The 230686-nt window shown below is 73.4% G+C and carries 180 protein-coding genes, 5 pseudogenes and 3 CRISPR repeat arrays (2 of these 188 cut by a window edge); of the genes and pseudogenes, 80 read left to right on the top strand and 105 right to left on the bottom strand.

Going from position 1 to position 230686, the window contains the following annotated elements; all coding sequences use genetic code 11:
* Positions 1 to 451 carry the 5' portion of an FMN-dependent NADH-azoreductase gene (locus RVR_RS18710; protein WP_202234941.1) on the bottom strand. It extends 308 nt beyond the left edge of the window, so only the first 451 of its 759 coding nucleotides appear in the window; its start codon is at positions 449 to 451; its stop codon lies beyond the left edge, outside the window.
* Between the two features lie 572 nt (positions 452 to 1023).
* Here RVR_RS18710 and RVR_RS18715 point away from each other — a divergent pair.
* The 3 genes from RVR_RS18715 to RVR_RS18725 all read left to right on the top strand — a co-directional run bounded on the left by RVR_RS18715 (position 1024) and on the right by RVR_RS18725 (position 4023).
* Positions 1024 to 1986, top strand: a complete 963-nt coding sequence (locus RVR_RS18715) for a sigma-70 family RNA polymerase sigma factor (RefSeq protein ID WP_272933091.1) — start codon at positions 1024 to 1026, stop codon at positions 1984 to 1986.
* Positions 1987 to 1996: 10 nt separating this feature from the next.
* Positions 1997 to 2980: an aldo/keto reductase gene (locus RVR_RS18720; protein WP_202234942.1), complete on the top strand. Its 984-nt coding sequence runs from the start codon at positions 1997 to 1999 to the stop codon at positions 2978 to 2980.
* 239 nt (positions 2981 to 3219) lie between these two features.
* Entirely contained in the window at positions 3220 to 4023 is an 804-nt protein-coding gene (locus tag RVR_RS18725; protein ID WP_202234943.1) for a hypothetical protein, read from the top strand.
* Between the two features lie 43 nt (positions 4024 to 4066).
* Here RVR_RS18725 and RVR_RS18730 read toward each other — a convergent pair whose 3' ends face one another.
* Positions 4067 to 4516 carry a type II toxin-antitoxin system PemK/MazF family toxin gene (locus tag RVR_RS18730; RefSeq protein WP_202234944.1) on the bottom strand — a complete coding sequence of 150 codons (450 nt, stop codon included), beginning with the start codon at positions 4514 to 4516 and terminating at the stop codon, positions 4067 to 4069.
* Positions 4517 to 4584: 68 nt separating this feature from the next.
* Complete coding sequence (locus RVR_RS38910; protein WP_202234945.1) at positions 4585 to 6081, bottom strand: VWA domain-containing protein; 1497 nt, start codon at positions 6079 to 6081, stop codon at positions 4585 to 4587.
* A gap of 163 nt (positions 6082 to 6244) precedes the next feature.
* On the opposite strand from RVR_RS38910, the gene RVR_RS18740 reads away from it, so the two are divergent.
* Positions 6245 to 6898, top strand: a complete 654-nt coding sequence (locus RVR_RS18740; protein ID WP_202234946.1) for a DUF4232 domain-containing protein — start codon at positions 6245 to 6247, stop codon at positions 6896 to 6898.
* Positions 6899 to 7028: 130 nt separating this feature from the next.
* Here the strand turns inward: RVR_RS18740 and glpK are convergent, their stop codons facing one another.
* From glpK to RVR_RS18760, 4 genes are all read right to left on the bottom strand, one after another.
* Positions 7029 to 8546: a glycerol kinase GlpK gene (gene glpK / locus RVR_RS18745; protein WP_202234947.1), complete on the bottom strand. Its 1518-nt coding sequence runs from the start codon at positions 8544 to 8546 to the stop codon at positions 7029 to 7031.
* 109 nt (positions 8547 to 8655) lie between these two features.
* Positions 8656 to 9501: an MIP/aquaporin family protein gene (locus RVR_RS18750; protein ID WP_202234948.1), complete on the bottom strand. Its 846-nt coding sequence runs from the start codon at positions 9499 to 9501 to the stop codon at positions 8656 to 8658.
* 187 nt (positions 9502 to 9688) lie between these two features.
* Positions 9689 to 10210 (bottom strand): universal stress protein, encoded by a 522-nt coding sequence (locus RVR_RS18755; RefSeq protein ID WP_202238767.1) that lies wholly within the window; start codon positions 10208 to 10210, stop codon positions 9689 to 9691.
* Between the two features lie 236 nt (positions 10211 to 10446).
* Positions 10447 to 11703 (bottom strand): SLC13 family permease, encoded by a 1257-nt coding sequence (locus RVR_RS18760; RefSeq protein ID WP_202234949.1) that lies wholly within the window; start codon positions 11701 to 11703, stop codon positions 10447 to 10449.
* Positions 11704 to 12360: 657 nt separating this feature from the next.
* Between RVR_RS18760 and RVR_RS18765 the strand changes: the two genes are divergently transcribed.
* From RVR_RS18765 to RVR_RS18775, 3 genes are all read left to right on the top strand, one after another.
* Positions 12361 to 14526, top strand: coding sequence for a helix-turn-helix domain-containing protein (locus RVR_RS18765; protein WP_202234950.1), 2166 nt, complete (start codon positions 12361 to 12363; stop codon positions 14524 to 14526).
* A gap of 142 nt (positions 14527 to 14668) precedes the next feature.
* Positions 14669 to 14974: a zinc-ribbon domain-containing protein gene (locus RVR_RS18770; protein ID WP_202234951.1), complete on the top strand. Its 306-nt coding sequence runs from the start codon at positions 14669 to 14671 to the stop codon at positions 14972 to 14974.
* A gap of 260 nt (positions 14975 to 15234) precedes the next feature.
* Complete coding sequence (locus RVR_RS18775; protein WP_202234952.1) at positions 15235 to 17529, top strand: transglycosylase domain-containing protein; 2295 nt, start codon at positions 15235 to 15237, stop codon at positions 17527 to 17529.
* Between the two features lie 88 nt (positions 17530 to 17617).
* Here RVR_RS18775 and RVR_RS18780 read toward each other — a convergent pair whose 3' ends face one another.
* A complete protein-coding gene (locus RVR_RS18780) occupies positions 17618 to 18886 on the bottom strand; it encodes a polysaccharide deacetylase family protein (protein ID WP_237404838.1) in 1269 nt (422 codons plus the stop codon).
* A 150-nt stretch (positions 18887 to 19036) separates the two neighbouring features.
* Positions 19037 to 21001 (bottom strand): S53 family peptidase, encoded by a 1965-nt coding sequence (locus RVR_RS18785; RefSeq protein ID WP_202234953.1) that lies wholly within the window; start codon positions 20999 to 21001, stop codon positions 19037 to 19039.
* 449 nt (positions 21002 to 21450) lie between these two features.
* Between RVR_RS18785 and RVR_RS18790 the strand changes: the two genes are divergently transcribed.
* The 5 genes from RVR_RS18790 to RVR_RS18810 all read left to right on the top strand — a co-directional run bounded on the left by RVR_RS18790 (position 21451) and on the right by RVR_RS18810 (position 27119).
* Positions 21451 to 22710 (top strand): NAD(P)/FAD-dependent oxidoreductase, encoded by a 1260-nt coding sequence (locus tag RVR_RS18790; RefSeq protein ID WP_237404839.1) that lies wholly within the window; start codon positions 21451 to 21453, stop codon positions 22708 to 22710.
* A gap of 86 nt (positions 22711 to 22796) precedes the next feature.
* Positions 22797 to 23510, top strand: coding sequence for a DUF1365 domain-containing protein (locus tag RVR_RS18795; RefSeq protein ID WP_202238770.1), 714 nt, complete (start codon positions 22797 to 22799; stop codon positions 23508 to 23510).
* The gene (locus RVR_RS18800) at positions 23507 to 24907 is read left to right on the top strand and encodes an SAM-dependent methyltransferase (RefSeq protein ID WP_202234954.1); all 1401 of its coding nucleotides are present in this window, start codon (positions 23507 to 23509) and stop codon (positions 24905 to 24907) included. Before RVR_RS18795 ends, RVR_RS18800 begins: the two co-directional genes overlap by 4 nt.
* Positions 24904 to 26313, top strand: a complete 1410-nt coding sequence (locus RVR_RS18805) for an SAM-dependent methyltransferase (protein WP_202234955.1) — start codon at positions 24904 to 24906, stop codon at positions 26311 to 26313. Before RVR_RS18800 ends, RVR_RS18805 begins: the two co-directional genes overlap by 4 nt.
* Positions 26310 to 27119 (top strand): DUF1295 domain-containing protein, encoded by an 810-nt coding sequence (locus RVR_RS18810; protein WP_202234956.1) that lies wholly within the window; start codon positions 26310 to 26312, stop codon positions 27117 to 27119. The genes RVR_RS18805 and RVR_RS18810 overlap by 4 nt, the downstream gene beginning before the upstream one ends.
* 163 nt (positions 27120 to 27282) lie before the next feature.
* On the opposite strand, the gene RVR_RS18815 is transcribed toward RVR_RS18810, so the two are convergent.
* The 5 genes from RVR_RS18815 to RVR_RS18835 all read right to left on the bottom strand — a co-directional run bounded on the left by RVR_RS18815 (position 27283) and on the right by RVR_RS18835 (position 32876).
* A complete protein-coding gene (locus RVR_RS18815) occupies positions 27283 to 28158 on the bottom strand; it encodes a lysozyme (protein WP_202234957.1) in 876 nt (291 codons plus the stop codon).
* 353 nt (positions 28159 to 28511) lie between these two features.
* Positions 28512 to 29066 (bottom strand): TerD family protein, encoded by a 555-nt coding sequence (locus RVR_RS18820; RefSeq protein WP_272933092.1) that lies wholly within the window; start codon positions 29064 to 29066, stop codon positions 28512 to 28514.
* A 150-nt stretch (positions 29067 to 29216) separates the two neighbouring features.
* Positions 29217 to 30032, bottom strand: coding sequence for an amidohydrolase family protein (locus RVR_RS18825; RefSeq protein WP_237405346.1), 816 nt, complete (start codon positions 30030 to 30032; stop codon positions 29217 to 29219).
* 304 nt (positions 30033 to 30336) lie between these two features.
* Positions 30337 to 31776: a purine-cytosine permease family protein gene (locus RVR_RS18830; protein WP_202234960.1), complete on the bottom strand. Its 1440-nt coding sequence runs from the start codon at positions 31774 to 31776 to the stop codon at positions 30337 to 30339.
* Positions 31777 to 31907: 131 nt separating this feature from the next.
* Positions 31908 to 32876 (bottom strand): SDR family NAD(P)-dependent oxidoreductase, encoded by a 969-nt coding sequence (locus RVR_RS18835; protein ID WP_202234961.1) that lies wholly within the window; start codon positions 32874 to 32876, stop codon positions 31908 to 31910.
* A gap of 111 nt (positions 32877 to 32987) precedes the next feature.
* On the opposite strand from RVR_RS18835, the gene RVR_RS18840 reads away from it, so the two are divergent.
* From RVR_RS18840 to RVR_RS18850, 3 genes are all read left to right on the top strand, one after another.
* Entirely contained in the window at positions 32988 to 33554 is a 567-nt protein-coding gene (locus RVR_RS18840) for a TetR family transcriptional regulator (protein ID WP_202234962.1), read from the top strand.
* A 153-nt stretch (positions 33555 to 33707) separates the two neighbouring features.
* A complete protein-coding gene (locus tag RVR_RS18845) occupies positions 33708 to 34565 on the top strand; it encodes an SCO6745 family protein (RefSeq protein WP_202234963.1) in 858 nt (285 codons plus the stop codon).
* Positions 34566 to 34882: 317 nt separating this feature from the next.
* The gene (locus RVR_RS18850) at positions 34883 to 35785 is read left to right on the top strand and encodes a VWA domain-containing protein (protein WP_202234964.1); all 903 of its coding nucleotides are present in this window, start codon (positions 34883 to 34885) and stop codon (positions 35783 to 35785) included.
* Positions 35786 to 35851: 66 nt separating this feature from the next.
* Here the strand turns inward: RVR_RS18850 and RVR_RS18855 are convergent, their stop codons facing one another.
* The 4 genes from RVR_RS18855 to RVR_RS18870 form a co-directional block, all read right to left on the bottom strand.
* On the bottom strand, positions 35852 to 36730 hold the full coding sequence (locus RVR_RS18855) for a carbohydrate ABC transporter permease (RefSeq protein WP_202234965.1): 879 nt from the start codon (positions 36728 to 36730) through the stop codon (positions 35852 to 35854).
* Complete coding sequence (locus tag RVR_RS18860) at positions 36727 to 38025, bottom strand: carbohydrate ABC transporter permease (protein ID WP_272933093.1); 1299 nt, start codon at positions 38023 to 38025, stop codon at positions 36727 to 36729. The genes RVR_RS18855 and RVR_RS18860 overlap by 4 nt, the downstream gene beginning before the upstream one ends.
* 167 nt (positions 38026 to 38192) lie before the next feature.
* Entirely contained in the window at positions 38193 to 39434 is a 1242-nt protein-coding gene (locus RVR_RS18865) for a sugar ABC transporter substrate-binding protein (protein WP_237404840.1), read from the bottom strand.
* Between the two features lie 124 nt (positions 39435 to 39558).
* Entirely contained in the window at positions 39559 to 40662 is a 1104-nt protein-coding gene (locus RVR_RS18870) for a LacI family DNA-binding transcriptional regulator (protein ID WP_346731460.1), read from the bottom strand.
* A 186-nt stretch (positions 40663 to 40848) separates the two neighbouring features.
* Between RVR_RS18870 and RVR_RS18875 the strand changes: the two genes are divergently transcribed.
* Positions 40849 to 43239 carry a glycogen debranching N-terminal domain-containing protein gene (locus RVR_RS18875; protein ID WP_202234966.1) on the top strand — a complete coding sequence of 797 codons (2391 nt, stop codon included), beginning with the start codon at positions 40849 to 40851 and terminating at the stop codon, positions 43237 to 43239.
* Between the two features lie 60 nt (positions 43240 to 43299).
* A complete protein-coding gene (locus tag RVR_RS18880) occupies positions 43300 to 44277 on the top strand; it encodes an acetylxylan esterase (RefSeq protein WP_202234967.1) in 978 nt (325 codons plus the stop codon).
* Between the two features lie 101 nt (positions 44278 to 44378).
* On the opposite strand, the gene RVR_RS18885 is transcribed toward RVR_RS18880, so the two are convergent.
* Positions 44379 to 45005 carry a DUF998 domain-containing protein gene (locus tag RVR_RS18885; RefSeq protein ID WP_202234968.1) on the bottom strand — a complete coding sequence of 209 codons (627 nt, stop codon included), beginning with the start codon at positions 45003 to 45005 and terminating at the stop codon, positions 44379 to 44381.
* A gap of 280 nt (positions 45006 to 45285) precedes the next feature.
* Here RVR_RS18885 and RVR_RS18890 point away from each other — a divergent pair, with 280 nt between their 5' ends.
* Positions 45286 to 46437: a peptidoglycan recognition protein family protein gene (locus tag RVR_RS18890; protein WP_202234969.1), complete on the top strand. Its 1152-nt coding sequence runs from the start codon at positions 45286 to 45288 to the stop codon at positions 46435 to 46437.
* 38 nt (positions 46438 to 46475) lie between these two features.
* Here RVR_RS18890 and RVR_RS18895 read toward each other — a convergent pair whose 3' ends face one another.
* The gene (locus RVR_RS18895; RefSeq protein WP_237404841.1) at positions 46476 to 47651 is read right to left on the bottom strand and encodes a TDT family transporter; all 1176 of its coding nucleotides are present in this window, start codon (positions 47649 to 47651) and stop codon (positions 46476 to 46478) included.
* 70 nt (positions 47652 to 47721) lie between these two features.
* Here RVR_RS18895 and RVR_RS18900 point away from each other — a divergent pair, with 70 nt between their 5' ends.
* Positions 47722 to 48657, top strand: a complete 936-nt coding sequence (locus RVR_RS18900; RefSeq protein ID WP_202234971.1) for a LysR family transcriptional regulator — start codon at positions 47722 to 47724, stop codon at positions 48655 to 48657.
* 44 nt (positions 48658 to 48701) lie between these two features.
* Here the strand turns inward: RVR_RS18900 and RVR_RS18905 are convergent, their stop codons facing one another.
* The 5 genes from RVR_RS18905 to RVR_RS18925 form a co-directional block, all read right to left on the bottom strand.
* Entirely contained in the window at positions 48702 to 49442 is a 741-nt protein-coding gene (locus RVR_RS18905) for an AfsR/SARP family transcriptional regulator (protein ID WP_237404842.1), read from the bottom strand.
* Positions 49443 to 49949: 507 nt separating this feature from the next.
* Positions 49950 to 50834, bottom strand: coding sequence for a carbohydrate ABC transporter permease (locus RVR_RS18910; RefSeq protein WP_202234973.1), 885 nt, complete (start codon positions 50832 to 50834; stop codon positions 49950 to 49952).
* Positions 50831 to 51829, bottom strand: coding sequence for a carbohydrate ABC transporter permease (locus RVR_RS18915; RefSeq protein ID WP_202234974.1), 999 nt, complete (start codon positions 51827 to 51829; stop codon positions 50831 to 50833). Before RVR_RS18915 ends, RVR_RS18910 begins: the two co-directional genes overlap by 4 nt.
* A 12-nt stretch (positions 51830 to 51841) precedes the next feature.
* On the bottom strand, positions 51842 to 53182 hold the full coding sequence (locus RVR_RS18920) for an extracellular solute-binding protein (protein ID WP_237404843.1): 1341 nt from the start codon (positions 53180 to 53182) through the stop codon (positions 51842 to 51844).
* Positions 53183 to 53370: 188 nt separating this feature from the next.
* Positions 53371 to 54483 carry a LacI family DNA-binding transcriptional regulator gene (locus RVR_RS18925; protein ID WP_237404844.1) on the bottom strand — a complete coding sequence of 371 codons (1113 nt, stop codon included), beginning with the start codon at positions 54481 to 54483 and terminating at the stop codon, positions 53371 to 53373.
* Positions 54484 to 54626: 143 nt separating this feature from the next.
* Between RVR_RS18925 and RVR_RS18930 the strand changes: the two genes are divergently transcribed.
* Positions 54627 to 56516 carry a glycoside hydrolase family 2 protein gene (locus tag RVR_RS18930; protein WP_202234975.1) on the top strand — a complete coding sequence of 630 codons (1890 nt, stop codon included), beginning with the start codon at positions 54627 to 54629 and terminating at the stop codon, positions 56514 to 56516.
* Between the two features lie 178 nt (positions 56517 to 56694).
* Here RVR_RS18930 and RVR_RS18935 read toward each other — a convergent pair whose 3' ends face one another.
* Positions 56695 to 57237, bottom strand: coding sequence for a hypothetical protein (locus RVR_RS18935; RefSeq protein ID WP_202234976.1), 543 nt, complete (start codon positions 57235 to 57237; stop codon positions 56695 to 56697).
* Positions 57238 to 57524: 287 nt separating this feature from the next.
* On the opposite strand from RVR_RS18935, the gene RVR_RS18940 reads away from it, so the two are divergent.
* The 3 genes and pseudogenes from RVR_RS18940 to RVR_RS37715 form a co-directional block, all read left to right on the top strand.
* Positions 57525 to 59054: an MFS transporter gene (locus RVR_RS18940; RefSeq protein WP_202234977.1), complete on the top strand. Its 1530-nt coding sequence runs from the start codon at positions 57525 to 57527 to the stop codon at positions 59052 to 59054.
* Positions 59055 to 59094: 40 nt separating this feature from the next.
* On the top strand, positions 59095 to 59580 hold the full coding sequence (locus RVR_RS18945; RefSeq protein ID WP_202234978.1) for a MarR family winged helix-turn-helix transcriptional regulator: 486 nt from the start codon (positions 59095 to 59097) through the stop codon (positions 59578 to 59580).
* Positions 59581 to 59666: 86 nt separating this feature from the next.
* Positions 59667 to 59786 (top strand): annotated as a pseudogene (locus RVR_RS37715) (SAM-dependent methyltransferase); the annotation flags it as partial.
* 7 nt (positions 59787 to 59793) lie between these two features.
* Here RVR_RS37715 and RVR_RS18950 read toward each other — a convergent pair.
* Entirely contained in the window at positions 59794 to 61200 is a 1407-nt protein-coding gene (locus RVR_RS18950; protein WP_202234979.1) for a hypothetical protein, read from the bottom strand.
* Between the two features lie 323 nt (positions 61201 to 61523).
* Positions 61524 to 61715, bottom strand: a pseudogene (locus RVR_RS37720) (carbohydrate ABC transporter permease); the annotation flags it as partial.
* A 109-nt stretch (positions 61716 to 61824) separates the two neighbouring features.
* Between RVR_RS37720 and RVR_RS18955 the strand changes: the two are divergent.
* A complete protein-coding gene (locus tag RVR_RS18955) occupies positions 61825 to 63024 on the top strand; it encodes an MFS transporter (protein ID WP_202234980.1) in 1200 nt (399 codons plus the stop codon).
* 191 nt (positions 63025 to 63215) lie between these two features.
* Here RVR_RS18955 and RVR_RS38630 read toward each other — a convergent pair whose 3' ends face one another.
* The 8 genes from RVR_RS38630 to RVR_RS18995 all read right to left on the bottom strand — a co-directional run bounded on the left by RVR_RS38630 (position 63216) and on the right by RVR_RS18995 (position 72472).
* The gene (locus RVR_RS38630) at positions 63216 to 64943 is read right to left on the bottom strand and encodes a zinc ribbon domain-containing protein (protein ID WP_202234981.1); all 1728 of its coding nucleotides are present in this window, start codon (positions 64941 to 64943) and stop codon (positions 63216 to 63218) included.
* Positions 64930 to 65448: a phage tail protein gene (locus RVR_RS18965; RefSeq protein WP_202238776.1), complete on the bottom strand. Its 519-nt coding sequence runs from the start codon at positions 65446 to 65448 to the stop codon at positions 64930 to 64932. The genes RVR_RS38630 and RVR_RS18965 overlap by 14 nt, the downstream gene beginning before the upstream one ends.
* Positions 65449 to 65531: 83 nt before the next feature.
* Positions 65532 to 67490: a putative baseplate assembly protein gene (locus RVR_RS18970; RefSeq protein ID WP_202234982.1), complete on the bottom strand. Its 1959-nt coding sequence runs from the start codon at positions 67488 to 67490 to the stop codon at positions 65532 to 65534.
* Positions 67490 to 67993 carry a GPW/gp25 family protein gene (locus RVR_RS18975; protein ID WP_202234983.1) on the bottom strand — a complete coding sequence of 168 codons (504 nt, stop codon included), beginning with the start codon at positions 67991 to 67993 and terminating at the stop codon, positions 67490 to 67492. Before RVR_RS18975 ends, RVR_RS18970 begins: the two co-directional genes overlap by 1 nt.
* Positions 67993 to 69888, bottom strand: coding sequence for a VgrG-related protein (locus tag RVR_RS18980; protein ID WP_202234984.1), 1896 nt, complete (start codon positions 69886 to 69888; stop codon positions 67993 to 67995). Before RVR_RS18980 ends, RVR_RS18975 begins: the two co-directional genes overlap by 1 nt.
* Positions 69885 to 70610: a CIS tube protein gene (locus RVR_RS18985; RefSeq protein ID WP_202234985.1), complete on the bottom strand. Its 726-nt coding sequence runs from the start codon at positions 70608 to 70610 to the stop codon at positions 69885 to 69887. Before RVR_RS18985 ends, RVR_RS18980 begins: the two co-directional genes overlap by 4 nt.
* Positions 70611 to 71048: a phage tail protein gene (locus RVR_RS18990; RefSeq protein WP_202234986.1), complete on the bottom strand. Its 438-nt coding sequence runs from the start codon at positions 71046 to 71048 to the stop codon at positions 70611 to 70613. It lies immediately after the preceding gene.
* Between the two features lie 98 nt (positions 71049 to 71146).
* Positions 71147 to 72472 (bottom strand): hypothetical protein, encoded by a 1326-nt coding sequence (locus RVR_RS18995; protein ID WP_202234987.1) that lies wholly within the window; start codon positions 72470 to 72472, stop codon positions 71147 to 71149.
* Between the two features lie 646 nt (positions 72473 to 73118).
* Between RVR_RS18995 and RVR_RS19000 the strand changes: the two genes are divergently transcribed.
* Positions 73119 to 73721, top strand: coding sequence for a hypothetical protein (locus tag RVR_RS19000; RefSeq protein ID WP_202234988.1), 603 nt, complete (start codon positions 73119 to 73121; stop codon positions 73719 to 73721).
* Between the two features lie 1181 nt (positions 73722 to 74902).
* Here the strand turns inward: RVR_RS19000 and RVR_RS19005 are convergent.
* The 4 genes from RVR_RS19005 to RVR_RS19020 form a co-directional block, all read right to left on the bottom strand.
* Positions 74903 to 75061 carry a DUF6760 family protein gene (locus RVR_RS19005; RefSeq protein ID WP_202234989.1) on the bottom strand — a complete coding sequence of 53 codons (159 nt, stop codon included), beginning with the start codon at positions 75059 to 75061 and terminating at the stop codon, positions 74903 to 74905.
* The gene (locus tag RVR_RS19010; RefSeq protein WP_202234990.1) at positions 75058 to 75567 is read right to left on the bottom strand and encodes a hypothetical protein; all 510 of its coding nucleotides are present in this window, start codon (positions 75565 to 75567) and stop codon (positions 75058 to 75060) included. Before RVR_RS19010 ends, RVR_RS19005 begins: the two co-directional genes overlap by 4 nt.
* Positions 75567 to 76010: a phage tail protein gene (locus RVR_RS19015; RefSeq protein WP_202234991.1), complete on the bottom strand. Its 444-nt coding sequence runs from the start codon at positions 76008 to 76010 to the stop codon at positions 75567 to 75569. The genes RVR_RS19010 and RVR_RS19015 overlap by 1 nt, the downstream gene beginning before the upstream one ends.
* A gap of 85 nt (positions 76011 to 76095) precedes the next feature.
* A complete protein-coding gene (locus RVR_RS19020; RefSeq protein ID WP_202234992.1) occupies positions 76096 to 77706 on the bottom strand; it encodes a phage tail sheath family protein in 1611 nt (536 codons plus the stop codon).
* Between the two features lie 379 nt (positions 77707 to 78085).
* Here RVR_RS19020 and RVR_RS19025 point away from each other — a divergent pair, with 379 nt between their 5' ends.
* The 3 genes from RVR_RS19025 (at position 78086) to RVR_RS19035 (ending at position 81782) form a co-directional block, all read left to right on the top strand.
* Complete coding sequence (locus tag RVR_RS19025) at positions 78086 to 79681, top strand: eCIS core domain-containing protein (RefSeq protein WP_202234993.1); 1596 nt, start codon at positions 78086 to 78088, stop codon at positions 79679 to 79681.
* Positions 79682 to 79772: 91 nt separating this feature from the next.
* Positions 79773 to 80279: a hypothetical protein gene (locus RVR_RS19030; protein WP_202234994.1), complete on the top strand. Its 507-nt coding sequence runs from the start codon at positions 79773 to 79775 to the stop codon at positions 80277 to 80279.
* A gap of 117 nt (positions 80280 to 80396) precedes the next feature.
* Complete coding sequence (locus tag RVR_RS19035; protein ID WP_202234995.1) at positions 80397 to 81782, top strand: COG1470 family protein; 1386 nt, start codon at positions 80397 to 80399, stop codon at positions 81780 to 81782.
* Between the two features lie 121 nt (positions 81783 to 81903).
* Here the strand turns inward: RVR_RS19035 and RVR_RS19040 are convergent, their stop codons facing one another.
* The 4 genes from RVR_RS19040 to RVR_RS19055 form a co-directional block, all read right to left on the bottom strand.
* A complete protein-coding gene (locus tag RVR_RS19040; protein WP_202234996.1) occupies positions 81904 to 84258 on the bottom strand; it encodes an ATP-binding protein in 2355 nt (784 codons plus the stop codon).
* Positions 84255 to 84938 (bottom strand): Pvc16 family protein, encoded by a 684-nt coding sequence (locus RVR_RS19045; protein ID WP_202234997.1) that lies wholly within the window; start codon positions 84936 to 84938, stop codon positions 84255 to 84257. The genes RVR_RS19040 and RVR_RS19045 overlap by 4 nt, the downstream gene beginning before the upstream one ends.
* Positions 84939 to 85063: 125 nt before the next feature.
* Positions 85064 to 85723, bottom strand: coding sequence for a helix-turn-helix transcriptional regulator (locus tag RVR_RS19050; RefSeq protein ID WP_237404845.1), 660 nt, complete (start codon positions 85721 to 85723; stop codon positions 85064 to 85066).
* 576 nt (positions 85724 to 86299) lie between these two features.
* Complete coding sequence (locus tag RVR_RS19055) at positions 86300 to 87373, bottom strand: alkene reductase (RefSeq protein ID WP_202234998.1); 1074 nt, start codon at positions 87371 to 87373, stop codon at positions 86300 to 86302.
* 184 nt (positions 87374 to 87557) lie between these two features.
* Between RVR_RS19055 and RVR_RS19060 the strand changes: the two genes are divergently transcribed.
* On the top strand, positions 87558 to 87950 hold the full coding sequence (locus tag RVR_RS19060) for a MerR family transcriptional regulator (protein WP_202234999.1): 393 nt from the start codon (positions 87558 to 87560) through the stop codon (positions 87948 to 87950).
* A 306-nt stretch (positions 87951 to 88256) separates the two neighbouring features.
* Here the strand turns inward: RVR_RS19060 and RVR_RS19065 are convergent, their stop codons facing one another.
* Positions 88257 to 88718 carry a nuclear transport factor 2 family protein gene (locus RVR_RS19065; RefSeq protein ID WP_202235000.1) on the bottom strand — a complete coding sequence of 154 codons (462 nt, stop codon included), beginning with the start codon at positions 88716 to 88718 and terminating at the stop codon, positions 88257 to 88259.
* Positions 88719 to 88847: 129 nt separating this feature from the next.
* On the bottom strand, positions 88848 to 89219 hold the full coding sequence (locus tag RVR_RS19070) for a DoxX family protein (RefSeq protein WP_202235001.1): 372 nt from the start codon (positions 89217 to 89219) through the stop codon (positions 88848 to 88850).
* A gap of 477 nt (positions 89220 to 89696) precedes the next feature.
* Here RVR_RS19070 and sigJ point away from each other — a divergent pair, with 477 nt between their 5' ends.
* The 3 genes from sigJ to RVR_RS19085 all read left to right on the top strand — a co-directional run bounded on the left by sigJ (position 89697) and on the right by RVR_RS19085 (position 93047).
* Complete coding sequence (gene sigJ / locus RVR_RS19075; RefSeq protein WP_202235002.1) at positions 89697 to 90572, top strand: RNA polymerase sigma factor SigJ; 876 nt, start codon at positions 89697 to 89699, stop codon at positions 90570 to 90572.
* Positions 90573 to 90770: 198 nt separating this feature from the next.
* Positions 90771 to 92162 carry an MFS transporter gene (locus RVR_RS19080; protein WP_202235003.1) on the top strand — a complete coding sequence of 464 codons (1392 nt, stop codon included), beginning with the start codon at positions 90771 to 90773 and terminating at the stop codon, positions 92160 to 92162.
* A 144-nt stretch (positions 92163 to 92306) separates the two neighbouring features.
* Positions 92307 to 93047 (top strand): N-acetylmuramoyl-L-alanine amidase, encoded by a 741-nt coding sequence (locus RVR_RS19085; RefSeq protein WP_202235004.1) that lies wholly within the window; start codon positions 92307 to 92309, stop codon positions 93045 to 93047.
* Between the two features lie 105 nt (positions 93048 to 93152).
* On the opposite strand, the gene RVR_RS19090 is transcribed toward RVR_RS19085, so the two are convergent.
* From RVR_RS19090 to RVR_RS19135, 11 genes are all read right to left on the bottom strand, one after another.
* Positions 93153 to 93392 carry a hypothetical protein gene (locus tag RVR_RS19090; RefSeq protein ID WP_202235005.1) on the bottom strand — a complete coding sequence of 80 codons (240 nt, stop codon included), beginning with the start codon at positions 93390 to 93392 and terminating at the stop codon, positions 93153 to 93155.
* A 239-nt stretch (positions 93393 to 93631) separates the two neighbouring features.
* Entirely contained in the window at positions 93632 to 95611 is a 1980-nt protein-coding gene (locus RVR_RS19095; protein WP_202238778.1) for a dipeptide ABC transporter ATP-binding protein, read from the bottom strand.
* 98 nt (positions 95612 to 95709) lie between these two features.
* Entirely contained in the window at positions 95710 to 96699 is a 990-nt protein-coding gene (locus RVR_RS19100; RefSeq protein ID WP_202235006.1) for an ABC transporter permease, read from the bottom strand.
* Positions 96696 to 97721, bottom strand: coding sequence for an ABC transporter permease (locus tag RVR_RS19105; RefSeq protein ID WP_430393151.1), 1026 nt, complete (start codon positions 97719 to 97721; stop codon positions 96696 to 96698). The genes RVR_RS19100 and RVR_RS19105 overlap by 4 nt, the downstream gene beginning before the upstream one ends.
* 5 nt (positions 97722 to 97726) lie before the next feature.
* The gene (locus tag RVR_RS19110) at positions 97727 to 99448 is read right to left on the bottom strand and encodes an ABC transporter substrate-binding protein (RefSeq protein WP_202235007.1); all 1722 of its coding nucleotides are present in this window, start codon (positions 99446 to 99448) and stop codon (positions 97727 to 97729) included.
* Between the two features lie 214 nt (positions 99449 to 99662).
* The gene (locus RVR_RS38915) at positions 99663 to 99761 is read right to left on the bottom strand and encodes an Ms4533A family Cys-rich leader peptide (protein WP_346731461.1); all 99 of its coding nucleotides are present in this window, start codon (positions 99759 to 99761) and stop codon (positions 99663 to 99665) included.
* A 163-nt stretch (positions 99762 to 99924) separates the two neighbouring features.
* Positions 99925 to 100290: a hypothetical protein gene (locus RVR_RS19115; RefSeq protein ID WP_202235008.1), complete on the bottom strand. Its 366-nt coding sequence runs from the start codon at positions 100288 to 100290 to the stop codon at positions 99925 to 99927.
* Between the two features lie 187 nt (positions 100291 to 100477).
* A complete protein-coding gene (locus tag RVR_RS38635) occupies positions 100478 to 101359 on the bottom strand; it encodes a cysteine/serine endopeptidase inhibitor (RefSeq protein ID WP_272933094.1) in 882 nt (293 codons plus the stop codon).
* Between the two features lie 266 nt (positions 101360 to 101625).
* Entirely contained in the window at positions 101626 to 102531 is a 906-nt protein-coding gene (locus tag RVR_RS19125; protein ID WP_202235009.1) for a sigma-70 family RNA polymerase sigma factor, read from the bottom strand.
* Positions 102532 to 102625: 94 nt separating this feature from the next.
* Positions 102626 to 105016 carry an ATP-binding protein gene (locus RVR_RS19130; RefSeq protein ID WP_202235010.1) on the bottom strand — a complete coding sequence of 797 codons (2391 nt, stop codon included), beginning with the start codon at positions 105014 to 105016 and terminating at the stop codon, positions 102626 to 102628.
* Positions 105017 to 105114: 98 nt separating this feature from the next.
* Positions 105115 to 106458 (bottom strand): NtaA/DmoA family FMN-dependent monooxygenase, encoded by a 1344-nt coding sequence (locus RVR_RS19135; protein WP_202235011.1) that lies wholly within the window; start codon positions 106456 to 106458, stop codon positions 105115 to 105117.
* 794 nt (positions 106459 to 107252) lie between these two features.
* Between RVR_RS19135 and RVR_RS19140 the strand changes: the two genes are divergently transcribed.
* From RVR_RS19140 to RVR_RS19155, 4 genes are all read left to right on the top strand, one after another.
* A complete protein-coding gene (locus tag RVR_RS19140) occupies positions 107253 to 108422 on the top strand; it encodes an epoxide hydrolase family protein (RefSeq protein WP_202235012.1) in 1170 nt (389 codons plus the stop codon).
* Positions 108423 to 108525: 103 nt separating this feature from the next.
* On the top strand, positions 108526 to 110061 hold the full coding sequence (locus tag RVR_RS19145) for a hypothetical protein (RefSeq protein ID WP_202235013.1): 1536 nt from the start codon (positions 108526 to 108528) through the stop codon (positions 110059 to 110061).
* Between the two features lie 436 nt (positions 110062 to 110497).
* On the top strand, positions 110498 to 111697 hold the full coding sequence (locus tag RVR_RS19150; protein ID WP_202238780.1) for an AAA family ATPase: 1200 nt from the start codon (positions 110498 to 110500) through the stop codon (positions 111695 to 111697).
* Positions 111694 to 113100, top strand: a complete 1407-nt coding sequence (locus RVR_RS19155; protein WP_237404846.1) for a vWA domain-containing protein — start codon at positions 111694 to 111696, stop codon at positions 113098 to 113100. The genes RVR_RS19150 and RVR_RS19155 overlap by 4 nt, the downstream gene beginning before the upstream one ends.
* 212 nt (positions 113101 to 113312) lie before the next feature.
* Here the strand turns inward: RVR_RS19155 and RVR_RS19160 are convergent, their stop codons facing one another.
* Positions 113313 to 113933 carry a TOPRIM nucleotidyl transferase/hydrolase domain-containing protein gene (locus tag RVR_RS19160; RefSeq protein ID WP_202235014.1) on the bottom strand — a complete coding sequence of 207 codons (621 nt, stop codon included), beginning with the start codon at positions 113931 to 113933 and terminating at the stop codon, positions 113313 to 113315.
* A 254-nt stretch (positions 113934 to 114187) separates the two neighbouring features.
* Here RVR_RS19160 and RVR_RS19165 point away from each other — a divergent pair, with 254 nt between their 5' ends.
* Positions 114188 to 115135, top strand: coding sequence for a hypothetical protein (locus tag RVR_RS19165; RefSeq protein ID WP_202235015.1), 948 nt, complete (start codon positions 114188 to 114190; stop codon positions 115133 to 115135).
* A 187-nt stretch (positions 115136 to 115322) separates the two neighbouring features.
* On the opposite strand, the gene tgmC is transcribed toward RVR_RS19165, so the two are convergent.
* Genes tgmC through tgmA form a run of 3 tightly spaced genes read right to left on the bottom strand, consistent with a single transcriptional unit; the run spans position 115323 to position 117758 of the window.
* Positions 115323 to 116516 (bottom strand): ATP-grasp peptide maturase system methyltransferase, encoded by a 1194-nt coding sequence (gene tgmC / locus RVR_RS19170; RefSeq protein ID WP_237404847.1) that lies wholly within the window; start codon positions 116514 to 116516, stop codon positions 115323 to 115325.
* Complete coding sequence (gene tgmB, locus RVR_RS19175; RefSeq protein WP_202235017.1) at positions 116513 to 117499, bottom strand: ATP-grasp ribosomal peptide maturase; 987 nt, start codon at positions 117497 to 117499, stop codon at positions 116513 to 116515. Before tgmB ends, tgmC begins: the two co-directional genes overlap by 4 nt.
* Positions 117500 to 117503: 4 nt before the next feature.
* Positions 117504 to 117758 (bottom strand): putative ATP-grasp-modified RiPP, encoded by a 255-nt coding sequence (gene tgmA / locus RVR_RS19180; RefSeq protein WP_237404848.1) that lies wholly within the window; start codon positions 117756 to 117758, stop codon positions 117504 to 117506.
* Positions 117759 to 118028: 270 nt separating this feature from the next.
* Here tgmA and RVR_RS19185 point away from each other — a divergent pair, with 270 nt between their 5' ends.
* Positions 118029 to 118802, top strand: a complete 774-nt coding sequence (locus tag RVR_RS19185) for an aminotransferase class IV family protein (protein ID WP_202235018.1) — start codon at positions 118029 to 118031, stop codon at positions 118800 to 118802.
* Positions 118803 to 118924: 122 nt separating this feature from the next.
* Positions 118925 to 119797 carry a formylglycine-generating enzyme family protein gene (locus RVR_RS19190; RefSeq protein ID WP_202235019.1) on the top strand — a complete coding sequence of 291 codons (873 nt, stop codon included), beginning with the start codon at positions 118925 to 118927 and terminating at the stop codon, positions 119795 to 119797.
* 81 nt (positions 119798 to 119878) lie between these two features.
* Here RVR_RS19190 and RVR_RS19195 read toward each other — a convergent pair whose 3' ends face one another.
* Complete coding sequence (locus RVR_RS19195) at positions 119879 to 120559, bottom strand: DUF4232 domain-containing protein (protein WP_202235020.1); 681 nt, start codon at positions 120557 to 120559, stop codon at positions 119879 to 119881.
* 152 nt (positions 120560 to 120711) lie between these two features.
* Entirely contained in the window at positions 120712 to 121314 is a 603-nt protein-coding gene (locus RVR_RS19200) for a TetR/AcrR family transcriptional regulator (RefSeq protein ID WP_237404849.1), read from the bottom strand.
* A 252-nt stretch (positions 121315 to 121566) separates the two neighbouring features.
* Here RVR_RS19200 and RVR_RS19205 point away from each other — a divergent pair, with 252 nt between their 5' ends.
* A complete protein-coding gene (locus RVR_RS19205) occupies positions 121567 to 122187 on the top strand; it encodes an NAD(P)-dependent oxidoreductase (RefSeq protein WP_202235021.1) in 621 nt (206 codons plus the stop codon).
* Positions 122188 to 122467: 280 nt separating this feature from the next.
* Positions 122468 to 123538, top strand: a complete 1071-nt coding sequence (locus tag RVR_RS19210; RefSeq protein ID WP_202235022.1) for a glycoside hydrolase family 43 protein — start codon at positions 122468 to 122470, stop codon at positions 123536 to 123538.
* A gap of 163 nt (positions 123539 to 123701) precedes the next feature.
* Here RVR_RS19210 and RVR_RS19215 read toward each other — a convergent pair whose 3' ends face one another.
* Positions 123702 to 125375: an esterase-like activity of phytase family protein gene (locus RVR_RS19215; protein ID WP_237404850.1), complete on the bottom strand. Its 1674-nt coding sequence runs from the start codon at positions 125373 to 125375 to the stop codon at positions 123702 to 123704.
* Positions 125376 to 125552: 177 nt separating this feature from the next.
* On the opposite strand from RVR_RS19215, the gene RVR_RS19220 reads away from it, so the two are divergent.
* On the top strand, positions 125553 to 126968 hold the full coding sequence (locus tag RVR_RS19220; RefSeq protein ID WP_202235023.1) for a sensor histidine kinase: 1416 nt from the start codon (positions 125553 to 125555) through the stop codon (positions 126966 to 126968).
* Complete coding sequence (locus tag RVR_RS19225; RefSeq protein WP_272933095.1) at positions 126965 to 127627, top strand: response regulator; 663 nt, start codon at positions 126965 to 126967, stop codon at positions 127625 to 127627. Before RVR_RS19220 ends, RVR_RS19225 begins: the two co-directional genes overlap by 4 nt.
* A 171-nt stretch (positions 127628 to 127798) precedes the next feature.
* On the opposite strand, the gene RVR_RS19230 is transcribed toward RVR_RS19225, so the two are convergent.
* On the bottom strand, positions 127799 to 128701 hold the full coding sequence (locus RVR_RS19230) for an NADP-dependent oxidoreductase (protein ID WP_202238786.1): 903 nt from the start codon (positions 128699 to 128701) through the stop codon (positions 127799 to 127801).
* 115 nt (positions 128702 to 128816) lie between these two features.
* Between RVR_RS19230 and RVR_RS19235 the strand changes: the two genes are divergently transcribed.
* Positions 128817 to 129431, top strand: a complete 615-nt coding sequence (locus RVR_RS19235) for a TetR/AcrR family transcriptional regulator (protein ID WP_202235024.1) — start codon at positions 128817 to 128819, stop codon at positions 129429 to 129431.
* Positions 129432 to 129470: 39 nt separating this feature from the next.
* On the opposite strand, the gene RVR_RS19240 is transcribed toward RVR_RS19235, so the two are convergent.
* From RVR_RS19240 to RVR_RS19255, 4 genes are all read right to left on the bottom strand, one after another.
* Positions 129471 to 129611 (bottom strand): hypothetical protein, encoded by a 141-nt coding sequence (locus RVR_RS19240; RefSeq protein ID WP_202235025.1) that lies wholly within the window; start codon positions 129609 to 129611, stop codon positions 129471 to 129473.
* 185 nt (positions 129612 to 129796) lie between these two features.
* A complete protein-coding gene (locus RVR_RS19245) occupies positions 129797 to 130261 on the bottom strand; it encodes an NUDIX hydrolase (protein WP_202235026.1) in 465 nt (154 codons plus the stop codon).
* A 111-nt stretch (positions 130262 to 130372) separates the two neighbouring features.
* On the bottom strand, positions 130373 to 132730 hold the full coding sequence (locus tag RVR_RS19250) for an FUSC family protein (protein ID WP_202235027.1): 2358 nt from the start codon (positions 132728 to 132730) through the stop codon (positions 130373 to 130375).
* Complete coding sequence (locus tag RVR_RS19255) at positions 132727 to 133194, bottom strand: MarR family winged helix-turn-helix transcriptional regulator (protein ID WP_202235028.1); 468 nt, start codon at positions 133192 to 133194, stop codon at positions 132727 to 132729. Before RVR_RS19255 ends, RVR_RS19250 begins: the two co-directional genes overlap by 4 nt.
* A gap of 214 nt (positions 133195 to 133408) precedes the next feature.
* Here RVR_RS19255 and RVR_RS19260 point away from each other — a divergent pair, with 214 nt between their 5' ends.
* Positions 133409 to 135298, top strand: a complete 1890-nt coding sequence (locus RVR_RS19260; protein ID WP_237404851.1) for an N-acetylmuramoyl-L-alanine amidase — start codon at positions 133409 to 133411, stop codon at positions 135296 to 135298.
* A 214-nt stretch (positions 135299 to 135512) separates the two neighbouring features.
* Positions 135513 to 137171 carry a beta-1,3-glucanase family protein gene (locus RVR_RS19265; RefSeq protein WP_202235029.1) on the top strand — a complete coding sequence of 553 codons (1659 nt, stop codon included), beginning with the start codon at positions 135513 to 135515 and terminating at the stop codon, positions 137169 to 137171.
* A gap of 124 nt (positions 137172 to 137295) precedes the next feature.
* Here RVR_RS19265 and RVR_RS19270 read toward each other — a convergent pair whose 3' ends face one another.
* Positions 137296 to 138750 carry an amidase gene (locus RVR_RS19270; protein ID WP_202235030.1) on the bottom strand — a complete coding sequence of 485 codons (1455 nt, stop codon included), beginning with the start codon at positions 138748 to 138750 and terminating at the stop codon, positions 137296 to 137298.
* 337 nt (positions 138751 to 139087) lie between these two features.
* Between RVR_RS19270 and RVR_RS19275 the strand changes: the two genes are divergently transcribed.
* Complete coding sequence (locus tag RVR_RS19275; protein WP_202235031.1) at positions 139088 to 139828, top strand: GntR family transcriptional regulator; 741 nt, start codon at positions 139088 to 139090, stop codon at positions 139826 to 139828.
* A gap of 42 nt (positions 139829 to 139870) precedes the next feature.
* Here the strand turns inward: RVR_RS19275 and RVR_RS19280 are convergent, their stop codons facing one another.
* Positions 139871 to 140773, bottom strand: a complete 903-nt coding sequence (locus tag RVR_RS19280; protein WP_202235032.1) for a TIGR03619 family F420-dependent LLM class oxidoreductase — start codon at positions 140771 to 140773, stop codon at positions 139871 to 139873.
* A gap of 302 nt (positions 140774 to 141075) precedes the next feature.
* Here RVR_RS19280 and pepN point away from each other — a divergent pair, with 302 nt between their 5' ends.
* Positions 141076 to 143568, top strand: coding sequence for an aminopeptidase N (gene pepN, locus RVR_RS19285; RefSeq protein WP_202235033.1), 2493 nt, complete (start codon positions 141076 to 141078; stop codon positions 143566 to 143568).
* 93 nt (positions 143569 to 143661) lie between these two features.
* On the opposite strand, the gene RVR_RS19290 is transcribed toward pepN, so the two are convergent.
* Positions 143662 to 144624 carry a zinc-binding dehydrogenase gene (locus RVR_RS19290; RefSeq protein ID WP_202235034.1) on the bottom strand — a complete coding sequence of 321 codons (963 nt, stop codon included), beginning with the start codon at positions 144622 to 144624 and terminating at the stop codon, positions 143662 to 143664.
* Positions 144625 to 144794: 170 nt separating this feature from the next.
* Between RVR_RS19290 and RVR_RS19295 the strand changes: the two genes are divergently transcribed.
* On the top strand, positions 144795 to 145424 hold the full coding sequence (locus RVR_RS19295) for a TetR/AcrR family transcriptional regulator (protein WP_202235035.1): 630 nt from the start codon (positions 144795 to 144797) through the stop codon (positions 145422 to 145424).
* A 151-nt stretch (positions 145425 to 145575) separates the two neighbouring features.
* Here the strand turns inward: RVR_RS19295 and RVR_RS19300 are convergent, their stop codons facing one another.
* Positions 145576 to 147081, bottom strand: a complete 1506-nt coding sequence (locus RVR_RS19300; RefSeq protein ID WP_202235036.1) for an MFS transporter — start codon at positions 147079 to 147081, stop codon at positions 145576 to 145578.
* 155 nt (positions 147082 to 147236) lie between these two features.
* On the opposite strand from RVR_RS19300, the gene RVR_RS19305 reads away from it, so the two are divergent.
* Positions 147237 to 147884: a TetR/AcrR family transcriptional regulator gene (locus RVR_RS19305; RefSeq protein ID WP_202238788.1), complete on the top strand. Its 648-nt coding sequence runs from the start codon at positions 147237 to 147239 to the stop codon at positions 147882 to 147884.
* A gap of 123 nt (positions 147885 to 148007) precedes the next feature.
* Here the strand turns inward: RVR_RS19305 and RVR_RS19310 are convergent, their stop codons facing one another.
* Positions 148008 to 150293: a laminin G domain-containing protein gene (locus RVR_RS19310; protein WP_202235037.1), complete on the bottom strand. Its 2286-nt coding sequence runs from the start codon at positions 150291 to 150293 to the stop codon at positions 148008 to 148010.
* Positions 150294 to 151576: 1283 nt separating this feature from the next.
* Between RVR_RS19310 and RVR_RS19315 the strand changes: the two genes are divergently transcribed.
* Complete coding sequence (locus RVR_RS19315) at positions 151577 to 152779, top strand: S53 family peptidase (RefSeq protein ID WP_202235038.1); 1203 nt, start codon at positions 151577 to 151579, stop codon at positions 152777 to 152779.
* 137 nt (positions 152780 to 152916) lie between these two features.
* On the opposite strand, the gene RVR_RS19320 is transcribed toward RVR_RS19315, so the two are convergent.
* The 3 genes from RVR_RS19320 to RVR_RS19330 form a co-directional block, all read right to left on the bottom strand.
* Positions 152917 to 154002 (bottom strand): hypothetical protein, encoded by a 1086-nt coding sequence (locus RVR_RS19320; RefSeq protein ID WP_202235039.1) that lies wholly within the window; start codon positions 154000 to 154002, stop codon positions 152917 to 152919.
* Between the two features lie 198 nt (positions 154003 to 154200).
* The gene (locus RVR_RS19325) at positions 154201 to 154797 is read right to left on the bottom strand and encodes an RNA polymerase sigma factor (RefSeq protein WP_430393152.1); all 597 of its coding nucleotides are present in this window, start codon (positions 154795 to 154797) and stop codon (positions 154201 to 154203) included.
* Between the two features lie 265 nt (positions 154798 to 155062).
* Positions 155063 to 155491 carry a hypothetical protein gene (locus RVR_RS19330; protein ID WP_202235040.1) on the bottom strand — a complete coding sequence of 143 codons (429 nt, stop codon included), beginning with the start codon at positions 155489 to 155491 and terminating at the stop codon, positions 155063 to 155065.
* A gap of 275 nt (positions 155492 to 155766) precedes the next feature.
* On the opposite strand from RVR_RS19330, the gene RVR_RS19335 reads away from it, so the two are divergent.
* A complete protein-coding gene (locus RVR_RS19335) occupies positions 155767 to 156465 on the top strand; it encodes a hypothetical protein (RefSeq protein WP_202235041.1) in 699 nt (232 codons plus the stop codon).
* Positions 156466 to 156472: 7 nt separating this feature from the next.
* Complete coding sequence (locus tag RVR_RS19340) at positions 156473 to 159874, top strand: P-loop NTPase (RefSeq protein ID WP_202235042.1); 3402 nt, start codon at positions 156473 to 156475, stop codon at positions 159872 to 159874.
* Between the two features lie 58 nt (positions 159875 to 159932).
* Here RVR_RS19340 and RVR_RS19345 read toward each other — a convergent pair whose 3' ends face one another.
* Positions 159933 to 161240, bottom strand: a complete 1308-nt coding sequence (locus RVR_RS19345; RefSeq protein WP_202235043.1) for a carbohydrate-binding protein — start codon at positions 161238 to 161240, stop codon at positions 159933 to 159935.
* Between the two features lie 361 nt (positions 161241 to 161601).
* Here RVR_RS19345 and RVR_RS19350 point away from each other — a divergent pair, with 361 nt between their 5' ends.
* Entirely contained in the window at positions 161602 to 162543 is a 942-nt protein-coding gene (locus RVR_RS19350; protein WP_202235044.1) for an ADP-ribosylglycohydrolase family protein, read from the top strand.
* Positions 162544 to 162581: 38 nt separating this feature from the next.
* Here the strand turns inward: RVR_RS19350 and RVR_RS19355 are convergent, their stop codons facing one another.
* Positions 162582 to 163838 (bottom strand): 5-methylcytosine restriction system specificity protein McrC, encoded by a 1257-nt coding sequence (locus RVR_RS19355; RefSeq protein ID WP_202235045.1) that lies wholly within the window; start codon positions 163836 to 163838, stop codon positions 162582 to 162584.
* 31 nt (positions 163839 to 163869) lie between these two features.
* Positions 163870 to 166128 (bottom strand): AAA family ATPase, encoded by a 2259-nt coding sequence (locus tag RVR_RS19360; RefSeq protein WP_237404852.1) that lies wholly within the window; start codon positions 166126 to 166128, stop codon positions 163870 to 163872.
* 357 nt (positions 166129 to 166485) lie between these two features.
* Here RVR_RS19360 and RVR_RS19365 point away from each other — a divergent pair, with 357 nt between their 5' ends.
* From RVR_RS19365 to RVR_RS19375, 3 genes are all read left to right on the top strand, one after another.
* The gene (locus tag RVR_RS19365) at positions 166486 to 168066 is read left to right on the top strand and encodes an FMN-binding glutamate synthase family protein (RefSeq protein ID WP_202235047.1); all 1581 of its coding nucleotides are present in this window, start codon (positions 166486 to 166488) and stop codon (positions 168064 to 168066) included.
* 81 nt (positions 168067 to 168147) lie between these two features.
* The gene (locus RVR_RS19370) at positions 168148 to 169911 is read left to right on the top strand and encodes a thiamine pyrophosphate-dependent enzyme (protein ID WP_202235048.1); all 1764 of its coding nucleotides are present in this window, start codon (positions 168148 to 168150) and stop codon (positions 169909 to 169911) included.
* A 179-nt stretch (positions 169912 to 170090) separates the two neighbouring features.
* The gene (locus RVR_RS19375; protein WP_202235049.1) at positions 170091 to 170639 is read left to right on the top strand and encodes a hypothetical protein; all 549 of its coding nucleotides are present in this window, start codon (positions 170091 to 170093) and stop codon (positions 170637 to 170639) included.
* Positions 170640 to 170749: 110 nt separating this feature from the next.
* Here the strand turns inward: RVR_RS19375 and RVR_RS19380 are convergent.
* A pseudogene (locus tag RVR_RS19380) lies at positions 170750 to 171174 on the bottom strand (PIN domain-containing protein).
* Positions 171164 to 171322, bottom strand: coding sequence for a hypothetical protein (locus tag RVR_RS19385; protein ID WP_202235050.1), 159 nt, complete (start codon positions 171320 to 171322; stop codon positions 171164 to 171166). The pseudogene RVR_RS19380 and the gene RVR_RS19385 overlap by 11 nt, the downstream one beginning before the upstream one ends.
* A 120-nt stretch (positions 171323 to 171442) precedes the next feature.
* Between RVR_RS19385 and RVR_RS19390 the strand changes: the two genes are divergently transcribed.
* The 4 genes from RVR_RS19390 to RVR_RS19405 all read left to right on the top strand — a co-directional run bounded on the left by RVR_RS19390 (position 171443) and on the right by RVR_RS19405 (position 177003).
* Positions 171443 to 172588 carry a Fic family protein gene (locus tag RVR_RS19390; protein ID WP_202235051.1) on the top strand — a complete coding sequence of 382 codons (1146 nt, stop codon included), beginning with the start codon at positions 171443 to 171445 and terminating at the stop codon, positions 172586 to 172588.
* Positions 172589 to 172680: 92 nt separating this feature from the next.
* Positions 172681 to 173403 (top strand): hypothetical protein, encoded by a 723-nt coding sequence (locus tag RVR_RS19395; RefSeq protein ID WP_202235052.1) that lies wholly within the window; start codon positions 172681 to 172683, stop codon positions 173401 to 173403.
* A gap of 283 nt (positions 173404 to 173686) precedes the next feature.
* Positions 173687 to 175135, top strand: a complete 1449-nt coding sequence (locus RVR_RS19400) for a hypothetical protein (protein ID WP_202235053.1) — start codon at positions 173687 to 173689, stop codon at positions 175133 to 175135.
* Positions 175136 to 175410: 275 nt separating this feature from the next.
* Positions 175411 to 177003, top strand: a complete 1593-nt coding sequence (locus tag RVR_RS19405) for a penicillin-binding transpeptidase domain-containing protein (protein WP_237404854.1) — start codon at positions 175411 to 175413, stop codon at positions 177001 to 177003.
* 137 nt (positions 177004 to 177140) lie between these two features.
* Here the strand turns inward: RVR_RS19405 and RVR_RS19410 are convergent, their stop codons facing one another.
* From RVR_RS19410 to RVR_RS19445, 8 genes are all read right to left on the bottom strand, one after another.
* Positions 177141 to 178076: an aldo/keto reductase gene (locus RVR_RS19410; protein ID WP_202235055.1), complete on the bottom strand. Its 936-nt coding sequence runs from the start codon at positions 178074 to 178076 to the stop codon at positions 177141 to 177143.
* A gap of 361 nt (positions 178077 to 178437) precedes the next feature.
* Complete coding sequence (locus RVR_RS19415) at positions 178438 to 178842, bottom strand: type II toxin-antitoxin system VapC family toxin (protein ID WP_202235056.1); 405 nt, start codon at positions 178840 to 178842, stop codon at positions 178438 to 178440.
* A complete protein-coding gene (locus RVR_RS19420; RefSeq protein WP_202235057.1) occupies positions 178835 to 179113 on the bottom strand; it encodes a type II toxin-antitoxin system Phd/YefM family antitoxin in 279 nt (92 codons plus the stop codon). Before RVR_RS19420 ends, RVR_RS19415 begins: the two co-directional genes overlap by 8 nt.
* A 1173-nt stretch (positions 179114 to 180286) precedes the next feature.
* The gene (locus RVR_RS19425; RefSeq protein WP_202235058.1) at positions 180287 to 181708 is read right to left on the bottom strand and encodes a hypothetical protein; all 1422 of its coding nucleotides are present in this window, start codon (positions 181706 to 181708) and stop codon (positions 180287 to 180289) included.
* Positions 181708 to 184614 carry a pPIWI_RE module domain-containing protein gene (locus RVR_RS19430; protein WP_202235059.1) on the bottom strand — a complete coding sequence of 969 codons (2907 nt, stop codon included), beginning with the start codon at positions 184612 to 184614 and terminating at the stop codon, positions 181708 to 181710. The genes RVR_RS19425 and RVR_RS19430 overlap by 1 nt, the downstream gene beginning before the upstream one ends.
* An 8-nt stretch (positions 184615 to 184622) precedes the next feature.
* A complete protein-coding gene (locus RVR_RS19435) occupies positions 184623 to 188192 on the bottom strand; it encodes a pPIWI_RE_Z domain-containing protein (protein WP_202235060.1) in 3570 nt (1189 codons plus the stop codon).
* A complete protein-coding gene (locus RVR_RS19440; RefSeq protein ID WP_202235061.1) occupies positions 188192 to 189376 on the bottom strand; it encodes a pPIWI_RE_Y domain-containing protein in 1185 nt (394 codons plus the stop codon). The genes RVR_RS19435 and RVR_RS19440 overlap by 1 nt, the downstream gene beginning before the upstream one ends.
* Positions 189377 to 191107 (bottom strand): PD-(D/E)XK nuclease family protein, encoded by a 1731-nt coding sequence (locus RVR_RS19445; RefSeq protein WP_202235062.1) that lies wholly within the window; start codon positions 191105 to 191107, stop codon positions 189377 to 189379. It lies immediately after the preceding gene.
* A gap of 143 nt (positions 191108 to 191250) precedes the next feature.
* Here RVR_RS19445 and RVR_RS19450 point away from each other — a divergent pair, with 143 nt between their 5' ends.
* Positions 191251 to 193236: an N-6 DNA methylase gene (locus RVR_RS19450; RefSeq protein WP_202235063.1), complete on the top strand. Its 1986-nt coding sequence runs from the start codon at positions 191251 to 191253 to the stop codon at positions 193234 to 193236.
* Positions 193184 to 194539 (top strand): serine/threonine-protein kinase, encoded by a 1356-nt coding sequence (locus RVR_RS19455; protein ID WP_202235064.1) that lies wholly within the window; start codon positions 193184 to 193186, stop codon positions 194537 to 194539. The genes RVR_RS19450 and RVR_RS19455 overlap by 53 nt, the downstream gene beginning before the upstream one ends.
* A gap of 13 nt (positions 194540 to 194552) precedes the next feature.
* Here the strand turns inward: RVR_RS19455 and RVR_RS19460 are convergent, their stop codons facing one another.
* From RVR_RS19460 to RVR_RS19505, 10 genes and pseudogenes are all read right to left on the bottom strand, one after another.
* Complete coding sequence (locus RVR_RS19460) at positions 194553 to 196535, bottom strand: hypothetical protein (protein WP_202235065.1); 1983 nt, start codon at positions 196533 to 196535, stop codon at positions 194553 to 194555.
* The gene (locus RVR_RS19465) at positions 196528 to 196929 is read right to left on the bottom strand and encodes a hypothetical protein (RefSeq protein WP_202235066.1); all 402 of its coding nucleotides are present in this window, start codon (positions 196927 to 196929) and stop codon (positions 196528 to 196530) included. The genes RVR_RS19460 and RVR_RS19465 overlap by 8 nt, the downstream gene beginning before the upstream one ends.
* A gap of 572 nt (positions 196930 to 197501) precedes the next feature.
* On the bottom strand, positions 197502 to 197798 hold the full coding sequence (locus RVR_RS38640; protein WP_202235067.1) for a hypothetical protein: 297 nt from the start codon (positions 197796 to 197798) through the stop codon (positions 197502 to 197504).
* A 134-nt stretch (positions 197799 to 197932) separates the two neighbouring features.
* Complete coding sequence (locus tag RVR_RS38645) at positions 197933 to 198700, bottom strand: transposase (protein WP_202234308.1); 768 nt, start codon at positions 198698 to 198700, stop codon at positions 197933 to 197935.
* Positions 198701 to 199006: 306 nt separating this feature from the next.
* Positions 199007 to 199342 (bottom strand): annotated as a pseudogene (locus RVR_RS38650) (DUF2637 domain-containing protein); the annotation flags it as partial.
* A 101-nt stretch (positions 199343 to 199443) separates the two neighbouring features.
* Positions 199444 to 200115, bottom strand: coding sequence for an ATP-binding protein (locus RVR_RS19485; RefSeq protein ID WP_202235068.1), 672 nt, complete (start codon positions 200113 to 200115; stop codon positions 199444 to 199446).
* Positions 200112 to 200495: a hypothetical protein gene (locus RVR_RS19490; RefSeq protein ID WP_430393153.1), complete on the bottom strand. Its 384-nt coding sequence runs from the start codon at positions 200493 to 200495 to the stop codon at positions 200112 to 200114. The genes RVR_RS19485 and RVR_RS19490 overlap by 4 nt, the downstream gene beginning before the upstream one ends.
* Before the next feature lie 89 nt (positions 200496 to 200584).
* Complete coding sequence (locus RVR_RS19495; RefSeq protein ID WP_202233659.1) at positions 200585 to 201466, bottom strand: IS3 family transposase; 882 nt, start codon at positions 201464 to 201466, stop codon at positions 200585 to 200587.
* Positions 201463 to 201762, bottom strand: a complete 300-nt coding sequence (locus RVR_RS19500; protein WP_202233660.1) for a transposase — start codon at positions 201760 to 201762, stop codon at positions 201463 to 201465. The genes RVR_RS19495 and RVR_RS19500 overlap by 4 nt, the downstream gene beginning before the upstream one ends.
* A gap of 67 nt (positions 201763 to 201829) precedes the next feature.
* Positions 201830 to 202309 (bottom strand): annotated as a pseudogene (locus RVR_RS19505) (hypothetical protein); the annotation flags it as partial.
* A gap of 736 nt (positions 202310 to 203045) precedes the next feature.
* On the opposite strand from RVR_RS19505, the gene RVR_RS19510 reads away from it, so the two are divergent.
* Together RVR_RS19510 and RVR_RS19515 are read left to right on the top strand one after the other, a co-directional pair.
* Positions 203046 to 203261: an excisionase family DNA-binding protein gene (locus RVR_RS19510; RefSeq protein ID WP_237404855.1), complete on the top strand. Its 216-nt coding sequence runs from the start codon at positions 203046 to 203048 to the stop codon at positions 203259 to 203261.
* The gene (locus RVR_RS19515) at positions 203261 to 204415 is read left to right on the top strand and encodes a tyrosine-type recombinase/integrase (RefSeq protein WP_202235070.1); all 1155 of its coding nucleotides are present in this window, start codon (positions 203261 to 203263) and stop codon (positions 204413 to 204415) included. Before RVR_RS19510 ends, RVR_RS19515 begins: the two co-directional genes overlap by 1 nt.
* Positions 204416 to 204514: 99 nt before the next feature.
* Here the strand turns inward: RVR_RS19515 and RVR_RS19520 are convergent, their stop codons facing one another.
* A complete protein-coding gene (locus RVR_RS19520; protein ID WP_237404856.1) occupies positions 204515 to 205237 on the bottom strand; it encodes a hypothetical protein in 723 nt (240 codons plus the stop codon).
* 950 nt (positions 205238 to 206187) lie between these two features.
* A CRISPR array of direct repeats spans positions 206188 to 207987; the repeat unit is 29 nt; unit sequence CTGCTCCCCGCGCCCGCGGGGATGGACCC.
* Between the two features lie 91 nt (positions 207988 to 208078).
* Positions 208079 to 208352: a CRISPR direct-repeat array (repeat unit 29 nt; unit sequence CTGCTCCCCGCGCCCGCGGGGATGGACCC).
* Positions 208353 to 208677: 325 nt separating this feature from the next.
* Positions 208678 to 209112 (bottom strand): hypothetical protein, encoded by a 435-nt coding sequence (locus tag RVR_RS19525; RefSeq protein WP_202235071.1) that lies wholly within the window; start codon positions 209110 to 209112, stop codon positions 208678 to 208680.
* A gap of 801 nt (positions 209113 to 209913) precedes the next feature.
* On the opposite strand from RVR_RS19525, the gene casA reads away from it, so the two are divergent.
* From casA to RVR_RS19565, 8 genes are all read left to right on the top strand, one after another.
* Entirely contained in the window at positions 209914 to 214545 is a 4632-nt protein-coding gene (casA, locus tag RVR_RS19530) for a type I-E CRISPR-associated protein Cse1/CasA (RefSeq protein WP_202238790.1), read from the top strand.
* On the top strand, positions 214542 to 215249 hold the full coding sequence (gene casB / locus RVR_RS19535) for a type I-E CRISPR-associated protein Cse2/CasB (protein WP_202235072.1): 708 nt from the start codon (positions 214542 to 214544) through the stop codon (positions 215247 to 215249). The genes casA and casB overlap by 4 nt, the downstream gene beginning before the upstream one ends.
* The gene (cas7e, locus tag RVR_RS19540; protein ID WP_202235073.1) at positions 215246 to 216514 is read left to right on the top strand and encodes a type I-E CRISPR-associated protein Cas7/Cse4/CasC; all 1269 of its coding nucleotides are present in this window, start codon (positions 215246 to 215248) and stop codon (positions 216512 to 216514) included. Before casB ends, cas7e begins: the two co-directional genes overlap by 4 nt.
* Positions 216511 to 217251 (top strand): type I-E CRISPR-associated protein Cas5/CasD, encoded by a 741-nt coding sequence (gene cas5e / locus RVR_RS19545; protein ID WP_202235074.1) that lies wholly within the window; start codon positions 216511 to 216513, stop codon positions 217249 to 217251. Before cas7e ends, cas5e begins: the two co-directional genes overlap by 4 nt.
* 2 nt (positions 217252 to 217253) lie before the next feature.
* Positions 217254 to 217967, top strand: a complete 714-nt coding sequence (gene cas6e, locus RVR_RS19550; RefSeq protein ID WP_202235075.1) for a type I-E CRISPR-associated protein Cas6/Cse3/CasE — start codon at positions 217254 to 217256, stop codon at positions 217965 to 217967.
* The gene (gene cas1e / locus RVR_RS19555; protein WP_202235076.1) at positions 217964 to 218980 is read left to right on the top strand and encodes a type I-E CRISPR-associated endonuclease Cas1e; all 1017 of its coding nucleotides are present in this window, start codon (positions 217964 to 217966) and stop codon (positions 218978 to 218980) included. Before cas6e ends, cas1e begins: the two co-directional genes overlap by 4 nt.
* Positions 218977 to 219345, top strand: coding sequence for a type I-E CRISPR-associated endoribonuclease Cas2e (cas2e, locus tag RVR_RS19560; RefSeq protein ID WP_202235077.1), 369 nt, complete (start codon positions 218977 to 218979; stop codon positions 219343 to 219345). Before cas1e ends, cas2e begins: the two co-directional genes overlap by 4 nt.
* Before the next feature lie 425 nt (positions 219346 to 219770).
* A CRISPR array of direct repeats spans positions 219771 to 222057; the repeat unit is 29 nt; unit sequence CCGCTCCCCGCGCCCGCGGGGATGGACCC.
* Positions 222058 to 223141: 1084 nt separating this feature from the next.
* Positions 223142 to 223321, top strand: a complete 180-nt coding sequence (locus RVR_RS19565) for a hypothetical protein (RefSeq protein ID WP_202235078.1) — start codon at positions 223142 to 223144, stop codon at positions 223319 to 223321.
* Between the two features lie 37 nt (positions 223322 to 223358).
* Here the strand turns inward: RVR_RS19565 and RVR_RS19570 are convergent, their stop codons facing one another.
* The 3 genes from RVR_RS19570 to RVR_RS19585 form a co-directional block, all read right to left on the bottom strand.
* Positions 223359 to 224120, bottom strand: a complete 762-nt coding sequence (locus RVR_RS19570; protein ID WP_202235079.1) for a creatininase family protein — start codon at positions 224118 to 224120, stop codon at positions 223359 to 223361.
* A gap of 15 nt (positions 224121 to 224135) precedes the next feature.
* Positions 224136 to 224612 (bottom strand): hypothetical protein, encoded by a 477-nt coding sequence (locus tag RVR_RS19575; RefSeq protein ID WP_202235080.1) that lies wholly within the window; start codon positions 224610 to 224612, stop codon positions 224136 to 224138.
* Positions 224613 to 224956: 344 nt separating this feature from the next.
* Positions 224957 to 226168, bottom strand: coding sequence for a helix-turn-helix domain-containing protein (locus RVR_RS19585; RefSeq protein ID WP_346731462.1), 1212 nt, complete (start codon positions 226166 to 226168; stop codon positions 224957 to 224959).
* Positions 226169 to 226346: 178 nt separating this feature from the next.
* Between RVR_RS19585 and RVR_RS39170 the strand changes: the two genes are divergently transcribed.
* The 7 genes from RVR_RS39170 to RVR_RS19620 form a co-directional block, all read left to right on the top strand.
* Positions 226347 to 227036 (top strand): ATP-binding protein, encoded by a 690-nt coding sequence (locus RVR_RS39170; protein ID WP_430393239.1) that lies wholly within the window; start codon positions 226347 to 226349, stop codon positions 227034 to 227036.
* Positions 227037 to 227192: 156 nt separating this feature from the next.
* On the top strand, positions 227193 to 227696 hold the full coding sequence (locus RVR_RS19595) for a hypothetical protein (protein ID WP_202235083.1): 504 nt from the start codon (positions 227193 to 227195) through the stop codon (positions 227694 to 227696).
* Positions 227693 to 228214, top strand: coding sequence for a DUF6907 domain-containing protein (locus RVR_RS19600; RefSeq protein WP_202235084.1), 522 nt, complete (start codon positions 227693 to 227695; stop codon positions 228212 to 228214). The genes RVR_RS19595 and RVR_RS19600 overlap by 4 nt, the downstream gene beginning before the upstream one ends.
* Positions 228211 to 229092 carry a helix-turn-helix domain-containing protein gene (locus RVR_RS19605; RefSeq protein WP_202235085.1) on the top strand — a complete coding sequence of 294 codons (882 nt, stop codon included), beginning with the start codon at positions 228211 to 228213 and terminating at the stop codon, positions 229090 to 229092. The genes RVR_RS19600 and RVR_RS19605 overlap by 4 nt, the downstream gene beginning before the upstream one ends.
* A 35-nt stretch (positions 229093 to 229127) precedes the next feature.
* Positions 229128 to 229697 (top strand): DUF6907 domain-containing protein, encoded by a 570-nt coding sequence (locus tag RVR_RS19610; protein ID WP_202235086.1) that lies wholly within the window; start codon positions 229128 to 229130, stop codon positions 229695 to 229697.
* 60 nt (positions 229698 to 229757) lie between these two features.
* Positions 229758 to 230066, top strand: a complete 309-nt coding sequence (locus RVR_RS19615; protein ID WP_202235087.1) for a transposase — start codon at positions 229758 to 229760, stop codon at positions 230064 to 230066.
* Positions 230063 to 230686, top strand: partial view of an IS3 family transposase gene (locus RVR_RS19620; RefSeq protein ID WP_202235088.1) — the 5' portion only. 246 nt of this gene lie beyond the right edge of the window; the window shows 624 of its 870 coding nt (coding positions 1–624); the start codon lies at positions 230063 to 230065; the stop codon falls past the right edge of the window. Before RVR_RS19615 ends, RVR_RS19620 begins: the two co-directional genes overlap by 4 nt.

Genomic DNA, 230686 nt, shown 5'->3' on the forward strand with positions numbered 1-230686 from the left:
CGACCCGGGTGGCGGCGAGCGGGGACGCGGTGCCGTCCGGGCGGACGAACGTCCCCGGGAAGCTCACCCGGTCGATCCACGCCTTGAGCAGCGCGGACACCGCGTAGTTGTACATCGGCGCGCCGATCAGCACGGTGTCGGCCGCCAGCAGTTCGTCGACCAGCGGCCGGGTCAGCGCCCAGGCGCGCGCCTCGGCCGGGCCCCCGAGCAGAGCGGGCACGCCCGCGGGTGGTGGGAACCCGTGCTGTTCGGCCCGGCGGCCGAGGGCGCAGTAGGCGGTGTCCAGCGGCGGGACCGGGTCGGCCGCGAGGTCGCGGTACCGGTAGGAGCACCGGCGCCCGGCGTCGCGGTGCCGGGCCTGCCAGGTCCGTGCGAACAGCGCGGTCAGCCGCCGGCTGACCGCGTCGCCGGAACCGTCCGCACTTGAGTCGAGGTGGAGCAAGGACGCCATCGCATCTCCCGGTCACTTCCGTCGTGTCACGCTCGTCAGGGGTGGTGACGGAGCGGAGCACGGAAAGGGGACCGGCGGTGACCGGGCACGACGGCAGAGGTCCACGACGAGCGGCGCCCGCCGCGCAGCACGACACACCCCCGCCGCGCGGCGCACCCGCGGAGCCGCCCCGGCCCGCGGCGGGCAGCGGTCCCGTGCGGCCCGGCGCCCCGGCAGCGGGTAGTGGGCTCGCGGGAGCGGCCCCGGGGTTCGGCGCACTTGCGGGGACGGCGGGGACGGCGGGGTCCGCCGGGCTCGGGGGCCGGGCGGCGGGCGACGGCCCTGCGCGGGCGGGCGCGGGCCTCGCGGCGGGTGGCGGGGGCGCCGAGGGCGGTGGGTCAGGGGCGGCCCCGGGGTTCGATGCACCTGCGGCGGGTGGCGAGTCCGTACCGGCGGCGGGTGATGGCCCTGCGCGGGCGGGCGCGGGCCTCGCGGCGGGTGGCGGGGGCGCCGCCGGACCGGAGGACGGGGGAGCCGCGGGGACGGCGGGGGCCGCGGCGGGTGGCGGGCCCGTACAGGCCGCGGACATCGCGGTGCTCGCGGAGCGGTTCGAGGCGCACCGCGCCCTCCTGCACGCGGTCGCCTTCCGGATGCTCGGCTCCGCGGGCGAGGCCGAGGACGCCGTGCAGGAGACGTGGCTGCGCCTGGGCCGTACCGACGTGCGCGAGGTGGCGAACCTGCCCGGCTGGCTGCGCACGGTGCTGTCCAGGATCTGCCTCGACATGCTGCGCTCCCGGGCCGCGCGGCGCGAGGACCTGACCGGCCGGCACGTCTTCGACGAGGTCGAGGCTCCCGCCCAGGCGCCCGGCGCCCGCCCCGAGGACGAGGCCCTGCGCGCGGACGCGGTCGGCCGCGCGCTGCTGGTGGTGCTGGACACCCTGGACCCGGACGAGCGGGTCACGTTCGTGCTGCACGACATGTTCGCGGTGCCCTTCGACCGGATCGCGCCCCTGGTGGACCGCACCCCGGCCACCACGAAGAAGCTGGCCAGCCGCGCGCGCCGCAAGGTGCGCGGCACCCCGGCCGTCCCGGCGGACGAACTCGCCCGCCGGCGCCGGGTGGTCGCCGCGTTCCTGTCGGCCATGCGGGCCGGCGACCTCGACGCGATCCTCGCGGTGCTCGCCCCCGACGTGGTGCGCCGCGCCGACCCGGCGGCGCTGGCGCCCGGCATGGCGGCCGAGGTCCGCGGAGCCCGCCGTGTCGCCGAGGGCACCGCCCTCCTCGCCCGCCGCGCGCGGTACGCCGAGCCGGCCCTCGTCGACGGCCGGGTGGGCATCGTGGTGGCCCCGCGCGGCCGGCTGGCGCTGGCGCTGACCGTGTCCTTCGGCGAGGACGGCCTGATCAGCGGGTACGACGTCATCGCCGACCCGGACCGGCTGCGCCGGCTCGACCTCGCCGTGCTGGACCCGGTGGCCCCGCACGGCACGGCCGGCGGGCCGGCCGCGGGGGCCCTGCCGGGGCCGGGCGGCACCGGCCGGGGCCGCCCGGACTCGTAGGGTCGGGGGCATGGAACAGCGTGTATTGGGCCGGACCGGCCGCGAAGTGTCCGTCGTGGGGCTGGGAACGTGGCAGTTGGGCGCCGACTGGGGGGAAGTGCGCGAGGAGGACGCGGTCGCGGTGCTGGACGCCGCGGTGGAGTCCGGGGTGACCTTCTTCGACACCGCGGACGTCTACGGCGACGGCCGCAGCGAGCGGCTGATCGGCCGCTACCTCAAGGCGCACCCCGAGCTCGACGTGTTCGTCGCCACGAAGATGGGGCGCCGCGCGGACCAGCTCCCGGAGAACTACGACCTCGCCAACTTCCGCGCGTGGAACGACCGTTCGCGCGCGAACCTCGGGGTCGACACACTCGACCTGGTGCAGTTGCACTGCCCGCCGACCGCCGTCTACTCCACCGACGCCGTCTTCGACGCGCTGGACACGCTCGTCGCCGAGCAGCGCGTCGCGCACTACGCGGTCAGCGTGGAGACGTGCGCGGAGGCACTGGCCGCGATCGCCCGGCCGGGTGTGGCGAGCGTGCAGATCATCCTCAACGCGTTCCGGCTCAAGCCGCTGGAGGAGGTGTTGCCGGCGGCGGCCGAGGCGGGGGTCGGCGTCATCGCCCGGGTGCCGCTGGCGTCGGGCCTGCTCAGCGGCAGGTACACCCGCGAGACGGTCTTCGCGGCGAACGACCACCGGACGTACAACCGGCACGGCGAGGCGTTCGACCAGGGCGAGACCTTCTCCGGGGTGGACTACGAGACCGGGCTCGCGGCGGCCGCGGAGTTCGCGGAGCTGGCGCCGGAGGGGGCGACCCCCGCCCAGACCGCGCTGCGCTGGGTCGTCCAGCAGCCCGGGGTGACCTCGGTGATCCCCGGCGCCCGGTCGGTCGAGCAGGCGCGGGCGAACGCGGCCGCCGCCGCGGTCCCGGCCCTCCCGCGGGAAGTGCTGGACGGGGTACGGGAGTTGTACGGGCGGAGGCTGAAGGAGCAGGTCCACGGGCGCTGGTGACCTCACCCGTTCGGGTGGCAGGTGCCGCCGGCTCCGGGGCCACCCGCCCCTCGGGGCTCCCGCGGCGCCTCCCGGTCCCGGGCGCGCCGCGGGCCCCGGGGAGGGGCGCCGCCGGGGCCGGGCGGCCCGCGCCGGTGGGGCCGCCGCCCGGGACGGCGGGCCGGGGCCGCGGGTCCGGTGCCATGTTGTTATGTGGTTCGGCGATTGCCGACACAGCTTCATCGGCCATACTGCTTGCCGTGGAGCAGCAGCGCATAGGTCCGATCACCCCGTCCGTGCCCGCAGCCGGGCTTGACCCGGCGTACGTGCCCGGGCTGACCCCGCCGCGCTCCGACGCGGACGGGGCGGCCGAGGGCGCCGTTCCGGAGCAGGTCGCCGCTCCGGAGGAGGCACCGGCGCCGCCGGAGCCGGAAGCGGTCGAGCCGGCCGCCGAGGAGGCGGTCGAGGACGCCGGCCCGGAGGCCGGGACCGACCCGGAGGCGGCGGACGACACGGACGGCGCGGAGGCGGCGGACGGCGGGGACGAGGACGCGGAGGCCGTCGACGGTCCCTCGTTCGAGGTACAGGACCGCCGCGCCGCGATCGTCGCGGACCGGGTGGGCGTGCGTTTCCGCCTCGACGAGGAGGAAGCGGAGTTCACCTGGGACGAGATCGCCGCGGTCGAGATCGACACCCCGCGGTTCGGCAAGCGCTTCACCGTGACCGTCTACACCCCGGAGCGGCGCTGGTACGAGGCCCAGGTCGAGGCCTCGTCGCGCGGCCGGCTCAAGGAGTGGTCGGCCCAGCTCGACGAGGTCCTGGACACCTACTTCGAGGCCGAGGACGCCGACGGGCCGGCGGAGCCGGACGAGGCCGAGGACGCCGTGTCCGAGGAGGTCGGCGAGGGCGCCGCGGAGACATCCGAGGAGGCCGCCCCGGAGGCGGCCGAGGACGCCGGTGCGAAGGCCGACGCCGGCGCGAAGGCCGACGCCGATGCGAAGGCCGACGCCGACGCGGAGGAGCCCGTGGACGCGGACGACGCGGCACCCGCCAAGAAGTCCTGACACCCGGCGGTCCCGGTGCCCACGGCACCGGGACCCGTCCCGCTCAGGCCCAGCCGTACAACTCGCGGAGCCGGTTGACCACCAGGTTGAACCGTCCCCGGTCCAGCGCGCACGCCTCCCGTCGCATCCCCCGGTCGTGCACCCTCAGCACCCGGTCGAGCACGACCCACGAGTCGCGCCCCTCGCGGTCCCACGGCCCGGCCCCGATCGCGAGCCAGTCACCGCCGTCATGCCGCTTGCTCGTCAGTTGCACGGCGAGCAGCGTCCCGGCCTCCTCGCGCGCCACCACCAGCACCGGCCGGTCCTTGCCCCGGCCGTCCCGCTCCTCGTAGGGGACCCACGTCCACACGATCTCCCCGGGGTCCGGGTCCCCGTCGTGCTCCGGCGCGTACTGCGTGCGGACCGCGCCCACGTCCCCGGGGTCGGCCTCCGTCGTCGCGTACGGCCCCTCGGCCCCCGGGAACTCCGCCTGGCTCTCACTGAACGTCGTCACCCGCCCGACCGTATCCCGCCCGCGGGCGGGCGCGTAACCCGCGGGTCCCGCAGGTCACCGGGCGCGGGTCAGCGGATGATCCGGGCGGCCCGCGCGGCGACCAGCCACTGCGGGAACTCCGCCATGAGCAGGTCGTACAGCTCCGCGTCGTCCCGCTTGCGGGGCTCCCGCCCGGCCGCGAAGAACCCCGCGTTGTCGATGGTGCGGCCCCTCAGCGTGTCGAGGCCCTGGAGGAACCTCAGGCCGCGCGGGCTGCCGAAGCCGACGAACTGCCAGAAGATCGGCAGCGTGCTGCTCTGCTGGAGCAGCCGCTTGGTGTCGCCGCGGTCGAACGGCTCGCCGTCGGTCTGGAAGACCACGAACGCCGGGTCGGTGGCGCCGCACTGCTGGTAGTGGTCGATCACCGCGCGCATCGCGGGGGCGTAGCAGGTGCCGCCCCACGGCACCTTCTTCTGGAGCGCGTCGATCCGGCCGGCGTGGTCGTCGAGCGAGATCCCGGAGACCAGGTTCACCTGGCTGCCGAAGACGACCACCGGCACCACGCCGTCGTCGTCGAGGTTCGCCGACAACCCGAGGACCTGCTCGGCGAGATGCTGCACGGTGCCGCTGCGGTAGTACGACTTCATGCTCGCGGAGTGGTCGAGCACGAGGTAGACCGCGGCGCGCTGCCCGGTGATCCCCTTCTTCCGGAGGGAGATCCCCGCCTTCTTGTAGAGGTCGACGAGCGCGGGCGCGGCCTGCTGGACCTTCTCCAGGCTGATCGCCGGTGCCGCGGAAGGCGCCCCGGAAGGCGCCCCGGCGGGCGGAGCGGCGGGCGCCGGAGCCCCCTGCGGCAAGGCGGCAGGGGGCACGGGGGATGCGGTGGGCGGCGGCGGCACCGGCGGCGCCCAGGCGGGCGGCGGCGGCCCGAACCCCCCGGTGGGGGACGGCGTCGGGGAGGCGGGCGGCGCGAGGACGGTGTCGGGCACCGTCGGCGGCGCGGGCGCGACCGGGGCGGCGGGGGGTACGGCGGGTGCGGCAACGGGCGAGGCCGGCCGCGTCGCGGCGGGGGCGGCCGCGGCGGGCTCGTCGTCCACCGACACCCCGAAGTCCCGGGCCAGTCCGGCCAGTCCGTCGGCGTACCCCTGCCCGACCGCCCGCACCTTCCACGCGCCGGCGCGGCGGTAGAACTCGGCGAGCACCACGACCGTCTCGCCGAGCCGGCACGGCGGCGGCTCGAAGGAGACCACCTGCGCGCCGGAGGTGACGGACAGGCCCAGCCCGCTGCCGCCGTCGAAGACGGTGCCGGGTTCGTCGGCGTCGACACTGACGACGACCGCGACCGTCTGCACGGCGGCCGGCACGCGGGCCAGTTCGACCCCGACGGCCCGCCCCTGCACGCTGACGCCGTCCTGCGCCGGGTGGTTGTAGAAGACGAGGTCGCCGTCGCCGCGCACCGTACGGTCCTCCGTCAGCAGCACCGCAGACACGTCGACGGGCGTGCCGGTCGCGGTCACCTCCGCGCGCGCCGCGTCGCCGTCCAGGGCCGTGTTGCCGCCCGGTGTGAGTGAGATCGCGCCCGCCATGGCCTGCCTCCCCGTACCTCGTGGACCAAGTGTCTCATTCTCGCCGTATCCGGCACCGGACGAACCGGTGCGGCACCGACTGTGTGATGATCGCGCGATGCGGACGACCAAGACGGCGATGACGGCGACAGCGAGAAGTCCGCGCCGCGCGAGGACGGCGGTCGTGACCGCGGCCGCCGCCACGACCGCGCTGGTCGCGCTGCTGGCGGCCGGCTGCGCGACGCGGACCGGCGCCGGCGCGGACGCGCCCCCGGACCCGGGCGACTTCCGGGTGCACGCCGACACCCTCCCCCCGGACGGCTCCGGCGAGACCGGAGCGACCCCGGGCACCCGGCCGACGGGCGGTGCCACCGGTGCCACCGGCGGTACCGCCGTCACCGCCTCGGCGACGCCCACCGGCCCCTGCCCCGCCTCGGGGCTGCGGGCGGCCGCCGGCCCGACCGACGGGGCCATGGGCCTGCGCCAGGTCCAGCTCACCCTGACCGACTGCGGCTCCAGGTCCCTCACGGTCGACGGCTATCCGGCGCTGCGGCTGCTCGACGACGACGGCCGTACGGTGCAGGTCGCCGTGCACCACGGCGACGACATCGTGGACAGCGTCACCGACCCCGGGCCGGCCGCCACCACGCTGCGTCCCGGCGGGCACGTCGTGGCCGTCCTGGCCTGGCGGAACACCTACACCATCTCGAACGAGCCCCCGGCGCTCGCCACCGTGCTGGAGTTCACCGTCGAGGGCGCCGCGCAGCGCGCCCCCCTGACCGTCGACCTCGGCAACACCGGGAAGATCGACGTCACCGCGTGGTACGCCGGCAAGTGACGCGCGGCGCCGCGCCCCTGGACACGACGCGACGGCGGCCCTGACGCGTCGTCAGGGCCGCCGTCGCCTCCGCCTCGCCCGAAGCCGCGCGAAGCCGCCCGCCGCCGGGTGACCGCCGGGCGGGGCCGGGCTACTCGACGTCCACCCAGTCCAGGGTGCGGTCGACCGCCTTCTTCCAACCCTTGTAGCCGGCCGCGCGCTGCTCGTCGGACCACTCCGGCTGCCAGCGCTTCGACTCGTGCCAGTGCTCGCGCAGTTCGTCGGTGTCGCGCCAGAAGCCGACCGCGAGGCCGGCCGCGTACGCGGCGCCGAGCGCGGTGGTCTCGGCGACCACCGGGCGGCTGACCGGCACGCCGAGGATGTCCGCCTGGGTCTGCATGCACAGGTCGTTGGCGGTGACGCCGCCGTCGACCTTGAGCACGTCCAGGTGCACCCCGGAGTCCTGCTCCATCGCCTCGACCACGTCGCGGCTCTGGTAGCACATCGACTCCAGCGTGGCCCGGGCCAGGTGGCCGTCGGTGTGGAAGCGGGCCAGCCCGACGATCGCGCCGCGGGCGTCGGAGCGCCAGTACGGCGCGAACAGTCCGGAGAACGCCGGCACGAAGTAGATGCCGTCGCTGCTGTCCACGGTCCTGGCCAGCCGCTCGCTCTCCGGCGCGCCCTTGATGATGTGGAGCTGGTCGCGCAGCCACTGCACGGCCGAGCCGGTCACCGCGATCGAGCCCTCCAGCGCGTAGACCGCCGGGGCGTCGCCGAACTTGTAGGCGACCGTGGTGAGCAGGCCGTGCTCGCTGCGCACCGCCTCGGTACCGGTGTTGAGCAGCAGGAAGTTGCCGGTGCCGTAGGTGTTCTTGGCCTCGCCCGGGGCGAAGCACACCTGGCCGACGGTGGCCGCCTGCTGGTCGCCGAGCACGCCGCAGATCGGCACCTCGGTCGAGGTCGGCCGGGACGCGCGGGTCTTGCCGTACGCCTCGGGGTGCGAGGACGGGTTGATCTTCGGCAGCATCGAGCGCGGGATGCCGAAGATGCCCAGCAGCTCGTCGTCCCAGTCCAGCGTCTCCAGGTCCATCAGCATGGTGCGGCTGGCGTTGGTGACGTCGGTGGCGTGGATGCCGCCCTTGGGGCCGCCGGTGAGGTTCCACAGCACCCACGAGTCGGTGGTGCCGAAGACCGCGTTGCCCTGCTCGGCGGCCTCGCGCAGCCCGTCGATGTTCTCCAGCATCCACTTGACCTTGCCGCCGGCGAAGTACGTCGCGGGCGGCAGCCCGGCCCGCTGCCGGATCAGGTCGCCGTGGCCGTCGCGCTCCAGCGCCTTGGCGATCGAGTCGGTGCGGGTGTCCTGCCAGACGATCGCGTTGCCGTACGGCCGCCCGGTGCGCGGGTCCCACACCACCGTGGTCTCGCGCTGGTTGGTGATGCCGATGGCGGCCAGGTCGGCCGCGGTGATGCCGGCGTTGCGCACCGCGGTCTGGATGACCACGTTGGTGCGCTCCCAGATCTCGGTCGGGTCGTGCTCCACCCAGCCGGGGCGCGGCAGGTACTGGGTGTGCTCCAGTTGGTGCCGGGCCACCTCGTTGCCGTCGTGGTCGAAGATCATGAACCGGGTGCTGGTGGTCCCCTGGTCCACCGCGCCGACGAAGTCCGCCATGGCTAGCTGCCTCTCCTGGGTCTTCCGCTCCTGGGTCAACGAACGTGCGGGGCAGCCGAGTCGCCTCGGCTGCCCGGGATCACTTCCGCGGGGTGTGCCGCCGCGGGGCTCAGTCCTGCGGGATCGGGGTGCGGCCCTCGGGCTCCGGCGCCGCGCCCGGCAGGAAGCGGCCGACGAAGAGCTTGTAGGCGACGCCGCCGACCAGGCCGCCGATCAGCGGGCCGGCGATCGGCACCCAGAAGTAGAGGTTGCCCCACTGGTCCCGCCAGGCCGATCCGTAGCCGGTGATGTAGCTGGCCAGCCGGGGGCCGAGGTCACGGGCCGGGTTGATGGCGTAGCCGGCGTCCGTACCGAACGCCATGCCGATCGCCACGACCACCAGGCCGATGATGAACGGGCCCATGTTCGCGCCGGGCGGGTTGTTGAGCAGGTCGGTGATGGCCAGGATCAGGATCAGCAGGATCGCGGTGCCGATCACCTGGTCGCGGAACGCGCCCCATTCGTGCACGCCGGCCGCGGGGTTGCCGTTGCCGGGCAGGGTCGAGAAGACCGTCTGCGTCTTGATGGTGTGTCCGGGGTCGGCCCTGGCCAGCACCTCGGTGTAGTTCCAGCGCACCAGCAGCGCGGCGCAGAACGCGCCGAGCGTCTGGGCGACCATGTAGGGCGCGACCTTCTGCCAGGGGAAGCCCTTGAAGGCCGCGAGGGTCAGGGTGACCGCAGGGTTGAGGTGGGCGCCGCTGAGCCGGGCCGCCAGGTAGACGCCGAGCGTCACGCCCAGGCCCCAGGCCCAGGAGATGCTGTCGTGGTCGCCGAGGCCGCCCGGGGGGTCGGTCAGGGCACCGCCGGCGACGACCTGGGCCACTACGCCGACGCCGAAGAGGATGAGGATCAGGGTGCCGGCGAACTCCGCGGAGAGCTCGCCGAGCAGCCCGGAGCCGCGTGGACGTGGCGCCATGTCAGCCTGCTTCCCGCCGGTCGAACCGTGACCGGCTCTCGCTCGTGGTCGCACTCGTGCTTCTGCTTCCTACTCAAGGAAGCACGGGGCAAACAGGGGGGCGCGTGCGGTTGGGCCGTTCGAGGGCGGTTCCGCTCCGGCGCGGGGACCTGGCGCGGGGACCCGCCGCGGATCCGGACGGCGGACCCTACGGGTGGGGCGGGTGCGGCGGGGGCGGCGGGAGGGTGTCCGCGCCGGGCGGGGGTTCGGGCCAGACGAGCAGGACCGGGCAGGGGGCGTGGTCGACGATGAACCGGCTGTGCGGACCGAGGCTGTGCGGGCCGAGACGGCTGCGGTCGCCGTCGCGGGCGAGCACGAGGAGGGCCGCGTCCTGCGCCTCGGCGACGACCTCGCGCTCGACCCGCCCGCTGCGCTGGAGGGTGGCGCAAGGGCGGTCCAGGCGGGCGGCGGCCTCGGCGAGGAGCGCCTCACCGGCGGCGGTGGCCTGCTCCGACAGGGCGATGCCGGGGTCGCGGGCGGGCCGGCCGCGACCGAGCAGGCCGGCGAACGCGCCGTGCGCGGCACCGGCCACCTCGGGCTCCGGCACGTGCACCAGGACGACGTCGGCGCCGTCGGGAGCGTGGGCGCGCACCGCGTCCACGCAGGAGGGCCAGGTGCCCTCGACGATCCAGGCGACGACGGTCGAGCCGCCGCCGGCGCGGTGGGCCAGGCCCGGTTCCGGCGGCGTGTACGGCTCGTGGGGTTCGGGCGGTGCGGGTGCCCCGGGCGGTCGGGGCGGTGCGTGCGGCCCGGGCGGCCCGGGCGGTACGTGCGCTCCGGGTGCCCCGGGCGGCTCGGGTGGCTGGTGCGGTGCGTGCGGCCCTGGGGCTTCGTGCGCGCCGCCGGGACCGTCCGGTCCCCCAGGGCCCGGGGGATGCGGGGGCGGCGGGGGCGTGGGCATGGGATTCACCCTCCGATCACGGTCAGCGAGAGCCACAGTGCCACCACGGCGACCACGAGCGACGCAGGCACGGCGATCGCGCCGAGGCGGGTGAACTCGCCGAGGTCCACCTCGGCTTCGTGCGCCCGCACGATACGCCGCCACAGCAGGGTGGCGAGAGACCCCGCGTAGGTCAGGTTGGGACCGATGTTGACGCCGAGGAGGACGGCGAGCACGGCGCCCGCGCCGTTCGGCGCGGCCAGCGGGAGCAGGACCAGCACCGCGGGGAGGTTGTTGATCAGGTTCGCCAGCACCGCTGCCAGCGCCGCGAGTCCCAGCAGCGCGGGCAGGCCGGTGCCGCCGGGCACCGCGTGGCCGAGCGCCGAACCGAGCCCGTGGTCGACCAGCGCGCGCACCACGATGCCGAGGGCGAGCACGAACGCGAGGAAGGGGACGGCGGCCGACCGCACCAGCGCGCGGGGAGTGGTCCGCCGCCGGAGCAGGGCGCGCACGGCGAGCACCGCCGCGCCGGCGAAGGCCGCCCACGCCGGGTTGACGCCGACCAGCGACGCGGCCACGAAGCCGGCGAGCGTGCAGCCGACCGTGACGAGCGCGAACCGAGGCAGCCGCGGCCGTTCGGCGGTCTCCGGCGCCTTCGCCCCGGCGGCCAGGTCGGTGCCGAAGAACCGCCGCAGCACCACGTACTCCACCCCGATCGCGGCCAGCCACGGCAGCGCCATCAGCGCGGCGAACCGGGTGAAGCTCAGTCCGCTGGCGGCCAGGGCGAGCAGGTTGGTGAGGTTGGAGACCGGGAGCAGCAGGGACGCGGTGTTGGACAGGTGCGTGCAGGCGTAGACGTGCGGCTTCGGGCGGGCGCCCAGCCGCGCGGCGGTCGCGAAGACCACCGGGGTGAGCAGCACGATGGTCGCGTCCAGGCTGAGCACCGCGGTGATCACCGACGCGAGCGCGAAGACCTGCCCGAGCAGGCGGTACGGGCTGCCCCCGGCCGCGCTCGCCATCCAGCCGCCGCACGCGGTGAACAGCCCTTCCTCGTCGCAGAGCTGGGCCAGCACCAGGACCGCGGCGAGGAAGCCGATCACCGGGCCGAGCTGCTGCGCCTCGGCCCGCGCGTCGTGCAGGGGGATCGCCCCGGTGGCGATCACCACGGCGGCGGCCGGCACCGCGACGGCCGCTTCCGGCAGGCCCCAGGGGCGCACCACCGCGCAGCCCAGCACGAGGACGAGCAGGACGGCGCTGAGCGCTTCGGCGGCGGGGCCGCTCATCGGGCGGTGCTCATACGGAGGCGTTCATGGGTGCGGGGCGGCCTTTCTGTCGCCGGGGTGCCGGCGGTCGTCGTGGTCGTACGGGCCCGGGCGGTCCGTACCGGCGGCACGGAGCCGTACCGGCGGCACGGAGCCGTACCGGCGGTGCGCGCCGGTGCGCCCGCCGCACGAGCCGTGCGGATCGTACGGGTCGGGCCGGCGCGCGCCGCCGGGGCCCGGCGGTTCGACTGCCAGTGTGAGGGCTGCCGGCCGCGCGGGCCGGGCACGGCGCCGGCGGGCGCGGCCGCGGACGGCGGGGCCGGTGCGCGGCGAGTGGTGCACGGGTGCCGTGCGCCGGCGGGAAATGGTGCACCGGTGCCGTGGTGCGGCCGCTGTACGGCGCCGTACCGTCGTCAGTGGCCGGCGGTCCGCGCACGGGGGGAGCCGCACGGGGGAGGGGACCGCCGGCCGTTCGCACCGCCTCAGACGCCCGGGGCGGTGCGTGTGCTGCCCGCGGTCTTCTGGGGCGCGGTGCGGGGAGCCTAGTGTGGAGGCCGACGACCCGCCGCGCGGGGCCGTTGTCGTCGGCGGGCTGGGACGGATGGCCGGGGGGCCGGTATCCGGTGCGCCCGGGCGCGGTCGTGCGCGGTTCGCCCACCGCCGACCCCGGGAACCCGCGTGCTCACTCTCCACGACCTCGTCGCCGTTCCCGACCTCGCCCTCACCCTCGTCTCCGGCGACGGCGGCGCCGAGGTCGTGCACGCGCTGGTCCCGGCCGACCCGGACGCGGAGTGGGGCGGCGCACCGCTGGCGCGGGCGCTGGTGGTCGCCGATCCCGGCCGGATCGGCCGACCGCAGCGGCTGGCGCGGATGCTGGCGGAGGGCGGCGCGGCCGGGCTGGTGCTCGCCGGCACGGCCCCTGCGGCCCCGGGCGCGGCCCCGGCCGAGGGTGCGGGTCTGCCGGCCGGTTCGGGTGGGGAGTTGCCCGTGGACCGGCTGCCCGCGGATCCGGGTGCGGGCCTGCCCGCGGTGTCGGGTGCGGAGGTGCGCGCGGGTCATGCCGCCCACCCGCCCGCGGCCGCGGGTGCCGGCCTGCCCGCCGCGCCGGGGGCGGGGCGCCCAAACAGCGGCACGGGCACGGGTCGCTTGTCCGCCGGGCTGGGGGCGGAGGCGGGGACCGGGCTGCCCGCCGGGCCGCGCTGGGACCCGGGGGCCGACCCGCGGGCGCGGCAGCTCGCCGCGGCCGCCGCTGCCGCCGGCGTGCCGCTGCTCGTCGGCGCGCACCCGGTCGCCGCCTGGCGCGAACTGGCCCCGCGCGTCTCGGTGCTGAGCGCCGAGGAGGCACGGCGCGCGCACGCCCGGCTGGCCGGCCTGCTGGACCGGCTGCCGGTGCCGGGCGCCGACGAGCGGGGGACGGTGCGAAGGCTCGCCGGCCACCTCGCCGAGGCGCTCGACGCGCGGGTGCTGGTGCGCGCCGACGCGGAGGTGCTCGCCGCCGTGCCCGAGGGCGCCGCCGGCGGGCTGGCCCCGCTGCTGGACACGCCGCCCGGCACCCACCGGCCCCTGGCGGGAGGCGGGTTCGCGCAGACCGTCATGCTCTCCCCGGCCGGGGACGCCACGCTCCTGCTCGTCACCGCCGCGCCCGCGCCGGACCCGGTGCTGGTCGGGTACACCGCCAAGGCGCTGCGGCTGGCCGTGGCGGGACTGCGCGAGCGGCGGGCCGGCGGCGCGGTCGGCGACGCGCTGCGCGGGGTGCGGCTGTCGGCGTTCCAGCTCTTCATGACCGGGAACTCCGTGGCCGCGCAGCGCGTGGTGGCGGGCATCGACGGCCCCCTGATGGACAGCGACACCGCGCGGGTGTTCATCCTCGACTGCGGCCGCGCGGCCCGCGACACGGTGCTCGCCGAGGCCGAACGCGCCCTCGCCGCACAGGCGCTGGCCATCCGCTGCCCCGCCTACCGGCGGCACCTCATCTTCCTCGCGCCGCACCGCACCGGGGCCCGCGCCGAGGAGGGCCTGCACCGGCTGATGAACACCTTCGCCGACGCCCGGGTGCTGCTCGGCGGCAGCCTCTCCCACCCGCTGGACGCGGTACCCGACGCGTACGGGGAGGCGCTCGACTGCCTGACCCGGGCCGGCCGCGCCCCCGGCCGGATCGCCATGGCCACCCGCAGCACCGGCGTCATCGACGTGCTCGACCCGCCGGCCGCGCTCGCCTGGGCCACCCGCCTGCTGCGGCCGGTGCTGGCGATGCCGCGTGGGGGCCGGCAGATCCTCGAAACCACCGCGATGGCCGTCGAGTTCGAGATGTCCGCGACCGCCCGGGTGATGGGGGTGCACCGCAACACGGTCACCCGGCGGGTCCGGCAGGTCTTCGACGCGGTGGGGCTCGACCAGGACGCCATCCTCGACCGGGTGGTGTTCTCGCTGGCCGCACAGGTCGTGGCGCGCCACGGCACCGGGGACCCCATCGGGCGCGACCCCGGTGCCGTGCCCGACCTGCACGCCCTGCTCGGCGAACCCCCGCTGCGGGCCTGGGCGGAGAAGGCGCTGCGCCCGCTCGCCGCCGACCGCCGCGACCTGCTGCGCACCGTACGGGAGTGGGTGCGGCACGGCTGCCGGTACGAGCCGGCCGCCGCGTCGCTGGGGGTCGCCGCCAAGACGGTGCGCTCGCGCATCCGGGCGGCCGAACCGCTCCTGGAACAGGACCTGATCGACGAGCTGCCCCGGATGCCGGGGGAGAGCGAGCACCGGCTGGCCAGCATCCGGCCGCTGGCGGTCGCGCTCTACGCCACCACCGGGCCCGGCGCCCCCCGTCCGCCGCTGCCCGGCGGGAGGGCCTGAGCCCGGCGCCCCGAGGCGGGTCCGGACCCCGCCGGGTCGGCGTACCCCCTGCCCGGGTGCACCGCCGACAGGCGGGTGGGGCACACTGTGCTCCTTGACAGGGACCGTCGCAGGGGCGGTACCCCGGGGGAAGGCGATCACCATGATCATTTGGGGCACCAGGAGCTACATATACCAGTTGGCGATGATCACGCTGCTGTGCGGGCGGTGCGGCAACCCGTCCGCCCACGCGCTGCGCCGGCGGGTCGTGAAGTTCACGCTGTTCTTCATCCCGCTGTTCCCGATCAGCTCCAAGTACTCCACCCAGTGCACCTTCTGCGGCGCGCAGACGTCGGTGCCGAAGGAGCAGGCCGAGCAGCTCCAGGCGCAGATCGCCGCCTCCCCCCAGCCGGCCCCGCCCGCCGGCAGCCCGGCCCCGCAGCAGGGCGCGAACCCGTACCAGAACTGAACCGCGCGTTCTGAGGCCGGGCGTCCCGTCCGCCTCGCCCCCGACGCCCCGGGCCGCCGCCCTCCAGCGGTGCCCGGGGCATCGGCGTGCCCGGCTCCAGGCGGCCGCCGGCCGGATGTCCGGCGATGTGTCGTCATCGTGTGCAATTTGTTACAGAGTTGTGGAGATCACGTCGTATTCGGCGCCGGACGCCGACATACGCTCAGGGCGGTGCGGGGCGTGGGGACGCCTCTGCCAGGGACGTTCGAGGCAGGGGGGCCATGGTCGCGCGGCGGGACGGCGGGCATCGGCGGCGGAGGCCGCGCGGGTCGGGCTGGCAGGAGCAGGGGCGGAGGGCACTGCGCGCCGCGCGGACGGCCGCCGCCACGCGCCTGCCGAAGCGCGGGGGCGCGCCCGGGGACGGCCCCGCGGTCGACCGCGCTCCCGAGGACGGCCCCACGGTCGACCGTGGCGGCGAGCCCTCCCCCGTCACCGCGTCCGTCACCGGCGACGACCCTGGCGACGGCTCCGACGGCTCCGACGGCTCCGACGGCCCTGTGCCCGCCTCCGGCGCCGCGCCCTGGTGGGCGCCGGCGCGCCGGCTGCGCCCGCGCTACCCGCGGCCGGACCGCGCCGGCTGGCGCCGCTGGCTGCCCTCGCTCCGCCAGGGCCTGCTGCTGTGCACCTGGAGCCTGCTCGCGCTGCTCGCGCTCATCGGCTGGGCCTACGAGACCACCTCGATACCCTCCGACCTGAACGCCTACGCGACGCAGCAGGACAACGTCTACTACTGGGCCGACGGCACCGAGATGGCCCGCGTCGGCCCGGTCGACCGGCAGGCGATGCCGCTGGACCGCATCCCGGTGTCGGTGCGGTCCGCGGTGCTCGCCGCCGAGAACGCGTCGTTCTACTCCGACGCCGGCGTCTCGCCGAAGGGCATCGCCCGGGCCGTGATGAACATGGCCACCGGCGGGCAGCGGCAGGGCGGCTCCACGATCACCCAGCAGTACGTCAAGAACGTCTACCTCGACCAGGACCAGACGATCTCCCGCAAGGTCTCCGAGATCTTCATCGCGGTCAAGCTCGACCGCAAGATGAGCAAGGACCGCATCCTCGACGGCTACCTCAACACGAGCTGGTTCGGCCGCGGCGCCTACGGGGTGCAGCGCGCCGCGAAGGCGTACTACGGCAAGGACGTGTCCCAACTCGACACCAGCCAGTCCGCGTTCCTCGCCGCGCTGCTCAAGGGCGCCGGCCAGTTCGACCCCTCGGTGAGCGCCGCCAACCACCAGCGGGCGGTGGCGCGCTGGAACTGGGTGCTGGACCGGATGGTGGAGACCGGCAAGCTGTCGGCCGCCCGGCGCGCCACCCTCACCACCTTCCCGGAGCCGATCGCGCCGCCGAAGCCGGTCGGGCTGAGCGGGCAGACCGGCTACCTGGTGGACACCGCGCGTGCCTACGTCTCCGCGCACAGCGGCATCTCCGACCAGCAGTTCGACCGGGGCGGCTACCAGATCTACACCACCTTCGAGAAGCCGAAGGTGGACGCGCTGGCGTCGGCGGTCAAGCAGCAGACCGCGAAGCTGCACCCGTCCACCCGCGCCGCCGACCGCGACGTGCGGGTGGGCGCCGCCTCGGTCGCCACCGACGGGCGCATCCTGGCGCTCTACGGCGGCCCCGACTACATCAAGCAGGGCTTCGACGACGCCGACATCTCGATCGTCCCGGCGGGCACCGCCTACGCGCCCTACGTCTACGCCGCGGCCCTGCGCGACGGCGTGGTCAGTGCCAGGGACGCGCCGCGGGTCTTTGTCGGCCCGCAGTCGCCCTACGACGGCGACGACGACGTGCCGATCCAGACACCCGAGGGCCCGTACTGGAGCCGGGACGGGAAGGTCGTCAAGACCGCCAACGCCGGCGACCGCTCCTACGGCACGATCCCGCTCGCCCAGGCCGTCGCGGACGGGGTGAACGGGCCGATCATGCAGGTGGGGATGGACGTCGGGCTCAACCGGGTGCGGCAGGCGTCGATCGACGCCGGGCTGCTGCCGGACAGCGGGTTCGCCGAGCAGGTGCCGAGCTTCTCGCTGGGCACCTCCACGCCCAGCCCGATCCGGATGGCCGCCGGGTACACCACCTTCGCGGCCGGCGGCACCCGCACCGACCCGTACTCGGTGCTGCGCGTCACCCGGGACGGATCGGCGGTGGCGCTCCAGAAGCCCGCCGTCACGCACCCGTTCACCCCGAAGGTGGCCGGGGAGGTGGACGACGCGCTGCGCGAGGCCGTCAGCAACGGTGCCGCGCACGCCGTGGCGAAGGCCGGACCGGGGCTGGCCGGGCTGCCGGGCACCGCGCCGGACAACACCTCGGCGTCGTTCGTCGGATACGACGCGGACATGGCCACCGCGGTCACGCTCTTCCGGATCGACCCGAAGACCCAGCAGTTGGAGCCGCTGACCGGGATCGGCGGGCGGTCCGCGAAGAAGCCGGGCAGCGACTACCCGACGGCCGTGTGGACCCACTACGCCGAGGCGGTCCGGCCGCCGGGCGGCACCGCGGCGGCCTCCGCCCGCTGAGCCGCGCGGCCGACACCGACGCCGACACCGACACCGACACCGACGCCGACCGGCCGCGGGCAGGGCCGCGGCCGGCCGGGCGCGGGGGCTACTTCTTCAGGAAGGTCGACCAGTCCGGCGACTCGCCCGGGTCCAGGTTGCGCAGCTTCGCCAGCACCGCCGGGTCCTGCATGTCCAGCCAGTCGCACAACTGCTTGAAGGACACGCACTCCACGCCCTTGCGGGGGCAGACGTCCTTCACCACGTCGGAGACGGCCTGCATGTAGATGCCGCCGTTCCAGTCCTCGAAGTGGTTGCCGATGAACAGCGGCGCCCGGCTGCCGTTGTAGACCCGCTGGAAGCCCTCCAGGTACCCGTCCCGCGCCTGCTTCTCCCACTCGGGGTACTTCGCCGGGTCGCCCTCGGTGACGTCGCCGCCGGACTGGTTGTAGAGGAAGTTGAAGTCCATGGTCAGGCCCTGGAAGTCCTTGCCCGGGTAGGGCACCAGCTCCAGCGGGAAGTTCCAGATGCCGTCCTCCTTCTGCGGCCAGAGCTGGAAGTCGCCGGGCGAGCTGGCGTCGTACCGCCAGCCGAGCTGCTTCTCGGCCGGCAGCAGGTTCTTCTGGCCCTCCAGGCACGGCGCGCGGCCGCCGACCAGCTCCTGGGCGTAGTCGAAGGGCAGCGGAGGGATGTCGGTGAAGCCGGTGTTGGTCTTCCAGTTCTGCACGAAGGAGTAGGCCTGGCTGGTCTCGCTCAGCCACTCCTTGGTGCTCCAGTCCGCGCCCGCGCCCTTGTCGGGCAGGCAGAAGTGCCCGTTGAAGTGGGTGCCGATCTCGTCGCCGTCCTCCCAGGCCAGCCGGAGCTGCTCCAGGGTCCACCGGATGTGCTGGTCGGTGGGGTAGTCGATCGCGGAGGCGCCCGGCGAGTGCTGCGGCGGGTGGTAGAGGGTGCTCTTGTCCTTGGGCAGCAGGTAGATGCCGCTGAGGAAGAAGGTCATGTTGGCGTGGTACTTCTCCGCCAGGGTGCGGAAGCGGGAGAAGTCGTGGTCGTCGCCCTCCAGCGCGCCGTCCCAGGAGAAGACCACGAACTGCGGCGGCTCCTCGCCCGGCTTGAGCTTGTGGAAGGTCGGCTGGTTCGGCTGCGGACCGGTGTACGACGTGGAGCCGTCGCCGATCACCTTCGTCTTGCCGTCCCACGTCGGGGTGGTCGAGGCGGTCGGCGCGTGCCGCACCGGAGCCTGCGGCGCGGTGCCGCCGGCGGCCTTGGCGTGTGCCGAGCCGCCGCCCCCGGTGCCGACCGCGACCAGGGTCACGGCCACCGCCGCCGCCACCGCCGCGGTGGCCAACCCGACCGCTGTTCTCCGCCTGAGCTTCACCATCGCTGCGCGTTCCCCCCACACGGTGTGCCTCGAACGGACACACCGCCCCCCATTATTCAGACGATCCGATCAAACACGCGGGCGGGCCCCGGTGGAGGAGAAATCCTCCACCGGGGCCCGCCCTTACCGGACCGTCCTGACGGCGAACCGTCAGAAGTGGTACGACGTGAGGTACTTCGCGTTCGGCGAGCCGACACCGGTGGCGTCGTCGTAGCCGCGCACCGCGTTCAGCGAGGTGTCCTGGCCGAAGCCGATCAGCCGGACCAGCAGGTTGCCGTTGACCACGCCCGCGTCGTAGACGCTGCTCAGCGGGGTGCTGCTGTGCTGGGCCTGCTTGTCGACCACGTCGGTGGTCACGTGCGAGCGGGCGTAGATCGCCGGGTTGGCGAAGCCGATCGCGTGGTGGCCGGCCTGGATCGCGTCGGCCTGCACCGCCGCGAACTCCGGCGAGGAGACGCTGGTGCCGCCGTAGCCGCCCTCGCTGTAGGCCGCGCCGTCGGAGATGCCGACGAGCACCGAGGTGTAGAGGTCGCCGACCATCGAGATGTCCGGGGTGACCCGCTTGGCCTGCGCGGTCTTCTGGCCGGTCATCAGGGTGTGCGAGAGCGTGTCCGGGACGACGCCGCGCTGGTAGCCGGGCTGCGCGAAGTCCTCGCTGGTGCCGCCGCCACCGCCGAAGTAGAACGGCGCCGCGGCCGGGACCGGGCTCCAGCTCTTGCCGTCGGCCGACAGCGTCGAGCGGGTGGTGCCCATGTCGGTCTCGAAGCCGTACTTGCCGTTCTTGTCGGCCAGGGCCAGCGCGGTGCCGCCGACCGAGGTCACCCACGGGTCGGAGTCCGGCCAGTTGGCCTGGGCGCGCGAGGTGTCGGTCTGGCAGTTCGCGCCGGTGGCCGCCGCCAGCGGGCTGCTGTCACCGCAGTCGCCGGCCGAGAAGCCGATGCCGATGCCCTCGATCGCGGCCTCCTGGAAGACCTGCTCGTACGCCGCGATCTCCGACGCGGTCACGTCCGCGTCGTCCGTGGTGTGCATGATCTCGCCCCACGAGTTGGAGACGACATCGGCGAGGTGGTTGTCCACGATCTTGCTGATCGCGGCCAGCAGGTCGTCGTCGGTGCAGGAGTTCGCCCCCACGTAGACCACGTTGGCGTCGGGCGCGAGGCCGTGCGCCATCTCGACGTCGAGCGCCTCCTCGGGCGCCCAGCCGTCGGCGCCGCCGCACAGGTCCTCGTTCGTCCACTGCGAGGAGTCGACGTACTCGGTGTACTGGCCCTTCTTGAACGCCTTGTCACCGTGGTTGGTGGCGTACTGGTTCGCGTCCGCCGCCATGGTGGAGCTGCCGTACGCGTCCACGATGGCGATGGTGGCGCCCTTGCCGGTCAGCCCGGTGGAGGTGATGCCGTACGCCTTGCGGATCTGCGAGGGGTACAGCGAGCACTGGTCGAACGCCACGTCCTTCTTGGTGAAGCCCGCGGGCGCGCCCTTGGCGGTCTTCTGGCCCCAGTACGCGGAGCAGGTGGCGGTGGTGGGCAGGGAGGTCTTGTCCTTGTCCGCCGTCGCGCCCTTGGAGGTCGCGGTGGTGTCCGTGACGACCTTGTGCGAGTCCGGGCGCACCACGTTGCTGCCGGCCGACGACAGGCCGTCGACACCGAGGATCGCGCTGGAGACGGAGGCCGGCACCTTCAGGTCCTGGGCCGGCGCGTGGCGCAGTTGGCCGGACACCTTGTACTGGTGCTCGCCGGTGCCGAACGCCTTGGTGATCGCGGCGTTGGTGCCCTTGACGGTGATCGCGTGCGCGGTGGTGCTCAGCACCTTCAGGCCCGAGTCCTCGGCCCACTTCTGCACGGCGCTGATCTGCGCCTTGGTGGCACCGAACCGGGCCTGGTACTGCGCGGCGGTGAGGAACTTGCCGTAACTGGCGTTGCTCGGGTCCGAGACGGCCGTCGCGTACGCGGTGAGCCCGGCCGGGTCCTGGCCGGCGAGGTACACCGTGCCGGTGATCTCGGTGGCGGACGACAGCGAGCCGGCGTCCGCGGACGCGGTGGCCCACGCCGGGTGCGAGCCTGAGATGGTCTTGGCGGTGGCCGACGGCGTGGACGCCTGCGAGGGCCCGGCCATCAGCAGCGATCCGGAGAGCAGGGCCAGCGAGGCGGCCGCTACGACTCCGGCGCGGCCTCTGCCGCTACGGGGTGCGTGTATGTGGGTGATGACGACTCCAACGTGATGGTCCGTGAGCAGGGAACGACGGGCACGGGCCCTGTACCGCACGCTCGTTCACGACCCGCACCCGCGCTGTAGTGTGCACGCCACGTGAGCGTTGTGGGAATAGCGTATGGGCGCTCAGCGGTGTCGCTTTACCGAAAACCGACGATCGCCCGGAGCCCAAATCCGGTCGGAAGAGGGCGTTTCCCCCATCCCCCGTCCGCGCCGCCCTCCGCTTCACGCCACTCCCGCACCTCGACCCATCCTTTTCGGCCGCGGCTCCGAATCACCCGTGACAGAGCCGGCGGGGACGCCGGCAGGGGAGCGGGCGAGGCGCGCGGACAGCGCGGGATCGGGGCGACGAGGTGCGGCGGCGTATCGCGGTGGTGGGTTCGGGGGTGGCCGGCCTGACCGCGGCCCACGTGTTGCGGCAGGCGTGCGAGGTCTCGCTCTACGAGGCGGACGACCGCCTCGGCGGCCACGCGCACACCCACGACGTGGCCGACCCCGGCGGCCGGGCGCTGCGGATCGACACCGGCTTCATCGTGCACAACGACCGCACCTACCCGACCCTGCTGCGGCTGCTGCGCGAACTGGGCGTGGCCACCCAGGAATCCGAGATGAGCCTGTCCGTGCGCTGCGACGGCTGCGGCCTGCAGTACGCGGGCGCCCGCGGCCCCGGCGGCCTGTTCGCCCGCCCGGACAGCGCGCTGCGCGGCCGCTACCTGAGCCTGCTCGCCGGGGTGCCGTCCTTCCACCGGGCGGCCCGCGCCGCGCTCGACTCGGGGCGGGCCGAGCACCTGACGCTGGGCCGGTTCGTGGTCGAGCAGGGCTTCTCGCCGTACTTCACCGCGCACTTCGTGGTGCCGCTGGTCTCCTCCGTGTGGTCCTGCGCCCCCGACCAGGCGATGCGCTACCCGGCGGCGTACCTCTTCCGCTTCCTGCGCCACCACGGGCTGCTGTCGGTGAGCGGGTCCCCGCGGTGGAGGACGGTCACCGGCGGCTCGGCGGAGTACGTCCGGCGGATCGGCAAGCAGCTCACCACGGTGCACACCGGCACCCCGGTCCGCGCGGTGCGCCGCTTCCCCGACCGCGCCGAGGTCACCACCGCCGACGGCACCACCCGGGAGTACGACGCGGTGGTGCTGGCCACCCACCCCGACCAGGCGCTCGCCGTCCTCGCCGACGCGACCGCCACCGAGGCGCGGGTGCTCGGCGCGTTCGACTACTCCCGCAACGAGACGCTGCTGCACACCGACGCCTCGCTGCTGCCAACGGCCCGCCGGGCCCGCGCCTCGTGGAACTACCTGATGCCCTCCTGCACGGCCCCCGCGCGGAAGGTGCGGGTCAGCTACCACATGAACCGGCTGCAACGGCTGGACGCCGCGGCGGACTACCTGGTCACGCTCAACGCGTCCGAGGCGGTGGACCCGGACCGCGTGCTGGCCCGCATGGTCTACGAACACCCCCTGTACACGCCCGAGTCGGTGGCCGCCCAGCAGCGCCTGCCCGAACTGAACACGTCCGTCACGGCGTACGCGGGCGCCTACCACGGGTGGGGGTTCCACGAGGACGGCTGCCGCTCCGGCGTGGCGGCCGCCGCCGCGCTCGGGGTGCGCTGGTGACCCGCCCCCGGCCGCCCGCCCGGCCCGCCGCCGCGACGGACCCCGCGCCGGACGCCCGCGGGAGCGCACCGGCCGGACCGGCCGGCCTGTACCGCTGCGTGACCACCCACGTCCGCACCCGGCCGATCCGCCGCGTCTTCCGGCACCGCACCTACCTGTGGCTGGTCGACCTCGACCACCTGCCGGTGCCGCCCCGGCCGCTGCGTCCGCTCGCCCGGTTCGCCGCGCGCGACCACTTCGCGGGCACCGCGCCCACCCTGCGCGCCGGCCTGGAGCGCTACCTCGACGCGCAGGGCGTCCGCCTCGACGGCGGCCGGGTGCTGATGCTCGCGCACGCCCGCGTGCTCGGCCACGTCTTCAACCCGCTGACCGTCTACTGGTGCCACCGACCCGACGGCACGCCGCTGTGCACCGTCGCCGAGGTGCACAACACCTACGGCGAGCGGCACTGCTACCTGCTGCGCCCCGACGAGCGGGGCCGGGCCGAGGTGCCCAAGGAGTTCTACGTCTCGCCGTTCTTCCCGGTCGACGGCCGCTACCGGATGCGCCTGCCGGTGCCCGGCGCGCGGCTCGACCTGGCCGTGCACCTGGAGCGGGCGGGCGGCCGGCCGTTCACCGCGACGGTGCGCGGCACCCGCCGCCCGGCCGGCAGCCGGGAACTGCTGGCCGCCGCGCTCCGGCACCCCTGGTCCACGCTCGCCGTCTCCGCGGCGATCCGGTGGCAGGGCGTCCGCCTCCACCTGCGCGGCCTGCCCGTGCTCCCCCGCCCGCACCACCGGACCCAGGAGGGCCTGAAGTGAGCAGACTCGTCTCCGACCGCACCGCAGCCGCGCCGGCGCCCGGCGGGCCCGCCGCGGCGCCGCGGGCCGGCGTGGACCCGGTCACGTGGCCGGACGCGGCCCGGGTGCCGCGCAGTTCGCCGCCGCGCACCGCGGTGGGCCGGCTGCTGGTCGGCCGCGCCCTCGCCCGGCTGCCACTGCGGGTGCGCACGCCGGACGGTTCCGGCAGCGGCGACCAGGGGCCGGTGCTGCGGCTGCACGATCCGGCGGCGTTCCACCGCCGGATCGCGGTCGACGGCCTGATCGGCTTCGGCGAGTCCTACATGGCCGGCGAGTGGGACGCGGACGACCTGGTCGAGGTGCTCACGGTACTGGCCGCGAACGCCACCGCGCTGGTCCCGCCCGCCCTGCAGCGGCTGCGCCGCGCCTGGGCGCACGCCACCCCGGCGGCGCAGCGCAACACCCCCGACGGCGCCCGGGACAACATCCGCCGGCACTACGACCTGTCGAACGAGCTGTTCGCGCTCTTCCTCGACGACACGATGACCTACTCCGCCGCCCTGTTCCGCGGCTTCCCCGCCGACCAGGACGTCCTCGCCTCCGCCCAGCACCGCAAGATCGACCGGCTGCTCGACCTGGCCGGCGTCGAAGAGGGCACCCGGCTGCTGGAGATCGGCACCGGCTGGGGAGAGCTGGCGCTGCGGGCGGCCGGGCGCGGCGCGCGGGTGCGCACCGTGACGCTCTCCCGCGAGCAGCGCGACCTGGCCGAGGCGCGGATCGCCGCCGCGGGCCTGGCCGGCTCGGTCGAGGTCGAACTGTGCGACTACCGCCAGGTGCGGGGAAGCTTCGACGCCGTGGTCAGCGTGGAGATGATCGAGGCGGTCGGCGCGGAGTTCTGGCCGGAGTACTTCGCCACCCTCGCCCGCGTCCTGGCCCCCGGCGGCCGGATCGCCCTCCAGTCCATCACCATGGCGCACGACCGGATGCTCGCCACGAACGGCACCTACACCTGGATCGGCAAGTACGTCTTCCCCGGCGGCCTGATCCCCTCCTCCGAGGCGATCGAACGGGAGGCCGCCGCGCACGGCCTGCGGATATCCGACGACGCCGGCTTCGGCCCGCACTACGCGGAGACGCTGCGGCTGTGGCGGGAGCGGTTCACCGCCGCGGCCGGGGCGGGGCAGGTCGCCGCGGCCGGCTTCGACGCGACCTTCCGCCGGATGTGGGAGTTCTACCTCGCCTACTCCGAGGCCGGGTTCCGCTCCGGCTACCTGGACGTGCGGCAGATGGTCCTGGCTCGCCCGTCGACCGCCGAGGGCGGCGGAGCGTCGTCGGGCGGCGGGGTCCCGGGGGGCGACGTGCCCCCGCCGGGCGGCCGGGGCACGGATCACGGACACGAGGACGGAGAGCGACGATGACCGCGGTGGCGGAACGGCTCGGGCGACTGCTCGAGGGGTACTTCGGCGGACGGCCGCCGGTGCGGCTGCGCGCCTGGGACGGCAGCGAGACCGGCCCGGCGGACGCGCCCGTGGTCGTGGTGGGCAGCCGCCGCGCGCTGCGCCGCCTGCTGTGGCAGCCCAGCGGCCTGGGCCTGGCCGAGGCGTACATCGCGGGGGAGTTGGACATCGAGGGCGACCTGCCGGACGGGCTCGGCCGGGTGGCCCGGGCGCTGCGGGAGCGAGGCGACGCGCCGGGCCGACCCGGGCCGCGGGAACTCGCCGCGGCCGCCGCCACCGCGCTGCGGCTCGGCGCGCTCGGCCCGCGCCCGGCCCCGCCGGGCGTCCGGCGGGCGGCGCCGCGCGGCGAGAAGCACAGCACCGGCCGGGACCGCGCCGCCATCAGCCACCACTACGACCTGTCCAACGCCTGGTACGCCGAACTGCTGGACCCGTCGATGGCGTACTCCTGCGGCTACTGGACCGAGTCACCGGGCACACCGCGGGACGAGCCCACGACCGCGACCGCGGGCGCGGGCGCCGATCCCGGCACGGGCGCCGATCCCGGCACGGGCGCCGGCACCGGCGCCGGCTCCGACGGCGCCGGGACGGGCTACGGCCTGGCCGAGGCGCAGCGCGACAAGCTCGAACTCGTCTGCCGCAAGCTCGCGCTGGCCCCGGGCGCGCGGCTGCTGGACATGGGCTGCGGCTGGGGCAGCCTCGCCCTGTACGCGGCCCGGGAGTTCAAGGCCCGGGTCACCGCCGTCACCCTCTCCCGCGAGCAGCGCGACTTCGTGGCCGCCCGGGTCGAGGAGGAGGGCCTCGGCGGCCTGGTCGAGGTGCGGCTGAGCCACTACCGCGACCTCGCCGCCGACGCGGGCGGCTACGACGCGGTCAGCGCGATCGAGATGGGCGAGCACGTCGGCGAGGAGCACTACCCGGACTTCGCCGCCCGGCTGCACGCGCTGCTGCGGCCGCGGGGCCGGCTGCTGATGCAGCAGATGTCCCGCGGCGCCGACGCGCCCGGCGGCGGCGCGTTCATCGAGACGTACATCGTCCCCGACATGCACATGCGCCCGGTCGGGCGGACCGTGGACCTGTTGGAGGGCGCGGGACTGGAGGTGCGGTCCGTGGAAGCGATGCGCGAGCACTACGTCCGGACGATCGCCGCCTGGTACCGCACGCTGGAGGAGCGCCGCCCGGCGTTCGCCGCGCTGGCGGGCGACGCCGCGGTGCGGGTCTGGCGGCTGTACCTGGCCGGCTCGATGCTGGCGTTCGCCGAGCGGCGGATGGGCGTGGACCAGATCCTCGCGGTGCGCCCGGAGGAGGCGGGCGACTCCGGTCTGCCGGCCACCCCGCGCGACTGGTACGCCCCGGTGCGGCCGTGAACGGCTTCTGCTGGACCGCGTTCGCCCAGGGCCTGGGCTGGTCGGCGCTGGCCGCCTTCGGCGTCATGGCGGCCACCTTCGCGGTCGCGCTGGCCAAGGGCGTGCACCGGGTGGTCGACGTCGCCTGGGGCGTGGCCTTCACCGCGGTCGCCGTCGCGTCGTACGGGGCATCGGCCGGGCACGGCGACGACGGCCGGCGGCTGCTGGTCACCGTGGCCACCGCCGTGTGGGGGCTGCGGCTGGCCGCGCACATCGCCCGCCGCGGCCGCGGCCACGGCGAGGATCCGCGCTACGACCGGATGCTCGCCAAGGCGCCCGGCGGCCGCGCCGCGTACGCGCTGCGCACCGTCTACCTGGTGCAGGGCGCGCTGGTGTGGGTGGTCTCGCTGCCGGTGCAGGCGGCGCAGTACGTCACCGGGCCGCTCGGCGGCTGGGCGGCGGCCGGCGGCGTGCTGTGGGCGGCCGGACTGGCCTTCGAGGCGGTCGGCGACCACCAGCTCGCCCGCTTCAAGGCCGACCCCGCGCACCGCGGCCTGATCATGGACCGCGGCCTGTGGTCCTGGACCCGCCACCCCAACTACTTCGGCGACTGCCTGGTGTGGTGGGGCCTGTACGCGATGGCGTGCGCGAGCTGGCCGTCGGCCGCGGTGTCGGCGCCGTCCCCGCTGCTGATGACCGCCCTGCTGGTCTTCGGCAGCGGGAAGCGGCTGCTGGAGCGGCAGATGGCCGACCGGCCGGGCTATGCCGAGTACGCCGCCCGCACCAGCGGCTTCCTGCCGCTCCCGCCCCGCCGGACCGGTCCCTAGGGGCCTGTCCGGCGGATCCTGCCGGGCTCGCGGCGCCCGGCACCGCACCTCCCTGCGTTGTCGAACCACCCACGGACGACCCGGTACGCGGATGCTTCTCCGCCTTGCGATGCACGGCACCGGACCCCGCGAGCTCGACCGGCACGATCCGCCGGACAGGCCCCTAGGTGTTGTCGGCGAGGTTGCGCAGGCCGCTGACCGGGCCGTTGAAGTAGTCCTGGTCGCCGGGGAAGGTGCCGGAGTCGGCGTGCTGCCAGAAGCTGTAGAAGGGCCAGCCGGCCGGCAGCGTGCCGACGCTGGAGGCGTAGCGCGCCACGAACAGCGGGTCGTTGGCGGCGAAGACCGGGGTGTTGCCGGTGCAGCGGGTCCACCAGTCGGTGGTGGAGTAGATGGTCGCCCAGCGGGTGGTCTTCGCGTGCACCTCGTCGATAAACGCCTTGATCCAGCTGACCATCGCGCTCTTGCCCAGGCCGTAGCAGGCGTCGCCGGAGGGGTACTCGATGTCCAGGGCGGGCGGCAGTGTCTGGCCGTCCTTGGACCAGCCGCCGCCGTGCGAGACGAAGTAGTCCGCCTGCGCCTTGCCGCCGGAGCTGTCCGGGCGGGCGAAGTGGTAGGCGCCGCGGATGAAGCCCGCGTAGTAGGAGTCGGTGTAGTTCGCGTCGAACTTCGGGTCCTTGTAGGTGGTGCCCTCGGTCGCCTTGATGTACGCGAATCGGGCGCCCTTGCTGTACTGCGCGGGCCAGTCGATGGTGCCCTGCCAGTTGCTCACGTCGAAGCCGGGGGTGCGGGCGACGGCCGTGGTCCCGGTGGTGGCGGGGGCGGTGCCCGCGCGGCCCTCGTGGGCGGCGATCGACGACCCCATCCAGTCCTTCTCGGGGTGGAGCAGCGCGCCGCGCACGTGCGGCGCGCCGCCGATCGCGTCGGCCGGTCCCGCCGGCGCGGCCAGCACCCCCGCGAGGGCGACCGCCGTGCATCCGATCGCCAGTGCCGATCTCCGTACGCCCGTACGCCCCCGCGCGCCCTGTCCGGCGTCCCGCATGACTGCCTCCATGGGTGTGGCTTTGCTTACCTGATGCCCCATATGACCCATTGGACCAGAGGTGTGCGGGGCTCCGGCGATGGACGCGCGAGGCATCACGGTCACTCCGAGGCCGCCGTCCGGGGGAGCGGCGCCGGGCAGTTCGGCGCCGCGCGGACGGAAAAGTCCACGTCAGCGGGGGTGATGCCGGCCGTCTCCGGCTGCGGGCATACCTCCGTACGGGCATATGTGCATACGGTCGTACATCCGGCTCATGTGGACATCCGGACGCGACGGAAGAGGACGCGGGCGGGAGCAGCGCGGGAGGCGGCGGGCGGGGAGGCGACGGGTGGGCGCGGCGGGGTGACGTCCGGTCAGGCCGGCGGGCGGCCCATCACGTGGCCGAAGGCGTCGGGGTCCGTGTCGTAGCCGCGCAGCAGCGGGTGGAAGGCCCACGCGCCGGAGTCGCCCCGGGTGAACTCCGCGAAGGTCGCGGCCGTGGTCGCGCCCAGGCCGTCCAGGTCGCCCTCGGCGAGCACCGTCCAGCCGGTGACGATCTGGTAGCCGGGGGCGGCCACGGCGCCGAACTCCAGCCGCCCGAAACTCTGCTGGATCATCGCGCCGACCACGACCCTGCGGTAGTCGGTGCTCAGCCGGTCCAGTTCCAGCGTCATCACCTCGTCGAAGCCGAGGCCCTTGCCGTTCTGGCTGTCCCGGTTGAGCCACATGGTGCCGTCGGGCGCCCTGCTGTCGAAGTGCACGAGATAGGCCGGATCACCCTGCTCCGCGCCGGCCCGGAAGGTCCCCGCGATCAGGTCCAGGTCACTCGGCGGCGCCCCCAGCGGGCTCGGGTCCCACTTCAGCCGCACCTCGACCCGTTCGATCCCCTTGTTGAGGCCGGTCATCACATGCCTCCCACCCCGACGCACCGTCGTTGACCACCGTGCTCACCCGATTAACCCCCGCCCGCCGCGGCCTGTCCACCGCCCCCGTCGCCTTCCGGCCACCCCGTGGCCGGAAGGACCGGAAAGGACCGGGGACCGGAAGGGGCCCCGGGCCCGGGCTCAGCGGGTCCGGGATCAGAGGGAGAACAGGCGGGCGGCGTTGTCGTGGCAGACGGCGCGGAGCCAGTCGGTGCCCAGGTCGGCGGTGCGCAGGGCCTCCAGACCGGCGGCGTAGGGGTGCGGGATGTTGGGGAAGTCGGTGCCGAGCAGGACCTTGTCCTGGAGGGCGGCGAGGCGCGGGAGGGCCGCGCGCGGGAAGGGCGCGTCGGCCTCGGCGAAGGGGGTGAAGGCCATGGTGGTGTCGAGCATGACGCCCGGGTGGCGTTCGGCGAGGCCGAGGAAGTCCTCGTACTCGGGCATGCCGAGGTGGGCGACGACCAGGCGCAGCGCGGGGTGGCGGGCCAGGAGCGCGGCGATCGGGGCGGGGCCGGTGTGGGCGCCGGGCACCGGTCCGGAACCGCAGTGCGTCACCACCGGCACCCCCTCCTCGGCGAGCAGCCGCCAGACCGGCTCCAGGTCCGGGTCGTTGGGGTCGAAGCCGCCGACCTGGACGTGGCACTTGAAGACCCGGGTGCCCTGGGCGAGGGCGCGCCGCACGTCGGCGAGGGCGCCGGGCTCGGCGAAGAAGGTGGCCGTGTGCAGGCAGTCCGGGGTGCGGGCGGCGAAGTCCGCGGCCCAGTCGTTGAGCCAGCGGGCCATGCCGGCCTTGTGCGGGTAGAGCATGGACGTGAAGGCCCGCACCCCGAAGCCGCGCAGCAGCTCGACCCGGCGCCGCTCCTCCCACCGGTAGGTGATCGGCCAGGGCCGCCCGACCAGCGGCCCGGCGGCGTCGAAGTACGCCCACACCTTGGCCAGCACCCGCTGCGGCATGAAGTGGGTGTGGACGTCCACGAGGTGGTCGAGCCCGAGCGAGCGCCGGAACTCCGCGACCTCGCGCCGCTCGGCGGCGGCGTGCTCGGCGTCGGCCCGGTCCGCGTCGGTGTGCTCGGGGCCGGCCCGGTCCGCGTCGGCCCGCGCCGCCCCTTCCGCCTTGGCCCGTCCGGCCTCCGCCGGGACGGCCGCCGGCCCGCCCGTGCCCGGCCCGCCCGCGTCCGACCCGGCGCCGCCCACCCTGCCACCGTCCTTCTTCCGTCCGCGTTCCTCCGCCCCCGACCGGGCCATGGTGCCACGGCCGTCCGGGGGCCGGCGCGGGGCGTCACGCCGTCCCGGTCGCCTCCAGCGACGCGGCCTCCGCCTCGGCCAGTTCGATCTCGGCCGCCACGTCGATGGTGCGGGCGAGCCACCAGTACAGCAGCCCGGACACCGGCAGGCCGATGAACAGCGAGATGTCCGCGCCGTTCAGCGCCTTGGCCGCGGGCCCGGTGAAGAGGGTGCCGACCGAGAAGAACGGCACCATCGCGCCGAAGCCGACCAGGTAGGAGATGATCCCGCGCCACCCCCACCGGCCGTAGACGCCGTGCGGCTTGAAGATCTCCGCGATGGCGTAGTGGCCGCGGCGCACCACGTAGTAGTCCATCAGGTTCACCGCGGTCCACGGGATGAACAGGTAGAGCACCAGCAGCAGGAAGTTGTTGAAGTTCGTCAGGAAGTCGGACGTCGCGGCGAGCGCCCCGGCCAGCGACAGCGCCGCGGTGAGCACGAGCGTCAGCAGCCGCGCGCCGATGGTCGGGCGGATCTTGCGGACCGAGTCGAACGCGCTGATCAGCGTCAGCGAACCGCCGTACATGTTCAGCGCCGTGACCGAGACCAGGCCGAGCGCCGAGAAGACCAGCACCACCGCGCCGAAGCCGTCGAAGACCTTGTCGCCGGCCGCGTCGATCGACGCGATGGTGTCGAAGTCCTTGCCCGCCCACGCGGCGAGCAGGCACCCGAGCACCATCAGCCACGCGCCGCCGAGCGCCGAGCCGAAGTACGTCCAGTAGAAGGTCCTGCGCACGGTGACGTCCGGCGGCAGGTAGCGGGAGTAGTCCGACACGTAGATCGCCCAGCTGATCTGGTAGCCGGCCACCACCCCGAACTGCGCCAGGAACGGCGTCCAGCGGAAGCCGCCGAGGTCGAAGGACCCGGCCGGGTAGTGCAGCGTCACCAGCACCCCGACGGTGAAGACGCCGAAGACGGCCAGGAACACGTAGGTGAGGACCTGCTCGGCGCGGTGGATGACGTCGTACCCGACGAACGCGACCACCAGCGCGAGCACCGTCACGCCCGCCACCCACCACTTCACCCCGCCGTGCGCGGTGTGGCTCATCGCCTGGCCGGCCAGGATCGTGTTGAAGACGTTGAACCCGGCGTACTGCACGTACGCGAACAGCCACACCAGCAGCGCGCCGACGTAGCCGAACTGCGGCCGGGACTGGATCATCTGCGGCAGCCCGAGCTGCGGCCCCTGCGCGGAGTGGAACGCCATGAAGAACGTGCCCAGCGCGGTGCCCAGCACGATGGATATCAGCGACCAGATCAGGTTCCCGCCGCCGGTGATGCTGATCAGGCCGACGGCGAGGGTGGCGATCTGCGCGTTCGACATGAACCACAGCGGGCCCAGGTGCCAGAGTCTGCCGTGCCGCTCGCGCAGGGGGACGTAGTCGATCGATCGGACTTCCAGACCCGGTACACGGGGTTGCTCGGTGGTCGTCACGCCGCCTCCTGGGGGTTCACCGGCCGTACCCCTCCCTCGTCGTCGGGGCGGGCGTCGCTGGGCTGGTGACCCTCTTTCCGCGGCGGGAACCGCGGAAACCGGAAGATCCCCGGGAGGGTTCGGGAGCGGCGTCAGGCGTGGCCGAGCGGGTCGGTCTCGGCGGCGGTCGCGCCGTCGGCGGTGGTGGACTCGCTCAGCTCCCGGTGCTGCTCGTCGGAGGCGAGCAGGGCGCGGCCGGCGGCGGTGGCGTAGCGGAAGGCGTCGGCGCCGACGAGCAGCCGCAGCGGCGGGTCGGGCAGGGCCACGACGTCGAGGACGAGGCGGGCGACCTTGACCGGGTCGCTCGCGTTGGTGACCGAGCCGGAGCCGTGCCGGGCCGCCGAGACGCCCACGGTGGGTTCGTACTCCGGCCGCACCGGGTCGATCCGCATCGAGGAGCCGGCCCAGTCCGTGGACATGCCGCCGGGTTCCAGCACCGTGACCTTGATGCCGAGCGGGGCGACCTCGGCCGCGAGCACCGAGGAGAAGCCGCCGACCGCCCACTTCGCGGCCTGGTACGCCGACAGGCCCGGGGTGGCCAGCCGGCCGCCCACGGAGGAGACCTGCACGACGTGGCCCGAGCCCTGCTCGCGCAGCACTGGCAGCGCCGCCTGGGTGAGCCGGACCACGCCCAGCAGGTTGGTGTCGATCTGCGCGCGGAAGTCGTCGAAGGCGACGTCCTCCACGGCGCCGACGTTGGCGTACCCGGCGTTGTTGACCAGCACGTCGAGCCGGCCGAAGCGGTCGACCGCGGTGCGCACCGCGGCCCGGGCCTGGTCGTCGTCGGTTACGTCCAGGGGGACGACGGCGAGCCGGTCGCCGTAGCGCGCGGCGAGGTCGTCCAGGGACTTCGGCGAGCGGACGCCGGCCACCACGCGGTGCCCGGCCTCGGCGGCGGCCACCACGATCTCCCGGCCCAGCCCGCGGGAGGCCCCGCTGACCAGGAAGACGGCGGAGGCCGGGGCGGCCGCGGCCCCGCCGGCGGCGGACCCGGGGGCGGAAGAGGGTGCGGACGAGGACGGTGCGGGTGAGGAGGGTGCGGGTGAGGACGGGGACGTCATGGCGGGGCTCCGGTCGGGAGAAATTACTGACTAACCGGTTGATTAGTAATTCCATGAGACTCCTCGCCCGGCCCTTTGTCAACTATCCGGTTAGTCGATAAGCTGGGTGCCATGACCAGGGATGCGGAGGCGACCCGCCGCCGGCTGCTGCGCGCGGCGACCGAGGAGTTCGCCGCGTACGGCATCGCGGGAGCCCGGGTGGACCGGATCGCCGCCGCGGCGCAGAGCAACAAGGCGCAGATCTACCACTACTTCGGCAGCAAGGACGGCCTGTTCGACGCCGTCTTCGACGCCATGTGCCGCGAGACCGTGGACGCGGTGCCGATCGACCCGGCGGACCTGCCCGGGTACGCCGGCCGGCTCTTCGACTCCTACGAGGAGCGGCCCTGGGTGCAGCGCCTCGCGACCTGGTACCGGCTGGAGCGGGCCGGCAGCGGGACGCTGATCGCGGTGGTGACCGAGAGCAACGCGGCGAAGATCGACGCGGTCGCCGGGGCGCAGCGCGACGGCCTGCTGCCCACCCGGTTCAGCGCGGAGGAACTGCTCGGGCTGGTGCTGCACCTGTCGGGCTTCTGGAGTGCCAACACCCCGGAGTTCGACGCGCGGCTGGCCGGACAGGGGGCGGTGCGGCGGCGGAAGGTGGTCACGGACGCGGTGGCGGCGCTGATCGCGGGGTGAGGGGCGAGGGCGGCCGCGAGCGGACCGGCCGCCGCCGGCGCGCGTGCCGCCTGCCACGGGCTCACCAATTGCCCTTTTCGGAGCGGAAGTTGGGAACCGGCCAAGGTCGTACTCGCGGGTAGACTTCCGGCCCGCCGTGCCTACGATGGCCGCATGACACTCAAGGCAGCCCGGCACTGCAACGCCGCGCTCAACCCGCTGCACTCGCTGATCTACTTCGCGCCCGAGGCCGAGCGGGAGTACACCGCGATCGGCCTGGAGCCCGGCGGCATGGGGTACTTCGCCAGCCGGTCCGCGGCCATGGGCGCCGTGGGCGCGGGCACGGTGGCGGCCACCTTCTACAACTTCAACCCCGCGCTGATCGCCCGGTTCATCCCCCGTGCGTGGGAGGCCGCGCAGCCGTCGGCCGTGCTGGACGCGCGGTTGCGGGCGGTGGAGGGCGCGCTGCGCCGGGTACTGGGCGAGGACGCCGCCGACGACCCCGAGGTCGCCGAGGCCGCCGCGCTGGCGGCCACCGCCACCGAGGCGTGCGCCGCCCCCGGCCGCCCGATGTACGCCGCCCACGCCGACCTCGACGCGCCGAAGGCGCCGCAGCTCGCGCTCTGGCACGCCGCCGCGCTGCTGCGCGAGCACCGCGGCGACGGCCACATCACCGCGCTGGCCGGTGCCGGGCTCGACGGCCTGGAGGCGCTGATCACCCACACCGCGACCGGTGCGGCCTTCACCCCGGACTTCGCCCGCGCCACCCGCGGCTGGAGCCAGGAGGAGTGGGACGCCGGCTGCGAGCGGCTGCGCGAGCGCGGCCTGCTCGACGCGGACGGCGCCCTCACCCCGGCGGGCACCGAACTGCGCCGCGAGATAGAGGACACCACCGACCGGCTGGCCGTGGACCCCTACCGCCACCTCGGCGAGGCCGGCACCGCCCGCCTCACCGAGATCGCCGCCCGCCTGACCCGTAAGGCCGCGGAGAACGGCGCGTTCCCGGCGGGCCTCTCGGCGGCGCCGAAGTAGCCCCGGACAGGTCCTGGCGGTCCCCGTGCCCGCGGGGCCGGGCATCCGAGCGCGTCCGGCCCCTCCGGCGGCCGGCGCGGCCGTACGCCCCGGCCCGTTCGCACCCGGCGTCGAGCGTCCGGCGTCCCGTGTCCGTCCGGCGTCCGGTGCCCGCGCGCGGCCTGGCGTCCGGCGGCCGCGGGCGGTACGCCCCGGCCCGGTGGCGGGAGGTGCGGGCGGGGCCGCTGCGGTGCGGGAGGCGCGAGGGCGCGGTCCGGCACGGGATCTTCGGCCGAACGGGGCGCGCCGCGGGGCCGGGTGGAGCAGAATCACGGCGCATGGCCATCGACTACCGCAAACGTCCCCGGATCGACTACCGCAAGGCGGTGGCCGGCCCCGGCGGCGGGCGCCGGGCCGACCCCGCCGCCTCGGACGCCGCCGCTTCGGGCCCCGCAGGTCCGGGCCCCGCACTTCCGGGTGGCGCAGGTCCGGGCGGCGTTCCGGGCGCCGCGGGCGCCCGGGGCTCCGGCGGGGCGATCAGCCTGGAGAAGGTGGCCGCCCGGGCGCCCGGCCTGGTGGACCTGTACAAGAAGGCCGCGGTCTCGCTGGCCAAGAACCGCGTGGGCGGCCGGCGCGCCGCCGTCTACCTGGTCCTGGACCGCTCCGGCAGCATGCGGCCGTACTACCGCGACGGCTCCGTCCAGCACCTCGCGGAGCAGACCCTCGCGCTGGCGGCGAACCTCGACGACGACGGCGTGGTCCCGGTGGTCTTCTTCTCCACCGGGATCGACGGCACCGCCGAGATCGGCCTCGACTCCTACCGCGACCGGATCGGCGCGCTGCACGACGCGATGGGGCACATGGGGCGCACCAACTACCACCTCGCCATGCGGGCGGTGATCGAGCACTACCAGGCGTCCGGGGCGACCGACCCGGCCTTCGTCGTGTTCCAGACCGACGGGTCGCCGACGTCGCGGCCGGAGGCGGAGCGGCTGCTGTGCAAGGCCGCGGAACTCCCGCTGTTCTGGCAGTTCGTGGGGTTCGGCGACGACGAGTTCCGCTTCCTGCGCAAGCTCGACGACCTCCCGGTGCCCGGCCGCCGCCTCGTCGACAACGCCGGCTTCTTCCCGGCCGGCCCGGCGCCGAGGGAGATCTCCGACGGCGACCTCTACGACCGCCTCCTGGCGGAGTTCCCCTCCTGGCTCGCCGCGGCCGGCGCCGCCGGCATCCTCCCGGACTGACCGGGCCGACCCGGCAGACCGGGCCGACCGGGCCGACCCTGACCGGTGTCGGGGTCGGGGTCGGGCTCAGCCCTTCACGGAACCGGAGTTGGCCCCGCGCACGAAGTGGCGCTGGAAGACGAAGAACAGCACGGCGACCGGGACGGTGGCGAGCAGGGCCGCGGTGAGCTTGAGCGGGTACTGCGTGCCCGCGCTGAGGCTGCCGGAGACGAAGCGGGCCAGGCCGGTGGTCAGGGTCTCGTACTGGGGGGACTGGGTGGCCACCAGGAAGTGGGTGAACTCGTTCCAGGACGACTGGAACGACAGGATCGTCAGCGTGATCAGCGCCGGGCGGGCCATCGGCAGCACCACCGACCAGAAGGTGCGGAAGACCCCGGCGCCGTCCATCCGCGCGGCCTCCTCCACCTCCTTCGGCACCGACAGGAAGAACTGCCGCATGATGAACACCCCGGCCGCGTCCACCAGCAGCGGGACGACCATGCCGGCGTACGTGTCGAACATGCCGAGCTGGTTGAGCACCAGGAACTTGGGGATGAGCAGCACCACGCCGGGCACCGACAGCACCGTCAGCAGGCCGTTGAAGAGCAGGTTCCGGCCGCGGAAGTCCAGCCGGGCCAGGGCGTAGCCGGCGAGCGAGTCGAAGAACACCCGGCCGCCGGTGATCAGGACGGTGACCAGCACCGAGTTGCCCAGCCAGCGCGTGAACGGGATCGACTCGCCCCCGCCGCCCCCGAACAGCCGCCGGTAGGACGCCAGCGTGAACGGGTTCGGCAGCAGCGACAGCGGGTGCGCGGCCGCGTCGGGGTCGGTCTTGAACGACGTGACGAGCTGGATCACGAACGGCAGGACGTACACCACGCCCAGCAGCGTGGCCGCGCTCAGCACCAGCACGGTGCTCACCGGTCGGCGCTGCCGGCGGCCGGGGTTCCTGTGGATGACGCTCATCGGTTCCTCCCGAGGAGTCGGCGGCCGCGGCCGGGGTGCTCGCCGCGCTCCCGCAGCAGCACCCGCTGCACCAGCGTCATCAGCATGATGATCGCCAGCAGGACGAACGCGATCGCGGCGGCGTGGCCGTAGTCGCTGTCCTGGAAGCCGGAGGTGTACGACAGGTAGGCGGGGGTGAGGGTGGTGTTGCCGGGGGCGCCCTGGCTCATCACGTAGACCGCGTCGAAGACCTGCCAGGTGCCGATGAGCCCGAGGGTGAGCACCAGGAAGATCACCGGGCGCAGCGCGGGCAGGGTGACGTGGCGCAGCGACTGCCAGCGGCCGGCGCCGTCCACCCGGGCCTGCTCCTCCAGTTCGGCGGGCACGTCCTGGAGCGCGGCGAGGAACATCAGCATGAAGGTGCCCGACGTGGTCCAGATCGCCAGCACGATGATCGTGCACATCGCGATGGACGGCCCGGCCAGCCAGTCCCACCAGGACAGCCCGAGCACGCCGTGCGCGGCCAGCGCGTGCACCGGCCGGTCCGGGTCGACCAGGCCGACCGCCCCCAGCACCGACCAGACCAGGCCGTGCGCGTCGGTGAACCACTTCGGCCCGGTGATGCCCACCCACTTCAGCAGCGCGTTGACGGCGCCGCTGCCCTGGAACAGGAAGAGGAAGACGGTGGAGATCGCGATGGAGCTGGTGACGGACGGGAAGAAGAACGCGGTGCGCAGCGGCCCCTTGCGCTTCAGCCGGCGGCTGTTGACCGCCAGCGCCAGGCCCAGCGCGAGCACGGTCTGGAGCGGCACCACCAGCAGCACGTAGTAGAGGTTGTTGCGCAGCGAGATCATGAAGAGCTGGTGGGTCAGGCCGCCGCTGCTGCCGAACAGGTCGGTGTAGTTGCGCACCCCGACGAAGTCGGCCGCGGAGCTGAACGGGTCGGACTGGCCGTCCCAGTTCAGCAGGCTGACCCACAGCGCCATCAGGATCGGGAGCAGCAGGAACAGGCCGAGCACGATCACCATCGGGCTGACGAACAGCCAGCCCCAGCGGCCGTGGTGGCGGCTGGCGAGGCTGCCCCGCGGCCTCCCCGTCCTCCCGGACCGCCCGAACCCCCCGGACCGCCCCGACCCCCCGCTCCTCCCGCCCGGACGGGTCCGCCCGGGCGCCCCGGTCGCCTCCTCCGCCCCGCCGGGGCCGTCCGGCCGCGCGGTTCCGCCCGCGCCGCCGGCACCGCCCGGTCCGGCCGTCCCCGTCCGGCGGACCGCGGGCAGTGCGACGGCCGCCGCGCCGCCCTGCTGCTCCTTGCGCATGTTCCTTCCCTTTCGCCTGCCCGCTGGTCGGGTGCCGCCGGTCGTCCGGACCGCCCGCTGCCGTCGCGTCTCACACGCGTCTCAAAGGCGTCTCGTGTGTGCCTCGTGCGCGCGTCCCGTGCGCGCGCCTCGCGCCGTCGTGCCGGCCGCCACCGGCCGGCGCCACGTCACCCGCCGGACTTCAGCGCCGCCGTGCCGTTCTTCTGCAAGCTCGCGAGGATCGTCTTCGGGTCGGCGGTGGCCAGCCCGCTCAGATCGGTGTCGAACTGCGTCAGCACCTTCGAGAAGCCCGGGACCGTCACCGGCCCCTGCCCGTAGGACGCGCCGTCGGCGAACGCCTTGTTCGCGGGGTACTTCGCGCTGTACGAGGCGAGCGCGCTGGTGCGGGAGGGCAGCACGCCGTAGGCGCCGGCGAACGACAGCTCCTGCGGCACCGAGGTGAACGCCTTCACCAGCGAGACGGCCGCGGCGTGGTGGGCGCTCTTGTTGGCGATGCCCCAGCAGGTGCTGAACGACAGGGTGCCCTTGCCCGCCGGTCCCTCCGGCAGCGGCAGCACCTTGTAGCCGACCTTGGGGTAGTCCGCGCTCATCGCGCCGGTCAGCCAGTTGCCCTCGATGGTCATCGCGGCCTTCTGGGTGCCCAGCGCCTCACCGCCCCATCCGGTGTCCACCTGCTTGGGGAACTTCAGCACACCCTCCTTCAGCAGCTTCTTGACGTAGGTGAGCGCCTGGACGTTCGCGGCGCTGTCGGCGGTCACCGCGGTCTGGCCGGGGTCGGTGATCCAGCCGCCGGCCTGCTTCATGAAGACGCCCAGCTCGTTGTAGGAGGCGTCGACCACCAGCCCGGTCCTCCCGGAGGTGGTGAGCTTCTTCGCGACCGTCTCCAACTGCGGCCAGGTGGTGGGGTAGTCGGCGGCGGTCAGCCCGGCCTTCTTCCACAGGTCCGTGTTGACCGCCAGCGCCAGCGTGGACGTGTCCTTGGGCGCGCAGACGAACTTGCCGTCGTAGGAGAAGGACTTGCGCAGCGAGTCGGAGAAGTCGTCCTGGTAGGAGAGCTGGTCGCCGTACGCGTACAGCGAGTTGCCCTTCGCGTAGTTGGCGAAGGTGCTGGAGCCGACGTAGAAGACGTCCGGCGGCTTGCCGCCCGCCAGGGCCTGCCCGAGCTGCTGGTCGAGGTTCTGCGCCGGGGTGACCGTGACGGTGTTGCCGGTCTGCTTCGCCCAGGCGGCGGCCGCCGCCTTCACCGCGTCGGTCTCGGCGTCGCCGGACGAGCCGATCATCACGGTGAGGTGCTGCTTGCCTCCGCTGTCCTGCTTGCTGCTGGAGTCGCTGCCGAAGTTCGACGAGCAACCGGCCAGCAGGAGGGCGCCGCACAAGGCGGCGGGGGCGGCTCTGCGTACGTTCATCATCTCTCCGAGGCTGTACGGGTGGCGGGGTGCGGGTGCGGGTGCGGGTGCGGGTCCGTGTGCCGGTGCCGGTACGGGCCCGCGTGCCGGTGGGGGTGGGGGCCCGGGTGCGGACGGCCGGTGCGGGTCATTCCGGCCGCGGGCGGGGGTCGGTGTGCGCCGTCCCGGCTCCGTCCGGGCGCCGCGGCGCGGAACTCTCCCGCACCACCAGTTCCGGCGGGAGCAGGAGCCGTTGCGGATCGGCCCGCGGGTGCGCGATCCGGTGGACCAGCAGCCGGGTACAGGCGCGGCCCACCTCCTCCAGCGGCTGGTGCAGGCTGCTCAGGCTCGGCGAGAGCAGCGCGGCGGCCGGCGAGTCGTCGAAGCCGACCACGGCCACGTCGGTGCCCGGGGTGCGCCCGCGCTCGCGCAGCGCCCGGTAGACGCCCAGCGCCAGGGTGTCGCTGACGGCCACCACGGCGGTGACGGCGTTGGCGCCGTCCAGCAGCGGGGCCACCGCCTGCTGGGCCGCCTGCGCGTCGTCCTCGGCGGCCTGCCGCAGGCCGCGCACCGGCAGGCCGTGCCGCTCCATGGCCTCGCGCCAGCCGCGCGCCCGGTCGTCGCCGGACCCGGAACCGCGCGGCCAGCCGAGCAGCCCGATCCGGCGGTGGCCGGCGGCGACCAGGTGGTCCACCGCCTCGGCGGTGCCGTGCGCGCCGTCGACGTCGACCCAGTCGCCGACGTCGCGGGCGGACCAGGAGCGGCCGAACGCCACGAACGGGATCTCCCGCTTGGCCAGCCACGCCGGCCGCCGGTCGCCCCGGTGGGTGTTGCTGAGCACGAAGGCGTCCACCGAGTGGTCGCGCAGCAGTTGGTCGTACCGCTCCTGCTCGTCGTCGGCGCCGACCGGCGCGGCGAAGAGCAGCACCCGGTAGCCGGCCGAGTCCGCGGAGTCGGACAGCGCGTGCAGGAAGCGGTCGAGCACCGAGGTGGAGATGCTCGGCGGGGTCGGCGCGACGCCGTAGCCGATCAGCCGGCTGGAGCGGGTGCGCAGCGAGCGGGCGGCCTGGCTCGGGCGGTAGTCCAGGTCCGCGATCGCCCGGCGGACCCGCTCCAGGGTCTCGCCGGCGAGCAGGTCGGGGGAGTTCAGCGCATTGGAGACGGTCTGCGCCGACACCCCGGCCCGCTGCGCCACCATGGCCAGCGTCACCGCCTTGCCCCCATTGCCACCTGCGGCTTTGCCACGCGCCACCAACGGCCTCCCTCGTCGTCCGGGTTCCCGCGGCACCGCGTTGTCGACGCGGCGCTGCGTTTGATGGAACGATAAAATCCCCTTCAGGTGCTGGTTGGCAAGGGGTATGGTGCTATTTGATCGATCCAAGCGGGGGTCACCCCCTCGATCCACCGTCGTCCCGACGAGAGGCACCGCACCGTGAACATGGCTGTCCAGGGGCGCTCCGGCGCCGAACCCCCGTCACCCGCGGGCGCAGCGGAAGGGCTCCAGCCGTTCCTGCACGACGCCTGTACGACCGTGTACGCGCCGAGCCTGGTGCTCTCCCGTCGCAGCGGTGACCTGGCGGGCGGGGCGGACGGCTTCTTCCACGGCGACCGGCGTGCGCTGTCCCGCCTGGAGGTGCGCTTCGAGGCCGGCGGCGGCCCGGTGCTGCTGGCGCCGGTCGGGCACACCCTGCGGGCGGCCGACGAGACCGCCTACCGCGCGGTGCTGCGCGGTGTGGGCGAGACCACCGCCGACCCGGCCGTCACCCTCCACCGGGTGCGGCGCTTGACGCCCGGCCGGCTGCGGGAGACGCTGCGGATCACGAACTCCGGTGCCCGCCACGTCTCGCTGACCATGGTGGTGGCCGCGGGCACCGACCTGGCGCGGATGGACGATGTCAAGAGCGGCCGCTTCCCGCGGCGGCGGCCCGCGGCGGCGGGAGGCGCCGAACCCCACGGCTCCGACCGCCCCCACGGCTCCGACGACCCCCGCGGCTCCGACGACCCCCGCGACCCCGGTGGCCGCGGCGCTTCCGGCCCTTCCGGCGGCACCGGCGCACCTGACAGCGCCGAGGCCGCCGTGGACGCCGCGCACGCCGCGGCCACCGGCCTGTCCTGGCGGGACGAGGACGGGTTGTCGGTGCTGCTGGTCCCGATCACGGCGGCCCCCGACGCGACCGCCCCCGACGCGACCGCCCCCGACGCGGGGGCCCCGGACCCGGACGGCGCCGCCTTCGAGGCCGGCCCGTGCACCCGTGCCGGCACCCCGGCCGTGCGGCCCGAGGACGGCGAGCTGCGCTACGGCGTCGACCTCGCCCCCGGCGCCTCCTGGCAGGCCGTGCTCGAATGCACCGTGCACGACCCGCGGCCCGCGCCCTTCCCGGCGCCCGCCCCCGGCACCGTGGACTGGCCCCGGCCCCGGGTCACCTCGGCCGACCAGCGGCTGGACCGGCTGGTGGCCCGCTCGGTCGGCGACCTGGAACGGCTGCTGCTGACCGACCCCGACCACCCCGGCGACACCTTCCTGGCCGCCGGCGCCCCCTGGTTCCTCACCCTCTTCGGGCGGGACTCGCTGTGGGCGGCCCGCATGCTGCTCCCGCTCGGCACCGACCTGGCCGCGGGCACCCTGCGCACCCTGGCCCGCCGCCAGGGCACCCGCACCGACCCGCGCACCGAGGAGCAGCCGGGCAAGATCCTGCACGAGGTGCGCCGCGAGCCGCTGCGGCTGGCCGACTCCCGCGCGCTGCCCGCCGTGTACTACGGCACCGTGGACGCCACCCCGCTGTGGATCACGCTGCTGCACGACGCCTGGCGCTGGGGCCTGCCCGACGACCAGGTCGCCGACCTGCTGCCCCACGCGGAGGCCGGGCTGGAGTGGCTGGCCCGCCACGGCGACGCCGACGGGGACGGCCTGCTGGAGTACGTGGACAGCACCGGCAGCGGCCTGGCCAACCAGGGCTGGAAGGACTCCGGCGACTCCATCCGCTGGCGCGACGGCCGGCTCGCCGCGCCGCCCATCGCCCTGTGCGAGGTCCAGGCGTACGCGTACGAGGCCGCCGTCGCCGGCGCCGTCCTGCTGCGCGCCTTCGACCGGCCCGGCGCGGACCGCTGGGAGGAGTGGGCCGGCACGGTCCGGCGCCGTTTCCGGGAGAGCTTCTGGGTCGAGGACGCGCTCGGCCGCTACCCCGCGGTCGCGCTCGACGCGGACAAGCGCCCGGTCGACTCCGCCACCTCCGCCTTCGGGCACCTGCTCGGCACCGGGCTGCTGGACCACGAGGAGAGCGCGCTGCTCGCCGACCGGCTGGCCGGCCCCGACCTCGACTGCGGCTTCGGGCTGCGCACCCTCAGCCGCCGCAACTCCGGGTTCAACCCGCTCGGCTACCACGTCGGTTCGGTGTGGCCGCACGACACGGCGATAGCGGTGCACGGCCTGGTCCGGGCCGGCTTCCCGGCCCAGGCGGTGCCGCTCGCCAGGGGCCTGGTCGCCGCCTCGGCCGGCTTCGAGTCCCGGCTGCCGGAGCTGTACGGCGGCCACGGCAGCTCCTACGACGAGGGTCCGGCCCCCTACCCCGCCGCCTGCCGCCCCCAGGCGTGGTCGGCCGCGGCGGGCGTGCTGCTGGTGCAGGCCGCCCTCGGGCTCTCCGCCGACGTGCCCGCCGGCCGGCTGCGGGTGGACCCCGCCGCCGACGCCTTCGGACCGCTGCACGTCACCGGCCTGCGGGTGGCGGGCGGCCCGCTGTCCGTACGGCTCGACGCCGCCGGCCGGGTGGAGGTCCACGCCCCCGACGGGCTCGCCCTGGACGGCGTCCTGCCGCGGCCCGCCGGGGCCTGACGTCCGGCGCCCGCCGCCCCGCCCCACCCCGACCACCGCCTCACGCAGGAGGACCGCCCCGTGCCCGAGACCGACCTGCCGCTCGACGAACTGCGCCGCTACCTGCCGGACCGCCAGGAGCCCCCGGACTTCGACGCGTTCTGGGCCGCCACGCTCGCCGAGGCCCGCACCCACGACCGCCCGGCCGAGTTCACCCCCCACGACGCCCGGCTCACCGAGGTGCGCGTCTACGACGTGCGCTTCCCCGGCTACGCCGGCGACCCGGTGGCCGGCTGGCTGCTGGTGCCCACCGCCGCCCGCACACCCCGCCCCTGCGTCGTCGGCTACCTCGGCTACGGCGGCGGGCGCGGCTTCCCGTACGAGTGGCTGACCTGGCCGGCCGCCGGCTACGTCCACCTGCTGATGGACACCCGCGGGCAGGGCGGCTCGCTCCAGCCCGGCGCCACCGGCGACCCGCACGGCAGCGCAGGCTCCTCCTCGCCCGGCATGGTCACCCGCGGCATCCAGCGCCCGGAGGACTACTACTACCGCCGGGTGTTCACCGACGCGGTCCGCGCCGTGGACGCCGCGCGCGCCCATCCGGCCGTCGACCGGGAACGGGTCGTGGTGGCCGGCGGCAGCCAGGGCGGCGGCATCGCGCTGGCCGCCGCCGCGCTGGCCGACGGGGTCCGCGCCGCGGTCATCGACCAACCCTCGCTCTGCCACTACCGGCGGGCCCTGTCCGTGGTGGAGGGCAACGCCTACCGCGAGATCTGGACCTACCTGCGCACCCATCGCGACCAGGTGGAGCAGGTCTTCGACACCCTCTCCTACTTCGACGGCGTCAACTTCGCTGCCCGGGCCACCGCGCCCGCCCTCTTCGCGGTCGGCCTGATGGACGACATCTGCCCGCCCTCCACGGTCTTCGCCGCCCACAACCACTACGCGGGGCCGAAGGACATCCAGGTCTGGCCGTACAACCGCCACGAGGGCGGCGGACAGCACCAGGTGGTCCACCAGTTGGACTTCCTGCGGTCCGTGCTCGGCGAGGTGGGCTGACCGGGCCGGGCGGGGCCGGGGCGGGGCCGGGTGGATCAGCGGGCGGGGTTCCGGTCCGCCCGGGCGGACAGCCCCACGGAACGCGGGTTCCGGTCCGCCCGCTACGGCGTGCCCGGCCCCGTCACGGCCGGGCGCGGCCGGGCGCGGCGCCGGGCGTGCCACAGGCAGGAGGCCACCACGACCACCGGCCACGCCGCCTGCACCGAGGTCACGACGCGTTCGGCGACGCCCGCCGCTCCGTCCATCTCCACCTCGACCAGAAACCAGGCCGCCCCGGCCCACATCAGCGCGCTCACCGCCACCGACGGCACCGGCCGCAGCCCCCACGGCGCGCGCCGGCCGCGGCGGGTGGCGAGCACCGGCCACACGGCCAGGAGGGTGAAGCCGACACCGACCACGGCGCCGTGCGACAGGGAGCCCCCGCTGCGCGGCGCGGGGAAGACCGTCAGCAGGATCGCCGCCACCCCGCCGCCCGCCAGGCACAGCCGGCCGGCCGGCTTGGCCGCGTGCAGGCCCCACGCGGTGGCCACGTAGCTGCTCCCGACGGCGACGAGCGTGGCGGTCAGCACCAGGTAGCCGCGGTGGTTACCGGCCGCCAGCACGCTGATCGTCTGCGTCACCGGGTTGTACCCCGGCTCCTCCAGCAGGGTCGCCGTCGTGAAGCCCACGACCAACAGAACAGGGGCGCAGCTCGACGAGATCAGCGCCCACCAGGCCACAAGTCGCATCACTCCATCATAAAACCGTCATTTCCCCCGCGCGCTGCGACCGGTCCGGTCCCGCCGCCGTACCGGCCGCCCCGGGCCCGCCGTGCCCGCGCCTTCCCCCGTATACGGCCGGGCGCTCCGGCGCGGGTGAGAAGGGGCGCATGCGCGGTCTTTCCGGGACATCCTGCGGCGACCGCCGTGACGATCTCGAAGAGCTTCTGGTGGAGCGTCAGTCGGCCGCATATTCTCCGGGTGCCGTCGGCGGCGAGCAGAGGCCGCCGCGTTCGTCACGGGAGACTGCATGGGCGTCCACGAGCACGAGGTCGATCGGCGCACGCTGTTCAGAGCCGGCCTGGGAGGGGCGGTGGCCGCGGTCGTCGGCACCGAACTCGCCTTCCCCGGTGCCGCGCACGCCGCGGGCACGGACCCCGGGACGGCCTCGGCCGCGTTCCCCTGGATCATCGACTGCGACACCTGGGGCGCCCGCCCGCCGTCGAGCCCGATCCAGATCACCGGCAACACCACCAACAAGATCATCCTGCACCACATGGCGTTCCCGAACGTGACCGACTACTCGCGCGACCACGCGATGCAACTGGCCCGGGACTGCCAGGACCTGCACATGGACACCAACGGCTGGGCCGACACCGGCCAGCACTTCACCGTCAGCCGCGGCGGGTACGTGCTGGAGGGCCGGCACCAGAGCCTGTCGACGCTGGAGACCGGCGAGCACCAGGTGATCGCCGCGCACTGCCCGGGCGAGAACGGCAACGCGATCGGCATCGAGAACGAGGGCACGTACATCACCGAGACCCCGCCGCAGGCGCTGCTGGACTCGCTGGTCGAGCTGTGCGCGGCGGTCTGCCGGCAGTTCGGCCTGAACGCCTGGGACATCTTCGGCCACTGGGACTTCACCACGACGGACTGCCCGGGCATCGCCTTCTACGCGCAGTTCCCGACGGTCCGCCGCCGCGTGCTCGCGGCGCTGCGCACGCCGCACGCGCAGATCCCCGCCCGCCGCTGGCCCGACATCTGGCGGTTCGTCGACAGCCCGGTGGTGGAGGTCGCGCAGTACCTCCTCGACGCCGCGGGCTACGCGCTGGCCACCGACGGCGTCTTCGGCCTGGACATGAACGACGCGGTCGCCGACTTCCAGACCACGCACGGCATCCCGGTGACGGCGGACTGCACCTTCGACAGCGCCACCTGGGAGGCGCTCACCCCCCGCCTCGACCGCCACTCCACCGGACTGCCGGTCAGCGCCCTTCAGTTGATGCTCAGCCGCAAGGGGTACGGCGACGTGACGGTCAGCGGCGCCTTTGACCACGCCACCGCGAAGGCCGTGCAGGGCATGCAGCGCCTGCACGGCCTGGTGCCGGACGGCACGGTGGACCTGGGCACCTGGTGCGCCGTCGTCGGCGGTTCGGTGCGCGAGGCGTTCGGCCGCCACTGAGCCGCGCCGGGGCGGCCGTCACCGGACCGGGGCGGCCGTCACCGGGCGGGTTCGGCCGGCGCGGGACGGAAGAGGCCGCCGCGGGCGCTGCCCGCGGCGGTCCGGGCGCCCACGGTCAGCCAGGCGGCGGCGAGGAAGGCGTAGAGCGCGACGGCCGCGTCCTTCAGGGGCGTCGAGCCGAGGTGGACGGCCAGCGCGCCGGTGCCGGTGACGCAGGTGCCGACCGGGAAGGTGAAGCTCCACCAGGTCAGCGAGAAGGGCAGGCCGCCGCGCAGGGTGCGCAGCGTGATGCTCACCGCCAGCGCCAGCCACATCATGGCGAAGCCCCAGGTGGGCACGCCGTACAGGAAGCCGAACGCCCGGGCCGCGCCGGCGTAGGGGTGCGGCAGGGCGAGCGGGGCGACGTCGCCGAGCAGGTTGGCGGCGGTGACGGACTGGCCGAGCGGGCCGAGCACGATCCACAGGGTGGGGACCATGGCGGCCGGGCCGATCGCGTGGTGCACCAGCCGCGCCCAGACCTGGGTGATGATCACCACGCTCGCGAACAGGCTGATGCCGAACATCGCGTAGCAGCCCAGCAGCAGCGTCAACCGGCCCTGGCCGGGCGCCACATGGGGGACGAGCGCGGCACCGGTGGCGGCCGAGACCATGGGCGGCACCACCGGCATCAGCCAGCCGCCGAACGCGGCGTCGGCGGCCGCCCCGGCGCCGGTCATCACCCGGTACGGAATCCACACCGCGGTGACCAGCCCGAGCGCGGTGCCCGCGCTCCACAGCACGACGTCCACCACCAGGGCCGGACGGGCCCCGATCCAGTCCTGGCCGAGCGAGAGCGTGCCCGCGCCCACGGTGAGCAGCGCCATCGCCGGGGCGCCCCAGAAGTAGGCCGCCACCGGGTGGTGCGCGTGCGCCCTGGCCTGCGCCCGGTGCCGGGTCCAGTGCACCGCCCAGGCCGCGCTGAGCGCGGTCAGCAGGAACGCGGCGAGCGCCCAGACGGCGGTGGCGGCCGTCCGCAGGCCCGGCGCGTGCACGGGCAGGGTCGCCGCCGCGTTCGCGGTGATGCCGGTGCCCATGACCGAGGCGTACCAGTTGGGGCCGAGGTGCCGGAACACGTCGGCGGGGCGGTCGAGTTCGCGCAGCAGTCCCCAGGGCGGGCGGCGCGCCGGCCGGGGGCCGCCGGATCGCGGCGGTGCGGTGAGCGGCGAGGTGGTCATGCCCCCAGCCTCGGGCGGGTCCGACGGCGCGGGTAGGGAGCAGTCCGGCATGACGTCATAGACTCGGCTTATGCCCCTGACCAGCCGGGTGCGCGACCTGGGCCCGTTCGACCTGCTGCTGTCCGCGGCGCGCCTGGGCAGCCTCGGCGCCGCGGCGCGCGAGCACGGCATCAGCCAGCCCGCGGCCAGCTCCCGGATCAGGTACCTGGAGCGGCGGACCGGCGTCACCCTGCTGGAGCGCTCGCCGCAGGGCTCCCGGCTGACCGCGCCGGGCTCCCTGGTCGCGGACTGGGCGCGCACCGCGCTCGACGCGGCCGCCGCCCTGGAGGCCGGGCTGACCTCGCTGCACCGCACCGCGGAGGCGCGGCTGACGGTGGCCGCGAGCATGACCATCGCCGAGTACCTGCTGCCGCACTGGCTGGTCCGCTTCCACCAGGAGGTCGAGGGCACCGCGGTGGCCCTGACCACGGGGAACTCCGACGAGGTCGCCGCGGCCGTGCTGTCCGGGGCCGCCGCGATCGGGTTCGTGGAGGGCCCGGCGGTGCCGCGCGGTATCACCGCGCACCCGGTGGGGCGGGACGAGCTGAAGGTGATCGTGCATCCCGGGCATCCGTGGGCGCGCCGCCGGCCGCCGGCCGCCGTCACCCCGGACGAGCTGGCCGCGACCTCGCTGGTCAGCCGAGAGCACGGCTCGGGGACCCGGCTCTACCTGGAGCGCGCGCTGCGGGCCGGGACCGACCGCCCGCTCGCCGCGCCGGTCATCGAGGTCTCCTCCACCACCGCGATCAAGACCGCGGTGGCCGAGGGGGTGGCGCCGGCGGTGCTCAGCTCGCTCGCGGTCGAGCGCGACCTGGCGGCCGGCGCCGTGGTCGCGGTGCCGGTGGACGGGCTGGACCTGACCCGCACGCTGCGGGTGGTGCGCCGCACCGGCCAGGACTTCTCGGGCGCGGCCCGCGAACTCGCCGCCATCGCCCGCCGCCGGGCCCCCGCGCGCCCGCCCGCCTGACCCGGTTCCGCGCGCCTGACCCGCGGCCGCCCCCCGTGGGCGCGTCAGGCCGTCCACACCCCGCGCTCCGTGTCCGGGTCCTGGGTGAGGATCGCCCGCTGGAGCCGCTGCGCGGGCCCGGCCGGCTCCAGGCCCAGCTCGCTGACCAGGTTGTGGCGCAGCCGGTGGAAGACCTCCAGTGCCTGGCCACGGCGGCCGTTGAGGAACAGCGCCCGCATGTACTGCGTGTGGAGGTTCTCGTGCAGCGGGTGCTCGACGGTGAGGCCGGCCAGGCTGGCGAGCACGTCGCGGTACCTGCCCAGCCGGAGCTGGGCGTCCACCCAGTACTCGTGCAGCACCAGCCGCGACTCCTCCAGGCGGTAGCGGTCGGCCTCCAGCAGCCGGCCCACCGGGACGCCGGCCAGCGCCGGGCCGCGCCACAGCCGCAGCGCGTCGCCGAGCTGGCGGATGCCGGTGTCGTCGTCGCCGGCGTCCAGTGAGCGGCGCCCCGCCGCCGCCAGCGCGTCGTACCGCTCGATGTCCAGCTCCGCGGTGCCGGCGACGAAGCGGTAGCCGCCGGACTCGGTGCGCAGGATCTCCCGCGCGACCTCCGTGCCGGACAGGCCGGTGGCCGACGCGAAGACCTTGCGGAGGCTGAGGATGTAGGTCTGGACGGTGGTGAGGCAGCTGTTCGGCGGGTTGCCGTCCCAGAGTTCCGCCATCAGGGACGTCACCGGCACGAGCCGCCCCGAGCGGATGGCCAGCATCGACAGGACCTTGCGCAGTTTCGGCGCGCTCGGCGTCACGGAGACACCGTCCAGACGCACAAAGAGCGGACCGAGCATGCCGATCTTCATTTGCTACCCCCAGCTTGCCTATCAGGGCGGTGTGTCCATCAAGACCACGGGATAGCGTAACAAACCGGCAAAAGTCGCTTTCTTCTCCAAAGGGTCAAATGCCACGCGTTCCCGGCGGAAAGGAGGGCGGGCCGCCCCTTTTCGGGCCGATCGGGGACCCGCGGCCGGGTGCGCGGTTGTCCTGATCTCTTCGACAGAAGATCCGAACGACGGCGCCGCCCGCCCCGCGCTCGCGGACCTCCGCTCGGTGCCGCCCGGCGGGCCGCGCCCCGACGCGCGCCGGGAGGGCCCCCGGCGGGCGGGGACCGCCGCACCCGGGCCGGCCCGATGCGCGCTTCCCGGACAACTCGCGCCTCTTTGAGCGCTCTTCGAGGAAACGTTGAACAGGGCGCCCGGTGCGGGGGTCCGCACCGGGCGCCCGGCCCGGGGTGGCGGCCGCGCTCGGCCGCCGGCGCGCTACTTCAGGCCCGTGGTCGCGACGCCCTGGACGATCTGGCGCTGGAACACCAGGAACACCGCGATCAGCGGGAGGAAGCCGAGCACGGAGGACGCCATCACCTCGGCGTACTGGATGTTGCTCGGGTTGACCAGCGACGCCAGACCCACCGGCACCGTCTGGGACTTGGTCTGGCTGAGCACCAGCAGCGGCCACAGGAAGGCGTTCCAGGAGCTGATGAAGGTGAGGATGGCGACCGTGGCGACCGCCGGGCGGGAGATCGGCAGGCAGACCGACCGGTAGACGCGCCACCAGCTCGCCCCGTCCAGCCGCGCGGCCTCGATCAGCGGGGTCGGGATGCCCCGGAAGAAGGAGTGGAAGACGAAGACCGAGACCGGGGCGGCGACCGACGGCAGCACCAGCGCCCAGTAGGTGCCCAGCAGGTGGAGCGAGCGGTACTCGATGAACTGCGGCAGCACCAGCCCCTCGGTGGGCAGCATCAGCCCGGCGACGACCAGCGCCATCACCGCGTTGCGCCCGGGGAAGCGCAGCAGCGCCAGCGCGAAGCCGGCCATCGAGCACAGCGTCACGGTGAAGAGCACCGCGAGCGTCGCGATCACCAGGCTGTTGAGGTACCAGTAGCCGAGCGGGTAGTTGTCCCACGCGTAGGAGTACGCGTGGAAGGACCAGCCGCCCGCGAAGGGCGAGGTGGGCTTCGCGGTGATCGACCCGTCCGACCGGAGCGATGTGATCAGCGCCCACACCAGCGGCACCAGCCAGATCAGCGCGAACAGCGTCACGCACACCGCGCACAGCCGGTTGAAGAGCTTCGCGCCGTTGGAACGGTCCGCGACCGCCGCGGGCGTCGGGGTGCGGCGCCGCCGCACGGGGGCGAGGGTGGTCATGAGGTCCTCCGTTCGGCCCGCGGCGCCGGCCGCTGGTCGGCCCGTTCGGCGGCGGCCGTCCGGTAGTGGCGCAGCGCGTACCAGGCGGCCGAGATCGCGACGATGATGACGAAATAGACCATGGTGGCGGCGGCGCCGTAACCACCGCGGTACGAGGTGAACCCGGTGTCGTAGATGTACTCGATGACCGGGCGGGTGGACTGGTTCGGGCCGCCGCCCAGCAGCAGGTAGATCTGGTCGAACACCTTGAGCGAGGCCAGGATCTGGAGGATGAGCACCAGGCTGGTGGTGCGGCTGAGCAGCGGCACGGTCAGGAAGCGGATCTGCTGCCACGGGCTCGCGCCGTCGATGGCGGCGGCCTCGTAGACCTCGGTGGGGACGTCCTGGATGCCGGCGGTGTACAGGACGAAGTTGAAGCCGAAGGTCCACCACAGGGTCATCAGCACCACGGCCGTCCAGCCGCCCGAGGTGCTGCCGATGAAGTCCGGCGAGGTGAGGCCGACCGCGCTGAAGAGCTTGGGGACCAGCCCGACCTGCGGGGTGTACATCCACAGGAAGACCAGCACGACCACCGACGACGGCACCACGTACGGCGCGAAGAACGCCAGCCGGTAGAAGACGGTGCCGCGCCGGACCCGGGAGGCGAGGACGGCGAACGCGAGGGCGAGCACCACCAGCGGCGGGGTGGTCAGCAGGGTGAACAGCACCGAGTGCCACATCGCCGACCAGAAGAGCGAGTCCTGCACCACCGTCCGGTAGTTGGACAGGCCCACCCAGCCGCCCAGCCCGCTCTTGACCGTGGTGGTGTTGAAGAAGCTCACCACGACGCCGACCGCGAGCGGGCCGATCATGAACAGCAGGTAGACGATCAGGAAGGGCGAGCTGAGCAGCAGCCCGGCCCGGCGTTCGGAGCGCGGGGCGCGCTCCCGGTCGGTGCGCAGGGTGATACGGCCGGCCGGGCGTCCGGCGGGCCGCTCAGAGGCGATGGTCGTCATGGTGGCGGCCTCCTAACCGATCTTCACCGGCGGTCGGGCGGTGGTGTAGCGCTTCAGGTCGGCCCGCAGGCGGGCGGCGCCGTCCTTGGGGCCGAGCCGCCCCGCGATGACCTCGATGATCGTGGAGCCCACCGTGGTCTGGAAGTCCGAGCCGGCGCCGGTGTACCAGGCGACCGGGTCGTAGACCGCGTTGAACGCGGCCTGTACGTAGTTGCGTTGCGGGGACTGGTCGAGGAACGCCTTGCTGCGCTGGGTGGACAGCCAGGCCGGCACGTGGCCGCCGTGCGCCCAGATCGCGCTGTTGTCCAGCAGGCTCCTGACGAACAGCGCCGCGTGCGCGGTACGGGCCGAGGAGCGCTTGCCGTTGCGCGGGATCACCAGCGAGTGGGAGTCGGCGTAGGCGACCGGCTTCGGGCCGAGCAGCGCGGGGAAGGGCACCACGTTGAAGTGCAGGCCCTTGACGTCGCGGTAGGACGGGATCTGCCACTCGCCGTCGAAGAGGAAGCCCGCCTTGCCGGTGGAGAACAGCGCGTTCACCCCGGAGCCGGTCAGGCTCCTGGGCATCAGGCCGTCCTTGGTCAGGCTCTGCATGAAGGCGAACGTGGACTGCGCCGCGTCGTCGTCCACCGCGACCCGGGTGCCCTCGTGGGTGACGACCGGGCCGGCGATGCCGGAGTAGACCATGCTGAAGTAGCGCCAGCAGGTGGACGGGTCCGCGGTGATCGACATGACCGCGCCGTACTGCGCGCCCGCGTCCTTCATCGCCCGGAGCGCGTCGGTGAACTCCGCCGCGTTCCTCATCGGCTTCAGGCCGTCCCCGGCCGCGTCGAGCAGGCCGGCCTTCCGCGCCAGGTCGGTGTTGTAGAAGAGGACGAAGGGGTGGGTGTCCAGCGGGACCGCGTAGACCGTGCCGCCCACGGTGGCCTTCTGCCAGGCCGCGGGGGTGAACTTGTCCGAGGTGATGCCCAGTTCGGGGAGCCCGGTGTCCTCCACCGGCTCCAGCAGCCCGGACGCCGCCAGCAGCGGCAGCCGGGACAGGTGCGAGATGCCGACGTCGGGCGGGGTGCCGCTGGCCGTGGCCAGCGCCAGCTTCGTGTAGTACGGGTTCCCCCACCCCAGGATGGTCGCCTCGACCGACAGGCCCGGGTGGGCCTTGCGGAACGCGTCCTCCATCAGCACCATGTTGGCGCCGTCGCCGCCGGTGAACAGGTTCCAGAAGATGACGTCGGCGGTGTCCGGCTGCGTGCCGGCCAGCCCCGTGGCCAGCGGGGAGGAGCACGCCGCGAGCCCCGCGGACATGGCCAGCCCTCCACCGAGCGCCAGGAACCGGCGGCGCCCCAACGCTCCGCTCATGGGCGTATTCACCTCGTTAATTCGATGTGAACTCGATGCCGCAGACCCTCGCATACGTTTTGCATCGATGCAATAGGCCGGTGGCAAGTCCGTCGCGCCATGACGGCGTGCCCGGGCGCGCACCCCGCGGGGCACCCGGTGAAGGAGCCGCCGGCCGGGCTCCGCCCCAGGCCGGCGGGAGGACGGCGCTACCGCGCGGCGGGCGCGCGCCGCGAGGACTCGCGCACCACGAGCCGGAACGGCGTCGCCTCCGAGGCGCCCGACCACGCGGCCGCGCCCTCCTCGCCGGCGTCGTCGTCCGAGCCGCTGCCGTCCGAACCGTTCTTCCCGTCGGCGGGGCCCGGGTCGGCGCCGTTCGCACGGCCGCCGGCGCGGATCTGCGCGTCGAGCAGGTTCAGCGAGCGCTCCGCGATCACGTCCAGGTCGGGCGCGATCGACGTGAGCGGGGGGTGGGTGTAGGCGCACTCCGGGATGTCGTCCACCCCCACCACCGCGACCTCCTCGGGCACCCGCACGCCCGAGGCGTCCAGCGCCCGCAGCGCGCCCACGGCGAGCGCGTCGTTGAAGGCGAAGATCGCGTCGGGCAGCGGCCCGCTGCCCTCCAGCAGCCGCAGCGTGGTGGTGTAGCCGTGCTCCCTGGTCCAGTCGTCCACCGGCTCGACCAGCCAGTTCACCCGCCGCACGCCGGCCGCGGACAGCGCCTGCCGGTAGCCCTCGGCGCGCTGGCGGCCGTTCTCGCTGCCGTTCCGGCCGAGCGCGACGATCCGCTGGCAGCCCTGCGCGAGCAGGTGCTCCACCGCGGTGCGGGCGGCGGCCACGTTGTCGATGCCGACCCGCGGCAGGTGGTCGCCGACGGTGTGCTCGCCCAGCATGACCAGCGGGAAGTCCGGGCCGGTGGGCGGCACGTCCGCGGCCGGCAGGGTGAGCGCGCTGAACAGCACGCCGTCGGCGACGTTCGTCAGGCCGCCCGCCAGGATGCGCCGCTCGACCTCGCGGTCGCCGCCGGTGGACTCCACGAGCACGGTGGTCCCGCGCCGGGCCGCCGCCTGGATCACCGCCTGTGCGAGGGCGGCAAAGTACGGCTCCACCACGAACGGCACGGCCAGCGCGACGAACCCGGTGCGGCCCGAGCGCAGCCCGCGCGCGAGGTAGTCCATCTTGTAGCCCAGCTCGTCCAGCGAGCGCTGCACCCGGGTCCGCGTCGCCTCGCTGACGTGCGTGTAACCGCTGACCACGTTGGACACGGTCCGCACCGACACCCCCGCGTGCTCGGCGACGTCGCGCATCCTCACTCTGGCCACCGGGGTTCCCCTCTGGTCGGGACGGGCCGGGCCTGCTCGGTGCCGTGCTCTTGCATCGATGCAAATTATCGCCCAAGCTGGACGCCGACATTGATCAGCCGATTTTACGACGCCCGGTGGTCGGGCAGGCAGAAGGAGGAGCCGTGAGGGCGAGCGAGCAGGACGGGACCTACCCGCGGCCGATGCTCTGCCGCGAGCAGTGGGCCAGCCTGGACGGCGCGTGGGACTTCGGCTACGACGACGCGGCCGCCGGCGAGCGCGAGGTCTGGTTCGCGGTCGGCGGCCCGGACGGCGGCGGCGCGGCGGCCGACCCGTTCGACCGGCGGATCACCGTGCCGTTCCCGCCGGAGTCGCCCGCCTCCGGCGTCGGCGAGACCGGGCGGCACCCGGTCGTCTGGTACCGGCGCCGCGTCCCGCACGCGGTCCTCGTGCCCGACGGCGCGGCCGACGACCCGGCCGACGGCGGCGCGCGGCGGGCGCTGATCCACTTCGGCGCCGTGGACCACCGCGCGCGGGTCTGGCTGGACGGCACGCTGGTGGCCGAACACGTCGGCGGCCAGGCGCCGTTCACCGCCGACGTGACCGACGCGCTGCGCCCCGGCGCCGCCGAGCACGTGCTGGTCGTCCGCGCCGAGGACGACCCGGCCGAACTCGCGCAGCCGCGCGGCAAGCAGGACTGGCAGGACCGGCCGCACGCGGTCTGGTACGAGCGGACCACCGGCATCTGGCAGAGCGTGTGGACCGAGTCGGTGCCCGCGCGGCACGTCGCCGACCTGGCGTGGACCACCGACCCCGCCCGCGGCGTGACCGCCGAGATCACGCTCGCCCGGCCGGCGGCCGGACCGCTCGCGGTGGACGTCGTGATCAGCCGCGGCGACCAGGTCCTCGCGCGGACCTCCGCGGCGCTCGACGGCCGCCGGGCCCGGATCGACGTGGCGATCCCCGCGCTGCGCAACGGCATCGACCGCGAGGAGCTGCTGTGGCGCCCCGAGCGGCCGGTGCTGCTGGACGCCCGGGTCACCGTGCGCGAGCCCGGCGGCTCCGGTGCCGAGGTCGACCGGGTCGACTCGTACGTGGGCGTGCGCTCGGCCGGCGTCGGGCGCGGCGCCTTCCTCCTGAACGGCCAGCCCTACTTCGTGCGGTCGGTGCTCAACCAGGGCTACCGCCCGCACACCCTGCTGGCGAACGCCGGCACCGCGGAACTGCGCCGCGAGGTCGAGCTGACCAAGGCGATGGGCTTCAACGCCACCCGCGTCCACCAGAAGGCGGAGGACCCGCGGTTCCTGTTCTGGGCCGACCGGCTCGGCCTGCTGGTGTGGGGCGAGACCGCCGCGACCTACGACTTCTGCGGCGAGGCGGTCGAGTCGCTGACCCGGGAGTGGCTGGACCTGGTGCGCCGCGACCGCAGCCACCCGAGCGTGGTCACCTGGGTGCCGATCAACGAGAGCTGGGGCATCTCCGACATCGTCCGCGAGCCCGCGCAGGCCCACTTCTCGGTCGCGCTGGCCCACCTCACCCGCGCGCTCGACCCGACCCGGCCGGTCGTCTCCAACGAGGGCTGGGAGCACACCGACAGCGACATCCTCGGCGTGCACGACTACACCGCCGACCCGGCCGTGCTGACCGCGCGCTACGGCGACGCGGCCGGCTTCGACGCCCTGCTCGCCGGTCCGGGCCCCTCCGGCCGCGCGCTCTCGATCACCGCCCGGCAGGCGGAGCGGTTCGCCGCCGGGGACGCCCCGCTGATGGTCACCGAGTTCGGCGGGCTGTCGCTGGGAGCCGACGAGGGCGACTTCGCGTACACCTACACCAGTTCGGACACCCAGTACGCGGCGCTGCTGCGGGAGATGTTCGGCGCGCTGCGCGACAGCCCGCTGGTCGCGGGCTTCTGCTACACGCAGTTCATGGACACCGCGCAGGAGACGAACGGCCTGCTCTTCGCCGACGGCAGCCCCAAGCTTCCGCTGGAGTCGATCAGCGAGATCGTCACCGGGAAGAAGGAGGCGGGCGCCGCGACCACCGCCGACGAGTGACGCGGCGGCGGTCGCGCCGGTGGTCGCGCCGGCCCGCGGGGCGGTCGGCCGGGGGTTCCGACGTGAGGGCGGGCGCCGCCCGGTCCGGGTGCGCCCCGGCCGGGCGGCGCCAGCCCTCACGGGTGGTGCCCGCGCGGGTCGGGTGGTCGGGTCGGCTCCTCGGGTCGGCCTGCGCGGGTCAGGTCCGCGCCGGCACCGTGTAGAAGGGGACATCCTGGTACGCGGCCAGGTTCGGGTCGTCCGCGGAGACCCGGCCGGGGGCGGCCGGGCACAGCAGCCGCACCCCCTGGGCGCGCTCCTGGCCGGCGACCCACTGGGCCTGGCTGATCATCCCGGCCCCGATCCCGGCGATCACCAGCCCCGCGGGTATCCCGGTCGTGTAGGCGAGGAGCAGGCCGACGCCGATCGTGACGACGACCGTCGAGGTCATCGGGCGGGTGACGCGTTCGAACGTCTCCTCCGGCGCGGTCACCACGGACTCCGCGGGCGCGGGCACCGCCGCCTCCAGCCGGGCCCGGTACCAGGCGCGCCGCGGCCCCGCGGACCACACGCAGGGCAGGACGAACAACAGCGCCCCGATCACCGCCACCGCGGTGCCGCTCAGCCCCTTGGTGTGCCCGAGCAGCACGGGCAGCGCCCCCGCCGCGCCGCACAGCACCGCGAGCGAGCCCGTGGCCCGTGCCGACCCGACGACGCCGACCAGATCAGGTGTGCTGCTCACGCGTGCTCTCCTCCGCCCGGGTGTTCGCATCGGTTACCCGATGGATCGTAACGGGCCGCACGCCGGGCTCCGTCCCGCCCGGCGTCCGGCCGGGGGCCGCCCGGTCCGGACGGGGCGCGGGGCGGTTCGGGCGGGGCGGTTCGGGCGGCGGGCGCGAGTGGCGCGGTGGCGTACCCGGCGGAGGTGCGGGTCGGCGGCACGGCGGCGTACCCGACGGCGGGCAGGGATCTCGCGGCAGATCGGGGACGGACTCCGAACAGTTCGGTGTCCGATGTATCGTCGGCCGTATGACGACGCGTACGCAGATCCGACCGGCGGCGGGCGGCCGCGCGCGCTGGCCGGCGCTGCTGCTGCACGAGCGGGCGCGGCCGGACGCGGTGCGGGACCGCCCGTACGCCTGGCGGCTGGCCGTCGCGACCGTGTGCTTCGGGGCGTTCATGGGCCAGCTCGACGCGAGCATCGTGACGCTCACGTACGGCGGGCTGCGCCGGGGCTTCGACGCGTCGCCGGCCGCGGTGGAGTGGGTGTCGCTCGCCTACCTGCTGGTGCTGATCGCCCTGCTGGTGCCGGCCGGGCGGCTGTCGGACGCGTTCGGGCGCAAGCTGCTCTACCTCTACGGGTTCGCGGTGTTCACGGCGGCGTCCGCGGTGTGCGGGCTGGCGCCCTCGCTGCTGGTGCTGGTGCTCTTCCGCGGGGTGCAGGCGGTGGGCGCCGCACTGATGCAGGCGAACAGCGTGGCGCTGGTGACCACGAGCGCGCCGCGCGGGCGGATGCGGGCCGCGCTCGGCGTGCAGGCGGCGGCGCAGGCGCTCGGCCTGGCGCTGGGGCCGACGGTCGGCGGCGTGCTGGTCTCGACGCTCGGCTGGCGGTGGGTGTTCGGGGTGAACGTCCCGATCGGCGTGCTCGCGCTGGTCGCCGGGCACTACCTGCTGCCGCGCACCAGGGAGCGGCGCGCGACCGGCGGCTTCGACCGGCCCGGGCTGGTGCTGCTCGCGGCCGCGACGGGCAGCGGCCTGCTGGCGCTCTCGGCCGCCTCCGGCCTGCCGGTGCCGGGGTGGGCGGTGGCGGCGCTGTTCGCGGTGGCCGTCGCGGCCGGCTGGGGGTTCGTCACCCGGCAGCACCGCGCGCGCACCCCGCTGCTGGACCTTGCGCTGGTCCGGGAGCGTACGGTCCGGCTCGGGCTGCTCGGCGCGCTCAGCGGGTACCTGGTGCTGTTCGGTCCGCTGGTGCTGGTGCCGGTCGTGCTGACCGCGTCGGGGGTGTCCGAACTGGCCGCCGGGCTGGTGCTCACCGCGCTGCCGGCCGGGTTCGCGGTGGCCGCGACGGGGGCGGACCGGGTCCTGCCGCGCGGGCTGTCCGACCGGGGGCGCTGCGTGCTGGGCGGGGGCGTGCTCACCGCGGCGACGGCCGCGCTGCTGGTGGTGCCGCTGACAAAGGGCCCGCTGGCCGTGCTGCTCGCCGTGGTCGGCCTGGGCCTGGGCACCTTCACGCCGGCCAACAACGCGATGGTGATGGCGGCGATACCGCGCCGGTCCTCCGGGACCGGGGGCGGACTGGTGAACATGGCGCGCGGACTCGGTACCGCGCTCGGCGTCGCCCTGGTCACCCTCGCGCTGCACCTCGGCGAGCGCCACGGCGCGGCCGGGGCCCCGCCCGGCGGCACGGTGCCGGCGCGCTGGGCGGTCGCGGTGCTGGTGGCGGCGTCCGCCGTGGCGGCGGTGGCGGCATGGTCCGGCCCGCGCGGGGCCCACGCCCGAGCGCACCCGGCCGGTACCGGCACCGCGGGCGGGGCGGGCGGTTCCTCCCGGGTGGGCTGAGACTCCGTCCAGGGGGCGCCCGGCGCCGTAGTCTTGGGCCATGTCGTCGCAGCCGTCCCCCGAACTCGCCGCGTCCGCCGACGCTTCCGACGCGTCGGACGCCCGCAGGCTGACCGAGGCCGTCACCCGCCTGCGGCGCGCGCTGCGCGCGTCGATCAGGACCGACTACCCCTGGGAGACCCTGCCGATGGCGCAGGTCGAGCTCCTCCAGGTGCTCGCCGAGTGCTCTCCGGCCCGGATCAGCGAGCTGGCCACCCGGCAGCGGCTGGCGAACAGCACGGTGAGCGGTCTGATCAGCCAGATGATCACGTCGGGGCTCGTCACCCGCGACGTCGACCCGGGCGAACGCCGCGCCGCCGCCGTCGCCCTCACCGACGTCGGCCGCGAGCAGCTCGCCGCCTGGACCCGAGCGCACGAGCGGCGGCTCGACGCGGCCCTCGCGGCCCTTGACGACCCCGACCGCGCCGCCGTCCGCGCCGCCCTCCCCGCCCTCTTCCGCCTGGTCGACCACCTCACCCCGGAATAGCCCCGCCCCGGGGGCGGGGCGGTGGGTGCGCGCCCCTGGGGGCGCGGGGAACTGCGTGCTCAGCTCCTGCTGGCGGGTGGTCCGGCGATCTGGTCTCCGCCCCCTTCCTGCACGCCCCGGTCGAGATGCCGCGCGAGGCGATCCTCCGGTCGGCCGCGGGCGCGGTCGCGCCGGGCGGGGTGCTCCTGGTCGTCGGGCACGCGGGCCGGCGCCTCAGCGCGGTGACAGCCGGTACAGCGCGGCCGCGCCCGCGTCGAGCGTGACGTCGAGGTCCGACGGACGGCTCGCCCGCGGGTAGGTCGCGCTGGACGGGTCGAAGCGGGAGACCGTCCGCACCGCCGACCGGTCCAGGCCGATCCGCACCGTCGCGGACTTCCCGGGCTCCCGGTTCACGACCAGGAGGTGGCGGGTGCCGTCGTCGTCGGCGGCCCGGAAGAGGCCGAGGATCGCGGCGTCGCCGGTGACCGCGGTGATCTGGTCGCCCGGGGTGAAGGGTGTGGTGCCGGTCGGCAGCGGGTCGTCGTTGGCGTGCTGGACGGATTCGGAGACGAGGGGCTTGAGTTGGCGGCCGACGGGTTGCAGCCAGCCGGTGTTGAGGGTGGTGGCGGCGTCGTAGAGGGGGGTGCGCCTGCCGTCGGTGGTGATGAGGGCCTGGGTGTAGCCCTCGCCGCGGGCGGGGTCGGGGGTCCAGTAGGTGAAGTACTGGATGCCCTTGCAGCCGTACGCCAGGCTCACGTTGACCTGCCAGGCCAACTGCGAGGCGGACGGGGTGACGTGCCCGTCGAAACCGGTGGACTGGATGTACGTCCATGCCGGCACCCCGGCATCCAGCGCGGCCGCGCGCACGATCGCCCAGGTCTCGAAGTAGTCCGTGTCGAGGCCGCCGGTCAGGAACGGGTACCGGTCGAAGGAGATCAGCGCGGGCCGGACCGTGTCGAGGTAGCTGCGCACGAAGCGGGTGTAGCGCGCGCCGTTGCCGCGGTTGATGTTGGCGTACGGCAGCAGGCCGGGGGTGGCGGAGCGCACGATGCCGGTGAGCGCGCCGAGGTCGGCGAAGCGGTCGGTGCCGGGTTCGTCGTAGAGGCTGAGCCCGGCGAACGACGCGTGGCGCGCGTACGTCCCGGAGGCGGACCGTATCCAGTCGGTGGCGTCGGCGGTGGTGATCGAGGCCGGCACGCTGCGGTCGTCGGTGACGGTCATGTGCTGCGCGACCACGCTGACCCGCGGGTCGCCGGCCACCAGGACCTTCAGGCCGACCCGGTCGGCCAGGTCCAGCGCCTGGTTCGCGCTGGCCTCGTCGAGCTGGTAGTTGCCGGTGATCAGGAAGGTGAAGCCGGCGTCGGTGATCTCCTGGTAGCGGGCGAGCGTGGTCTCGTACGGGTGCGGCGGCCAGTACAGGCCGACGGGGAAGTCCGGGCCGCCGGTGAGCGGCAGGTCGGCGCTCGACGCGGCCGCCCGCGCCGGGTCGGAGCCGCCGGTCGCCGCGACCACCCGGCCGACCGTGGCCGCGCCCGCCGCGAGCACCCCGGCCCCCATGCCGGCCGCCTGCAACAGCGCGCGCCGGTTCATCCCCCGCGACGCGCCGGGCGCCGAGGGCGCCGGGATCCTCCGCTCCGACACGGTCCGCTCCCTCCGGAGCCCGCGTCGGGGCCCGATCCGTACCTTCCTGGTCTCCAGGCAAAGTACGACAGTCGGTGCGGTTCTCCCTATAGCCGGGCGAAACTCCCCGCCCTCGCGCGGTGCGCGCCCGGCGCCGCCCGCGCCGGGCAAGTGCCGCGCCGCGCCCGGCGATCCGGGGGCCGGCCGCGGCCCGCCGCCGGGGGCGCGGCGTGACCGATCCCACAGCACCGCGCCCCGGCGGGCGCCCCGGCCGCCGGCCGGTCGCCCAGGGCGAGGGGAGCCGGCGGGGCGGCCCGGTCGTGACGGCCGGGGCACTCCGCTCGGTCGTCGACGCCGGGGCGCTCCACGCCCGCCACGATGTGCCGCGGGAGCGGCAGGAGGACCACCGGCAGCGGCGGGATCGACACCGCCGAGGCGGCGGACGGCTCGTGGAGGTCCACCACCTGGGAGGTGGTCAGGGTGGACAGCGCGACCTGGACGGTCCCCGTCGACCGGTCCTGGCCGATCACCAGCGGCCCACGGCTACGCGCCCGGCCCCGGCCACGGCCCCAGCCGCGGGCGGAGCCACCTCTCCGCGCGGACGGGATGCCGGGAAGGCGCGGGTGGCGGCCCTACCGTTGGGGCATGACGCCTTCCGACGCGGGGCAGCGCACCGTCCGGCCGTGGTACGCGCTGGCCGCCGCGGTGTTCGCGGTGGGCATGGCGGGGACCACGCTTCCGACCCCGCTGTACGGCCTGTACCGCGAGCAGCTCGGCTTCTCCGAGTTCATGGTGACGGTGGTCTTCGCCGTCTACGCCTGCGGGGTGATCGCCGCGCTGCTGGTCGCCGGCGACTTCTCCGACCTGCTGGGCCGCCGGCCGATCCTGCTGACCGGGATCGGCTTCTCCGCGCTGAGCGCGGTGTGCTTTGTCGTCGAGGGCGGGCTGCCGCTGCTGTTCGCCGGGCGGCTGCTGTCCGGCTTCGCGGCCGGGCTGTTCAGCGGCGCCGGCACCGCCGCGGTCACCGAACTTGCCGCGCCCTCCCAGCGCGGGCGGGCGTCGTTCGCCGCGACGGCCGCGAACATGGGCGGGCTCGGCTGCGGGCCGATGCTCGCCGGGCTGCTCGCGCAGTACGCCCCCGCGCCGCTGCGGCTGCCCTACCTGGTGCACCTCGGCCTGCTCGCCTGCTGCGGCGCGGTGGTGTGGGCGATGCCGGAGACGGTGCGCCGCCGCGACCCGCGGCCGCGCCTGCGCCCGCAGGGCATGGCGGTGCCGGCCCCGGTCCGGGGCGTCTTCGCGCCCGCCGCGCTCGCCGCCTTCGCCGGGTTCTCGGTGATGGGGCTGTTCACCGCGGTGGCGCCGTCCTTCGCCTCGGAGTACCTGGGCGTGGACGACCTCGCGGTGTCCGGGGCGGTGGTGCTGTCGGTCTTCCTCGCCTCGACGGTCGGGCAGTCGCTGATCGGCCGGGTCGGCGTCGTCCGCGCGCTGCCGCTGGGCAGCCTGGTGCTGATGGCGGGTCTGGTCCTCATCGGCTGGTCGCTGCTGGCCGAGTCGCTGGGGCTGCTCGTCGCGGGCGCGGTGGTCAGCGGCGTCGGGCAGGGCCTGGCGTTCCGCGCCGCGGTGGCCACGGTGAGCCGGGTCGCGCCCGACGAGCAGCGCGGCGCGACGATCTCCGCGCTGTTCGTGGCCGCCTACGTCGGCATCGCGCTGCCGGTGGTCGGCATCGGCGCGGTGGCCGTGGGGGTGGGGCTGCGCAGCGCGGGCCTGGTCTTCGTGGCCTGCGTGATCGTGGTGTCGGGCGCGGTCGCGGCGTATCTGCTGCGCCGGCCGCTGCCCGCGACGTGACCTGAGGCCGCGTCCCGACCCGGGGCCGGCGTCCTGACCGGGGCCGGCGGTCGGGGTCGGGCCGCGTGACGGTGAAGCCGGCGGTGCGGGCGCCAGTGCGGGTGTCCGGTGCTGCGGCCTGTCGGCGGTGCGGGCGGTGCGGGCGGTGCGGGCGGCCGGGCCCGGAGGCCGGAACCGCCCGCACCGCGCGGTCAGTCGGAGTGCTTCGGCCCGAAGAACTCGACCTCGGCGATGGCCACCTGCTTCTTCGCGTCGGCGCCGTAGGACGAGCGCACGGTGAAGCGGACCGAGGTGACCTTGTCGGCGCGGAAGGAGACGGTCTGCCCGCCGCTGCCCTGGTCCAGGGTGATGTGGCGGACGTCGGTGTGGCCGTCGGACGTGGTGACGGTGACGTCGAGCTGGTGCGGCTCCGCCGACTTGGACAGGTCGGTGGGCTGGGTCGACTCGCCCGGGGTGATGACGAGGTTCAGCAGGTGCACCGGCTGCTGGAAGTCCGCCTGGAGCCACTGGCCGGCACCGGACTCCGAGAGCCCCGGCCCCCACCACGTGTTGTTGAACTCGTCGAACGCCAGCTTCGCGTCGTGGCCCTTGAACGACCGCGAGGCGTGCACCGAGTCGGGGACGACCGGGGCCCGCTTGGCGAAGTGGTCCTTCGTCGCCCGCACCCCGTCGGGGATGTGCATCCCGCCGATCACCACCAGTACCGCGGCACCCGCGGCGACCAGCCAGGTCACCACCCGGCCCAGGTTGCGGCGCAGCCGCGGCCGTTCGCCGGCCCACGGCGCCTCCCGCCGGCGGAAGAAGTCCAGCAGCCGCCGCCACCAGGGGCGCCGTGCCGTCTCGTCGTAGGGCCGCCCCGACATGGGCATCGCGCAGCGGCGGCAGAAGTGCCGGTCGGGACGGTTGCCGGTCTGGCACCAGGGGCAGCCCGCCGGGCCGTTGTCGTCGGGCATCGCGCCGGGCGTGCGGACCAGCGGCCGGGACGCCACCGGACGGCCGGGCATCACCGCGCCCACGGACGGCGCGGCCGGCTGGCGCTGCTGGGGGTCGGCCACCGGGACGAGCAGGGCGCGGGCCCGCTCCTCGGCCGACGGCGACACCTGCTGCGGGTCCTGCGGCGGCTGCGGCTGCGGGGCGTACTGCGGGTCCTGCGCGTACGGGTCGTGCGCGTACGGGTCCTGGGCGTACGCCGGGGCCGCCGCCTGCGCGGGCTGCGGCGGCGAGGCATGCTGCGGGTCCTGGGCGTGCTGCGGCCGCAGCGACGGGAACTGCGGGGCCGCGGTGGACGGCTGCTCCAGGGTGTCCTCCATGGGGTCGGTGCCCGGGACCGCGCCCGGGACCGCGCCCGGCAACGGACCCGCGCCCACCGCGCCGGGCGCCGGCGCCGGACCACCGGCGGCGCCGTGCCACTCGGCCGCAGGCGCCTGGCCCTGCCGCGGCACCTCCGGCACCCACGTCTCCTGGACGGCGCCCGTCCCGCCGAGGGGCCCCGCGGACTTGTCGCCGGGGTTCCCCAGCACCTCCTGGCCGGAGCCGGGGGCCCGTCCGCCGGTGCCCTCGCCGGCCCGCGGCGGCATCGGCCCCGAGCCGCCCGCGCCCGTACGGCCCGCGCCCGGCCCCGGGCCCGATCCCGCACCCGGCGGGGTGCGCGGCACGCCGCCGTCGTCACCGGGGGCGGCCGGCGGGCCGCCGGCGCCCGGCGCGCCCGCCACCGGCGGCAGCGGGCCCGCGCCCGCGCCCGCCGGCGCCGGCAGCTCGGCCGCGCGGCGCACGGCGGACACCGGCGCGGCGGGCCGGTCCGCCCAGCCGAGCACCGCGCCGCACCCGTCGCAGAACGACTGGTCGGGGCCCGCCTGCGTGCCGCACTCGGCGCAGGTCCGCGCCCGGGGCGGCTCGGCGTCATTGCTACGTCCGGTCACCTTCGGAGGTCCTTTCAACCGCGGTCACCTGGACCGTGTAGGGCATGTGGGCGGGGCGGGCGGCCGCCACCAGGCGGTCCAGCCGCACCTGGTCGGCCGGGCCGGGGTCGGGCAGCCGCACCGCGACGTGCAGGTGCGGGCGGCGATCGCCGGGCACCGGGCCGAGCGGCCGGGCGTCCCAGGCCGCGGCGCCGGACTCGCGGATCTCCGGCTCCACGCCGAACGCGAGCCGCACCACCTCGGCCAGGCCCCGCCGGGTGCCGCGGATGCGGTGCAGGTGCGCGGCGGCGGCCACGGCCCGGCGCAGCGCGGCGGTGTCCTCGACGCCGTCGGTCTCCGCGCCCACCCAGTCGCCGAGCCAGCGGGTGAAGTCCGCGGGCGCCAGGGCCGGCGCGAAGTACGCCTCCAGGCAGTCCAGCACGTTGTGGATCGGCGCGAGCACCTCGTCGAGCCCGGCGACGAAGCGCTGCGCGAGGTCGTCGTCGGCGAAGACGGCGGGCAGCATCGCGCCGAGCGGCGCCGACGAGCCGAGGCCGTCGATCGAGCCGCGCCGGCCCGGCACCACCCGGCCCAGGTCCGCCGTCGCCGTCACTCCTGGCCCCCGATCACGCGCACCCGGTGGTCGAAGGAGAAGACCAGGGACGGGGGTTCGAGGTCGATCCGCTCGGTCGGGTCGCCGCGCTTGCCGGTGAGCGGGTCGGCCGGGTGCAGCAGCACCTCGTCGACCAGCTCCACGCCCGGTACGCGCTGGAGCACCGCGAAGACCTCGCCGGCCTGCACCGGCCGGCCGAAGGCCCAACCGGTGCCCTGCGCGCCGCCGGTGAGCGGGTCCAGGTGCCGGTAGAGGGCGTCGTGCGCACGCTGCCGGACCATCTCGGTGTCGGTGCCGCGGAAGGCGTGCAGCGTGGCCACCACCGTGACGCCCTGGTAGTAGGGCGGGCCGACCGCGAGCCGGGTGCCGATCAGCCGCCGGTCGTCGAGGTAGTCGGTGATCCGCTCCAGCAGCGCGTCGTCCGGGACCAGTTGCTCGAACCGCAGCCGCCCGCCGAGGTCGGTGACGGCCTGCGGCACCACCAGCACCCGCACCGCGTGGGCGCCGTGCTCGTCCGGGTCGGCGGCCAGGCAGGTGATCCGGGCGGTCTCCGGCGCGGCACGGCGGGCGAGTTCCTCGTAGTCCCGCAGCGTCACCGCCCGGTCCTGGGCGCGCAGCGTGATCGGGGCGCGGGCCTTGGCCTCCTCGACGGTCTCGCCGTCCACCCCGCCCTTGGCCGCCTCGCGGTTGACCACCTCGGCGACGTACGGCACCGAGTTGCGCAGCACCTGGATGGCGCCGCGCGCGACGTTCCCGGCCCGGCCGCCGCCGGTGCGGTAGCGGCGGACCCGGATCGCGGCGCCCATCGGCGGCACCGCGCCGTACTGCCGCAGGCTGCCGTCGGGTTCGCGGACGGCCGGGCCGAAGGCGATCTCGCCGGTGGCCGCGTCAAGCGTGACGTGCCGGTCGCGCGGGCCGGAGGCGGCGAAGTGGCCGACCACGTCCCAGTCGGTCCAGCCGTTGTCGCCGGTGACCTGGAGCAGCATCGCGGGCACGTCGCCGACCACCGGGAAGTGGGCCAGCCGCAGCCGCTGGCCGGGCAGCCCGGTCGACTCGCCGAGCATCTCGTCGCGCACCGTCTCGGCGTGCACCACGCCGGTGGTGCCGCCGATGGTGAACGCCTCGACCGACCGGACGGTGGGCGAGGTGGTGTAGAACGGCTGGCCGGCCAGCGGCTCGGTGACCCGGCAGCGCAGCCAGCCCGCCTCGCGCCGCCCGGACCGGGACGGCGTGTGGCCGCCCGGGACGTGCAGCACCACCTCGCCGGGCCGGTTGAGGCCGCCGGTGCCGTCCCGGTCCACCTCGCACGCGGCCCAGCCGTCCGCCGTCCACGCCTCCCACACCAGCGGGGGCTGCCGCGGGTCCACGCCGACGCCGTCCACCCGGCTGTCCAGGGTGAGCGCGACCGCGCAGTTCGGCACCGCCGCGCTCAGCCCCAGCAGCATGCAGTCGCCGGGCCGCGGCGACTCGCTGAAGCACAGCAGGTCGCCGCCCTCGGCCAGGTCCGAGCTGCGGTCCACGGCGCCCTTCTCGCCGTGCTGCATCACCAGGTACTCCAACTCACACGGCACCACGGTGAGTTCGGTCTCGGTGGCGAACACCACCGCTTCCTCGTTCTCGGTGCGGGAGGTGGCGACCTCGGTGCCGGAGGGCAGCCGGACCGGGTCGCCCACCGGTGCGGACAGCCAGAACGTCACGTCGGTGCGGGCGGCCGTCGGCGGGAAGAGCGTGATCCCGATCAGGTCGAGGAAGGCCAGGTGGTTCTTCTCCGGCACCCGGTTGAGCCGGTAGACCACCTGGTCGGCCATGTGGGCGACCGTCTCCACCAGGGTGATCCCGGGGTCGGAGACGTTGTGGTCGGTCCACTCGGGCGCGCGCTGCTGGATGTAGCGCTTGGCGTCGTCGACGAACTGCTGGAAGCGGCGGTCGTCGAGGTTGGGTGAGGGCAGGGCCATCAGCGGTCGCTTTCGGTGGCCGGCCGGGTGTCCGCGGACGCCCCCGGGGGGAGGGCGTGGGAACCGGGGAGGCCGGGGGAGGAACTGGAGGAGGCGGGCAGGTCGGGGTTCTCGTGCGAGGGGATGACGTAGAACGGGAAGACCAGGCTGCGCGGGTTGTTGGTGCCGCGCACCGAGTAGCGCACGTCGATGTAGAGCACGCCCTGGGTGTCACCCGCGGTGACCTCGACGTCCTCCACCTCGATCCGCGGCTCCCAGCGGTCCAGGCTGGCGTAGACCTCGTGCTGGATGCGGCCGGCGGTCGCCTCGTTGACGGGCGCGAAGACCATCTCGTGGATGGCGCAGCCGAACTCCGGCCGCATCGGCCGCTCGCCCGGCGCGGTGGCGAGCACCAGGCGCATCGCCTCCTCGATCTCGGCCTGGCCGCTGACCATGGCGATGCCGCCGCCCGGGCCGATCCGCAGCGGGAACGCCCAGCCGGTGCCGACGAATTGCTCTGCCATCAGACCACCGGCATCCCGTTGGCGGTGACCACACCGAGCAGCATGACGTTGGTGCCGTCCACCGTGACGTCCAGCGGCGAGCTGAGCATGAGCGCCCCCTCGCCGGAGATCGTGGTGACACCCACGGCGTTCAGCTCCAGTGCGGCCAGCGCGTTGATCGCGAACGCGCCCAGCGAGCGGGCGCTGATGGTGCTCGCCTCGATGTCGAGCACGCCGCCGCTCTTCAGCGACATCCGGCCGCCCGCCTTCAGCGACAGGTTCCCGCCCGCCTCGACCGACACCGACCGGGTGCCCTTGATGCTGACCGCGCCCTTGCTGTCCACGGTGATCTCGGTGCCGGTCCGGTCCAGGTTGATCACCAGCCGGTTGTCCCCGGAGCTGAGCCGCACCCCGCGCTTGCCGCCGACCCGCTGGTCGAGCAGGTCCAGCCGGTTGCCGCTGCGGTCGGCGAGCGTGTGCCGCACCGCCCGGCCGCTGGTCGCGTCGTAGGGCGGCACGTCCACCGTGCCGGGCCGGTCCTTGCCGTTGTAGAGCCCGCCGATGACGAACGGGTGGTCCAGCGCGCCGCGGTCGAAGGCCACCAGCACCTCGTCGCCGACGTCCGGGCCGATCAGCCCGCCCCCGCCGGTCCCGCCGAACTGCACGGTCCGGGTCCAGTCGCTGACGTAGGTGTCGTCCAGCCACGGGAAGCGCAGCTTGACCCGGCCCTGCTTGAGCGGGTCCTTGATGTCGGTGACCAGGGCGTTGGCGACGCCCGGCAGCCGGGAGGCACCCGCCGGGCCGCCGCCGGACCCGCCGGAGGCGAGGCCGTACAGCGACCGCCACTGCCGGCCGCTGACGGTCAGCCAGGTCTCGTAGTGCCGGCCCGCGCCGAAGGTGTGGCGGGCGGCGGTGACCGTGTACTTGCCCTCGAAGGGCGCGCCCACGTCGGCGAGGGCGACCGGGACGCCGGGCCGCAGCTTCGGGTTCCCGTGCACCGTCACCTCCAGCTCGGCGAACGAGCCGGTGACGTCGGCGGCCAGCGAGTCGGCGGCGTTGGTCACCTCGCCCTGCTTGTCGTACGGGATGTCCGTCTCGACCCGCGTCGCCGTCCCGAACGCGGCGACCGCCGCGGCCGGGCTGGTGCCGATCTGGATCCCCGGGTTGTCCGCGGCCGTGGACCGCCCGACCAGGTCCCGCTTCGTCGTCACGTCCCAGCCGCGCGCCTCGACCTTCGCCACCTGGTCCGCGGAGGTGACCGCGGCCCGGCAGCGCAGGATGTCCACGCCCGCCTCCAGGACGTACGGGCTCTTGTCGCTGGGGGTGCTCACCGGGGGCGCGCCCGAGGCCGGGTCCGGCTTCTCGAACTGGAAGGTCCCCTTGGGGCTCAGGGACATCACCATCTCGTTCTCGTCCGCGAGCCGGTTCAGGAAGTCCCAGTCGGTGACGTTGGCCTGGGTGATGAACTCGTAGAGCGTCCTGGTCGACTCGATCTTCCCGATCGGGACCTTGTCCTGGCCGGCCAGCTTGCGGGCGATGTCCGAGGCGGTCATGTTGCGGTAGGCCACCACCCGGCGCTGGCGCAGCATCCGGTGGCCGAGGTCGTAGCCGCGGATCACGCTGAACGTGCCGGTCCCGTCGTAGTCCGTCTCCAGACCGGTGATCTCGCCGGTGAGCAGCGGCGACTGGGCCCCCTGGCCGTCGGCGACCGGGGCCAGCACCACGTCCGCGCCGATCTTGGCGCCGGCCTGGCCGAGCACCTTCCGCTTCGGGTCGCGGAAGGTGAGCTGGAACGCGCCGGGCACGCCGCTGCCGAAGTCCACCCACCCGCCGACCAGCAGCGTGGCGAGGGTCGGGGTCAGCGGCGCGCCGCCGATCGTGACGTGCAGGACGTTGGAGTAGCCGATCTTGGTCATCGCAGGCCGACCTCCTCGGCGGCCGGCAGGATGAGTTCGGTGCCCGGCACCAGCCGCGACGGGTCGTCGATGCCGTTGCTCTCGGCGATCGTCCGCCACACGGTGGCGTCGCCGTACTCCCGCCAGGCCAGGTGCTGGAGCGAGTCGCCGGACACCACCCGGTGCACCCGGCGGGCGGTGAGCGCGCCCGACGTCGGGTTCTGGCCGAGGGTGTTGCTCGGGATCTCGTTGAGCTGCACCCGGCAGGTGGCGCGGATCGGCACGCCGGTGGTGCCGAAGAGGGTGTAGGTCGCGTCCACCGCGCTGACGTAGGCGGTGAAGCGCGCGGTGGAGAACGAGCCCCACTGGAAGACCACCCACGGCGTCGAGGGCTGCTTCGCCTCGATGCTCGCCTGGGTCACCTCGCAGCAGGAGAAGAGCGCCTCGACGTTCTTGCGCACGTCGTTGCTGCTCGGGTCGTCGGAGCGGTCGAGGAAGACCTCCACCGACAGCTCCCGCGGCTCGGGCCCCATGAACTCCGGCACCGAGCCGTCGCGCACGGCGGCGGTCGGCGTGGTCTTCCACTGCGCGCGCCGGCTGAGCGACAGCTCCGAGGGGTTGAAGTCGAAGTCGAAGGTCTTGATCAGCCCGCCGGGCGTGGTGCTGTAGCCGATCGGCGGCTGGTGGATGGCGAGGGAGGCCCGTACCAGGCTCTTGCCCGCGCCGCCGCTGCTGCCCGCCATCTACGCCGCCCCCGCATCCGTGAAGCCGTGGTGCGCGATCTCCAGCACCTCGTTGGCCACCGAGGGGCTGTTCGGGTCGAGCGACGGTCCGCGCCAGCTCACCGGCAGCACGTCGATCAGCCCCCAGCGCGCGACGACCGAGCCGTCCGCGCGCAGCGCCGCGATCTGCGCGGTGGGCCGGGTCACTCCGGTGGTGATCGAGGTGATCCAGGCCGCCACCTTCGAGGTGTCGGGCGTCAGCGGCCGGGTGAGCGTGATGTTCGAGAACGTCACGCGCGACGGCAGGCTCCACACGAAGCCGTTGTTGCCGCCCTCCTGGTGCTGGTGGATCTCGACGGAGGAGCCCAGCCCCTCGCAGCCGTTGAACACGCCCAGGCTCTCGCCGTCGATGGTCAGGTTGAAGAAGATGGTGGAGCCGGGGTCAAGGTCGCTGGCCATCGATCACTGCCTTCCTGCGGACGAGTCGGGTGGGTCCGGGGCCGGGCCCGGGTGGCGTGTGCGGTGCCGCGGCGCGGGCCGGCCGCCGGGCGGCGCGGTCAGCGGCGGGAGTCACGCAACCTGCCGATCCGCTCCCGGTCCAGCCGCAACTCCGTGCGCAGCAGCCTGGTCAGCGGGCCGATCAGCCGGTGCGTCAACTCGTCGACCTGGCCGTCGGAAAGGGTACGGGCGTCGAATCCCCCGCCGTCCGCGCCCTGCGCCCCGCCGTTCCCCCGGCTCCCGCCGGGCGGAGCGGTACGCGTGTCGAACTCGCTGTACGGCGGCGGGGGTTCGGACGTCGGCGCGGTGCGGGAACCGCCGCTCCTGCCGCTGTCCCGGCCGACCGTGACGGCGGAGACCCGGGCCTCGGCGGTGCGCTGCGGGGTGACGAACTTCGCCAGCGAGGTCGCCGACGGCGTCGCGGGCGCGCGCTGCACCGGCAACTCCCCGGCGGGCGCGGGCGGTACGGGCGCGAGCGGCGCCGTGGCCTGGGCGGCCTGCGCGGCCTGGAGCACCTGGATGGCCTGCGCCGCCTGGACGTCGGTCGCCGCCGTGGCCGTGGCGGGCCCGGGGACCGCGCGCTGCACGGGCGGCCGGGCGCCGGGAGCGGGGTGCGCGGACCCCGGCGCGGCGGCGGCCGGACGCGTCAACGGCACTGCGGCCACGGCGCGTTGCACCGGCGTCCGGGGTGCGGGTCCCGGGCGTGCGGGCCCGAGCGGCACGGCCGCCGCCGCGCGGGGCGCGGACGCGCGCGGGGCCGCGGGCGCCGGGGCGGGCGTCGGGACCGCCGTCGGAACGGCTCGCGCCGCGGCGGGGAACGCCTCGGCGACGCCGGTGAACGGCAGCGTGTCGGCGCCGTGCCGCACCGGGCCGGTAGCGGTCGGGCGCGCCTCCGCCAGCGGCGCGGGAGCCGGGGCACGGAGCGCCGTGGCCGACGGCGTGCGCTGGACCGTGGGGAGGGCACCCGCCGTACCGGCCGCCGGAGCGGGTGGTGTGCCGGGGGCGCCGAGCGGCGGGGCGGGCGCCTGCGGTGGGGCGGGCGGCGCCGCGGCGCCGCGGCGCTGCACCGACGGGCCCGGTCCGAGCGGCTGGGCCCCCGCGGCGGGCGGCTCGGGAGCGGCGGGCGGCTGCTGCCCGGTGGCGCGCAGCGGAGCCGCCACCGGAGCGGCCGGCCGCTGGGGGCCGGCCGGCACCACGGGCCGCAGCGTGGTGCGCACCGGTCGCGCGGACGCCAGCGGGCGGGCGGCCGGTGCGCGGGAGACGGTCGGCGCGGCCGGGGCGCCGCCGACCGGGGTGCCGTCGGTCCGGGCGAGGGGCGAACCGCCGTCGCCCGCAGGGCCGTTCGGGGCGGAGGGCGCGGCGGCGAGGCGCTGCACGGGTGCCACTGCCGGGGCGGGACCGGCGGGCGCGGACGCGCGCTGGACCGGGGTGGCCGCCACCGGGCCCGGCCCGGACCCGCCGGTCGCCGGCGCGGCGCCGGGCGGGCGGACCTGCGCGGGAGCCGCGGGGGAGGTCGAGGAGGGGGCCGAGGCGGAGGCCGGCGACGGCAGGAGCGGCGGTACGGGGGCGGCCGGGCCGCCAGGAGCGGGCGCACCTGCCGGGCGGGCGCTTCCGGGGGACGTCGCGGTGGGCCGGACCGCGGAGCCGGCCGCGGACCGCTGGACCTGGCGTCCGGTGAGCGGCACCGCGCCGGGCGGCGGTCCGGCCACCGGGGCGCCCAGCAGCGGCCGTTGGCGCGGTGCGGAAGCGCTCGGGGCCCGGCCCGGGGCGGCCGGCGAGCCGGCGGGCTCCGCGGACCCGGTGCGTCCGGCGGTCGGTCGTCCGGCGGTCGGTGCGGGTGCGGGTGCGGCGGCCGCGCGCTGGACGGGAGCCGCGGCGGCCGGGCTCGGGGCGCCGGTCGACGGAACACCGCTGCCTGCGACCGGAGGTACGGCACCCGCGGTCCGGCGCTGCACGGCAGCGGGACCGGCGGTGCGGTCGGCGGTGGCCGGAGCGGGCCCCTGTGGCGGGGAGACCGGGAGCGCGGTCGGCGTGCCCGGCTCGGAGGGCAGGGCGGCGGCAAGGCCGGTCGCGGGGGCCGCCGGAGCCGTGGTGGCGCGCCGCACCGCCGAGGAGACGACCGGTGCCGCGCCGGGCGCGGCCCGGCCGGGGGAGGAGGGTGCGCCGAGGCCGGTCACCGGTCGCGCGGTGCTCCGCTGGACCGGCCCGGGAGCGCCGGGAGCACCGGGATTCCCGGCGGAGGCGGGGGCGACGGGCGTCGAGCCGCCCGCCGACGACGTGGTGGGCGTGCTCGGGCCGGGCGACGCGGGAGCGCCGGTTCCGGGCGCCGGTACCGCCGATGTCGAGGCGCTGCGCTGGACCACGGGAGGAGCCGCCGGAAGAGCCGCCGGGGGGACCGCGGGAGCGGCCGCCGGCGGAACGGCCGCGGGGACGGTGCGCCCCGGCCCGGACACGCGCGGGGGCACGGCCGTTGACGGTCGTACGGAGGACGCGGAGGACCCGGAGGACGCGGTGGTCCCGGCGCCCTGCGTGGAGGCGGGGGGCGCCGCCGAGGCCGAGGCGCTGCGCTGGACGGCCGGGGAAGATGCGGGGCCCGTGCCGGTCGCCACCGGGGGCGTCGCGGAGCCGCCCTGACGGGTGGGACCGCTGGCGCCCGCCGGGTTCCGCGGGGCGGGCGCCGGGCCCGCAGCCGGTGGGGCCGCAGCCGTCCGCCGCTGGACCTCGGGCGCCGACCGCGGGGCGCCGCTCCCCTGGAGGGGCGCGCCGAGACCCGTCCGGCGGCCACCGGCTCCGGACCCGGGGCCCTGGGAGGGAGCCGCCTTCCGCTGTACCGGCGCCACCGGGAGGGAAGCGGGCGCGGGCGCGGACGTGCCGGTCGCGGGTGTCGGGGCGGGCACCGCGGGTGCCGGGGCGCCGCCGTCCGGCGTGCTCCGGGCCGGGGCCGTGTCCGGGGTACCCCCACCCGCCGCGCGCCGCTGGACCGGCGCGGGCGCGGGCCCGGAGGGAGTGCCTCCGCCCGGTCCGCCGGACCCGCCTGGACCACCGGACCCGCCGGGCGCGCCCGGCCCGTCGCCGTCCTGCCCCCCGCCCGTGCCACCGCCGCCGTGCCGGTGGTCCCCGGTGCGGGGCGCCGCCGACGTGGCCGGCGGCGCCGGCGGGGCGGGCGCCTTCGCCACCGCCGGGAGCGCGCGCCGCGCCACCGGCGGGACCGGCGCCCTGGTCAGCGTGGTGGGAGCGGAGGGCGGCGAGGTCAGCGGCACCACGCGCGGCCCGGCGGCCCGGGCCGCGGACACCGCGCGCTGCACCGCCGGACCGTCCGCCGCCTGCGCGGCGGCCTCGCCCGTGCCATGGTCGCCGACCACGGCGACCGGCAGGGAGACCGGCGGCTGGCCGGTGCCGGACACGGCGGCCGGTGCCGGGGTGAGCACGTCGCGGATCAGCCCGGTCGGCGCGTCGTCGAGCACGACGTGCGCCAACGCGCCCGTGAACGACGGGTTCTGCCACGCCGAGAGGGTGCCGCCGAAGTTCGCGGCCGCGACCGTGTGCCCGGACGGCCGCGCGCTGGCGCGCTGGATCGGCGGCAGCACGGACCAGCCGGGCGGGCCGCCCGGAGCCGCGGCCGCGCCCGGCGGCGGACCGCCGGCGGCCGTACCGGCACCGTGTACGGGGCCCGGGGCGGCGCCCGGCGTGGCGCCGGTCACCGCCCCGGCCGCCGCGGCGCCGCCCGGCCGGGCGGCGCCTTCCTGCGTACCTCCGCGTGCGCGGGCCCGTCCGGCCCACCGGTCAAGGATTCCCATGGCCGTAACCCCGCCCTCTCACCGCTCGGCCGTGGCACGCGTGACGAGCGAGGCGATCTGCTCGGCGTACCGGCGGCGGTCACGGTGTTCGAGGTCCAGGATGTCCTCCAGGCTCCAGTGGAAGTGGTAGGCGATGTACGCGATCTCCTCGTGCACCCGGTCGGTCGCGTACGTCACGATTCCCCCAGGCGGCTCCCGCCGAGCTCGACCTCGAACGGCTGCTCGCAGTGCGGACAGGTCACGCCGGCCCGGGTGTGGCCCTCGGCGTTGATCTGGCGGTAGAAGTCCTGGAGGAAGGCGAGGTCGGAGGCGAACATGTTCTCCACCACGCCGTCGTGCATGTGCGGCACCGTACCGAGCCGGGTGATCACCCGGCCCAGCAGGACCACCGACAGGTAGGCCGGGTTCTCCTGCACCCGCAGGTCCCGCAGCGGGATCAGCTCGTCCCTGGCGGTGGCCAGGCGCATCACCCCCTCGCGGTGCACGGTGCCCGCCTCGTCCACGTAGCCGCGCGGCAGCTCGAACGCGAACTCGGTGCGCAACTGGCGCCGTACGGGCGCGCCGTCGCCGGCCGGCGCGGACAGGGCGGGCGCCGCCTGCGCCGGCGGCGCCGCGGCGGCCACCGGGGCCGCCGAGGCGCCGTCGGGCAGCGGTCCCGACCTGGGAGCCGTTCCTCGGCGCATTACTCCATGATCATTTCTTCGTAGGTGATCGTCACGGTCTCGGTCAGCGCCGACGCCTCACCGGCCTTGACGGTGCTCGCCGAGACCTTGCTGCACCACGCCTGGCGCAGGTGGTACCGCTTCACCGGGTTGTTCATGTAGTCCATCACCAGGATGCTGGCGTTCTTGCGGGCGGAGCCCATGTCGCCGCGGACCGAGGCGTTGATCCAGTCGTTGAACGCGGTGGACTGCGTCATGCCGCGCACGACGGTCGCCTCACCCGCCTTCTTCACGCCCGGCATCTTCTTGGTGACCGGCTGGCCGTTCGCCGACACCTGCTGGTACTCGATGACGTCCTGCGTCATGTCCAGGCCGTTGACCTCCTGGAGGTACTCGACCATCACCCCGTCGATCTGGAGGCCGAAGTTGTGTGAGGTGAGCGCATCACCTGGCTGGAGACTCATCGCCGCTGTTCCTTCGCTTCGCGCTGCTGGTACGTCGTGCCCTGCTGGTCCTGCTGCTGTCCGCGGTGCTCACGCGACCGGCGGGTCACTCCTCCAGCTCGCCCGCGCCGCTGGAGAACTGGGCGAGCCGGAAGATCACGAACTCGGCCGGCTTCACCGGGGAGACGCCGATCTCGCAGATCACCCGGCCGAGGTCCACCGACTCCGGCGGGTTGGTCTCGGCGTCGCACTTCACGTAGTAGGCGTCGTCCGGCTGCCCGCCGAACAGGGCGCCGCCGCGCCACTCGGTGACCAGGAAGGCGGAGATGTTGCGCCGGATCCGGGCCCACAGCGCCTGGTCGTTGGGCTCGAACACCACCCACTGGGTGCCGTTGAGGATCGACTCCTCCAGGTAGTTGAAGTACCGGCGGATGTTCAGGTAGCGCCAGGCCGGGTCCGAGGACAGGGTGCGCGCTCCCCAGACCCGGATGCCGCGGCCGGGGAAGGAGCGGATGCAGTTGATGCCCAGCGGGTTGAGCAGGTCCTGCTCGCCGCGGGTGATCTGGAGCTCCAGGTCGACCGCGCCGCGCACCACCTCGTTGGCGGGCGCCTTGTGCACGCCGCGCTCGGAGTCGTTGCGGGCCCAGATGCCGGCCACGTGGCCGCTCGGCGGGATCAGCCGGGTCTGGCCGCCCGCCGGGTCGAAGACCTTGATCCACGGGTAGTACAGCGCCGCGTACTTGGAGTCGTAGTTGGACGTCTCCTGGCGCCAGACCCGGATCTCCCGCGCGTTCAGCCCGGGCGGCGGGTCGATGATCGCCAGCCGGTCGCCCATCAGCTCGCAGTGCGCGATCAGGCCGAGCTGGACCGCCTTGACCGACTCCAGGTCGATCGCGCCGCGCTGGTAGGCCGCCATCAGGTCGGGGACGGCGACCATCGAGATCTCGTCCACCGCCTCCAGACCGCCGAAGCCGGTGCGGTCGGCGCTGTCGCCGAGGTACTCGCTGACGCTCGTCGTCTCGGTGCCGCCGGAGCCCGCCGGACCCGAGGTGGCGGGCGGGGTCGGGGCGGCGAGCGCCACCGTCTGGTTCTCCGGGCGGACCAGCTGCCCGGCGGAGGCGGCCTCCTTGACGGTGATGAGCTTGGAGCGCTCCTTCACCTGGGTGACCACGTAGGTGCGGCCGCCGCGCTTGGCCGACACGTCGAAGGACTCGACGGTCTTGTCGCCGTCCTTGACCAGCAGCCGGAACCGCTCGGCGGGCCCTTCGCCCTCGGCGTCCGTGACCTCCACGCTGAGCGCGCCGGCCTCGCCGGGCGCGAGCGCGGCCACCTTGAAGGTGCCGAGGGTCGCCTCCTCGCCGGCGGTCAGCGCGGCCGGGCCTGCACCGCCGGCACCGACGGCCGCGGGCTGCTTGGCGCCGGCGTCCGCCGCGGAGCCGGCCACCCCGCCGGGCTCGCCGCCCACCCGGACGACGTAGGCGGCGGAACCGCCGTTGTTGAAGAAGCCGTAGACCGAGTGCGCGAGGAAGTAGCCGTCGGTGAACTCACCGAAGGACGCGACGTACTGCGTCCAGTTGGTCACCAGGGTCGGCTCGTTGAGCGGACCGGTGGGCGCCAGGCCGACGAAGGCGGCAACCGATGTGCCCACCCCCTCGATCGGGCGGGAACCGCTGGCCACTTCCTCCACGTAGACGCCCGGCGACAGATACGACGGCATGCGCTGTTCTCCTCGGGGGTACGAGAAAAGGGGTCGACTCTCACCCTCGCGCGCCCGGGCGGCGATCGAAACGTCCTGCGGTGCCTTTCCGGGGGCACTTGTGCTGCCCCGAAGGGCAGCGCGCCCGCGCCGACGGCGCCGTGTCGCCATGCCGGCACGGCGTGTTGCGCCCGACTCGTCGGGCTATGTCCCCTGATGGGGGGACCGGTGCCGGCGTCCGGCGGCACCCGGAGCGCCCCCGCGGGCGGTCGGCCCGGCCGCGGGGACCCACGGCGCGCGTGGTGCGCATGAGGTCTGCCCCCGGGTCTGCCCCCGAGGACCTTGCCGCGCGCGGGATGTCCGCCGTAGTCAGGGGTGGTCATCCACGGAGAGGGTGGTCATGCACGCGCACGAACAGGTCAACGAGGCCGCCGCCGCCAGGCGTCCGCGGTCGTCCGCCCTGCCCCGCCCGGCGGTCGCCGGACCGCCGCCCGCCCGCGGGATGACCGCCGCCGGCGTCCTCGCCCTGCAGCGCACCGCGGGCAACTCCGCCCTGACCCGCGCGCTCGACGAGGAGGCGCGGCACACGCACGGCGCCGGCTGCGGGCACGGCCCGTCCGTCCAGCGCTCGCAGGTGCACGACGTGCTGAGCGGCTCCGGCCGGGCACTCGCCGCCCCGCTGCGCGCGGAGATGGAGGCGCGGCTCGGCGCCGACTTCGGCGACGTCCGCGTCCACGACGACAGCGCCGCCCGGCGTTCGGCCGCGTCGCTGGGAGCGCGCGCCTACACCTCGGGCAACCACGTGGTGGTGGGCGAGGGCGGCGCCGACAAGCACACGCTCGCCCACGAGCTCACCCACGTCATCCAGCAGCGCTCCGGCCCGGTCGCCGGCACGGCCACCGCCGACGGGCTGCGGGTCAGCGACCCGGGCGACGCCTTCGAGCGGGCCGCGGAGAGCAACGCCCAGCGGGCGATGTCCGGCCCGGTGCCGGTGCAGACCGCGCCGGAGCGCGACGGGACCGGACGGGGCGGCCCGGAGGCGGGCCAGCAGGCTTCACCCGCACCGGAGTTGGCCGGCACCCCGGCCATCCAGCGGGTCACGGTGCCGTCCAGCAGGCCGTCGGGCAGCGGGATCACGGCGACGCAGAGCGGCGGCCGCACCACGTCGATCGAGATGCTGAACAGCGGCAGCCTGGCCGGCTCCCCGCCCTCGCAGGACCCGCCCGGCTTCGACTACATCCGCGCGCTGCGGCTGACGAACTTCTGGATCCGCTTCCACCTGATCAACAACATCGCGGGCGGCCCCGGCACCGCGGCGAACCTCGTGCCGGCCTCCAAGCGGGACAACGCCAACTACGAGCACTCGATCGAGGCGCTGCTCAAGGCCACGGTCTCCCAGGTGCGGCGGACCAACCGCACGCTCCAGCCCGGGCAGCAGAAGGACTACGTCTACTTCGGCGTCGACGTCCACTACGCGCACCAGCCGTCGCGGCGACCGAACAACATGACCCAGCGGCAGTACGACGCCGCCGGGAACTTCGTGAACGGACTGACGATCTACCACCGCGTGTACGACGGGGCGGCCCGGACCTGGACCGTGCACCACGACGGCACGTACTTCGGGTTCCACGACCGCCAGCCGACCGACCCCGGCACGCACGTGCGGCTGTCCCAGCTCGACATGACCGACCTGCGGCAGCTCACCGGCAACTACCGCGGCTGGAACAACGACGACCTGTACTTCCTCAACGACCTCGGCACCACCCGCCGGGCGGAGTTCGAGGGGCTGATCGACCACTACGGCGCCACCGGCCCGGCCGAGTCGGTGCTGCACGCCTTCCACCACATCCCCTTCTCCCTCCCGCGGCAGAGCTCGCGGAGCAGGAGGCCGACCGCCCAGCCGACGACCTTCGCCGACCGCATGGGCGCCGGAGCCGACGGCGCGCTGCAGTACCTGGCGCTGGCGATCTCCGGCGGGTCCCTCACCATCCGCTGAGCACCGCGCACATAGGGTCCAGGGTGCCCGCCCGGCCGCGCTCCGCCGCGGCCGGGCCGGACGGGCACCGACGACGCAGGAGGAACACCGCATGTCCGACCTCTGGCACGTGAGCGTGCGCGACGTCACCGAGCCCTCGGTGGAGTTGCTGTGCGCCGCGGTCCACCCCGACGCCGGGTCGCCGTCCGCCGCCGGCCCCTTCGTGCTGCGGCTGCTGGCCGACGCGGCGCCGGTGTGGCCGGGCGCCGACGCGCTGGTCGGCGGCGCCGACCTGTTCGGCGGGGACCTCCACGGCGGCGGCGAGGCCGCCCGGCGCGCCGACGAGGTGTTCGCGGAGGTCGCGTTGCGCGACGAGCGCAACATCCCCTTTGACGAGCCGGCCGCGCACCGGGCCGTCGAGGAGACGTTGCGGCAGCGCGGGCTGGCGCCCGAGGGCGACCCCGACGAGTGGGCTGCGGCGTTCGGCCAGGAGTGGGGCGCGCTGTGGCAGGACCCGCAGCGGGTGCCCTCGGGCGTGCTGCGCGTCCGCTTCGCGCGGCCGTCCGACCTCGCCGGGCTGCACCAGGGACTGGAGTGGGACTCCGCCGCCTACGGCTGAGCCGTGCGCCGGCCGCGGGCCGGGCCGCCCGTCCGGGCAACGGCTCGGCCCGCGCGGACACCGGTGCTGCCTCGCGGTCCGCTGACGGCCCCGCCGCCGACCCCGTAGCGTCGGGGCGTGAGCCTTTGGACCTCCCTCGAACCCCCGTCCGCCACGGTCGACGCCGGCAGTTCGACCATCGTGCGGCTGCGGCTGCGCAACACGGGCGACGTCGTGGACGAGTACCGCTTCACACCGGTCGGGGACCTCGCGCCCTACATCACCGTGGAGCCGCCGACGCTGCGGCTCTACCCCGGCACCGTCGACACGGTCCAGCTCACCGTCGCCCCGCCGCGCACCCCGGACGCCACCGCCGGGCCCAACCCGTACGGCGTCCAGGTGGTGCCCACCGAGAACCCCGAGGCCACCACGGTCCCGGAGGGCAACATCACCATCACGCCCTTCACCGAGGTGCGCGCCGAACTGGTGCCGCACACCGTCAAGGGGCGCTTCCGGGGCCGGCCGAAGCTCGCGGTGGACAACCTCGGCAACACCAAGCTGACCGCCTCGATCGTCGGCACCGACAACGGCGACCAGATCGCGTACGAGATCCACCCGGCCAACGTCCAGATCGAGCCCGGCCGGGCCGCCTTCGTGAAGGCCACCCTCAGGCCGCAGCGGATCACCTGGTTCGGGCGCAAGGAGAACCGCCCCTTCCGGCTGGCGGTCCAGCGCTCGGGCGCCACCCCGCTCGACGTCGACGGCACCTGGGTCCAGCGCGGGGTGCTGCCGCGGTTCCTGGCCACCTTCCTCGGCCTGCTGGTCGGGCTGGTCGTCGCCGCCGTCGCGCTGTGGTTCGCCTACAAGCCGCAGGTGGGCAGCCTCGCGCAGCCGAAGGTGGAGCAGGCGGTCGCCACCACGCTGCCCACCCCGACGCCGTCGCTGACGACCCCGCCCCCCACCACCCAGGCGCCCACCACGCCGCCGCCCCCGACGACCTCCGGGACCTCGGGCGGCGGGGCCAGCACGCCGAAGAAGAAGGCGCCGCCGGCCACCGCCGCCACCGCCGTGAAGAAGCTCGCCGCGAACGACCCGACCGGCCGGCACATCTGCTACCGGGTCTACGTCGCCGACAAGGGCTGGACCAAGCCCTCCTGCGACGGCGTCACCGCGGGCTCGACGGACGACGACAGCGGCACCATCGAGGCCCTCAACGTCGCGGTCTCGGGTGTGGGCGGCACCTCCGGCAACGCCTACCGCCAGGACGGCGGCTGGAACAACGTCCCCTGGAAGGGCGCGGACGACGAGGCGGACATGTACGTCGGGACCACCGGCAAGGGCCTGGGCCTGTCCGGCTTCGCCGTCGGCGTCAAGACGGGCGACGTCTGCCGCAACGCCTACCTGCGCGGCGGCGGTTGGGGCGGCGTGTCCTGCAACGACCCGACCCAGTCCAACCAGAACTGGATCTTCGGCGGCACCACCGACGAGACGAAGTCGCTGACCGCCGTCCGGCTCACGGTCTGATCCCGGCCCCGGTCCGGGGCGTCCGGGGCGTCCGGCCCCGGTCCGTCCGGTCCGGGACGCACCGGGGCCGGTTCGCCGCGCGGAGGGACGGCGCTCCGCCCGGCGGTGAACCGGCCGCCCGTCACCAGCCGTTGGCGTCGTCCAGCACCAGCCGCCCCGCCTTGCGGTACTCGCGCTGCGCGCCGGCCAGCAGGTCCGCGGTGCCGACCGGCTCGCCGCGGCCGGCGGCGGCGTACGCCGCGGTGACCACCGCGCTGCGGATCGAACCGCCGGCCAGCTCGAACTGCCGCGCCACCGAAGCCGGTTCGATGCCGTCCGCACACGGCACGTGGGACAGGCTGTGCTGCCACAGCGCCAGGCGCTGCGCGGCGTCGGGGAACGGGAAGTCCACCACCATGTCCAGCCGGCGGGTGAACGCGTCGTCCACGTTGGCCCGCAGGTTGGTGGTCAGCAGCGCGATGCCGTCGAAGGACTCCAGCCGCTGGAGCAGGTAGGCGCTCTCCATGTTGGCGTAGCGGTCGTGCGCGTCCTTCACCTCCGACCGCTTGCCGAACACCGAGTCGGCCTCGTCGAAGAGGAGCACCGCGTCGGTGCGGTCGGCCTCGGTGAAGACGCGCTCCAGGTTCTTCTCGGTCTCGCCGACGTACTTGTCCACGATCGAGGAGAGCTGCACCACGTAGAGGTCCAGGCCGAGTTCGGCGGCGACCACCTCGGCGGAGAGGGTCTTGCCGGTGCCGGAGCCGCCGGCGAACAGCGCCAGCACACCGCGTCCCCGCCCGCCGCCGGCGCTCAACCGCCAGTCGCCGAGCACCCGGTCGCGGTGGCGCGCGCGCAGGGCCAGCTCCCGCAACTGCGCCAGCGGCCCGTCCGGCAGCACCAGGTCCTCCCAGCCGACGGCGGGCCTGATCCGGCGGGCGTGGCGTTCGAGCCCGGACGCGGACTGCTGCCGCGCGGCGAGCCGCAGGTGCGCGGGTGTCAGCGGGGTGCCGTCGAAGTCCGCCAGGTCCCGGGCCACCCGGGCGACCCGGCGGATGCGGTCGCCGCCGAGGCGGTAGGGCGCGACGACCGGCGCGAGGTCGAACTCCGGTGCGCCGGCGGCCGGTACGGCCGGTCCGGCGTCCCCGGAGGTCGTCGGACCGCCGTCCGTCCCCGGGGCGCCCGAGTCCGGGGCGCCCGCGTCCGGGACAGCCGCGTCCCACCGGTCGGCGCCGGTGGACGCGGGAGCCGTGCCCGCGAGGGCCGCGGACCAGGTGTCGAGGTCGCCGGCCCGTTGCCTGGGCGCGTCGAGCACGAGCGGGTCGCGCTCCGACCACTGCGGGTCGTACGGCCGGGTGCCGGCCATGACCACCGTCACGTCGTCGACCGCGAGGGCGCGGACGAGCGCGGCGGCGGCCGCGGGCTGGTCGGGCACGGGGGCCACCAGGATCGCGTGCCCGCGCAGCCGTGCCTCGCGCAGCAGGTGGGGGAGCGCGGCGGTGGCCGCGCCGGCGGGGTCCTGCCCCGCGGCGGGCCCGCCGCCCTGGTCACCGGGTTCGTCGCCGCGGCCGTCGCCGCCGGGGGCTCGGCCCGCGGGGGCGTAGTGCAGTGCCGGTACCCCGGCCGCGCCGAAGGCGGCCGCGGCGCAGGCGGTGCCGTCGCCCTCGCGGTGCTCGCGCAGGTAGACCGTCGCCGGGCCGCCCGCCAGGCGCCCGGCGAGGCGGTGCACCAGCGGGTCGTCCGGCACGGCCGCGCGGGCGAGCACGCTGACCCGGCCGGCGAGCACCGGGTCCGGGGTGTCGTCGCCGACGAGGTGCGCGGCGACCCGGTCCGGGACCCGCAGGGACCGGCTGAGGAACGGGCGGTCGTCCTCCTCGACCACGACCAGGCCCAGCGAGGTCAGCGGCGCCGACGGGTGGAAGCGGGCGCGGCCCTCGGCGCGGTGCGCGGGCACCCCGCACAGGTCGAGCGCCAGGCCGACGGTCGCCCGGCGGCGGCTGACGTCGTCGTTGAGGTAGCCGTAGAGCGGCTCGAAGGTCCGGTCGAGGTCGGGGGCGAGCGCGGTGAGCAGGATGCGGGCGTCCAGCGCGGACAGGCCCAGCCGGGCGGCGAGCAGGCTCAGCCGGTCACCTCCGTCACCGCCGTCACCGCCGTCACCGCCGTCACCGCCGTCACCGGCGGAACCGTCGACGGCGGGCGCCGCCCCGCGCAGGCCGTCCGGTGCGCCGGTGCCGAACCCCGCGCCGGCGTCCGGTCCGAACCCGGGCCCCGCGCCGTCGGCGTCGTCCTCGGCCGCCGGCCGCAGCAGGTGCCGCACCGCCTCGTCGGTCAGGTACAGGCCGCGCAGCGGATCGGCGGCGGTCGGGTCGGAGGCGCTGCGGTGCTCGACGAGCAGGGCGACCCGGTCGCGCAGCAGGCCGAGGCGGGTGACGAGGGGGTCGGTGCCGGGTGCGGGGGCGAGGTCCGGCTCCGCGGCGGTGGCGGGTGTCGCGGCGGTCACTCGGAGGTGTCCCGGAGCGTGCCGCGGGCGGCCTGGCGGGCCGCCTCCTTCCGTTCGGCGAGGTGGCGCGGCCGGTGGTGGCGCTCGGCCGAGCCCTCCAGGGAGCCGTCGGTGCCGCGCACCCGCACGCCCGCGCCCTCGGTGACCGGCGGCCCGGCGTCGTACTCGGGGTAGGCGGGGAAGGGCGCGGTGACGGTGACGTCCAGGGAGGGCTTCAGCTCGCCGCCGAGGGCCGACCAGATCTCGGCGAACGACCGGGAGTCGGTCTGCGTGCCGGCGACGCTGAGCGGGATGGTCAGGCCGAGCGCGGCCAGCGCGCCGGTCAGCTCCTCGGGGGGCAGCACCTCGCGCGGCAGCAGGGTGGCCAACACCGCGGACAGCAGCCGGTGTTCGTCCTGCGGCTGCTTCGTCCACGCCGTGACCAGGTACGACAGCCGGTACCAGCGCGGCGGTTGGCGCCTGCGCACCACGATGCCCTGCTCGTCCCGGATCGAGATCGCGCCGCGCTCGCGCCGGGCGACGTCCTCGCGGATGTCGTACAGGTAGGCGTCGATGGTGGGCGCGTTGCGCCGGGCGGCCCAGTCCCGGGTCGGCGCCTCGAAGGCGATGTCCACGCCGGTGCCGGCCAGGGCGCCGCCGGAGAGCAGCCCCCTGAGGACTTCGTCCACCTCGTGTATCACGGTCGCGCCCTTCGCTGTGCCCGGTGGGTCGGTCACCGGTGACGCCGGTGACCCGGTCCGGCCGTCCGGCGGCCGGGTGGCCCGGGGGCCGGGGCGGCCGCCGGGTGCTTCGCCGCTCGCGGCCGTCAGATGTAGCCCTCGCGCAGCGCGTAAGCCACGGCGTGCGCGCGGTTGCGCAGCCGCAGCCGGGTGGTCAGGCTGTGCATCACGTTCTTGACGGTCCGTTCCGAGTACGACAGCTTGCCCGCGATCTCGCCGGTCTCCATGCCCTCGGCGACCAGCCGCAGGACGTCGACCTCACGCGGGGTCAGCCCGGAGGCCGGATCGCCGGGCAGGTGCTTGGCGTTGCGGTGCATGATGCCGACCTGCGTCATGAGCCGGCCGAGCAGGTCGGAGGGCAGGTCGCCGTCACCGCGCGAGGCGGCGAGGACCGCCTGGAGGATGCGCTGCCCGGTCGCCTCGTGGCGCCAGACGATGGCGCCGACCCCGCAGTCGATCACCTGGAGCAGCTCGGCCTCGCGGATCAGGTTCGCCACCAGCACCGCGCGCACCCCGTCGGTGCGCACCAGTTGGCGGAGCCGGGACAGCGTGCTCTCGTCGAGCGCGACCGCCAGCAGGACAGCGACGGTGCCCGGCTGCCGGCTCTCCTCGTCCACCAGCCGGATCTCCGGCCGCTGGCTGAGCTGGCTGGTGACGCCCGCCAGCGAGATCGGGTCGGGGGCGTGGACCGTGACGGGAATCCTGGCCGTGGCCACCGTCGGCCCGGAGGGCGTGGAGAGAACCACGAACTCAGTCCTTTCGCCCGCGCGGAGGGGGGAGTTGCGCACTCCTGTGATCTGTGTTTCCTGCGCCATCATGCTCCGCCATGTGAACCCCTACCAACCCCTGCCCGTCGTCGGTCGTGTGCGGAGGCTACGGAGGAGGAGCGCGTTGAACCGTTTCACGGTTCCGGGCCGACGCCGTATCCGGCCAGTTCCGCTCCGCGCCGCCCGGAACGCGGAGTTGCCCGTTCGGACCGGGCGGCGTTGCCCCTGCGGACCTGCCGTCCGCGGCGGTTGGCCGGTACCGGCCCGCAGTTGAACGCTCGGGGCGTGCGGGGCGCGAGGGGCGGCCCTGCCCGAACCGACCCCTCCCGGCGCCCGCTTGACCGTTCAACAATGGCCGAATCCGATCGGTCGGAGGAGGTTTGGGATCGTGAGTGTACGCATTCGGCGCGGCGGGAAAGTGAGATCAGGATCACCGCGGCGTGACGTGTGGGTGGCCCGGTCGTGGTGCGCCGCACGCGTCGGGCCGCCCCCTCCGTGGTGCGAGGGGGCGGCGGGGTCCGCACGTCGGGGCGCGCGGTGGGAGGCGTGGGCGGGTCAGGCGGTGTACTGGTGCGAGGTGTAGGTGAGGTAGCCCGCGTCGCCGCCCTGGTAGTAGGCGGTCTCGTCGGCTGGGGCGATCGGCAGGCGGGCCCGCAGGCGCTCGACCAGGTCGGGGTTGCTGAGGAAGGCGCGGCCGAAGCTGATCAGGTCCGCGCCCAGGTCCAGCCAGCGGTCGGCGTCGTCCCGGCCGGTCTGCTTCGGGCCCATCGGGAGGACCGGGTTCATGATGAGCGGGCCGGGCCAGGCGCGGCGCAGCGCGACCAGCACCTCCTCGTCGGCGGTGGCCTCCAGGTGCACGTAGCCCACCCCGACCCGGGCCAGCTCGGCGAGCAACTGCGTGTACAGCTCGGGGACGTCGGTGTCGCGTACGCCCCAGAAGTCCGCGCCCGGCGAGAGCCGGATGCCGGTCCGGTCGCCGCCGACCGCCTCGACGGTCGCGGCCGCCGCCTCGACGGCGAAGCGGATGCGGTGCGTGACCGGACCGCCGTACCGGTCGGTGCGCAGGTTGGCGTTGGAGGAGAGGAACTGGGAGATCAGGTAGCCGTTCGCGCCGTGCAGTTCGACCCCGTCGAAGCCCGCTTCGACCGCGCGGCGGGCGGCTTCGGCGTAGGACCGTGCCTGTTCGGGCACCTCGGCGGTCTCCAGGGCGCGCGGTACCGGCGCGGGCTGCGGGCCGGTCGGGGTGAACACGTCGCCGGCCGCGGCGACGGCCGACGGCCCGATCGGCCGGAGGCCGGTGGTGTCGGGGTGCGAGACGCGGCCGCCGTGCATGAGCTGCGCGAAGATCCGGCCACCGCTGGCGTGCACCGCCCCGGTCACCTCCCGCCAGGAGTCCGTCTGCTCGTCGGTGTGCAGGCCGGGCGTGCCGGGGTTGGACTGCCCGACCGCGTTGGGCTGCACCCCCTCCGACACGATCAGGCCGGCGGTGGCCCGCTGGGCGTAGTACGCCGCCATCGACGGGGTGGCCAACCCGCCCGCGGCCGCCCGCACCCTGCTCATCGGGGCCATGACCACGCGGTTGGGCAGCGTCAGCGCGCCGAGCCGGTAGCTGCTGAAGAGGGTCGTCACGTCGGGACTCCTTCGGTCCGCGGGCCCGCGCCTCGGGCCCGTCGACTACGCTAGAACCTGACATTGACGTCAGATGCAAGGTGTGTCGCGCACGCCACAGGGACACGCGGTCGTGCCTCGGCTCGCGGGCCGCGCGGCGGGCGGCACGGGACACGGGCGGGGCCCGGACGGGAGGACGGAACAGGTGCGTATCGGGGAACTCGCGTCGAGGGCCGGAGTCAGCGTCCGGTCCGTGCGCTACTACGAGGAGCAGGGCCTGCTGGCGAGCACCCGCAGCTCCGGCGGCCAGCGGCGCTACACCGGCCACGATGTCGAACGGGTCGCCTTCATCCAGCGCCTGTACGCCGGCGGCCTGTCCAGCCGCACCATCCTGGAACTGCTGCCGTGCGTCGACGCGCCCAGCGAGGCCAACTCCGAGGCCGCGCTGGAGCGGATGGCGCAGGAGCGCGACCGGCTCTCGGCCCACATCGCCGAACTCGAACAGACCCGTGCCTCGCTGGACACCCTGATCGAGACCGCGCGGGACTACCGCGAGCAGTTGCGGAGCACGGCGGAGGGCGAAGCGCTGGCCTCGTGAACGGGCGCTCGGCGGGTGTGGGGCGACCGGTGCGGTTGTCGCGGCGCACGTGCCGGACGTGACCGATCCGCCGGACGTGACCGACCCGCCCGGTGGGCGCGGGTGGCGGGCGGGCGGTGGACGAGGGTTGTCCGGGCGTTCACCCGGCGGTTGCCCGTCGTTCCGCGGCCCGTTGCCCGCGGGTCCCACGGCGGAGGTGCGGACGGCGCGTCCGGCGGGGTGGTACGGGTAACCCGCCGGACGGGCCGCGCCCCCGGCCCCGGGGGTGGCCGCCCCGCGCGCGGACGGCGGAGCGGCTCCCCTCGCTCACCCCCGGGGCGCCCTTTCCGCCGGGCCGGGCACGGTGCCCGCCAGCGGGGTCGAGTCGACGTACCGGATCTCGTAGCTGCGCTCGGCGAACCTCCAGCCGTCCGCGGTGCGCCGGTAGCGGTCGTGGTAGATCGCGTGGTTGACGTGGGACGCGCCGCCCCGGGTCCGCCCCAGCTCCGCGACGTAGGAGCGGCCCGTCGCGGTGTCGCCGTCGATCCGGATCGAGCCGGCGTGGACGTTCTGGACGAAGAACTCCCAGTTCGCCTGGAGCCGTTCGACGCCGGCGCGGATCGCGGCCCGGCCGGTGAACTCGATGCCGCCGTCCGGGATGCGCCACACGCCGTCGTCGGTGAAGAGGGCGGTGAGCCGGTCGTAGTCGCCGGTCATGCCCGCGTCGGCGAACTCGCCGCGCAGCGCGTCGATCGCGCAGCGGTCGACGACGGTCTGGAGCTCGGTCATCGGGGTCTCCCTTGCCGGTGGAGGTCGTTCGCGGGTGCCGGGGTGCCGGGGTGCCGGTGCGGCCAGGTCTCGGGTGCGGGTGCGGGTACGGGCGCGGGCGGTCGCGGGTGCGGTGCGGCGGTCGGCGGGTCACCAGCCGTAGGGGCCGAACCGCCCCCAGGCGACGAGCGCGGCGAGCAGGAGGAGGACGGCGGCCACCACCACCCCGGACGGCTCCCCGCGGCGCACGTGCGTCGCGCCGGCGAGCGCCATCATCACCGCCAGCCCGGTCGCCGCGACCGGGGTCAGCACCGGGAGGACGCCGCTGGCGCCCGGGGCGACCAGCCCGACCGCGCCCAGCAGGCCCATCGCGCCGATGAAGCGCAGCGCCGGCAGCGAGAAGTCCTCGGCCCACGGGAACCGTCCGACCAGCCGCTCCCTCGGCTCGGTCGCCTTGACCAGCCCGGACAGGGCGAACGCGGCGGCGAGCGCCGTCTGCACCACCCACAGGAACACGCTCATCGGCCTTCTCCCGTCTGACGCGGTGTGCTTCCGCCCCTTCCGACGGCGCGGCGTCGCCGAATGTGAGGTGCGGCGCGGACCTCACACTTCGGGCCGCCGCTCCGTCGTACCGATGAGCGCGGTGGCGCGGGCGGGAGCAGGCACGATCGAGGAGGGCGGCGGGACATGAGCACCGAATCCGAGCAGGGCGGGGACCCCTCGGAGGGTCCGGACCCGGCGGATCACCCGGACCCGGCGGATCACCCGGACCCGGCGGATCAGCCGGCTTCGGCGGAGGGGTCGGGCCGAGCGGATCGTCCGGAGCGAGTGGACGGTTCGGATGGATCGGACGGATCGGGCCGAGTGGACGGTTCGGACGGAGCGGATGGATCGGACGGTTCGGGCCGAGTGGACGGTTCGGGCCGAGCGGAGGGTCCCGGGCGGTCGGACGGTCCGGGCCGGTCGGAGGGGGAGGCCGACGCGACCCTCGACGCCGTCATGAGCGAGCGGCGGCAACTCCTCAACGTCGCCTACCGGTTGCTCGGCTCCCTCGCCGACGCCGAGGACGTCGTGCAGGAGACGTACGCCCGCTGGTACGCCATGTCGCCGCGCCGGCAGGAGGCGATCGCGTCCCCCGGCGCCTGGCTCACGAAGGTCGCCGGCCGGATCTGCCTGGACCTGCTCCGTTCCGCCCGGACCCGGCGGGAGCGCTACGTCGGCGAGTGGATTCCGGAGCCGGTGCCCGGCCGCGCGGACCTGATCGGCGGGTGGTCCGGCGACGAGGGCGATCCCGCCGACCGGATCACCCTCGACGAGTCGCTGTCCATGGCCTTCCTGGTGGTGCTGGAGTCGATGACCCCGGCCGAGCGCGTGGCGTTCATCCTGCACGACGTCTTCCGCTACCCCTTCCCCGAGGTCGCCGAGATCGTCGGCCGCACCCCGGCCGCCTGCCGCCAACTCGCCACGTCGGCCCGGCGCCGGGTCCGCTCGCTGCCGGGCCTCCAGCCCCCGACCGCCCGGCACGCGCGGGTGGTGCGGGACTTCAAGCGGGCGTGGGAGGCGCAGGACCTCGACGCGATGATCGGCCTGCTCGACCCCGACGCCAGCGCGGTCGGCGACGGCGGCGGTGTCGTCGCGGCCCTGCTGCACCCGCTGCACGGCAGCGTTCCGGTCGCCGAGTACTTCGTCGACCTCGCCCGCAGGGCCGAGGGCGTCTCGATCCTGGAGCGCACGGTCAACGGCCGCCCCGGCCTGCTGCTGCGCCACGAGGGCGCCACCGCGGCGGTGTTGGCGTTCGACATCGTGGACGACCGGGTGGTGAACGTGTGGGCGGTGCGCAACCCCCACAAGCTCGGCCCCTGGCAGGAGGACTAGCTGAGGACCGGCTGAGGACCGGCTGAGGACCGGCTGCGGACCGGCCAGGGCCTGTCCTCCGGCCTCCGTCCCGTGCCGGCGGCGGGGGCCCCTGCCCGGGCCGGGCGGTGCTGTTGTTGAATGAGGTACGGGCCGCGCCCGCAGCCACGGCGGTGCCCCCGGTCCGGACGCCGTCGGCACGAGGGTGGGTATCAGCAGGTGAGCGCGCAGCCGGTGTCGCTGAGGAGCCTGATCCCCGCGGTCTTCCTGCCGGTGCTGGTCTTCGAGACCGGGATGGGCGCGCTGGCCCCCGTACTCGCGCTCAGCGGCCGTGCGCTCGGCGCCGGTGTCGGCGCCGCCGGGCTGGTGCTGGCGCTGCTGGGCGTCGGGCAGATCCTCGGCGACGTGCCGGCCGGCGCGCTGGCGGCGCGGCTGGGCGACCGCAAGGCGATGCTGGTCGCCTCCGCCGTCACCGCGGTCACCCTGAGCGGGTGCGCGCTGGCCCGCCACGTCTGGGAGCTGGCGATCGCGGTCACCGTCACCGGGGCGTCCAACGCGGTGGTCATGCTGGCCCGGCAGTCCTACCTGACCGAGGCGGTGGCCCCGCACCTGCGGGCCCGGGCGCTGTCGACGCTGGGCGGGATGTCACGGGTGGGCGCGTTCGTGGGGCCGTTCCTCGGCGCGGCCGTGCTCAGCGGCGGCCGCCCGGTGCACGACGTCTACTGGCTCGCGCTGGTGTGCACGGCCGTCACCGTCGTGGTCCTGGTCACCGTGCCCGACGTCGCCGAGCCGGTCGTCCGCGGCGGCGCGAAGCCCGTACCGGTGCGGGCGGTGCTGCGCGACCACCGGGGGGTCTTCGCCACGCTCGGCCTGGCGGTGCTGCTGGTCGGCTCGGTCCGGGCGACCCGGCAGACCGTCCTGCCGCTGTGGGCCGAGCACCTCGGCCAGAGCGCGTCGTCCACCAGCCTCGTGTTCGGCATCGCCGGTCTGGTCGACACGCTGACCTTCTACCCGTCCGGCCAGGTGATGGACCGCGCCGGCCGGCTGTGGATCGCGGTGCCGTCCATGCTGGTGCTCGGCGGCGCCCAGGCCGCCCTGCCGCTCACCCACACGCTCACCGAACTGACCGTGGTGGCCATGCTCATCGGCTTCGGCAACGGGATCGGCAGCGGCATCCTGATGACCCTCGGCGCCGACGTGGCGCCCCCGGCCACCCGCTCGCAGTTCCTCGGCGTGTGGCGGCTGTGCGCGGACTCCGGCAGCGCGGGCGGGCCGCTGGTGGTGTCGGCGGCCGCCTCGCTCGGCAGCCTGGCGGCCGGCATCTCGGTCATGGGCGCGGTGGGCGTCGCGGCGGCGGGCGCCCTGCTGCGGTGGGTGCCGCGGTACTCGGCCTTCGCGACGACCGGGGCGCGGCGGGCGGGCACGGCGGTGGCGGGTGGCGTGGGGACGGGCCGGGCCCGGGCGGGACCCGCGCCGACCCGTCCGGCCGAGCCCGGGGACATCCGGCCCGCACCCCGCGGGGACGCCCCGGCCGGGGCCCGGGGCGACGCGCCGGCCGCCGGTGCCCCCGACGCGGCGTCCGGGACCTCCCGGGACGCGCCCCGCCCGTAGGGCCTGACGAGCCCGCGGCCCTTTATCCGTACGGGTCCGGGGCGGTCGGCAGGCGCGCCGGAAGCGCGGCGCCGGGGCCCGGAAATTCACCCGAACGGCCTGCGCGGATGTCCGGCACGGCCGGATCGTCCCAGGCTGGACCCCATGCGGCTGCACCGGCCCAAGCTGGCGTGGTACCTGCCGGCCCTGGCCCTCCTCGTGACCTGCTCGGCGCCGCAGCACCGGGCGAACGCGCCGCGGCAGGCGTCTGCCGCGGTCCGTCCGGCGTCCCTGCGCCCGGCGGTCGTCCTGCGCGCGGCATGGGGCGCGGACCAGAAGCACGTACGGCCGGGCATGGTCTACGACCGCTCGGTCAAGGCGGTGTTCGTGCACCACACGGACAACCCCAACACCTACGACTGCAAGAAGGACGTGCCGAAGATGCTGCTGGCCCTGGAGCAGCGGCACATCGAGCTCGGCTGGGACGACCTCGGCTACAACTTCGTCGTCGACCGGTGCGGCGGCATCTACGAGGGGCGGACCGGCAGCGTGGACCGCGACGTGCGCGGCTCGCACACCGAGGGCTTCAACAACGACACCGTCGGGATAGCCGCCCTCGGCAACTTCGGCGCGGGCCGGCAGGTGCCGCGGGCCATGCTGGAGGCGATCGCGGAGATAGCGGCCTGGAAGCTCGACCCGGGGATCAGCCCGCTGGGCAAGGTCCGCCTGGTGTCCAGCAACAACGCGAGCCGCTTCCCGAAGGGCACGGCGGTGGAGGTCAATACGGTCTCCGGGCACCGCGACGTCTACCAGACCGACTGCCCCGGCCAGGCGCTGTACGACGCGCTGCCGTGGGTGCGGCAGGAGGCGGCCCGGCTGCGCGAGCAGGCCGCCCGGAACGGCTGAGGCATCGACCCGACCCGACTCGGCTCGGCACGGGCGGGACGGGCGGGGCGGGGCGCCGGCCGGCGGATGCGGCCGGCGCCCGTTCACCGCGGGATCACCGCCGGATCAGTGCATCCACAGCAGGTAGAGGCCGTTCGTGCCGTACTCGCAGATGTAGACGGGCCCGTGCACGGGGGCGTCGGCCTGTGCCTGGGCGACGCAGCTTTCGTAGGTCGGGAAGTAGCCCAGCAGCATGAAGCCGCTGCCGGGCGGCGGGGATGCCTGGGCCGCCGTGGTGGCGATGCCGAGACCGAGGACGGCGGTGGCGGCGATGGTGGCCGCACGGGCCAGGACCTTCGAGCGCATGGGGATCACAACTCCTCTCCGGGCAGGCGGAGCCGCCTGCCGAATGGCCAGGGGTGTGGTGCAGGGAGTGGCGCGCGCGGGATCAAGACTGCCGGGCCTCCGCGGCCGCGTTCAATAGGTCCAGACCAATTGGTGAGGGAGGGGCGATTGGGTCTCCCGAGGTCGGGCGGGGCACCGCGGTCCGGACGGGCGGGTCGCCGTGGCGGCCCGCCCGTCCGGACCGACGGCTCCCGGCGGTCTTACGGCGCGGCCGGTCCCGCCGCCGCGGTCGCCGGCCGCTCCCGTACCGGGTCCGCCGTCCGGGCCGTGGCGGTGCGGGCGTCGCGGCGGGCACGGGCCTCCGCCGGGTCGAGCACCGGGACCGCGGCGAGCAGCCGCCGCGTGTACGGGTCGCGCGGGCGGCCGTAGACCTCCTCGACGGCGCCCTCCTCGACCACCCGGCCCGCCTGCATCACCGCGACCCGGTCGCTGACCTGGCGGACCACCGCGAGGTCGTGGGCGACGAAGACCAGCGACAGCCCCAGGTCGCGCTGGAGTTCGCCGAGCAGCGCGACCACCTGCGCCTGCGTGCTGACGTCCAGCGCGGAGACCGGCTCGTCGCAGACCACCAGCCGCGGCTCGGGGGCCAACGCCCGTGCGATGCCCACGCGTTGCCGCTGCCCGCCGCTGAACTCGTGCGGGTAGCGGTGGTACCAGGACGGTTCGAGTCCGACCCGCTCCAGCAACTCGCGCACCCGCGAGGTGATCTGCCGGTCGGTCAGCGCGCCGGCCGCCCGCAGCGGGTCGGCGATCGACTCGCCGATGCTGCGGCGCGGGTTCAGCGAGGAGACCGGGTCCTGGAAGACCATCTGCAACTCCCGCCGCAAAGGGCGCAGCCGGCGGTCGCCGAGCCGTGCGATGTCCTCGCCGCGGTAGCGGACCTCGCCCTGGGTGGGGTCGAGCAGCCGGACCAGCATCCGGCCGAGCGTGGTCTTGCCGCTGCCGCTCTCCCCGACGACGCCGAGTGTCTCGCCCGCGTGGACCACCAGGTTCACGCCGTCCACCGCGGCGAAGCGGGCCCGGCCGCGCCCGAACTCCCTGCGCAGCCCGACCGCTTCGAGCAGCGGCTCCCCGGACGCCCCGCCCCCGCCCCGGCTCCCGGCGACGGCCGCGGTCGCGCTCGCGGGCGCGCGGTCCGGCTCGGGCTCCGCCTCGGCCTTCCTCCCGCCGGCCGGCTTCGTCCGGTCCACCGCCTCCGCCTCGTCCCGCGTCCCGGCCCGCGGCTCCGCCCCGTCCTCGGCGGCCCCGTCCTCGGGCAGCACCTCCGGCGCCGTCCCCTCGTCCGCCGCCACCTCCTGCGCCGGTTCCGGCGCGGCGGCGGACGGGGTGATCCGGGGCACCGCGGACAGCAGCGCCCGCGTGTAGGCGTGTTCCGGGTGCGCGAGCACCGTCGCGGTGTCGCCGGACTCCACGGCGGCACCGTGCTGGAGGACCAGCAGCCGGTCCACCGTGCCGGCGGCGACTCCGAGGTCGTGGGTGACCAGCAGCAGCGCCAGGTCGGAGCCGGTGCGCAGCTCGTGGAGCAGGTCGAGCACCTGCGCCTGCACGGTGACGTCGAGCGCGGTGGTCGGCTCGTCGGCCACGATCAGCCGCGGCTCGCAGGCCAGCGCCATCGCGATCAGCGCGCGTTGCCGCATCCCGCCGCTGAACTCGTGCGGCCGGGACCGGGCCCGGCGGGCCGCGGTGGGGATGCCGACGCGGTCGAGCACCTCGACGGCGCGGGCCCGGGCGGCGGCGCGGGAGACCCGGCGGTGCACCCGGTAGACCTCGGCGATCTGGTCGCCGACCGCGAGGTAGGGGTCCAGGGCGCTGAGCGGGTCCTGGAAGACGACCGCCGCGACGCCGCCGCGCAGCCGCCGCAGTTCCTCGTCGGGCGCGGTGAGCACGTCGGTGCCCGCCACCCGGACCGTCCCGCCGACCTCCGCACCGGTGCCGCGGTGCAGCCCCAGCAGGGCGTACGCGGTGGCGGACTTGCCCGAGCCGGACTCACCGACCAGGCCGAGCGCCTCGCCGGGCCGCAGCGTGAACCCGATCCCGTCGACGGCACGCACCGTCCCGGACTCGGTCGGGAAGTCGATGCGCAGGTCGGCGACCTCGACCAGGGGCGGGTCCGCCGACCCCGACGCCGACCCCGACGCCGAACCGGAGGCGGACGGGGAACCGGACGCGGGACCCGACATGGACGCGGAACCGGACGAGGAGCCGGACGCGGACGCGGAGTCCGACGTGGAGCCCGGCGCGGAAGCGGAGCCGGACGCGGACAGCGGAGTGTCGGCGGTCACGCCAGCACCACCCTTCGGTCGGTGAGGGCGTACAGCACGTCGGCGAGCGCGTTCGCGACCACCACCGCCAGGCCCATCACCAGGACGATCCCCACCACCACGGGCAGGTCCTTCAGTTGCACGGACTGCACCAGTTGCTGGCCGAGCCCGGGGACGCCGAAGAGCGTCTCGGTGAGCAGCGCGCCGCCGAACATGGTGCCGAGGTCCAGCGCGGACAGTGCGATCACCGAGGCCAGCGCCCCGCGCAGCGCGTGCCGGCGGACGATCGCGCCCTCGGGCACGCCGTAGGCGCGGAAGGTCCTGATGTGGTCCTCCGCCAGCGTCTCCAGCAGCGAACTGCGGGTCAGCCGGGCGTACTTGGCCGCCTCCACCAGCGCGAGCGCCAGCCACGGCAGCAGCAGGTTCCACGCCCACTGCTCGGGGTCGGAGGTGAACGGCACGTAGGTCGGGTACGGCAGCCAGCGCAGCCACGAGCAGCAGACCAGGAGCAGCAGGATGCCGGTGATGAACACCGGGGTGGCCGTGCCGATCAGGGTGAAGCCGGTCAGCAGCCGCTCGACCAGGGTGCCGCGGCGCAGCGCGGAGACCAGGCCGGTGCCCACCCCGATCACCAGCCACAGCACCATGGCGCCCAGCGCGAGCGACGCGGTCGCCGGCAGCTTCTCGGCGACGACGTGGGTGACCAGGTCCCCGGTGCGGTACGACTGTCCCAGGCAGGGCGCCGGGCAGTGCAGGGTGCCGGTTCCGGTGCTGTAGTCGTGGCCGGCGAACACCCCCTGGAGGAAGTGCCAGAACTGGACGTACACCGCGTCGTCGAGGCCCATCTGGGCGCGGACCTGGGCGACCTGCGCGGTGGAGCAGCGCGGCCCGCAGGCGAGCTGGGCGGCGTCGCCCGGCGCGAGGTAGAAGACGGCGTAGAGCACGGCGGCGAGCACCAGCAGCACGGCGGCGGCCTGGAGCAGGCGCCGCCCGGCGAAGCGGATCACGACGCGGCCCCCTTGCGGGTGCCGATCCGCAGCCGGCTGCGCGAGCGCGGGTCGAGCGCGACCCGGACGCCTTCGGCGAGCACCGTGAAGGCGAGCACCGTGACGAGCAGCAGCAGCGCGGGCAGCAGGACGTACGCGGAGTCGGCCTGGTACCAGGTGGAGGCGGTGGAGAGCATCTGGCCCCACGACGCGGTGGGCGGGTTGACCCCGATGCCGAGGAAGGACAGGCCCGCCTCGGAGACGATGTTGCTCGGCAACAGGATCGCCGCGTAGGCGAGCACCGGGGCGACCAGCGCCGGCAGCAGCTCGCGGCGGGCGGTGCGCCAGGCGCTGGAGCCGGCCAGCCGGGAGGCGGCGACATGGTCCAGGGACTTCTGGGTGAGCACCTGGACGCGGACGATCTTGGCGGTGCCGCCCCAGGCGAGCAGCCCGAGCACCAGCGCGAGCAGCAGCGGGCGCGGGAAGCCGCCGGGCACCACCGCGAGCAGCGCGATGGCGAAGACCAGCGCGGGCAGCGTGACGAAGATGTCGGCGACCCGGCTGAGCAGCCCGTCGACGGCGCGGTTGCCGAGTCCGGCGGCCAGCCCGAAGGCGGTGCCGACGACCACCTGGAGGATCGTGGCGCCGAACGCCACGGCCAGGGAGGTGCGCGCGCCGTAGGCGAGCCGGGCGAACAGGTCGCGGCCGGTGCCGGGCTCGACGCCCAGCCAGTGGGTGCCGCTGACGCCGCCGAAGTGGCCGAGCGGCACCGCGCCGGCCTTCGAGTCCAGCAGCGCGGCGTGGTAGGTGGTGGTGTCCTGGCCCTCGACGGCGGCCAGCAGCGGGGCGGCCACGGCCACCAGCACCAGCAGCACCACCACGGCGCCGCCGGCCAGCGCGGCGCGCTCGGCGCGCAGCCGGTGCCAGAACTGCCGCCCGCCGGGGGCCGGCCCGTCGGCGGGGGCCAGGTCGAGGGACGGGTCGCCGGCGGGCGGCGCGGCCGCGGCCGCACCGCCCCCGGCGAGCGGGTGTTCGCTGCTCACTCCGGTCACTTCACCGCGACCTGGGAGATGTCCAGCACGCCGGTCCAGTCGCTGATCACCACGTTGCGGATGTCCTTGCCGTACAGCCGCTTGTAGACGGGGTGCACCAGCGGCACGGTCAGCGCCTGCTCGCCGATCTTCTGGTCGAGGGCGCCCCAGCGCTTCGCGGCGGCGGCCAGGTCGGTGATCTTGTCGATGGAGTCGATCTCGCTGTTGACCGCGGGGTCGTTGAGCTGGGAGCTGTTGAAGTTGTAGCCGTCCTCGACGATCTGCCGGCCGTCGAAGATCGGGCCGAGGAACGGACCGCCGGACGGCCAGTCGGCACCCCAGCCGGCCAGGAACATGCCCGGCTCGGTCTTCACGCTGTAGACCTTGTCGTCGAAGGCGTTGTGCTCCAGGCCGTCGAGCTTGACGGTGATGCCGGCCTTCTTCAGTGCCTCCTGGACCGCGGTGGCGACCTCGGGGCCCTCCTCGCCGCCCTTGTTGGTGTCGTGGGTGAGGGTGACCGTCAGCCCGTTCGGGTAGCCGGCCTCCTTCAGCAGCTCGCGCGCCTTGGCCGGGTCGCCGCCGGCGCCCGCCGGGAACGGGTCGGACGACGTGCCGCCGTTGAAGGCGGCCTGGTCCGGCAGGAAGCTGGTGGCGGGCTCGGCGAGCGAGGAGCCGCCGTCGGCGTCGATGACGGTGGTCCGGTCGACGGCGTACGCGACGGCCTCGCGCACCTTGATGTTGTCGAACGGCTTCACCTTCGGGTTGAAGGCGATGTAGTCGGTGTAGCCGAAGTGGCCGGTGCCGACCCGGGAGGACAGCGCCTTGTCGCCGGTGATCTTGGCGAGTTCGGCCGGGCCGAGGTTGGTGTCGGTGGTCACCGCGTCGGCGTCCTTCCCGACGCCCGCGGACAGCCGCTGGTTGATCACGGCCTGGTCGAGCCCGGACTGCACGTCGATGGTGTCGGGGTAGGCGCGCCGCTGGTCGTCGGTGGCCTGCGACCAGTTCGGGTTGCGCCGCAGCACGATGTGCTCGCCGTTGTTCTGGTTGCTGACCACCTCGTACGGGCCGGAGGAGACCGGGTGCTCGGCGTACTTGGTGCCGGTGTCCTTGGCCTTGGGCACCGGTGCGAAGGAGGTCTGCGTGGCGAGCAGCGGGAAGTCGCCCTCGGACTTGCGCAGGTGGAAGACGATCGTCTTCGCGTCGGGCGTCTCGATCGACGACAGGCCCTTCGGGTCCTTGTACGGGCCCTGGTAGTCCTGCGCGCCGACCAGCCAGTCCCGCAGGTAGGGGGCGCCGCCGGACAGCTCCGCCGCGAAGGAGCGCTCGATGTCGTACTTGATGTCGGCGGTGGTGATGGCCGTGCCGTCCTGGTACTTCAGGCCGTCCTTGAGGTGGTACGTCCACACGGTGGCGTCCTTGCTCGGCTCGCCGGTGTCCGTGGCGAGGTCGGGCACGACCTTGTTGCCGGCCGCGCCGTCCGCCCGGGCGCGGGTGGTCAGGGTGCGGTAGACCAGGGAGGGGACGTTGCCGCCGCCGGAGGTGTACAGGCGGGCGGGGTCGAAGTTGTTCTGCGGCTGGTTGTTCAGCACGTAGAGGGTGCCGCCCCGGTGCGGGGTCGAGTCGGAGCCCTTCGCGGCCGAGTCGCCGCTCTTGGGGCCGCAGGCGACGGCCCCCGCGGCGAGGGCGAGACCGACGGCTATGGCGCCCAACTGCCTTGGCGACAGGGACAAGCGAGACATGGCAGGGCCTTTCCCCGGGGCGTGCGTGCCCGGGCGGAGGGAGGCGCGCGAGAAGGGGACGCGCGGACAAACGGGGGTGCGGGGGACGTGCGGGACGTGCGGGGCGGGCGGCCGGGACGGTCCGTGGAGCGTGCGGGGCCCGCCGTGCGGCCCCGGGCGCGGCGGCACCCCCGACCGGGGTCGGGGGCGGCTCGGTGCGGGGGCCGTTCCGGTGTCAGCGACAGTGCACGTCGGCGACGCAGTGCCCGGTCACGCCGATCAGCGCCAGCTCGATGCTGGCGCGGACCACGGGGCGGATGGGGCACAGGCGCATGACAGAAGGGTGCGCCGACCCACCACGAATTGTCAAAGTCGGACCATGGTGATCACAAAGCGACACTTATGAACGTTCGCCGCGCATGCCGCGGCGCCGGGCCGCGCGGCGCGGGGCCGGGGGCGCGCCGGGCCGGGTGCGCGCCGGTCCGCGCGCGCAGGTCCTAGGCGCGCGCCGCGCGGCGGATCTGCCACCACGCGAGGCCCGCCACCGCGGTGGCCGCGACGGCGACCGCGGCCCGCGGCCTGATCCGCCCGGCCGGCCCGTCCGTGCGCCGCGACAGCACCGCGCCGCTCGACTGCCAGCTCAGTGCCGAGCCGTTCGACTGTCCCGACAGCCAGGACCCGAACGACTGGAACGACCCGAGCGACAGCGCGGACATCGCCGACCCGAAGGAGCCGAACGACGCGAAGGACGCGACCGACCCGACGGACAGCGCCGACCCGGCCGAGCCGACGGACAGCACCGACTCGGTGGAGGCGATGGACAGCAGCGAGTTCTCCGACCCGATCGACCAGCGTGAGGACATGGCGCCATTGTCCCCGCCCGGCCGCCGCGCCGCCCGCCGATCCCCCGATTCGCAACGATCCCCGGTCCGCCGCTCCCCCGGTCCGCCGAACGCCCCGACGCACCGCGCTCCCCGGTCCGCGCCCGCGCCCGCGCCCGTGCCGGGCGGGGCGGGGCGCGGACCGGGGAGGGCCGGCCGAACGGGACCGTCAGCAGGGGCCGTTGTCGGTCCAGGCGGCCCAGGAGGCGGGGTCGTTCGGGGCGGCGCCGGTGGAGTAGGCGGTGGCGGTGTAGGCGTGGCCGGCGTAGGAGACGGTGGCGCCGGGCGCGTAGGAGGTGCCGGAGCTCCAGGCGGCCGGGCATCCGGTGCCCCCGCCCCCGCCCCCGCTGGTGCCGGTGGTGGTCGCGGTCACGGCCGCGGAGGACGCGGAGACGGCCCCGGAGGAGCCGGTGGCGGTCACGGTGTAGCTGTGGGTGCTGCCCGAGGCGAGCCCGGTGTCGGTGAAGGTGGTGCCGGTGGCGGTGCCGGCCGCTGCGCCGTCGCGGCGGACGGTGTAGGACGTCGCGCCGGTGACGCCGGTCCAGGACAGCGAGACCGAGCTGCCGGTGGTGCCGGTGACCCGCAGGCCGGTGGGCGCGGCCGGCGGCGGCGGGGTGGTGGTGCCGCCGGAGGAGACGAACTGCCAGGTGATGCCGGTGACGACGCCGGTCCCGGTCGGCGCGAACTCGGTGAACGCCGGCTCGCTCAGGTCGATGTGGGTGGCGTCGCAGGTCGGGCACTTGTCCGCCACCGGGACGGTGATGGTCTTGCCGCCGTAGCTGACCTGCACCGATATCCCGTCGCACAGCGGGTCGGCGTTGGGGTTGGCGGCGGTCCACCACTGGTAGGACACGGCGACCAGGTACTGCGAGGACGCGTCGATGGGGGTGCCGCAGGCGCCGTAGCCGGCGTCGTTGTAGTACGTCATCTCACCGGTCATGGACTGGCCGATCGGTACGTCGGCCGCTGCCGGCCCGGTGGCCAGCAGTACCAGTGCCGAGGCGCCTGCGAGGCCGCCGAGCCAGCGGCCGATGCGTCGCGCGATGCGCAAGGTCCTTCTCCTGTCCGTCTGTTCAGCTGTGGGGACTGAGCAAGCGTTCCGAGCAAGACGTGCTGTGGGGGGTGCGTCGCGGACCGCGCGGACCGGGTACGGACGGAGCGGCCGCGTCTGACGGTACGCGAACAATCCCTGCGTGGGTACGGTGCCCCGGAGGATCGCCGTCGTCCCGCCGCACGCGCACCGGCCCACCCGGCGTCCGCCGCCGCCCACCCGGCGTCCGCCGCCGCCCACCCGGCGGCTGCGGGGCCGGGGCGCCGTCAGGACCCGGCCGGACCGGGCTCCTCCCGCGGCTCCGGGCAGGGCGGCAGGTCCATCACGGCCAGGCGGGCCGGGTCGCCCACCGACAGGATCTCGACGATCCGGCCGTCGACCACGGTGCACGCCATCACGCTGTGCGGCCTGCCGTTCCTGCGCCACGCCATCACACCGGTCCCGCCGTCCACCCGCGCCGGGCGCGCGACCACCGCGGCGTGCGCCCCGAGCCGGGCCCGGTCCGCCACCGCGCCGGCGCCGTGCCTGACCACCAGGCCGCGCGAGGTGTACGACCGCCACGTCACGTCGGGGTGGAGCACGCGCAGCAGGCCCTCGAAGTCGCCGCCCCGCGCCGCCGCGAGGAACGCCTCGACCACCGCGCGCCGCCCCGGCTCGCCGCTCGGGCGCGGCGTGTCCCGCACCTTCCGGCGGGCCCGGCTGGCCAGCATCTTGGCCGCGTCCGCGGACCGGTCGAGGATCTCCCCGATCTCGTCGAACGGCACCGCGAACATGTCGTGCAGCACGAACGCCAGCCGCTCGGCGGGACCCAGGGCGTCGAGCACCACCAGCAGCGCCACCCCGACCGACTCGGCGAGCACGGCGGCGTCCTCGGGCGCGTCCGCACCGTCCAACTCCACCACCTCGGGCAGCCGTTCGTCGTAGCCGTCCTCGGGCCGGGCCCGGCGCGAGCGCAGCTCGTCCAGGCAGATCCGGCCGACCACGGTGGTCAGCCAGGCGGCGAGGTTGCCGATCGCGGCCGTGTCCTGGCGGGCCAGCCGCAGCCACGCCTCCTGGACGGCGTCCTCGGCGTCCGCCCGCGACCCCAGCATCCGCCGGGCCACCGCCACCAGGCGCCCCCGCTGCTCCTCGAACGCGTCCGCCAGCACCTCGTCCACATCAGGCCCGGTCATCTCGCCGCCTTCCTCGCGCCGGTTCCGTCACCGCGACGACGTGCCGGGGCGTTCGAAGGTAACGGGCCGCGCCGACCGCCGGCGCGGCCCGGTGTCATCCGTGGCCGGCGCCGTCGGGTTCCAGGGCCGCGGCCAGCGCGGTCGGGCCGTGGGCGGCGGCGCCCCGCGCGTAGGCGGCGGCGTACCCCTCGTCGCCCAGCGCCGCGCGCGCGGACCGCTCGCAGCGGTCGCGCACCGGCTGCAACTCCGGTGCCCCGCGCTGCGGGTGGCCGACACTGCGCCAGTAGGCCCCGCCGGTGCCGTAGACCGACGCGGCCTGCTCGAAGCGGCCGGCGGCGGCGAGCGCGGCGGCCAGCAGGTCCAGGCCGAGCGCTATCCCGAAGGCGTCGCCCAGCAGGTGCTTGCTCTCCAGCATGGTGCGCGCGTACGCGACCGCGTCCTGCGGCGCGGCGGAGAACAGCGCCACCACGGACAACTGGTAGTCCAGGTAGGAGCGTGTCCACACCTCGCCGACCTCCACGCAGTACCGGCGCAACTCCAGGGCCCGCGACCGGCCTTCCTCGAAGTCGCCGAGCGCGGTGAGCGACAGCACCTCCACCAGGTGGCAGCGCAGCCGGTCCGGGGTGTCGAACGCGGAGCCGGCCGCGGGGGCGCCGCGGCGGCCCGCGCCGGGCACCGACGCGAGCGCGTCCCGCACCGCGTCCAGGGCCGTGCGGGACTGCCCGGTGAGCATGCCCAGCAGGCCCGTCAGGCAGGCGGCGGCCATCCGCTCCGCGCTGTCGCCGCGCGCCGCGGCCGCAGTCCGCACCTGGGCGTCGACGGCGGTGGCGCGGTCGTACTCGCCCTGGAGGGTGAGCGCCGCCCCGAGCCCGATCAGCGCGCGGGTCCGGGCCGGGCCGGGCGCGGTGTGCTGCTCCAGGGCGCGTTCCAGGTAGGCCCTCGCCTCCTTCAGGTGACCGCAGCAGCTCCAGAAGTAGACCAGCAGGCCGGCGAGTTCGGCCGCCTGCGCGCTGTCGTGGTCGAGCCAGTGGTCGAGCGCGGCGCGCAGGTCCGGGTGGGCGTCCTCGATCCGCCGGTAGCCGAGCAGTTGGTCGCGCCCCGACCACGCGGCGTCGGCCCACCGGGCCAGCCCGGTGAAGTACTCCGCGTGCCGTCGCTGGGTCGCGGCGACCTCGCCGAGCTCGTCCAGCCACGTGTGGCCGTACTCCCGGATGGTGTCGAGCATGCGGTAGCGGTCGCCGGCGCCGCTGCGGGCCGCGGGGGCCGGCAGGGCGCCCGGGCCGGGCCGGAGCACGGGGGCGCCCGCGCCCTCGGGCACCGGCACCGGCACGGGGGCGGGCGGGGCGCCGGACCCGGCGCCGCCGTCGATCCTGCGCAGCACCGACTGCGCCACCAGCCGATCCAGGGTCGGCGCCACGGCCGCCGCCTCCAGCGGCCCCCCCGCGGCCACGGCCTGGGCGGCGGCCAGGTCGAACGCGCCGCGGAACACGCTCAACCGCGCCCACAGCAGCCGCTCAAGCGGCGCGCACAGCTCGTGGCTCCAGCCGATCGTGGTGCGCAGCGTCCGGTGCCGCCGAGGCCAGACGAAGTCCGAGGCGGCGAGCGTGTCGAAGCGCGAGCCGAGCCGGTCGGCCACCTCGGCGACGGCACCGGGACCGACCGAGCCGACCCGCGCGGCGGCCAGCTCTATCGCCAGCGGGATGCCCTCCAGGCGGCGGCATATCGCCGCCGCCGCCTCGGCCGCGCCCGCCTCGGCGAGCGGGGCGCGGCCCACCCGGTCCACGACCCGGTCGGTGAACAGCGCGAGCGCGTCGGGCCCGTCGGCCGGCAGCGGCAGCACCTCCACGAGTTCCTCCACCGTGGAGCCCAGCGGACTGCGGCTGGTCGCCAGCACGACCAGTCCGGGTGCGGCGGTCAGCAACTCCCCGACGAGGTAGGCGCAGGCGTCCACCAGGTGCTCGCAGGAGTCCAGCACCAGCAGCATCCGCCGGTCGGCCAGCCACTCGCTCAGCGCGTCCAGCGGCATCCGCAGCGAGTGGTCCGCGAGGTCCACCGCGTCGCTGACGGTCGACAGCAGCAGCTCGGGCCCGGTCAGCGTGCTGAGGTCGGCCCACCACGCCCCGTCCGGGAAGCGCTCGGCGACGGCGGCCGCGTCCGTGCCCGGGTCACCGCCGGTCCGCCCGGCGCCGGCGCCGCTGCCCGTCTGCTCCGCGCCGTGGCCGGCGCCCGTTCGCCCCGCGCCCGAGCCACCGCCGGTCCGCCCGGCGCCGGGGCCGCTGCCCGTCCGCCCGCCCGCCGTCCGCCGGTCCGCCGTGCCCCCCGCGAGCACGTCGGCGGCCGCCCGTTGCGCCAGCCGGGTCTTCCCGATACCGCCCGGGCCGGTCAGCGTCACCAGCCGGCAGCGGGCCAACGCCCCCCGTAACCGGCCGAGTTCCTCCCCCCGGCCCACGAAACTCGATGTCTCCTGAGGAACGTTGCCCGTCATGACGACAGCGTGCCACCAACCGCACACGGAGGGAAACTCGCCTGCCCCTTCCGCCCCACGGGCGCACCGGCCCGGACGCGTCCGGACGCGTCCGCCGCTCACCGGGTCGGCGCCGGTGTCCGGCCGGCGGCCGGAGCGTCGAAGTCGCCGTCCCGGGGCGGCAGTTCGAGTCCCAGGTTCTCCCGCAGGGTGGGCCCGGCGTAGTCGTCGGCCACGATTCCGCGCCGGCGCAGCTCGTGCAGCAGGCCGTTGACGACGAAGTCGTGCTGGCGCGGGTCCGCCAGACCGCCCAGCGAGATCACGTCGAGCACCCCGGCGCGGAAGCGCTCCTCCACCGCGTCCGCCAGTTGCTCCGGCGTGCCGGCGGCGGCCCAGTGCCCGGTGTCCTGCGCGGCGATGACGAGTTCGCGCAGCGTGTACCCCTGCCGGACGTAGCCGGCGAAGATGTCCACCCGGCCGCGCCGGCGGCCCACCGTGCCGATGTCGGGCAGCAGGCTCTCGGGGAGCTTCGCGTCCAGCGGCAGGTCCGACAGGTCCACGCCGCCGCCGAGCATGTCGGCCACCTGGGCGCGGCCGCGCTCGAAGTCGATCGACTCGCGCCGCTCGCGCACCAGCCGGCGCGCCTCCGCCTCCGTGGCGCCGTACGTGGCGTGGAACGAGCTGAAGATCAGCGGGAGTCCGCCGGGCCTGCCGAACCGCTCGGCCTCGCCGCGGATCTTCCGGGTGAAGTCCAGGGCGATGTCGAGGGTCGGCAGCGAGGTGAAGACGACCTCCGCGTAGCGCGCGCCGAGCGCCCGGCCCGCCTCGGACTGCCCGGCCTGGAACTGCACCGGGCGGCGCTGCGGCAGCGGCGGGATGTTCAGCGGGCCGGCCACGGTGAAGTACCGGCCCGCGTGGTCGATCGGGCGCACCAGGTCCGGCCGCAGCGCCGCCCCGCCGTCCGCGCCCGCGGTCAGCGCGCCCGGCCGCCAGCTGTCCCACAGCGCGTTGACCACCTCCAGCGACTCCGCGGCGCGCGCGTAGCGCTCCTCGGGACCGGGCAGGCCGTCGGGCCCGAAGTTCTCCTCGCCGACCGAGGAGGTGACCAGGTTCCAGGCGGCCCGCCCGTTGCTGACGTGGTCGAGGGTGCCGAAGAGCCGGGCCAGGTTGTACGGGTGGTGGAAGGTGGTCGAGACGGTCGCGATCAGGCCGATCCGCGACGTCACCTGGCTGAGCGCCGACACGAAGACCAGCGGCTCCTGCGAGCCGATCGCGCCCTGTGCGCCGAAGCTGAGCAGGTCGGCGGTGAACAGCGCGTCGATCCGGGCGGCTTCGGCGAGCCACGCCACGCGCGTCGCGGTGTCGAGGGTGGAGCGGGTCGGATCGACCGCGAGTTCGTAGGTCTCCGACGTGCCGCCGGCTCCGGTCACGGTCTTCAGCGTCCTGGGTCGCTTCGCGCTCACGGTTCGTCCAATCTCACCGGTGGCGGTGATGTCTCGGGGGACGGCAACGGGGGCCCGCGCGGCCGGGGTCGGCCGTGGGGCGGGTGGATCGCGGCGTGTACGCGCCGCGGGCGGACCATGGCGCGTACACGCCGAGGGTGCGCCGGGTGCACCGGGTACACCGGGTGCTTTGGGGGCGCGGACGCGCCGCGGGTGGGTCGCGGCGCGCCAACGCGACGCGCGGGGGAACGGGGAGGGGAAGGGGGCGCGCCGTCCGGCCGCTCAGCGGAAGGCGGGCGGGCCGGAGCGGAGCCGCGGGAGGTGCGGTGCGGGGGAGGGGGAGCCGGCGGCCGTCGTCAGCGACAGAGCGCGGCGTGCGTACGGCACAGGTCCACGTGACGGCGCTTCGTCCAGCCCGGCAGCGGGACCGCGGTCCCGGCCGGTCCGACGCGCGATGCCCTCACGCTGACTCCCAACGGTCCGGCGGGCACTCGCCCCCGCGGACTCTCGACCCTGCGGCCCGGGGCGCTCGCGCCCGGCCGCCTGACGGTGCGGAACGAACGTACGCGGCAGGTGGGCGGACCTGTCAAGGGCGCCCCCGCCCGCGACCCGGGAGGGAGGAGCCGGAGCGGGTACGGGCGGGCGCGTACGGGCGGGGCGGGGGCCGGACGCGGGCGGGGCCGGGCCCGGACACGGACTTGAGCGGACGGGGCCGGACCCGGACACGGGCGGGGCGGGAGCCGGACCCGGACCCGGACGGGAGCGGGTGCGGCCGGGTCCGCGGATCGGGAAGGGCCGGTCGGTAGGGTGCGGCCATGCCCGATGCCTCCCGCCAGCCCGAGCCGTTCACCCTGTCGACCGACCCCGCGGCGCTGGAGGACCTGCGCGCGCGGCTGCGCGCCACCCGCTGGCCGGACGCCCCGGCCGACGCCGGCTGGTCGCTCGGCACCGACCTGGACTACCTGCGCGAACTCGTCGCGTACTGGGCCGACGGCTTCGACTGGCCCGCGCAGGAGGCCGCGCTCGCGCGCTTCCCGCACTTCCGCGCCACCCTCGGCGGACTCGGCATCCACTTCGTGCACGCGCGGGCCGCCGCGCCGGCCGGCACCGCCCTGCCGCTGGTGCTCAGCCACGGCTGGCCGGACTCGTTCTGGCGCTACGCCAAGGTCCTCCCGCTGCTCACCGACCCCGGCGCGCACGGCGCCGACCCGGCCGACGCGTTCGACGTGGTGGTGCCCGACATGCCCGGGTACGGCTACTCCGACCACCCCGCCGGGGCGCCGCTGGACTCCGTCGCCGTCGCCGGCCTGTGGGCCGAGCTGATGGACGTCCTCGGCTACCGCGCGTTCGGCGCCGCGGGCGGCGACATCGGCAGCCACGTCAGCCGCTACCTCGCGCTCGACCACCCCGACCGGGTCGTCGCCGTCCACCGCACCGACGCGGGCGTGCCGGTGCTGCCCGAGGACCCCGGGCAGCTCACCGACGAGGAGCGCGCGTGGTTCGACGGCGTCGCCGGCTGGGGCGCCGCCGAGGGGGCCTACGCCGCCATGCACCGGACGAAGCCGCAGACCGCGGCGTTCGGCCTCACCGACTCCCCCGCGGGGCTGGCCGCGTGGATCGTCGAGAAGCTCCGCGCCTGGAGCGACTGCGACGGAGACGTCGAGCGCGTGTACACCAAGGACGAGATCCTCACCAACGTCACGCTCTACTGGCTCACCGGCACCATCGGCTCCTCGATGCGCATGTACGCCGCCAACGGCGCGCTCCCGCGCGCCCAGTTGACCCGCCGGGTCGAGGTCCCCTCCGGCTTCTCGCTCTTCCCCGGCGACATCGCCCGTCCCCCGCGCGCCTGGCTCGACCGCACCGCGAACGTCGCCTACGTCAACGAGCCCGCCCGCGGCGGCCACTTCGCCGCCTTCGAGGAACCCGAGCTCTACGCCGAGGAGTTGCGGACCTTCTTCCGCCCCTTCCGGTCCCGGGGGTGAGGCCCGCGGGGCGCTGACAGACCGGCGGGCGTGTGCCTATGATGCGCGGGATGAACTCCTCCTCGTACGGATTGGGGGACTCGATCGTGCACGGTGACTGCTGATGGCAGCCCACCTCACGACCGGGATTCCGCCCCGCCTGCTGATGTGGCAGCGCGTACGCGCGTACGCCGTGCCACCGTCCATGATCGGGACCGCGACCGCACGCCGTGCGGTCGGTGACTGGGCCGGCGCCTGCGCCGCCGCCCGCGTCGACGTCGATCTCGACCTGCGCGCCGTGCGCGACCGCCACGGCACCGATGTCCTCACCCGGCTCCGGGCCGACCTGCGCCGACTGGCGCCGGACCTGCTGCGCTGGCACATGCCCCGGGCCGCCCCCGACGGCCGGCTCCGGCCGGGACTGACGATCCTCCTGGCCCGCTACGCGACGTCCGGCCTCCCGCTGGAGCTGGTGGTGCGGACGCCGCCGGTGTGGGCGTCCGCCGGCCAGCGGATGGCGCTGGCCGTCCGGGAGGGGCCGGCGCGCTTCGGCGCCGGAACCCCGCCGGGCCCGCCGCCGCACCGGAACCCGTACCGGAACCCGTACCGGAATCCGTACCGGAGACCGGGGCCTCACCCGCACCCGCATCCCGACCGGCGCTTCCGGCTCGACCTGCACCGGCACCTGTGGGACGCCGCGCGCAGCCCCGAACTGGCGCTCCGCTGCGGCGCGGCGGCCGTGCCACCCGGCGCCGATTCGCCCTGGGCCGACTCGACTTGGGCGGTGTCGCGTTGGGCCGAGGAGGCCGAGCTGCTGTGCGAGGCCGAGGGCCGCCCGCGCGGGGCGTTCACGGTACGGCTCGGCGGCGGCCGCGCGGCCGTGCTCGAACTCTTCGCGCCCGACGACTCCCACGCACCGGCGTTCCGGCCGGTGGCGGGGGAACCGTCACCGCGGGACGTCGCGGCGCTGCCGGTGCTGCCGGAGGCGGCGGCCCGGGTGCTGCCCGATCTGGAGCTGCTGCGGGCGGGGTTGGCGGTTCCCGGCGAGCTGCACCCGCTCGTGGCCGGGAGGCTGGCGCCGTACGCGGCCGACCCGGGCTCGTATGCCGGCGGCCGCGGCGGCCCGGTACCGGTGGCCGGTGCGGCATCCTCGCCGGGCGACCCGCACCGGGTGGAGTGCCGTGGCGAGGTGCACCGGATCGCGCTGCGCGACGGGGTGTTGACGGCGGTGGACCACGACCCGGCCGAACTGCGCAGGGAGGAGCTGCTGGTGGCGCTCGGCGGCCCGGCCCTGCCGTGCCTGCGCGCGATCGACCGGGCGCACCGCACCCCGGAGGCGCTGCCCGCGGTCCGCGAACGGCTCCGCCACGGCGACGTGGCCGCAGCGCTGGCGGTGGTCGAGGGGCTGCTCGGTCCGCGCGCGGTGCTGCGGGACGGGCCGCTCCGCGAGGAGTGGGAAGAAGCCGCGGTCGGCCGGATCGGCCAGGGGCTCTTCCGCTCGGGCCTGGTCGACCGGCATCCGGCCGCCGCCGGTCGGGAGGCGCCGGGGACGGCGCGGGCGACACCCGCGTACAGGCCGCGGCCGGGCCGCGGCATCCCCCGGGACATGACCCGCAAGCAGGGCTCGCGGGGCCGGCCCCGTACCGGCCAGTTCCGCTGACGGGCTGCCGCCCCCGCCGGTCCCCTTCGGTCCAAAGCTCCGCCGCACAGCCGTCGTGACGGCCGCCGGACGGCCGCACGGTCGACCTGCCCTGCCGCACGGCTGTACCCCCGGCGCGCCGTCCGCCGTGTCCCGGACACGGCGGCACCACGCCGTGCCGAACTCCGCCGCGCACACCGCGTGTTCGGCACCCCACGTCCATGACCGCCAGGACGGGTCGACCCGTCCCCGCACACCCCAGGTGATGCCCATGACCTCCAGTACCCTCGTGCCTTCCGCCGTACCCGTGCCGGCGCCCACACCCGACCCCGTACCCGTCGCCGACCCCGTACCCGTGGCCGACCCCGACCCCGTACCCGGGGCCGCCGGGGCCGCCGCGCGCACGGGGGCCGCGGGGAGCCGCGCGACGGATGCCCGACTCGCCCTGGCCGACCGGATGTTGGACATCCTGCGGACGACCTCCACGGAACCGCGTCCCGACGAGCAGCTCGAAGCGCTCATGCTGGCCGTCGCCGCCGACCTGCCGGTGCTGCTGTGGGGCGAGCCCGGCATCGGCAAGACCGCCGCTCTGACGCAGCTCGCGGCGTGCCTCGACCTGCCGCTGACCACGGTGATCGCGAGCGTCCACGAACCGTCCGACTTCTCCGGTCTGCCCATCGTCGGGGAGGACCCCGAGGCGCGCGGGGTGCCGATGGCGCCGCCGCGCTGGGCCGTCGAACTGGTGCGGGCCGGCCGGGGCCTGCTCTTCCTCGACGAGTTGTCCACCGCCACTCCCGCCGTCCAGGCGGCGCTGCTCCGGGTCGTGCTGGAACGGCGGGTCGGCGCACTCCGACTGCCCCCGGCCGTGCGGATCGTGGCCGCCGCCAACCCCCGCGCGTCCGCGGCCGACGGGTGGGAGCTGAGCCCGCCGCTGGCCAACCGCTTCGTGCACCTGTACTGGGTGCACGACCCCGACGTGGTGGTGCGCGGGCTCGGCGGTGTCTGGCCCCGGGCCGAGCTGCCCCGGCTCGCGCCCGAACGGCTGCCGGAGGCGGCGGAGTTCGCCCGGCGCGCGGTCTGCGGTTTCCTGCTGGCCCGGCCGACGCTGATCCACCGCCTGCCGAGCACCGAGACGCGGCGCGGCGGTGCCTGGCCCTCGCCGCGCAGTTGGGAGGCGGCCCTCACGCTGCTGGCCTTCGGCACCGCGGCCGGGGTCTCCCGCGACGTGCTCGCCCTGCTGGTGCGCGGGGCGGTCGGCGACGGGCCCGGCCTCGAACTCCTCGCCCACCTGGACCGGATGGAACTGCCCGACCCCGAGGAGCTCCTGGCAGACCCGGTGGCCGCCGGACTTCCGGAGCGGGGCGACCTGCGCCAGGCCGCCCTGGAGTCGGTGGTCGCCGCCGTCGGCGCCCGCCCGCGGCGGGAGCGGTGGGAGGCGGCCTGGGCGGTGCTGGCCAGGGCCCTGGAGACCGGCGCCCCGGACCTGCTGGTCGCCCCGGCCACGGCGCTGGCGGCGCTGCGCCGCGACGACTGGGAGGTTCCGGAGGGGGTGGAGCGGCTGGCCGGGGTGATCGGCCTCGCCCGCCGGGCGGACCGCTCGGTGCGGCGGGCGGAGTCGGCGCAGGGCGGCCACGGGTCCGCGGGGGTGCGGCGATGACGGACCCCGCGAAGCGCCCGGGGCCACGCCCGGTCCCGTACCCGCAGCCGTACCCGAAGCCGGGTCCTGGCCCGAAGCCGGGACCCGGGCCGAAGCCGGTATCCGGGCCGAAGCCGGCACCGGGTCCGCACCCTTCCCCCGCCTCGGTCCCCGCCCCGGCCCCGTCCCCGCGGGCGGCGTCCGGCCCCGCGCTTCCGCTGGATCGGGAGAAACTGCTGGCGGCGCGGCTGCACGCGGTGCGGGTGCGCCCGTACCTGGCCGACGCGCTCTTCGCGCTGCACGTCGTCGAGGACCGGTCGGTGCCCACGATGGCGGTGGACGCGTACTGGCGCGTCTACGTCTCGCCCGCCTTCGTGGCGCTGCTGCCGGTGGAGGAACTGGCGGGCGTGTGGGTCCACGAGGTCTCCCACCTGCTGCGCGACCACCACGGGAGGGGCGAGCGCCACGCGCGGGAGCACGAGGCGTACGGCCCGGGGGAGCGGCTGCGGCAGAACATCGCCGCCGACTTCGAGATCAACGACGACATCTACGGCGACGGTCTGCCCCGGCCCGCCGGCGCGGCGATGCCCGGCATGCTGGGGCTGAGCGGCGGCCTGCTGATGGAGGAGTACCTGCGGACCTCGTCGCTGTCGGGAGCCGCCGACCTGGCCTGGCTCGACTGCGGCGGCGGGGCCGACGGGCACGCGCGGCCCTGGGAGAGGGGGCCCGACGGTGCCCACGGGCTGAGCCGGCAGCAGCGGGACGCGGTCCGCTTCCGGGTCGCCGAGGCGATCAGGGGCCGGCCGGGCACCGCCCCGCAGGGGTGGCGGCGGTGGGCGGAGCAGGCGTTCCACCCGCCCCAACCCTGGCGGCAGTTGCTGGGAGCGGCGGTCCGCTCGGCGGTGAGCACCCCGGGGACCGGCGGCGACCACACCTACCGCCGCCCGTCCCGGCGTTCGGCGGGGGTGCCCGGGGTGGTGCTGCCGAGCCTGCGCCGTACGCCGCCCCGGGTCCACGTCGTGATCGACACCTCGGGCTCGGTGAGCGACGCCGAACTGGGCAGCGCGCTGCTGGAGGTGGCGGCGATCTCGCGGGCGGTCGGCGGGCGGCGCGACCTGGTCTCGGTGATCTCCTGCGACGCCGCCGCGGGGATCGCGGTCCCCGTCTGCCGCGCCGAGGGCATCGAACTGGTCGGCGGCGGCGGGACCGACCTGCGCTCCGGCTTCGCCCGGGCGCTGCGGTCCCACCACCGTCCGGACGTGATCGTCGCGTTCACCGACGGGCAGACCCCGTGGCCGTCCGCGCCCCCGCCCTGCCGCACCGTGGTCGGCCTCTTCCGCCGACCCGCCCCCGCCGACGACGAGGAGGACCCCTTCCACGTGCCCGCGCCGCCCGCGTGGGCGCGGGTCGTCACGATCGGGTGAGGGGCGCTCCGCGGGGTGGGGACCACCGAGTGGGCACGTGCCGTCGCCGGGTCGGCCGCGGCCGGTAGTCGGGCGCCGTCGTCAGGTCGGCCGGTGGCCGGTGGCCGGTGGCCGGTGGCCGGTGGCCGGTGGCCGGCGGCGGCCGTCGGTCGGGCGCCGCGCCGGGGTGCGCTCGACCCCGGCCGCCTCCCCCGAGGGCGCCGCGCCGACGGTCAGATGTCGGCGAGCAGGTCATCGAGGGGCGCGGGGGCGTGGTCCGGGGGCAGCGCCTCGACGAGGACGCGGCCGTAGCGGATCTTCCGGCCCTTCTTCGTGCCGAAGAACCGCCGGTACCGCTGCGGGTCGGTCCGGTCGCGCTGGGCGGGCTGCCGGAGGAAGGTCGTCAGGGCGCGCAGGTCGCCTTCCGCGCGCACCAGTTCGGCCACCCTCGGCACACCCAGCGCGCGGATCAGCTCGTCCTCCAGGTCCGCCGCACAGACGAAGAAGCGCTGCCGCTCGGCTCCGGCCCGGGCGAAACCGCGCTCGTAGAAGCCGCGTTCCGCCTCGTCGCACAGCCCGGTCAGGCGCAGGTCCAGGCCGGGCGGCCCGAGCAGCCGGGCGAAGCGCGCGACGCTCATCGCCCCGCCCATCGGCAGCACGCAGACGCCCTCGCCGGCCAGGTCCCGGCCGCGCCGTCCGGCCAGCGCGTCGACCGCCTCCACGTCGCTCGGCCCCTCCACGAGCACCACGCAGCCGACCCGCGCCCGCGCGGCCGCCTCCGCCGCCGCGTCACCGCTCCCGCGCCCGGCCGCCCACGCGAGCGCCGCCTCCCGGAACCGCGCCATGTCCGCCACCCCCCGAGTCTCCGCCGCCCCGCCCCGACCCGGTACCGAATTTCCGCCGCGCCCCCCGGGCCGACCTCCGAGACGCACCCGCGCGCCGACCGCTGCTCTTCGCTGCCTTTGCCTGACACATGATCATGTGTTGTCACAAGACGGTCGATTGGGTCGGGTTCTGCATGGTACGTTCTGTCACCAGAGAACTTTAAAGAGTGACCCCGGCAGCGCTGGAACGCTCCGGGGTCCGGCACAAGGAGAAACACCTCCTCATGCGGATCCATCGTAGCCGCCATGCGCGCGGTTTCACGGTCCTGCCGAACACGTTGCTCCAAGACCGGCGGCTTTCCTACACCGCCCGCGGGCTGCTGGCCGATCTTCTGTCCCGGTCGGACGGCTGGTCGGAGGACGGCCGGAGGATGGCCGACAGCAGCCCGCAGGGCCGCCTGGCCGTCGCCAAGGCCCTACGCGAGCTGGCCGCCGCAGGGTACTACCGCGTGGACAAGGTCCGGCGCGCGGACGGCACCGTCGTCAGCGAGACCCACGTCTACGACGCCCCCCAGGTGGGACCGGGTGCCGTACGTCCGGGGTCCGGCCGACCGGCCGTCGACGACACTGACGCCCACCCCGTAAAGGACCGAGGGAAACAACCCTCCCTCCCCGCGCAGCGGTCGGACGCCGGGGAGGTGGGGCGGGCGGGACTCCCCGCCCCCGACACACCCGCCCCCGACACACCCGCCCCCGACATCCCGGCGGACGGCTCCGCCGCTCAGGCGGCGGCCACGCTCTTCCGGGTGCTGCGGCCCGAGCCGCGCCTCCGGCTCGGCACGGCCGAAGCTCTTGCCCTCGCACCCCTGGTCAGCGCCTGGCTGGAGCGCGGCTACGGCCAACACGACCTCGCCGACGCACTCCTGCCAGGGCTCCCCACCCGCCTCCACTCGGCTGCCGCCCTCGTACGCGACCGGCTGACCCGGAAACTCCCCCCGGTGCTCCCGCGCCAAACCGACACCCCGGCGAACCCGCACCCGCGCCCGTACGAATGCGGCGCATGCGCCCGGCCGACCCCGCACGAAGGGATCTGCCGGATCTGCGCGGGCCTGGACCAGCGCCGCGGCGACGACACAGCAGCCCGCGCGGGCATCGCCGCACGCGGCCGGGCCAAGGTCCGCGCCGCCCTCGGCGCAGACGCCCCCCGACACTTCCTCCCCACCATTCTCTGATGGGACCTACCGGGTGGTGAGCGGGACCCGGTAGGTGGCCGCCGGTTCGATGCATCTCCGGAGCCGCTGGGTCCCAGTGTCGGATATGGCCGGTGCTTCTTCGGCCGGGAGGCCAGGACCGAGAGGGGATGGCGTGGCTCCCGCTCCCGAGTGCTCTTCCACCGGCCCCGAGGAGGTCCTCGGCTCTTCAGTGGACCCGGTGCTCCCACCGCAGGTCCGGTACACCTTCGATCCAGTAGTGGTGCGCCTCCTGCGTGACGCGGATCCGCACGGTGTCGATGTCGGGGCGGTTGGCAGCCTGCCAGGCGAGGAGGAATGCCTCGACCCTGTCCCAGAGGAGGACTGGGCCGCCCTGCCGGACGATCCAGCCGTCGCCGTCGCCGTCGCCGTCGCCGTCGCCGACGCCGACGGCGGCGAACTCGGCGAAGGACTCGTGCCCGGGGTCAAGGAGGTAGAGGAGCCGGGTGCCGTCGGTGCGCGTGGCGCGGACGAGTTGGGTTCCGGGGGCGGCGAGTTGGGCGACGAAGGCGGGTGTCCAGTCGTCGAGGAGCGCGGGGGACACCTTCGTCCTGCGTTCGCTGTCGGGGTAGGCGGTGCGGGCGGACAGGTCTCCGGCCAAGGGCTCGGGGGCTTGGGACCGGGCGTGCATGAAGGAGGAGCGGGAGACGATGCGGCCTTCGGCCTGGCCGTGGTGGCCGACGGTGAGCTTGGCCAGACCGGTTCCGAAGGGCCAGGAGCCCAGGGTGGCGAGGATGGTGCCGCCGGGCGCGGTCTGGCGGACCCACGCATGTGGAATACGCCGGATGGCACAGGTGGCGATGACGCGGTCGTAGGGGGCGTTGCGGGGGTGTCCGAGGAGGCCGTCGCCGGTGACGGTCCAGGCGGAGTACCCGAGTGCCTCCAGCGCGAGGTCCGCGCGCTGTGCCACCTGTGGGTCGACCTCGACCGTGGTGATGTGGTCCGCGCCGAGGCAATGACACATCAGGGCGGAGGAGTAGCCGGTTCCGGTGCCGATCTCCAGGACCCGGTGTCCTGGTCGCGGGTCGAGGGCTTCGATCATGCGGATCACGGTGGCGGGCGTGGTGGAGGAGGAGGTGGGCACGCCCGCCACGGGTTCGGTGGTCTGGTCGGCGGTGAGATGGCCGTCGAGTTGGGTGGTGAGGCTGTCGTGGCGGTACGCGATCTCCAGCCACTCGGCAGGAGCGGTGGCAGCCGCCGAGACCGGCCTCCACATGGTGCCCTCGTCGAGGAACACGCCGGGCTGGAGGAACAGTTCGCGCGGCACGGCCTCAACGGCCGTCCGCAGCACGGGAGACACGAGTGCCTTGTCGGCCACGAGTCGTTCGGCGAGGCGTTGCCGTCGGCGTGCGGAGTCGGTCACTTGCGTTCTCCTCGGGCATCGATGAGCAGGTCGGCGAAGGCGGCGGACATCGGCAGGCCGGTCTCGGTCTCCAGCCATCCCCACTGGCCGTTCGGGTTCAGCTCCAGCCACCAGTACGTGCCGGCCCGGTCCACGGCGAGGTCGAAGCTCCCGGATACCAGACCTTGGAGTTCGAGGTAGGCGTGCAGGGCCGCGGTCACCTGCTCGGGAAGGTGCTCGACGGTGTAGGTGAGGGCGTCGTAGTCCCTGCGCCAATCCAGGAGATCGGAGCTGATGCGCACGGCGAAGGTGCGCCGGCCGACGACGAGGGCGCGGATGTCGGCGACCTTGTCCACGCGGACCTGGAACAGGTGTGGGGTGACGCGGACGCTTTCGTCGACCTCGTCGGCGGTGACGGGCTCGGCCCACCCGGTGACCGGTAGGCCGTCGCGCACGTACGGGGTCCAGCGCAGGGTTTTGAACAGCACGTCACCACGGGTGTTGGTGATGAAATCGCGTGCCTCGTCGGGGTCGTTGGTGATGAGCGTGGGAGGGACGGCGAGTCCGAGCCGCTGCGCGAGGGCGAGTTGGGTGGGCTTGTAGTCGGCGGCGGCGATCTTCTGGGGGTGGTTCACCCACAGCGGGCGGTCCATCGCGTAGAGGACGCCGCCGAGTCCGAAACGGACCTGCGCAGCCGCGAAGCGTGCGTCGTCCGGCTCCAGGTGGGAGAAGTCGGGCCACGTCGGGCGGCGCCAGTACACCGCTCGGACGCGGGTCAGGTCGGCGGTCCTCGACGGGGTGCGCACCCATCCGGCCATGGCGGCCGGGCGTGTGGCGAACCTCGCTGAGACCGCCAGACCGGTACCGGTGTCCGCGATATCGGCGATGTCCGCGGGGTCGAACCTGACCACGGGCACGTTGCGCCGGTTGAGTTCGATGATCACCATGTCGGCGGTCAGGTCGTCCGCCTCGGTGACCACCAGTACTGGACGGTCCTCGTTCACGTCGTCAGTCCTGCTGCGCGTCCTGGTCGTGGCCCTGGTCGTTCTTCGAGTCCGAGTTCGTGGTGGTCGAGGTCTCGGTGCCCTTGCTCGTGCCGTGCGCACCCATCTCGACCACCTGCCCGGCCCGGTCGCGGAACACGCCGAGTTGCGTGCCCGCGTCGACGGAGACCGTGGCGTGCGGTCGGTGAAGGCTGGCCGGATACGGCGCGAGGCGGCGGGCGCCCCAGGGCGCGGTGAGCTGTTCGGCGATGGTCTTCACGAGGTTTCTCCTTCGAGCGGTGGACGGTTGAGCGGACAGATGCGCTTCCGGCGTGGCGGGCGTCGCACCGTGTGTGACGGAACCGCGGACAGGGAATCGTCGGCCGCGCTCGGAGGACGCATGCCCTCAGCGGTGAGTGACCAGGATGGTGCGTACGGTGATGTGTCCGGAATGTGGAAACCCTGAAGAGGCCCTGAAGTTTCACCGCAGTTCGACGCCTCCGGCTGCTTCCTGGGCGCGGCGGCGAAGGGCGAGTGCCATCCTTGCGGCATGCCCGAACTCAACGGACGTCCCGTCACGGTGGACGAACTCCAGACCCTCGCGCTCGCCAACTACGGCTCGTTCACCAGCATGCGCGTGGACGACGGCCGGGTGCGCGGGCTTTCGCTTCACTTGGAAAGGCTCGTCCGCGACAGCAAGATCCTCTTCGGAAGCGAATTGGACATCGGCCACGTACGCGAATTGATCCGGCGCGTCACTCCGGTGGATGGATCGACGACGATTCGTGTCACCGTCTTCGACCCGTCAACTGACCTCGGGCATCCCGATCTTGCCAGCGAACCGCAGATCCTCGTCACACAACGCCCAGCCGGCGCTCTACCGTTGCCGCCTCTCGCCGTTCGGTCGACGCTCTACACCCGCGACGTACCGGAGGTGAAGAGCGTCGGCCTCTTCGCGACCCTCCACCACCGAAGGGCCGCTCGGCTCAAGGGGTACGACGACGCGCTCTTCGTCGACGACGAGGGAGTCATCAGCGAGGGCGGGACCTGGAACATCGGCTTCTTCGACGGCTCGCAGGTGATCTGGCCGAACGCGGGCGCCCTGCCAGGGGTGACCATGCGGCTTCTGCAGCGCCTTCACGAGCACCGCACCAGGCGCGTCACGTTGCCGGACGTCGGGACGATGCGGGCCGCATTCGCCACCAACGCGGCGATCGGTGTCCGTGCCATCACCCGCATCGACGACACCGGGTTCCCCGCGGACCACCCTGTTCTCGGCATCCTCCGCAAGGAATACATGAACCTGCCCGGTGAGCCCGTCTGAATCGGAGGAACTGTGCAGGGCTTGTCGCTAGGGTGGGCCAGAAGGACGACCGGAGGGGATATGTGGCCACGGTAGAACGCTGGACCGGTCGGGAAGCAAAATCCTTACGCACGGCCAAGCGCATGAGTCTCGAAGCTTTCGCCGCCCATCTGGGCATCAGTGAACGCACCCTTTCCACTTGGGAGAGTCGCGGAGAGAACATCGCCATCCGCGCCGTCAACCAGGCAGCCTTGGACACCTCGCTACGCGTTTCGGGTCCCGATGTCCACGAGCGTTTCGTCCATCTGACCGATGCGTTCGAGACCGTGCTCCCGCATCAAGCCGCCCACGCGCCCCGCGACGCACCGGTACAGCGGCATGAGCGGCACCCTGGTGACGGCAAGCAGATGGCCTTCGTGGATGCCGGCATGTACCTCGGTGGCACCGACAACGGGCCTGTCTGGCTCCCCGCCTTCTCCATCGATGTCTTCCCGGTCACGAACTCCGATTACGCCGGCTTCGTTGCGGCCACCGGCCACCAGCCCCCACAGCACTGGCCGAAGGGCAAATGCCCCGACACCCTCTTCGACCACCCCGTCACCTATGTCACTTGGCGCGACGCTGCCTCGTACGCCTCCTGGACCGGCAAGGAACTCCCCACCGCGCGGCAGTGGGAGAAGGCCGCCCGAGGCACTCACGGCGCCACCTATCCTTGGGGAAACCAGCCGACTCCGGCCAAGTGCAACTCCCGCGAGAGCAACGTCGGTTCCACGACTCCCGTCAGCCGCTTCCACAGCGGTGTCAGTCCCTATGGCGTCTACGACCTGTGCGGTAACACATGGGAGTGGACCAGGACCCGTACAGGCCCCGGTCGCTACGAGCTGAAGGCCGGCGCCTTCACCAGCCCCTTCTCCCGCACCACACCCTCCGCTTTCAACGACGCGGCCACCACGATGCTCGACGACGACACGGGTTTCCGCTGCTGTACGAGCGGGGCGAGCCTCACAAGGCCGTGAAAGCAGCCTCCATGACGACCCTGGACAGGTTCTTCGGCCGTGTGGCAGGCCGGCACTCGGCCAACGGCCGGCCTCGCGGGCTCACTTGCCCACGCCGACCGGGTCGACGGTGATGCCCGGGCCGGAACCGTCCGTCACCGGGACGTTGATCGACACCGGCAGCGTGTGCGCGTGGGTCTCGTTGGGCGGGGTGACGATCAGGGTGGTGAAGGTGGCGCCGCTGCCGCCGGAGGTGTTCGGCGGGTAGTGCAGGGTGAACCGGGTCTGCTCGCCGGAGTGGAGGGTGACGTCCGGGGCGCTCAGCGAGCTGCGCGCGGCGCTCTGGGTGCCGGCACCGCCCTTCAGGTCCACCCCGGGGAAGCCGTGCATCGTGCAGCTATAGCCGGCGGTGTTGGTGAGGTTGACCAGGAGCTCCCCCTCGCCCATGCCGCCCGAGACGCTGAACGCGAGGTTCGCGGTCGTGCAGGCGACGGCGCCGGCGTCGGCGGTGCCGGAACCGTCGGAACCGCTGGAACCGCCGGAGGCGCTGGTGGCGGACGTGCCCGTCCCGTTCGCGCCGGACGAACCGTTCGCGCCGTCGGAGCCGCCCGACCCCGTCGAACCGGCGGACCCGGAGGACCCGCTGCCGTCCAGCGGCGCGCCCGCGGTGGTGGAGGTGGCCGCGCCGGAAGCGCCGTCGGAGTCGTCGTCGTTGCAGGCGGTGAGCGACAGGCTCGCGGCCACGGCGACGAGGGCGACGATCGAGATCTTCCGGATGCGCATGGGTCCTCCTCCAGTACGGGGTGCCCGCCCGTGTCGAGCCGGCCCTTCCGTTCTTCCGGACACCCCCGCCACCAGGGCAGTTCCGTGCGAGCGCGATCAGGACCGCGCTGTGACAAGCGAGTGGGGACCCTGTGACGTGAGGACGCCCCCGGCTACGGCAGGGCGGCCGTGATCTCGGCTTCGGGCCGCCCGGTGTGCAGGGCCAGCAACTCCGTGACCAGGTCGTCCAGCGGCGGCCAGGGAATCGTGCCGTGGTCGTTGTAGAGGCTGATCAGGCCGTGCATCGCGGTCCAGAGCATGAGCCCGGCCTGCCACCGCTCCTCCTGCGTGGCCCGGGCCCGGCCCGGGGCGGCGGCGCCGGCGAGCGCGTCGACGACGGCTTCGAGCATCTCGGCGCCGGCGCCGGCGCCGTGCTCGGACCGCGGGACGAGGTCGGCCGGCATCCGTCCGCCGAAGAGCGTGCGGTAGTGCCCGGGTTGCCCGACGCCCCACCGCACGTAGGCCGCGCACCGGGCGACCAGGTCGGCGAGCGGGTCGCGGGCGGGGCGCGCGGCGTCCGCCATCAGCCCGGCCAACTCGTCGTAACGCAGCCGCAGGACGTGCTGGACGAGTGCGCCGAGGTCCGGGAAGTGGCCGTAGATGCTCGCCGGCGCCACCCCGACCTCGCGCGCGACCTGCCGGAGGGTGAGGGTCTCCGGCTGGTCGAGGGTCGCCAGCAGCTTCGCCGCCGCGTCCACGAGCTGGGCCCTGAGCACCTGCCCCTGGCCGCGCGGATTGCGGCGACGGGGCGCGGAGGCAGGGGATGCCGTGGAGGGCGCCGAGGGTGCGGAGCCCGTGGGGGCCGCGGACCGCGCGGCCTTCTCCTCGGGTGGCAACGTCGCCCCCTTTCGACCAGCGCGAACCGTTGGGCATCGACGCGTTCAGCTTACCGCTCCACCGCCTTGACACGCGTAACCAACACTTGTTTACTCATATGACCAACAGTTGTTCAGTCAAGGTGGATGATCATGCGTATCGCCGTACTCGGAGCGACCGGGAGGACCGGTCGCCTGCTCGTCGACCAGGCGCAGGAGCGAGGGCACGACGTGGTGGCCCTCGTCCGCGCCCCCGACCGCTACACCCCGCCCGCCCCGCCGCAGGGGCGCCGGGTGGAGGTCCGGCGCGCCGACGCCACCGACCCGGGTGCCTTCCCCGCGCTCGACGACATCGACGTGGCCCTCTCGGCGATCGGCATCGGCAAGGGCGACGGCCCCGGCGCGCTGGTCGCCGGCGCCCGACGGCTCGCCGAGGCCCGGGTCCGCACCGTGTGGCTCGGCGCGCTCGGGGCGGGCGCGTCGAAGGGGGCCGGCGGGCTGCTCTACTCGGTGGTGATGCGGCTGTTCGTCGGCGGAGAGCTGGCCGAGAAGGCGGCGGCCGACCAGGTCGTGCTCGACGCGGGCGCCACCGTGTTCCACGCTCCCGACCTCACCGACGGCCCGGTCGACCCGACCCGCCGGACCGTCCCGCTCGCGGACTACCCCCGTCCGCTGCTCCCGCCGCGGATGTCGCGGGCGACGGTGGCGGCCCTCATGCTCGCCGAGGCGGAGAAGCCGGCCCCCACCCCGGGGATCGTCGTCCCCCTCGCCTGAGCCCCATCCGGTCCCATCCGGTCCCATCCGGTCCCATCCGGTCCCGTCCCGGGTCCGCCCAGCCGATTGACATGTCCATCGCCAATGGCGATGCTGTGGGAATGTGGGCCCCCACCTGTTGACGTCTGTGCGGAAGCGGTGGAATCGGCGGGGGTCCGCGCGGTCGGAGCGCCAAGCCACCCCCCTCCGAAGCGACTTCGACCGGACGTCGTCCCCCGGCCGGCGCCCCTTTGCCGGTCCGGGTCCGCGTCGAAGCGGAGGCCGACCATGGAACGGGACGATGAAGCTGCTGCGAAGTCTCCACGGCACGCTGGCGTTCACCCTCTGCGGTGCGCTCGCCACGGTGCTGTCGCTGTTGTGCCCCGCGTCCGCGCGCGCGGCCCAGACCACCATCCACAACGCCGACCCGAGCGTGATCCGGGTCGGCGGCACGTACATCTCCGCGGAGTCGTCCGGCGGCGGCATCGCCGTGCGGGAGGCGTCCTCACCGGACGCCCTCGGCGCGGCGACCTCGCACAAGGTCTGGTCCGACACCGCGGGCCGCGGCGAGGTCTGGGCCCCGGAGATCGTGGTGGACGGCGGCCGCTACTACATCTACTTCACGTCCGGCACGGGCGCGGCCCACCGGATGTACGTGATCAGCTCCGCCACCGCGGACAGCGGGTACGGCGCGGAGACGAAACTGGCCCTGCCCGACGACAAGTGGGCCATCGACGGCAACATGTTCACCTTCAACGGGCAGCGCTGGTTCGTCTGGTCCGGCTGGGCCGGCGACACCAACGTCGAGCAGAACCTCTACATCGCCCGGATGAGCAGCCCGACCACGCCGACCGGCGCGCGCTACATCATCTCGCAGCCGCGCGAGAGCTGGGAGCGGGTGGTCGGCAACCCCTACATCAACGAGGCACCCGCGGCCATCAAGGACCCCAACGGCCAACTGCACATCGTCTACTCCGCCAACGGTAGCTGGAGCGACCAGTACTGCATGGCCGACCTGCGGCTGCGGGCCGGCGGCGACCCGACCTACGTGTGGGACTGGTACAAGTCGAACGGCTGCCTCTTCGGTTCCAACGCGGCCACGATGATGTCCGGTTGGGACCCGACGCTCTACGTCAACGGGCCGGGCAGCCACAGTTTCGTGCTGCTGGACGGGGACATTGCCACCAGCCCGCCGGCCGGCCCGAGGTTCCCGCTGATGTTCACCGCGGTCCCGAAGGGCACCACCTACTCCTGGGCCAACCGCTACTGGTTCAGCGGCACGTTCTGCTGGTGGGGCAACACCACCTACACCCGGGCCAACGTGCCCGGGGCGACCAGCAACACCGGATTCAGCCTGAAGTTCTTCGAGTAGCGGGGGAGCCGGCGGTGCGGGCACGCCCCCGCCGCCGGACGGGCCCGACCGGGCCCGCGCCGGCGGCGGGGTGCACGCCCGGCAGGATCACGCAGCCGCAGCCGCAGCCGCAGCCGCAGCCGCAGCCGCAGCCGTAGCCGTAGCCGTAGCCGCAGCCGCAGAATCAGTGCACGGTCACGGTCACGGTGACCGTCTTGAGCACCGCCGGCAGCTTGGTCGTGTCGACCTTCAGGATCTCCCCGTTGTCGGTCCTGCCCGTGGACGGCATCACCTTCTGGTGCACGGTCCACGTGCCGTCCGCGTCGACGGAGATGGTGTCGATGCCGAAGTCGTCGTCGTTGGACAGGTACAGCGTCCTTCCGGCGTCCGTGGTGGCGACGCCCTCGACCTTGTCGTGCGGGAAGAACCCGCCGGTCGGGTCGAGTTGGCTGACCAGGGTGCCGACGTTCAGGTACTGCTGCTTCTGCGCGACGTGCACGCCCGCGGCGGTCAGCGCGGCCAGCGCGTCGTTCGTGCCGTCCGTGCCGACGAACGCCTCCGGCGACTTGCCGCCGATCGTCAGACCGCTGACGTCGGTCGCGCCGTCGAGGTCCACCTCGTAGAGCTTCTTCTGCGCGAAGGGCTCGAAGTCCCCGTCCCGCTCGTCCACGAGGAACTTCGTGTCCGACAGGGCCGTGATCTCGCTGTTGGCGTCGCCGGTGTCGTCCGGGTCGTCCAACAGGTAGAGGTACTGCTTGGTCTTGTACGTGTGCAGGTCGACGGTGACGATCCGGGTCGCCGCGACCTTGCTCGCCTTGGTGGTGCCGAGGTCCGGCTGCTGGAGCGCGGACTGCATGACGCCCACCAGCGTGGAGCCGTCCGGCGTGACCGTCAGCCCCTCCATGCCCTTGTTCGTCAGCCGGTCGGCCAGTTCGGCCGGCAGGTAGCCGAGGATCTTGTGGGAGGCGTTGTCCTGGCTGTTCCGGTACGGGGTCAGCCGGCCCAGCTCGTAGCCGTTCACGTCGAAGTGCGTGAGGTAGGGCCCGTACTCGTCGGAGACCCAGAAGGTGCCGTCGGGAAGGGCGACCAGGCCCTCGGAGTCGTAGCCGTAGGGGTCGTGGGCGACCGGCTGCGGGGTGCCCCCGGCGGCGTTCGTCGCGGCGACGTCGTCGATGGTCTCGGTCGTGTCGTGCGGCGGGCGGCCGCTGTAGGCGACGCCGCCGAGGCTCTTCGGGCCCTTCAGCGTGACCTTCCGGACCAGTTCGGCCTTGCCGCCCACCAGCTTGAACTCGCCGATCTGCGGCGTGAAGCCGAGCAGCATCTCAGACTTGTTGCCGTCGGGGGCGTCCGCGTTCGGCCCGCGGTCGGTGAGCCCGTAGAAGTAGCCGGACTTCCCGGGCACCGGCGCGAGCGAGGAGCCGTAGCCCTCGCCGGAGATCTCGGTGGTGGTGCCGTTCGGCCCGGCCACCGTCGCCAGCGGCGCCAGCGGCTTGCCGTTCGCCTGCGTGTCCTGGAACAGCCGCACCGCGTCGCTCGCCGTGTACGTGAAGGTGTCCGTGCCCTTGAAGCCGGCCTTCGGGGTGTACGTGAACGAGCCGTCCGCGCCGACCGTCGCGGTGCCGTGCGCCGGGTCGGTGTGGCGGACGACCGCGGTCGCGCCGGAGTCGTTCCCCAGCACGTTGCCGGTCACCTCGCCGTGGCCGGAGTAGGAGTCGGCCTTCAGGGAGAAGTCGTGCGACGGGGCCGAGAGCCAGCCGTGCGCCTGGGCGGTCAGGGTGCCCGCGCCCATCACGGCGGCGGTGGCGGCGACGGCCACCACGGCCCGGGCACGCCTGCGGGAGAAGGGTCTCGAAGTCATGTTCCGAAATGTGCTGGTCGGTGGTGAACTCCCCGTTGACCCCCGGTGAACCCTCGGACCGAAAAGATCCGGCCAGTCCGCGGCCCGGACACGGTTAAATGGTTCCGCCGGGAACGGGAAGTGGGGTACGGGGCTGTGCGTCGTGGGACCGGAGCGGGAAGCGGCGGTGAGCGGGCGGTGGGCGGACGGGAATCGCCCGCCTGGGCGAGCGGGCAGGACGAGCGGTTGCTCCCGCTGGTGACGGTGGTGCCGTACGCGATCCTCGGCGCCCTGGTCGTGGCGACCCTCGTGGTCGAGCGCGACGCGGGCGGCGCGCTGCTGATCGACCTCGGGCTGTGCGCGGCGGCCGGCGCCTGGATGCTGGGGATGTTCACCCTGCGCCCGGAACGGCGGGGCCGGCCCGCGGCGATGGGGGTGTTCTTCGCCGGCCTGGTGGTGCTCATCGGCGTACAGGTGCTGCGGGAGCCCTGGTTCGGCCTGTTCACCCCGGCCGGGTACTTCTACGCGTTCGGCATCCTGCCGTGGCCGTGGCGGCTGCCCGGGATCGCCGTGGTCGCGCTGGAGTCGGGGACCGCCCAGGTGGCCTCGATCCCCAAGGACACCGCGATCGGCGTGACCGTCACGGCCGTGGTGCTGGCGGTCAACGTGATCTGCATGTGCGGGATGGCGTGGTGGGAGTGGGACGCCGACCGGAAGAACAAGGAGCGGATCACCGCGCTGGAGCAGGCGCGCGAGGCCAACCGCCGGCTTCAGGCCACACTCGCGGAGAACGCCGGGCTGCACCGCCAACTGGTGGTGCAGGCCCGCGAGGCGGGCGTGCTGGACGAACGGCAGCGGATGGCGCGGGAGATCCACGACACGCTGGCGCAGGGCCTGATCGGCATCGTCACGCAGTTGCAGGCCGCGGAACTCGCGGGGGACGTCCCGGACCGGTGGAAGGCGCACTTCGCCGCAGCGAACCGGCTGGCCCGCGAGAGCCTGGCGGAGGCGCGCCGGTCGGTCGACGCGCTGCGGCCGCAGCCGCTGGAGACCGCGGGGCTGGGGGAGGCGCTGGCCGGGGTCGCGGAGCGCTGGTCGGCGCTCCAGGGCGTCACCGCGCACGTCGCCACCACCGGGACGGCCCGACCGCTGGAGTCGGAGGCCGAGTTGGCGCTGCTGCGGGCGGCGCAGGAGGCGCTGGCCAACGTGGCCCGGCACGCCCGGGCCACCACGGTGACGCTGACGCTCGGGTACCTGGAGCGGGACGTCCTGCTGGAAGTGCGGGACGACGGCCGCGGTTTCGACCCGGCGGCACCTCGGAAACGGGAGTCGGGCGCGGTGGCGGGCTCGGGGGTGGGCGTGGAACCGGAGTCGGGCGCGGCGGAGGAGTCCGGCATGGACGCGGAGACGGGTGGCGGGTTCGGCTTGAAGGCCATGCGGGAGCGGATCGAGGGGCTGGCGGGGACGCTGCGGGTGGAGTCCGCACGGGGAGCGGGCACCACGGTCCGCGCGCGCGTGCCGTACGAGCCGGCGGGCGGCGGGGCCGGCGGGGCCGGCGGGGCCGACGAGCCTGCGGGCGTCGCGGCGGACGAGCCGGCGGGGGCAGGCGCGTGAGCGCCGCGGACGGGACGCCGATCACGCTGCTCATCGCCGACGACCACCCCGTCGTCCGGGACGGCCTGAGCGGCATGTTCGCGGCCGACCCCGACTTCGAGGTGGTGGGCCAGGCGGCGGACGGCGCCGAGGCCGTCCGGATGGCCGGACTCCTCGCCCCGGACGTGGTGCTGATGGACCTGCGCATGCCCGGGATGGACGGCGTGACCGCCATAGCCGAACTCGCCAGGAGCGGCAGCTCCGCCCGGGTCCTGGTCCTGACCACCTACGACTCCGACACGTACGTCCTGCCGGCGATCGAGGCCGGCGCGACCGGCTACCTCCTCAAGGACGCGCCGCGCGACGAGTTGCTCCGGGCGGTGCGCGCCGCCGCCAACCGCGAGGCCGTGCTCTCCCCGTCGGTCGCGGCCCGGCTGATGAACCGCGTCCGCACCCCGGGGCCGGGCCTGCTCAGCCCGCGCGAGACCGAGGTGCTCAAGTGGGTCGCGGCCGGCGCCACCAACCGCGAGGTGGCCGCCCGCCTGCTGATCAGCGAGGCGACGGTGAAGACCCACCTGCTGAACGTCTACGGCAAGCTCGGCGTCGGCGACCGCGCGGCGGCGGTGGCCGAGGCGTTCAACCGCGGCCTGCTCACGCCCCGCAAACCCCAGCACCCCTGAGGCCGCGCGCCGCCCCCGCCCCGATCCCCCGGGGTGGCCCCGCACCCGGCCGGCCCGCCCCGATCCCCCCGGGGTGGCCCCGCACCCGGCCGGCCCCCCGGATCCCCCTGGCCCGCCCGGGGAGCCCGTCCCCGGGGCCCGCGGTCGCCGTCTCCCCGGGCGGCCGCGCGCTCAGTCGACCACGAGGACGATCTTGCCGCGGGTGCCGCCCTCCTCGCCCGCGCGGTGCGCGTCGGCGATCGCGGCCAGCGGAAAGGTCCGCACGGGCGGAGGCGTGAAGGCGCCCGCCGCGACCATCGCCCCGATGCCGTCGAGCGCGTGGAGCGCACGGCCGGAGTCGCCGCGGCTGAAGACCACCCCGTGCTCCCGCGCGCCGGCGGCGTCGGCCACCGTCAGGACGTGGCCGGGGCCGCCGGCCAGTTCGACGAGCTCGGGCAGGACCCCGCTGCCGGCGACGTCGAGCGCCAGGTCCACGCCGCCGGGCGCCAGCGCGCGGACCCGCTCGACGAGGCCGTCGCCGTACGCGAGCGGCTCGGCGCCCCACGCGCGGACGGCGGCGTGGTTCGCCGGCCCCGCGGTCCCGATCACCCGCGCGCCGCGCGCCACGGCGAACTGCACCGCGGCGCTCCCCACGTTCCCGGAGGCGCCGTTGACCAGCAGGGTGGCCCCGCCGCCGACGCCGAGCCGGTCGAGCGCGCGCACCGCCGTCTCGACGGCGGCCGGGAGCGCGGCGGCGACGGCGAGGTCGAGCGACGGCGGGACCGGCGCGTAGGAGGACAGCACCGCGGACTCCGCCTGCGCCGCGCCGTCCGCGCAGAACCCGAGGACACGGTCGCCGACCGCCGCGTCCCGCACCCCCTCGCCGAGCTCGTCGACGACGCCCGCGGCCTCGTACCCCAGGGTCTGCGGCAGTTCCCGGTCCATCAGGCCCGCGCGCTTCTTCCAGTCGCTCGCGTTCACCCCGGCCGCGCGCACCGCGATCCGGACCTCGCCGGGGCCCGGGTGCGGGTCGGGCAGGTCCACGAGCTCCAGGACCTCGGGGCCGCCGAAGCGGCGGAAACAGGCTGCCTTCATCATGTGCTCCGATCTCGGTACCGTCCGCGGGACGCTCGCGGGGCGGGCCGAGCACTACATTAAGCGACTACATTGAGTCGCACAAGGTAAACGCCGACGACGGGAGCCAGACCGCATGCCCAGGACCGGAGAGCGCGGCGGGCCGCAGACCCGCGCGAGGATCGCGGAGGCCGCGGCCCGGCTGTTCCTCGAGCGCGGCTACGACAAGGTGACGGTCGCCGAGGTCGCCCGGGCGGCCGGGGTGTCGAGCGTGACCGTCTTCAACCACTTCCCGCGCAAGGAGGACCTCTTCCTCGACCGCGCGGACGACGCCGCGGAACTCCTGCGGTCGGCGGTGCGCGACCGCGATCCGGGCGTCGACGTGCGCGCCTCCCTGCGCGAGGCGGTCGGGCGCCTGGTGGACGACCGCCACCCGCTCTCCGGTCTCAACGACCGGTCGATCCCCTTCTTCCGCACGGTCGCCGCCTCGCCCGCGCTGGTCGCCCGCGCGCGGGAGATCGCCGCCGACCTCCAGCGGACCCTTGAGGACGAACTCGACCGCGACCCCTCCTACGAGGGCGACGCCACCCTGCTCGCCGCCTTCTTCGTGGCCGGCTACGGCGCCGTCCTGACCGGAGCCGCCCGCCGCCTCACCGCGGGCGACCCCCCGGACGACGTGGCCGCCGACCACCGGGACGGCCTCGCCCGCCTCTTCGACGCGCTCGACCGGGGCCTCGGCCCCCGCTCCTGAGCCGTCGGAGGGCACGATCCGCCGGACCGGCCCACGTTTCTAGTGGTGGAGCAGGTGCCTGCGGCGGTGGTGGGCGGGCGGGTCGCCGCGGTAGCGCAGGCCGCCCATCAGGGCCAGCAGCAGGCCGACGCAGATGGCCATCACCAGCAGGGAGAAGCCGATCGTCTCCAGCGCGCGCATGAGGTCCTCCTCATGGGCGCCCGCTCGCAGGCGGCGGCCGCGGGCCGCCGGGGCGCCCTTTCCGCCCACGCTCCCACGGTCCCGGACCGGCGGCAGCTCACCGCCCGCCCACCGGACGCCCGTCCCACGGACCGGACACGGCCCCCGCGGCGACGGCCGGCGCGGGGCACGCGCCGGGGCGACCGTCAGATCCGTTCCGCGAGCCGGTCGAGGAACCGCGCCTGCGCCCTGACGACGACGCCGCGCGCCGCGTCGAGCCCGAACCACGCCACCCGGTCCAGCTCCGGGAAGTGCGCGGTGCGGCCCGAACCGCGCGGCCACTCCATGGCGAAGGTGCCCGGCACCACGTCCGCCGGGTCGAGGTCGCCCTCCACCGCCCACACCGTCACGTGCTTCCCGCCGGACTGCACCACCTCGCCCAGCGGCAGCGGCTCCCCCTGCGGCGCGGGCAGCCCCAACTCCTCGCGGAACTCCCGCCGCGCCGCGTCCCAGGGCGTCTCGTCGCCCGCGTACTCGCCCTTCGGCACCGTCCACGCCCCCGCGTCCTTGCGGGCCCAGAACGGCCCGCCCATGTGGCCGAGCAGCACCTCGACCCCGGCACCGGTACGGCGGAAGAGGAGCAGGCCCGCGCTGCGCCTGATGTCGCCCATCCCCCCAGTCTCACCCGGCCCGCCGCCGGGTCCCCGCGGACACGCCCCGCCGGGCGTACGGTCCCGGCGGGGCGTGTCCGCGGGGCCCGGCGGGGGTGGCGGGGCGGCGGCTCAGTCGGCCGCCAGGGGCCGGCGCACCGGCGCGCCGGCCGTCCGCGGCGCCGCGGCCACGGCCGCCCCGTACACCGCCGCGAGGCCGGCCAGCGCCTCGTCGAGCGAAGCCAGCTCGCGGAACGACCGGCGCATGGCGTCCGCGCGGGGCCCGGTGGCCAGGTGCAGTTCGGCGCGCAGGTCGCGCAGCAGCGGGTCGACGCGGACCCACGCACCGCCGTCACCCGCCCCGACGACGATCCCGCCGAGCGACGCCAGCGAGCCGGCCATGGTGTCCACCACCGCGCCCACCTGCTCCCGGATCCGGGGCGGGAGGTCGATGTCGATGTCGGCGGCGGCCGCCAGCGCCTTCGCGTGGCCGGTGGCGGTCGAAAGGAGTCCCAGCCGGTTGCCGATCGCCCGGCCGCGCCCGCCGATCGGCAGGCGCAGCAGGGGGTGGTGCACCGCCTGCGCCTGGTGCAGCGCGCTGCTGACGGCGAGGCCCGCGCCCCGCAGCCGCACCGGGGCCTCGGGGTCCTGCCACCGCTCGCCCACCCGCTTCACCAGGTCCGCCACGGCCGACAGGTGGGCGCGCACGGACTCGCGGGCGACCCTGCGGGTCGGGGCGGGGAAGATGACGGAGGCGCACAGGGTGGCGACCACGATGCCGAGGCCGTTGTCCTCGACGCGCTGGGTGAGCAGGTGGTCGAGCTGCCCGGTGGGCGTGGTCAGCGCGTACATCTGCACCAGCGCCGTGACCAGGCCGACGGCCCAGTACGCGTACTGGCGCTTCATGCCCCAGGTGCCGGCGGTGCAGGCGACCACGATGACGGTGAGGGTCCAGTAGACGTGGCCCGGGCCGATGAGGTGGACCAGTGCGACACCGACGACGGCGCCCACGACGGTGCCGATGATGCGGTGGAAGAGCTTGCGCACCCGCTCGGACAGGGTGTTGTTGCCGAGCAGGGTGATCATGACGCCGACCAGCCCCCAGTAGAAGCGCGCGGGGTTGAGGGCGTCCGCCAGCGGCACGGTGATCGCCACCGCGGCCGCCGCCTGAAGGGGCGCCCGCACGTAGGGGACCGCGCGCCGCCAGCCGGGGCCGTCGTAGCCGGCCAGCACGCGGCGGGCGCTGGGCCCGCTGCTGGGCAGGACCCCGGCCTCCAGGACCACGCTCGGCTGGAACGGCGCCCTGGTGCGGTCGTGCGAGGACGCGCGGCCCAGGCTCAGCCAGGCGGTGAGGGAGTCGGCGAGCTCGTCGAGCAGGTCGGCGACCCGCTCGGCCAGCGGCTGTTCCTGCGCGGGGGAGCCGCCCGCGGACGGGAAGGCCGCCGCGGCCTCGGCGCGTATCCGCTCGGCGGCCGGGCGCAGGGTGCCGGTCCGCCTCAGGGGGATGTCGCGTGCCGTCTCCAGGCCGGCGCGGACCGCGTCGCGCAGCGCCTGCGGCATGGGGGTCCCCGCGATCCGGCGGGCCGCGTCGCCGAGGCCCTGGAGGGCCAACTCGCAGTCGAACAGGTGCTGGTGGAGGAGTTCGGCCACGTGCGGGTCGGCCGCCACCTCGGGCTGCGCGAGCTGCGCGTCGATCGTCAGGGTGCGGGTGGTCAGGCGCCTGAGCGAGCGCTCCATCCGCCGCAGTGCCGCCGCCCGGTCGGCCGAGGGGTCGGCGGGCGCGACGACCTCGGCGGCCGCGCCGGCCACCCGGCGGGCCTCGATGACGAACGCGCGCTGCGTGCGCAGCAGGTCCTCGTACGGCATCGGGTAGGCCAGTGCGAGCCGGGCGGCCACGCAGGCCACGGCGACGACCATCGCGATCACGAAGAGCCGGCCGCACTGGGCGCGGGTGAGCGGCATGAGGGCGCCCATCAGCAGGCTGACGAACACCAGCATGCCGTTGCGGAGCGCGACGGGGCCGAACTTCAGGCAGGCGAAGACCACGACGAGGGCGGCGGAGACGATCCACATGCCCAGGGTCCGGTGCGGCTGCGTCCAGGTGCTGGCGGTCAGGCCCGCGACGAGCGGGACGGGCATCAGCAGGGTGCCGCCGGTGAGCTTGGCGATGCTGTTGTCGGCGACGAGCGTGGCGCCCAACTGGCCGATGAGGGCGCCGATCATCATGCCCAGCATCGACGGGAAGGACAGCGCGTGGGACATCCCGTAGCCGACCGCGAGCCCGACCACCAGGCAGATCAGGGTGCGCCAGGCGCTTTGCAGGTCGGCCAGCCCCGGATCGGAGGCGAGGACCCAGTCCCAGCGGCGGCGCGGGCCGCCGACGCGGTGCGGCATCAGCGCGCGGTGGCCCGGGGGGCGGGTCGGCCGCTCGTCCGCGGGGTCCGCCGGGTCGGGCCGACCGGTGGTCTGCGGGACGGGAGCGGTGCTCAACGGGCCTCCGATTCCAGTGCGTCGAGAAGGGTGACGACCGCCTTCCGGGCCGCGGCCACGGCCTCCCCGGGGTCGTCCACGTGCGAGCGGAGTCCGTCCAGCAGCACGGCCGCCGTCCGCTCCCGGCTGTCGCGCAGCAGGTCCCGGCCGGCCGCGGTGAGCTGGACCCGGACGACCCGCCGGTCGTCGGTGCTGCGGTGCTTCTCCACGAGACCCCGCTCGTGCAGGTCGTGCAGCACCGTGGTCACCCGCGGCTGGGTGAGCCCCACCAGCGGCGGCAGGTCGGTGACGCGCAGGGGCTCGTCCTCCAGGGCGGCGAGCACCCCCACGGAGCTGCGGGGCAGCTCGAAGCCGCCGATCTCGAAGAGGGTGCGGGACAGCCGCCCGACGCCCGCCAGCAGCCCGTGCAGGGCCTGGGACATCTGCTCGTCCCCCGAGGCGGCGCGGGTGCGATCCAGATTCATATGGAAATTATATATCCTACGAATGGAGTCGTCTCCACCGCACCACCCGTCCCACCGATCCCCCCTTCCCGCGATCCGATCACCGGCCCCTATGATCGAACCGTGGGCTGACGTTCCGTCACCTGGGTGACGACCGTCGGCACGTCGCACGGCGGAGGGTGGCAGACGGTTGGGACTCAGGCGGAGATCGAGAAGGAAGCTCGCGGCCTACGTCGTGGGCGCGACGCTGGTCGTGGCGGGCGCCGTGTCGGCGCCGGCGGCGCTGGCCAGCCAGAACGGTGACGGCGCGGCCGCGGGCGCGGGCGCCTCGGGCGAGCAGCAGGACTTCGCCGACGCCGCCCACGAGTCGAAGGTGCCGGAGTCGGTGCTGATGGCGGTGGCCTACCAGGAGTCCCGGTGGGACGTCCACCAGGGCCACAACACCAGCGGCGGGTACGGGCCGATGAGCCTGACCGACGTGACGCCGTCGATGGTCGCGGACGGCGGCGCCGGCGCGGTGGGTCGCTCCGACCTGGCCTCCCTGGCGGCCGACCCGTCGCTGCACACGCTGACCGCCGCGGCGAAGCTGCTCTCGGTGCCCGCGCAGGACGTGCGCACCGACCGCCGCTCCAACATCCGCGCCGCGGCCGCGCTGCTCGCGTCGTACGAGAAGCAGCTCAAGGGCGGCACCCCGGCGGACCCGGCCCAGTGGTACGCCGCGGTGGCCCGCTACAGCGGCTCCTCGGACCAGTCGGCCGCTTCGGGCTTCGCGGACCGGGTGTTCGCCACCATGAAGGCGGGCGCCCGGCGCACCACAGCGCAGGGCCAGCAACTGCGCCTGGCGCCCCAGCCCTCGCTGCGCGGGGACACCGGCGGCCTGTCGGCCCTGCACCTGAAGCGGACGTCGTCGGCCGGCACCGACTGCCCGGTGCGGTTGGACTGCCGGTCGGCGCCCGCGGCGACGACCAACTACCAGGTCGCGAACCGCCCGGCCGACGGGATGACGATCGACTACATCGTCATCCACGACACCGAGACGTCGTACCAGACGGCCATCGACGGCTTCCAGAACCCGGCGACCGGCGACGCGGCGAACTACGTGATGCGCTCCTCGGACGGCGCGGTCACCCAGTCCGTGGCCGACAAGGACATCGCCTTCCAGGCCGGCAACTACTGGCTCAACATGCACTCGGTCGGCATCGAGCACGAGGGCTACGCGGCCCACGGCGCCACCTGGTACACGCAGGTCCAGTACGAGAACACCGCCGAACTGGTGAAGTACCTGGCGGCGAAGTACCACGTGAAGCTGGACCGCGAGCACATCATCGGCCACGACAACGTGCCCGGCCCGGTCGACTCGCTCGTCTCCGGCATGCACTGGGACCCGGGGCCGTACTGGGACTGGAACCAGTTCATGGACCTGCTCGGCGCGCCGACCGACCAGGGCGGCCACGGCGTGGGCCCGGTCGGCACCGCCGTGACGATCGCCCCGGACTTCGCGTCCGACCAGCAGACGGTGGAGGTCTGTCCGGCCGACGACCCGACCGGCGCCACCACCGCGTGCACCGACCGGACCGCCCCGTCCAGCACCCTGTACGTGCGGACCGCGCCCAGCGCGACCGCGCCCCTGGTGAGCGACCCGTACGTGCACGCCGACGGCTCGCCGGGCACGGACGAGATCAACGACTGGAGCGCCACGGTCTCGGCGGGGCAGCAGTTCGTCGTCGCCGGGCGGCAGGGCGAGTGGACGGCCGTCTGGTACGGCGGCCAGAAGGTGTGGTTCGACAACCCCGGCGGCGTGAACACCGTCAGGGCGCGGGGCGTGAGAATCCTCACCACCTCCGGCGGCACCGCCGCCCCGCTCTACGGCGAGGCGTACCCGGACGCGTCCGAGTACCCCGCCGGCCTGGCACCCGACACGGCCCCGGCCTTCGGCAGGTACGCCTTCCCCGCCGGCCAGGCGTACGTGGCGACGGCGCAGCCGGCCCACCGGGACGACTTCTACCCGGCCAACGGGACCACCCGGCCCACGGAGACCTACATCCCGGGCGCCGGCACGGTCTACACGATCCAGTACGACCACCGGTTGGCACTCGTCGACTCCTCGGCCGTGACGGTCGGCTGAACCCGTGCCGGGGGCGGACCCGCCCCCGGCGCCCCACGGGCCCCCTCCGCGGCACCTTCGCCGCGGACGGGGGCCCGCAGGCTTTTGCGGTGACTTTCCTTGACGGCATTGGTCCAGTCCAAATACCGTCTCGTCAGCCCCAGCACCCTTGCAGAGCGCATCGCCCCCCACCCCGTCGCGCTACTGACGGAACGTCACCCCCCAGGGAGCATCTGTGGTTTCCCGACGTTCGTTTCTCGCCGCAACCGGTGCCACCGGTGCCGCGGCCGTAATCGCGCCCGTGTCGTCGCTGCTACCGCAGGCCGCCGCAGCGGGTGTCTCGCTGCCGCTGAAACTCCAGAACAACTCCGGCCAGGGCAGCGTGTACGCCTACGTCTCCGGGTCGGACAGCAGCGGCTGGCCGGTGTTCGTCACCTCCGACGGCGCCGTGCACCGGCTGGCCAACCCGTCCTCGCCGGTGACCCCCATCGCCGACTACTCCATCGCCCTCGGCGCCTCCGGCTCCTCGGTGACGGTGAACCTCTCGAACTACGTCATCGGCGGCCGGGTCTGGTTCTCGATCGGCCAGAAGCTCCAGTTCTTCGTCAACCCCGGCACCGTGCCCGGGCTGGTGCAGCCGGCGCTGGTCAGCGCCGACCCGAACTGGAACACCAACTGGACGTTCTGCGAGTTCACCTTCAACAGCGCCAACCTCTACGCCAACATCAGCTACGTGGACATGGTCGCGCTGCCCATCTCGATGGCCAGCACCGGCGCTTCCGGCAACCAGTCGGTCAGCCCGCTGCCCACCGGCGCGCTGGCGTCCATCGCCTCGGGCCTCCAGGCGCAGCACGCCGCCGACGGCGCCCCGTGGGACCACCTCGTGGTCAGCAACTCCTCCGGCGGGGTGCTGCGGGTGCTCTCGCCCTCGCACGCGCCGGTGGACTTCGGCGGCTACTGGGACGACTACCTCAACCGGGTCTGGAGCCACTACGCCGGCACCTCGCTGACCGTCAACGGCCAGGGCAGCATCGGCGCGTACTCCGGCAAGGTGTCCGGCAGCGCGATCGTGTTCTCCGGACTCAATGACAACGGTGTCGCGTTCACCAAGCCCAGCGCCGTGGACATCTTCGGCTGCGCGTCGGGCCCGCTCTACAACTCCGGCGCGGACGCCCGCGGCGCGGTGGCCGCCCGGCTGGCCGCCGCGATCAACCGCAGCAGCCTGCTGGTCTCCGGCGGGAACAACCAGCCCGACGGCGTGACCGCGTCGCAGTACTACCAGGACCCGATCACCAACCACTACGCGCGCCTGGTGCACCAGTACGCGAGCATCGGCTACGCGTTCCCGTACGACGACGTCGGCCCCACCGGCCAGGCGCCGGTCGACGGCCACATCCAGGACGGCGCCCCCACGTCGTGGACGGTCTCCCTGGGCGCGGGGGCCGGTTCGGGCACGGGCGGCACCGGTGGCACCGGTACCGGCACCAGCGCCTACAGCACCATCAGGGCCTCGTCGTACGCCGGGCAGAGCGGTGTCCAGACCGAGACCACCACCGACTCCGGCGGCGGCCAGGACGTCGGCTACATCTCCAACGGCGACTGGCTGAAGTTCTCGTCCGTCAACTTCGGTTCGTCGTCGCCGAACCAGTTCGTGGCCCGGCTGGCCTCCGGCGCGGCCGCGGGCATCAGCGGCGCGATCCAGGTCCGGCTGGACAGCACCGGCGGCACGAAGGTCGCCGAGATCGACTTCGCCAACAACGGCGGCTGGCAGAACTGGCAGACGGTCCCCGCCAACATGGTCGCCTCCGCGACCGGCGTCCACGACGTCTACCTGGTCTTCGCCGGCAGCACGTCGGACTTCGTCAACATCAACTGGTTCAGCTTCACCAGCTGAACGCGTCCCGCGCCCCGCGTGCGGCCGTCGCCGGGCGACCGGCGGCGGCCGCACGCGTCTGCGGCGGGCCGGACCGGGGGCCGGCCGTGCGGCCGCGGGCCGGACCGGGGCCGGCCATGCGGCGTCACACGGCGGCCGCGCGGCGGCCGAGCCACGTCGGGGCCCGCACGGCCGCCTCGAAGCAGGCCGCCGCCCGCAGGACCACCGCGTCGGCCAGGTGGCCCCCGAGCAGGTGGACGCCGACGGGCAGCCCGTCCGGGGTGAGGGCGGCGGGTACCGAAGCGGCCGGCAGCCCCGTGAGGTTGGCGACGAAGGTGAACGGGCTCCAGTCCTCGGGGGCCGCCGGGTGGCCGTCGATCGTCTCGGGCCCGCGCCGCCCGACCGCGAAGGGCGGTACCGCGACGACGGGGGTCAGGAGCAGGTCGTAGCGCTCCATCAGCGGCCACACCTGGTTGCACAGCCGTTGCCGGGCCATGAGCGCGTCCGTGAACTCCGCCCCGCGCCAGTCGCGTCGGACCAGTTCGACCAGGTGCGGGGACATCCGGTCGCCGTGGCGCCGGACGAGGTCCCGCATGCCGGTGAGGTCGGTGTCGTGGGCGACGATGGTCGCGTACACGTCGAGGGTCTCGCGCCCCCAGGGGACGTCGACCTCCTCGACGTGGCAGCCGAGGGTGTCCTCGAACACCCGCGCCGCGCCGCGCAGCACCTCCCGCACCCGGGGGTCGACCCGCGCGTGGCCCCAGTCCTCGGAGAAGCCGATCCGCAGCCCGCGGACGTCGCCGTGCGCCGCGGTGCCCCAGTCGACGTCGCCGCACGGGATGGAGTGGCGGTCGCGCGGGTCCGGACCGGCGATCACCGACAGCAGCAGCGCCGCGTCGTCGACGCCGCGGGCCAGCGGCCCGATGTGCTCCACCGACTCCCAGCCCGACAGCCCCGGGAAGCGCGGATCGCGGCAGCCGGGGTACAGCGGCACCCGGCCCATCGAGGGCTTGATCCCGACCACCCCGCAGAACGACGCGGGCGAGCGCACCGATCCGCCGCCGTCGCTGCCGAGGGCCAGCGGGGTCATGCCGGTGGCGACGGCGACCGCGGAACCGGCCGACGAACCCCCGGAGGTGAGCGCGGGGTTCCACGGGTTGCGGGTGGTGGGGAAGACCGGGTTGTGGCCCACGCCGCCGTAGCCGAGTTCGGAGACGTTCGTCTTGCCCGCGACGAGCGCGCCCGCGGCCACCGCGCGCCGGACCACGACGTCGTCCTCGTCGGGGACGAAGTCCCGGTAGGCCGGGGTGCCCGCGGCGGTGCGGATGCCCCGGGTGGCGATCAGGTCCTTCACCGCGAGCGGCACGCCGGCGAGCGCGCCGACCGGCTCGCCGCGCGCCAGCCGCCGCTGGAGCGCGCGGGCCTGCCGGAGCATGACCTCGTCGGCGCGGGTGCAGAAGGCGTGCAGGGACGCGTCCAGCCGGTCGATGCGGGCGGCGGTGGCCTCGGCGATCTCCACCGGCGAGAGTTCGCCGTCGCGGACCGCCCGGGCGATGCGGCGCGCCGGCATCGCGAGCAACTCCGCCATGAGGTCCGTCATCGTCGTGCCCCTTTCGGGCCGGGTACGGGTGGGGTACGGGTACGGGTACGGGTGCGGGCAGGTGCACGGCGCGCGGCGGTGCGGTGGGCGGCGCGCGGTGGTGCGGTGGTGCGTGGTGCGGTGCGTGAAGGTGCGGCGCGGGACGGCGCGGGGTCGCCCCCCTTCGTGCCGGCGAACCTAGCCGCGGCGTGTTGCCGCGGTGTGGCCTCGCCGGTATATCCGGCGCGGCGGCCGGGGCCGCGCGGATGTATCGGCGCCGTGACCTGCGGGTAATGCCGCGTTCCTAGGGTGAGAGGGGTGAGGGGTGTACGAGGGGAGCGGGCGGGGAGGCGGGCCGGTGCGCCGTGACGCCCGGGCCGGAGCGGGCCGCGCGGCCGGGAGCCGGATGCCCGCGCTGTGGCTGGGCCTGCTCGCCACCGGCTTCGAGGGCAGCGCGCGGGCGGCGGTGCTGGCCCGGCTGAGGTCGGTCATCCTCGCCGGCCTGGTCCCGCCGGGCGCTCCCATCAACGTCGACGACGTCGCCGACCGCCTCCTGATCAGCCGCGTCCCGGTCCGGGAGGCGCTCAGGACCTTGATCACCGAGGGGCTCGTCGAGCACGAGGAGCGCGGCGGCTTCAGCGTCTGCCACGTCACGCGCGACGAGCTGTCGGAGCTGTACACGGTCCGCGAAGCGCTGGAGCGGGCGGCCCTGCGCGCGGCGGTGGAGCGCGCCACGGCCGACGACGACGCCGCGGTCCGCAGGGCCTACGACGACCTCACGTCGTCCATCGACGCGCACGACGGCCGCGGCCACCAGCGCGGGAGCAAGGCGTTCCACTTCGCGATGGTGCGCGCGTGCGGCATGCGCCGCCTGGTCGGGACGCTCGAACAGGCGTGGAACCTGACGCTGCCCGCCCAGCCGATGGCGTACCTGTCGCCGCGGGGCCGGCGGGCCCTGCACGAGGAACACCGGGCCATGGCCGAGGCGTTCGCCGCCCGTGACACGGACGGGCTCCTCACACTCAGCGCGCTGCACTACCGGCGCAACCAGCACATCGTCAGGGACCTGCCGGAGGACTCCAGGCTGCGTCCCGATTAGCCCGTAGCCCGCCGGGGCGCCGGGCCGCCGTGCCCGGGCGGGTCAGCCCCTCCGTACGCCCTCCAGGATCCGCGACACGCGCTCCAGCGCCTGGTCGACGCCCTCGTCGCTGTAGGTCGTGTCGATCATGACGTGGTCGATGCCGGTGCGCTCCCCCACGGTCCTGACGGCGTCGGCGACCCGGTCGGACGGGGTGCCCGCATCGATGTTGACGCGCAGCACGCTGTCGATGGCGGACGGCTCGCGGCCCGCCTCCCGGGCGGCCGCGTCCACGAACGCCCGCTGCCGTTCGAGCCCGTCGAGGTCGAGCCAGCTCGGCACCACGCAGAACGGCAGCCACCCGTCGGCGCGGCGGGCGACCCGCCGCAGCGCGCGTGGGGACTGCCCGCCGAGGTAGAAGGGCGGGCGGGGCCGGCGAGCCGGTTTGAGCGGCGCGTGGTGCAGGGGGACGGACAGGTGGTTCCCGCGGTACCCGGCCGGGTCCTGCGTCCAGATCGCGTCGAGCGCGTCGAGGGTCTCGTCCATCCGGGCGCCGCGCGTGGTGAAGTCGAGGCCGGCGGCTTCGTACTCCTCCGGTGACCAGCCGACGCCGAAGCCCGGCAGCAGGCGGCCCCCGCTGATCCGGTCGATGGTCGTCAGCGACCTGGCCAGTTGCACCGGCGGGTAGAGCGGGGCGACCAGCACGTGGCTGCCGAGGGCGACGTGCGCGGTGGCGCCGGCGGCGACCGCCAGCAAGGTGAAGGGATCTGCCGCGGGGTTCAGCTCGGCGGGGATGGTGGTCCCCTGACCGCCGTAGCCGACGCTCGGCCGGACCGCGGCGAGGTTGCGGTCGCCCACCCACAGGCTGGCCGCGCCCGCCGACTCGGCCGCGCGCGCGAACTCGGCCGCCCGTGCGACCTCGAAAGCCTGCTGGTGGAACTGGGGCAGGGCGAATCCGACCTTCACGGCGTCCTCCGTCTGCTGGGTGGCGTGCTCCGGCTGCTGTGCGGGGTGCTCGGGCGGGGCGCTCGGGCGAGGTGCGCAGTGCCCGGGCGGGGCGCGGGTGTTCGGGCATGCGCGGGGTGCTCGGGTCCGTGCGGGACTCCTACCCCGGGTGGAGGGTGCGTACGTCCGCGACCGCGCGGGGCCCGTCCGCGACCCCGCGACCCCGCGGGACCGCGCCGGGGCAGGGCCGGGGACGTCCGCGGCCGGCTCGTACGCCGCAAATCCGGTTGTCCGGCGCGCGCGGGGTGCGGCAGCATGCGGGAATGTCCGCCCTCCTCCGCGACGAGGCCGAGCTGCGCGCGCGCCTGCTCGACGTCTCGTCCTACGCCGTCACCCTGGACCTCACCCGCGGCGAGGAGGGCTTCCGCAGCACCGCGGTGATCCGCTTCGCCTGCGCGGAGCCCGGCGCCGCGTCCTTCGTGGACATCGACCCCGGGGCGCTGCTGCGCGCCGAGCTGAACGGCCACCCGCTGGACCCCGCCACCCTCGACGGCGGCCGCCTCCCGCTGCCCGGACTGGCCGCCGCCAACGAGCTGCTGGTCGAGGCCGACATGCCGTACTCGCGTACCGCCGAGGGCCTGCACCGCTTCACCGACCCGGCCGACGGCGAGGTGTACGTCTACACGGCGTGCGCCCCCGACCTCGCCGCGAAGGTCTTCGCCTGCTTCGACCAGCCGGACCTGAAGGCGCCCTTCACCTTCACCGTCGCCGCCCCCGAGGGCTGGACCGTGGCCGGCAACGGCGCCACGAGCCGCCTGCCCGACGGCCGTTGGCAGGTCGGCGACATCGGCCCGATCTCCAGCTACCTCACCACGGTGGTCGCCGGACCCCTGCACGTCGTGCGCGCCGAACACGACGGCATCCCGCTCGCCCTGTACGCCCGTCGTTCACTCGCCGCCGAACTCGACCGCGAAGCACCGGAGTTGTTCGAGCTGACCAGCGCGTCGCTGGACCGCCTGCACCAACTGTTCGACGTGCGCTACCCGTTCGGCGGGTATGACCAGGCGTTCCTGCCCGAGCTCAACTGGGCGGCGATGGAGAGCCCGGGCTGCGTCACCTTCGAGGACCGGATGCTCTTCCGCTCCGCGCCGACCGACGCGCAGCGCGCGCTGCGGGCCGTGGTCGTCTGCCACGAGATGGCCCACATGTGGTTCGGCAACCTGGTCACCCTGGGCTGGTGGGACGACGTGTGGCTGAACGAGTCCTTCGCCGAGGTGCTCGGCTACCGGATCGCGGCCGAGGCCACCCGCTACACCGGCGCCTGGACGCTCTTCTCCGCCCGCAAGAGCTGGGGATACGACGCCGACCAGCGCCCCACCACCCACCCCGTCGCCGCCACCGGGGCCGCGTCCGTCGCCGAGGCGCTGTCCAACTTCGACGGGATCTCCTACGCCAAGGGCGCCTCGGCCCTGCACCAGCTCATGCACCGGCTGGGCGACAAGGCGTTCTTCGCCGGCCTCAACACCTACTTCGCGCGGCACGCCCGGGGCAACGCGAGCCTGTCCGACTTCATCGACGCGCTGGCGTCCGCCGCCGGGCCGCAGGTGCCGGAGTGGGCCGACACGTGGCTGCGCACCACCGGCGTCGACGTCCTCCGCGTCGAGGTCGAGGAGGCGGCGGACGGCACCGTCGCCTCGGCCGCGCTCGTCAACGACGGCAGCCGTCCGCACCGGGTACGGGTCGGCGTCCACGGATGGGACGGCGCTGCGCTGGTGCCCGGCCGGCCGCTGGACGCCGACGTCGCGCCCGGGGGCCGTACCGCCCTGCCCGAACTGGCCGGCGCCCCGCGCCCCGCGCTGCTCCTGCCCAATGACGGCGACCTGACGTGGGCGCGGGTCCGGCTCGACGACCGCTCGGCGGCCACCGTGACCGCCTCGCTGTCCGCCGTCGCCGACGAGTCCGGCCGCGCCGTCCTGTGGGAGCACCTCCGCGACCTCACCCGCGGCGCCGAACTCCCCGCCGCCGCCTACCTGGACCTGGTCGCCGCGCACCTCCCGGCCGAGAGTTCGGACAGCATCGTGGCCTCGGTGCTGGACTTCTCCCGCGACCACGTCGCCGCCCGCTACCTCGACCCGGCCGAGCGGCCCGCCGCGCTCGTCCTGCTCGGCGACGCCGCGCACGGCGTGCTCGGCCGCCCCGGCGCCGGGCGCGGGCTGCGGATCGCCGCCCTGCGCGGTGTGATCGCCACCGCGACGGGTGAGGACCGGCTGGCCCGGCTCACCGCCTGGCTGGACGGCCGCGACCAGCCGGAGGGCCTCGCCTTCGACGCGAACCTGCGCTGGGCCGCGCTGTCCCGGCTCGCCGCGGCCGGGGCGGCGGGGGAGGACCGGATCGCGGCCGAACTCGCGCGCGACCCCAGCGACACCGGCGAGCTGGGCGCGGCCCGCGCCCGCGCCGCGCTGCCGGACCCCGCCGCGAAGGAACGGGCCTGGCAGCGGCTGTTCACCCCGGGCGCGCTCACCACGCCGCTGCTGACCGCGACCGCCGAGGGCTTCTGGCTCTCCGGCACGCCGGAACTCCGACAGGACTACGTGCGGCGGTACTTCGAGCAGGTCCCGGCCGCCGCCGAGGAGCGCGGCGACGCGGTCGCCGAGGCACTCGGCCGCCGCCTGTTCCCGGCGACCGAGGCCCACCCGGCCACCCTCGCCGCGGCGCGGGAGTGCCTGGCCCGCACCGACCTGACCCCGACCCTGCGCCGCCACCTGGCCGACGGCCTCGACGACCTCCACCGCACCCTCGCCCACCACCGCCCCTGACCACCCCCCGACCCCCGACCCCGATGACCGACGAACCGAGGCGAGGGGCTCGCGTCCAGTGCCGGGGTGCGGGTGTCGGGTGGGGGCGGAAGATCAGGGGGTCAGGACCACCCGGCCGAAGACCTCGCCCGCGTCCATCGCGCGGTGGGCCGCTGCCGCGTCCTCCAGGGGCAGCACGTCGTGCACGACGGTGCGCAGGTCGCCGCGCGCGGCGTCGGCGAACTGGGCGGAGCGTACGGCCTGCCGTTCGGGAGCCGGCACGGTGTCGGAGCTGAAGGTGGCGAACGACAGCGACCTGCGGAAGACCTCCATCAGCCGCATGCCGAAGTCCGCCGGCGGCTGCCCGCCGACCACGCCGACGGACACGAACCGTCCGTTGGGATTCAAGCGGTCGAAGAACGAGGGGAGTTGGGGGCCTCCCACGACGTCGACCAGCACGTCGTAGCCCGCCGGCGCGTCCGGACCGCCCTCGCCGGAGCGGTCCAGGACGTGCGTCGCGCCCAACTCCCGCAGGCGGGCGCCGCGTTCCGGTGACGACGTGGTGACGGCGACCACCCCGGCGCCCCCTCGCGCCGCGAGCTGGACCGCCGTGATCCCGATGCTCCCCGCCGCGCCGCGGACGAGCACCGCCTCGCCGGGACGCAGGCGGCCGCGGTCCAGCGCGAAGTGCGCGACCACCCCGGAGCCGCCCAGGGCGACCGCGTCGACGCCGGTCAGGCCGTCGGGCAGCGGAAGGACGTCGTCGACGGCGGCGACGGTGTGCTCCGCGTACCCGCCGGACAGGCCGGTGAACGCCCAGACCCGCCGCCCCGTCCACGCGGGGTCCACGCCCTCTCCCACCGCGGTGACGCTCCCCGCGACCTCGCTGCCGAGGAGGTGGCCCGGCCGGAAGCCGTAGCCGGCGAGCGTCCCCCGGCGGATGACGGCGTCCACGCCGCCCACCCCGATCGCCTCCGTGGCGACCCGCACCTGTCCCGGACCGGGCTCCGGCTCCGGGAGGTCGACGACCTCCAGACCCGCGGGGTCTCCGAACGTCCTGATCGTGACGGCTTTCATCGTGTTCCTCGGCTCCTCGTACGGACGGGCAGGTCGCGGCGACGGACGCGTCACCGGGGCGGACGCCTCGCGCGGACGGACGGGCCACGGGGCGGTCCGGCGGTGCGACGGGCGGCACCACCGTCGGAACGTAACGGACGCACCCGTCCGTTTCGCTAAAGTGAGAACGCATGACCGCACATTTGCCTCACGCCCCGCGCTCCGACGCCCGGGACAACCGGGCCCGCATCCTGGAGGCCGCGCGCTCGGTGTTCAGCGAGCAGGGACTGAGCGCGCCCATGCGGGAGGTCGCCCGGCACGCGGCCGTCGGCCCCGCCACGCTGTACCGGCACTTCCCGACCAAGCGGGAGCTGATCGCGGTGACCTTCGCCGACCAGCGGCGGGCCTGCCACGCCGTCGTGCGCGAGGCCCTGGCCGACCCGGACCCGTGGCAGGGGTTCCAGAGCGTGATCGTGCGGATCTGCGAGCTCCACGCCCGCAGCCGGGGGTTCGCCGACGCCTTCATGACGGCGTTCCCCGAGGCCATGGACTTCGCCGCCGACCGGGAGCAGACCCTGCGGGCGGTCGCCGAGCTGACCCGGCGCGCGCAGCGGACCGGTCGGCTCCGCGCCGGCTTCGTCGTGGACGACCTGGTGCTGATGCTCATGGCGCACCGGGGCGTCCAGGACGCGCCGGCCGCCACCCGCCTCGCGGCGTCGCGCCGCTTCGCCGCCTACATGATCGAGGCGTTCCGGGCGACCCCGCCCGCGGAGGCGCCCGTACCGCTGCCGGAGGCGCCGCGCCTGAGCCTCGCGCCGTGACCCGGGCCCCGCCGCCCGGGGCCCGCCCTCTCGGCCCGCGTCCCCCCGACCGCGGCCCCCGTCCCCCCGACCGCGTCCAGCCGACCGCGGCCCCCGGGCCCCGCCCCCGCGTCCGGGGGCCGCCGAACCCGCCCCCCGCACCCCCCGACCGTCAGGCGACCTTCTCCCCGACGGCCTCCTCGGCGACGGCCTCCTCCTCGGCGTGCTCCTCGACGGAGTGGGAGTTCGTGAGGCTCAGCGCACCCACCCCCGCGATCAGCCCGACGACGACGGCGAGCAGACCGTAGGCGACCCGTTCGCCGTGGAAGAACGACGCGACGAGGTCGCCGCTCCACGTGCCCGCCGGCAGTTGCGTGGTGACCAGCGCGGCGATCAGCGTGCCGATCACCGCGGTGCCGACGCTCGAACCGACCTCCTGCGCGGTGTCGTTGAGCGCCGCGCCGATCGAGGTGCGGTTGCTCGGCATCGCGTCGACGAGCGCGACCGCGCAGATCGTCATCACGGTGCGCAGCCCCACCGTCATCAGCACCAGGCAGGCGGCGATCACCGCGTACCCGTGGTCGACGCCCCAGGACAGGCCGGCCAGGGAGCCGGCCAGGCAGGCCGCGCCGACCAGGCAGGCGACGCGGTGGCCGTACCGGCGCGCGAGACCCTCGGACAGCGGGGTCGCGGCGAGCATCGTCACGATCATCGGCAGGTTGGCCAGGCCCGCGCGGACCGGGCTCCACCCGTAGGCGTACTGGAAGTGGAGGATGAGCCCGAACATCACCGCGGCCATCGCGATGGCGGTGCCGATCTGCGCGAGGGTGGCGCCGCGCACGGTGCCGTTGCGGAAGAGGCCCAGGTCCAGCATGGGTGCCGCGCTGCGCCGCTCGTGCAGGACGAACCCGATCCCGGCCGCGACGGCGCCGACGATCGAGGCGAGGGTGGTCCCGGAGGCCCAGCCGCGGTCGACGCCGCTGGTCAGCGAGTAGCAGGCGAGCCCGATGGCGGCGACGCTCAGCACCGCGCCGGGCAGGTCGAGCGCGTCGCGGGTCAGGCCCTCCGGCCGGTCGGCCGGGACGCCGAGCCGGACGCCGACGCACGCGAAGACGGCGATCGGCGCGTTGACCACGAGCAGCCACTCCCACCGCACGTGCGCCAGCGCGGTGCCGCCGAGCAGCGGCCCGAGGACGAAGCCGGACATGCCGACCACGATCATCACCGTCATGGCCCGCATCCGCAGCGCCTTGTCGTCGAACAGCCGGAAGACCAGGGAGTTCGTGATCGGGGCCATCGCCGCGGCGGCGACGCCGAGTGCGGCCCGCAGGGCGATCAGCTCGCCCGTGGTGGAGACGGCGACGACGCACAGGCTCAGCGCGCCGAACACGGCGAGCCCGACCAGCAGCACCCGTCGGCGGCCGAGCCGGTCGGCCATCGAACCGGCGGTGAGCAGCAGGCCGCCGAAGGTCAGCGAGTACGCCCCGGTGACCCACTGCAACGCGGTCGTCCCGCTGCCGAGGTCGCGGCCGATCGTGGGCAGGGCGATCGACAGCAGCGTGTTGTCGACCATCTCGACGAAGAAGGCGAGGCAGAGGGCGGCCAGCGGAATCCAGGCCGCGCGCAGGGACGGATAGGTGGCGGACGGTGTGTCGGGTGGGGGCGTGGCGGTGGTCATGGCAGTCCTCCAATCGAACGCCATTCGACTATCGAACAACGTACGATACGCTAAGATAGAACAACGTTCGATGGGGGGCAAGTCGCTGAAGGATGTGACCCATGGCACGGCTGCAGAACCGCGCGAGTGAGGGGCGCCGACGGGCTTCGCACTCGATGGAGTCGGTGCTCACCGAGGCGGTGGCCCTGCTCGACGAGGCCGGGGAGCCGGCGCTGACGTTCCGGGCGCTCGCGCAGCGCCTCGGCGGCGGTGTCGCCAGCATCTACTGGTACGTCGCGAACAAGGAGGAACTGCTCGACCGCGCCACCGACCACGTGATCGGCTCGGTGCTGGCCGACGTCGAGGCGCTCCCGGCCCGCGACGACCCGATCGACGCCCTCCGCGCGATGGCGATGACGCTCTTCTACGCGATCGTCGAGCGGCCCTGGCTGGGTTCGTACTTCATGCGCAGTTCCACCGTCCAGGGCAACTCCCTGCGCCTGTACGAGAGGCTCGGCGAGCAGACCCTCCGCCTCGACCTGAGCGCGCGCCAGCGGTTCCACGCGGTGTCCGCGGTCGTCGGGGTCGTCGTCGGCTCCGCCGTGGACCTCGGGCAGGAACCGCCCCAGGAGGTGCTCGACGGCGCCGTGAGCCGCGAGGAGTTCCTCTCCCGCTACGCCCAGAGGTGGCGGGAGATGGACCCCGCGGACTTCCCGTTCGTGCACGACATCGTCGACGAGTTCGACGGCCACGACGACATCGAGCAGTTCTGCGCCGCCCTGGAGCTGACCCTGGCGGGCCTCCGCCTCCAGTCCGGCACCTGACCCGCCCACCCGGCCCCGAACGAGCGGGACCGGAGCTGAGCGGGCCGGGCCGCGCCGGTCCGGCCCCCGCGCCCCGGTGGAGGAGCGCACCACCGGGACGCCGGTGCCGCCGGCGCGGACGTATCAGCCGAGGTTCGAAAGGATCACGTCGTTGTCGCTCATGGCGCCCGCCCACAGGCTGACCGAGGTCACGCGTCCCGGGAAGAAGGACCCCCAACCGCCGTCGAGGTACGCCTTGCCGACCGTGAGTTCCCCGGTGCCTGCCCCCGCTCCCGGACCGAAGTCCGCGGTGCCCTCGTGGCTGTAGCCCGTGAAGAGCGACGCCGTGCCCGCCTGGGCGTCGAACGTGCCGGTCACCTGGACCGGGTCGTTCTCGGTGCCGGGACTCCAGACCGTGGCGTCCTGGGACGTCACCCCGGTGAACGTGCCGTCGTCGTCCATCCGTCCCAGCAGCCACTGCGTGACCGGCACGGAGACCAGGTCCCCCGTGGCGGGGTCGTAGGCGTCGGTGCGGCCGGCGAGCCGGTACCAGACGCCCCAGTCGGAGCCGTCCGCCGTGCGCTGGCCGACGACCTGGCCGGTCCACCCGTCGGGCTTGCCCGCGATCGCCGACATGTCGGGCTGCACGAGCACGCTGACCGTGAAGGACCCGCTGCCGTCGACCACCGGACCGGGTGTGCCGGCCGCGTCGTCCACACCGTCCAGCACGAGCGTGTCATCCCCGAACCGGGCGCCGCCCTCGGTCGTCAGGGTGCGGCCGTAGCCGGTCGTGGAGTCGGTGAGGGCGGTGCCGCTCGCGCTCGTGGCATCCCAGGCGGCCACGTTCGCGACGGCGGGCGACCCGGTGTCCGGGTCCTCCAGGCGCGCGTCCTGGAGGGCGTCGTCGGATGACAGGGTGCGCTGCCAGACCTGCACCTCGTCGAGGTAGCCGTGCCAGTAGGCGCTGGGGGATTGGGCGGCGTCGGCGGTCGTGCCGCGCCCGAACTCCAGGTCGCCCGAGGTGCTCCCGGCCGCCGCCGTCGCCGGGAGACCCGTCGGCGAGCCCTGCGGCTGCCCGTTGACGTAGAGAGTGAGGGTGTGTGCCACGGAGTCGTACGACCCGGCGAGCTGTGTCCACACGCGCTCCGTGCCTCCCGGAGCCTCGGCGCGGGCGACGTGGCCGGCGCCGTCGGCGTCGTTCCAGGTGTAGGAGAACTGCCACGCCTGGTCGGCCGCGGCGTACCCGAGGCTGAAGCCCGAGCCGTCGCCGCCGGTCTGGGAGAGGGCGGTGCGGTCCTCGGTCAGGTCGGTCGGGAAGACCCATGCCGACACGGCGAAGGAGGCGGCGGGGTCGACGACGCGTCCGTCCGTCTCGGCGTCGCCTGTGGCACCGTCGAGGGCGAGGGCTTCGTCACCGCTGCCCCGCCTGCCCAGCGCCGTCCGGTCCGCGCCCGTGCCGGAGAGGGTCGCCGCGTGTCGGCCGCCCGTGCCGGAGGCGGTGTCGGCCGCCGGCGTCGAGTGGTCACCCGGCTGCCCGTCGTCGAAGTGCCAGAGCCCGATCGACGCGGCGGAGGGCGCGACGTTGAAGTCCACTTCGGTCGCGGGTCCGTAGCGGCCCGTCGCGTCCTGCGCCCGCACGTCGAGGATGGACACGCCCCGGGCCCGAGGCGCGATGCTCACGGTCGCGGGGGACCCCGGGACCTGCACCATGGGCCCTTCCTCGATCTGGTACTCGTACCCCACCACACCGGTGTCGCCGTCACCTGGCGCGAAGGTGAAGCTGCCCGGGACGCCCGGCCCGCCGTGGGCCGCGCACGCGTCGGCCGCGCAGGGGGTGTACGGGTCGCCGAGCGTCACCTTCGGCGCCAGCGGGGCGGTCGGGTCCACCGTGAAGTAGCACCAGCCGCTGGTGGAGGCGGTGCTCGGTGAGGCGACGTACGCGTCGGCGTTGCCCGTGTACGACCACGTGGAGGCGGCCATCCGGTAGAGCGTGCCCTCGGACAGCGGATCCGTGACCGAGTTGGTCACGACCTGCCCGTCCGTCACCAGCCCGTCGGGCTCGGGGGCCAGCACGCCGGCCGCCTCGGTCCAGGTGTCCGGAGCCTGGTGCGCCTGAATGTCGAAGTGCGCGCGCAGATAGCCCGGGTCGGTGCTGCCGGCCGCGAGGTGCACCACCGCCGTCAGCTGCGGAGTCGGGTCTCCGAGGGCGGTGGGCGCGGAGGCGTCCGTCGAGCAGGCCGGCGAACTCGACGCCACGAAGCCCTGCGCGGTGGGCACCGCCGGTTCCGGCACGTCCGGCGCTCCGGCGGCCTGCGCACGGGCCGCCGACATGGGCACCACCGCGAGCAGTACGCCCGCGGTCAGTGCGGCCGACCACGGTCCGAAGCGCCCGCCGAGCAGTCGGAAGGGCTGCGTCCGTCTACGTTTCAAGAGCCACCTCTGGGAATCGATGTGAACACGCGTTCGAAGAACATTCTCGATCCCCGCGCCCGTCGAGCGGAAGGCCGCCTCGTGCCCACTTCCCGCGTCCGCGCCCCGCCTCGCGCACCCTGGGGCCCGGCCGGGCCGGCGGATCGACCAGTCGCGCGTCCCGCGCCCTCGCGGACCTCCAGAGGCGCAGTCTGTCGGAGGAGGCGGTGTGGACGTCCTCACCGCCCTCACCCCCGTCCTCCATCCGTTGCGGCCGGACGCCTGAGGGGGTACGGCCGCGGGGTGTTCGCTCGGGTCATCGGAGTCCGGTCGGCAAGTGGCGGAAACCCCACCTCGCCGTCGGGTGCGGGGATTGCCGAAATCGCGCCATGGAAGGGGCCCTTGGCGCGGGGCGGGGCGATCTTCCGCCGCTTCCGGGGCGGGGCGGGGGTCCGCGGTCTGCCGAGCCACGGGGTCGGCGCCCGGCGCGGGCGCGGTGGGGGGTCCGCGGCGGGGCGGGCCGGGCGGCGGGTTGGGCCGGTAAGCCCTGGCCCGGCTCCGTCCGGTACGGCTGGTCTGCCCCGCCCGGCGGGTCCCGGCCCCGCCCGCAAGGGCCGCCTTTCGGGCCGCCCGCACACGATCCGGGCGCGCTCACCACCGCCCGAGCCGATGCCCACGGTCCCCCCGCCGCGGCCCCGCCCGACGCAACTTCCGTCCCGCTGGACCCCGTTGGTATCGGCCATCGGCCCTTTCGTCCGCTTTGAGCGGGCCCTTGCGCGGCGGGCCCGCCTGGCCCCACACTGCACCCCGTCGGCGCGGTTCGCGGTCCTGACGGGGTCGCGGCGCGACATGTCGGAGTTCCCTGCGGCGGTCCGCCGCGGGCGGAGGGAGCACTTCGTGGCGTTCCGTGCGGCGGTGAGGACGGCGGGCGGCGCGCGGAGCGCCCAGGACGCGGGTCATGTCGGTGGCCGAGCGATCGAATCCTCGGCGCTGCGTATTGTCATGAACCTGACTGTCATGAACCTGACCGAACCGTCCGGGAGTGCCTCCCGCACCCGAACCCCCGCTCCCGGCCCCACGGTCGAGCGCGGCGCGGCGACCACCCCCGGCCGCGACCCCCGCCCCCGCCACACCTCCACCGCCGCCCACCCGCGCGGCACCCCGGTGGCCCGGGCGCTCCTCGCGCCCCGCGCCGCCCTCCCTGACACGGCAGCACCGGCCGCCGTCCGCCCGACCCGGGCGGCAACGGGCCGGACGGCTGCCGAGGCCGACACCCCGATCGGCCACCAACCAAGGAGATTCACATGCAACTGCGCTCACGCGCACGGCTGCTGAGCATAGGCGTCGCGGCCCTGGCGGCGATCCCGCTCACGATCCTCGGCCCGGCCGCCGCCTCGGACGCCGCGTCGGGCTCCACCCACGCGACCGCGCGCTCCTGCGCCACCGCCGCTCCGGGCCACGCCGCCTGCGCGGCGCTCGTGCGCACCGACATCGTCGCCACGAAGACCGTCGCGCCGAACGCCACCCCGTCCGGCTACGGGCCCTCCAGCCTCCAGTCGGCGTACAAGCTGCCCTCCAGCACCGCGGGTTCGGGCCGCACGGTGGCGATCGTCGACGCCTACGACGACCCGACCGCGGAGGCCGACCTGGCGGTCTACCGCAGCCAGTTCGGGCTGCCGGCCTGCACCACGGCCAACGGCTGCTTCAAGAAGATCGACCAGAACGGCGGCACCAGCTACCCGGCGAAGGACGGCGGCTGGGGGCAGGAGATCTCCCTGGACATCGACATGGTGTCCGCGGTCTGTCCCAACTGCCACATCCTGCTGGTGGAGGCGAAGAGCGCGTCCTTCGCGGACCTGGGGGCCTCGGTGAACCGCGCCGCGGCCACCTCGGGCGTGGTGGCGATCAGCAACAGCTACGGCGGCTCCGACGCCTCGGACGCCAGCTACGGCTCGTACTACAACCACCCGGGGATCGCGGTCACCGCCAGTTCCGGTGACAGCGGCTACGGCGCGAGCTACCCGGCGTCCTCCCACTACGTCACCGCGGTCGGCGGCACCACGCTCAGCACCGCCTCCAACACCCGTGGTTGGACCGAGACCGCGTGGAGCGGCGCGGGCAGCGGCTGCTCGGCGTACAACACCGCGCTGACCTCCGCCTCCTCCTTCGGGACCGGCTGCTCCAAGCGGGCCGAGGCCGACGTCTCCGCCGTCGCCAACCCCTCGACGGGCGTCGCGGTCTACGACAGCACCGCCTACCAGGGCTACGTCGGCTGGATGGTCTTCGGCGGCACCAGCGTCTCCTCGCCGATCATCGCCTCCGTCTACGGGCTGGCCGGCAACACCGCCTCGATCGACAACAACTACCCGTACACGCACTCCGGTTCGCTGTTCGACGTGACCTCGGGCAGCAACGGCAGCTGCTCGACCAGCCAGTGGTGCACCGCGCGCGTCGGCTGGGACGGCCCGACCGGTCTCGGCACCCCGAACGGCGTCGGGGCGTTCTGACCCGTCCCGACCTTCACGTCACCTCCGCCCCGTACGCAGGGGCGCCCACCGCGGGCCGGAAGGGGCTTCCCCCTTCCGGCCCGCACCATGAGCGGCCCGTACCATGCGGCCCCACCACCGTGGGGGGAAGGCGTTGTTCATCCACGCCGGGCCGTACCGGGCGTGGCCCGGGCGGCGTTGGCGTTCGGGGTGGCGGCCTCCGGCGCCGCGGACGCGTGCGAGGACGCGTGCGAGGAAGGGGACGCGGATGGGGACGCGTGCGAGGACGTGGACGGGGACGCGGACGGCGTCGTGTGCGGCCCGGCGCTGTTCACACCGTGGCCGTGTCCGGTCGCGGGGGCGGGTGGGCCCGTCAGCGCGGCGCAGTACGCGTCGATCCCCGCGACGCCGCCCGCCGCCTCGGCCAGCCGGGCCCGTACCGCCCCTGCGGGCGACCGCCCCTGGCGCTCCGCCTCGGTGTACGCCGTGCAGAGCCCCCGCGCGCCGGCGACGGAGGGCGCGTCCGGTGCGGGAGACCCGGTTGCCGGTGACGGCGAGACGGTGCCGGTCCGTGTCGTGGACGGGCCGGAACCCGGTCGTGGGCCGAGCGTGTCGGGCACTTCCGGCGCGGTCCCCGTGGCGCGGGCGGGGGAAGCCGGCGCCGACGGGTGGTGCCCGCCTCCGCCGGACGGGCCGAACGGGCGCGCGAGGGCGCCGTTCTGTGCCGCGAGGGCCACCCCGCCGAGGGCGGCCACGGCCACCACGCCGCAGGCCAGAGCCCTGGCCAGGCGGGGGCCGCGCGCCGTGCGGCAGCGGCTGCCGCGGACGACCGGGACCGGTACGCCGCCGGGTGCGCGGTCGGAGCCCCCGCCCGCGGCGGCCCCCCGGCCGGGACCGGCGCCCGCGGCGGCCGGGCGGGCGGGTTCGGCGTCAACTCCGCCCGGGCGGGCGGGTTCGGGTCGTACGCCTGCCGTGGAAGCCGAGCCGGGGCCGATGCCTGCCGTGGAAGCCGGGCCGGGACCGACGCCGGCCGCGAGGCCCGTTCCGGCACCCGCACCGGCCGCGCGCCGGAAGGCGTCCAGCGCCGCGGCCTCGTCCTGCGGCCTGCCCGGCGGCACGGCCCGTGCCGCCGCGAGCAGTTCGGCCGTCGCGGCGGTCCGCGGGTCGGTGTCGGCGACGTCCTCGCCGTCGAGCAGCCGTTCCGCGAGGGACGGCCGCGGCCAGCGGCGCCGCAGACGCGGCACCCGCCCGCGCGCTCCACGCCCCCCGCTCCCGAGCCCCCCACTTTCGAGATCCCCGCTGCCGAGCCCCCCGCGTGCGCGGTCCCCTCCCCGCCCGCGGTCCTGTCCCTGCTCCCGGTCGCGCCCGGCGGCCGCGGCCGCGTCCCGACCGCCGCCGACCTGCCCGCCCCGCCGGCCGTGCTCTCCGCTCTCGTTCATCCCTTACTTCTCCTCGGCGTCCTTCAGACGCTCCGACAGGCGCCTCAGCCCCCGGTGGGACGCCGTGCGCACCGCGCCGGGCCGTTTGCCCAACACCTCCGCCGCCATGGGCCCGTTGAGCCCCAGCACCACCCGCAGCAGCACCGCCTCGGCCTGGTCCCGGGGCAGTTCCGCGATCAGGGAGAGCGCCCGCGCGGTGGAGAGGTTCTCCAGGGCCGCGCCCTCCGAGTCCCGGGTGCTCGTACGGGCGGCGACGCGTTCGGCCGTGTCGTCGTCGAGCGCCGTGGTGCGCGGGCGGACCCGGCCGCGCCGCACGTGGTCCAGCGCCCGGTGCCGGGCGATCGCCGCGGTCCAGCCCCGGAAGGACTGGCCGCCGCCGCGGAAGGAGTGGAGGTCCCGGACGACGTCGTGCCAGGTCTCCGAGGCGATGTCGTCCGCGTCGTCCCCGATCAGGCCGCGCAGGTAGCCCAGCAGCATCGGATGGAGCTCCCGGTAGACGGTGCCGAAGGCGGCCTCGTCCCCGCCACGGGCCCGGGCGACGGCGTCGCCCAACTCCGTGTCGCCCATCCGCGCGTGCCGGTGCGGTCTCGCCGCGCCCACCCCGTCCTCTTCGTGCCCGCCCGCACCGGGCGACCGCCGCGCACCCGTCCACGCGTCCGTCCGCGCGCGCCTCCGCGCACCCGCACCCGTGTCCGCACCCGCAGCCGTGTCCGTGTCCGTATCCGCACCCGCACCCGTATGCGTACCGGTGTCCGTGTCCCTCATCCCTCCGCGCGTCCGGCCGGCCTCCCCCTCGCGGTCCCGGCCGGCGTCCCGACCGGTACGGTGCCGACCGGCGTCCCGACCGGTACGGTGCCGGACACCGTCACACCTGCGCCCGGCCCACCACCGCGAGGTAGAACAGGCGCAGGCTGTGCGCCGGGCCGTCGTGGTACCGCCTGACAGCTCTTCCGAGCGGGTTCCACACCCGCCCGTCGGCGGCACGGATGCCGAACGGCTGCCCGAACGTGGCGCGTTGGGCCTCGTCGAAATCCGTCCACACCGCACCGGCGGACCTGTGCAGCACCTCGCCCGTGTACGCCCCGAAGCCGGTCAGCACGGGCGCGACCGCCTCGGTCGGCGGGCCCTCGCGGCGGATGCCGTCGATGACCCGGTCCAGCAGGGCCAGGCTCGGGGGCGAGTAGTCGAGCCGGATCCCGGCTCCTTCCCGCGCCATGGCGACGACGTCCGCGGCGAGCCGCGGGCCGAGTACTTCCGCGCGGCCCTTGCTCACCGATCCTGCGATGTGCTCCATCGTGTCGCGCCTCCATCCGCCGGACCGCGGGCCGCGGATCGCGCGGCCCCCACCGAAGGCGCAGCCGGCTCCGAAAACGTCACACCCTCCCGCGCCCGTCCGCTTCCTCCACCCCTTTCCGGTGCCGAGGAGCGGCCGCACCGACCAGGGGGCGCCGCCCCCGCCCCGCGGCCGGATCTGCCGTCCTCGGCCGAATATCGGCGGATCTGTGCGAGTGAGTCCACCCCGGCTATGGAAAGTCGTACGATCTGACATCCGGTGGGTCAGGGGGGCACATGACACAGGACGTACCTCACGACAACGAGCACGAACTCCTCGGGGACGCCCTGTTCGCGGTCATCAGCGAGGCGTACTACGGGGAGCGGGTGCGTTCCGGCAGCAGCGCCCGCATGCGGGCCCAGGCCGCGCAGTCGACGTTGACGCTGTTCGCCGGCGGACTGGTGGCCACCTTCACCTACGCCGGCCTGGACGACAGGCAGGTGCCCGCCCAGGTGGCGGGCATCGCGGCGGTGGTGTTCTGGCTCCTCGCCGCGGTGCTCTACCTCTACGCCGTGGCCGCGCCCGTCAAGGTGCTGGCCGGTCCCCAGCGGGTGCGAAGCCGGGAGGCCCTCGTCGAGGCGGTGCTCCAGCTCACCCGGGACGAGGCCGACGCCGTCGACGGGCGGCAGCGGTGGGCCAACCGGTCCTCCGTCGCGGCCATGTGCGCCACGCTGCTCGCCCTCGGCCTGGGCGTCCTCATGGAACCGCAGCAGGAGACCCGTGCGGGCACCGTCGCCGTCGAGGCCGGCTACCGTTCGCAGCTCTCCTCGCTGTGCCCCGGGACCGCCGCCACGCTCCGAGGGCAGGTCGACGAGCAGACGGTGGGCAAGGACTTCCTGTCCCTCAGCACGTCCCCGGGGGTCTGCGGGCGGGACGCCGTGGAGCTCCTGATCCCCCGGCCGGCCATCCGTGCCATCTCCCTGGTGAAGGACTGAGACGCCCGTGACCGCGAACCTGCTGCTCCTCGGTCCGTCCCCCGATTCCGTCGACGAGCGCACCCGCCGTGGGGCGCGCCTGCGCGAACAACTGGCCTCGTTCCTCGGTGAGGGGCACACCCTCGACGCCGTGCTCCTGGCCGGGGTCCGCGGCCGCGACGACACCGCCTACCAGGAAGCCGGCCGTTTACTGGACGGAGTGCTGGAGCAGTGCATCGACAACCTCCCCGCCGGCCACGACCTCCCCGTCGTCGTCTGCGCCCCCGGGCCGCACGACCTCGACCCCGTCCGCTCGGGCAGCATGCTCGCGCGGGCGCTGACCCGCGACTGGACCGACACGTCGGCCGACGTGTGGAGCGGCGAGGCGCAGGACGTCCTCGAAGCCCTGCACGAGCGGTTCTCCGCCTACCGCCAGTGGGCCGACGCCTGGCAGGCACCGGACCTGGAGTGGCGGCACGGCCTCCTCCCCGGCGACCAGTCCCTGCGGATCGAGGTCGGCGGGCTGCGCATCGGCCTCGTCGGAGCCAACACGGTCTTCCGCATGCTCACGACCGAGGCCCAGGGCGACCTGGCGACCTGTGCGCCGGAACAGCTCGACGCCGCCGTGGGGCGTGACTGGACGGAGTGGACGGCCGGGAACCGGGCCACGGTGCTCCTCGCCTCGCACGCCGTGCGCGCCGGAGCCGAACCCACGAGCGGGTCCCCGCTGCTTCCCGTCGCGGAGCGGGCCGGGACACCTGCCCGCGACCCGCAGTCGCCGTCCTGGAACCTGCTGAACGACGAGGGACACCAGATCCTCCGCTTGGACGCCGACGGTGCCGGCGGACTCCACGCCTGGAAGGGCACGGGGCCGGAGCCGTCGGCGACGCGGCGCCTTACCCTGTGGCCGGTCGGGACCGGGGCGGCCGCCGCGCCCCCGCGTCCGTCGACCCGCCTGGCGGCCCAGCCCGCACCGGCCGCCCCGCGTGCCGCGCTCCAGGACTTCTACCGGCACATCGCCTCCGGACGGATGATCCTCGTCGTGGGTTCCGGCCTCGTCGACGCGGGCGGGCAGGGCCCGGTCTCCCTGGACGAGCTCAACCGACGCCTCGCGCGCGCGGTGTTCGGCCAGGTCCCCAGCCCCGAACCACGCCTGGCCGAGACCTGGGCGGCGGTGCGCCGCCGCCTGGAGGACCGTCAGGTGGAGACCTACCTGGACGCCCTGAAGACCGACGACGGCCCCACGCCCTACGCGGTGAAGAGGCTGTTGCAGACCCCCTGGTCGGTGGTCTACGACTTCTCCGGTTCGGACCTTCTCCGCAAGGGGATCGCCGCCGATCCCGACCTCGCGCGGACCGCCCTGTCGGTGGACGCCACGACGGACTGGCCCACCAGCGTCAAGATCACCGAGTACGTCGCCATGCAGGGCTTCGTCGGCGACGGGCTGGGCACCGTCGACTTCAGCGAGTACCGGACCGACGGCGCTCCTCCGCGCAGCGACTGGCTGCAACGGTTCCTGGCCGAGGCGCTCTTCCAGCCGGTGGCCTTCCTCTCTTTGGCACCCGACAGTGCCTCCCTGTGGCAGTTGGTCGACCTGGTGGCTCCGCCGGGAACCGAGTCCAGCTACCCCCGTTTCGTCGTGACACCGGCCGGCGGCGTCGCGGACGGAGCGCGCCTCGAACAGGCCGGCATCACGCACATCCCGATGGACGTGCCGGCGTTCTGCCACGACGTGCTGCGGCCGGGGATCGAGAGCCTCGAACAGGGGCACCGGGAACTCTCGCGGCTGAGGTCGACCGAGCAGACCGACACGGGCATCAGCCTGGTCGCCACACTGGTCGACGCCGCCGGTCGCGGGAGCGAGGACTTCCTGAAGGGGCGCGAGCCCACCTGGGCGGAGATCAAGAACCAGGGGTTCGCGGCCAGGCTCTCGCAACTGGCCCGGATCAAGGAGGCGGCCGCGCCCGGGCCCAACGGCCTCCTCCCCGTCGTCATCGTGGAGGGGCGGGCCGGCTCGGGGAAGTCGACCGCCCTGATGCAGTTCGGCTACGACCTGCACGCCGCCGGGAAGTCCGTCGGGTGGATCGACCGGGACTCGACGCAGAGCCGCGGGCGCATGGAGGACCAGGCCCTGTCGGTCGGCTTCGACGCCGTGCTGGTGGACGACGTGGACATCTTCAAGCGCAGTTCCGCGCCCCTGCTGCGTAGCCTCAACGCGCAGGGCCGCACCCTCGTGGTCGCCACGGTCCGCACGACGCGCAGGGACGAGGTGGCGGCGAACTTCCCCGCCACCCGCGTCTCCTTCGACCGCGCGCTGACCGACGACGACCTGAAGAACCTGCTCAGGACGCTCAAGAAGCGGCGGCTGCTCGGCAAGTTCGCCGGGTACCCGGAGTCCCTGCGGGTCGAGAAGCTGCGGGAGATCTGCGAGCGCAGCCTGCTGGCCGCCATGATCCAGGTCGTGACGGGGGAGAGGTTCGAGGACAAGGTCAGGAGCGAGTTCGACGAGCTGGACGCGTTGCAGGCGGCGGCGTACGCCGCGGTGTGCTTGTGCGACTCCCAGCAGGTCTTCAGCGCCCGCGGCATCCACGAGGTGGACCTGGCGCTCATCGTGTCCCGGGGCCGGCCCAGCCCGCGCATCCAGCGGGCGATCGCCTCCCTGCTGGAGTCGAACCTCCTGACGCTCGGCCCCAACCGGACGGTGCGGTCCAAGCAGCGCACCATCGCGGACACCGTGCTGTCGTCCATCCTGAAGAACCGCCCGGAGCGGCTGGAGGAGATCCTCAGCCAGCTCCTGCTCTTCTACTCCAGCCGGGCCGGCCACCAGCGCGACTACGCCAGCCCCTACCGCCGGGTCATGGAGCGGCTGCTCAACCACCGGCTGATGCTCAACCTCGGACTCTCCCCGTACGTGGTCCGCCGTATCTACGCCCTGGTGCACGATCGTCTCAGCAGCGACTTCCACTACTGGTTGCAGTGCGGGGAGTACGAGCTGGAGAACGGCGACCTCGACATCGCGAGGAACTACATGGAGACCGCCCGCGCCTGCACGGGCGGGGACACCGACCACCGGGTGCTGACCACCTGGAGCTCGGTGATCCTGTCGCAGTCGACGGGCCGGCCGCGCGACGACGAGCTCGCGCGGCAGGCGCTGGACGCGATCGACTGCCTCGACTCGGTCGCCAGGCGCTACGGGGGGAAGACGCCGCACACGTTCGCGGTGCTGGCCACGGCGGGCACGAAGTGGCTGGAGTCGCTGGGACGCCAGCTCACGGACGCCGTCTTCTTCCGCGTCGCGCAGCTCATCGCCGGCACCATCGACGACGGTCGGCTCAGGTGCGCCGACAACACCGTCTTCCTCAAGGTGGCCGACCGCCGGGAACCCGAGCTCCGCGCGCTGATGGAACGGCGGCGCGGGGTGCTGCTGTGACGCGGGCGGGCCGCGCACGGTGTCCGTGCGCGGCCCGTCGGCTGGTGCCTGGTCCTGGTCAGTCCCCGAGGTCGCTCAGGAACTTCTTGGTGTACTCCAGCGGTGTCGTGCTGGAGACGGAGTTGCAGGTGGGGGAGGCGTACGTGGCGGAGCAGGGCGTGTCCCGGTCCAGCGACCAGTAGTGCAGCCCGGCCAGGCCGTTGCTGACCGCGTACGACGTGAGCGTGTCCACGTCCGCGGGGGTGAAGATCTCGCTGGTGGCGTCGTTCATGCCGATCATCGGGGTGACGGCGATCTTGCTCGCCGCGACGCCGTAGGTGTGCTCCAGGTTCTTGACCGCCTGGATCGCCGACTGCGCCATCTCGCAGGTGCCGGAGGTGACGACGCACACGCCGCTGGAGGCGTTGCCGTAGTCCATCGTCATCAGGTTGATGACGTACTTCTTCAGGCCGGAGCCGAGCACCGCCTTGACGACCTGGTCGCCGAGCGAGTTCACGCCGCCGTAGCTGCCGTCGGACGCGCCCAGCGTGGCGAGGGTGAACGAGAACTGGAGGTTCGGGTACTGCGCCTGCGCCCCGGCCGCCGCGGCGACCAGGCTCTGGATACTCGCCGCGCTCTGGCCGCTCTCGATGTCGAAGTCGATGCCGACCAGGTTCGGGCTGGCGTAGCGGGCGATGAAGGAGTCCATGCCCGCCGTGGAGTCGCAGGTGAAGCTGCCGGCCGCGCCGCCGGTGGACACGACGTAGTTCAGGTTGGCGGCCTTGAGCTGCGGCACGTTCTCGGCGGCCCAGTTGGCGCCCGAGACACCGCCCCAGTTCTCGCTGCCGCAGGCGCCGGTGGCGAACGCGACGGTGAGCGCGGGCAGTTTCGGAAGGTACTGCGACACCATGCTGCCGGAGCCCACCACGGGCAGTACGGACCCGGCGGCGGCCGACTGCATCTGGTAGGTGTTCCAGTTCATGTTGATGGTGACGTCCTTGTACGGGCTGAAGACCAGCCCGCTGGCGGAGCCGGTCCCGGTGCCGCCACTGCCGCCGGTGCTGCCGCCGGTGGTCCCGCCCGACCCGCCGGACGAGCCGCCGGTACAGGCGCCGTTGGACGTCCACGGCTGGCCGCTGCCGCTGCCGCCGTTGCTGGTCGCCGGGTCGTTGCCCTGGGTCCAGTAGTTGGCGGTGTAGTTGGTCCCGTTCTCGCTCGCCTGCTGGCCGGCGGTGTAGACCGTGCCGGAACTCCACGCCGTGGCGCACGTGGAGGCCGCCTGCGCGGCGGGCGCCGAGGCCACCGCGAAGGCGACGCCGCCGACGGTCAGCCCGAGTGCCGAGCCGGTGATGAGTGCCCTGCGCAGAATCTGTCTTCCGACTCGCATGGAATCCTCCAGGAGGGGAGAGGCGCTCTCGCGTCGCGGCAACCCCGCTCGTCCGTGGGAACGGCAGGGCGACGCGTCGCACGGTGGGGGGAACGGAGTCGTCCCGACCAGTCGAGCGGATTGGTCAAGACCAATATGTAGGGGCGGCGAGTAGGGCCGGTCAACCCTTCAACAAAGTTGCATAATTACTTTGGCCGAATCGGGTGGGCGGCTCTCGGGGGGCGTAAATTCCGCACAGTTCACCATCTTTCATGATGGGCCACCGACCCCGGCAAAGAGTTTCCCGCCCCCCGGTGCGCCCCGAGCAAACCCGCCCCATCCCCCGAGCCCAGCTTGTGCCCCTCGCTCCTATGCTGCGGGGATGGATCGGGTGGAGCGTGCGGTCGGGGCGGTGGTCGGGTCGGCGGTGGGGGACGCGCTGGGAGCGCCGTTCGAGTTCGGAGCGGCGGGGGTGTTCTCCGCGCGGTTTCCCGAGCCGGGCTGCGGTGGGGAGATGTGCGGGGGCGGCGGTTGGGAGCCCGGCGAGGCGACGGACGACACGCAGATGGCGGTGTGCGTGGGTGAGTCGCTGGTGGAGCGGGGCGGGTTGGATCTGCCGGACGTGTTCGCTCGGTTCCGGAGGTGGGCTGCGGCCGACCCGAAGGACATCGGGCTGCAGACCGAGGACGTCCTGACCAACGGCCTGCCCTGGGACCGCGCGGCCGACGAGCACTTCCGGACCCATCACCGTGCCGCCGGTAACGGTGCGTTGATGCGGGCGGCCACGTCCGGGGTCTACTTCGCGGGACGCGGCCGTACCGCCACCGTGGAGGCCGGGCGGCGTCTGGCCGCGCTCACCCACGGGGACCCCGCCGCGTGGGAGGGCACCGCGATCTTCCACGACCTGCTGCGCATCGCGCTGGAGGGCGCCGATCCGGTGGAGGCCGTCCCCGACGCGCTGGCCGTGGTTGATCCCGGCCACCGCGAGCGGTACGCGACCGTACTGGCCCCGGGCTGGCGGCCTGAGCAGGCGACGGAGTTCAACGGAGCCGTCTGGCCCTGCCTCGGTTCAGCCGTCTGGGCGGTGCGGACCACCGGCTCCTACGAGGAAGCGGTACGCGCCGCGATCGATCTGGGCGGCGACACCGACACCGTAGGCGCCGTCACCGGCGCCCTGGCCGGCGCGGTCCACGGAGCGGGGTCCCTCCCCGGCCGATGGACCACGTCCCTGCACGTCCCGTTGCCCGGCTCCGGCGGACGGGTACTCCGCGTCTCCGACCTCTCGGCCTTGGCCGTCCGCCTGGCCGAGAGCGCGCGAAGGTGACCACGGTGGGCAGCGGCCCGGCTGACCTGCTCACCTGCTCACGTCGGTGGTCGGCCCGTGGCCGCGGACGCGGCGAAGGCGGCGATCTCCGTCCGTAGCGGTTCGGCCGCCGTCCTCGGATCGGAGCGGGTGTCCAGACCGAGCACCAGAATGCGGCCCACCAGCCCGCGTGGTCCCTGGAATTCCAACCGGTGGCTGGACGGTCCTTGAGGGTCGGGGTGGACCACCAGGGCAAGTGGATTCGCTGGGTCGGTATAGCCGGCGATGTAGGTCAGGAGTTGATGCCGGTCCTCGCGGGAGACATTCCTTTTCGCGTAGTTCTTGTATTTCGCGTCCACGGCAAGGTAGGTCGCGGACGATGCCCCGGGCGGAGCGAAGGACAACAGGACGTCGGGTCGGAAGTACGGCGTGCCGCTCCCATGCCTCCCGTGTGTCCGGATGCGGTCGGTCTCGTCTTCGGCCAGCCGGCCACCGACCGCAGCCGCGGCCTCTGCCGCCATCCGCTGGACCACGCTCTCCCAGAGCCCGTCCAGCTTGAGGAGCAGCCCCTGTGCTCCGAAGCCGTAGGGATCCAGCAGATCGTTGGGACCGCCTCCGCCGAGCACCATGCGTGCCCATGCGTGGGCAGGCCGGTAGTGGGCGTTGGGCGCGGAGTACTGGGCGCGGGCGAGCAGCGACAGTGCGTCGGCGAGCCGAGGGGAGTTCGGGAAGTCCATTGCTGTGGAGGCAAGTTGGTGCTTCAGAAGCGGCGAGCTCACGCGTCCGGCTGCGGTGGCGAGGGCTGCGCCGCACACCAGGTTCTCCCAGCCTCCGTCCTCGTACTCGAAGGTCCTGACGTGCAGTCGGTCGACCGCGCCGAAGCACCTGGTGGCCTGTGCCTCCACGTTCAGCCGACCCCGCAGCGCGGTGTCCACACGCTGTCGGCGTACGTAGTCCCGGCGCAGGCCGCGACGCAACAGCAGGCGGCACTCGTACAGCAGGGCGGCGGGTACCAGCGCCGCGTAACCGTCCTTGCCGAGAGACCAGTTGCGCAGTTCCTCGTCGACGGTGCCGTTCTGTCCGTTGGCGTACGAGAGCCAGTCGATCAGCCGGTTCCCCGCGATCGGGAACTTGGGGCGGAGCACCAGCCGAATGCGGCTGAGCTCCATGACCCCGGTGACCGTCCGTGCGGTGAGGACGTAGTGGCCCTGCTTCTCCACCACACCGACGGACTTGAGGGAACGGAGTCTGTGGAGATCTTCGGAGCTCAGATCGGACGTCGGAACTCTGCACGATGCGTACTCGTCGAGCGTCACGTCCCTCCTGGCAGGGGTCCGTGGCACCTGGCTACTCCCCGTCCCACTCGGGCTCGGCCGGTACGTCGTCCTCGTCGGTGACCCCGGCGGTGACGAAGACCTTCGCAAGGATCCCCGGGAGGTCCTGCGGATTGGTCTGCACGACCCGGCCCGTCTTGTCGTCCACCAACTCTCCCAGTACGGCCCGCAGCAGTTCGGGGCGACCGAGGCAGTAGTCCGCCACGAGCGGCACGATCTCGTGGTGGAAGGCGTGGGAGAGTTGCTCGACCGTGGCGAGCGGACGGTCGTCGGCGAGGAGGTACGCCTGGCCCAGCAGATGATCCGGGCCGAAATGAGTGTCGAGCCGCTCGTTCAGACCCTCCAGCAAGGCGGCCAGCCCCAGCCCTTCCACCTCGCCGTCCAGAGCGTCCAGGTCCGGCGGCACGTCGAGGAACGCGAATCTGCGCCGGATCGCCGAGTCGATGTGACTCACGCTGCGGTCCGCGGAGTTCATGGTGCCGATGATGCGGACGTTCGGCGGTACGGTCTGCTGACGCCCGCTGGTCGGCAGGGTGATGGAGACGGATTCCCGCTTGTCGAGTTCCAGCAGGGTGATCAACTCGCCGAGAATACGCGGCAGATCGCCTCGGTTGATCTCGTCCACGACCAGCAGGAACACCTGCTCCGGGAGCTTCCTGGCAGCCGCGCAGACCCGCAGGAACACCCCGTTCTTCATCTTCAGATGGAGGCCGGCCCCTTTCGCCGCCGTGTCCGGCCTGAACCCCTCGATGAAGTCCTCGTACCCGTAGGACGGGTGGAAGGTGACCATCGTGAGCCGCGCGGCCCGCTCCTCCTCAGGGACGCCCGCGTTCTCGGGCACCGCGGACAGTTGCGCCAGAACAGCGGCCCGTTCTGTCGAGCTGGCCTCGATCACGTCCGCGCGTCCCGCCAGGGCCAGGGCGACGTTGAGCGCCAGCCGGGTCTTTCCGGTGCCGGGCGGTCCCTGGAGTACGACCTGCCCCTTGTGTTCCAGCAGATCCCGTACGTTCCGCACGTCATCGGGAAGCTCGTCATCAGGCGGCACGGTCCCCTCCGCCGCGCTCCCCTCAAGGACACCGGGCTCCTCGACCCCCTCGGCCGCACCTGCCGGACCGGGGGCTTCAGCGGCGACTCGTCGACCCCGCCCCTGCCGGATCTCCCGCATCAGGGAAGCAGGCACCCTGGCGAGCGTCTGCTGCCAGGCGTGCCGGGGCGTATCGAAGCTCTGGGAGTAGGAGGTGTCCCAGTCGACGCCCACGGTGTGGCGGTGAGCCTGCTCGCCGGATTCGTAGGCGTAACCGCCCACGACGGTGCCTACGGCCAGTACCTCTGACTTCCCTCGGTTGGCGACGATGAGATCGCCACGTTCCAGGTCGCGGAAGGCGAGCATCTGCCGTGCGAGACGCAGGTTTCCACCAGTGCTGCGCGGCCACTGCTGGTCCAACGCGGCCTTGAGTTCCAGGTCGCTCTCGTACTGCCCCAGACTGCCGACCTCGTCCCACCCGATCCGGATGCGGCGGTGCTGGAGACAGTCCTCCCAGAGGCTCGCTCGTTCCCCGGGGGCGATCTTCCAGACCACTCGGTCCTGCGGACGCGGATCGTGGAAGGCGTACAGGAAGTCAATCACCTCATGGGGGCTCCATCCGGTGAACTCCTCCTGTTCCCGCAGGAGATGGAGGAGCTCACGGTTCGCCCGCCACGTACGCACACCGGAGGAGTACCCACGTGGCCTGCCGCCGAGCAACGCGGCGAAGTGACGGACGTGCGCGGCGGAGAAGACGGGCAGGAACTCACCTGGGAAGTAGACCGCCAGTGCCTTGGTGGTCAGTGCCTGGCCGTACGACAGCGACTCCAGGTCGTCCAGTAGCTCGTACGCCCCCCGGCTCGACGCATCGAAGGCCGTCACGAACTCGGAACGCACCGCGGCCCAGGCGGCCTCCACCTCCAGACCGCGCAGTGCACTGGGCACGACTCGCCACTGACCCGACCGGTGCTGGTAGACGATGTGCTTGGCCGCACTGCCGCCGCGGATGCTGCCGAAGTTGTCGGTGCCGTACTCCATCAGCCGGCAGAAGGAGAGTCCGCTCCGGCGCCCGTCGGGCCCCAAGGCGTACCGCTCCAGTTCCAGGTCCCGCCAGCCCGACAGGGGGAACAGGGTCAGCACCCGCTGACGCTCCTCCTCCGCCAGGGCGGCGACCCGTTGCGCTCGTTGCCGGTCGAACTGCGCAATCTGCGCGGCGAGTTCTTCCCGGAACTTCCCAGCATCACCCATAGGCTCATTCTTCGGCATCCGGCCGGACCGGGGCACTGGCATCGGTGTAACGAAGCGGCCTGTCTCCGCCGGCGACCCGCAGGTGAGCCGCGTACCGAGGACGCGTGGCCGATGCCGCCCGCCGGGTGCGGGCCCCGCCCCACAGGGGTGCGGCTGCGGCGGGGGCGGTCCGGCCGGATGGCCACGACGGTCAGGGAGCCGCCCAAGCCCTCGAAATCGGCGACGGCAGCGCCCGGTTTCTCCATGCGGCCGGCCCGGGTGGCGGGATGCTCGGCCATGGCGGCCATGGCGGCCATGACCAACGCTTGACGCGGTGCGCGGTGTGGAGCCGCGTTCGCCGGTTAGGCGGCCGGGGTGATGAGATTCGGTGCCGTGGCCCTGACCCTCCTGCTGGCTGCCGCGACGGTCCTCGCGGCCCTCACCGCCTCGGCCTGGTGGTGGCCGGCCGCGGTGCTCCTCGCCCTCCTCGGCCTGCTGGGCGCGTACGACCTGCTGCAACGGCGCCACTCGGTGCTGCGCAACTACCCCGTGATCGGCCACGCCCGCTTCCTGCGGGAGGGCATCCGCCCGGAGCTCCAGCAGTACTTCGTCGAGCGCAACTTCGACGGTCGCCCGTTCGACCGCGACACCCGCAGCATCGTCTACGAGCGCGCCAAGGGCACCGACGCCGAGGAACCGTACGGCACCGAGCGCGACGTCTACCGCGCGGGCCACGAGTTCCTCGTGCCGTCGATGGCCCCCCGGCCGGTGCCCGACGAGGCGCCCCGCGTGCGGATCGGCGGCCCGGACTGCGCCAAGCCGTACGACATGGCGCTGCTCAACGTGTCCGCCATGAGCTTCGGCTCGCTGTCCACGCAGGCGATCCTGGCCCTGAACAAGGGCGCCGCCGGCGGCGGCTTCGCGCACGACACCGGTGAGGGCGGGCTGTCGGAATACCACCTGCGGCACGGCGGCGACATCGTCTGGGAGATCGGCACCGGCTACTTCGGCTGCCGCACCGCCGACGGCGACTTCGACCCCGGGGAGTTCGCGGACAAGGCCGCGCACGACAGCGTCAAGTGCGTCTCGTTGAAGCTGTCCCAGGGTGCCAAGCCCGGGATCGGCGGGGTACTGCCCGGCGCGAAGGTGAACGCGGAGATCGCCCGGGTACGGGATGTCCCGCAGGGGAGGACCGTCGTCTCGCCGCCGTACCACCGGGTGTTCAGCACGCCCCGCGAACTGGTGCGGTTCGTCGCCCGGATGCGGGAGCTGTCGGGCGGAAAGCCGGCGGGCTTCAAGCTGTGCGTCGGCTCGCGGAGCCAGTTCCTGGCGGTCTGCAAGGCGATGGTCGAGGAGGACACCGCCCCGGACTTCATCATCGTCGACGGCTCCGAGGGCGGCACCGGCGCGGCGCCGCTGGAGTTCGCCGACCACGTCGGCACGCCGCTCACCGAGGGCCTGATCACCGTGCACAACGCCCTGGTCGGCGCGGGGCTGCGCGACCGGGTGCGGATCGGCGCGAGCGGCAAGATCGCCACCGGAAGCGACCTCGTCAAGCGCATGGTCCAGGGCGCGGACTACGGGAACGCCGCGCGCGCCATGATGTTCGCGGTCGGCTGCATCCAGGCCCAGCGCTGCCACACCAACACCTGCCCGACGGGCGTCACCACCCAGGACCCCCGGCGTGCCCGCGCCCTGGACGTCGGTGACAAGTCCGCCCGCGTGCAGCGGCTCCAGGAGTCGACGGTCGCCAGCGCGCTCCAGATCATGGCGTCCATGGGCGTCACCGACCCGGCGCAACTGCGCCCGCACATGCTGCGTCGGCGGATCGACCCGTACACGGTCCGTTCCTACGACGAACTCCACGAGTGGCTGTCGCCGGGTCAACTGCTGCTCGACCCGCCCGCCTCGTGGGCCGCCGACTGGTCCGCCGCCGACCCCGACCGCTTCACGGTCTGAGACCCGTACGTCCTCGGACCCGTACGTCCTGGGACCCGTACGTCCTGAGATTCCCACGTCTGTGCCCGAACTGGAGGAACCGTGGCCCGTACCGTTGCCCGCGTCATCGTGGACGCCCTGACCGAACTCGGCGTGGGCCAGGTCTTCGGGGTGGTCGGCGACGCCCTGAACCCGTTGACCGACGCCATCCGCACCTCCGACGGCGTCGAGTGGGTGGGCTGCCGGCACGAGGAGGCGGCGGCGTTCGCCGCGAGCGCGCAGTCCCAGCTCACCGGGAGCCTCGGGGTCTGCATGGGGACGGTCGGCCCCGGCTCGGTGCACCTGCTCAACGGCCTCTACGACGCCGCCAAGAGCCGCACGCCCGTGTTGGCCATAGCCGGCCAGGTGCCGCTGCCCGAACTGGGCAGCGACTACTTCCAGGAGGTCGACAACGACGCCCTGTTCAGCGACGTCGCGGTCTTCCGCGCCACGGTGACCTCCCCGGAGCAGATGCCGCTGCTGCTGGAGACCGCGGTCCGCACCGCACTCGGGCGCAGGGGGGTCGCCGTGCTCTCCGTCCCCGGGGACATCGGGGAGAGGCAGCTCGACGCGGACCGGCCGGCCAGGTTCTCGCTCACCGCGCCCACGACCCGGCCGGACGGCGACGCGGTCCGTGCCGCGGCGGCCCTGCTCGACCGGTCCGAGCGCGTCACCCTGCTCGTCGGCCGCGGCGCCCGCGCCGCCCGTGACCAGGTACTTTCCCTCGCCGAGCGGCTGGCGGCGCCCATGGTCCTGACGCTGAAGGCCAAGGAGGGCTTCGAGGGCGACAACCCCTTCCAGGTCGGCCAGACCGGCCTGATCGGCAACCCCGCCGCCGCCTCCAGCCTCCAGGAGGCCGACACCCTGCTGCTGCTCGGCACCGACTTCCCCTACCGCGACTGGTACCCCGAGGGCGCGACCGTGGTCCAGGTCGACACGGAGCCGACCCACATCGGCCGCCGGGTCCCCGTCGAGATCGGTCTGGTCGGGGATGTCGGGGTGACCGTCCGGGACCTGCTGGCCGAGCTGTCCGCGACGCCGCGCGACGGCGGGAAGGGCCGTGACCGAGCGCACCTGGAGAAGGCGGTCGAGCACTTCGCGTCCTGGCGCGAGGGGCAGACCAGGCTGACCGCCCCCGAGCACGACAAGGGCCTGATCGGCCGGGTCCGTTCGGCGCTGGACAACCGCGAGCACGGCATCCGCCCCGAGGCACTGGCCGCCGCGGTCGACCGGCACGCCGCCGAGGACGCGGTCTTCACCTCCGACACGGGCATGGCGACCGTCTGGCTGTCCCGCTTCGTCGAGATGCGCGGCGACCGCCGGCTGCTCGGCTCGTACAACCTCGGCTCCATGGCCAACGCCATGCCGCACGCGCTGGGCGCGCAGATGCTGGACCGGGACCGCCAGGTGGTGGCGTTCTGCGGCGACGGCGGCCTGAGCATGCTGCTCGGCGACCTGATGACCCTCAAGACGTACGACCTGCCGGTCACGCTGGTCGTCTTCGACAACCGCCGGCTGGGCATGGTCAAACTGGAGCAGGAGCAGTCGGGCCTCCCGGAGTTCGGCACGGTGCTGGACAACCCCGACTTCGCCGCCGTCGCGACGGCCCTCGGCCTCACCGGCATCCGCGTCACCGACCCCGCCGCACTCGACGACGCCGTCCGCACCGCGCTGGCGACCCCGGGCCCTGTCCTCCTCGACGTCCTCACCAACCCCGACGAGATCGCGGTCCCCGCCAAGCCCACGGTCCAACAGGGCTGGGGGTTCGCCGTGGCCAAGATGAAGGAGATCGTCCGGAGCCACGGTGACGACTCGGCGGCGGGTTGAGCGAACCGACTTTCGCCCGCGGCTCGTTGCTTGCCGCTTGCCGCTTGCCGCCTGCTGCCCGCCGGCTTCCGTGCGCCGCCCGCCGCCTGGGGTGCAGGCGGGGGTGGAGACGCGATGTCCACCCGGGTTCCACCCGTGGGTTGAGGGAACGAGGGCCGCCGGAGCGGATGCTCGATGCCATGACCACCACCGACTGGATCATCGACATCGTCCTCGTGCTCATCGTCTTCCGCCAGATGCGCGAGGAGCGGCTGACCGCGCGGACCGTGCTGCTGCCGCTGGCCATCATCGGCTGGGCGGCGGTCAACTACCTGCACCCCGTCCCCACCGCCGGCAACGACCTGCTGCTGGCGGGCCTGTTCGCCGCCGCGGGCGTCGTCTTCGGCCTCTTCGGCGGCCTGCTCACCCGCGTCCGGCTCGCCGACGGCCAGGTACGGGTCCGCGCCTCCGTCGGCGCGGCCGCCCTGTGGGTGGCCAGCATGGGCTTCCGCCTCGGCTTCGCCGTGTGGTCCTCGCACGCCTCCGGCGCCGCCCACGTCGCCCACTTCTCCTCCGCCCACGACATCACCAGCGCCCAGGCATGGGTCGTGGCCCTCATCCTGATGGCCTTCGGCGAGGTCGTGGTCCGGCTGGGCACCATCGTCCTCCGCGGACAGCGCCTGCTCGCCCGCGCCCGCCGGGAGGAAACCGCCCCGGCACCGCAGGCCCAGCCCGGAGCGTACGTCTGACCGACGCGGCGGACGCCTGCCCCCAAGGCGCCGTACGACGACCTGCGGCAGGTCCCGACCTGCCGCACCCGCCGTTCACCCGCCGTGCAGCGAAAGCCCCACCTCGCCGCCTACCGGTCGTGGAGGACGGCGGGCCGGGTGACGGGCACGACGGCGAGAAGGCCGTCGAGCCCCGTGTAGTCGTCGGGGGTGGTGGTGAAGAGGGGGAGTTCCTCGGTGATGGCGATGGCGGCGATCATGAGGTCGGCGACCCGGCGACCCGGCGACCCGGCGACCTGGTGACCCGGCGGCGCGGTTTGCGTCCGGCGCCGATCACGGCGGCGCAGACCCTTCCGTAGATGCGGGCGGCCTCGGTGTCGAAGGGGATGGGGTCGAACTCGTTTTCGGCCCTTTGGAGGATGTCGAGGCGCCGACCGCGTTCGGCCAGGGTGATGGCGGTGATCGCGACCTCGGCGGGGAGCTCCGCGGGGTCGATCCACTTGCACAGGACGACGATGCCGGTGGCGAGCAGGCCCTGGGCGTACTCAGCGGGCACAGGGGTCGTCCGTCCCCTGCTCGGCGGTGGCGTCCTGGTCGGCCCGGAAGGCTTCGAGGGAGACACCCGACGCTGTGCGGGACATCGCGGCGAACTCCTTGGACCGGCTGCGCAGGTCACGCTGCGTGATCTCGGGTTGTGCCGGCACGAGCCGCACCGTAGCACCCGGTAGCACCACGTGCCGCGCATGGGGGCCGTCGGGCTTCTCCGTCGGGTGAGTGGAGGCCGATGGAGAGGGGTAATGATAGTTTCTGGGTATCATTGCCTCATGTTGTATGCGACACCACGCCTGACCCCCGTCGACGAGACGGTTCTCGGAGAGATCACCGCCATGCACTCCGAACTGAGTCATGCGGTGCGCCAGGCACCTGCGAAGTGGACCCAGGACCTACGTCGCGCTCTGACGGCCTCGGCGATCGCCGCATCCAACACCATCGAAGGCTTCCAGGTCGATGCGCGTGATGTCGCCGACCTCATGGATGGTGAGCGGGAGGGCATCAACGCCAGCGAAGTCGACAAGGCGGAGACCCTCGCCTACCAGCAGATGATGACCTATCTCCAGTCCCTGTACGACGTGGAGGACTTCTCCTACAGCAAGGGACTCCTCAACGCTCTGCACTGGATGCTGCAGGGACACCACCACACCCGCGACAGGCCGGCGGGTCAGTGGCGTCGCAAACCCATCTTCATCAGTGCCGCAGGTGATCCACTCAGTGTCGAGTACGAGGGCCCCGGCGACGAGCGACTGCCGGTTCTCACCGGCGAGCTGGTCGACTGGCTCAACGAAGGCGACCTTGACGCGCACCCTCTGATCAGAGCCGCCATGGCGCACCTCAACCTGGTGAAGATCCATCCGTGGGTCGACGGCAACGGTCGGATGTCCCGCAGCCTTCAAACGCTCGTCATCGCCCGGCAGCGAGTGCTCGCACCGGAGTTCTCCTCCGTCGAGGAATGGCTCGGCATGCCCGGTAACACCTGGGACTACTACAGGGTGCTCCGCGAAGTCGGCGGTCCCGTCTACTCCCCGGAACGCGGCACGGGGCCGTGGATCTCCTTCAGCCTGCGCGCCCACCACGAGCAGGCGCAGCGCGTGCGGCACCGTGTGGAGCGTTCCACCGACGTCTGGCTCCTGCTCGACGAGCACGCCGCGGGCCTCGGCGTCAGCGATCGCCAGGTGGCGGCCCTGCACGAAGTGGCCATAGCCGGACGCGTGCGCCGTTCCCGCTATGAGAAGAGCGAGGGGCTGAACTCGCAGCAGGCCACGAGGGACATGCAGGCCCTCGTCAGGTCGGGCGTCCTTGCCGCCGTCGGCCAGACCAAAGGCCGTCACTACGTGGCCGGTGACCGCTTCCCGCGGACCGTTCTCGAAGCCGCGCAGCGCCGCCATGTGATACGCAATCCGTACGCTTCCTAGCCGCCCGCGGAGTGTGCTCCACTCGAAGTTGCCGCGCGGGGGCTGCGATGCGGTGCGCCGGTCCGGGAGCCCGTGGCACTGGGAGGGATCACGTGACAGCCGATATGGAGCTGCCCCAACGGCTTGAGGCGCTCATGGATCACCTGGCGCCGGAGGAGACCGTTCGGCTCGGGGGCCCGCTTCTGGGCCTTGAGCCGGCGCGGCAGCGCTGGGAACTCGTGGAGGGCAACCGGCTCGCGCTGAGCCGGGTGCTGCGCCGAGATCTGCACCTCGTGCGCCGTCACCGAGCCGAACTTCTCGCGCTTCTTCCGCTGGATGGCAATGTGACCAACCAGTTGGTCTTCCCGCTCGTCACGGCACTGGGACGGCGGCCGGTCCTGCGGTACATCATCGACGCCGTCGGCCAAGGGGGGTGGCCTCAACGGGCGAACGCCTCGAAAGCGGCCTACTGGGTCCCGAAAGGGCCGAGTGTCCCTGGATGGGAGGAGTTGTTCGTCTCGGTGAGGGACGGCGTCATGTCGGTAGCTGACGCGAGGGCGAAGCTGCGACGCCTCCGGGCGCAGCCCGAGCAGACGGACAACGACGCTGTCGCCGACCTGTGGCCCGAGCTCTGGCTGGCGTCCATGAGGGCCTTCGTCGACTGCGACGACGACGGCCTGCGCCGACGGTTGCACACCGCCTTTCCCCTGGCCGCCGCTCACTACCCACCCGAGGCCGCGCCGCTGCGCGAAGAAGCCGAACGTATCGCGCTGGCACAGCCGGAACGGTTCGGTCGGCTGCTCGACGGGTCCACGGGTTACGGGCTGGCGATCTGACCGGCCAGGAGCGGCTGCTCGCCCCGTGCTCCGTCCGACCTCATCGGCTGGACCACTCCCGCCCGGCTGTGCAGCGCGGCGCCGGGCATGTCGCCGGGGCCGGGGCCGGGGCCGGGGCCGTCCGTTCGGGCTCGGCCGGGCGCCGGGCCGGCCCGAACCGACCGTGCCGGCCGATCGTGGAACCGACGCACCGGGGCTGCGGCTTACGCGGTCCGCGCCCGCGGTCCGGGGACGCTGGACGCGACAACGTGTCCCGCCCCCCCACACCAAGGGAGACCCTGCTGTGCCCGACACCTCCGGAACCCCTGGCGCCCCCGGCACCCGCGACACCTCCGGCACCCCCGCTCCGTCCGCCCCGTCCGGCATGTCCGGTAACCCCCTCCGCCTCTCCGGGCAGGAGCGCGCCGCGATCGGCGCCCTGCTGCGCTTCCCCCTGGTCGCAGCGGTCAACGGCCGCCGCTCGCGCCGCTTCCCGGTCGGAGGCAGCATCCCGGCGGGCGAACTGGCCTTCACCAGCAGCAGGCCGGTGCAGCCGCTCAGCGAGGTGGAGCGGGCCCTCGTCCTGGCCGTCGTCACGGGCGTGACCGGATGGAACTTCGGGATCTCCCACCACCCCGGCTACGCGCCGGCCCTCCCCAACTACCCCGGCTCGGCCGGCGGCCGCACCTTCCCCTCCGCCGCGGGCTTCCACACCACCGAGTTCTTCTTCACGGACGACTCCGGCACCTACTTCCTCTCCAGCCGTGACGCGGCGCCCGCCGGCGAGGTCCCGGTCGGTGCGGCGCCGGTCGAGGGATCGGCCGAGGGACCGGACGACGGACCGGACGACGGACCGTACGGCGCCGAAGGCGACCGGCTCGACGTGGACCGGTGGTTGAACGCCACCACGGCCCGCTACCGCAGGCTCTCGCCCGAACGGCTGTGGCTGCCACGCGAGGAGCCCTACGTCGAGGGGCACAACACCTGGATCGCCAACCACCCCGGCTCGCTGCTGGTCATCCCCGTCGCGGACCTCGCCCAGCACCTCATCGCCAACCTCGCGTTCTTCCTGCAGAACGGCTACGGCGTGTACGACGACGTCAACGGGCGGCCGCTCCCCGGCGCGGACGACCCGTCGCTGCGCCATGCCGGGGACCCCGTACCGCTCTCCTTCGTGGAGCAGTACACCCTGGCCGAGGCCAGCGCGGAGCTCATCACCGGCGTCTACAACGGCCACCTGCTGCTCGGTGCCCTCGGCCTCGGCGGCTGGACCTTCGACGGGATCGACCGCCTCTCGGTGCTCGGCGCGTCCGGCGACCCGGCCGTCCCCGGACTGGGCTTCCACGTCGAGCACGACGACAGGTGGGCCCTGCCCAACCCGACGGGCCTGGCCGGCGTCTTCGAGACCTTGGCGCGCCCCCACGTCCGGGACGCCGCCGAGGCGGTGCAACGCTTCACCGAGCGGAAGTTCGGCCCCGGCGGCCCGTTCCACCCCGACACACCCGGCCCGTGGCGCGACACCCGCCGCGTACGCTCCTCGGCGGCCCCGTACGACGCACGCTTCGTCCGCCTCCTGACCGCCGAGGTGCGCTACATCGACGAGACCTTCGGCAAGCTGCCGGGCACCGTCCCCACCGTGCACATCCTCAACTACCTCCAGGCCCAGCACCTCGACGTGGACTTCTACGACCACCACTTCACCCCCGGCGCCTACCTTCCGACCCACCGCGACCACCAGACCACCTGGCACTGACCAGCACACCACCTGGCACTGACCCCCACCCTGACCGGCGGCTGACACTCCACGCGACCCACCGTCACCCGTGGGGCATCCGGGGCCCCTGAGCCGGAGGTTTCGGGCCGCGTGCCCGGCGATCCCCCGGCGCCCCGGTGCCGGCGTCCACGGTTCGCCGGGCGGAGATAAAGTCCCATGCCGGATCAGGCGAGACGGGATCCGACCGCAGATGAAGACGAGGGGAACCTGCTGCTGTGAACAGACCCGTGAAAGTCGCTCTCACCCTTGGTTGCGTGGGGGTTCTGGCTCTGGGGGGACTCGGGACGTACAAGGCCGTGCACGGCGGGAGCGGACCCGCGGCATACGACGCGTCGTCGCCCGCGTCGTCCCCGCCGAGTGACAGCGACGCGCTGAAGACCGCGCAGGCGTTCCTCGCGAGCTGGTCCGCGGGGGCGACCCGGTACCAGGACGCCGCGAACGGCACGGACGCTCCGACCGCGGCCGTCGCGGCCATGCGGGGATACCGCAGCGGTCTCGGGCTGACCGCGGTCACCATGACCACGCCGACGGTCTCCGGACCCACGGAAGGCTCACCGAACGGCACCCGCCTCACCTTCACCGTCACCGCCCACGTCAAGGGCGGCACGTGGTCCTACGATGACAGCCTCGACGTCCTTCGGAGCTCCAACGGCGCCCGGGCCGTGCACTGGGCGAACGCCGTGCTGTATCCCAAGCTCACGGACGGCCAGACGCTGCGGGCCGGTACCGTCCCCTCGAAGACCTCCGTGGCCCGGGTGATCGCCGAGGACGGGACCACCGAACTCACCGCGAGCGCCTACCCGTCGCTGAGCGACGTCATCGCCGCGATCGGCAAGAGCGGCCCGGGCACCGGCGGAACGCCGGCGACCGGTGTGGCCGTCATCGACGGCAAGGGACAGTCGGTCGGTGCCGCGACGACCTTCACCAAGGGCACGTCGGGCACCATCACCACGACGATCGACCCGAAGCTCGAGGCCGCCGCCGAGAAGGCGGTGAAGGCGCACCCCAAGTCCTCGGTGGTTGCACTGGACTACACGACCGGCCAGATCAGGGCCGTGGCCTACGACGGCGCCAGCGGCAACACCGCCTTCACGGGGGCCGCCGCGCCCGGCTCCACGATGAAGATGGTCACGGCGGCCGCCGTCATCGACAAGCTCGGCATGAGCCCGTCCTCTCCGGCCACCTGCACGAAGTCCATCACCGCCGGGGGCACCGTCTTCCACAACGAGGACGGCGAGACCGCGCCCGACGCGGACCTGGAGCGGGCCTTCGCGATCTCCTGCAACACCGCCTTCATCCACGTCGGCTACAAGATGCAGCCGGGCGACCTCGCCGACGAGGCCAAGAACGTCTTCGGTATCGGCACCAACTGGTCGATCGGCGGGGGCGTGTTCGTCCAGGACGGCTCGATCCCCGACTCCCCGCCGGACAACGCCACGCAGGCCGCCGACCTCATCGGCCAGGGCAAGGACCTGATGAACCCGCTGGCCATCGCCTCGGTGGCGGCGACCATAGCCGACAGCCACTACCGTCAGCCCGTCATCCTTCCCCACCAGGCGCAGCGGCCCGCCGCGCGGCAGATCTCCCCCGCCACCGCGGCGGACGTCCGGCAGCTCATGACCGCCGCGGCCGGCCCCGGCGGCACCGCGGCGGCACGGATGGCCGGGATCGACGGCGGCGCCAAGACCGGCACCTCCGAGGTCGGCCAGAACGCCGACAGCACCAACGGCTGGTTCGCCGCCTACAACAGTGACAGCCATGTCGCCGTCGGTGCACTGGTGATCGGCGGAACCTCCGGAGCCGACTCCGCCGGCTACATAGCGCGCGACATCCTGCTCGCCTCCTGAAACACCCCGGTGGGCGTCGACGACCGGCGCCCGTCCGAGGCCGCACGCCTGACCCACCGGCGGCGAGAGCCCCCGGAAGGGGGGCGGGTACGAGCCCCCCGGAAGGGGGGGCGGGTACGGGCCCGCCCCCTTCGGATTCAGGGAACGAGGTGGCCGCCGGCACGGAACAGTTCGTACCACTCGGCCCTGGTGAGCCGGAGCTCGGAGCCCTGGGCGGCGCCCGCGACGCGCTCCGGGCTGGTGGTGCCGAGCACTACCTGCATCTGGGCGGGGTGGCGGGTGATCCAGGCAGTCGCGATGGCGATGGCGGGGACGTCGTACTGGGAGGCGAGCCGGTCGATGACCGCGTTGAGCTCGGGATAGTCCGGCGAACCGAGGAAGGCGCCGGTGAAGAAGCCGGCCTGGAAGGGGGACCACGCCTGGACGGTGATGTCGTGCAGACGGCAGTAGTCGACGATCCCGCCGCCATCAAGGGTGGCCGCCTGCTGCTCCGCGAGCATGTTCGCGGCGATCCCCTGAGCGACGATCGGCGCGTGCGTGATCGAGAGCTGGAGCTGGTTGGCCACGAGGGGCTGACGCACGAACCTGCGGAGCAGGTCGATCTGGTGGGGAGTGTGGTTCGAGACACCGAAGGCGCGCACCTTGCCGGAGGACTCGAGCACGTCGAAGGCGCGGGCAACCTCCTCGGGCTCGACGAGCGCGTCGGGGCGGTGCAGCAGCAGGATGTCGATGCGGTCGGTGCGCAGGGCCGCGAGTGAGCCCTCGACCGACTCGACGATGTGCTCGTAGGAGAAGTCGTAGTACGGGCCGTCCGTCACGATTCCCGCCTTGGTCTGGATCGTGATCTCGTCGCGCTGTGACGGACTCAGCGCCATCGCGTCGGCGAAGCGGCGCTCACAGGCGTGCAGCTCGCCGCCGTAGATGTCGGCGTGGTCGACGAAGTCGACCCCCGCGTCGCGTGCGGTGCGCACGAGTTCGCGGATCTCCTCGTCGGTCTTTCCGGCGATACGCATCAGACCGAGCACGATGTTCGGAGCGAGGATGTCGGTACCAGGCATGATGAAGGACTTCACGGCGGGTTCCTTTCCGATGTGCGGGTCTGCACAGTACAAGCGGAGCCGCACGGCGGTCGGGCCCGAGGCCTGCGAGGCCGCCGTCGACGTCGCCGAGCACCTTCGCGCCCGGCCGCACCGTGTCCGAACCGAGCGGCACGCAGGGTAGTTCGCCCGGGCCCCGGGCGGCACCGTCACACGCGAACCCGATCCCGAAGCCCGGATGGCCACGACAAGGCCCCGACGTGAAAGCAGGTGCTGGTCAGCGCGGTTTCCGGCCGACCAGCGGGTATCGCCGTAGCCTCCAGCGCTGGCTGAGGTCGATCGTTATGTACTGCTGTGAGTGGTGCGGATGTGGTGCGGACCGCGTGGGGCGGGTCCGTCAGACGGCGACGACGGTCAGGGAGCCGTCCAGCCCCTTGAAGTCGGCGGCGCTGCGGGTGAAGAGGGGAAGGCCCTGGACGGAGGCGATGGCGGCGATCATGAGATCCATCCTCCGGGGGCGTGGATGGCGGCCCGCGGCGACGGCAAGCGCTACGAGGGTGCCGTAGCGGGCGGCTGCGTCCCCGTTGAAGGGGAGGGGGTCGAAATCGGCGACTGCTGCGCCCAGTTTTTCCATGCGGGCGGCTCGGACGGCAGCGTCCTTGGCCATGACGACCCCTTGCTGCAACTCGGCCATCGTGATGGCGGTGAGTTCGGGTACTGCTGGTAGGTCGGCCGGGTCGAGCACGTCCAGATCGATGTACGTGCAGGTGTCGAGCACCCCGGCCGGGTGGCGGTCAGCCATGGCTGCGCTGCCAGGGGTCGTCGTCGCCGGCGCGGTCTTCGGTCCCGAAGAACTCGTCCGCTTCCTGCCGCATGCGGGTGGCGTCGACGCGCGGCAGCCTGCGGTGCCGTTCCACCAGTTCTTCGGCGCTCAGACGGCGCCTGCGGTGCAGGGGCCGCAGCTCTGCGACCTCGGTGCCGTTGCGGGTGATGAGGTACGTCTCGCCGGCTTCGACGGCGTCCATGACGGCTGCGGATCTGTTGCGGAACTCGCGCTGGGTGATGGTCTTCATGACCCCGAGTGTAGCCCGTCGTGTCTCACGGTGCTACGAGCCGTTGAGGTGGTGTCGGTGGGCAAACGGGGGCTGTGACCGCCGGTGGCTGCCGTGGCCGAGGTCCGAAGTTGGGTCCATGACTAGGAGGAGGCCGACTTTCCAACTTCGCGAACGCGCCAAAGACCCGGAGCGAACGTTGGTAATGCCGGGGCGCTTGCGGCCCAAAGCCACCTGACCGCCCCTGCGCGCCCGTGCGGCTCGGACGTTCCAGCCGGCGGCGTGGAGACATTTGGATGGCGGAGCTGCCGCACTCCGGCAGGAGGAGGCGTTGGAATTTCTTTCACCGGGAATTGGTGCGGAGGTAATCGAGCCTCGAATGAATTAAGCCCCAGGTCTTTGGCCTGGGGCTTATCAATGGAGCGGATGACGGGAATCTAACCCGCGCTCTGAGCTTGGGAATCACAGGTGCTTGGCACGCGTACCCGCTGCTCAGGCAGCTCGCGCGCTGTCCGGCGGCTCACGCCCGCGTGTCTGCGTCGGGCCGTGGCTGTCCGCGGCGTACCACTGGATCTGGTGCGGAAGTGGTGCGGAGTAATGCCTATAGAGGGTGCGGCCGTCTGGGGTCAGCCTCCAGTCCAGCGTTCCATGTGGGGCCCATGCTGTGTTTTGTTGGGAACGCGGCGGGCGGCTTCGCGGATGACGTGCCCTTTCTATCGCTTCTTTGGGAGCTGATCCCAAGCGGGTCGGTTCCCTGGGAACTCGTGGGTCAGTGAGACTGCTCCCCGCACCCGCGAGGTGTCCCGCTCCGAGAACTCCTTGACAGGGGGTCGCCGGCCACGTCGAGGATGGTGATGGCGGATGCCGTCCGGGTCGGTGTGGGTGGCAACGAGGAAGCGAGCGTTCGGTGACCGACCGGTCATTCGTTCCGTGGGTGTCAGGCCCGAACCCGACGCCAGGCGCCCGTCGGCGGCGAGGTCGATGACGCCGACGATCAGCTGGCCGCCGGGTCTCGCCGTCGGGCCAGTTGACTTCGGCGGACGACAGGGCGGCCAGCGCGTCCGTCTTGGGAGAAAGCGGGCGTGTCGAGCGCTGTCGAGAGAGAGGCAGCGTGCCTGCGAGATGCGGAGGCGGATGTGGTGGAGCTGTAGGTCCAGCGGGTAGGGCCGGCATAGAAGTGGCCCAGCCGTTTCGTCAGAGCACTGTGTCAGCCAGTTGTTGGTCTCCTCTCGAGGAATCATCGCCTGACGTCCGTCTGTCGCGCATCAGGGTGTGCCTCGTGTCGATCAGGCGTGGCGTCAGCCGTAGAGCGACCTCCTCCACGGGATGGAGCAGGCCATCATCACCGAGTTCCGCCCTCCAGACGCGGTAACCCAAATCGGGATAAGCGGGGTTGATGCCGATTTCGCCCTTGGGCATCGTCCCGTTGAAGGGAAGTGAGATGTCCATGTGGTTCCAGTAGTTCCATGCCTGAACTGCTTTATATTCGTCGAAGAAGTGGTAGAAGTCCGGATACCGTCGAAAGCGGCGCAGCTCACGGTGGATGAGGTGGCCAAGAAGCGGACCGAAGGACTCGGCAGCGTGGTCGAAGTCCCATCGAGCGCGGTGCCAATGGTCGATGCTCCACGCCGGCCCGAGGAAGCGGGTGGCGACCAGGTAGCTGATGCGCGTCGTGAGGTGAGCTCGTGCGTGGGCTGAATCGATAGTCGGGTCGATCTGGCCGAGGAGTTGTTCCAGCAGTGCGAAGCTGGGGCGGAACCGGGCCAGGTCGAAGTGGCCCGCCGTGCCGGGGAATCCCTCGAAGAGCACTCTCTTGTAGAGCCAGTTGTTGAATTCTCCGAGTCCCGCGAGTTGCCGAGTGTGATGTGAACGCGAGTAGAGCATGAGGTATTCCGACAGCGCCTCGAAGTAGACATAGCCCAGGACCGGGATCCTGGGGATGGTCTCGGAGAGGAGACGGGGGAATGCCGCATGCTCCGTCGGGTCCGGGTTGAGTGCGATTGAAGTCGCCAGGCTCAGGAAGTCCGTCGAGTTCCTGACCCGGCTCACCACGGCTTCGCGGAGTTCGCAGCGTTCCTTCGGGCCGAGGAGATTTTCCAGGTCCCGGTAGTTGCGCAGGTGGATGGACCCCAGTCTGAGGTAGTCGATACCGGTCAGACCGCGGTGGCCCCGGCGCGGCACAGTGACCTCCAGGACCAACGGAGTCGTGGGCCGGCCGGGAAGAGAGGAACGTGCCACGGAGGCGGGCACTTCCGTGGTGAGAACGTACTCGGCAAGGTTGTGCATGCGGAGGCCGTCAGGCGTGAGCGTGAGCGGTGCGCAGTAGAGGCTTCCCACAAGGCAGCCGCCCGAGGGCCGGAGCGTGCCGTTCTGTGCGATGCGATCGAAGGACGAGGTGACATGGAGCAGGTGCAGGGTGTCTCCGCCGCGCAATGCCTCGAACATGGCGTTGTCGGCCAGTAGGCCGCCGTTCGGCGCTTCCTGGGTCAGGCGGATGCGCCACGCCTCCGTCTGTTCGGCGAGTGGGTCGGAGCGGCCGGCGACGCCCGGCCCCACAGGTGAGGAGTACGAGACATGTGCGTCGGCCCACATGTCGTAGAGGTCAGGACTGCTCATCAAGCGATCACTCCGAGGTCGAAGCTGAGCTGCACGGCTGCGTCGTCTTCTTCCGGTTCTGTCAACTGGTCCTGGGTGGTGGGCAGCACGTACTCAGCCGCCTTGCGGGCCAGATGGAGCGGGAGCGGCAGCGCGAGCATGGGTGCCCGGCGGGGCGACTGTCGCAGCCGGTGGGTGAGGGCCGCCCACAGTTCGGGATCGTCGTCGGACTGGCATCCGGCGACGGTGATCTCCAGCAGGCCGGGGTTCCATGCCAGCTTGTCGGTGTCGATCGTGGTGCCCGTCCTGCCGTTCCTGGCGTAGGCCCGCAGAGCCCAACGCGATGCCATGACAGACAGATTCGTGCCCGGCCCCGCCTTTCCGTCGGTGCTGCCGAACACCCGGTTCAGCGGACAGCATCCTGGCGGTTTCCAGAGCCCGGTGGCGATGCCGAAGAGCTCTTCCTCCTTGCCGTCGTCCGTGGTCCGCTCCCCGTGGCCCCACCACTGGGGGGTCTCGGTGCCGGCATTGTCGCGGACCCGGATCAGCCGGAGTCGGGGCCCCTGGAGGTCGAGCCGTTGCTGTCGCCTGCCGTGCAGCTGGATCATGTCCCGCTCGATGCGGCCGTTCTGCAGCCAGGGCCACAGTTGGCGGGCGTTCTGCGCGTGGGCTAGCAGCAGGGTCGGACGGTCCCGCAGGCTGAACAGGATCTCCTGGACGGCGTCCGCCACCGCCCTCCTGTGCTGTTCGGTCCGGCCTTCCCGATCCCGGCCCTGTTCCGATCCGTCACCGTCCTCTGCATCCTCCGACTCCTCTGCGTCCTCCGTGTCGGCCACGCCCGTCTCCTGCTGCTCCGCGGCGAGGTCGCTCGGGTCGTCCACCGTCGGCAGCTCGGCTGATTCGGCCAGGCGCATCAGGAGCGCCGAGTACGGGACCCACTCACCGGTCCTGCTGTCCCACCCGGTGATCCGCGTCGGGGCGGCCTCGCCGGGACGGATGCGGATGGCGATCGGCACCAGGTCCGCCCGGCGGGTCGGGCCGTCCCGGCGACGCTTGACCAGCCACAGGGCCGCGTACTGCGTATCTGCGGGGATGATCGGGCCGAGGCCGTGGTCCGGGACAGCGCGGTGCCCGAGCTGACGGAAGCCGTCCGTCCAGCACGCCTCCAGTTTCTTCGCCCTTGCCTTCTCCACCTCCGAGGGCTTGACCTTGGCCTTGCGGGGGTTCACTACGAACTGGGTCACCCGTCCGGCGTCCCGAAAACCCAGGCGCAGGGCGAACTTGGGGTCGGCGGAGCGTGGCTCGTAGGCATCCCGATGGTGGATCTCCACCAGGGCCAGAGTCGCGCGGCCGTCCGTGGCCGCTCCGGGCAGCTGCTGCACGACCCGGTCGCGGCGGTTTCCGATGGCGGCGTGCAGTGCGCTTGTCTTCCAGCGGTCGGCTTCGGGCAGGCCGAGGTTGTCGGCGAGCTCGCCGATCCGTGCCAGCCGCAGCTCCACCCTCAGCTCGGAAGTGCGCCACGAAAGGGTCTCCCCATCGCTCATATCCGCCGGCTGCCGCACCGGTTCCCCTTCGAGGCCGAGCATGGTGGCGAGCGCTTTCACACCCGCGTCCCGGATGGGTTCGCTCAGCCAGAGGAACTCCACGCGCAGGGGTCCGCCCCTCAGCAGTTCCGCCATCTCCCGGCGGTGCGCGGCGGTTTCTCGTACGTCGGGTTCAGAGGTCTCCTCGTCGCGTTCCCTGGCACGCCGCCGCGCTTTCAGATAGCGGTCGGCCCGCACCTGGTCAGGCACGCGTACCAGCCCCTCGGGCAGTGCGTTTTCGAACCACTTCGTAAGAGGAACCCGGTCACCGGGCATCAGTCCGCCCCTCACACCGTGGGACCCCATCATCGTGCTGTGCACCACCGCGGCTGTGACGCCGCCTGCACCGGTGAGCCAGTGGGCCGGCCGGCTGCTGAGATCCTCCGGTTCCGGCAGGGCCTGTCGGAGCCGCAGCCGGGAGAGCATCCCGTCGGGACCGCCAGCCTCCCAGCGGCGGGCGCGGAGCTCACGGTCGTAGCTGAGGCGTCCCACGGAGAAGCGAGCGGAGGCCCAGCTCTCGGGAATGTCAGCGATCCACGGCGCGTCGGCCAGCAGGTAGACGGACGCAGATCGACGGGGTGGGAAGTACAGGCCGTTCTTTCCGGTCCGGGTCGCCCATCGCCTGACGCCGCAGCGCAGATGGACCCGGAAATCCGGGGAGAACGGAACCGTCTGGAGGGACAGCGTCAACAGCGCTGAGAACCACCACGTTCGTCCGTCGCGGTCCTGGTGGATGTCGGGCGGCCAGGACAGCAGCTCGGCGCCCCGATCATTGGGGCGTCGGGCTACGCCCCGGAAGGTCAGAGTGCCGCCCGAGTAGCGGAACGGCTCGAGGCCCAGGGCCAGTTCGGCCAGTGCGTCGGGCAGCAGTTGATAGAGCCGTTCGTCCGGCTCCGCCGTGCCGCCCCGTGTCGAGGATCGGGCGAACATCGGGATCTCGCTTCGCCCCCAGGGAAGTTCGCCGAGACGCAGCTCGTTCAGCACCTTGCGGACCGCCTGCCGGTGTTCTGGCTCCGGCCGCAAGTCACGGACCCAGGTGTGCACAAGTGTGGAGAGGACGTCCTGGGGTACCGGCCTGCGGGCGTACAGCCACGGCTCGTCACGCGAAACGTCGAGCCACTTCGCCACCGAGACCACCTCGGGGGCAAGCGCCTGGAGGAGCCCGTTGAGGCGCTTGACCGGCACGCCGCGGCAGTCGTCCGGGCGTTTGAGCCCGAGGCGGTAGAGGTCCAGGAGGAGCTTGCGGTGGTACTGCGGGAAGGGAAGCGTGTAGTAGGGGACGGTCCACTCGGCCCCGGGAGCGGGAGCGTAGCCGGCGAGCCGGATGGTGTCGTAGCGGATCACGGAACTCCTCAAGCCGCGCGGCGTTGCGCGTCCGGCCGGTAGGGGGGAATGGCCTTGAGCGCCAGGTAGAAGGGCTCGTAGAGGGTCTGGACCAGTTGCCGCTGATCAAGGGGGACCGGCCCGTTATCGTCGAAGTAGGGGTCGAGGACATGGATCATGCTGGCGAGCAGTCCGGTGCGGTACGTGTCCGGCCCGCGCCCTGCGGCTTCACGCTCGGCGAACCGGGAGTCCACAAAGACCACCCTGGCCGGGACACCACCCCGCACCAGCCGTCCGATCACCTGCCACATCACGACCAGGCGGTCCCAGGTGAAGGCCGCCTTGTCTTCGTCGTCGAGGTGGCGCCAGGCCATCTTCCGGGTCAGCAGACGGCGCCACCGGATGCGTGCCTCCCTGCGGAAGGCGCGACCGGCGGCGTTGAGGTCCGGGGCGGAGGAGACCAGTTCATCGAATCCGTCGTCGGCCACCATGCGCGTCACCCAGCTGTTGATGCCCTGGACCGCGAGGCCGATGTCATGCGGACGCGGGTGGGGCCGGGCCAGGAAGAAGACCGAGCCGATTGCCGCCTTCCCCGCGTCGTTCAGGATGTTGTGGCCGCGTTCCACCGACATGAGCGGCGCGATGAGGATCTCGGCGTCCATGGCCCCGAAGGCGGAGACGTCGCCGCGGCGCAGCGTTCCCGGCTCGGTGACCGCCAACGGGTCTCCCTGGGCGGCGCCACCGAAGGAGACCTCCAACTCTGCGTCGTCTGCGATCAGTCGGCACACCTTCCCCTTCCAACGGGGGATCGCGTCGAGGAGCTGGAAGCCTCGGCGGCCTTCCTCGTACGAGCCGACGAGCACCAGCAGACGCTTGCGCTTGGGGCTCAGGATCAGGTCCAACTCCTCTTCGAAGTCGCTCTTGAGCTGGCCTTCACGCGGCCTTGCGAGGGCGTCGAGCATCCGCTCCAGGACCTTTGGACGCCGATCGGGCCGCATGCCTGAGAGGTGCAGGGGTTTCCCGTCCGGGCCGGGGATGAAGAGCTTGCGGAAGGAGGTGCGGCGCAGCGCCTGGCGCTCTTTGGGAGAGGACTTCAGGATGGCGCGGACCGGGGCCAGCACGTGCGCGCCTGCCGCCGTGCCGGCCCAACTGGTGCCCGACATCAGCAGGACGTGCGCCGTCGGACTGCCGTCGAGCGCGGCCACCTCGTGCAACCCGGTCACCAGAGACCGGCCCACTCCGGCACAGCGGAAGAAGCGGAGCACCGTACTGCCGGATTCGGGCCCGGCGTCCGGCTCCTCGGTGAGGAACTGGAACCCGAGAATGTTGCCCATCGGCGACTCGGGCACGAGCGGTCCGTAGTCAAGCGGCGGTCGCCGGGACAACTGGTTGTCGGTCGACTCCAGGTTGAGTGCGGCTTCTACTGTCGGCCATAGGTCGGTGAGGATGTCGAGGCGCTGCTGGAGCACCCCCAGCAGCAAAGTGAACTCAAAGCGCATCGTCTTGACGGCGAGTTCGTCGGCGGACGCAAGTGCGATGCCGGACAGCCTCTTCAGCACGGCTCCGGCTTCGACACGGGTGCGATCCTCGTCGAGCGTGTGCAGCAGTTCGTGAGCGAGCTTGACCAGTTCGGCTAGTTCGGGGTTCTCAGGGTGGTTGCCTCCAAGCGGGTCGTCACGGAAGGCGTCCAGCACGTCCATGACCGCTGCCCGCCTGACGCTGTGTGGGTCCGTAGGCTCCTCGTCCTTCTCGGACCTGTCGGTGTCGGACTCTGGGCTGTCCAGGTCGTCCTCCCCGCGGAGATCCTCCTCGAATTCGATGTCGGGTTCGTCGTCCTCCTCCGAGGTGTCTGGGGCGGTCCGCTCCCGGAACCAGTCGTCGACCAGTTTCTGTTGCAGCGTCCAGGTGCTGAAATAGTCGGCCTGTACCCATTCGCTGAGTTTTGGGTGACGCATCAGCCTTGAGTACAGCCGGTTCGTGGCGGCGATCGATGCAGTCAGAGAGGACGACCAGCGGTCCACGTCCGCGTTCGACAGTTGCAGCCGCCCCTTCCCGGCGAACTCGTTGATTGTGTGGGTCTGGAGTTCGTCGAGCCAGGAGTCCGGCGAGCGCCCCACGAGGGTGGCCGAGGGCACGAACATCGAGTCGAGCTGCATCTGTACCCGGTCCGCCTCGTCCACGATGATGAGGTCGCTGCGGACACAAGCGAGTTCGAGGAATCGGGCCCGCTCCCGGTTCTGGTGTCTGGGCGTCAGCCCGTAGACGAGGCTGGCAGGATTGGCCACCCAGATGTCCGCGTCGACCAGGTCGTGGGCGCCGCGTTGCCGGGGGCACTCGGCCCATAGGGGGCAGCCGTGCGCGGTGTCGGGGCGGTCGCTGCTCGGGTCTTCGGTGCCCGCGGCGGGTGGATCGGTCTGCTGCTCTGCGAACAGCACGTCCGGCTCGGCCGCCCCCTGAGTGGCCGTTCGCGCGTCCGCCGGGTACAGCCGGGTACAGGGCGACTCGATGATGTCGAGGGGCTGGAGCGCCTCGGCGCCACGCAGGGCGTCGAGCGGGCAGGCTGTGCTGAGATAGGGGAAGTGCTTGGCAGCGTGGCCGAGCAATGGCAGCGAGCCCGTACCTGCCAGCCTGCGGTGCATGCGCTGAGCGTTCCGGGCGCGGGTGGAGGTGCCGAGCACCGGGGCCACCTTCAGCTGAAGGGCTCCGAACAAAGCCACAAGGGACAACTGCTCGGCGACGTCGCCTACGACGATGGTCACCTTTCGCTCCTGCCGGACGATTTGCACGGTGAGCACGTCCCGCAGCGTGCTCTTGCCGGCGCCGACCATGCCAACGAGATGGAAGAGGCCGGTCACCGAGAGCTTCAGGCTCGACCGGTAGGCCGTTCCCGTGGAATCGAGCACGTCCAGTTCGATCCGCGACACTCGGCTTTCCCAGGACTTGCGGGGGTCGGTGATTCCGAGCTGCCAGTCCATCCACCGTGCCGTCGTCAGTAGTTCGTCCCAGGTCGTCTCGATCGGACGGCCCGCCTTGGGGGGTGGCAGGAGACTGTGCGGCCGGGCGGTGCCGACCGGTAGATGCACAGGCAGCCGGACGGAGGTGAGGAGCTTGCCCTGCGGGAAGCGGTAGGACTTTCCAGGCTTGGCGACCAGCATCCGCTGCCGCCGGTGGAAGGGGGGCGCGGAGGTGAGGGCCTGCTCATACACCTCCCAGCGCTCGGTGGCGATCGACACCTCCACCCGCCGGGCGGGTGCGTCCGTGTCGTCGACCTGGTAGCCGCGTACCTCCGGTGGGAAGGAGGCGTACTGACGCAGAGCCCGTTCCCAGGTGCGCCGCCGCCGCAGCATCCACAGCAGGTGTCGGGCCACCCGGAGCATCCTCTCTCGCTCCGGCGTCCGGTCTCCGACCAGTGCGAAGGGGTAGCCGCCGAGCACCGTCCATGCCGCGATGGCCGGCTCTCCGCGGCAGAGGAGTTCCAGCAGGTACAGTCCCAGTTCCACACGGCACAACTGGTTGGGCCGGATCGGTCCCCTGTCCCGCGGCCAGGCGGGGCGGATGCGTCCGGCAGTACAAGTGAGCCAGGAGTTGCGGTCGCGCATCAGAACGGTCCCCCTGTCGGTTCGTCCCCCGAGTCCGCGTACCTAGTGCCGACACGGCCGGTTTCAGGAAGTTGTCGGGCGGCGCGGAGGAGTTCCCTGTCGGTCATGAGCTCCGGTGACGCGGACCACCGGTAGCGCTCGAAGGTCGTGCGGAAGGCCGGCTGATCGCGCAGTCGGGCAGCCGGTATCACCCACACGCAGCGGTCGTAAGGTGGGTCGGGCGACGGCATGGTGGCCCGGCGGCCCAGCAGGGCCGGGCTCGCCCAGTCCTTGTGGTCGACGGCCAAGACCGTGTCGTCGGGCAATCGCACACGCATGCCGTAGGCGCCGAAGCCGGGCCACAGCTCCACGTCCGCCCCGATAGCCGTCAGTTGGCGGGCCAGCCGAGTCTCCATGGCGCCGGGCTCCGACACCCACTGGCGCAGCGGCCGGATCAGCAGTTGCACGCCGCCGCCGTCATCGGCCTGGTACTCGCGGCCTCGGCGCACTGTGTCCAGGTTGCGGCAGCGTTGCCGCTCGCACCACAGTCCGTCCTCGGTCGTGAGGTGCAGCAGCGTGTGACAGCGAGCGCAAGCGGTGTAACTTCGCCGCTCCCGGTCGAGGTAGCCGGCCGGCGCCGGCTGGTAGACGTCGTGCATCAGGTCCACCAGGGGCCCCAGATCGCCGTCCGCTGCGGCGGGGATGGTCGTCAGCTCGCGGTGGGTGAGCACGGGGCGGCGTACCAGCAGCAGCCGAAAGGCCTGGTAAGCCTCCGGGTAGTTCTCTTCCCGACAGCGACTCGACGCGGCTGCCATGTAGCGCTGTTCGGAGTAGCGGGCGCCGGAGTCCTCCGCGTCCACGGCCCATTCGTAGCAGAGCTGGGTCGGCTGCCGGGTGGCCTTGTCCAGCAGCAGGGACCCCGGCGGCACCGCATCCGGCGGCAGTGTGATCGGCCAGCGGTCCAAGGGGCGTTGCGCCGCCCACTCCACGAGGTGGGGCAGGCTCTCGGGGGGCCGTGCCTTGAGCATCAGGCAATTGAGAACCATATTGTTCAGGGCGCGTTGTGCCTCGTCGGGGTAAGGCAGGGCGAACGTTCCCGGACTGGCGATGTCACTGAGACGGACCATGGCGGTGGCGACGCTCCGCAGGAGGAAGACGCCGTCGGTCTCGGACCATGGGGCCGAGCGGGCTGGCTGGTCGTTCATTCAGCCCTTCTCGGCGCCGGGGGCGGACGGCTCGGCGGAGGGGCACCAGACGGCCATTTCGCAGTCCCGGCAGTGCGGGCCGGGGCGGGCGGCGGCGGTGGTGTCGGCGTGCCAGTCGGCGGCCAGAGCGTGGACGACCTCGCGTGCGGTAGCACGGTTCTCGGGATCGAACGGGTCGACGACGGTCAGTCGGGCGCCGTGCGGCCCGAGAACCTCCAGCTCGACCCGCGCGGCGGACACGTCCTCGCCGATGACGGGACTGGTGCTGAGCAGGATGGCGAGCGCGAGTTGCGGCCGTTCGCGGAGGGCGTCGGTGTCCTCAGGGGGATCGCGCCGGGCGTCCGTCTTCGTCTCCCGGTAGACCCAGGAGCGCCCGTCCCGGTAGAGCATGTCCGTCTTGGCCAGCACCACGACGTCGGCTGCGGTGTCGTGCACGACGACGGTGTGTTCGTGGACCACTTCGGTGACGCCGGACAGTTTGAACGGGCAGTAGCGTGCGTGCGCGGCGACCATCCGCGCACCGAGGTAGGCCTGTTCCTCGGGTATGGTCCAGCGTCCGGCCGACCACGGGGCCCGGCCATCGGGGGCGTCCTGGGGTCGGCAGGCGATCCCGGGGTGGGTCTCGTGGCGCTGCTGGATCCAGGCGTGCACAGCATGACCGCGGATGACGTGCGGGGTCAGCGCGTGTCCCTCGCGGTCCGGCAGCTTGAGGCGGCGCAGACGCTCCCGGGCGGGGCAGCCCTCGTCGCGATCCGGGCGGCCGGCATACGAACGCCCGTTGGTGACCGACCAGGTGCGGCGCGGCCGAGTCTGGTCGTCGATACTGAGGACGCCGCCGAGGCGGCTCAGCGCGGGGCAGTTGGGAGCGTACTTGCAGTCTTCGCAGTCGCGGCCCGGAACGAAGGTGCCCGCGGAGACGGCGGCGGTCAGTCCTGGAGCGCCGTACGCCGCGTAGCGCCGCGCCACGTCTTCGGGGCCTTCGGACACCGATGTGCGACGTTCCCCGTCAAGGCAGCTCACCTCCGTGATCCTCACCTCCTCGGGCTGCCGCCAGGCTGCCTCGCCGGCATCCAGCGCCAGCTGCGCATCGCGGCTCCAGTTGAAGCGGTTCGGCAGCCGGTGCGGTTCACCGCGGGCGACGACCTGCGCGGCTGCCGCCAGGTCGGCCCGCTCCGCCTGGACGGCAGGCTCTGCGGTGCCGTACTGCGGCCCGCGCAGGCTCCTTGCGACCGGTAGGCGTAACTCCCGCACCCGGCCGTCGGCCGAAGCATACGGACGGCCCCAGACACACTGTTCGTAGCGTTTGGCGTTTCGGCTGTCGGCCTCCCTGAGCTGGGTGACGAGCACCCAGGAGTGGGAGACGGGCAGGAGATCCGGCGGGCTGCCTTCCAGGTAGCGGTCGAGCGCGAAGCGGGTCCACGCGGCAAGCCCCGGGTCGGCCTCGGGCCGCTCCCGGCTCGGCGCCAGGGCCCGGCGAATGGCCTGCTCCCGTTCGACGCCGTCGTGCTCGATCAGATCGAGCGCCTCTCCGAACGGCCCGAGGTTGAAACTCTCCCGCGGATCCGCCTTGTACATCGGAAGCGGGCTGGTGGCCAGCTTGATCCCGGTGCGGGCTTTGAGCGCCCCCTTGTAGGGGCAGCTGCTGCGGCTCTGGCGGAGGAAGGAACCCGCGAATACACGGATCAGCCCGTTGGTCCAAGTGCTCTCAGGCGGTGGCGTCCAGGTCGGCATTGCAATCTCCCGTGCGTCGGCCTCAATGGGACGCCATCATGGGAGCATCTCTTGTGAAGTCAGTCAACCAGCTCTTTCGAGTGATTGAACTTAACGATATAGGCCTCTATGATCCTTCGGATGCAGTGTGCGAGGAGGTTACGATGACGAGCGGTGCCGAGGTCACGGCAGCCGAGATCGCCCGCATCGCCGGCGTCGGCCCGGCGGCGGTGAGCAACTGGCGCCGGAGATATGCGGAGTTTCCCACCCCTACTGGCGGTACGGCGGCCAGTCCGCAGTTCTCGCTGTCCGACGTCATGGAGTGGCTCGAAGCACACGGTCGCCCGGTACGGCTTTCGCCGACCGACGAGGTGTGGCGTGCCATGGAGGCGCTGCGGGACCCAGGTCGCCCCGGCGGGATACTGGTCACGGTCGGGCTTCGCCTGCTCGATGAGAAGCTGCCGCGTTCCGGTCGGGCCGACGCCGGCGCCCTCCCCGAGGACCTGGGGGTCCAGGTCGACGCGCTGAGGGAACAGTTGGGCGCCGGGCCGGCATTCGAGGTGCTGCTCGGACGCTGGGTGGAGGCGCATGCCCGCCATGTGGAGGTGACACCTGCCCCGGTGGCGGCGTTGATGTGCGCGCTTGTCGGCACAGCGGACGATACGGCCACGCCTTCCGTGCTGGACCCCGCCTGCGGTACGGGCAGCCTTCTGCTCCAGGCCGCCGAGGACGGGACCGCTGTCCTCCTCGGCCAGGAGATCGACGCCGATCTGGCCGAAATCACTGCCCTCCGCCTTCGACTCCGCGGGCACCACGATGTCTCCGTGGCCGCGGGAAGCTCCCTGCTGGGGGACGTCCACTCCGCCGCACGGGTGCAGGGTGTCGTCTGCAACCTCCCGTTCGGCCAAAGAGACTGGGGCCGGTCGGAGTTGGGATACGACATTCGCTGGACGTACGGCCTACCGCCGAGGGGAGAGCCCGAACTCGCCTGGGTCCAGCATGCCCTGGCCCATCTGCATGACGGGGGCCGTGCGGTTCTCCTCATGCCCGCGGCTGCGGCCTCCAGGCCCTCAGGGCGCCGCATTCGAGCCGAACTGCTACGGCGCGGCACCCTGCGAGGGGTCGTGGCCCTGCCGCCCGGCTCGACCTCCACCCATACCCTGGGGACCCATCTCTGGTTGCTTCAGCCAGGCGACGAGCGCGCGCGGGGGCAGGTGCTCTTCGTTAACACCGAATTGCTAGCCGTCCCGCCCCGGGAGAATCGTGCCACTGGAACCGACTGGACGGCCGTAAGGGCCGCCGTTTCTTCGGCGTGGCGGCAATTCCAGGAGGGAACAGCTCTGGACCCCGCTTTCTCCCGCGCGGTTCCTGTGACCGAGCTCCTCGACGAGGATGTGGACATCACTCCGGCACGTCACGTCGGCCCGGTCCCCGGCGACGCCGTCGACGCCGCACAGCTGAAAAAGGACCAGGCTCGCTGGCTCGAGTCGCTGACCAAACTGGCAGAGGCACTCCCCGCCGTACGGGTGGCACGGTCAGATATGCCGTCGGCCGGCCCGCGGACACTCGTGTCGCTGGAAGACCTCATCGGTTCCGGCGCCCTGCGGATGTGGCGCGGCTCTTCCGGTCGGGCGATGCCTGACGAGACGGCGGAGGAGGTCCCGCAGCTCACCCTGAACGACGGGTTGTCCCGCACGCCCCCCAGCAGCCATACGTACGACCGCGAGGCCGAGCGCATCCGTGACGGAGACGTTCTGGTCTTCGCGGGGATGCCGCAGGGCGCCCGACCCGCCGACCCGTGGGAAGTCGGAGCCGCGGTCGGGCCGGGAATCGCCGTGCTGCGCCCCGAACACGCTGATCTGGACTCGTGGTTCCTGGCGGGGGCACTGACCGCCAGTCCCGGTCTCGGACGCTCTGGCGCCGTCCCGGGGACATCCAGCCGCCCGAGCCGACTCGACCCTGGACGCTTCTTCCTCCCGGTCCGCGAGCCGGACGATCAGCGCCTGATCGGGCGTGCGTTCCGGGACATCGCACGGTTCGAAGCGTGCTTGGACCAAGCCGTCGAGCACGGCCGTGGCGCCGCACGCCATCTGGCGGATGCGCTGGCTGCAGGACTGGCCGACCCGATCGACGACGACAGGCAGGGCTGAGATGTTCGGCGGAGTGGGCGTCGGCACGTCCGAGATCTTCGGGGGCCACCTTTTGCGCTCCCGTTACCGGCTGGACCAGCCCCTCGGCAAGGGAGGAATGGGGACGGTCTGGCAGGCGTACGACACGACTCTCAGCCGCCCGGTGGCGGTGAAGTTCGCGAATCCCGCCGTGGCTTCGACACCTGAACTGCGGAGTGAGATCGTCAAGCGCTTCCAACAGGAGGCTGCGGTGACCGCGCTGTTCACGAGTGTCGCGGTGCCGACCGTCTATGACTTCGGGGAGGAGAGCGGGCATTTCTACCTCGTCATGGAACAGATTGACGGCGCGTCTCTCAAGGAGTTCCTGGACGAAGGCGACCTGCTCGAGCTTCCCGTCGCAGCCAGCATCATCGTTCCCATTTGCCATGTCCTCGCCGCGGCACATCGCGCCGGTGTCGTGCACCGCGACCTCAAGCCCTCCAACGTGATGATCTCCGCGCAGGGTTACACCAAGGTTCTGGACTTCGGCATCGCCCGCGTTGAGGGAGCCCTTGACGACACCAGGCTCACCACGGCGGGCAAGAATCCCGGCAGCGCCGCTTACATGCCGCCGGAGCAGGTCAAGGGGGAGGAGGTTACGGGGCGATCGGATCTTTACAGCCTGGGGTGTCTGCTGTACGAGATGCTGGCGGGCCGGCCCGTCTTTCACGACCAGAACGACCATGACCTCCGACAGATGCATGTCGTCGGCACTCCCGATCCGCTGGGCTTACTCCGAGAGGGGCTGCCCGATGACGTGCTCGCCCTCGTTGCCCGGCTTCTTGCCAAGGATCCCGCAGAGCGGCCCGCCACGGCGGACGAGGTGAACCGAGTTCTGCGCCCCTACCTGCCGATCAGCAGCGACGGTCCCCCGGCCGGCTACCTTTGGCCAGACCCCACCCGTCCCTTCCGCGAGCCCTTCGCACCCGACGACGTGCCGATGACCGGTTCCCGGATCGAACTCCCTGGCACCGCAGCATGGACGTACCGTCCCCGGGCCGACGCCAAGGACCTCCACCATGAGGCGCGTCGCCTGCTCGCCACGAAACCGGCCCAGGCGGTAGACCTGCTCACCGCACGACTGCCGGACTTCGGGGAGCAGTACGGTCTCCGCGCCCGTGAGGTTCTGGACCTGCGGTTCGATCTGGCTGAGGCGTTGCTAGCCAAGGGCGACCGCGAGGAGGCGCGGGCCGTATACATGGAGATCCAGCGGGACACCTTCGGAGTCCTGGGGCTGGAGGATTACGGAACCCGAGCGGAGGAAGGACTCTCTCTGTGCGATTGAGGCGAGCGGGCGTTTACAACTCCGCCGTCTCCGCTCTTTCCTCGAACCGGTCAGCCCAAGCCGCGACCCTGCGGCTGACCCGGTCAAGGATGTCTCGTACCTCCCTCACCTGTGCAGGTTCCCAGCCCTCCTGTATGACGAAGCTGGGCCCGTCATCCTCTACGGGCACATTCGCCATCCCCGACACATCCTTGCGCAGTCGGTCAACGGACTCCCGTACGCACGCCCAGCTTACGGAGGCCGCTTTGAAGCCCACCCGGGCGTCTTCGAGTGGCATCGGCCCACCGCTGTACGTGTGACGAACCAAAGCATCGGTGAGTTCACGGGGCCGTCCCTCAGCCGTGATCAGGAGCTCGCCGTCCTCCTCGACCTCGCGGAGCCGCTCGCCCCTTCGCCCTGCCCGGATCACCTCGTACGCCTGGGCGATGCCGCGCCGTCGAGACAGCATGGCCCGCAACACCGTCGCCGCGCCCCGGTCGTCGTCGTCGTCGTTACCGCCGAACACCTCTCGCTGCAGGGCCATCGGCTCGGCCATGGCCATGTGGTACGCAGCCTTCACCGCGAGTTCGCTCTGCGCAGGACCGAGCCGACCACTGTCGCCCAGGCCCTGGCTTGCTTCGGCCATGGCCGCATCACGTAGCTCCTCCAGAGTGCAACCGTCCGTCTCGGCACCCTCCATTGGCGCTTCGGCCGACAGGTCCTCGATCTCGGGTAGCCGGTACGCGCGCTGGAGCACCGCACGACGGGGACGGAGGAACTTGGCGTCGTCCATCGCGCTATCGCTAAGTGCGGTGCGTACCGGGCGCAGGATCAACTCCACCGCGACATCGATGCGCTCGTCCCGTTTCGGCCGTTGCTTCGCGGTGAGAGACCTGATGCCCCCGTTGACCCGCCGCGCGGTTCTGACCCCACCGCCCAGCAGCGAGCGGACAATCTCCGCCGCGCGGACGTCCCGATGGCCACTCAAACCAGCCGATTTCGCCTCTTCTTGGGAGATATTTCCGGCGTACCAGTGCTTCTCCAATTCGGTGATGTGAGCATCGCCAGAACGGGACGGCTCGGCGAGACTGTCGAGGACGGCGTCAGCCTTCGCCTCGTTTTCCACGGCTGGTCCGTAGGGGCGCGGCGGACGGATGTGGGTGAGGCCGATGAAGTTGCGTACCGCCGTGTGAAATGCCTGGCCTGCCTGAGCGTTCGGCCGGAACCCGATTACAACCCGGGCAGGAATGCTGAGGGTGCGGACCTTGCACCGCTCGTCCTCGGTGAGTTCCTCCCAGCCTTGTCGCCGGATCAGGCGGGTCCAGCGGCTGATCTCGCTACGAATCTTCCGGTCGTCGGCGCCCCACTCGTACGCGATTCTCGACGGGGAGTAGTCGAGCAGTTCGTGAGCCGCGCTGATCCTGCTCGATCCATCGGCCGCGATGAGCAGCGCTCGGTCGGGGTGGCCGTTCTCGTGCGCCACTGTCAGCGAGACCACGGTCAGCGGCTGGAGGACCCCCTCGACGGCGATGTCCTGGGCGAGCGGGTTGTCCTTGATCAGCCGGCCCTTGGCGTCTTCCAGGCGTTGGGCAATTACGGTCGGTGTCTCGACACGCATCTCCAACTCCGCTACACCGGACGGGGCCGACCCCGGCTCGGTCATCACCCGGCGCCTCGTCCCGGAGCTCCCCAACGCGTACTGGCGGTGTCCGTACTCCCGCGGGTTGGCGGGGTGGGGCAGTACGGCTGCCGACCACAGCCGGGTCTCCGCAATCAGCAGGGTGCCGCCCTGTACTCGTAGCTCGGCGGGGTCCGCGAGTCTCCGCCGCATGTCGTCTGGCCGCACTGCGGCGCGGGACATCGCCCGGGCACCGCCCTCGGTGAGCCCGTGCCGGAGCAGGGCCTCCGCGAGGTTGTCGACCGCCGCCAGGCGAGGCAGCGTCCACAAGTCAGGATGCCAGCCCGGGACGGTGTTCTCTTCGACCGGGTCGTTCGCGGCCACGGTCTCGTCAGTCATGGGTGACCTCCGTGATGCGGTCCACGAGGAGCAGCGCTCGCGCCGCCCGCCTGCGGTCTTCACGCGCTGTCGGGGTATTTCCCATGACACGTGTCAGCCGCGCGGCGTACTCGCTGAGGGCTGCCCGCACCTGGTACCACTCTTCCAAGGTGAGCGGGACGCTGTACAGCCGCTCACCGTTGACGTTGACGACATCGCAATGCTCTTCGCGCTCTGCGATGGCTCCCCACCGTGTCGCCATGCGCCCGAGGGTGACCACCGAGCGGTCGTCCGCCGGGATCATGGGCGCGTCCACTGCCCGGCAGCCCTCAGCCGCCTGGTGCAGCACGGCGGCCACGAGGCTGACCTGTACTTGGTCAAGGGGAATGAAGAAGTGACCGGTCGTATCCATCACGGGACTGCGCTCCGCTAGGTCGGCCGATGTCTCATCGGCGTTGGCACCTGGCTGCCCGGCCGCGGATGCGGCGGGCAGAGCGAGAGAGCGCGGGCGTACCCGACCGTCGACCTCCACCCGTGTCGATCCGCGACAGAAACTCCGCAGACCTCTGGTGCCGCGCGAACCACACACCATCCGGCCCTGGGGGAGAAGGCGGTGAACAGTCTCGTTCCCGAGGAACACGGCAAGACGTACGACGACTCGGGGCTTGAACCGCGAGTGGGCCGTGGCGTCATGATGCTGGACATCGAGCGGGTCGCTCGGCGGGACTGTAGCCATGCGGGTACGGACAGTGCAAGTTGTGTGGTCCGCGGGCGTTGTGAGAGTCATGATCTGCTTATCAGAGCGTGCCCGAGGCCTGGCTTGTCGGGTGTTCGGGTGACTCGTTGGGTCGGGTGTGACTTGTGAGAGGTGGGCTACCCGTCCGATCTGTCCGATGAACAATGTTCTCTGGCCGATCCAGTGCTGCCTTTGGGCGATACGGCGAAGCTGCCACGGGGAGAGAACGGGGCCTGTACGGCATGGGGTGACTATGGCCCCCCGAAAGCCTGGGAGCGGAAGGAGTTGCGGGCGTTAGTGAGAGGGGCGCGGTCGCGGGTGTAGAAGAGCTTGTTCGTCAGGAGTACTGCCCACTTCTGGCGGGTCGGCGACACCCACATCGCCGTGCCGGTGAAGCCGTAGTGGACCCAGGTGTCCTCGGCCTCGGGGGTGCTGTCTGGGGCCGGGTGCCAGAAGAGGCCGCGGGCGGGGGTGAGGGGGCCGGTGTGGATGCGGAGGGAGTTCGCGATCCACGTCGAGCCGAAGGCCGCCGGGTTGGGCTTGAGCATGTGGCGCGCGAAGGTGGCGAAGTCGGCCGCCGTGGAGAAGACGCCGGCAATGCCGCAGACGCCGCCTAAGGGCCGTCCCGTAAATGATCTTCGAGTCGTTTCGGGTAGGGCGGGCTGACGTACGGCTCGCTGGCCTAGCCGGCGAGGGCGAGGTTGTGCATCCGGGCGATGCCGAGCATGGCGTGGTGGACGCCGTCGCCTTTGAGGCGGCAGTCGCGGAGGATTTTCCAGGTCTTCATGCGAGCGAAGACGTGCTCGACGCGGGCGCGGACCTGCTTGTGGGACGTGTTGTGCGCCTGCTTCCACTCGGGCAGGTCTTCGCCGTTGCGTCGGCGGTGGGGCATGACGAGTCCGGTGCCCGGGTAGCCGCCGTCGGAGATCGTCAGCGTGTTGCCGACAGCGGCTTTGGCACCGGACTCCTCCCATGCCTTGCAGTCGTTGCGGTTTCCGGCGAGCGGCCGGCCGACCACGACGACCAGGCGGGTGTCGGCGTCGATGACGACCTGATGGTTGGTGGAGTACCGGTAGTTCTTCGACGGCTCGGCCACCGTGTGGTCGCGGGTGGGGACCAGGGTGCCGTCCACGATGAGCACGGCGTCCTTCGCGAACCGCTTGCGGGGCTGGAGCGCGAGCATCGGCCCGAGGTGATCGATGATCCGGTCCGCCGCAGACTTCGACACCCCGAACAGCGGGGCGAGCTGTCGCATCGTCAGGTTCGTGCGCCAGTACGCCGCGACCAGCAGAGCCCGGTCCTCCAGCGGAAGGCCCCACGGCCTGCCTTTGCGGACCGCGTCCGCACCCTCGCGCCGCAACACTGTCACCAGCTTCCCGAAGGCGCGCGGGCTCAGCCCGGTGAACGGGGCTATCCAGGACGGCTCCGACGCCGTGAGCACACCAGCCACACCAAGATCATCCCACCCGCGGACGGCAGTTACGGGACAACCCTTAGGCGGCCTGCCGATGCGGCGGACCGGTTGGTCTTTTCCGTGGCGTGCCGGGGGGAGTTCGGGGCGGGTGTGCTCGATCTCCTGCCCGGGGCCGACCGGAATCTCGGGCTGATGCTGAACGGTTTCGGGCTGCGTGACGGTGCCGGTCGTCGGCGGGGCATTGTCCGCGCGGGTGATGAGGATGTGGAGGTGGACGGCGCCTGCGAGGGCGAGCGGAGCGATGGTGGACAGGATGCCGACGGTGGTGTCGTCCAGGTGCAGCCCGCCTGACGGTGTCAGCTGGTTGAGGCGGACGGCGTGGAGGGCGTTGGCCCAGACGCTGGCCAACGTGGCGGTGGCGAAGAGGGTCCAGACGTAGAGGCGGCGGGCGCGGAAGGGCGCGTTGCGCAGGACGAGGAGGGCGCGCACCCCGTAGGCGATGAAGCCGTCGATGATCAGGGGGAATAGGTAGGTCAGTGCGGGGCGTATGTGGATGGCGATGGCGATCTGCTGGAGGGCGTCGTAGGACAGGGTGCAGCCGGCGGCGCCGAGCAGGGCGACGGCGACGCGGTCCCAGACGGTCGCCTGGTGGACTGTGGCGGGGGTGTTCGGGGGCATGCGGGAACTCCGGTGTGGGTTCTGCTTCCGCGAGCGGGCAGGCGTCAGCGGAGGAGCAAGGCGGGGGCGTGATGGCGGGACGCGGGGCGGCCCGGGGCCGGTTATCCGGCGGTGTGCCTTCTGCGGTCGTGGCCGGTGAGGATGACGCGGTCGGTCATCTCGGCGAGGCGGGAGGCGACGCGGTCGCCGACGGCGTCGCGCAGCTCGGCGACGGGCAGGTTGGTCGTGACCAGCGTCGGCAGGAGCTGGTTGTAGCGATGGTTGACCAGGCGGTAGGTCAGCTCTTCGGTCCACGGCGACTGCTTGGCCGCGCCGGGGTCGTGCAGCAGCAGGAGCGGGCAGCGGGCCAGCGCCCAGAGCTGCCGTTCAGGGTCGCTACCGTGCTGGGGGCGCTGGGCTGCGTAGAGGTCGGCGGCGGTTGTCGCCTCCCACCGCAGCCGGACGCCCTTGGCGAGCAGGTCCCGTATCGCACCGAACGCCTGCTGGGTCTTGCCCGTGCCGGTGGGGCCGACGATCAGCAGAGACGGGCCAGTGGCGATGCCGGGAGCCCCGCCGGGTCCGGGTCGTCCTGCGCGGGCGATCTCGGCGACCCAGGCGTCGACACGCGGATGGTCGGCCAACGCGTGGCGGTAGCGTGGCGGGATGCGGGCATCGGCCAGCTCCAGCGCGGTCACCGGCGCCGCGTCTGGATCGATGCCTCGCGCAGCGAGGATGGCCGCGCAACGGTTCACTGCGCCCGCGGCGGTGCTCGGTTCGCGGGTTGCGGTGGTCACAGTTCACCGCCGTGGGCGTTCTCGATGTCGGCGGAATTGGTCCATGCGCGGTGCGGCGTGCGGGGGTTGGCCTGCGGCGGGGTGGCGTTCATCGCTTCGTTGACCAGGCTCGGCAGGACGCTCGGGCTCAGCCCCTTGGTCCGGAGCCGGTCCAGTCCGGCGCGGATGTGGTCGGCGGCGATGTCTTCGCCCAGGAGTTGGTGGACTTCCCGGCCGAGGTGCCCGAGGACCTTCTCCGGCGGGCGGTGCGCGCACGCCGCGACGTACTCGCCGATGAGCTGCTTCGCTGAGTGGCTGGGCGCGGGGGCGCTCGCGCTCCCCGATGGGATTGATCCTAGATCCAGGATCCTAGGTCCTAGATCCGGACCCTGAGAGCTCACCGAGGGCTCACTGAGTCCTCCGTGAGCCTTCGGTGAAGGCTCGCCGAATCCCCTCTGTGAAGTTTCCCCGTGATCTCGGACACTCGTTCTTACGCGGCGAGGGTGTGTCGTTGTCGGGTCTCTTGCGGGGTCAGATAGCCCCAGTCGGGGTGCTTGCGTAGCCGACGGCGGTTGTAGAAGGTCTCGATGTAGGAGAAGACCGCGGCGCGGGCGGTGGCCCGGTCGGGCCAGGTCCGGGTGCCGATCTCGGCTTTCAGGACTGCCCAGAAGCTCTCGGCGGCGGCGTTGTCGTAGCACGAGCCGGTGCGTCCGGTGCTTACCTTCATGTCCAACTCGGTAACTGCCGTTCGAAATTGGGCTGAGGTGTATTCGCTGCCGCGGTCGCTGTGTGCGATACAGCCGGGTTCCAGGCGGCCCCGGTCGTGGGCCATGTGCAGGGCGTCGACGACCAGGTCGGCGCGGTGGTGGTCGGCCATTGACCAGCCGACGACCTCGCGAGTGGCCAGGTCCAGCCAGCAGGCCAGGTAGAGCCAGCCCTGCTCGGTAGGCAGGTAGGTGATGTCGCCGACCAAGCGGGTCCCGGGGCGGTCGGCGGTGAAGTCGCGGCCGATCAGGTCCGGTGCGGGCCGGGCCTGCTTGTCCGGGCGTGTCAGCGACCTGCGGTGGCGGCGGGTGATCCCGGCGATGCGGCGTTCACGCATCAGCCGCTCGACCCGCTTGTGGTTCACCGCGTGCCCCAGTCGCCGCAGCTCGGCATGTACGCGCGGGACGCCGTAGGCGCCCCGGGAGGCGAGGTGGATCACAGTGATCTCGTGCGCGAGTGCGTCATCGGCACGCAGCCGCGCGCCCCGGGCGACCTGCCCCTCGGCCCACGCGTAGAAGGAGGAGCGGTGCACTCCGAGAATGCGGCACAGCAAGGTGACCGGGTAGGTGGCCTTCTCCGCCGCGATGAACCGGTAGACCTCGCTCACCGCTCGCTCTCCCGCGCGAAGAAGGCCGTCGCTTTTTTCAGGACCTCGATGGTCCTTTGCTGTTCGATGTTCTGCCGGCGCAGGCGCCGCAGTTCCTCGTGCTCGGCACCGGTCAGCTCGCCCGGGCCGCCCTCACCGCGGTCGATCTGGTCCTGCTTGACCCAGCTCCGCAGGCCCTCCGGGCTCACGCCCAGATCCCGGGCCACCTCGGTAACCGTCTTGCTGGAGGATCGGGCCAACGCCACGGCGTCCCGCTTGAACTCCTTCGAGTACCGCTTCCCTGCTTTGTTGCTCACCTGGCACTACTTCCTCTGGGACCTCACGTCCCAGTCTCCAGGTGTCCAGGTCCACGGGGAAGCTTCACTGGGCTGCGGGTTCGCGATTCGGTGAGGGCTCGTGCGTCTGCCGCGATTCCTCGGTGAGGATTCCGTGAGGGCTCACTGACTCCTCACGGAGGGCTCGCTTGCCCTGCCGTGACGGCTCACTGCTCCCGGCGGTCTCGTGTCGAGGGCAGGCGGGTGCCCGGGTGCCGCTGGGGCGGTTGATCTTCTGGTGCCGGTGCCAGGAGACGACATGCAGGTACCGCTTGCCGTCGTGGCCCTCGTAGCGGCAGATGAGGTCGGCGGCGGCGAGTTGGGTGAGGTCGTCCTCGACGCCGATCGGGCCGTGGTCGGCGCGGAGCGACCACAGCAGGCCGGCGATGACGGCGGGTTGGTCGCGGAAGCGGCCGTGGTCGTCGGCTTGGGTGAGGAGGCCGAAGAAGGTCCGCTCGGCCGACAGGGACACGGCGGCCAGGGACTCCGAGGCGAACGCCTCGGGCTTGATGGTGCGGATGCGGGCCATGCCTCAGCACCCCGCCTTCGGGGCCGGGCGGCCGAAGGGGAGTGCGCGGCGGGGGCGCGGGGTCGTAGGGTGGTGCACAGAGCTCCTTGTCAGCGGGCCATGCGGGGTGGCAGCCCCGGCGTGCTGGCGGACCGTTCAGGGATGGGCGGGCGGGGTTTCTGCTTCGGCCTCCGGCGTTCTCAGCGCCGGGGGCCTTTCTCGTGCTCGGACAGGTGGACTAGACAGTAGAACCACATTCCCCGCCGACAGTCCAGATATAGCTCTGATTTCCTTCGAAGGACGGTCGGGAGCGGAATTCCGGTGTGCGGTGCGCGCACCATAGCCGACGATCGCGGTTGGGCCAAGCGGTGGATCGCACCAGGTCAGGACCATCTCAGCCTGTCCATGTCGCCCGTTTTGGGTGCATTCAGGGCGTGTCCGGGATTCGGTGCTACCGTCCGGGCTGCGTCCTGGCCGGGGAATTGGGAGGGGCGCGTTGTACACCCGAAAACGCGGTTTCCCAAAACGCGTTTCCAGAGGTACAACATGACGTCCCTCCGAAAGCCCCCGACCCGGAACCCGCCCATCCCTGCACCGCCCGCCGGCACCACCCGGGGCTGCCACCCCGTGCCGGCAGACAAGGACCGCCATGTGCTCCGCCGCGGCATGCCCGCACACCGACACCCGACCTCAATCCGCCACCCGACCCCACTCCGGCCCCCGCCCCGCGAACGCCGTTCCCGCGTCCGGGCGGCTGTTGAACGTCGCCGAGGCCGCCGAACGCCTCGGCACGGGCGAGCGCTTCGTGCGCCGCCTCATATCCGAGCGCCGCATCGCCTTCGTCAAGGTCGGCCGCCACGTCCGCCTCGCCGAAAGCGTCCTGGATGCCTACGTCTTCGCCAACACCGTCCCGCCCGTAACCGCGCGCCCGAGCCGGGTAAGGGCGCGCGCCGGATACCGGAGGGCCGCCTGATGGCAGGAGGAAGGAAGCGGCGCCGGTTCGGCACCGTCCGCCAACTGGCCTCGGGTCGCTACCAGGCCCGGTACCGCGCGCCCGACGGCCTGGAGCGCCGCGCGCCGACGACGTTCGACACGAAGACCGACGCCGAGGTCTGGCTCAGTCAGATCGAGGCGGACCTGTCCCGAGGCGACTGGACGGACCCGTACGCGGGCGCGGTCGACTTCGAGGAGTACGCCCTGCGCTGGGTCGCCGAGCGTGGACTCGCCCCGAGCACCGAGGAGCTGTACCTGCGCCTGCTGCGGCTGCACGTCCTGCCCGGCTTCCGTCAGTGGGACCTGGACGAGATCACCGCGCCGCGCGTCCGCACCTGGCGGGCGGAACGGCTGGAGACCACCGGGGCGCCGACCACCGTCGCCAAGGCGTACCGGCTGCTGAAAGCGATCCTCCAGACCGCGGCCGACGACGAGTTGATCCGCCGCAACCCGTGCAGGATCAAGGGCGCGGGGCGCGAGGAGGCGGACGAGCGGCCGATCGCCACCGTCGAGCAGGTCGACGCGCTGGCCGACGGGGTCGGCCCGCGCTGGAGGCTGATGGTCTTCCTCGCCGCGTACGCCAGCCTCCGGCCCGAGGAGCAGGCCGAACTGCGGCGCACCGACGTCGCCTTCGAGGACGGCGCGGTGGTGCTGCGGATCATCCGCGCTGCACCCGAACTCACCACGGGCCGCCGGGTGGTGGGCGACCCGAAGTCGCGGGCCGGGAAGCGCGTCGTGGTGCTGCCGGGTTTCCTCGTCGTGGACGTACGGCGGCACCTGGAGTGGTTCGCGGCGAAGGAGCCCGACGGGTTGCTGTTCGTCGGCGAACGCGGTGCGCCGTTCCGCCGCTCGACGTTCGGCCGCAGGTGGCGCAAGGCCCGCGCCGCCGTCGGTCTCCCGCCGAACTTCCGCTTCTACGACCTGCGGCACACCGGCAACACCCTCGCGGCCGACACCGGCGCCAAGCTCAAGGACCTCATGGTCCGGGCCGGCCAGTCCTCGCAGAAGGCCCAACTCATCTACCAGCACTCGACGCTGGAGCATCAGCGACGGCTGGCCGAGGGCATCGACGCGCACGTCCGCGACCGGCGCGCTGGCGGCCAGCAGCCCGGAGGCGATGCCCGGCACGCGTGAACGACATGCGCAAAGCGGCGCGCGTGGCGGGTAAACCGCCACGCCCGCCGTTTTGAAGTGATCGCGGCGTGCCAACGACCCTCGGCTGGCGTGCGCCCGTTACGGGGCCAATGCGGTTGCCACTCGGGCCAGGCGGTCTGCTGGTAGAGCGAAGCGGTTGGCGGGGTTGCGGAAGGAGTGCGCGCCGTCGTTGACCTGGAACCCTTGTCCCGCCATCGTCCAGCGTACGGGGCCAGGAGCGCCTTGACCTTCCAGGAGGGCTTCGGACAGGCATCTGGGGTCCTCAACGCGGGTGAGGGAGTGGAGCGCGTCGGTGAGACGGTCAACGGCCTGGTCGTCTACCTCCTCGTCGCCGAACGCTGGCAGCAGGAGCAGGAGGCGGGCGCCTGGATCGGTGGTGCTGCCCCCGGGCAGCGCGTTGACCGCGATCGACACCAACTCGGGCCAGGACAGGCCCGGTCCCATGAAGTGCCCGTCGTCTCGAGCGAGGAGTTCGGCCTGCTCCCAGTCGGGATGATGGAGGAGGTAGTCGGTGCCGGGGTCGTCGGCGAGGGTGCGGTGGACGACATGGAGCCGATGGTCGCCGGCGAGCGGGACGGTGAAGGTAGGCCATTTCGTGCTCTGCCACATGCGCCGCTGGAAGGTGCTGGCGGCGTCGTAGTCCGCGCCGAACAGCAGTTCCTCGGCCGCGTTGCCATGCGCGCATGAGGAGAGGTGGCACAGCCAGAAGAGAGGCTCGTCCAGGAGCCCGTCCTGGCGAGTGAGGAGGCCCTCGCCGTATCCCGGTATCCGGGCCGGGTGCAGATCTGCGTTGTCCATCACGGAGGACATACTGCCGCTCAACCGACGCGCGGTGCTTCACGACCAACGCGAACCGTGAATCGCTCGGTGGGCTGGCTAAAGAAAGGAATCAATGAGGATCAGACGTTCTCCCGTACGGGAATCGCGCTCATGGGCATCAACGAGCGGTCCGGTGCCCTTTGGTGACGGCTGCTTGCCCACTGTTACGCAGGGAACGACGAGAGCGAGACCAAGGCGGAGCCGGGCGAGCGAGCGTCTGTCTCGCTGTGGCACGGCAGTGGCACGCCCTGCCGAGGCCGGCTGCGGCGGGGCAACTGGGCCTCGCGAGGCAGGATCTCCGCGCCGAATCCGGGGTTCATATCCGGATCAACCGGTGCATTCCACGCGATTGTATGTGATGCAGTTCACCGAAAATGCGTCTCGGCATACGAGAGCGCCTCGGGCCCCAGCGGTCAACCGAGGCTATACGGCGTGTCCGCCCGCCGGAATTCCTCGCCTAATGGCACGCCAATGGCGCGCGGCACCGTAATTGGTCTGGACAACGACAAAGCCCCAACTCGCTGAGCTGGGGCTTTCTTGTGGAGCGGATGACGGGAATCGAACCCGCGCTCTGAGCTTGGGAATCACGGGTGCTCGGCCGGCGCCTATGCCGGTCGGGTGGCCCGCTGGCCGTCCGGTGCTTCATGTCCGGAGGGGTGGGGTCTGGCTGTGGGCGCCCGCGGTATACCGCTGGAACTGGTGCGGCAGTGGTGCGGGGTGACGCTCGCGCCCTTGCGGTCGTGGAGCCGGAACGTCGAACCGGCGCGTTTGCTGCTTGCGTGGTGGCCGGAGGTGATCAGCCGTCGCGCGACCGTATTCTGTGCGGTGGGGAGTTGGTGGGTGCGCGCTCCCTTTCGGTGCCCCAAATGTCGCTTTCTCTGCAGTTGGCTCAGGGCAGTTCCGTCCGCCCGAAAACCCGCAGGTCAGTAAGACCGCTCCCCGCGCCCGCGGGGATGGACCCTCATCCTCGCCGCTGGAATTCAACGGGTTGTCACCGCTCCCCGCGCCCGCGGGGATGGACCCAGCATCCAACCGGAGATTGACGCGCTGGAACACCGCTCCCCGCGCCCGCGGGGATGGACCCGCACCAGCGAGGGCGGCGCCGAGCGCGCCGAGCCGCTCCCCGCGCCCGCGGGGATGGACCCGCCGACAGGAGTGCGGTGCCCGAGGGGCCCATCCGCTCCCCGCGCCCGCGGGGATGGACCCGCGTCCCCCACGGCACGGATGATGGATGCGCTCCGCTCCCCGCGCCCGCGGGGATGGACCCGTGGTGACGGGCGGCCTCGCGTCGCCGACGGACCGCTCCCCGCGCCCGCGGGGATGGACCCTCCGGTCGGCTCATCTGGAATTCGTCCTCGCGCCGCTCCCCGCGCCCGCGGGGATGGACCCGCCCCTCAAGGGGCTGCCGGTCAAGGATCGGCCCGCTCCCCGCGCCCGCGGGGATGGACCCGTGCAGGCCAAGTTGCGCGGCTCGTTCGAGGACTGCTCCCCGCGCCCGCGGGGATGGACCCCCGCCGGACCCGTCTCCCTTCTGCGTCACCGACTGCTCCCCGCGCCCGCGGGGATGGACCCGCCACAAGGCCCCGCGCCACCACGGCGCGGGGCTGCTCCCCGCGCCCGCGGGGATGGACCCACGGTGTACAACCGCGGGTTGGTCGGCGTCTGCTGCTCCCCGCGCCCGCGGGGATGGACCCAGCGACATCGCGAAGGACGGCGCACACGGCGACTGCTCCCCGCGCCCGCGGGGATGGACCCAAGCTGCTGCGCGCGGACGTGCACGCGGGTGCCTGCTCCCCGCGCCCGCGGGGATGGACCCCCGTCCAGCCTGCCCCCGGCGAGATCGGCTGCCTGCTCCCCGCGCCCGCGGGGATGGACCCGTCTCGCCCCACGGGATCGACGGCGTGCCGTCCTGCTCCCCGCGCCCGCGGGGATGGACCCGCCACAAGGCCCCGCGCCACCACGGCGCGGGGCTGCTCCCCGCGCCCGCGGGGATGGACCCGTCAGCGACATCAACGCGTTGTGCTGGCTGTTCTGCTCCCCGCGGCCGCGGGGATGGACCCGCCGATCGGCACCGACCCCGACTCCGACGGGGCTGCTCCCCGCGCCCGCGGGGATGGACCCGTATGTTCGAATCTCGCGCAGCGATTCTAGCCCCGCTCCCCGCGCCCGCGGGGATGGACCCTTGTTGCCCGGCTTGAAGGCGGCGACGACGTACCGCTCCCCGCGCCCGCGGGGATGGACCCAGGTGGGTCATGTGCGCCCCGTGTGGCTCCCGCCGCTCCCCGCGCCCGCGGGGATGGACCCACGTCGTCCAGCGCGACGGCCTCGCCGTTCAGCCGCTCCCCGCGCCCGCGGGGATGGACCCGCACCAGCGAGGGCGGCGCCGAGCGCGCCGAGCCGCTCCCCGCGCCCGCGGGGATGGACCCCTGGGCACCGCGTCGGCGTCCTCCTGTACGGCCCGCTCCCCGCGCCCGCGGGGATGGACCCAGCGCGTTGTCCGCCACGGCCTGGTTGAGTACCCGCTCCCCGCGCCCGCGGGGATGGACCCGACATCGTGATCCGCGGAACCTTCCAGGGCCTCCGCTCCCCGCGCCCGCGGGGATGGACCCACCGAGCCGCCGGGGCTGTTGACCCTGACGCGCCGCTCCCCGCGCCCGCGGGGATGGACCCACCGGCTCCACGCCGGCGCGCACCGCGGCGGCCCGCTCCCCGCGCCCGCGGGGATGGACCCTCGGTCTGCGCGCGGCGGGCGAAGTCTCCGGGCCGCTCCCCGCGCCCGCGGGATGGACCCCGGGCCACCACGAACTGGGTCCGCCTCGAACGCCGCTCCCCGCGCCCGCGGGGATGGACCCCGGCCCCCGCTCGCCGTCACCATCGCGGCACTCCGCTCCCCGCGCCCGCGGGGATGGACCCACGCCACCGCCCCGTCACCGTGCTGGTGGCGGCCGCTCCCCGCGCCCGCGGGGATGGACCCAGCTCGTTGCCCTCATGGAGGGTGTCGACGAGCCGCTCCCCGCGCCCGCGGGGATGGACCCACACCTGCCGGGACCTCGTCGGCGGCCACGCCCTGCTCCCCGCGCCCGCGGGGATGGACCCGTCAGCCTGCGGAAGGGGTCGTTCGGGCCGGTCTGCCCCCGCGCCCGCGGGGATGGTCCCCACCAGGAGGGGAAGGCATGAAACTCCAGCTCCTGCTCCCCGCGCCCGCGGGGATGGACCCGGGACACCGGGCTGAACTCGGGTCAGCACCACCTGCTCCCCGCGCCCGCGGGGATGGACCCACGCAGCAGGCCAACCCGCCGTTCAACCCCGTGCCCGCGGGGATGGACCCACGGAGCGCGATTGATAGATCTCGTCGGTCCGCTGTTCCCAGCACCCGCCGGGGCTGGATCAACTCCACCGGTCCGGACGCGAGTCCAGACCTTTCAGCTGTCTGAGCCCCACTCGTGGTACAGCGCGCTTCGGGCAGTTGCGAGGGCGGCGGAGAGTCTGTCGGCGGCGCGGGTCTGCTCTCCCGCCTTGGTGAAAAGCGGCTGATATCCGCTGGTGTGGGCGCCAGCCGCTCCGATGCTCCGCAAGGCGGCCTCCGCTGGCAGCAGATGCCGCAGTACTTCGCTCATGGACCGCGCGACCTCGTTGAGGGCCGTTGGCAGCCTGCCCGGGGCAAACTCGGCGTACTGCTCGGCGGCTTTGCTCAGCCGGACCAGTTCGGCGGTCTCCGTGTCGTCCTCATGCAACCGCAAACGCTGCGCCTCGTACGCCACCCTCGCCGTAGACACGAGTAGATCGTCGATGCGCCGATAGTGCGCGGTCCACGCCGCTCGGTTGGCCACACGCCGCTCGCGCAGTTCCACCTCCATAAGGAGCCGCGCCTCGTGCGCCCGGCGGTCGGCTCGGTCGGTGCGCCGGTCTGTCAGCTGGTGAACGCGGTTCCACCGGCCCGTAAGTAGTGCCGCTGCGGCCGTGGCACCGGCCGCCAACAGGGTTGCGGCGGTAGGCCAGCACCAGGCAGGGGGCTGATGCACCATCAACTCCGATCTTCGCGCCACGAACGAGTAGGAGGTTCCTTGTGCTTGATGACGTGGCGGTTGTCGAACATCGGTAATTCTTTTTATTCCTGGTTTCGCTCCGCCTTGTCCTGAAGGTTGACTCTACCCGCGAGTCGTGGGCGCCGGCGGGTGCGACATGCTGACGGTTAAAAAAGATGATTCCACGTTGAATTGGATTGTGCTGAACCACGGCGTGCTCATGGCCCGGACTCGGGATGATCCCCGCATGGGCGGGGAGCGTTCGGTGGTGCGAAACGAAGAGTCCACGGGGACATCCGATGCGTGTCGGATCGATGGCGATAATCCCGCGTCCCCACCTGGGCTGATGTTATGAATACTTATAGATAGTACTGCTATCGCCGAGTGGGGTGCCCCGCTAGGGCGGGGAGTATTTCTGCAACTGTACTCCGCTCGAATTCATAACTTGCCGGACCTGCAGGGGGTAGCGGCCATAGGCTCGCGCTTTCCGTAGCATGGGGACTTCTGTAGATTTTCTAAATCCGGTCGATTCTGTCCTCATCGGATAGATTCTGATCAGTTCGCGCTACCGTGTCGAAGTAGTCCCCGCCTCCCTGTTGAATGGCCGCTGTGCGTGAGGACGAGGGCGGGGCGATGCCTCTTGGAGATCGGCTGGCAGGTGCCGCCAGGACTGTGTGGGCGAAGCACGACCGGGGCACTGACAAGTGGCTGCCGCTGTGGCGGCACATGGCCGACAGCGCTGCCGTCGCCGAACTTCTCTGGGACCACTGGCTACCGCGCAATGTGAAGGAACTGGTGGCCGAGTCGTTGCCCGGGGGGAAGGATGACGCGCGTCGGCTCAGCGTGTGGCTCGCGGGGACGCACGACATCGGCAAGTGCACGCCTGCCTTCGCCTGCCAAGTGGACAATCTCGCCGACGTGATGAGCGGCGCCGGCCTCGCGATGCGTACGCGCAAGCAGTTCGGCGATGAGCGACGGATGGCTCCGCACGGTCTGGCCGGGCAGGTGCTGCTGCAGGAGTGGCTGGAGGAGCGGCGCGGGTGGACGCGCAGGGCGTCGGCCCAGTTCGCCGTCGTGGCAGGCGGCCATCACGGGGTGCCCCCGGACCACACCCAGATTCACAACCTGGACGCCCACCCCGAACTACTGCGGACCCCCGGACCGTCCGAGGCCGCGTGGCAGCGGGTGCAGACTGAGTTCCTCGACGCCTGCGCCGGCGCATTCGGGGTGGAGGACCGGCTCGGCGACTGGCAGAGGGTAAAGCTGCCGCAGCCGGTGCAGGTGCTGCTCACCGCTGTCGTCATCGTGTCCGACTGGATCGCCAGCAACCCTGACCTGTTCCCGTACTTCCCTGAAGAGCACCCTCGCGGCGAAGCTGAGCGGATTGCCGCGGCCTGGCGAGGACTCCGGCTGCCGCCGCCATGGTCGCCGACCGAACCGCGTGAGCCGGCGGAGGAGTTGTTCGCTGCCCGGTTCGATCTGCCTCCTGGCGCCCGGATCAGGCCCGTTCAGGAGCAGGCCGTCACGATGGCGCGGGCAATGTCCGACCCCGGGATGCTGGTCATCGAAGCGCCGATGGGGGAGGGGAAGACCGAAGCGGCGCTCGCCGTCGCCGAGGTGTTCGCAGCCCGTTCAGGGGCGGGCGGCTGCTACGTGGCGCTGCCCACGATGGCGACCAGCAATGCGATGTTCCCCCGCCTGTTGGCCTGGCTCGACCGGCTCCCGACCGCCGTCAGCCCTCTCGCAGCATCTTCAGTGGCCGACCAGCACTCCGTACTGCTCGCCCACGCCAAGGCGGCCCTCCAAGAGGACTACGCCCTCTTGATGCGCGACAGCCACCGCACGATCGCTGCGGTGGACGCCTACGCTGGCGCGTCCGCACACCCCAACGGCCAGGAACGGACCGGAAGAGCGTCGGCTGACCTCGTTGCTCACCAGTGGCTACGGGGCCGGAAGAAGGGCCTGCTCGCGTCGTTCGGCGTCGGGACGATCGACCAGCTCCTGATGACCGGCCTCAAGAGCAGGCACCTGGCCCTGCGGCACCTCGCGATGGCGGGCAAGGTCGTCGTCATCGACGAAGTCCACGCCTACGACGCTTACATGAACACCTACCTCGACCGCGTGCTGTCCTGGCTGGGCGCCTACCGCGTGCCGGTGGTGGTCCTGTCCGCGACGCTTCCCGCGGGCAGGCGAGAGGAGCTGGTGGAGGCGTACGCGGGGACGGGGGCTGGGGGAGTAGCCGACGCCGCGGGTTACCCGTTGCTGACTGCCGTCGTCCCCGGCCAGGAGCCCGTGACGGCGTCTCCCGCCGCTTCGGGTCGCCGCACCGACGTGGTGCTGGAGCCGCTGACGGACGACGATGCGGTGCTGTCCGACCGCTTGGCCGCCGAACTGGCCGAGGGTGGCTGCGCGCTGGTGGTGCGCAACACGGTTGATCGCGTGATGAGCACAGCAGCTGTGCTCCGGGAGAAATTCGGTACCGAGCATGTCACCGTCGCGCACGCGCGGTTCATCGATGTCGACCGCGCCCGAAAGGATGCCGCACTCCTGAGGCGCTTCGGACCACCGGGCCGGGACGGTATCTCTCCGCACCGGCCGAAGCGGGCGCACATCGTCGTCGCCAGCCAAGTGGCCGAGCAATCGTTGGACGTGGATTTCGACCTGTTGGTGACCGACCTGTGTCCGGTGGACCTCCTGCTCCAGCGAATGGGCCGCCTCCACCGGCACCCTCGTGGTGAGCAGCAGAGCGACCGCCCGGCCCGACTGCGCAGGCCACGCTGTCTCGTGACCGGCGTCGACTGGCAGTCGGAACCGGCTCCCGAACCCGTACGCGGTTCCTGCACTGTCTACGGCGCCTACCCGCTGTTGCGCTCCCTCGCCGTCCTGGCTCCGCACATGAAACCGCCGGGCCGCCCCGTACGCCTGCCGGAGGACATCAGCGCACTCGTCCAACGTGCCTACGGAGACAACGAGTTCTGCCCGCCGCAGTGGGAGGAGGTCGTCGGGCCGGCCCGTACCGCCCACGAGGAAGTCCGCGCGAAGCAGCAGCAGAAGGCCGAGGTCTTCCGGCTCGACGACGTGCGCAAGGCGGGCAGGCCGCTCATCGGATGGATCGATGCAGGAGTCGGCGACGCGGACGACACGCGCGTCGGTCGGGCGCAGGTGCGCGACAGCCGGGAGAGCCTGGAGGTCCTCGTCGTGATGCGACGAGCCGACGGCAACTTGTGCACATTGCCCTGGCTGGACAAGGGCCGTGGCGGACTCGAACTGCCCATCGACGCCGTACCGTCCTCTCGCGCCGCCAGAGCGGCAGCCGCCAGCGGGCTGCGCCTGCCGTACCACTTCTCCTTCCCCGAGAAACTGGACCAGGCGCTCGCCGAACTGGAGGAGCTGTACGTCGCGGCGTGGCAGGAGAAGGAGAGCCACTGGCTCGCCGGCGAACTGATCCTCGCGCTCGACGAGGAGTGTCAGACCCGACTGGCAGGGTGGTACCTCGTCTACGACCCCGAAGAGGGACTGCTGGTGACCCGTGAGGAGCCGAGCAAGAAAAAGGAGGCGGTGGGGACGGACACCACCACTCCCGCCTTCGACCTGACCAACCGCCCTTGGCTGCCGGTGCAGTTCACCGACGGCTCGGAGCGGGAACTGTCGCTGTTGGAGGTGTTCGACCAAGCTCGCGACATCCGCAGGCTGGTAGGTGACCTGCCCACACAGGAGTTCGCACTGCTGCGCCTGCTGCTGGCCATCCTTCATGACGCGCTGGGCGACGAACCGGAGCGTGCGTCGGCGCCGGCAGACGCCGAGGCGTGGGAGGAGTTGTGGCTGGCGGAGGACAATCCGTTCGCCCCGGCCGTCGGCTACCTCGACCGTCACCGCGGACGCTTCGACCTGCTCCACCCACGGCAACCGTTCTTCCAGGTCGCCGGGTTGCGTACGGCCAAGGACGAGATCTTCCCGCTCAACCGCCTGGTCGCTGACGTGCCCAACGGCGACCCCTTCTTCAGCATGAGAAGGCCGGGAGTCGACCGGCTCGGCTTCGCCGAGGCGGCCCGGTGGCTCGTGCACGCCCAGGCGTTCGACCCATCCGGCATCAAGTCCGGTGCGGTCGGCGACGATCGGGTCAAGGCCGGCAAGGGCTATCCGCTGGGCGTCGCCTGGGCAGGAAACCTGGGCGGCGTCCTGGTCGAGGGGGACACCCTCCACGAGACGCTGCTGCTGAACCTGGTGGCGGCCGATACCGCTCACCTGCGCTTCGGAGCGTCCGACCGACCCGCCTGGCGGGCTGAGCAGTGCGGCCCCGCCGAGGCCGACGATCTGGCCCGGCGCCCCTACGGCCTGCGGGACCTGTACACGTGGCAGTCGCGGCGCATCCGGCTGCACCACGACGCCGACGGTGTGCATGGCGTGGTCCTGGCCTACGGCGACCCGCTCGAACCGCACAACAAGCACGGCTACGAGCCGATGACGCGCTGGCGACGGAGCCCCGCGCAGGAGAAGAAGCGCGGAGAGCCGCTCGTCTACCTCCCCCAGGAGCACGATCCGGCGCAGATGGCCTGGCGCGGGCTCAAGGGGCTGCTCACAGCGCGGGACGAGGGAGCCGGACAGCGGCAGGACGCTGCCGCTCGCCTGCGGCCGCGGGTCGTGGAGTGGATCGCCCGGCTGACCACCGAAGGGTTCCTTCCACGCCACCACCTGATCCGTACCCGCGTCGTCGGCGCGCGATACGGGACGCAGCAGTCGGTGATCGACGAGGTGGTGGACGACGGCGTGTTGATGTCCGTCGTGCTGCTGCACCAAGGCGACGACCGGTACGGGCATGCGGCCGTGAACGCCATGGGCGACGCCGAGAACGCCGTGAGAACTCTCGGTGAACTTGCCGCCGACCTTGCCGTCGCGTCCGGTGCCGACCCCGAGCCGCGCAGGAACGCTGCCCACGATCTCGGCTTCGGCACGCTGGACACCCAGTACCGCCGCTGGCTGCGCGCCTTGGGCGCGGCTCCGGACCCGTACGAGGAACGGGCACGCTGGAAGCGGCAGTTGTACCGGACCGTGCTCGACCTGGGCGCCGGGCTACTGGACGACACCGGTCTCGCCGCGTGGGAAGGCCGCGTCGTGGACGGCCGGGGCGGTTCCCGCTGGTTGAACGACACTGCGGCTGAACTCCGCTTTCGTACCCGCCTCAACCAGCTCCTCGCCAGCGCCGGACCCGGCGATGCCACCGACTCGCAGACCGCCCGAACCGTCCCCGTGGAGTCGCCGGTATGACCTCCGCCCTTCCCGCTGCTCCCGAACCCGCAGTCCGACAGCAGCGGCTCGGCCCGGTCGGCGCCGCAGTGCACCAGCACATCACCACGTTGCAGCGCGGCTACCTCGCCGATCGCAGCGAAGCCGTCGGCACCTTGGCCCGGCTGCGCCGCGGCATCGGCCGCCCGGCAGGTGAGACGCCCGACCTGTGGGGCCTGATCGGCACCGAACCGCTGTACGAGCGCTACGAACGCGCCGACCTCACCGAGGAGGCGATGGGTCGGGCGGAAGAGGCAGCACACGCCGCCGTCACCCTGTGGTCGCTGCACCAGCAGTCCCACCACACCACTCGGATGCACCGCCGGCCGGGCCCGGAACTCGGTGCGGCGGTACGCCGGTTGCACCCTGGCTCCGAGATCGACGAGCCGACCCGCAAGCGTTTCGTACGTGCCGGCACGGCCGCCACTCCGGCGGTGCTCGCCGGCCGGCTGCGCGACCTCGTCCTGCTGCTGCGGCGCGACGCCATCCCGCTCGACTACGGGCTGCTCGCCGACCAGTTGTACGCCTGGCAGCAAACCGGCGGCCCGCAGCGCGTACGCCGCTCGTGGGGCCGCTCCTTCCTCGCGGTCCGGGTCTCGGCGCCCGACGGCGGTACAGGCAGCCGGGCCGGAGGCGGCACGGCCGACGAACCAGACACGACCACCCCGGAGGACGACACCCTGTGAGCCGCACCATCATCGACGTGCACGTGTTGCAGACCGTTCCGCCGAGCAACCTCAACCGCGACGACACCGGGACTCCGAAGACCGCGGTGTACGGCGGCGTGCGCCGGGCTCGGGTCTCCAGCCAGGCATGGAAGAGGGCCACCCGTCGGGCCTTCCAGAACCTGCTGGACCCGTCCGAACTCGGCGTGCGCACCCGCCGGGTGGCCGAACTGCTCGCCGACCGGATCACCGCGGTTGAGCCGTCGCTGGACCAGGCCGCAGCGTTGGTGCTGGCCGCCGAGACGCTCCATACGGCAACGGGTTCGAAGATCGAGGTGCCGCGCAGGAAGGCCGACAGCGCGAAGAAGAAGGGCGAGCCGGAGCCGCCGCCGGAGTCCTCCTACCTGATGTTCCTCAGCTCCCGCCAGCTCGACGGCCTGGCCCGGCTCGCGGTCGAGGGCGCCGACGACATCAAGGTGTTCCTGAAGGCAAAGGAGAACAAGGACAAGGCCCGGGAACTCGCTGACACCCGGCACTCGGTGGACATCGCGCTGTTCGGCCGGATGGTCGCTGACTCCGCCGACATCAATGTGGACGCCGCGGCCCAGGTCGCGCACGCCATCAGCGTCCACCAGGTCGAGAACGAGTCCGACTACTACACGGCCGTCGACGACCAGAACGAGCGGGACGAGGAATCCGGCGCCGGCATGATCGGTACCGTCGATTTCAACTCGGCCACCCTCTACCGCTACGCCGCGCTCGACGTGGACCGGCTGCGGGACAACCTCGGCGTCGGCCTGCGCCCCGACGAGCCGCTGCACGAGCCCGTCCGCAGGGCCGTACGAGCCTTCCTGCACGGCTTCGTGGCCTCGATGCCCACCGGCAAGATCAACACCTTCGGCAACCACACCCTTCCCGAAGCCGTGATCGTCACCCTCCGCTCTGCCCGGCCCATCAGCTTCGTCGCCGCCTTCGAGGAGCCCGTTCTCGCTCCCCAGGCCGTCGGCGGTCACCTGCGCGGCGCCTGCACGCAGCTGCTCGCGCACGCCTCCGACATCGAGAAGGCGTACGACGTCACCGACGACCCGAGCTGGGTGCTTCACGTGGGTGCGGCCACTGAACCGCTGGCGGCGCTCGGGACCGAGGTCAGCCTCAGCGGCCTTCTCGACGCGGTGGGCAAGGCAGTGGCCGACCGGCTGGCGGCGCCCACGCGCTCCGAAGACGCGGGGGCCGTACCGACACAGGCCCCGGCGCCGGCAGCGGAGGGAGAGAGCCAGCCCGCATGAGCGATCGCACCAGTGTGCTGACGCTGCGTCTCGCAGGGCCACTCCAGTCCTGGGGCGCGTCGTCGCGTTTCGCCCGGCGTACGACGGAACGAGCCCCCACCAAGAGTGGGGTGGTCGGACTGCTCGCCGCCGCCCAGGGCCGTGACCGTGCAGCGGACATCGCCGACCTGGCCGCTCTCCGCTTCGCCGTCCGGCTCGACCAGCCGGGCACGCGGGTGCGGGACTACCAGACCGCTCACCACGCCGAAACGGGTAAGTCCATGCCGGTCTCGGAGCGCTTCTACCTCTCCGACGCGGTGTTCGTCGCCGCCGTCGAAGGTGACACGGACCTGATCGGCGCCCTCCACGCGGCGGTCCGGTCCCCGGTGTATCTCCCGTTCCTCGGTCGCCGCTCGTGCCCGCCGTCCCGACCGGTGGACCTGCGTGTCCACCGGGGCGGTCTCTGGCGGGCCTTGGAGTCGGAGCCCTGGCAGGCGTCCGCCTGGGTGCAGCGCCGCCGCAGTCACGAGCGCCGCGTCGAACTCGAAGTGATCGCCGATCTGCCGACCGGTGAGGGTCCCGGTGACGCCGTGCGGGACCGGCCGCTCAGCTTCGACCCGCACCACCGCCGGTACGGCCTGCGTGCCGTCCACTCACGTGCCGTCACCGTCCCCAATCCGCTGGGTGGTTCGCCGAGCACTTCCCGCCGGGACTTCGTACCGCCGAAGCACGATCCGATGGGACTACTGGAAGACTGACGATGTTCCTGACCCGATTCCGTATCAACACCGCGCGCATCGGCGCCCGTCGCCTGCTCACCTCACCTCAGAGCCTCCACGCCGCGGTGATGGCATCCTTCGCGGAAAGGCCGGACCACCAAGGCGGCGGCCCGCGCGTGCTGTGGCGCCTGGATCACCAGTCGCGCAGCGAAGTTCTGCTCTACATCGTCAGTCCCGATCGGCCCGACCTCACCCACCTCGTGGAGCAGGCAGGTTGGCCGACGACGGGCGGCTGGCAGACGAAGCCGTACGCGCCCTTCCTCTCGCGCCTCGCCATCGACGACACCTGGACGTTCCGGCTCACCGCCAACCCTGTGCACAGCATCAGGCGGCACGCCGCCGAGCCGACCAAGCGCACCGCGCACGTCACCCCGCGGCACCAGTTGGACTGGCTGCTCAAGCGGCAGACGGACGCCGGCTTCACTGTCGTGGAGCGCTCCGAGCCCAGGCCGGACGGCCTCGACGGAGCCTGGCACGAGGTGGTCGTCCGCAACCGCAGTGACCTCGCCTTCGGCAAGAGGAACGAGACCGACGACCGCAGCCACAAGGTGAAGGTGACCCGTGTCACTTTCGACGGCCGCCTGCGCGTGGTGGACCCCGATGCGCTGCGCCGCACACTCACCGCCGGACTCGGCAAGGCCAAGGCGTACGGCTGCGGGCTCATGACCCTCGCCCCGGCGGAGCAAACCCGATGACGACCGTCGGCAAACGCCCAGCTACCAGCCCTCGCCAACTCACCCGCGTGGGCGACCGCCTGTCCTTCGTCTACCTCGAACGCTGCCGCGTGCACCGCGACGCCAACGCCATCACTGCCGAGGACGCCGACGGCGTGCGCCACATCCCCTCGGCGACGATCGGCACACTGCTCCTTGGACCCGGTACGCGCATCACCCACCAGGCCATGGCGGTGCTGGGCGAGAGCGGCGCCGTCGTGGTCTGGGCCGGCGAGAACGGCGTACGGTTCTACGCCGGCGGCCGGGCGCTGACCAGGTCCTCCGCCCTGGTCGAGGCACAGGCGGTGGCTTGGGCCAACCAGCGGACCCGGCTGGATGTCGCGCGGGCCATGTACCGGCTGCGCTTTCCCGACGAGGACCCGGCCGGTTGTACGCGGCGTCAACTGCTGGGCCGGGAGGGCGATCGCGTCAAGCGCTGCTACGCGCAGGAGTCGGCCCGTACGGGGATCCCGTGGCGCGGCCGGCGATTCACCCCCGGCGACTTCGGCAGTGGCGACGCACCCAACCAGGCGGTCACCGCTGCCGCCCAGTGCATGTACGGCATCGCCCAGACCGTGGTGGCCGCCCTGGGTTGCAGTCCCGGGCTCGGCTTCGTGCACTCGGGTCACGAACTGTCCTTCGTCCTCGACGTCGCCGACTTCTACAAGACCGACATCGGCATTCCGGTCGCCTTCGAAGTCGTCGCAGAGGGCCCGGAGGACATCGGCCCCCGTACCAGGCGGGCACTGCGTGACCGGATCAACACCACCGGGCTACTCGACCGGTGTGTACGAGACATCCAGACCTTGCTCGTGCCCGTGGGCGCGGCCCTGCCGGACGACGGTGACCACGTCACGCTTCTGTCCGACCGGGGCGACGAGGTGGCTGCCGGCCGCAACTACGGTGAAGGCGAGACGGACTCGGCCCACGGTGGTGTCCTGGTGCAGGACCTTCGGGCGCAGGACGCTTTGGTGCGGGACGGCGTCATCTGGTGACCATCATCGTCCTCACCCACTGCCCGGTCGGCCTGCGCGGATTCCTCACCCGCTGGCTCCTGGAGATCTCCCCCGGCGTCTTTCTCGGCAATCCCTCCGCCCGAATTCGCGACGCTCTGTGGGACGAGGTCCGCCAGTACGCGGGCAACGGCCGTGCCCTGCTCGCCTATTCCACCAACTCCGAGCAGGGCTACACCTTCCGCACTCACGACCACAAGTGGCATCCCGTCGACCACGAGGGCCTCACCCTCATCCTCCGCCCGGCGGATCGCCAGTCGGATCGTCCCTCTCCGGATGGCTCGTCGCCCTCTAGCGGCTGGAGCAAGGCGTCCAAACGCCGCCGCTTCGGGAATCGCGCGCCGTAGTTCCATGGAGCGGTCAGTGTCGCGCCGTCAGGCGCAGCTTCCGCGAGCCCGTACCGCCAGGGGCTGTGGGAGCGGCTCTTCTGCGGATTGCCGACCCGCCGGGGGAGAAACCCACTTGACGGGGCGGCAGCTCGACGAGATCTTCCAACTGCCGTGAGACTCCACCAGCCTGCCGCCCATGGGCTCTGAACCGTGCCACCTGCGTACGGGTGCTCGTCTCGATCCCACCGTGACGGTGTGCGCAGCGGCCCGGGATCACGCGCAGCGCGAAGTCTCGGTGGCCGCGCCAGGAATGCCCACAGGGCGTCCGCGTAACCTGTCATGCGGAAAGCTGGGGCACGCGAGGTGCTTTTTGTCTTGTATGTTCTTTTCCCTCATCCTTGCTGAAACAAGCGCTGCTCCTTGATAAAACCGCAGCTCAGGAACCGCTCCCCGCGCCCGCGGGGATGGACCCCGTGTCTCGTGTGCGCGTCCGTAGCCGCGTTGCCGCTCCCCGCGCCCGCGGGGATGGACCCACCAATTTCTGGCCGCCGTGATGCCAGAACTTCCGCTCCCCGCGCCCGCGGGGATGGACCCCCCCGAGAACCCGACTCCGCTGCTCAGCAAGCCGCTCCCCGCGCCCGCGGGGATGGACCAAGACCGCGCACCGGACGACGAAGCTGGACCAGCCGCTCCCCGCGCCCGCGGGGATGGACCCGTGGTTGGGAAGCCCGTAGCACAGCACAGCGGCCGCTCCCCGCGCCCGCGGGGATGGACCCACGTCCGCGGCCGCGAAGCGCCGGGCTGATGCCCGCTCCCCGCGCCCGCGGGGATGGACCCGGGCACATCGTCAAGTCGCCCGTCCTGTCCGCCCGCTCCCCGCGCCCGCGGGGATGGACCCGGCTTCGCCGACGGCGAGTGCACGATCAACCCCCGCTCCCCGCGCCCGCGGGGATGGACCCACCGTCAGCACGGTGTCCGTCAGGCCCGCGGCCCGCTCCCCGCGCCCGCGGGGATGGACCCGCGTTTGGGAGCGTTCTTGACGTCGGCTACGACCGCTCCCCGCGCCCGCGGGGATGGACCCGTCGACCAGGCGTCCCGAAGCTCGCTCACGAGCCGCTCCCCGCGCCCGCGGGGATGGACCCATGTGTACCCCCTGGGATGGTTGAGGACTACACCGCTCCCCGCGCCCGCGGGGATGGACCCGCTGTCGTACAGGGCATCGTCACCTATTCGGGCCGCTCCCCGCGCCCGCGGGGATGGACATCCTCGCCAACTTCGCCCTGGAGGCGGTCACGGCCGCTCCCCGCGCCCGCGGGGATGGACCCAGGGTGCCGGGTTCGCCGCGGTCGACGTGGACCCGCTCCCCGCGCCCGCGGGGATGGACCCACGGTGTACAACCACGGGATTGTGTCGGTCTGCCGCTCCCCGCGCCCGCGGGGATGGACCCGTCCGCTTCTTGACCGAGGCGATCGTCCGCCACCGCTCCCCGCGCCCGCGGGGATGGACCCGCCCCGAACGACAACATCAAGATCAGCGGTGTCCGCTCCCCGCGCCCGCGGGGATGGACCCGACTGGAACGGCGGCGTCTGCGGAGCCTGCCACCGCTCCCCGCGCCCGCGGGGATGGACCCAGAGAGTAGGAGCAGACGATGAGCCTGTTCGGCCGCTCCCCGCGCCCGCGGGGATGGACCCGCCAACGCGGCGAGCACGTACAAGCTGCGGCTCCGCTCCCCGCGCCCGCGGGGATGGACCCGAGGCATCTTCTGATGACCGACGACTACCAGGCCGCTCCCCGCGCCCGCGGGGATGGACCCGCGGCGAAGATGCGGGCCCACCCATGCAACCACCGCTCCCCGCGCCCGCGGGGATGGACCCAGGGTGCCGGGTTCGCCGCGGTCGACGTGGACCCGCTCCCCGCGCCCGCGGGGATGGACCCACGGTGTACAACCACGGGATTGTGTCGGTCTGCCGCTCCCCGCGCCCGCGGGGATGGACCCGATCAACGGAAGCGGTGCGGGCTGCGACGGGGCCGCTCCCCGCGCCCGCGGGGATGGACCCAACTACAAGGCGATCGAACTGTTCGGCGACCGCCGCTCCCCGCGCCCGCGGGGATGGACCCGGGCCGGGGCCTACTGGGACGCCTTCCGTACTCCGCTCCCCGCGCCCGCGGGGATGGACCCGGACCTTCCAGCGTGCGGTGTTCGAGTCTGCACCGCTCCCCGCGCCCGCGGTGATGGACCCCCGGCATACATCGGATACCAGACGCCTGGCTGCCGCTCCCCGCGCCCGCGGGGATGGACCCCTGCCTGACCGCTATCGGACGGGGAGAGCAATCCGCTCCCCGCGCCCGCGGGGATGGACCCTGGCGCGTCTGCGTCATCATCCAGCCGACCAGGCCGCTCCCCGCGCCCGCGGGGATGGACCCAACGTCATCTGGAATCAGGCCGGCTTCCCGGACCGCTCCCCGCGCCCGCGGGGATGGACCCCCGACCGCGAGCGCGACACCGGCCTGGGCCAGCCGCTCCCCGCGCCCGCGGGGATGGACCCACAGTCACCAACACGAGCCGTTACGTGTGCCACCGCTCCCCGCGCCCGCGGGGATGGACCCCGCAGCATCGCCGCGGACGCGAAGAAGAGCTTCCGCTCCCCGCGCCCGCGGGGATGGACCCCGCAGCATCGCCGCGGACGCGAAGAAGAGCTTCCGCTCCCCGCGCCCGCGGGGATGGACCCTACGAATCCGCCTACCATGGCGTGGTTACTGCCTGCTCTCCGCGCCCACAGAAGATGGACCAGAGGCGTTCAAGGACGGCGGGTCTACGGCGCACTGCTCCCCGCGCTCGCGGGGATGAGCCCTACTGCAAGGCGCCGAACTAGCCCAAGCAACCCTGCTCCCCGCGCTCGCGGGGATGGGCTCGCCCCCGCGTCAGGTGCTCCATCCGGCCTGCGGCACATTCCGCTCACGCGGACAGCCCACGACCGGTTCAGGGTGAGGGCATCCGGCCACTGCCTCTTCGGCTGTGTTGCGATGCTAAAACGCGCCCATGCATGTGATGACGGCCATTGCAGTTTGCTCTGCCTGTGGGCCTGGGGCACGGCAAGGCTGCCTTGCCTGGCCAGCAACAGTCACGGAGGAAGCTGGGAGCCTTTCAGTAGTTCGTTACTTCATCTGGGGTGAAGCGTTACCAGTGCAGACGCCCGCCAGGGGCGTCCGAGCGGAATTTGTGAGGCTGTCTGTGCAAGAGGACGATGAGGAACGCGGCGCAGAGTGGTGGCGGCAGCCAGCCTGGTGGCAGGTCTGGATCGCCGCGGTTGGCGTTGCTTGCGCTGTGATCAGCGTGATGCGCTGATACATCCACGCAGCTGGTGCGGATTGGCTCTGTACGAGGTGTCCCATCCGACTCCGGAGCGCAGCGCTTCCGGGTGGCCCGGGGGTCGCTGTCGTGGATCAGCGTGCGGCTCGTTGTTCCAATGACGCCGTGCGGGAGCCGCTCACCGTCGACCGAATCGCCGACGTTCCGCGTTGTCGCCGCTCCTGCGATCTGGCGTGGCCGACGCCGTACGCGGGGTCATGCACGGCTTCCATGGCTCCACATGCTCGGGCTCGGCCCAGAAGGCTGGACTACGAACCGGACGCGGCCCCGTGGAGAAGACGGAGCTGAGCAAAAGACACCCCGACCACCGAGGAGTTGTACCTGCGCCTCTGCGGCTGCACGTCCTGCCCGGCTTCCGCCGGCGACTTAGCCGCGCGGCGCCCGAACGCACCTTGGGTCGCCGTTTGGTGGGTGACCCGGAGCCTCCGGGCCGGGAGGCACGCCGTGATGCTGCCAGGCTTCCTCGCCGTGGACGGGCTGCGGCACCTGGAATGGTTCGCGGCGAAGGAACTGTACGGGCTGCTGTTCGTCGACGAGTGCGGCGCACCGTTCCGCCGCTCGACCGCGGCCGACAGCCCGCCCTACCCGAAACGACTCGAAGATCATTTATGGGACGGCCCTTAGCGCCCACGCAGGGGGCATCCGCCCAGCCAGCTCACTGTCAGTCCTCGACGGGTCCGGGTTCGCCCAGGGCGTGGAGGTGGGTTTCGAAGTCGTGGGTGAGGCTGGTCAGGACGGCTTTGCCCTTGGCTGCTGTGGCGTGGGAGGGGAAGCCGATGACGCCGGTGTCGGTGTAGGCGCGCATGCCGTGGGTGAGGAGGAAGGGGCGGTCGGGGGCGGCGTGGTCGGCGGTTTCGTAGCCGGGGCGGACGAGGTCGGGTTCGGCGTGCAGGAGGATCGAGGTCTCTATCTCCCCGGCGTGCATGCCGTCGTGGGAGTTGGTGGCCAGGCCGGCGTGCTCGCGGGCGCGGGTCCATTCGGCCGCGGTGGGGAAGAGCGTCATGCGGGGTTCGGTGAGGTTGGCTTCCTGGACGACGTTGGAGAGCACGTAGTTGCCGCCGTGGCCGTTGACCACGACGAGTTTGCGGATGCCGGATGCTTCGAGGGATTGGGCGATGTCGGTGATCACGGCGTGGAGGGTGCGGGCGCTGATGCTGACGGTGCCGGGCCAGGTGCCGTGTTCGTGGCTGCACGCGATGGTGACCGGTGGGAGCGGCAGGACGGGGTAGACGGCGGCGATCTCCCGGACGAGGACGCAGGCGATGGCGGTGTCCGTGACGAGCGGCAGGTGGGAGCCGTGTTGTTCGTAGGAACCGACGGGGAGGACGGCGACGCGCGGTGCCTGCTGTTGGACGTCGGTGGTGGTCAGGGTGGGGAGCAGGTTCACGGTTCTCCTCGCGTACGACTCAGCTGCTGCCCGCATCGCGTTCGGTTGGCGTCAGTCTCGGGTGGCGCCGTCGGGCCAGATGACGGAGTAGGGCACGCCGGTGCGTTTCGCGTAGGCGACGACGTCGGCGGTGCCCCCGTAGCCGCGGGCGGGTTGGCCGTCCCAGACGGCCAGGAGGAGGTCGACGACGCCGACGAGGATTTCGCTGCCGGCCTGGTGGGCTTCGGAGGTGGACTCCTTGAGCCCGGTGACGTGGACTTCGCAGGCTCGCCGGAGAAGCGCGTCGTAGGTGGAGTGATGGGACTCGGGGAGGTTCTCGCGGTACTCCTCGGCCGGGATGACGACTTCGATCTGCCCGCCGTGGTCGAGGACCGCTTCCGCGAACCACGCGTCGGGGCCGTCGGCGATGCAGCTGACCCCGATCAGGTCGGTCGGCGGGTACTGCTCGATCACCGTGGTGAGTGCGGCCCGGACGAGCCGCGCCGCATGGTCCGGCAGCCCGCGGTGGCCGGTGATGCCCAATCGCACGTTAACCTGCCCTTACGTTCGTCGCTGATCAGAGGTAGACGCCGTGGAGTCGTTCGTCGAAGTCCCTGACGACCTTCGGCGGGGTGGACGAGGTGTGGGAGCGGCGTACGGCTCGGGCCCTCTCCACGATCCGACCGGAACGGTAGCGCACGCCTGTCTCCAACGCCCGGGTTGCGAGGGCGAATGCGCCAGTGGTCCGGCCGGACGCCAAACGTGCTTGTGCGAGGTCGAGTTGGAGGAGTGCGCGCTGCTTCGCGTGGGTGGAGGCGAGTGCTTCTTCGGCGTCGTCTGAGCCGGGACTGCACGTCGAGCAGTCCTTCGGACGGCTTTGCTGTTGTGCGGGATCAGAACTGGATGTGTGCCTTCTTCGCCAGTTTCACGATCCTCGGGTTGCTCCGCTTGTGGGCGGAGGTAAGGACGCGGAGGACTTCCTGGGAGGTGGGGTGGACCTTCGCCATCTGGGGTGCGAGGGCCCAAGCCTGCTCCAGGTCTGCCAGCGCGCCCTCGCGGTCGCCCAGGGCGAGCCTGGAGCGGGCGGTGTTCATGTGGAGGGGGCTAGTCCGGGTGGCCGGGAGGGAGGTCCCGTCGCGTACGAGGTCTTCCATGGTGCTGATGGCGTCCGCGTGACGTCGTAGGTCGCCGCTGGTGGCGATCACGTGGACGGCGGTGTTCTCCGGCCCGAACTGGATGCCGCAGCGCTCGACGTCCTCGGTGAAGCCCTCCGCCATGGCCCAGGCGCGGGTGATGTGCTGGTCGGCGGTCCTCTTGTCCTGGAGGCGGCCGGCCAGCGTCAGTCCGCGCAGGTGGAGGATTCCCAGGGCGTAGGAGCGGCCCGGCCCCGTAGTGCTCCCCTCCGCTTGGGTGATCGCGCGGTCCACGACCGCCAGCCCGTCGTCGAACTCGCCGTGGTTCAGGTAGACGCCGGCTTCGTCCCGGGCAGCCAAAGCCGCGGTGACCGGGTCGGACTGCTGCGCCGCCAGCTTCTGCTTCGTGACAGCGAGATCGGCCAGCGTCATCCAGCGATGCCGGGCCGCCAGCCAGTACACGGTGGAGTACGCCTCCACGACCAAGGCACAAGCTTCCGGCGTGCCCATCGCATGCGCGTGGTCCTGCGCCCCGGCGACCAGCCTCGGGAGATCGACGAGGACTTGGTCCAGGTCGGCGCTGTTGCGCGCTTCGCCCATGGAGGCCAGGGCCGCCGCGATCTCGTCTTCGGTCATCTCGGGCTCGCGGGGCAGGTCGAACCTGCGCACCGCGCTGTTGAGGGCCCTGACGGAGCCGGCGGCGTCGAGGGGGACCGGCGTCGTGCCGAGTACCTCTTCGAGTGACAGGCTCATCGCGCGTGCGAGGGAGGCCGCGACGCCTTGGGTCAGGGTGCGCTCTCCGCGCTCGATCTTGCCGAGCTGGGACGTGGACACCCCTGCTGCGGCTGCCAGCCGTGCCTGCCCCCAACCCCGTTCCTTCCGGAGTCGGGACACGTTCGCGCCGGGCCCGGGAACTGCGATGACTGATCCCATATCGCCTGTGTCTCTCTGATCGCTTTCCTTCCCTGCCATGGTCACCCACCATCCTTACCCCGCTGTGGGCTTGTGCACTTCTTGTGCACTTTCGCATGTCGTTTCCGTCGTTGACTGATTACGGAAAGCGGCGTTGTCCCGGTCGATCCGTCGGTCGGGGGCGCCCGAGACGTCCGCGAAAGGTGTGACTGTGGCCCCCAGCTTGCGCTTTCACAGTGTGCTGGACCTGGCGTGCGAACAGTCGGCGGTTCGCTGGTCCAGGGAACATGCCAGGGCTGTCTTACGGGAGTGGGACGTGCGGGGGGACGCTGCGTACGACGCACTCACCATCGTCGCCGAACTGGCTTCCAACGCCGTACGTCACGCGGGCCTCACCACGCGGTCGCCCTCCGTCGGCTGCGGACAACCGCGGCAGCCGCGGTGCGAATTGACCCTGTGGGTCGTCAACAGCCGTTTGTACATCTCCATGTACGACGAGAGCGCGCACCGGCCCGTCCTGCGTCCGCTGTCCGCCGACTCCGAGACCGGCAGGGGCCTGCACATGATCAACGGTCTCAGCAACGGCGCGTGGGGATTCCACCCCGCCACGCGCGGTCCTGGGAAGGTCGTTTGGGCCGCTCTGCGTCTCGAAGCCGGGGTGCCCACGACTGCTCATGCCGCCGGGCGGACCGGTACCGGTGAACGGGGGAAGTGGGGCGCCGGCTTTCGCGACGACCGCGCCGCGCATCGGTTCCGCCTGAACCGGACGTTTCCCAGATCGCTGTACAAGCTGCGACGGCTCACGTGGCGGGTGCCGCTGCATCGATCCCCCACAGCGCACGACGCACACCCGCCGTCGCTCCCCCTCCGCTCCAGCGGCCTACCCGCGGATCGCCCAAGTCCGCTGGACGAACTCCCGTCCCCGTGAGCGTGGACCTATCCCGCTCTGGTCACGCCGAGTCAAGCAGGCATCCATGCCCCCACCGTTCCCCGCGGGCGTGACGGACTCACGGCACCAGCCCGTGGCCTGAACAGGCCCCACCCAACCCCTGTATGCAGCGATGCGACGAAGGAGTCGATTCGGATGCCCAGCCGTCACCCGCGCGGCTTCGCCTGCGGCCGGCGGATCTTCATGCCGCCCGACCTCGTCACCGCGGTCCTGGGCATGGCCAACAGCGTGCCTCCGGCCTGGGACGGCTTGGTGTACAGCCCCGACGACGTTGGCACGCTGCTGGTCTGCACGCTCCAGGGCCACCGCGGGCCGGTCCACCACGGTGTGGTGCTGAATCTGCGCGGTCCGGGCACCGGCACCGTCTGGGCGGCCTGGCGTGACGGCGTCGAGCCTTGCCTCGCCCTCCTGCTTCCCGACTGCCCGGTCGCCACGGAGGACGGTGGTGAGGCGTGCAGCGAGTTCGCCGGGCATCCCGGTGCCCATAGCTGGGAGTTGGCCGACCCGGTCCTGCCGCCCGCTCTCGTCGCGCTCTTCGGTCCGCTCCTTGCCGAGCAGGACCGGCCGCCCGACGGACGCGTGCTCGACGCCGCCACCCGATTCCACCGCCCCACCACGAACAGGAACCCCGCACGATGAACCCCGCGGTCCCTTCGCCCACTGCCTTACCTGCCCCCGAGTCCGACGGCACTGCCCGCTCGTTGCGGCAGTGGCTGCTCACCACGACCACCGGAGAGCAGGTCTCCGGGCACCTGCCGCCCTGGGCCACCGAGGACCCCAGCGAACAGGAGGTGCCAGCGGAGGAGTTGGCCGCGCGGCTTGCGGACGTCTGCCACTACAGGGAGTTCCCCGGGCAGGTCCTGCGCGCGTACTCGCCCGGCAACTCCAGCGACGCCCCCGAGGAGTTGGAGGTCATGTCCTCCAGCATCACCTGCGCGCCCTACGCCCCGGCTCCCGAACTGGCCCTCCCGGTTGTCACGGTACGGGTCGCCGGGGAGTACTGGATGACCGACCTCGACCCGACGGGAGTGGCGGACCTGGTCGCGGGCCTGCGCGCGGTGGCCGACCGACTCGACAGCGTCGTCATCCCCCAGCTCAACACGATCCGCACCGAGTGGACCGCCCACCACACCTCCGGTACGGGGGCCCGCCTGTGACTACCGACACCACGCCCGTCGTGGACCCCGTGACGACCAGCGCTGATCGGCTCGCGGCCTTCCGGGTTGCGATCGCCTCCGGGCAGGTGAGCGCCCGTGCCCTGTACGCCCACCACCTCGCGTTCCTGCGCGCGAAGGCCGGCCTCTCCTTGGTCGAGCTGGCCGACCGGTGCCACTACGAGCAGTCCTATCTCCACCGCCTGGAGACCGGTGGGCGGCTGGGCAACATGCTCGTCGCCGAGACCTTGGACCGCTTCTACGGTACCGGGGAACTGCTCGCGGGACTGTGGTTGCTGGCCAAGCGCGAAGCGAAACGCGCGGCCGGGGGACTCACCGCCCTGGAAGAGACCGCGACCAGCATCCGCGCATACGCCCTCACCACCGTCCCCGCCCTGCTCCAAACCCCCGCGTACGCCGAGGAGCAACTCGCCACCACCCACCCGCAGTCACCGGAGGTGTTGGCCGCGCAGCTCAACGTGCTCCGCGAACGCCAAGCCCGCCTCACCGAGACCACACCCCATCCGGTCCGCTACCGGGCCGTCCTCGACGAACTCGTCCTCCACCGCGGCGCCCGCAACCAGGCCACCTGGGACGGCCAACTCGACCACCTCATCGCCACGGCCCACGAGCCCGCGGTCACCCTCCAACTCCTCCCCCTGCACTCCGGCCCCCACGACCTACGCGGCCCCCTCCAGCTGCTGTCCTTCCGCGTCGGCACCACCCTCGCGTACGTGCACGGCACCCTCACCGACCAGATCACCGACGACCCCGACGACATCGAAGAGCTCAGCCAGCAGTACGACCAGGTGCGCGACCTCGCCCTCACCCCCGCCCAGACCATCGAACACCTCCACACCCTGCGCACCAGCACCCGCTGACCAACCAACGCCACCGCGCCCAGGAGCCGCCGCCCATGAGCCCCACGACCCTGCTCACCAACCCCACCACGACACGGCCCCCCGAACCGGACTCGACCATGACGCCGCCACCGGCGGAACACGCGCCGTGCACCTGGACGGTCACCACGGTTGAGGGCATCACCCTGACCGGCACGCAGCCCGACTGGTCCATGGACAACCCCAGCGACACCGGCATGACGCTCGCCCAGGCCATCGACCACCTGCGCGGCTACGCCCACTACACGATGCTGCCCGTCGACCCGGTCCTTCCGCCCGCCATCCTCGACACCGACATCAACGGCACCCGCGTCCGCGACTCGACCAGCATGATGTTCGCTGCTCAGATCGCCTGCCACCCCTACGCCCCACACCCGCACGAACGGGTCCCCACCGCGAGCCTCACGATCGTCGAGGAGTGGGACTTCGAGGGCCTCACCCCCACCGACCTCACCCGCTTCGCCACCCAGATCCGCACCCAGGCCGACTACTTCGAGAACACCGTCCTCCCCGAACTCATCACCGCCCGCAACGACTGGACCACCCACCATTCGCCTATACCCGATCCGGACCACCCCGCAAGGTGAGCTTGCTCCGGTTTGGCGGACATTCGAGATCAGGGGTTCGTCCCCGGGAGGATGTCCATCATGGAGAGCATGGGGAAGAAGCCTCGTCGCGCTCGCCGCTCGTTCACGCCGGAGTTCAAGGCCGAGATCGTTGAGCTGTGTCGCCGTGGCGACCGCTCGATCGGCCAGGTCGCCACGGACTTCGACCTGGTCGAGACCCGGGTGCGTGACTGGGTCCGGCAAGCAGAAGTCGATGCCGGCGAGCGGGATGGCTTGACCGGCAACGAACGTGACGAGTTGGCCGCGTTGCGGCGGGAGAACCGCCGTCTGCGCGAGGACGTGGAGGTCCTCAAGCGAGCCACGGCTTTCTTCGCGAAGGAGACCCGGTGAACGTCCACTCGTTCATCGAGGCGGAGGAGCAGGCAGGCCACAGTGTCACACGCGCATGTGAGCTGCTGAAGGTCTCCCGTGCCGCCTACTACGCCCGCCGTTCAGGCCCCAGCGCCCGCACCTGTGACGATGCTGAGCTGACCGAGAAGATCCGTGCGGTCCACGCTCGCTCCCGAGGCACCTACGGCTCCCCGCGCGTGAAGGCCGCCCTCAACCGCGATGGCACTGTCTGCGGGCGTCGGCGGGTCGCCAGACTGATGCAGCAGGCGGATCTGACCGGGATCACACGCCGACGCCGCCAGCGCACCACCATCCCGGACCCCAAGGCGGCCATCCGCCCAGACCTGGTACTACGAGACTTCCAGCCGAACCCTGCCGGCGCTGACACGCTCTGGTGCGGCGACATCACCTACATCCCCACCGACGAGGGCTGGCTCTACCTGGCCACCGTCATCGACATCGCCACCCGCCGCGTCGTCGGCTGGGCCACCGCCGACCACCTGCGCACGAGCCTGGTCGCCGACGCCCTCACCACCGCCTGCCGCACCCGCCGACCGACCCAGCACGTGGTCTTCCACTCCGACCGCGGCTGTCAATACACCAGCCGCGAACTCGCCTCA

The sequence above is a fragment of the Streptomyces sp. SN-593 genome, from assembly GCF_016756395.1.
Classification (GTDB): Bacteria; Actinomycetota; Actinomycetes; order Streptomycetales; family Streptomycetaceae; genus Actinacidiphila; species Actinacidiphila reveromycinica.

Bases quoted from the DNA above. Each gene is read 5' to 3' on its own strand.
- glpK (WP_202234947.1), bottom strand. From the start codon at position 8,546: ATGGCGGACTTCGTCGGCGCGGTGGACCAGGGGACCACCAGCACCCGG.
- RVR_RS19515 (WP_202235070.1), top strand. From the start codon at position 203,261: ATGGCAGGAGGAAGGAAGCGGCGCCGGTTCGGCACCGTCCGCCAACTG.
- RVR_RS19115 (WP_202235008.1), bottom strand. From the start codon at position 100,290: ATGTCCTCACGCTGGTCGATCGGGTCGGAGAACTCGCTGCTGTCCATC.
- RVR_RS19020 (WP_202234992.1), bottom strand. From the start codon at position 77,706: ATGCCGTCGTATCTGTCGCCGGGCGTCTACGTGGAGGAAGTGGCCAGC.
- RVR_RS18895 (WP_237404841.1), bottom strand. From the start codon at position 47,651: ATGACCACCTCGCCGCTCACCGCACCGCCGCGATCCGGCGGCCCCCGG.
- RVR_RS19345 (WP_202235043.1), bottom strand. From the start codon at position 161,240: ATGCGAGTCGGAAGACAGATTCTGCGCAGGGCACTCATCACCGGCTCG.
- RVR_RS19435 (WP_202235060.1), bottom strand. From the start codon at position 188,192: ATGCGCGACCGCAACTCCTGGCTCACTTGTACTGCCGGACGCATCCGC.
- RVR_RS18750 (WP_202234948.1), bottom strand. From the start codon at position 9,501: ATGGCGCCACGTCCACGCGGCTCCGGGCTGCTCGGCGAGCTCTCCGCG.
- RVR_RS19090 (WP_202235005.1), bottom strand. From the start codon at position 93,392: ATGCGCTCGAAGGTCCTGGCCCGTGCGGCCACCATCGCCGCCACCGCC.
- RVR_RS19085 (WP_202235004.1), top strand. From the start codon at position 92,307: ATGCGGCTGCACCGGCCCAAGCTGGCGTGGTACCTGCCGGCCCTGGCC.
- RVR_RS18885 (WP_202234968.1), bottom strand. From the start codon at position 45,005: ATGCGACTTGTGGCCTGGTGGGCGCTGATCTCGTCGAGCTGCGCCCCT.
- RVR_RS19350 (WP_202235044.1), top strand. From the start codon at position 161,602: ATGGATCGGGTGGAGCGTGCGGTCGGGGCGGTGGTCGGGTCGGCGGTG.
- cas1e (WP_202235076.1), top strand. From the start codon at position 217,964: ATGACGACCGTCGGCAAACGCCCAGCTACCAGCCCTCGCCAACTCACC.
- RVR_RS19245 (WP_202235026.1), bottom strand. From the start codon at position 130,261: ATGGGCGACATCAGGCGCAGCGCGGGCCTGCTCCTCTTCCGCCGTACC.
- RVR_RS18815 (WP_202234957.1), bottom strand. From the start codon at position 28,158: ATGCGGGACGCCGGACAGGGCGCGCGGGGGCGTACGGGCGTACGGAGA.
- RVR_RS19240 (WP_202235025.1), bottom strand. From the start codon at position 129,611: ATGCGCGCGCTGGAGACGATCGGCTTCTCCCTGCTGGTGATGGCCATC.
- RVR_RS19140 (WP_202235012.1), top strand. From the start codon at position 107,253: ATGCCCGATGCCTCCCGCCAGCCCGAGCCGTTCACCCTGTCGACCGAC.
- RVR_RS19025 (WP_202234993.1), top strand. From the start codon at position 78,086: ATGCACGCGCACGAACAGGTCAACGAGGCCGCCGCCGCCAGGCGTCCG.
- RVR_RS18900 (WP_202234971.1), top strand. From the start codon at position 47,722: ATGCCCCTGACCAGCCGGGTGCGCGACCTGGGCCCGTTCGACCTGCTG.
- RVR_RS19015 (WP_202234991.1), bottom strand. From the start codon at position 76,010: ATGAGTCTCCAGCCAGGTGATGCGCTCACCTCACACAACTTCGGCCTC.
- RVR_RS18910 (WP_202234973.1), bottom strand. From the start codon at position 50,834: ATGACCACCCTCGCCCCCGTGCGGCGGCGCCGCACCCCGACGCCCGCG.
- RVR_RS19335 (WP_202235041.1), top strand. From the start codon at position 155,767: ATGACACAGGACGTACCTCACGACAACGAGCACGAACTCCTCGGGGAC.
- RVR_RS18955 (WP_202234980.1), top strand. From the start codon at position 61,825: ATGACGCCTTCCGACGCGGGGCAGCGCACCGTCCGGCCGTGGTACGCG.
- RVR_RS18865 (WP_237404840.1), bottom strand. From the start codon at position 39,434: ATGATGAACGTACGCAGAGCCGCCCCCGCCGCCTTGTGCGGCGCCCTC.
- RVR_RS18860 (WP_272933093.1), bottom strand. From the start codon at position 38,025: ATGCGCAAGGAGCAGCAGGGCGGCGCGGCGGCCGTCGCACTGCCCGCG.
- RVR_RS18760 (WP_202234949.1), bottom strand. From the start codon at position 11,703: ATGAGCGGCCCCGCCGCCGAAGCGCTCAGCGCCGTCCTGCTCGTCCTC.
- RVR_RS19305 (WP_202238788.1), top strand. From the start codon at position 147,237: ATGGAGTCGGTGCTCACCGAGGCGGTGGCCCTGCTCGACGAGGCCGGG.
- RVR_RS19445 (WP_202235062.1), bottom strand. From the start codon at position 191,107: ATGCCGACCTGGACGCCACCGCCTGAGAGCACTTGGACCAACGGGCTG.
- RVR_RS18875 (WP_202234966.1), top strand. From the start codon at position 40,849: ATGGCTGTCCAGGGGCGCTCCGGCGCCGAACCCCCGTCACCCGCGGGC.
- pepN (WP_202235033.1), top strand. From the start codon at position 141,076: ATGTCCGCCCTCCTCCGCGACGAGGCCGAGCTGCGCGCGCGCCTGCTC.
- RVR_RS19300 (WP_202235036.1), bottom strand. From the start codon at position 147,081: ATGACCACCGCCACGCCCCCACCCGACACACCGTCCGCCACCTATCCG.
- RVR_RS19095 (WP_202238778.1), bottom strand. From the start codon at position 95,611: ATGTCGGGTCCCGCGTCCGGTTCCCCGTCCGCCTCCGGTTCGGCGTCG.
- RVR_RS18980 (WP_202234984.1), bottom strand. From the start codon at position 69,888: ATGACCAAGATCGGCTACTCCAACGTCCTGCACGTCACGATCGGCGGC.
- RVR_RS19195 (WP_202235020.1), bottom strand. From the start codon at position 120,559: ATGCGCATCCGGAAGATCTCGATCGTCGCCCTCGTCGCCGTGGCCGCG.
- RVR_RS38910 (WP_202234945.1), bottom strand. From the start codon at position 6,081: ATGGCGGGCGCGATCTCACTCACACCGGGCGGCAACACGGCCCTGGAC.
- RVR_RS19185 (WP_202235018.1), top strand. From the start codon at position 118,029: ATGCCCGAACTCAACGGACGTCCCGTCACGGTGGACGAACTCCAGACC.
- RVR_RS19205 (WP_202235021.1), top strand. From the start codon at position 121,567: ATGCGTATCGCCGTACTCGGAGCGACCGGGAGGACCGGTCGCCTGCTC.
- RVR_RS18785 (WP_202234953.1), bottom strand. From the start codon at position 21,001: ATGGCCGGGCCCTCGCAGGCGTCCACGCCGTCGGCCACCGCCAAGACC.
- RVR_RS19010 (WP_202234990.1), bottom strand. From the start codon at position 75,567: ATGCGCCGAGGAACGGCTCCCAGGTCGGGACCGCTGCCCGACGGCGCC.
- casA (WP_202238790.1), top strand. From the start codon at position 209,914: ATGCCTCTTGGAGATCGGCTGGCAGGTGCCGCCAGGACTGTGTGGGCG.
- RVR_RS19415 (WP_202235056.1), bottom strand. From the start codon at position 178,842: ATGGCTGACCGCCACCCGGCCGGGGTGCTCGACACCTGCACGTACATC.
- RVR_RS18915 (WP_202234974.1), bottom strand. From the start codon at position 51,829: ATGACGACCATCGCCTCTGAGCGGCCCGCCGGACGCCCGGCCGGCCGT.
- RVR_RS18890 (WP_202234969.1), top strand. From the start codon at position 45,286: ATGGGCGTCCACGAGCACGAGGTCGATCGGCGCACGCTGTTCAGAGCC.
- RVR_RS19455 (WP_202235064.1), top strand. From the start codon at position 193,184: ATGCGCTGGCTGCAGGACTGGCCGACCCGATCGACGACGACAGGCAGG.
- RVR_RS19365 (WP_202235047.1), top strand. From the start codon at position 166,486: ATGAGATTCGGTGCCGTGGCCCTGACCCTCCTGCTGGCTGCCGCGACG.
- RVR_RS19615 (WP_202235087.1), top strand. From the start codon at position 229,758: ATGGAGAGCATGGGGAAGAAGCCTCGTCGCGCTCGCCGCTCGTTCACG.
- RVR_RS19210 (WP_202235022.1), top strand. From the start codon at position 122,468: ATGAAGCTGCTGCGAAGTCTCCACGGCACGCTGGCGTTCACCCTCTGC.
- RVR_RS19130 (WP_202235010.1), bottom strand. From the start codon at position 105,016: ATGACGGGCAACGTTCCTCAGGAGACATCGAGTTTCGTGGGCCGGGGG.
- RVR_RS19165 (WP_202235015.1), top strand. From the start codon at position 114,188: ATGCGGATCCATCGTAGCCGCCATGCGCGCGGTTTCACGGTCCTGCCG.
- RVR_RS18965 (WP_202238776.1), bottom strand. From the start codon at position 65,448: ATGCTGCCCGCCGTCTTCGCCGACGACGACCTCGCGCAGCGCTTCGTC.
- casB (WP_202235072.1), top strand. From the start codon at position 214,542: ATGACCTCCGCCCTTCCCGCTGCTCCCGAACCCGCAGTCCGACAGCAG.
- RVR_RS19570 (WP_202235079.1), bottom strand. From the start codon at position 224,120: ATGCGGGCAGCAGCTGAGTCGTACGCGAGGAGAACCGTGAACCTGCTC.
- RVR_RS19315 (WP_202235038.1), top strand. From the start codon at position 151,577: ATGCAACTGCGCTCACGCGCACGGCTGCTGAGCATAGGCGTCGCGGCC.
- RVR_RS18975 (WP_202234983.1), bottom strand. From the start codon at position 67,993: ATGGCAGAGCAATTCGTCGGCACCGGCTGGGCGTTCCCGCTGCGGATC.
- RVR_RS19110 (WP_202235007.1), bottom strand. From the start codon at position 99,448: ATGTCTCGCTTGTCCCTGTCGCCAAGGCAGTTGGGCGCCATAGCCGTC.
- RVR_RS19125 (WP_202235009.1), bottom strand. From the start codon at position 102,531: ATGACCGGGCCTGATGTGGACGAGGTGCTGGCGGACGCGTTCGAGGAG.
- RVR_RS38640 (WP_202235067.1), bottom strand. From the start codon at position 197,798: ATGCTCAAGCCCAACCCGGCGGCCTTCGGCTCGACGTGGATCGCGAAC.
- RVR_RS18775 (WP_202234952.1), top strand. From the start codon at position 15,235: ATGGTCGCGCGGCGGGACGGCGGGCATCGGCGGCGGAGGCCGCGCGGG.
- RVR_RS19235 (WP_202235024.1), top strand. From the start codon at position 128,817: ATGCCCAGGACCGGAGAGCGCGGCGGGCCGCAGACCCGCGCGAGGATC.
- RVR_RS19145 (WP_202235013.1), top strand. From the start codon at position 108,526: ATGGCAGCCCACCTCACGACCGGGATTCCGCCCCGCCTGCTGATGTGG.
- RVR_RS18780 (WP_237404838.1), bottom strand. From the start codon at position 18,886: ATGGTGAAGCTCAGGCGGAGAACAGCGGTCGGGTTGGCCACCGCGGCG.
- RVR_RS19030 (WP_202234994.1), top strand. From the start codon at position 79,773: ATGTCCGACCTCTGGCACGTGAGCGTGCGCGACGTCACCGAGCCCTCG.
- RVR_RS19290 (WP_202235034.1), bottom strand. From the start codon at position 144,624: ATGAAAGCCGTCACGATCAGGACGTTCGGAGACCCCGCGGGTCTGGAG.
- RVR_RS18985 (WP_202234985.1), bottom strand. From the start codon at position 70,610: ATGGCGGGCAGCAGCGGCGGCGCGGGCAAGAGCCTGGTACGGGCCTCC.
- RVR_RS19255 (WP_202235028.1), bottom strand. From the start codon at position 133,194: ATGAATCTGGATCGCACCCGCGCCGCCTCGGGGGACGAGCAGATGTCC.
- RVR_RS19525 (WP_202235071.1), bottom strand. From the start codon at position 209,112: ATGGAGGTGGAACTGCGCGAGCGGCGTGTGGCCAACCGAGCGGCGTGG.
- RVR_RS18970 (WP_202234982.1), bottom strand. From the start codon at position 67,490: ATGGCCCTGCCCTCACCCAACCTCGACGACCGCCGCTTCCAGCAGTTC.
- RVR_RS19070 (WP_202235001.1), bottom strand. From the start codon at position 89,219: ATGAGCGTGTTCCTGTGGGTGGTGCAGACGGCGCTCGCCGCCGCGTTC.
- cas6e (WP_202235075.1), top strand. From the start codon at position 217,254: ATGTTCCTGACCCGATTCCGTATCAACACCGCGCGCATCGGCGCCCGT.
- RVR_RS18855 (WP_202234965.1), bottom strand. From the start codon at position 36,730: ATGAGCGTCATCCACAGGAACCCCGGCCGCCGGCAGCGCCGACCGGTG.
- RVR_RS18920 (WP_237404843.1), bottom strand. From the start codon at position 53,182: ATGAGCGGAGCGTTGGGGCGCCGCCGGTTCCTGGCGCTCGGTGGAGGG.
- RVR_RS19215 (WP_237404850.1), bottom strand. From the start codon at position 125,375: ATGACTTCGAGACCCTTCTCCCGCAGGCGTGCCCGGGCCGTGGTGGCC.
- RVR_RS19065 (WP_202235000.1), bottom strand. From the start codon at position 88,718: ATGACCGAGCTCCAGACCGTCGTCGACCGCTGCGCGATCGACGCGCTG.
- RVR_RS18720 (WP_202234942.1), top strand. From the start codon at position 1,997: ATGGAACAGCGTGTATTGGGCCGGACCGGCCGCGAAGTGTCCGTCGTG.
- RVR_RS18840 (WP_202234962.1), top strand. From the start codon at position 32,988: ATGACCAGGGATGCGGAGGCGACCCGCCGCCGGCTGCTGCGCGCGGCG.
- RVR_RS18770 (WP_202234951.1), top strand. From the start codon at position 14,669: ATGATCATTTGGGGCACCAGGAGCTACATATACCAGTTGGCGATGATC.
- RVR_RS18845 (WP_202234963.1), top strand. From the start codon at position 33,708: ATGACACTCAAGGCAGCCCGGCACTGCAACGCCGCGCTCAACCCGCTG.
- RVR_RS19155 (WP_237404846.1), top strand. From the start codon at position 111,694: ATGACGGACCCCGCGAAGCGCCCGGGGCCACGCCCGGTCCCGTACCCG.
- RVR_RS19425 (WP_202235058.1), bottom strand. From the start codon at position 181,708: ATGAGCAGTCCTGACCTCTACGACATGTGGGCCGACGCACATGTCTCG.
- RVR_RS18990 (WP_202234986.1), bottom strand. From the start codon at position 71,048: ATGGCCAGCGACCTTGACCCCGGCTCCACCATCTTCTTCAACCTGACC.
- RVR_RS19390 (WP_202235051.1), top strand. From the start codon at position 171,443: ATGTTGTATGCGACACCACGCCTGACCCCCGTCGACGAGACGGTTCTC.
- RVR_RS18945 (WP_202234978.1), top strand. From the start codon at position 59,095: ATGTCGTCGCAGCCGTCCCCCGAACTCGCCGCGTCCGCCGACGCTTCC.
- RVR_RS18805 (WP_202234955.1), top strand. From the start codon at position 24,904: ATGACCGCGGTGGCGGAACGGCTCGGGCGACTGCTCGAGGGGTACTTC.
- RVR_RS19375 (WP_202235049.1), top strand. From the start codon at position 170,091: ATGACCACCACCGACTGGATCATCGACATCGTCCTCGTGCTCATCGTC.
- RVR_RS19360 (WP_237404852.1), bottom strand. From the start codon at position 166,128: ATGGGTGATGCTGGGAAGTTCCGGGAAGAACTCGCCGCGCAGATTGCG.
- RVR_RS19150 (WP_202238780.1), top strand. From the start codon at position 110,498: ATGTTGGACATCCTGCGGACGACCTCCACGGAACCGCGTCCCGACGAG.
- RVR_RS19450 (WP_202235063.1), top strand. From the start codon at position 191,251: ATGACGAGCGGTGCCGAGGTCACGGCAGCCGAGATCGCCCGCATCGCC.
- RVR_RS19595 (WP_202235083.1), top strand. From the start codon at position 227,193: ATGCCCAGCCGTCACCCGCGCGGCTTCGCCTGCGGCCGGCGGATCTTC.
- RVR_RS19190 (WP_202235019.1), top strand. From the start codon at position 118,925: ATGAGTCTCGAAGCTTTCGCCGCCCATCTGGGCATCAGTGAACGCACC.
- RVR_RS38915 (WP_346731461.1), bottom strand. From the start codon at position 99,761: ATGCGCCTGTGCCCCATCCGCCCCGTGGTCCGCGCCAGCATCGAGCTG.
- RVR_RS19600 (WP_202235084.1), top strand. From the start codon at position 227,693: ATGAACCCCGCGGTCCCTTCGCCCACTGCCTTACCTGCCCCCGAGTCC.
- RVR_RS18835 (WP_202234961.1), bottom strand. From the start codon at position 32,876: ATGACGTCCCCGTCCTCACCCGCACCCTCCTCACCCGCACCGTCCTCG.
- RVR_RS19440 (WP_202235061.1), bottom strand. From the start codon at position 189,376: ATGAACGACCAGCCAGCCCGCTCGGCCCCATGGTCCGAGACCGACGGC.
- RVR_RS19420 (WP_202235057.1), bottom strand. From the start codon at position 179,113: ATGAAGACCATCACCCAGCGCGAGTTCCGCAACAGATCCGCAGCCGTC.
- RVR_RS19230 (WP_202238786.1), bottom strand. From the start codon at position 128,701: ATGAAGGCAGCCTGTTTCCGCCGCTTCGGCGGCCCCGAGGTCCTGGAG.
- RVR_RS19585 (WP_346731462.1), bottom strand. From the start codon at position 226,168: ATGGCAGGGAAGGAAAGCGATCAGAGAGACACAGGCGATATGGGATCA.
- RVR_RS19330 (WP_202235040.1), bottom strand. From the start codon at position 155,491: ATGGAGCACATCGCAGGATCGGTGAGCAAGGGCCGCGCGGAAGTACTC.
- RVR_RS18850 (WP_202234964.1), top strand. From the start codon at position 34,883: ATGGCCATCGACTACCGCAAACGTCCCCGGATCGACTACCGCAAGGCG.
- RVR_RS19270 (WP_202235030.1), bottom strand. From the start codon at position 138,750: ATGACGGACCTCATGGCGGAGTTGCTCGCGATGCCGGCGCGCCGCATC.
- cas5e (WP_202235074.1), top strand. From the start codon at position 216,511: ATGAGCGATCGCACCAGTGTGCTGACGCTGCGTCTCGCAGGGCCACTC.
- RVR_RS18940 (WP_202234977.1), top strand. From the start codon at position 57,525: ATGACGACGCGTACGCAGATCCGACCGGCGGCGGGCGGCCGCGCGCGC.
- RVR_RS19610 (WP_202235086.1), top strand. From the start codon at position 229,128: ATGAGCCCCACGACCCTGCTCACCAACCCCACCACGACACGGCCCCCC.
- RVR_RS19460 (WP_202235065.1), bottom strand. From the start codon at position 196,535: ATGACTGACGAGACCGTGGCCGCGAACGACCCGGTCGAAGAGAACACC.
- RVR_RS19295 (WP_202235035.1), top strand. From the start codon at position 144,795: ATGACCGCACATTTGCCTCACGCCCCGCGCTCCGACGCCCGGGACAAC.
- sigJ (WP_202235002.1), top strand. From the start codon at position 89,697: ATGAGCGAGCGGCGGCAACTCCTCAACGTCGCCTACCGGTTGCTCGGC.